The sequence below is a fragment of the Clostridium omnivorum genome (assembly GCF_026012015.1).
Classification (GTDB): Bacteria; Bacillota; Clostridia; order Clostridiales; family Clostridiaceae; genus Clostridium_AX; species Clostridium_AX omnivorum.
The window spans coordinates 2,717,820-2,948,505 of sequence record NZ_BRXR01000001.1; the positions used below are offsets into that span (position 1 = coordinate 2,717,820).

Consider the following 230,686-nt stretch of genomic DNA (forward strand, 5'->3'; position numbering starts at 1 on the left):
AAAGGGCTTTTCTCTGACTACAATGGATGATATTGTTTCAGCTTGTAAAATGAGTAAAGGAGGCATATATAATTACTTTAAGAGTAAAGAAGAAATTTTTTTAGCAATAGCTGAAGAAAGATTTAATAAAAGGCATGAACTAATAACTACATTTCCTAATGATATAACTTGCACGGAAAAATTAATTCGATATTTAAGATGGATATTGGAAGGACTTTTTCATGAAGAGACTTCTATGAATGCTAGATTTACATTTGAATTTTGGTCTGTTATGTCAAGGAATAATGCAATTCCGGAAATAGTAAGCAGAAGGTATAAGCTATTTTATAATGATCTAGCAGATATTTTAAAAGAAGGTTTAAGTGAAGGCGAATTTCAATCAGATATTGATATAGATGCCATGGTGTATATAATTCTATCAACTACAGACGGTATAGGATATAGCAATAGTGTTATGGGATTACCAATAACAAAAGCTGTAGTAGAAAATTATATAGATATGATTTTAAAAAAGATAATTAAAAATTAATAAGTTAAGGTGGAGGGTAAAAATAATGGAGTTTAAAAGATGTACAGAAGTAGACATGAATTCCATGTATAGTGCTTTTAGCTTAGGTTTTTCGGATTATATAATTAAACTTGAAATGCCTCAGAGCATTTTTGAAATGCGGTTTTTCGGTCCTGAGGGTAATAGCTTGGAGTATTCCTTTATAGCAATAGATGAAGAAAAGCCTGTTGGAATTATATTAGGAGGAATCAAGCATTATGATGGAGTAAAGACTCTAAGGTGCGGAACTTTGGCTGTTGCTCCAGAATATAGGGGCAAGGGTATAAGTCATAAGCTTATGGAGCTTCATAGAGAAGAAGCAATAAAGCAGCAGTGCAAGCAGCTATTTTTAGAAGTTATTGTAGGAAATGATAGAGCTATTAATTTTTATAAAAAGCTTGGCTATGAAAAAATATATGACCTTAGCTACTTTTCTCATAAGGATGTAACTAGTTTAAGTGAAAAGTGCATGCTTCAGTTAAGTATACATGAAATTGATATTAAAGATCTGAGAGCTGCAGCACAAAAGTCTAAAGAAATCCATATCAATTGGCAAAATGACTTAGATTATATAGAAAAGCTGGATGGTCAAATAAATTTAGGTGCTTACGTTGGACATAAGCTGGTTGGAGTAATAAGTGCAAATAAAAACACTAGGATAAATTACATTTGGGTTGAGGAGAATTTTAGGCATAATGGCATTGGAACCAATTTAGTTAAAACTGCAGCTAAAGGATTAGGACTTTCAAAGCTATCTCTTGGATTTCCAAACAATGCATCAGTACAAGGCTTTATAACTCATATAGGCTTTACAAAGGATAACATAGCTCAATATGAAATGTATGATTTTCTATAAGGAGAATTTTATGGACCTGGTTATAGATTTTAACCAGGTTTAATGCATATAATTGGTAAAAATATTTATATTAACAAATTATTAATATCTTTTTAAGTAATATTTAATACTATTTAACTTAACTATGTGTTATTATACATATATAAGTTTTAAGAAAGAAGTGAATGATATGTATTTTGTTAATAGAGGGTCTTCAAGCTTTATATCAAGTATAATTTTTATAGGAGTATTTTCTATTATTGCTTTACTGTTAGTGAACTTATTTCCTGTACTATTAGTAGCAGGAGTTGGTATATATGGAATTACAAAAGGTGTGAAGTTATTTAAGCAGTGGAAAAGCAAGAATAGCTATAAAATGAATTCAAAAGACAACGCAGAAATAATTCATGAAAAAGATTTTTTTGATATGACAGATAAAAATATTATTGATGTAGAGTACACAGAGGTTAAATAATTTTTTAAAATACAAGGAAAACTGCTATATAGCTTTAGCTGCATAGCAGTTTTATATTTAATAAAATATTACTCTAAGACTAGGCTTTTTATTACGTCAATAACACCATTTTCTCTATTGCTTTTTGCAATAAATCTGGCATGCATTTTTACTTCTTCAGGAGCATTATCCATAGCATAGCTGTGGTAGGCTGACTGAAGCATATCAATATCATTAAAATAATCTCCAAAAACCATAGTTTCTTCAGGTTTTATATTATATTTCTTTTGAAGCTGTTTAATAGCAATACCTTTATTTATATCCTTATTTATAATGTCAAGCCACACTTTGCCTGATACTACTACAAGAAGCTTGTCTCCAAAGAGTGGACTAAAAATCTTATTAGAATTAATTTCAGGTCCTTTTGGATCAAATAGTGCGAATTTTAATATATCATCTTCTACCTTATTTAAATCTTCAACTATTTCATATCTATAATAGTATTTTTCTACTTCATTTATAAATTCTTTAGAATCTTTTTCAATATAAGCAGCTTTTTTCCCACAGAGAACTATATCTATGCCATCTACTTTTCTTGCTGTATGGATAAGGTCTTTTACTATTTTCTTATCTAAATAATTAGAAGAAATTTCTGTGTCTTTATTAACTACATAACATCCATTTTCAGCAATGTATATAATATCGTCTTTAACTGGTGAAAATTTATTTTCTAGATTATAATACTGTCTTCCGCTAGCAGTAGCAAATAATATATCTTTTTCATTTAATTTTTTTATTATGTCAAAAATTTCATAGGACAAGTATCCTTGTTCATTTAGCAGTGTTCCATCCATATCTGTAGCAATTAGTTTAATCATGTGCTTCGACTCCTTTTAGTAATTGTTAACCATAATTATTATATAGTTTATCTTCTATAAAAGCTATTTACTTTTAAATGTAGTACAGGTTTTATTTCCTTATAATATATAAAAGGCTTTTGGTTAAATTAATAATGAAACAAGCATGAATATTTTAGGCAGTTAAAGGAGGTAAATTTATGGATAATAATAAAGGACTTAGAAAAAACAATGAAAAATCAAATCCAGAGCTTAGAAAAATGTATTTTAATCACGGCAGGAATATAGGAATAGATGATAATGGACATAAAATTGGTACGCATGAACCAAATTTTCAGTCCTTAAAAGCAGATTCAGAGAAAACAAGCCATAGATCATTTTAGTTAGTATAATACAGAAATATGTTGGTTGATAATGTATATTTTAAATAGTTAATTGATATGATTTCTTCCACCTTGATTTATATTAAAGGTGGATTTTTTTGCATATGGAATTGATATGAAAAAATGTTTTAAGTTTTTTATATATTTTTGGACAAGCAGTTACAAAAATTATACAATAATATTAAATGATAGTAACATATTAGTATTTATATGAAAGGGTGATAAGAACGTGAAATCATTTTTTAAATCTTATAAATCTTCCATTATACTTCTTGGTTCTATAGTGTTAGGTGGAATTATAGGCTTTTTAATGGGGCCTAAATCTATTATGTTTGAACCTTTAGGAAATTTATTTTTAAATTTAATGTTTATGATGATTGTACCTCTTGTATTTTTTAGCGTTACTTCAGCTATTACTAACATGAGCGGCATGAAAAGATTTGGAAAGATAATTATAAATATAGTTATAGTATTTACCTGTACTGCACTTATTGCAGCAGCGGTAGGGGTGATAGGAGCTTATATTTTCAATCCTACAAAAGGTGTGGATGTTGAGGCGATAAAGAGTGTTATTGGAAAAGCTGGAGAAGCTCCAAAGGTTGAGAAGGTAACTGCATTACAACAGCTTGTTAATACTTTTACAGTTTCGGATTTTATAAATTTATTTTCTAGAAAAAATATGCTTCAGCTTATAGTATTTTCAGTGTTGTTTGGAATTTCTACAGTACTTGCTGGTGAAAAAGGAAAGCCAGTAGCAAAATTTTTAACCTCTGGCTCTAGTGTAATGATAAAGATGGTAAACATCATTATGTATTATGCTCCTATAGGTTTAGGATGTTACTTTGCTTCAGTAGTGGGACAACTAGGCTCGCAAATCCTCCAAGGTTATCTTAGGGTGTTCGTTCTATACATAATACTTAGTGTTATATACTATTTGGGCTTTTTCACTATTTATGCATTTTTATCTGGTGGAAACATTGGAATCAAAACCTTTTGGAAGAATGCAATAGCACCATCAGTAACAGCCTTAGCAACCTGTTCAAGTGCTGCATGCATACCAGTAAATTTAGAAACTACAAAGCGCATGGGAGTACCAGAAGATATTGCAGAAACTGTGGTTCCTCTTGGAGCTAATACTCATAAGGATGGTTCTGTATTTGGTGGAGTAATGAAAGTTGTGTTCTTATTCGGTATCTTTGGAAAAGACATGCATAGCTTTTCAGCTATACTTGGAATTATAGGAGTATCATTTTTAGTAGGAGCGGTAATGGGAGCTATTCCAGGTGGTGGAATGATTGGAGAAATGCTTATTATTAGTGTATATGGTTTTTCTCCAGAAGTACTTCCAATAATAGCAGTTATAAGCACAATTATTGATGCTCCTGCAACTCTGCTTAATTCCACAGGCAATACTGTTTGTGCCATGATGGTATCAAGGCTAGTAGAGGGGAAGAGTTGGATTGCCAATAAATTAGATAGTGAAAGTGATGTTACTGCATAAAGAATAAGTATAATAATGATGATGTAGAATTTAATAATTAAACTAAAGGCTGTTCATTTGGACAGCCTTTTTATTTAAACTAGATTTTTCTTTTTATCAAGGGAAGGAGTATGACCTTTATATCTTTTATATACCTTATTAAAATAGCTGATACTTGAAAAACCCACAGCATTGGATATTTCGGTAATGGACTTTCCAGTAGTGTGAAGCAATATTTCAGCTTGAGAGCATCTATATTGATTAAGATATTCAAAAAATGTACTGCCCATATTTCTTTTGAAAAACCTGCAAAAGTAGCTGGGAGTGAGATTTATTACACTGCTTATATCCTCTATTGAAAGCTCTCTAGTATAATTTTCATTAATATAGTCTAGGACTTTGTTTAGCCTCTTCAAATCCTCCTTCTTTAGCGGAGAGTTAATTGAATAGTCATCAAGGGTATAAGTATAATTATATATATTCCCAAGGAGTTCATATATTGAGGACATTATTAGAAGATGATATCCTTTTGGCTTTTCAGTGTAAAGAGAGAGTATTCTATCGATACATTTGCATAAAAAGCTGTATAGTATGCCTTTTGACTGATCTTTCTTAAGTATTTTTGAACTTATTGACCGAGGAAATATTTCCTCGGAAAAGTCTTTTATTTGATATATAAACACAGGGTCGATATTTATTACAATATGCCTGCAGTAGCCAATTAATGAGTGAATTTCGTTACTTCCTATAAGGGCGATATCTCCTTCAGACAAAGTAAGCTGCTCACTATTAATCTGCATTTTTGCGGTTCCGTTTTTTATTTCAATGATCTCTAGGTAAGGGTGGTAGTGAGGAGTGAAATTAGAGGTTCTGCATATCTCAATTTCTACTTCTTTACCGAAGCCAGAGATGCTTTTCACATCGGTTACTTGATACTTATCTATGGAAATATCATATACCCTAAGGGGCATAAATTCATTACCTATATTTTTATTTTCACGATAAACTTTCATTAATTACCCTCTTTTCGTATAGACAATTGTTATGTTTACCTATTTTCATCTTAAAAAAGATAAAATAATACAAAAGTTAGCTAATATATGTATATATTATAACCTTGTATTTCCTTAAAATAAATAAGTATAAAGATAAAACATTGGTGAAAGGCAGGATAATATAATGAAAGTTTTAAATTGGAATAAGGATAGGAAATTCTATAACAAGATGTTAAATTTGGCTGCCCCAATAGTAATTCAAAATCTTATCCAATCTTCCTTAAGTTTTGTAGATACATTGATAATAGGAGGATTAGGTGTAACTGCTATAGCTAGCGTAGGACTAGGCAATCAATATTTATTTATAATACAGGTATTGCTCACAGGTGTAACTGGTGGGGCAGCTGTATTTACCGCTCAACTATGGGGAAAAAAAGACATTGATAATATTAATAGGGTAACTTTATTAAGTCTTATTATTGGAATTTTATTAGCATTAATATTGTCTTTAGCTTCTTTTTTTAACTCAAGTTGGATTATGAGTATTTACACAAAGGATATAGCTGTAATTAATTGCGGAGCAAGCTACTTGAGATTTTCATCCTTAAGCTATGTGCTGCTTGCAATTACAGTTACCTATTCATCGGTTTTAAGAACCATGGGGAGAGTAAAGCTACCAACTATAATAAGTGTAATTGCATTAAGTATTAATACAGTACTAGGCTATATATTAGTATATGGAATGTTTGGAGTTCACAAATTTGGAGCAGCAGGGGCAGGACTGAGTACTCTTATTGCTAGGTTAACTGAGATGGCTGCAATGCTTATAATTGTTGGTAAAGAATATAAAGAGGTTTTAGTTAAAATTAAATTAATTACTACAATAAATTTAACTTTGGTGAAAAAATTTTTCAGTTTGACCATTCCAGTTGTAATTACTGAACTGCTTTGGAGTGTAGGAATTAGTGCTTATGCTATAGCCTATTCATCTATAAGTACTGATGCTATAGCTTCAAAAAATATAATGAATACTATTGAGGGACTTACATGGGTAGTGTTTTTAGGTATAGGAAATGCATGCGCTGTAATAATTGGCAATGACATTGGTGCTGGTAATGAAAGAGATGCATTAGAGCATTCAAGGAAATTTACTGAAATAAGTGTTGGTTTATCAGTTGCTGCAATGGTTATTATAATAATACTTGCAAAGCCAATTGTTAGCTTGTTTAATGTTCCACAAGCTGTAAGTCAATTTGCAGTTAAAAATTTATATGTAATGGCCGCTTTTATGTGGATAAGGGTATTGAATTTTATATTGCTATCAGGGCTTCTTAGAAGTGGGGGAGATACAAAATATTCAATGGCTGCAGATATGATAAGCGTTTGGTTTGTTGGAGTGCCTCTAGCCTTTGCTGCTGCTAAGCTGTGGCATCTGCCAGTGTATTTTGTTTATGCTTTTGCATCAGTGGAGGAAATAGCCAAGTTAGTATTAGCTTTGCCTCGAGTATATTCTAAAAAGTGGATCAAGAATGTTACTGAAGCTATATAGCATATTAAATATGATAGGCCTGGAAAATTTTAATTAAAATCAGTATCATGGACTTTGGCAACATAAAATGAAGCTTTTTTGGGTTTGATATTTATTGTTTGTTAAGATAATATCATAATAAATATCAATTTAAGGGGGAATCATATGTTTTACTTGATCTTAATTCTTCTTTTTTTAAAGCCAAGCTTTAGAAAAGAAGATGTGGGCGGACAGATTGGTCGAGGAATATTTGGGGCTATAATTGCTTTCGTAGTATTCTATATTGGAAATGTAGACAGAAGCTTTTCATTTATGGTTTCTGTACTTTGGCTACCTGCCATATTTCAATTAGCCTGTGCAGTGTTTTCAAATACAGCAAGCAACATGAGAGGAAAAGATATTAAGAGCTTAGAGGCACGCAGAGGGGTGAATCACTCTTCTATATTTATTATAATAATGATTATTTTAGCATTAGTAAGTATAGGGTATAATTTATATCCCTATATAACTGCCGGTGCTAGCAATCTTGCTAAAATGGTCCCTGTACAAGAGAGTGCAGAAAAGGTTTCGAAGATTAATGCTGAGCATGTAGTAGTTGTATCTCCAGAAACTGCATACTATGAGATGCAGAAAATGATAGGCACACTTCCAAATCCTAGTGTATATAAAATAGGAGAATTGGGAGTAACCATGATGAAAGATAGTGCTTATTATGTAGCGCCAATTGAAGTGGATGGCTTCTTTAGAGAAATAACAAATAATGAAATCCCAGGAGTAATATGCGTTTCTGCTGAAAAACCAGCAGATGCTAAAATAGTTAATACTCCAAGTAAGATTGCAGAGTCCTTGATGTTTGGACACGACCTTCAAAGATATCTTAGAAAATTTAAATCAAATTCTATATTGTTCCAGGCAAATGCGGAAATGGATGATGAAGGTAATCCATATTATGTTGGAAGTTATGGCCATTATAAATATGGACGCAAAGGACCAGTTGTTGATGGAGTTCTATTATATTCCTTCAAGGATGGTAAGGTTACGGACTACAGCATAGATAAAGTTCCTGAGTGGGTGGATGAAGTATATCCTTCTGATGTGTCAGAAAAATATAACGATTATTTTGGTACTCTAGCAAAAGGTCTATTAAATAAAATAGTATCTAAAACAGGTGTGCATATACCAACTAGATGGAGTGGAGAAACAAAGGTAGAAGGACTTGAAGTAAATTCCACTGAAGTTACTGGTGTTATAGATGCTGACGGAAAAATGAAGTGGTTTACCGACCATACAAATACTTCTAATGCATCTACAACAATGACTGGCTATACTCTTATGGATATGAAAACTGGAAAAATGATTTATTATAAAACTGCTGGCTATATAAATGGAAAAGGTGCCATGAATGCTGTTGATAAAACCCTTGGAGCAAATAAGTCAAACTGGGCACCAGTACAACCTCTTTTCTATAACCTTTATGGATACGAGGCTTGGGTAGTTCCAGTTGTGAATAAGACTGACGGTGCACTTGTTAAGGTTGCAGTGGTTGCAGCTCAAAATGGATATGTAGTTCTTGAAGACAATAAAGACAATGCGCTTGAAGGCTTTAAAAATGCTATTGCTTACGGAAAAATAAATGAAAACAGCAATAAAAATGCTAATAGCGAAAAAGCTGAAGAAAAGGCTATAACAGGCAAGGTATCAAGGATAACTGCAGTAACGGAAGAAGGAAATACTATCTTCTATGTTAAATTGGAAGGTATAAACACAATTTACATGGTTAATAAGTCTGCAGGAATTGATATAGTGCTTACAAAAGAAAATGACCAAGTAGAAATAAGGTATATGGATATAAAGGATAACAATGTTGTTTCAACAACTAAATTTAAAAATAATAGTGTAAAATAGGTAAAAATAAAGCCCTGTAAATGCAGGGCTTTATTTTATCTGTTATCAACCTTTTCAGGGTACATATCATGGTAGAATAATCTCTTTTCAGCAACTTCTCTCCACTTGGTACCTTCTTTACCATAATTACAGTATGGATCAATAGAAATTCCGCCTCTTGGAGTAAATTTACCCCATACTTCTATATATTTAGGTTCCATTAGCTTTATTAAATCCTTCATTATTATGTTCATGCAATCTTCATGAAAATCTCCATGATTTCTAAAGCTTAATAGGTATAGCTTTAGGGATTTACTTTCAACCATTAACTTGTCTGGAACGTAGGAAATATAAATAGTTGCATAATCAGGCTGTCCTGTTTTAGGGCAAAGACTTGTAAACTCAGGACAATTAAATTTAACAAAATAATCATTGTCAGGGTGCTTATTTACAAATGCTTCAAGTACTGTAGGGTCGTAGTCATAATTATATTTTGTTCCTTGATTTCCGAGAAGGGTTACTCCTTCTAGTTCTTTTTCATTTCTTCCACTCATGTTTATTTCCTCCAAATTTATTAACTGCTTAAGGTTTTATTTAAGTTTATTCTTCAATTGGTTAACTAATACAACTGCAACTATGCCTGGGATAATTTGACCGATGCATAAGCTAGTAGCAAGTACAATATAAGGTACATGTAGTACATAAGAAAGCCAAATAGGAACTACTAATCCAGGAACTAAAATCACTGGTATTGCTATAAAGCAATCATTAAGATTGTTTTTTCTTATAAGGTAAACTAAAAAGGATGTAAGCACACCTACTAAAAATCCTCCTAGCATATCAAATATGCCAAGACCGCCCATTAATGTATTGCTCAAAAGGTTGCTAAATCCTAGAGGAACAATTAAAAATGGATAAATTGCACTTAATCCATATAGAGAAGTAGCTAGTCTTATTTGATATTGCCCAAATGAAAAACCCTGAGTAAAGTACATTATTACTATGTACAATGCCATAACAATTCCGGAAATAGTAATTTTGTTAACTGATGATATTTGTTTTATACTCTGTTTTTGCTGCAATTTGCTGCCTCCTAAAGATAAATTTAAAAATAAAAAAAGGGCATAAGCTGCCCTATAAACTTAATACTATTTGTATTCTTTTATTTTGAATTAAAAAATTGCAAAATAAAAGGGGCACAAAGCCCCATCAAATACAAAATATACTACTAACAAGTAGTAAGTACCCTAGTTTTGTTTATAGACAGGATGGTTACGAACTGTCTTATTTTATTTTCTGAAAATAATAATAGCATAATTAGTGCAAATATGCAATTGTTCAATATATGTAAAAATCGTTAATTTAGTACATAAACATTTACATATTTCACTGCCCAATTTGTTGATTCACCATATGTATCAAAAAACACGTCAATGGTTTTTCCAATTATATTTGTACCAGTATCGGCTGCTATGGCAAAACCATAACCTTCCACAAATACCTTGGTACCAAGTGGAATAACACTTGGGTCAACAGCAATAGTACTGTAACCGTCCGGATTTCTTACAGCAAGTCTACCGGAAGCCGTATATGTTCTGCCTATGCCGCGAATAGCACTATAAGCAGTAGCTCTAGCTCTGAAAGATTTACTATAAGGTAGAGGATCTCCACCTCTTGAAATTGGTTTATCAGGATAAGTTCCAAGTACTACTATTTTATCTGTAGGATTTTTAGTTACTTTTTCACTAACAGTTTTTCTTGCTACTTCTTTTCCATTTTCATAGGTTACATCTGTAACAATCTGCTTTTCACCATTTTCACCGTCCTGAACGGTTTTCTTTACTGTATTTGATAAACCTCGGTCGGTTTTCATTACAGTTTTAAACTCAACTGGAACTGAATCTTTAAAGGTTTTAGTTTCAACCTTTACTACTTCTACATTCATATTTACATCAAGCTTTGTATTAAGCTCAGGAGTAACTTTATCCTGTGGATTGTAAGTTATTCCTTCAGCCTTCAGCATGGCTTCAACAGTATCCTCTGCAGTGAGTACATCTGTTTCTTTTCCTTCTACAACAACCTTAATGCTTACTGCCCGTTTAATGTTAACAGTATCTTTGTTAACTATTTTTGCATTTAAACTAGGAGATACTTTATCTTTTTGACCCACAGCTATGTCTTTATCTTTTAATGCCTTTTCAACAGTGTTGCTAAATGTTATAACCTTAATGGGTTTTCCGTCAATTACTACAGTAATGGTTTTTAATTTAACCCATACCAAAGTGCTTAGAATTGTAATTAATGTCACCAGCGCCAGAGAAGCTAAAATGGTCTTATTTCTTTTCTTTTCAAGAAAAGCTTTGAAATTTATAATGGCCATCTCCCCCTATCTATATTGGTAAATATATGAAGATGATATAGCATTTTTTTGATTCTGTCAAATTTGAAGGATTTAAATTGCATGGATTTAATATTTTGAATATATTTGTTAATGCAATTTGCAGCTTCAATTTACATATCCGTCTTATTCAATTATATTACTAACACTCCCAAAAAAGACTGAAATATTAAGGGGACTAGTATCAATTGTTCAAAGTTATATTTTGCAGTGCCGAAAATATTTAATTTAATAAAAGAAGGAATTTGTTAATATCTGGTGAATAAATAAGGCATGCATTTATATTAATTAAGGATGGTACAAATTATATGCTGCAATTAATAAAAAAGATTGATCTTACACCTGATTTAAAGAAGATATTTTATCTTTCATGGCCTGTAATGCTTGGCATGATACTGCAAAGTTTACTAGGAACAGTAGATATGATATTCATATCCAAGCTTGGAACAAATGAACTTGCTGCTGCATCTTTAGGGCAATCTGCTACTACAGTGGTTTTTGTAATGTCTACATTGGTATCAGCAGGGACTATAGCACTTGTTACGAGGAGCTATGGAGAAGGTAATATGGATAAAGTAAAAAGGTATAGCTCAGAGTCTTTTTTACTGTCTGCAATTATAGGTGGCATACTTAGCATTATTTGTTATATATATACCAAGCCTATAATTATACTTATGTTTAACCCAGAAGCTAAAATTCTAGATTTATCCTATAAATACTTATCGGTTTTGTTTATAGGGACAATTTTTGTGTTTTTAAATTCAGCCTTGAGAACAATAATGCAGGCATTAGGGGATACAAGAACGCCACTTTATGTATTTGGTGCTTCAAATATACTTAATATGCTTCTTGCACCACTTTTAATATTTGTTTTTCACTTAGGAATAAGAGGTGCTGCCTTAGCTGCGGTATTGTCTACCATTTTTTCCTTTGTAACAATAAATTATATTCTTATAAAAAAGCTATACAATAAAAGCTTAAAATGCTTTTTAGCAAGTATGAAGCTTGAATTTTCTACAAGTTTTAAAATATTTAAAATTGGAGGCTGGGCTTGCCTACAACAATTAGCTAGACCTTTAACCGGTATGTTCATGGTACGTCTTGTCTATGAGGTTGGAGGAAAGGATGGCTCAGCAGCTTTTGGTGCAGGCGGGCAGGTTTTTAATTATACCTTTATATTTCTAGTGGGTCTTTCTACCGCTATTGCAATAATGGTAGGACAGAGTCTTGGAAAGGGAGATGTTGAGGGGTGTAACAATATTATAAGAGAAGGAATAAAGCTGGCAGTAATAAATATGGCTATCTTTTCAATACCATATTTCTTTTTACCAGGATCAATGATGAGGCTTTTTACCACAGATGCTAATGTGACTAGAATTGGAGTTGCATATTTAAGGATAGTTTATTTAGGTGTTGTATTTGTAATTTTTCCAACAATATACGGAGGGGTATTTCAAGGTGCCGGAGATACTTTTCCACCTATGATATCTTCGATAATAGCAAATGTTTTTCTAAAATTGCCTATAGCTTACATACTTGCTAGAGGATTTCATATGGGCACTAACGGTGTATGGATTTCAATTGCTTTATCTGTAATTATAGAGGCAATTATTATAGTTTTTTTCTTTAAGCAGAATAGATGGAAAGAAAGGGTGATTTAATATGCTTACACGTACTGAAAGCTCTAAGATTATAACTGAATTCCTAAAAAAAGATTTACTTATAAATTTAAATATACTAGGAGTTATTGAAAATAGGCCTGAGGCTGAAATCTATGTAGACAACCCCCAAGACCCAACGGGGATATTAGTAAACAAGGGGTATATGAATTATTTATATTCTAAAAATAGTTCTTTTCTTGAAGAAGTAATTGAAAGGTTTAATAAGGATGGCTATTATGGCTTTGCAGGTATAGATAGATCAATTGCAGACAGTATAAGAGAGCATTATGAAGTGGATTGGTGCAACCCATGTACATTATACTATTTACCCAAGGAGAATTTAGATTTAACTAGAATAAAAAATGAAGTCCAAAGTATAGATATAAAGGATGCTGAAACTATAGACTATTATTATACCTTTAGAGGCGAAAATTCAATTAATTTTATTAAAGATGATATACAAAATAGACCATCTTCAGCTGTATATAAGGATGGAGAAATAGTATGCTGGGTACTTACTCACGATGATAATTCCTTAGGTATTATGTATACAAAGGAAGAGCATAGAAGAAAAGGCTATGCTGAGGATGTGACTATAGATATTGCTGCAAAGCATATTGAAAAAGGCAATGTACCATATCTTCACATAATAGAGGGAAATGGAATGTCACCAGGCCTTGCTAAAAAATGTGGATTTGTGGAATGTGGAAAAGTAGATTGGTTTGGTATTAGAGTAGGAAATCCAGAAGAATAATAAGATAAATATATGGTGATACAGTTAGAAGCTTTATAATGGAAAAACAGGGTATAAATCTCATTGACTATTTGCTTATTTGTTAATAAAATTAAGCAGTAAAGTTAATATTGTGAATGATAATTGTTGGAGATATCTTAAAAAGATAACCGTAGAAGAAAGGAATAAATTATGCTCAATATTTATTCCGAAGCTTTCAGGTCAAGTACAATAATTTGACACAACCCTGGAGAGACCGCTTAATCGTGGCATCAAAGGAGCAACTTAAATTTGAGGAAACTTTCAGATAAAAGGACAGGGAATAAGGTAGCATTATTTTTTATGCGACTTTGTTCCCTGTCCTTTTATACATTTTTATAAAATTGCTTTTTCATGGCTATAGTATTCAAGAAAATTAATTTATTGGGGAATAATAAATTAGGGGCTTTTTTTATAGAAACAATGAAAAATAGTTTAGGATGGTGTATTTATGGAAGCTGAAAAGCAACAAAGAAATGAAGTGAAGGGCTCAAAGGAACTTAAGAAGGAAATAGGATTATTAGAAGCAATGACAATGGTTATAGGGGTAGTAATTGGTTCTGGTATATTTTTCAAGGCTTCTACAGTTTTTAAAAATGCCGGAACTCCCAAGCTAGGGGTGCTAGCTTGGGTTATTGGGGGCATAATTACAATGGCCTCAGCTCTTACAGTAGCAGAAATTGCTGCTGCAATTCCAAAGACTGGTGGAATGTTTGTTTATCTAAAAGAGCTTTATAGTGAAAAATGGGCGTTCTTATTTGGATGGATGCAGACCCTTATATATGTTCCAGGAGTTGCCGCTGCTCTATCTATAGTTTTTGTTACACAGGCTACTTATTTTATTCCAATGACTGGAGCACAGCAAAAAATTCTTGCTATATTTATGTTATTCTTCATAATGATAATAAATGTTTTATCTACTAAACTAGGTAGTAAGGTACAATTTGTTGCTACTATTGCAAAGCTTATTCCTATATTTGTTATTATAATCTTTGGCTTGCTTAAAGGCCAGGCGCATAGTCTTTCTGTTCCAGTGACTGCTGGTACCTCGATGGGTGCTGCAGGGTTTGGTGCAGCAATACTGGGAACTCTATGGGCATATGATGGGTGGATTGGTGTAGGAAACATGGCTGGAGAGCTTAAAAATCCTAAAAAAGACCTTCCGAAATCCATAATATTAGGATTATCAATAACTATAGTAGTTTATATTTTAATAAATATGGCTATTGTAAATGTTATGCCAGTTTCAAAGGTTATTGCCTCTCAAAAACCTGCTTCTGATGTTGCAGTAATACTTTTTGGTAATTCAGGTGCTGGACTCATAGCTGCAGGTATTATGATTTCTATATTTGGAGCTATGAATGGATATCTAATGACAGGTGTAAGAGTTCCTTTTGCTATGGCCCAAGATAATCTATTTCCATTTCCAAAGTTCTTTGGGAAAGTTAGTAATAAATATGTAACACCAATAAATGCCTTTGTTTTTGAGATAGTTCTTGCGTGCTTATATGTTCTTAGTGGGTCTTTTGATACACTTACGAATCTTGCAGTTTTCGTAATGTGGATATTCTTCGTTATGACTGTGGGTGGAATATTTATCTTAAGAAAAAAGCACAAGGATTTAGCTAGAACTTACAGCGTACCATTATATCCAATTGTGCCTATAATAGGAATTGCAGGAGGTATATATATAATAATAAGTACTTTGATAACAGATACAAGGTATGCATTATTTGGAATAGTTGTTACTCTTGTTGGCTTGCCAGTTTATATGGCTATTAAAAAGAGCTCTAATAAGTAGATTTATAGGAAAAATAAAAAGTGCCTTTTGGCACTTTTTATTTTCAGGTGGTAAACTCTTATTTGAGTTTACCACTATTTTTTGCAATAATATAAAGTTTAGTTTCTACTCATTTCTAAAAGTTCTTCATTTGTTTCAGCTGCTTCATTTTCATTTACTAAAACAATTAAGCAGTCTCCAGATTGAATGGCAGTGTTACCTTTAGGTATAATCTCTTTTTCTCCTCGTCTGATACCTACTAGCAAGCAATGCTTTGGAAGTCTAAGTTCTTTAACTTTTTTACCGTCCATTACAGAAGCTAAACAAACTGGTATTTCTAATAAAGCTTTGTTCTTACTGTCTCCCTCAAATTCATATTGTCCATTATTCTTTAACAACCTATCAAGCAGTGATTCATATATTGGCTCAGATTTTAGCAAATCTGCCACTACGTAGGCTACTAAAGAAATTACACTTAATGAAAGCAAGTTTGAAAAGGTTCCTGTCATTTCTGTAATTAAGATACTGCCGGTAATAGGCGCTCTTACAATAGCCGTAAAATATCCAGCCATAGCCAGCATTATAAAATTATTTATATATTTGGGGTCAAAACCGAAAAAATGAACTAATGCATTTCCATATATAGCACCAGTCAAAGCTCCTAAAACTAGTAAAGGAAAAAATATTCCACCCGGTGCTCCAGAGCCATAGCTCAACATAGAAAAAAAGAATTTAATTATAAGAATAATAAATAGCATTTTCACTGTAAAATTTCCATTAGTCAAAGAATCGATAAGGGAATGGCCTCCGCCTAGTACTTGAGGCAAAAATAAAGCCAAAAATCCAGCAGCTATAAACGGAACCATAGGCCTAAATTTTACAGGTAACCATTTTATTTTGCTATAGAGATCCTGAGTTTTTAAAAGAGCATAGTTATATATAACTCCAAAAATTCCTACAATAATTCCAAGTAAAATAATATAACCATATTTTTCAAGAGGTAAAGCAGTTACATTATGAAAGCTGAAAACTGGCTTTAATCCAAAAAAATGTTTTGAAATAAAATCAGAGGTTAAAGCGGCTGACATAGCTGAAAGTAGAATCAATGGTGAAAAATGCTTATGTACCTCCTCAAGCGAAAACATAACGCCTGCTAAGGGTGCATTGAAGGCTGCAGCAAGACCGGCACTAGCTCCGCTTGTAATAAGATATTTTTCTTCAAGTTTTATCCTTTTAAAAACCTTACCAACACCTTGCCCAACAGCAGCGCCAAGTTGAATGGATGGACCTTCTCTTCCAAGAGATAAACCTGCTCCAATAGAAATCACACCACCAATAAATTTTTTTATAATTACTGATAGCCAATTCATATTGATCTTTCCTAAAAGTACACCCTCTACTTGAGGAATTCCACTTCCACTAATTAGAGGTTCTTTTTTTATTAACATCCCAACAACATATGCTAATATGATTAATACAAAGAACCAAACAGGCATAAGTTTGTATCTGGGGATATTAAGCTTAAAAATGAAGTTTCTTAATTCTTCTGCTTTTTCTAGGACGATTCTATAAAATACAATTAAGAATCCTGAAAGCATACCTACAAAAATACCTTCAAACAATAGTTTAAGTTTAAAGTTTTGCCAATGAGATAATGTGTTTATTGTATTATTCTTGCGTGTATTATCCATTATGCAACCCCCTTGTTTTTAGTTATTTGCTTCATTTCACAAGTTTTATTATAGCTCTGACACTTTAATAAAGCAAATTACTATATTGGAATGGTTAATTTGAGGAGTTTAATCAAGGAGACTTTTTCATATAAATTATAAGGAACAAACAGATGTGGTGCTTTCATAAAATTATAGTTGAAACGGCTTGAATTAATAAATAATTCAAGCCGTTCTTAAATAATAGTTATTTTACCCACTTTTCAGCCCATTTTTGAACTTCATCCATAGTAGGTTTTAATTCTCTTCCTTTTTCTGTGAGTTCATATTCTACTCTTACAGGGGTTTCTGGATAAACATTTCTCTTTATTATTCCTGCTGCTTCTAATTCTTTAAATCTTTCAGTAAGCATTCTATCACTAAGCTCAGGAATTAGGCTTCTTAAGTCACAAAATCTTTTAGGACCATCAAGAAGTACTTTAATTATTAGTCCAGTCCATTTTTTGCCTAACAATCCAAAAGCGCATTCAAATCTAGGACATAGATGAAAATCTCCCATTTTTATTCACCTCTTAACTTGGATTAATATTTATAAATTAATATTATAGTTCAACTTAAAATATATTAATATATATTTTAACATACTTATTCTATATTTGTTATAAAAAAAGTAAATATAGTTAAATAACAAATATACTTGACATAAGTTTATTACTTATAGTATTATACTTACATAAAGTAAGTTTAGATATTTTAATTATATCATTATTTTAAAAATAAGCAAGCCCAAATATAAAATGTTAAAAAAGTAAATAGAAAAGGAGGAGTTTTTATGAAACTTATAAAAGGAGAAAGAGTTAAAGATGGAGCGGGAGTAAACCTTAATAGAGTTATTGCAATTAGTTCACTGGACCATGCAGATCCTTTTTTTCTCTTAGATGAATTTAGAAGCAATGATAATTCTGATTATGCTGCTGGGTTTCCCATGCATCCTCATAGAGGAATAGAGACTATAACTTATATGATTGAGGGGAGCTTTACTCATAGAGATTCAAAAGGAAATGAAGGAAATTTAAAATCAGGTGAAGTGCAGTGGATGACGGCAGGAAAAGGAATACTTCATGAGGAAATGCCAGCTATGGAAAATGGACAGCTATGGGGTTATCAGCTATGGGTTAATCTGCCTGCCAAATACAAAATGGTAGAGCCTAAGTACAGGCATATTAAAGCAGAAGAGATTCCGCAGGTTTTAAAGAATGGAAGTGATGTTAAAATAATTGCTGGAGCTTATGATAATGCAGTTGGCCCAATTAAATCCTATATTCCAGTAGACTATATGGATGTAAGGCTAAATGGGGGCTTCTTTGAGAAGGAAACTAGAGAAACAGCTCTTATATATGTACATTCTGGTAAAGTTACAGTAAGTTCCGAAGAAGGAAAACTAGAAATAGAAGCTGGAGACCTATGTCTTATAGAAAGGGCATCTCACATTAAAATACATGGTGAAAATTCTGGAGTGCTTTATATAAGTGCTGATCCATTAAAGGAACCCGTTGCAAGGTATGGTCCTTTCGTAATGAATACTATGGACGAAATACTTAAGGCTATTGATGATTTTAATGATGGTTCCTTTGATAAATAGTAATGTAGAAAAGCTGTAGGAAGAGATTTTTTAGAAAATTATAATTATGCAGAATATTTATTGTTTATGCAAAAAAACTTGACAGCAAAGGAAATTTGTCATAAACTCTTTATTAAAAGTACGCTTTAAATTGGTCCTGTGAGGCCAGAAAGGGGTATGTAGGATGACTATATTTTTTTGTGCTGAAAATAAATGGATTAAAAAAGTAATTATTAACCTGAAAACATAAAAAGGATAACAGGAGAATAGTATTATTATTCTCTTTGTTGTCCTTTTATTTTTATGTTTTTTAATCTTAGGTATAGTTCATAAATTATAAGTAAAAACATAAGTTCTATGAATTAGTAATTTGGAGGTTAATAATGAAAGCAAAACTTATATTAGAAAATGGAATGATATTTGAAGGCAATGCGCTAGGTTATCTTGAGGAGACAGTTGGAGAAGTTGTATTTAATACTGGTATGACAGGCTACCAGGAGGTACTAACTGACCCGTCTTACTACGGACAGATAGTTACAATGACTTATCCTTTGATAGGAAACTACGGACTTAACCTTGAGGACGCAGAATCTAGTAGCCCTAAAGTGCGTGGATTTATAGTTAGGGAGGCTTGTGATTACCCTAATAACTTTAGATGTGAGATAAATTTAAACGACTATCTTAAAAATCATAAAATTATGGCATTAGAAAATGTGGATACAAGAGCTCTTACAAAGGTGTTAAGAAACAATGGAACTATGAAGGGCATAATAACCTTAGAGGAGTTAAGTGAAGGTTATATAAATGAAAAGCTGAAGAATTTTAGCAATAAAAATGCAGTTATGAATGTAACGGTAAAAGAGCCATACACCATTGAAGGAAATGGAAAGCATGTAGCAATTTTAGATTTTGGAATTAAATCAAATATAATAAGATCCTTTAGAAAAAGGGGTTGTAAAATAACTGTTCTTCCAGCAGATACAAGCTGCGAGGAAATACTTAAATACAATGCAGATTTAGTATTCTTATCAAATGGTCCTGGAGATCCAGAGGATTTAGATAAAGTAATTAATAATATAAAATTGCTTATAGGCAAAAAACCTATTGCAGGGATATGTCTTGGGCATCAGCTTTTAGCATTAGCCTTAGGTGGAAAAACTAAAAAGCTTAAGTTTGGTCATAGAGGCTGCAATCATCCAGTTATGGACCTAGAAGAAAACAGAGTTTATATTACTTCACAAAACCATGGATTCTACGTAAGTGAACTACCTAAGGATACAGCAGTTACACATGTAAGTATGAATGATGAAACTGTTGAAGGAATGAGACATAATAGTTTGCCAATATATAGCGTTCAGTTTCACCCAGAAGCATGTCCTGGTCCAAGGGATATAAACAAAATATTTGATAAGTTCCTAGAGCTTTAGTTTAAAACTTATTGGAGATATAAAAATTGATAGTTGTTTAAGTAAGAAAATCCAGAAGACACAGCAATTTATAATAATTGTTGGTCAGCAATGTGAGGAGGAGCATTATGCCATTAAATAAGGATATAAAAAGAGTATTAGTAATAGGTTCAGGTCCTATAGTAATAGGACAAGCTGCAGAGTTCGATTATTCAGGAACGCAAGCTTGTGAGTCTTTAAAAGAAGAAGGAATTGAAGTTATCTTAGTAAATAGTAACCCTGCTACTATAATGACTGATAAAGAAGTAGCACATAAGGTTTATATAGAACCTCTTACAGTAGAATTTGTAGAAAAAGTAATTGAAAAGGAAAGACCTGATAGCATTATAGCTGGAGTTGGAGGGCAGACAGGCCTTAACTTATCTGTAGAGCTTAATGATAGAGGAATACTAGATAAATATAATGTAAAAGTAATTGGCACTTCTATAGAAGCTATAAAAAAGGGTGAAGACAGAGAGCTATTTAGAGATGTAATGAAAAAAATAGGTCAGCCTTGCATCGAAAGCGAAATAATTATGGATATGGAGTCAGGAAAGGCTTTTAGTAATAAAATAGGATATCCTGTTATAGTAAGACCTGCTTATACCCTTGGTGGTACTGGGGGCGGTATTGCGAACAATGAAGAGGAACTAGAGGTAATACTTTCTCAAGGGCTTCAGCTTAGTGCAATTGGACAAGTACTTATAGAAAAAAGTGTTAAGGGTTGGAAGGAAATAGAATACGAGGTTATGAGGGATAGCTTCGGCAACTGCATTACTATATGTAATATGGAAAATGTAGACCCTGTAGGAATACATACAGGTGACAGTATAGTGGTAGCACCAAGTCAAACCTTGTCTGATAAGGAATACCAAATGCTTAGAAGTGCATCTATTGACATAATAAATGCTATAGGTATTGAAGGCGGCTGTAATGTACAGTTTGCTTTAAATCCTAATAACTTTGAATATGGGGTAATCGAAATAAACCCTAGAGTGAGCAGGTCATCAGCATTAGCTTCAAAAGCTACTGGTTATCCTATAGCAAAGGCTGCTGCTAAAATAGCTCTTGGATATGGACTTCATGAGATTAAAAATGCAGTTACTAAAAAGACCTATGCCTGCTTTGAACCAGCTCTTGATTATGTGGTAGTTAAAATACCAAAATGGCCTTTTGATAAATTTCAGCAGGCTGAAAGAGCACTTGGAACTAAGATGATGGCTACTGGTGAAATAATGGCTATTGGCAGCAATTTTGAAGCAGCCTTCTTAAAGGGAATAAGGTCCCTAGAGCTAGGAAAATATACTTTAGAGGATAAGGCAATGAAAAAGCTCACTTTAGCAGAATTAAAAGAACTGGTAATAACACCGGATGATCAGAGAATATTTGCTCTAGCTGAGATGATACGAAGAGACTATAGAATTGAAATGATATCCCAAATTACTGGTATTGACGGCTTCTTTGTTAAGAAAATAAAAAATATAGTGGAGCAGGAAGAAAAACTTAAACGACTAACTGCAGATAAATTATCAAGAGAAGAGTTATTTAAGCTAAAGAGTATAGGATTTTCAGACAAGGGAATAGGAGATTTATTGAGAATAAGTCCAGATGAAATATATAGATTAAGAATGAAATGGGACATTAAGCCTGTATACAATATGGTAGATACCTGTGCTGGAGAGTTTGAAGCTCTCACACCATACTTTTATTCTACCTATAACACCTATGATGAGGTTCAGGTAAGTAGTAGAAGAAAAGTAGTAGTTATTGGTTCTGGACCTATAAGAATAGGTCAGGGAATTGAGTTTGATTATGCATCTGTTCATGCTGTAAAGGCACTGAGAAAAATGGGAATTGAAACTATAATCATAAATAATAATCCGGAAACAGTAAGTACTGACTTTGATATATCAGATAAGCTGTATTTTGAACCTCTTACTGAGGAGGATGTTTTAAATATAATAGATAAAGAAAAGCCAGAAGGGGTTATACTACAGTTTGGTGGTCAAACAGCAATAAAGCTTGCTAGGTTCCTTCAAGAGAAAAATATTACAATATTAGGTACAACTTCAGAGCAAATTGACGCAGCAGAAAACAGGGAAAAATTTGATGCTCTTCTTGAAGAGCTTAATATTAATAGGCCTAAAGGCATAGGAGTTTGGAATGCAGCTCAAGGACTTTCAGAAGCTGATAAGTTAGGCTATCCTGTACTTGTAAGGCCATCCTATGTTCTTGGTGGACAAGGAATGGAAATAACCTATAATGGAGGAGAACTAGAATATTATTTAAAAAATGCTTTTGAAAAAGATAAGAGAAATCCTGTATTAATTGATAAATATTTAATGGGTAGGGAGATCGAAGTTGACGCAATATGTGATGGAGAGCAAATTCTTATACCGGGGGTTATGGAACATTTAGAAAGAGCAGGGGTGCACTCTGGGGATAGTATTACAATGTATCCTACTCAAAATGTTTCAAAGGAAATAAAAGAAAAAGTGCTGGAGTATACTAAAAAACTAGCATTGGGGATAGGAATAAAAGGTATGATAAATATACAGTTTATTGAGTACAAGAATCAGGTATATGTAATAGAAGTAAACCCAAGAGCTAGCAGAACTGTTCCTTATATTAGCAAGGTTAGTGGAGTTCCTATAGTCGAATTAGCTACCAGAGTTATGCTGGGTAAAAAGCTGAAAGACTTAGGCTTTGGCACAGATATATATAAAGAGCCAAATATAGTTGCGGTAAAAGTACCTGTGTTCTCAACACAAAAGCTGCCAAGAGTTGAAGTATCGCTTGGACCTGAGATGAAATCCACTGGAGAAGTCCTTGGGGTAGGCAGCAATATATATGAAGCGCTTCATAAAGGATTTATTGCTGCAGGCATGGAGCTTAAAAGTGATAAGAAGACAATACTGGCAACAATCAAAGAACATGACAAGCTGGAGTTCCTTGAAATTGCAAAAGAGCTTAGCAGTTTGGGGTACAAGTTTATATGCACACAAGGGACTGCTAAGTATCTAAGTGATAATGGCTTAGACACTGTGGAAATAGGAAAAGTAAATGATGAGGAACCTAATATTCTTAACGTAATAAAAAACAGAGAAGTGGACATGGTTATAAATACACCAACTAAGGGGAATGACTCCCATAGAGAAGGCTTTATTATAAGGAGAGCGGCAGTAGAAAAGAATATAAGCGTAATGACTACATTGGATACTGTTAAAGCACTAGTAGGTGTAAGTAAGATGAAATACAATGAATGCAATATAGATATATATTGTTTAGGTGATATCTAAATAATTAGATTAAAAGAATAGCAGCAACAAGAAATTGTTACTGCTATTGCCATTTTATTTGCAAATTAGGTGAATTATATGTAAAAAAATGTTGCTAAAATCCGAATATTGTATATAATTATACTGTACGTTCATTTTTTAGGGGGAGATACTAATGAGGGAAAAAAGTGTTAAAGAAAGAACTAACCAGATATACGTAATAGCTTGCACCTTCTTAGCTGTGGTGTATTCATTGGGAATTGCAATGATGTTAAGAGAGGGGACAATAAATTTTAAAGCTGGTGTGGTGGCTTTAACTATCATGGTTGTAACATCAATAGGAGCAGATATCTTTCATTATAAAAATAGAGAGAGTAAATTTACAAGCCATATATCAGCAACACTTTTTGCTGCAGCATATGCTATTGTACTATTCTCTTCCAAAGTAGAAGTTGCTCCAATGTTAATAATTCCAATGTTAATAATAGCCTCCTGCTATTTGGAAACTAAGTTTTTACTTATACAAGTATCGGGATCCTTTTTACTTAATGTAATTTGGATGATTTTGAATAAAAGTAATTTTAAAGATACCTCAAGTGTTTTAATGCAGGTTGTGATTATAATTTTATCCTATGGATTTCTTATTAGCATAACTAGATTTTCTCAAGCAATTAGAAAACAAGCTGAAGAAGAAAAGCAGAACACAATAAAAGCACATTCAGAACAGGAAAAGGTTTTAAATGAAATTAATTCTGCAATAATATTATTAAATAAAAATACAGAAGTTTTAAATAATAATATTGATAATATCGAAAGTTCCTCAAGGACAATTTTTGGTGCTATTGAAGAAATTACATCAGGCTGTGCAAGTACTTCTGAAAATATTGAAGAACAAACTAATAACTCGAATATAATTCAGGAAGACATAAATAATACATCAGTAATATCAGAGGAAATGAAAAATTCGGCAGAAAAAAGTAAGGAAATATTAACAAGCAGCATGTCTACAGTAAAAACTCTAGCTGAAAAGGCTGAAGCTGTAAAAGGACAGAATGATGACGTTTATATTATAGCTGATAGCTTAATAAAAAAGACAGAGAATGTTCAAAGCATAGTATATATTATTACAAGTATAGCAGAGCAGACTAATCTGCTTGCGTTAAATGCAGCAATTGAAGCTGCAAGAGCTGGAGAAGCTGGTAAGGGATTTTCTGTTGTTGCTGAAGAGGTAAGAAAACTGGCTGAACAAACTAAGGAGTCTTCAGGTAAAATTGCCGATATTGTAACTGAACTTCAAACAGAGGTATCGAAGGTTGGAGATTCTATTACTAATCTATCAGAAATTAATAAAGAAGAAGATTTGCTTGTAAGAGAAACTGAAGATAATCTTAAAAATTTATATAACACTGTAAATGAACTGAAAAGTAAGGTTGATTTTGTAAATGATAAGATTAACGGTGTGAAGGAATCTAATAAGAGAATTAATGATTCAATTATGAATTTATCAGCCATATCAGAAGAAACTGTAGCTAACTCAGAGGAGGCCTGCAGTACTATTGAAAGCTATTTAGATGAAACTAAACAAGCAAAACAGTCTGTAGGAGAATTAGTAAGTTTAGCATTAAGAATGAAAGAATATACAGAATAATTTTAAGTCCCATAAAACATTTTGTTTCTTGGGACTTTTTATTTTTTGGCAATTCAGGTAAAATATAATTAGTCATTTTTTTACATTATACATGAAGGAGATTTCATATGGCAGTAATGAATGTTAATGAGGTAATGGACAGGTCAATTGATGTGCTAAAGAAAAATATAAAAAGTATAGTGCTTTTTTCTTTAGGATATGGTCTTATTGGTTTAGGAATTGTTATTGTTTTAATGATAGTAGGAGGTATTTCTATGGTACTTGTGCCTAAAGATACTTCAACTTCAATGATAGTTGCTTATATTATAGTGTTTACTATAATAGGAATTTTGCTTTCAAGTTTCGTTTTATCCTCTAAAGCAGGAATTGCAAGGATATCAGGTCAGGATTTTTTAAAGGAGCAGGTAGCTGCGCATGATGCTATTAAAATTTCACTAAAGAGTATTCCAAAGTTATTTTGTGTTTCATTTCTAATTATTTTAATGTTTTTACCTGTAGCAGGTATTTTTGGGGCTATTATATATTTCATGTACAAAGCAATTGAAGACTCCATGCTATTATTTGATATATATGGAGCAAAAGAAATAATACTAATAATTCTAACAGTATTATTAGCTCTACTAATAGTATTCTGCATAGCAGCATTTTTCACCTGGTTCTGCTTTGTAGTTCAAGCAGTAGCTGTGGAGAAGTCGGGAATTATTGGCTCTATAAAAAAGAGCTTCACTTTAGTAAGACACAACTTTTGGCGTATATTCTGGTGCATAATATTATTCAATTTAACTATATTTGCTTTCAAATCATCTATTGATAGCTGCCTTGCACTATTAACAACTATTTTTTACTTTTTAGAAAAGTTCTTGAATATAAATCAGGATTTTATAACCTATGTGTCAACTATATTTACAATGCTTAGATGGCCGCTTAGCGTATTATACACACTGATTATTACTCCTATAGGAACAATAATGATGAGTACATTATACTTTAATCAAAGATTTGAAAAAGAAGGTTATGATTTACAACTAAAACTTATGGAAATACAGCATAATCAAGAAAGGGAGCAGTTAAGTGAGGGTGTTTAGTATAATTCTTCCTACTAATGTAGAGTTTGAAAATAAAGTTAATAGTATTCTTAATAGAACTGAATATAAGCACCTAAAGAATGGACTAGCAGATTATATAGATAGAATTAGAGAGGCTATAAGTAATTGGATTGTGGAAATGTTTAAAAAGGCTTACTTTAAGCTTTCTCCTTCTTCCTCTGTACCAGAAAAGCTATCTACTATTTTTTTGATTGTTGGCATATTGCTTTTTATGACAATATTAATTTTAGTAATTGTTAGGGTTACCAGAGCCTTTGAAAGAAAGGCAAAGGTTAGAGAAATCCTTGGAGAAAAAATAGATGAAAAGACTACCCCAAACAGCTTAAGGTCAAAAGGAGCAGACAGCCTAAGAAGTGGAGATATTAGAGGTGCAATAAGATATGATTTTATAGCATTGCTGTTATTAATGCATGAAAAAAGCATGATTTATTTGGACGAAACTAAAACAAATAAAGAAATTTATAATTATCTTAAAAAGAATAATTTTTCAAAGCTGTTAGAATTTCAAGCGTTAATCAATATGTTTAATGCCTCTTGGTATGGACATAAAAACTCCGCAATTGAAGACTACAATAGCTGGGGTTCAAATATAAGCATAATATGGGATGAGGTGATAAATTATGAAGAAAAAAGCAAGTAAAGAACTTATAGCATTCATAATTATCATTCCACTCTTTCTTTTAGGAAGTTTTTATTTATCAACTTTATCTGATGACAAGCTGCCCTCTTACTCAATAATTAATAAATCTAACAAAGGTTCAAGTGTGTTCTTTGAGACCTTGAAAGAGTTTAATTATCCAGTGGAGAGAACCTTAAAATCCATTGACAATTTTGATACAGATTCTATTCATATAGTAGCTGACACAGGAAACTTTAATATAAATGATGAGAACGTAAAATCCTGGGTATATAATGGAGGAATATTAGTTCATCTTACTACAGGAAATCTACACTTACTTGAGTATGGAAAGGTTGATAAGGGAAGTGAAAATATAACTCTATATCATTATGGACAAGGTTTAGTTATTGGCTCAGATGCCATATTTATTTCTAATAGAGAGCTGCTAAAGAATAAAGGTGGCGCTTATGAGCTTCTAAAAGAAATAGACGGACATGTATTTAAGAAGATATATTTTAATGAAGCTCATATGTATGCAGCAGATGCAAATAAAAAATCTCTATGGGACTTTGTGCCTAGAGAAGTTAAGGTAATAATGTATCAGCTTTTATTAATACTAGCAGCAGTTCTATTCTATAAGGGAAAAAGATTCGGAAAGGTTGTTCCTCTTTATGAAGAAGAGGAAAGAATCGAAAACGAATATATGTATTCTGCAGCATCCTTATATAAACAAGCAAAATGTTATGATTTAATAGTTGAAAGTTATTATAGAGAACTGCTAAGAAAACTTAATTGCAGTCATGAAGATTTTATTAATTGCTTTGAAAAGGAAAATATTCAATATATAAATAAAGCAAGAAAAGTATACAACTTTATGAATAAAGTATATAAAAATCCTAAGACAAAAATTAAAGCAAAAGAGTACATTCAAAATATAGCTACTATTGACCAGTTAACTGGTATCGTAAAGAAAAGGAGAGATTCATATTGGAAAGCGTTGAAAAAGACTCAGTAAAAGAATTGGTAGAAAAAATAAATGCAGAGCTAAAAAAGGTAATTGTGGAACAGGATGAGCTTATAGAACATTGCATTATAAGTTTAATTTCAGGTGGTCACGTACTGCTGGAAGGAGTACCAGGACTTGCTAAGACCTTAATGGTAAGAGCTCTTGCTAAAACTCTTTCTTTAGATTTTAAAAGAATTCAATTTACACCTGATCTTATGCCAGCGGATGTAACTGGTACTAAAGTATTTAATATGCAGACTAGAGAATTTGAATTAAAAAAAGGACCTATATTTACTAATTTTTTATTAGCTGATGAAATTAACCGTACTCCGCCTAAAACCCAAGCAGGACTTCTTGAATCCATGGCGGAAGGTACAGTGTCTATTGATGGTGATATGCTTCAGCTACCTACTCCATATATGGTGTTTGCTACACAAAACCCATTAGAGTATGAAGGTACATATCCGCTTCCAGAGGCACTGGTAGATAGATTCCTTATGAAAATTATGATAGATTATCCCTCACTGGCTGCTGAAAAAGAAGTACTAAAACGTCATAATGAAGGCTTTTCCAGTATGGATTTAGACAGCAGTAATATAAATGTTGTTTGCACAGCTGAGGACATTCTAAGCTGCAGACAGCAGGTTCAAAAGGTTAAAATTGATGATGAACTTATGCAGTATATAGTAAACATTGTAGCAGAGACAAGAAATAGTCCTGTAATTGATATTGGAAGTTCACCAAGAGGTTCTATTGCACTGCTTCAATGTTCTAAAGCCTCAGCAGCATATAATGGCAGAGAATATGTAATACCTGAGGATATTAAAAGTATGGCAATTCCAACTCTGAGACACCGTATAGTACTTAAGCCGGAACTAGAATTAGAAGGGGTAAAACCTGAACAAGCAATTAATGAGATACTTTCCAAAGTTAAAGTGCCTAGATAGAGAGCAGGGTGATAATATTGGGTATTACCAAAAGGTTTATATATTTATTAGCAGCAGGTATATTAGTACTTCTACTTAGCTTGTTCTTAAATACTTCATTAACTTTTTTTATTCTATATAACTTAATATGTGCTTCTACACTTATAATTGATTATTTAATATCTCCTAAGGAGGAGCTTATTGATATAGAGCGCCTTGGGACTAAAAGTCTCTCTATTTATGAAAAAGAGCCTATACTTATAAGTGTCTATAACAAGAGTGATTATAAGCTCAATATGGAACTCATTGATGAAATTCCAGATTTTCATTTTAAATGTGACAGTAAGTTAATGAAAGTTCTTATTCCGCCCCACGAAAAGCAAAAGCTTCAGTATTATGTGATTCCAACAAAAAGGGGAGCTTACAGCTTTCAGGCCATACATGTGAAGTTTAAGGGAAGACTTGGTTTATGTACAAAGCAATTTATGCTTAAATTGCCTAGGGAATATAAGGTATACCCAAATCTAAAAAATTTGCGAAAATATAGATTGAGTATCTGTAATAACAGGCAATTTAAACAAGGCCAAAGAAGTATTAAAATGCTTGGAAGGGGCACATCCTTTGAGAGCTTAAGAGAGTACGTCCCAGGAGATGAATACAGAAAGATAAATTGGCCAGCTACTGCCAGAGGTAATAAACCAATAATCAATCAATACGAGCCAGAAAAAAATCAACACGTACATATTATGATTGATACAGGAAGGCCAATGGGATATACAGTGAGAGGTCATAGAAAGCTTGATTTAGCAGTAAATACAGCTTTAGTGCTATCTGATATAGTAAATCAAAATGGGGATAAATCTGCATTATTATTATTTAATACAGAGGTAAACAATATGATAATGCCTGGTAAGGGTGCTGGACATAGAAATAAGCTACTGGAAGCACTTTATCATATTGAGTCTAATAAGCAAACTTCAAATTACGAAGATGCCTTTTATTACTTCAAGAAGAAAGAAAGGCATAGAAGCATAGTGTTTTTATTTACTGATTTTGATACTTTAGAAGAAGCTGAAGATATATTAAAGGTTTTGCCAATGATATCTAAGAATAATCTTGTAGTTTTGATACTTATTAGAAATGAAAAACTTGAGAATATAAGTGAACTTAATGTGAAAAATACTGAGGACTTATTTAGAAAAGGAGTTTCAATTGAACTTCTTGAGGAAAGAAGAAAAATAATAAGCATATTGAATAAAAGAGGAGTACTATGTATTGAATGTGAAGCAGAAAAGTTAGAGTATACTGCTATAAATAAATACATTCAGGTAAAGAACAAATCTTATTTTTAAAAGAAGTTTACCTCGTGCAAGGCAAACTTCAAAAGATTATTTTTTAATGAAATAAGGTATTGAAAAGTATACTATCAAAATAATTGCAGTTATTGCCGCAAACAAGAGCTTTATATTAGCAGATATATCAAGTGGTGTAAAGAAGCCCTCAATTATTCCTGCAATAACAAGCATGATTACAACCCCAGCAATTAATGACACAGCTCGTTTTGCTCCGAAAATTAATGCATGCTTTCTGGAATATTCCCCAGGAATAATAAGGCTCTTTGCTATCATTAACCCTGCAGCTCCAGATATAAATATGGCTGTAAGCTCAAACACTCCATGAGGAAGAATAAGTGACCAATAATTTTTGGGGCTACCATACATATAAATAAGAGCAGTCAGTGAGCCAAGGGTAGCACCATTAAAAAATAATACATAAATAGTTCCAAGCCCAAGGGTTATTCCAAGAGCAAAAGCCTTTAAGGATACTGTAATATTATTCACCATTATTTGGCTAGATACAAGTGGATAATTCCATTGTCCTCCACTGCCGGCTTGTCCTGATTTCACTCCTTCAACCATGTTTTGTGGAAGAAAAATCAGTGAATTATCGGTATTGTATATTACAAGGCCCAGGCTTATCAGCGCACCGGCTAGAAAAAACAAGAAGGATATTATAATATATAAGCGTTCTTCTTTAAGTTTTTTAGGAAATCCATAGCATATGTAACTTAGTATATCTTTAAATGAGGTTTTATCAACAGCGTAGATATGACTGTGGCATTTTCCAACAATAGAGTTTAAATAAATTACTGTATTACTTTCGGGATAATGGGTTCTAGCATAGGCTAAATTATGGCTGCACTGTCTAAAAAGCTCAAGGAATTTTTTAATATCTGATGAAGGAAGAGCTTTGACACCTTTTTTATTGACCTTGTTAGAGTAATCCTCAAGCTCTTTCCATTTGTTAGAATTTATTTTAATAAAATGATCTTCTTTCAATATTTTCACCTCTTTTACTATTTTAACAGATTCTAGCTGAATGTGTATATATAAAAATAACATAAATATCCAATGAAGGGAATGAGAATGTGCAAAAAATAAAGATTACAACGCCAGAAAATATAGAAGTTGAATATACCTTGGCAGATCTAGGATCAAGAACTGCCGCTGCCCTAATTGATTCGTTTATTCAATTAGGAGTCCTGTTAGTACTTCTTATAGCTGTACTGCTTTTAAAACATTTTGCTCCTGGTTTTTGGGAAGAATATTATGGATGGATAGTAGGAATTTCACTAATTGTTGCGATTATAATAGGCTATTGCTATTTTATTTTTTCAGAGCTTACCATGAATGGAAAAACCATTGGAAAAAAGGCGCTTAAGCTGAGAACAATAAGGAAAAATGGTCAACCAGTAACCTTTAAGCATTCAGCAATTAGAAATTTGTTTAGACTATTTATAGATTATTACGGGGTAGGGGTAGTAGTAATGTTTTTCAATAAACAGCACAAAAGAGTTGGGGACTTATTAGCTTCAACTGTTGTAGTGACTGAAGATAATAAGGAGCAGCCTATAACTCTTGAGAGTCTTCAAAATGTAAATGAAAATTACAGCTACTATTTAGATGAAGAAGAGAAAGAATTATTAAGAGACTATTTTCAAAGAAGAGAGAGTTTTGTAGAAGGCTCAAAGCTTAGTGAAGATCTAAAGCAGCACTTCACAAATAAATTTGATAAATTAGGAGTTTTAGATAAATTTCAGGACTTCATAAATAAACTATAAGAAATGGGAAATAATATTTTTTGTTACAGTAAAAATATTGTTGACACTAAAAATAAAAATGCTATAATAAGTTTAATCAAAATATTTCAAATACTATGATGAGAAGAGTAGACTGTAAAAAACATTTTCAGAGAGAGAATACATTAGCTGAAAGTATTCTTAAATGGAAACAGTTGAAGACCACCTCAGAGTGACTTTAATAGAGTCCGGTAATTCCGTTATAATTTTTTCAAGTGGCTTATAGTAAAATATAAGCAATTGGGGTGGAACCACGGGAATTAGTACTCTCGTCCCTTTTCTATTAGGAAAAGAGACGGGAGTTTTTGCTTTTAGTATTTAAAATTGTATAAATAAAGTTTTGAAAGGAGGTAAAAGTCCTAAATGGACTTTTACGGGTAAACTGCCGATGGGAATCGGCAAGCTTAGTTTACCCAGTGCTTCGAGTGAAAGGAGAAGAATTATGATAAAAATAAGATTAAAAGATGGCTCAGTAAAAGAATACGAAGCTGGAATTTCTATAATAGAAATTGCAAAGGACTTAAGTGAAGGCTTAGCAAGAGTAGCTTGTGCAGGAAGCGTTAATGGCAAAACTGTGGATTTAAGATATGAAGTAAATGAGGATAGCGATGTAAGTATATTAACATTTGATGATGCAGAAGGAAAATGGGCCTTTAGACATACTACTACTCATATATTAGCTCAAGCAGTTAAGAGACTTTTCCCAGAGGTAAAGCTTGCTATAGGGCCAGCTATTGAAGAAGGCTTCTATTATGATTTTGATAAAGAGGGTTCCTTCTCAGCAGAAGATTTAGAAAAGATAGAAGCTGAAATGAAGAAAATAGTTAAGGAAGATTTAGTTATAGAAAGATTTGAACTTCCAAGAGAAGAAGCAATAAAGTTTATGGAAGAAAAAGGTGAGCCTTATAAGGTAGAGCTTATAAATGATCTTCCAGAGGATGCAGTAATATCCTTCTATAAGATGGGTGAATTTGTAGACCTTTGTGCAGGACCACATCTTATGTCAACTAAGCCAGTTAAGGCCTTCAAGCTTACTCAAGTAGCCGGAGCTTACTGGAGAGGAAGCGAAAAGAATAAGATGCTTAGCCGTATTTACGGAACTGCATATACTAAGAAAGCAGATTTGGATGAATACCTAGCAAGAGTTGAAGAGGCTAAAAAGCGTGATCATAACAAGTTAGGCAGAGAGCTTGAACTATTTATGACAGCTGAATGCATAGGTTCAGGATTACCACTACTAATGCCTAAGGGAGCAAAAATAGTTCAACTGCTTCAAAGATTTGTTGAAGATGAAGAAGAAAAGAGAGGCTATCTTTTAACTAAAACTCCACTAATGGCTAAGAGTGACTTATACAAAATTTCAGGACACTGGGATCACTACAAAGACGGAATGTTTATATTAGGGGATGAAGAAAAGGATGAAGAAGTAATGGCACTTAGACCAATGACTTGTCCTTTCCAATTCCAAATATATAATTCAAGACAAAGAAGTTATAGAGATTTACCACTTAGATATGGTGAAACTTCAACACTATTTAGAAACGAATCCTCAGGAGAAATGCACGGACTTATCCGTGTTAGACAATTTACTATATCAGAAGGACATCTTGTTGTTAGACCAGATCAGCTAGAAGATGAATTTAGAGGTGTAGTAGACTTAGTTAACTATATGCTTAAGACTTTAGGTCTTCAAGATGATGTAACTTATAGATTCTCCAAGTGGGATCCAAAAAATAAGGAAAAATACATTGATAATCCAGAAGCTTGGGAAGACACTCAAATTAAGATGAAGAATATATTAGACCATCTTCAAATTAACTATACTGAAGCAGATGATGAAGCAGCCTTTTATGGACCAAAGCTAGACATTCAATGTAGGAATGTTCACGGAAAAGAAGATACAATTATAACTGTTCAAATAGACTTTGCTCTTCCAGAGAGATTTAATATGACTTATGTGGATAAGGATGGAGAAAAGAAACGTCCATATGTTATCCACAGAACTTCTATAGGCTGCTATGAAAGAACTCTAGCATTGCTTATAGAAAAGTATGCAGGAGCATTCCCAACTTGGCTTGCTCCAGTACAAGTTAAGGTACTTCCAATATCAGAAAAGTATCACGACTATGTTGATAAGGTAGTAAGTGACCTTAAGGCAGTAGGAGTTAGAGTAGAACCTGATTATAGAGCTGAAAAGATAGGTTACAAGATAAGAGAAGCTCGTATGGAAAGAATTCCTTATATGCTTATAGTAGGTGAAAAGGAAGCAGCTGAAAATGCTGTATCTGTAAGAAGCCGCAAGAATGATGATGAAGGTTCAATGCCACTAGATTCATTCATAGGCAGAATAGTAAGAGAAATAGCAAGTAAAGAACTATAATAAGAAAACAGGCACCTAGGTGCCTGTTTTTTATGTAGCAGTACATACTTTAGTCCGAATTAATTTTATATACCTCCACCAGAGGCTTTGCTAGCTAGGCTTTGATTTCTATACTCTTTAGGTGTGAGACCGGTATGCTTTTTAAAAAATCTTGAGAAATAAGTAATGTGATTAAAATTAAAAGTATAGCTTACCTCACTAATACTCAGATTTGTATAATCCATATAACCTTTTATTGCTGAAATTTTAAGCTCATTTATATATTCTATTAAGTTTTTACCTACTTCTTTTTTAAAAGCTGAAGAAAGGTAATTTGGATGTACATTTACATAACTTGAAATTTCCTGTAAAGACAGTTTTTTTTCTATATTTGTTCTTATATATTGAATAACTCTGTTGATTAACGGATTATAGTAATATTCCTTATGCCTTTTAAGAACCTTAATAAAATCGTTGAGCATATCGTATTCTAATTTTTCTGCAGCTTTTATACTAGTGGCTTCATCTATAAAATTAATATAGTAGTCACTGAGTATGAATGCTGTTTCAGCATCAAGGCCTGCGTCTATCACAGCACGTGCAAAAATAGTGCAGGAGCCTATTAGTGAATATTTTAGAGAATTAAGAGGCTTTTTTGATAAACTTGCGCGTTCTAGAGCATTTATTTGCTTTAAAATATCAATACTTGTATTGATATCCATGGTCTGTATGGCTTGTACTAACATTCTCTCAAGTTCATAAGATGGATGAATATAAGACATGTACCTGTTTTTAGCCATAGTTTGCTCAAGTTTCGTGTAAATGTTTTCCACCGCATAATACCTCGCTTTAAACTATATTAAGAAAGTATAACTTTTATTAATATTGTGTAAAAATTGTACAATTATTCCGATTATAATGTCAATAGAATCTTTAAGTTTTCCAGAAAAAGTGCTTAAGCATATAGAGGAACTTAATAGAGAATTGGTTTGGGTGATATAAGATTAGTAACGATCCAATGTAATCGTTATAGATAAAAAGATAGGGGGAAATATTAATGAAAAAGTCAATAGGTCTTGTATGTGCAATTGTACTTACCTTAACAACCATGGCGGGTTGTTCATCAAAAAGTGGAAGTACGCAAACAAGTAGCGACAAAAAGGAAAAAGCTGTAGTTACAGTAATTCAAAACAAGGTTGAAATTCAACAGCAGTTGGAAGATGCAGCAAAAGATTTTAATAAAACTCAAAATGATGTAGAGGTTAAAATTCTAGGGTCAGCAGGTGACAATCTAGTAACAACACTTCAATCACAGTTTGCATCAAGCCCAGAAAAGGCACCAACAATTTTTACTTGTGAAAGCGGAAGTGGATTTGATAAGTTTTTTAACTACATGCTGCCATTAGATTCTGCAAAAGCTGCAAAGAACATAGCAAAAGGTCAAGCAGATGATGCAATGAAAGATGGTAAGCTATATGGACTTCCAATGGCTGTAGAGGGCTTTGGTCTAATCTATAACAAAGCAATACTAAACAAGGCAGGAGTAGACCCATCCAGCATAAAATCAATGGATGACTTAGCTGCAGCGTGTCAGAAAATAGCTAAGGTTGATGGTGTGAAGGCTCCAATAGCATTTGCAAAAGAAACATACTTCCAATTTATGCACCCATTCAATTGGCCATTTGCAACAATGAGCAATTATAAAGAAGTTATTCCTAAGGTTATAAGCGGACAAACAGATCTAAAGGATATAAAAGAAGTTAAACAGTATGCAGAAGATTTAGCGAAAATAAAACCATACACAAATCTTGCTAAGGATACTTATGATGATCAGGTTGCAGGTTTTGCACAAGGAAAATATGCCTTTATTCACCAAGGTAACTGGGCACAATCCATAATTGATGATTACAAGGTTAGCTTTGAATATGGAATGATAGGAATGCCTACTGGTGGAAATACTTCAATCGCAGTAGGAAATTCAAATTTCTTTAGAGTTAATAAATATGCTTCAGAAGCTCAACAAAAGGGAGCTATAGCATTCCTTGATTGGCTATTTACTGACAAAGCAGGACAGACATATGTTACTGATAAGTTTAAGCTAATACCAGCTTATAATGGCTTTGACACTAAAAACTTAAATACTCTTGCAAAAGAAGTTTCCAAGTACTCACAAGAAGGCAAGACAGTTCCTTGGACATTCAACTTATTCCCAGCAGGTGTTGATAAGGACTGTGCAAGTGCAATGGAAAAATTCTATGCAGGTCAATTAACAAGCGATCAACTACTTGATGAAATTCAAAAAGTATGGGTTAACGCAGCAAAAAAATAATATAAAAACACTTGAAAATATTAAAGTAAATCTGTTCTACTATAAGAACTTCGTTAGAATATCATAGAACTATTAGAAAATATTGCGAAGCGCAAATAGTGGATACTATATATTAAAAGCCTCGATAAGAGGCTTTTAATATAAGAAAAATAATTATCACAGGAATGGAGGGTGGCACAATGGATAGAAAAATAAAAGGTAAAATAACCACTGCATTATTTGTTATTCCATCGCTTTTCATATTTATAAATGTAGTTATTATTCCATTTATCATTGGAGTAGTATATTCATTTACAAATTGGAATGGCTTTGCATTTAAAGGATCTTCCTTTGTAGGCTTAAAAAATTATGCAGCAGCATTTGGAGATGAGAAATTTACATCTTCCTTTTGGCTTACTACAAAATATACCTTTGTTATGATAATACTTGTTAATGTAGTAGGACTTGCTCTAGCTCTACTAGTTACCTCAAAGGTAAAGGGGAAAAATTTATTCAGAGGGGTATATTTTTTGCCTAACTTAATTGGAGGACTTATTTTAGGTTTTATATGGAAGTTTATATTTACTAAATTTTTTGAGCAGCTTGGTGAGCTAACACATTCCTCAAAGCTATTTTTCAACTGGCTTGATCATCCAACAGCTGCCTTTTGGGCTCTTGTTATAGTGGGGGTATGGCAGATGGCTGGTTATGTTATGGTTATATATATTGCTTCCATTGAAAGCATCTCTGATGAAGTTATGGAAGCAGCAGATATAGATGGGGCAAATGCCTGGACTAAATTTAGAAAAATAACGTTACCTTTAATAACCCCAGCATTTACTATAAACTTATTTGTTACATTGTCAAATTCTTTTAAGCAATACGATACTAACTTGTCACTTACAAATGGAGGTCCTTTCGGAAGTACGGAACTTATAACTATGAATATTTTCCAAACAGCTTTTGGTTACAATAAATATGCTCAAGCTCAAGCTAAAGCTATTATATTTTTCTTGATTATTATGGTTATAACAATTGTTCAAGTGAGAACTACAAAAAAGAGAGAGGTGGAAATGTAATGAAACCTAAATCTAAATCTAATATAATATTGACATTTTTAGGGTGCATTGCAGCAATCTTCACTTTGTTCCCTATGTATATAATGATAGTAAACTCTTTTAAAGGAAGAGCACAGATATTTACAGACACAATGGGACTTCCTAAGTCCTTAGACTTTTCCTACTATATAGGTGCTATTGAAAAAATGAAGTTTTTAAAAGCCTTTGCTAATTCCTTAATTGTAACAGTATTAAGTACTACATTAATAATAGTTTTTTCTTCTATGACTGCATGGGCTTTAGTACGAAGTAAGTCAAAACATGCTAATTCTATACTGTATTTATTTGTAGCAACTATGCTTGTTCCTTTTCAGGCTGTTATGATTCCACTAATGCAATACATGAGCAAATGGGAAATCAAAGCTATCCACTTTTCCATGATGGATACCTTCTATGGACTTATATTTATGTACATTGGGTTTGGTATGAGTCTGTCAGTTTTTCTATACCATGGATTTATAAAAAGTGTTCCACGTTCTTTAGAAGAAGCAGCAGAAATTGATGGTTGTAATAAGTTTCAGGTTTTCTGGAGAATAGTATTTCCAACCCTTAAGCCTATTACAGTAACAGTTGCAATATTAAATGTTATATGGATTTGGAATGACTATCTCCTTCCTTCTTTAGTACTAAGAAGTCCAGAGCTTAGAACAATTCCATTATCTACATTCTATTTCTTTGGAGAATTTACAATACAGTGGAACCTTGCAATGGCAGGACTTGTTCTAACAATTATACCAATAATTATTTTCTACTTATTCTCACAGAGATACATTATTAAAGGTGTTATGGCTGGAGCACTTAAGTAGTATGTGGTGATGTTTATTATAAAGATTTAGTCAGAAAGTGAGTATGCATTATGAGCAACGGATGGATGATAAGTGATAATAGTTTAGATATAAAAGAACTTTTAAAGAATGAGAGCATTTTTAATATTTCCAATGGCTATATTGGAATTAGGGGAAACTTTGAAGAAAAGTATCCTGATGATTATCCAACAGTGAGGGGAAGCTATATAAACGCTTTATATGAAGAAGTTTCAATACCTTATGGAGAAAAGGCCTATGCTTTTCCTGAAGCAATGCAGAAGATTGTAAATATTATTGATGCACAGGATATCAACATTATTGTTAATGGAGAAGGCTTTTCTTTATTTGAGGGTACGGTAAAGAGCTTTCAGAGATACTTAGACATGAAAGAGGGATGCTATGTAAGAGAAATTTATTGGGTGTCTCCTTTAGGAAAAGAGCTTAAATTAAAGATATCAAGAATAGCTTCTCTTAAATATTTGGAACTATTTGCAATCAACTATGAAATTGAAAAAGTGAATTTTGATGAGGATATTACAATTATTTCATCTATAAATGGGGATGTAACTAATTTTACTGATGATAATGATCCGAGAGTTGCTGCTGGACATTCGCATATATTATCTGTTAAGTCAGTAGAGCTAGAAGATGAAATTATGCAGATAGCTTCAGAAACTCATAATTCTAAAAATCTTGTGACAGTTACTACAAAGCATAGCTTGAATGTGGCCAATGACATTTCCTTTGAAAAGACTGATACCTCTATAAAAGCTATTATTAAAACTGCGCCGGGGAAAGCTATCATAAATTTTACTAAGTATAATGTGTATACTGACTCAAGGCGTTATAAAAATCCACTAAAGGATGGCTTTAAAATAGTTAGAGAGCTGAGTAAAATGACTTTTGAAGAGCTCAAAAAGCTGCAAAGTGATTTTTTAAAGGAATTCTGGAGTATTGCAAATATTTCAATAGGTGGAGAAGATAAGCTGCAGCAGGGATTAAGGTATAACCTTTATGAATTATTGCAGTCGGTAGGGAAAGATACAATAAGCAATATATCAGCCAAGGGTTTAAGTGGTGAAGGCTATGAAGGGCATTACTTTTGGGATACGGAAATATATATACTACCGTTTTTTACCTTATGCTGCCCTAAGCTTGCAAAAAATTTACTTAAGTACCGATATACGATTTTAGATTCTGCAAGGCTTAGAGCAAGGGAAATGGGGCATAAAAAAGGTGCAGCCTATCCATGGAGGACCATAGTTGGTGGAGAGTGCTCATCATATTTTCCTGCTGGAACTGCTCAATATCATATAAATGCAGACATTGCATATTCCTATGTTCAGTATTACCTTGCTACCGGAGATTTTGATTTTATAAAAGAATTTGGTGTAGAGGTCATTTTTGAAACTGCAAGAATCTGGCTTGAAATAGGACACTACCATGAAGGGTTCTTTAAAATTGATGACGTTACAGGCCCTGATGAGTATACTGCAATAATAAACAACAACTATTACACAAATGTAATGGCTAAGCATAATTTAAAGTGGGCAGTTAGGCTTTATAATGAGCTTCTTTTGAAGGATGAAGAACTGTTAAATGAGCTTTGTGAAAAAATAGCTTTAACAAAAGAAGAGGTAGAGACTTTTGAAAAGGCTTCAGATAAAATGTATCTTCCATATGATGAAGAGTTAAAAATAAATGCTCAGGATGACAGCTTCTTAAGTAAGGCTATATGGGATTTTGAAAATACTCCAAAGGAAAATTATCCACTACTTTTACATTATCATCCTCTTACAATATACAGATATCAGGTTTTAAAACAAGCAGATACAGTTCTTGCACATTTTCTTTTAGAAGATGAAGCAAGCTTAGAGACTATTAAAAATTCTTATGATTATTATGAGAAACTTACAACTCATGATTCATCATTATCCTGTGCAGTATACAGCATAATGGCTTCTAAAATAGGGTACATTGATAAAGCATATGATTATTTTATGGAGACTGCACTTTTAGACTTAGAAGACACCCATGGGAACACAAAAGATGGAGTGCATATGGCTAACATGGGTGGAACTTGGATGTCTATAGTATATGGCTTTGCGGGACTAAGAATAAAGGAAGACCATATTTCTTTAAATCCAAAGCTTCCAAAGCACTGGTCTGAACTAAAGTTTAGTTTTAAGTATAAAGGCTTTGTTATAGCAGTGAAGGTAAATAAAGATAAAACTGAGGTAAAAGTACAAAAGCCTTGTTCTATTAATTTAAAGATTAATGGAAGACTTTATTCCTTTGAAAATAACACTAGTATAGAAATACTTAATTAATTTTTTCGCAGGGCATAAAAGGGTGGTTCGTTAAGAATTACCCTTTTATATTTGAAAAATAAAACTTATAAATCAGCAAAAAAAGTCAGGATTTACTGCATAGGATAGTATATAATTAAAATAATCCCGGGAGGTGTACTATTAACATGTTTAATATAGACCAAATAAAAAGAATTCAAGGATCAATTGATTATATTGAAGAAAACTTATGCGAAGATATAAAGCTGGAGGATATTGCAGAAACGGCTTATTTGTCTCAGTTTCATTTTCATAGAACTTTTCACGCTGTAGTTGGAGAAACTGTAATGGATTATATTAGAAAAAGAAGACTAACTAGAGCCGCAGAAGAGCTTGTACAACATAAGGTTAAAGTAATTGATGTGGCATTAAAATATCAGTTTAGCTCTCAAGAAGCGTTTACTAGGGCGTTTAAAAAGCAGTTTGGAGTATCACCCAGAGAATATAGGAAAAACAAAATTGAAGAAAAGCTGTTCAGCAGAATAAATGTTGAAGAGATTATTAATCCTCAATTTATAAACAGAAAAATTAAAGCTGCTAGAAATAATGAAGTCAGCATGAGGATGGCTGCATAATTATTTTAAAGGAGGAAGTAAGATGGCTTATGTTCCAACAGTAATAGAGCAAAGTGGGCATGGTGAGCGTGCCTTTGATATTTATTCCAGACTTTTAAAGGATAGGATTATAATGCTCAGTGATCAAGTTGATGATGCATCTGCAAGTTTAATTGTAGCTCAGCTGCTATTTTTAGAGTCAGAAGATCCAGATAAGGATATATATTTTTATATAAACAGCCCAGGAGGGTCCATAAGTTCAGGGCTTGCAATTTATGATACTATGCAATATATAAAGCCAGATATTGTAACCATTTGTATAGGAATGGCTGCAAGCATGGGATCATTTTTACTCACAGCTGGTACTAAAGGTAAGAGGTATGCTCTACCTAATAGTGAAATACTTATTCATCAGCCTTCAGTAGCTGGTGGTTTTCAAGGTCAGGCTACAGATATACAAATACAAGCTAATAGACTTATGAAGACAAAGGAAAAGCTAATTAGGATATATAATGAAAAAACCGGTCAGCCTATAGAAAAGCTTAGAGCAGATATGGAAAGAGATTATTTTATGTCAGCTGAAGAAGCAAAAGAGTATGGCTTAATTGATGATATATTGGTTAGAAATTCAAGATAGCATAAAAAAAGGTACCTAGCAATAAGGTACCTTTTTTATGCATTTTATTTTTCTATAACTTCGCCAAGTTTTTCTAGTATGTACTGCTTTAATTCGATCTCTCCAATGAAGGTGTTGTCATCAAAATCACTTGGTTTTACTCTAAAGAAGTTTATTACAAGTTTTCCGTCATTTATAAAATATTCATCCAGGTGCAGTGGAGAGAATATGACTTCTAATTCTTCGTATTTTGAATTTGGATACTTGGAATTTAGACCATCCTTTAAATCTTCTAGATTTAATTTTTTTATTGGAGTTACCATTGCATTTGTGTATTCAAGGTCTTCCATCATCCAAAGGTTGTTATTATAAAATCTGCCTTCTTTTTTGTTATCTCTTGAAAAAATTTCTCTATTTTTAAGAGCACTCAAAGCTCTTCTTACTGATTCTTCAGTAAATTCACTGTCATAAGCTAGAGTGAAACCGGGCATTGCAGCTACATCATAGATAAACATTTCAGAAACATTATCCCTTTCACTAACAGCCTGCCAAAAGTATAGCATTGCTTCTACTGCATCAAGATTTACTTTTATTCTTTGTAACATTATAAATTGCTCCCTTCACTAATAGTCTATTCTTTATGGGTATGTTTGCTAGTACCAGTAAAAGAATATTGGTTATCGTTTACAAGGTTATTATAACACTAATATTAGAGATTTAAAAATTAATATGCTTTATAATAAAAAATATATTATTAGTATCTAGCCTTTTGACTTCAACTTTCACCATTGCTATAATTATTCATAAGACACTAAACAATATATAGTATTCAAAATTTGCAATATTTTTAATATAACGAGGATAAATCAACTGAAAAGTGTTGTATATCTTAAGGGGTGCAGGAGGACTTATGTATAAATTAATTCTTGTAGATGATGAGCAAGAAGTAAGAGAAGGTATTCTAAAAAAAGTAGAATGGGAAAAGTACGGCTTTGATATTGTAGGGCAAGCTGAAAATGGTAGGGAAGCCTTAGAAATAGCTGAAAGAACGGACCCTGATGTAGTAATTACGGACATTAAAATGCCATTTATGGATGGCATAAGACTTTCGGAAGAATTGAGCAGAAGATTTCCAACTACTAAGGTTATTATTTTAACAGGCTTTGATGAGTTTGAATATGCTCAAAAGGCCGTAAAGCTTAATGTAGTTGAATATGTACTTAAACCAGTATCTGCTAATGAATTAGTTGAGATATTATCAAGGGTGAAACTCTTGATAGATGAAGAAAAAGCAAGAAAAGAAGATATAAATACACTTAAAGAATACTATGTAAAAAGTTTGCCTATTCTTAGGGAAAAATTTATGACTACACTTATAACAAATAAGCTTCACCGCAGCGAGATTATGGAAAAGGCTCAAAGTTATAATTTAGATTTGAATGGAAACGGTTTTATGGTTTCTGTTGTAAGCTTAGATTATAACCTAAGTGCAGAGGACGGAGAACATAAGGGATTAAATGAGGGCAGCGGCGTGCCTAATGAAATGGAACTTATTAAAGTTTCGGCTTTAAACCTATGTAGTGAAATAGCAGCTAAGAATGAACTGGGAATAGTATTCTTACAGGATGATAAAATAGTTATTATTGCGGTTTCAAAACAAGATTCAGCAGAGCAGTTTGCAGTGAACACAGTTAATACACTTGAAGAGATAAGGACAAGCGCGGAAAAATACCTTAAGAGTACTGTAACTATAGGAATAGGTACCTTCTGTACTGAAGTTAATGAATTAAGCAGTTCCTATAAAGCAGCTCTTTCTGCTTTAGATTATAGAATTGTCCTTGGAAATAATAGAACCATTTGGATAGCAGATATAGAACCACAAGCTGTAGAGAAAATCACCTTTGATGAATTAAAGGAAAGAGCACTTATGAGCAGCATAAAGGTTGGTACTGAAGCAGAAATAGGTGAAACTATAGATAATTTATTTAAAGAGGTAATTGAAATAAAAGCATCTATCAAGGACTATCAGATATATCTACTTGAGATATTGACCACCATTACAAAGATTGCAAAAAACTCTAATGTAGATATGGATGATATCTTTGGAAATAATTATAATTTCTTTGTTGAATTATATAAATTCAATGATATCAATGAAGTTAAAAGTTGGGTTAAAGACATAGCGTTAAAATTGTCTAACTATATTACAAAAGATAGACAGGATACAGTAAAGCTTATTGTAAGGCAGGCAAAGGATTATGCTAAAGAGAACTACAATGATAGTGAGATAACAATAAACAAAATCTGCGAGCATCTTCATATAAGTCCAACTTATTTTAGTCTTATATTTAAAAGGGAAACTAAAACTACCTTTATAAATTATTTGACAAAGATTCGTATGGAAGCTGCCAAAGAATTGCTTCGTACTACTGATAAAAAAACCTTTGAAATTGCTGAAAAGGTAGGGTATTCTGAGCCTAACTATTTTAGTTACAGCTTTAAAAAGAACTTTGGAATATCTCCTTCTGAATATAGAAATAGTCATAAAGTATAATAACTTAAGGAGCTGATATAGTGAAGGAAATATTAAAAAAATATATAGCAGCACCTGTAAACAGGTTGCTAAAGTCTTTTAGATTAAGAAGTATACAATTTATAATAACAGTATCCTTCACAGTTATAACAGTTTTTGCAATTCTTATTGTTGGAACTACTCTCTATAATAGATTTAATAAAGCTGCGGAAGAGGATGCTTCTTTGAGTACTAGACAAATTATAGAGCAAGTTAATTTGAACTTGGATGATTATTTAACTAGTATGGTTCAAACTTCAAATTTGCTTAATAGTACTATTAATAAATACCCATCTCTTCCTAATGATAAACTAGAAGGACAGATGAACGTTATACCTGATACAAAGCAAGATATAGTTACTTTGGCGGTTTTTTCTGAAGATGGGGAGCTTTTAATGGGATCACCAAACTCAAAACTAAAGTCCAATGTAGTTATAGAGAGGCAGGAATGGTTTCATTCAGCCCTTAGCTTGCCAGGAAGTCTATTCTTTATACCTCCCCATGTACAAAATCTTTTTGAAGATAAACATGATTGGGTGGTATCATTAAGCAGGTGTATAACTTTTTATAGAAATGGTAAAGGGGTAAGGGGAGTACTATTAGTAGATCTTAATTTCAAAGCCATAGAACAGCTTTGCAGAAGAGTAAGTCTTGGTAGAAGGGGATATATTTATATTGTTGATTCAGAAGGAAATATTGTATACCATCCACAGCAGCAGTTAATTTATATGGGTTTAAAATATGAGAACAATGACGATATATTAAAGCATAGCTATGGTACCTTTATGCAGGAATTTGGTGGAGATAGAAGGCTGGTTACAGTAAAAACTGTAAATTATACTGGTTGGAAGATAGTTGGAATATCCTATATGGATGAATTAGTTGCTGCCAAAAGGGATATTTATAACTATGTATGGTTTATAGTAATTACAGGTATTATCTTTATAATAGCTATTTTTAGTGTTATATCAGCAAAGATTTCACAGCCGATAAAAGAGCTGGAAAAGTCAATGAAACTTGTGGAAGAAGGTAATTTTGATATTAATATAGATGTAAGAGGAGAAGATGAAGTAGTAGAGCTATCTAGAACCTTTAACATTATGGTATCAAGAATTAGAGAACTAATGGATCAAATACTTGTGGAGCAGGAAGCTAAGAGAAAGAGTGACTTAAATGCGCTGCAGGCTCAGATAAATCCGCATTTTTTATATAATACCTTAGATTCAATAGTGTGGATGGCGGAAAATGGCAAGAGCCAGGATGTTATCACCATGGTAACTGCTTTAGCAAGACTATTTAGAATCAGTATAAGTAAGGGTAAAGATATTATTTCTGTGGAGCAGGAACTTGAGCATGCAAGGAATTATATGATAATCCAAAAGATTAGATATAAGAATAAATTTAGTTTTGAAATAAATGCAGATAAAGAAGCACTTACTCGTAAGACTTTAAAGCTTATTTTACAGCCAATTATAGAAAATTCCATTTATCACGGTATAGAATATATGGTGGATGAAGGGCTTATTAAAATAAATGTAAGAACCACTGAGGATAAATTAATATATGAGATAAGTGACAATGGACTTGGAATGAAACAAGAAGTACTTGAAAATATATTGTCTTTTAAATCTAAAAATACTGGTGGTTCTGGTGTTGGAGTTAAAAATGTGCATGAAAGAATTCAACTCTCTTATGGCAAGGAATACGGACTTGCTATTGAAAGTGAATTGGAGGAAGGAACTACTGTTACCATAACAATTCCTCTTATTGATTAGGAAGGCTAGGATTATATATGATAAAGAAAAAAATATTGTTTATATTTAGTATAATTTTAATTATTGTAACAGCATTTAATGGGTGTTCAAAAAGCAATGATATAACAAGTAATGATAATAAAAGAAATATTACCATCATTGTGAAAATGAAGGAAGGAAACTATTGGAATACTGTTAGACAGGGAGCAGATGCTGCTGCAAAGGAGTTTAATGCCAATGTAAGCTTTATTGCAGCGGATAATGAAACTGATATTGATGATCAGATAAAGCTTGTAAATGGTGCCATAGAAAATAATGTTGATGCAATAATATTGGCAGCTAGTGATTATGAAGGATTAGGGAAAATTACAGATACTGCACATACTAAGAAAATCCCCGTCATTGCCATAGATACAGAAGTTGACTCTAAATATATTAAGAGTTTTATAGGCACTGATAATGTAAAAGCTGGAGAAAAAGCTGGGGAAGCGCTTGTAAATGTTGCAGGTGTAAATAGTAATGTGGCTATCATGAGTTTTGTGGAAGGTGCTAAAAATGCAAAGCAAAGGGAAGAAGGTTTAAATAAGGTACTTTCAAGATATCCAGACATGAAGATAGTTGCTAAGAAGTACTGTAATTCAGATGCTGACACTGCAGAAAAACTTGCAAAGGAGCTTATACAGACTCATGAAAATCTAAATGCTATTGTGGCCTTAAATGAAGCTGCATCCTTAGGCGTTTCAAAAGCCATTGATAGTATGAAACTTGGAGGAAAGATAAAGGTAGTGGCCTTTGACAATGCTCCTGATGAAATAAATCTTCTTGAAAGCGGTGTAATACAAAAGACAATAGTACAAAATCCCTTTAGCATAGGGTATTTTGGTGTTAAGTATGCCGTAGATTCTATAGATGGCAAGAAGATTCCAAAGGAAGTAGATACAGGATCCAAGGTTATTGATAAGGATAACCTGTATTTACAGGAGAATCAAAAATTAATATTTCCATTTACAAAATAATTAGAAAGTAATATTGATGTTAATTTTATTACAGGAGTATTTCAAAAAATTGAAGTACTCCTTTTTGCTTTTAAAATTAAAGGTAAAAGCAAATAAATACATATATATGAAAAAAGGTAAAATGCTCATATATAATATAATAATTTTTCTAAAAATTAAGACAGTAGAATTTCGATATAAATGAGTAGGATTTTATATTATTATGAATACGTTTTTATGATATCCTTTTCATATAGCAAGGGGAGAACAACAAATTCTCTTCACTAAATTAAAATTCAAGGGGGAAACAAGTATGAAAAGAATAGCTGCTTTAGTGGCTGCTGCAATCATGACTACAGGAGTACTAGCAGGTTGCGCTAGCAAAAACAATGCTGGGGGAAACGCTTCTTCAGGAGGAAAGGAAATAAAAGTTGGTACAGCACTTTATAAATTTGATGATACTTTTATATCCACTGTTAATAAAGCAATAAAGCAAACTGCTGATGATAAAGCAAAAGCTACTGGAGAAAAAATTAACGTTAACTCCGTTGATGGACAAGGTCAACAAGCAACTCAAAACGACCAAGTAGATACATTTATTACTCAAAAATATAATGTAATGGCAGTTAATATGGTTGATAGAACTGCTGCATCAGTTATTATAGACAAAGCAAAACAAGCTAATATACCAGTAGTATTCTTTAACAGAGAGCCAGTTAAGGAAGATATGGCTAAATGGGATAAGATATACTATGTAGGAGCTAAGGCTGAAGAATCAGGAACAATGCAAGGAAAAATCATTGCTGATTACTGGAAGGCACATCCTGAAATGGACAAAAACAAAGATGGAAAACTTCAATATGTAATGCTTGAAGGAGAACCAGGACACCAAGATGCTATATCAAGAACAAAGTATTCCATCAAAGCTGTAGAAGATGCTGGAATAAAGGTTGAAAAATTAGCTAGTGATACAGCTAACTGGCAAAGAGCTCAAGGTCAAGAGAAGACTGCTGCATGGTTATCTGCTTATGGCGATAAAATAGAAGCTGTATTCGCTAACAACGATGACATGGCTCTAGGTGCAATAGAAGCTCTTAAGGCTGCTGGATACTTCAAAGATAACAAATTCATGCCTGTAGTAGGTGTTGATGCTACTGCTCCAGCACTAGATGCATTAAAAGCTGGTCAATTATTAGGAACAGTATTAAATGACTCAACAGGACAAGGTAAGGGAGTTCTAGATATATCCTATGCACTTGCTAAGGGAGAAGATCCATCTAAGTCAGTACAAGGAATTACTGATGGTAAGTACCTATGGGTTCCATACCAACCAGTAACTAAGGAAAATGTTGATAAGTTTTCAAAATAAAGCTTACTCTAAATAACCCTTCATAAGTATTAGGGAGTGTATTTACACTCCCTAAACTAAATAATCTAAAAATATCTTAGACATTGGCAGGAAACTGCAATGTTACTGAAAGAGGTGTAACTTATGGCACAGGAATATATTTTGGAAATGAAAAACATTTCTAAAAGCTTTCCCGGAGTAAAGGCTCTTGATGATGTCACATTGAAAGTTCGTCCAGGTACAGTACATGCACTTATGGGCGAAAATGGAGCGGGAAAGTCAACTCTTATGAAATGCCTTTTTGGTATTTATACCCCAGACTCAGGTGAAGTTATAATAGAGGGTAATAAAGTACAATTTAAAAATGCTAAAGATGCACTTGAAAGTGGAATATCAATGATACATCAGGAACTTCAGTCAGTTCCATATAGAAATGTAATGGAAAATGTATGGCTGGGCAGATTCCCAGTTAAAAATTATGCTGGATTAAAAGTAATTGACCATAAGAAAATGTACAATGATACTAAGGCACTTATGGATGAGCTTCAGATGGATTTGAAGCCAGAAACACAAGTATCAAAGCTGTCAGTATCCAAGGTTCAAGCTATTGAAATTGCCAAAGCAGTTTCATATAAATCAAAAGTAATTGTAATGGATGAGCCTACATCTTCGCTTACAGAAACAGAAGTAGCTCACTTATTTAGAATAATACGTAAACTTAGAGAACAAGGCGTAGCTATTATATATATATCTCATAAGATGGAAGAAATACTTGAAATCTCAGATGAAGTAAGCATTATGAGAGATGGAAAATATGTTGGAACATGGGATTCATCAACTCTTACTACAGATATGATTATATCAAAAATGGTTGGGCGTGACCTTGAAAATCTTTTCCCACCTAGGGAAAATGTACCTTCCGATGTAATTATGAGAGTTGAAAACTATACTTCACCAAATCCAAAATCCTTTAGAGATGTAACCTTTGAGCTTAAAAAAGGAGAAATACTTGGAATAGGTGGACTAGTTGGTGCTCAACGTACTGAGCTAGTAGAAGCAATCTTTGGACTTAGGCAAGTAGCAAGTGGAAAAGTAATTTTAAATGGAAAAGAAGTTAAAATCAAAAGTCCAATCGAAGCAAAAAAACATGGTATTGCCCTTCTTACTGAAGAAAGAAGAGCCACAGGTATTTTCCAGGTTTTATCAGTAGAAGATAACACTTTAGTTGCAAGCCTCGATAATTATGTAAAATATAAATTTGTATTAGATCAGAAAAAAGGCTTTAAGGATGTAGATGAGAGCATTAAGGTGCTTCGTACAAAGACACCATCAGCAAAAACCCAGATACAAAATCTTTCTGGAGGAAATCAACAAAAGGTTATTTTCTCAAGATGGCTTTTAACTGATCCAGATATATTGATACTTGATGAACCTACTCGTGGTATAGACGTAGGAGCGAAGTATGAAATTTATTCAATTATTGCTGACCTTGCAAAGAAAGGTAAAAGCATCATAATGATATCCTCAGAAATGTCTGAACTTTTAGGAATGTCTGATAGAATTATGGTTATGTGTGCTGGAAAGCTTAGTGGAATAGTAGACGGAAAAGATGCAACTCAGGAAGTAATTATGAAGTATGCGACTAAATTCGCATAAATAGGGACATAAAGCCATTAGACTTTATGTGCTATAAAGAGTAGAAGGGGGTCTTCTAAACATGGCAGAAATGACAAATAAAAAACAAAAGTTTAATATAAGAGAATTTGGAAGTAAGTATACAATTTATCTAGTACTTTTAGCATTACTATTAGTAATGGGCTTATTGGATAGCAGCTTTTTATCAGTTGTAAACCTTAAAAACGTACTTATTATAGCTTCTGTTCGCGCTATCATAGCTCTAGGGGTAGGTGGAACACTTATAACTCGTGGAACTGACCTTTCAGCAGGTCGTTCAGTAGGACTTACAGCTTGTATAGCAGCTAGTTTACTTCAAAGACCAGATTATGCATATAAACTATTTGGTAATTTACCACACATTCCAGTATTTGCAGTAATTATATTTGTTGTACTTATTGGAGCAATAATTGGACTGGTTAATGGTTTGGTAGTAGCTTATTTAAAAGTTCCACCATTCATAGCAACTTTAGGTATGATGGTTATTGTATATGGTATTGCTTGTATATATACAAACGCTCAGCCTATAGGTGGACTAAGAAATGATTTTACAAATGTAGCAACTGGCTCATTGTTATCTATTCCTAACTTAATACTAATAGCAGGTGCAGTTGCATTAGTTATGTGGTTTATATATAACAAAACACGTTTTGGAAAATATATATATGCTATAGGTGGAAATCCAAACGCAGCTGAAGTTTCAGGTGTAAATGTTGAAAAGACATTATTAAAGGTTTATGCTCTTGCAGGAGCTTGTTATGGACTTGCAGGTGCACTACTTGCAGCAAGAACAGGTGGAGCTACTAACAACTATGGTTTAATGTATGAGCTTGATGCTATAGCAGCAGCAACTATAGGTGGAGTATCCACAACAGGTGGTATTGGTAGAGTATCTGGAATTATAACTGGTGTTCTTATATTCGAAGTATTAAATAATGGTCTAGTTATACTTGGAGTATCACCATATTGGCAACAAGTTATCAAAGGTGTAATTATAATCGGTGCAGTTGCCTTTGATATAAGAAAATATTTACAAAAGAAATAATATTATAAAAGTGTGTCAAATAACTTTAATGAAGTTTTGGCACACCCCCCAATTATATATGTGCAATCTATAAAAAACACAGCTTAAAGTATAGCATTAAGCTGTGTTTTTATGCTACTATTTACCTGGTGTAAAGCTGCAGTAGCCTATTTTATCGCAGGCCCTTTTCATTTCAACCCATAAGTTATCATCGTTAAGTGTATCAATAGAGGAAGGGTATAAAATATGATTTTCTTTATAGATATGATCTCTTAAATTAAAAACTAAATATTTAACAGCTTCATCTAGCTGATTTTTAAATTCCTGAAAGTCCATTTCAGATACATTTAGTGCTAGTCCTCTAATGAGATGTTTCTTTTCTCTAAGCATATCATGCTCCATTCTCATTATTCTAGTTGGGCCTGTAACCTTTCTAGATTCAAGCTCAGGGAAAAGCACATCTTCTTCTCTCTTATGATGAGGCTCTGCACCTATAATTTCTTCTATTGTATTCAGAAGCATTGAAAATTCCTGTGCAGTTTTATTATAGGTATCCATCTTTTGTATTTTTATATTAATATCATCTAATAATGTCAGCCTCTTAAGTATTTCATCATGTTCCTTTATTAAGGTTGTTAACACATGATCAGGTGATAGCTTAATTCTAAGCATCTCTAGTTCATCCTTTAAAACTTCCATATGAATATCGCAAAGATGTCTTAAATCCTCAGGCTTAGTTCCAGTTTCTATAAGTTTTTGTTCAGCTAAAGATAGCTCAAGAGGATTAATATTCTTAACCATTTCAAGTACCTGTTGTCTAAGCTCCGGTGTTACATCACCACTGTTTAATTTTTGAAGCATTTCAGCTAATTTTTCAACTCTATCCATCCTTATTAACCTCCCATAATTGATGTGTAAAAGCCCTAATAACTTCTCACATGTTTTTTAATTATTAACTATAATTTGATTATAATTATTGCGTAATAATATAGCTGTGATTATGGTCAATATAAAATGTGATTTCAATCAAATTTTTTAAAAAAGCTTTAAATGTAAACAATTTAAAAAGGAAAAGCATATTGCAGTAAAAAACAAGTTAATATATAATGAGGGAATAAGCCAATGAAAGGATGGATAGCTATGTGGAAGGATTTCAAAAAGTTTGCACTTAAGGGCAACGTAATTGATTTAGCTGTGGGCGTAATTATTGGAGCAGCTTTTGGAAAAATAGTTACTTCTTTGGTAAATGACATAATTATGCCGCCTATAGGTCTTTTGCTGGGAAATGTAGATTTTAGCGAGCTATACATAAACCTTAGTTCAAAACACTATGCTTCATTAGCACAGGCAAAGGCAGCAGGAGCGCCAACTATAAATTATGGATTATTTCTAAATAACATATTGGACTTTTTAATAGTTGCTTTTACTATATTCCTTGTTGTAAAGCAGTTTGAACGCTTCAAGAAAAAAGAAGAAGCAGTAGAGACTGAAAAGACATGTAAGTATTGCTACACAAAAATACCTATAGAAGCAACTAGATGTCCACATTGTACATCAGTTTTAGAAGAAGAATAAAAAAAGCCGCTTAAAAAGCGGTTTTTTAAAAACTATTTGATACCTTTAATTTTACCTTTAAGAGCTTTTAAACGGCCATTAACGTAATCTAGAAGTTCGCGTTTGTTATCTTTGATCTCATTTGGTGCATTTGTAACTATTGTAATTAGGTCAAGTGTGTTTCCTTTAATTTCTTCTGAAAGCTCAAAAGCAAGGCACTTATTCTTTACCTTCCAGTAGGTTGTATTAAACTCATCAGATTGTCTTTTAGTATAGTAGCCTTTTTCAATACCAAATTGAAAAAGATCTGCAGCAGCTTCTAGTTCTTCTAGATTCTCTGCAGCAAGGGTCTCATTTATAAGAGTTTGAAAAGTCTTCATAATAGCACTCCTTTATAGTGAGATAATTATATTTTAAACCTATAAAGCGGTTCATATACTGGAGCATGTTGGATATTATTGATTTTACAAACAATATTAGTTATACTCTTTTTTTATTACAATTGTCAATAGATTTTTATATTTATCAAATTGTATGTCTTTGTGAAATTTTCAGATTTTTCCGAATAAGCATAAAGTTAATGAGAATAGCACCGAAAATTATAAGTGGATGGTAATGAAATTTAGTTTTTTATTATATAGAGGGGGAGTGTGTTTTTATATGAAAATATCCAAATTTTTAAACCTTATAGGCGGGTTATTTTTACTAATAATTTTTATGACTGCAGCAAGCATCATTTTTCTTACTTACTCCTTTCAAAGTGAAAAGACCGCAGTAAGTAGACAAGCTGAGTTTAAGCAGTTGGGAATAGATTTAGAAAACTCAACCAATTACTTAACCAATGAGGCAAGAGCTTATGTACAATTTGGAGACCAAGTACATTATGATAATTATACGAAAGAGCTTAATGAAACTAAAACGAGAGATAAAGTTGTAAAAAGGCTCAAAGAACTTAATGCACCAGAAGGTGAATTAGCCCTTATTGAGCAGGCAAAAGCCAATTCTGATGGTATGGTAACAACAGAAGATCAAGCTATGGGAGATGCTAAAGCTGGTAATTTTGATAAAGCTAGAAAGTCTATGTTTGATAGCAATTATGATGCTAATAAAGCTAATATAGATGCTAATATAAAAGATTTTCAAAATAAGATGAATGCAAGAGCAGAAAAAGAAACTGATAAGGCAACTTTAAATTTATACATTTCAATATATGTTACAATAGCATTAATAGCAGTTTTAACATTGTTAATTATTTACACATTTGTTGTATTAACTAAGAAAATATCAAACTTGGGAAAAATTTCGGATAGACTTGCTGAACTTTCAAATAACGAAGGTGACTTAACCTCCAGATTAGAGCTTAATAGTAAGGATGAAATTGGGCAAATTGCAAAGTCCTTTAATAAAATGCTAGAAAGTCTTCAAATACTAATTTCTGAAATAAATACTACTACAGAGCAAGTAGCTGCACACTCAGAACAAGCATCTGGCACTATGACTGATGTTTCTGAAAAAATAAGATATATTAGTGAAGCTACAGTTCAAATAGCCAGAGGTTCAGAGGACTTGAGTGCTACTACTGAGGAAGTAAATGCATCAACGCAGGAAATAGAGTCAACAACAAACGAGCTTTCGAGAAAAGCTGCTGGTGCAAGTGAATCATCTAAGGAAATAAAGAAACGTGCAAATATAATAAAAGGTAAAGGTGTGGCTTCAATGGAAGAAGCTAATACTCTGTACGATGAAAAGCAGGGGCATATATTAAGAGCAATTGATGAAGGAAAAATAGTTGGAGAGATAAAGGCAATGGCTGAGGCTATAGGGGCTATAGCAGAGCAAACAAATCTTTTAGCTTTGAATGCAGCTATTGAAGCTGCTAGAGCTGGTGAGCAAGGAAGGGGCTTTGCTGTAGTTGCTGATGAGGTAAAAAAACTTGCAGAACAATCCTCTGAAACTGTATCAAATATACAAGGAGTACTAGGTAAGGTTCAGAATGCTTTTGATAACTTGTCAAAGAATACTCTAGATGTATTAGGCTTTATAGATAATAAAGTTAAACCTGATTATCAACTTCTTGTAGAAACTGGCGAGCAGTACGAGAAGGATGCAGTGCAGATAAATGAAGTTTTAGCGGGAGTTGCTAATTCATCAAATTTGATGCTTGGTTCAATAGAAGAGGTTGGAAGGGCAATTCAAAGCGTATCTGCAACAGCAGAGGAAGCAGCTGCAAGCTCAGAAGAGATTCAAGCAAGCATAAGTGAAACAGCTTCCTTTGTAGAAGAAGCTGTAGTACAAATCAATGAACAGGCAGAAATGGCACATAAGCTTAATAACTTAGTTAGAAAGTTTAAGGTATAAAAAATATTAAAAGATAAGTCCCTAGCATAGAAGATTAAAATATGCTAGGGATTTTATAATTTTTATGACTTTGAGGCAAACTAGTTTTAAATAAAAACTAGGAGAGGGTATTATGTTTGAGCTGATTCATGGATTTATAATAGGTTTATTCATAGGTATGCCATTTGGGCCTATTGGCGCAATATATATGAGGGTTACATTGAAAAAAGGTATTCGCTATGGACTTATGGCTGGGATTGGAGGCACTGTTGCAGATGCCACCTTAGGAGCTGTAGTAATATATGGAGTAAGCTCCATTTCTCGCTTTTTAGTTAGAGAACATCATATTATACAAACCGTATGCGGTATTATAGCAATTATTTTAGGTATAACTATGTTATTTACCCATGAGAAGAAAAAGGTGTTTTTAATTGAGTCTGACTCAAAAATTAAGATACTTTTATCTACCTTCTCATTTGCTGTTATAAACCCTGCAACAGTAATTTCACTGTTCATAATTACTAGTACCTTCAGTGCAGGCTATCTTCATACAAGGTTTAATAATGCATTAATGGTCCTGGGAATCTATATAGGAAGCTTTTTGTGGATGGCACTATTTGTCGGTGGCGCAAGTGCACTTCGAAAATGGCTAACTGAAGGAAAAAAGAATTATGCTAATAAAGGAATTGGGGTGCTGCTAATAATAAGTGGAGTTTTTTTACTTATAAGCAAACATATTTAATTATTAAGTATTTTAAAGCTACTGCTTACATTAAAATAATAGAATTAGAGGGCCATTATCCAGCTTTCACACTTTTATCAAATTTGTCATATGATAAATTGAATCACTATTTGGAGTGAGTTTAGTTGTTATACGCTCTAATTTTAGCAGGAGGAAAAGGAGTTAGGCTTTATCCACTATCTAGAGAAAAGAATCCAAAACAATTTCTAAAGGTTATTAATGACAAGAGTTTTTTGCGAAATACAGTAGATAGGATTAAGCCTTTAGTAAGTAAAGAAAATATATACGTAGTGACAAACGAGGAATACTTAGACAAAATCTATGATGAGCTTCCAGAAATAAATAAGGAAAATATTTATGTAGAGCCTGCCAATAAAGAGACCGCTTTATAGACGATATAGGTCATTTGGAAAATGGTGATTGTGTGATGAAAATAATAGCAAGTAAAAACCTGTTAAAGATGTAAATTTAAATATTAGTGTGTTCTAAAGTGTGTGGTGCTGTATCATAAAAACACATCAATAAGTTTGAAAGAATATATCTAGAAGGTGAACAATAAATAAATCTATTTTAGCTTACCTAAAATTAAGAATGTTATATAGATTTACTTAGTTTTAAGAATTTAAGATAAACCATATAAGGTTCACTGTGAACCGGTTAAGAAAAAGTGCTCTTTTTGCATAGCTAAAGATAGCATGGAGTGTTTCAATTTGGAATGCTTCTAAATATACCTAAGTTTTTTATCTTTTTTGTTTTAATAGTATGATGGCTTGTATGATATATAATATTATTACCTTTACAATTAGCCAGTTCATGAGTAGCGTCTTTAGCACTTGAGATTGCTTGAATTACACTCATTTTATCAATAAAAAGATAATCACCTTCCACATGGTATCCAATTATGTGTAATTTTACCCACTGATTGGGGTATAAGGCTCTAATTTCTTCCCAACTCATGTTTTCACTCCTTATATGTAAATTTATATATATTTTAGCATAAAGGAAGAAAAATTTAATTAAAAAAATTGTTTATTAACAGTATAAAATATTTTTATAGTGACAAGTGGTCATAAGCTAACTAAATGCTGTTATTAGTCTTAACTATATTATTATTTTAGATTTGAGAAGAATGCTAATTTTCTAAAATAAAAAAACAATACAGGTGTTAAAGCGCATTTCTTCAATTGTATAGGCACGCTTTGGGTATTACTTGCTGATTCAGGTCAGGAATTCGGTAATAAGAAATGATGGATGAAGTATATTTTACTATGTTTTTTATAAGTTCTATGTGAAAAATAATAACTATGTAGAAGTTAAATTGCATGGGATATACTTTTTTATGGGAAATAGAAAAAAGGGTTACCATATGATTATGTTTCAGTCTTAATATATAATTCCTCCAGTAGAGTCTTTTGAAAAAATCCACCAAGCTGAGAAGCTTGACCTTTTAAAATAGACCATTATCTAAGCAATTACGTTTCAATGGGAGTTATTATGGACAACTATATAGGTAGTGGAGCTTAGGTAAAGCTTGTCTAAACAAGTGAGGATTTGCAATACTCTACGAGCTTCTGAAGGAGAATATAAATATGATAAATACAAGGATCCAGGCCTTTAAGTTATTAAAAAGTATATGTAAAAGTGAATGTAAGAAGACATGAAAAAGTATGTCCAACAATGAATAGAGTGATTCTTGTTACCACAGTTATACGTAAATAATAATGGACAAGTATCCTTTGAAGGTCTTAAAATGGGCTTTGGACAAGTTGTTAGAAATCCTTAGAGATTTCTTATGTCTTACTTGAATTTGAAATAAATTTTACCTTATTAATAAAAAAGGGTATATTTATCACACTAAGTATTAAATGTAAAGGGCATGTCTTCAGAAGGACAATCCATTTATTATTACTAAGTATTAAATTTACGATTCTAGTATTAAAAAGCCAGATTATTGATAATGAGAGTAGTTACCATGTGAAAACCTTGAGAATGAAAGGATTTTCTATGCAAAAACCTTTATTTTCCTAATAGAAATATATGTAATATTATGCATGGTATGCATACGCTTCTATACTTGTCCAAAAGACACCCAAAGTTCTTAAAATAAAATACTCCGTACCTCCGTATTTGTGCCTCTTATTTCTATTTTATCGGAAAAAAGGAATGACTAATTAAGGGACTTTTACAGTTCCTACTTAGCTTGTAGTATTAACAAGTCAAGTTATCAAAAAGTTAAAGAGAAAGTGCATGATAAAAGCTATGAGAAAGGATGTCCAAAGAACATTCGTTCTCATATAAAGCTTATGCATAAAAAAACGAGTACCTATATTTTTAGGGTAATTGATTCATGGAGGCTTTGGCTGAGAAATTTTTATAAGGATTACTTAAAGAAATTATCATATATATTATTCTTAGAGAGAAGTTCTAAAAGTTATGATAACACTGAATTTAATAGGCTTAATACTTTTATTTACACGAAGCAAATGAGATAATTGTAATATCAGGGATAAATTGGGGGAGAAACTATGCAGAAATGTAGGTTAAATGGAAAAATAGTATATGCATTTAAAGTTATTAACGAAAAGGAAATTATTGATATTGAATATGAAAAGAAGCTTAGAAAAGCAAGCGAACAAGGTGAGCTAGAATGCGAAGACTGTGGTCTAGATGTAGTATTTAAGTTTGGAAAAGTAAAAATACCACATTTTGCACACAAAAATAATTCACTGGGCGGGGGTTGCTCTTACTCAAGAGAAACAGAGGAACATATAATGGGTAAGAAAATTCTAATGCAGCTAATGATTAATAACTATAAAGATATTTATGCAGAAATGAGATATAGATTTGATAATGGTAGGTGGGCGGATTTATACTTTAGATTTAGTGATGGAAAAGAACTTGCTATTGAATTTCAAAGGGAATTGAATAGTGTAGTATATTGGGAAGATAAGAATAATTTCTACCAAGAAAATCAAATTAATAATTTGTGGATTGCTGCTGGAAAAAGAGAAGAATTTGAGAATATATTAAGGGAATATGAATTTGTATTTCAACATAGGCTTTTTATTAATAGTAATAATAATAAATTGCTTATTCTTGATGTAGAAAGAAAAGAATTGATAATAGCATCAAAGATGATTGCTATAGATGAAGAAATTAATGAGATTATAATGGATAGAATATTTTTCAGAGCCTATGCTATAAATTCTATTAATATAATGCCTGATGGGACAATAGATTGTGATTATAATAGAGAATTTGATAGAGCAAGAAATGAGTTTATTCAGTCATATTTGGATGAAAAGAAAAGAAAGTTTGAAGAATTAGAGTGTATTAAAAGGCAGACGGAGGAAGAAGAAAAAAGGATTAATGAAAAGCTAGAAAGAAAGCACAAGGAAGAAATGCAAAGAATAGAACGACAGCCAAAAGAAACTAGTAATGAGAAACAAGAGAATGATAGGTCTGATGCATGGGGTGAAATTGGATATAGTAGAAATGTGTACAACAACAAACATTATCAGAAAAAAAGTTATAATGAGTTTAGGAGAAATGATGATTACTACAGAGATAAAGTAAGAAAGGCTATATTGGGGTATAGGTACGGGATTGAAAATTTAGTCAGGATATTATTAAGGGGAGGAGCAACAGAATATAATCTTATAAAAAATATATTTGAAGAAGAAATAGGTAAGGGAAATTTAAAAGCGAAAAAAGCATTTGATGAAGTAATGAAGCAGGCTAGGCTTGATTAGTGCTATACATTTATGCTTGGAATTATTATAAGACCATAAAAGAAAATAGGGTAGTACCTAATAATTTATAAATGTACTAAGAATTCTATTTAATAGACAAGGGACATTATTTGAAGTTATAGAGGCAATTAAGTGGTACATTTTAGATAAAATAGATAAACTGTGAAGATATGAGGAAAGGAAACGTCATATTTATTAATTGTATTTAAGAAGTATAGCAAATGTAACTTGTTAGGACATAACTATATGCGGTTAGCTATAGTGAATCGTATAATAAGTAACGGATATTTTTTATAAATATATGTTATCAATACTACTCGTGGAGTGCGTAGTATTGATAACAAGGGTGGAGAAGTAGAAGAGATGAAAAGCCTGTAAATAAGGGGGGTGAGACTTGGTGTGCAAGAAGCCGAAGATTGAAACCCCCTTTTTTTATTATTCCTTGGAAACATACCCAGTATATTCAAGTTTATAGTTGAGTTAGCAGATTAGATGTGTTACTCTGATGACATAGCAGGTTAGATATTTCGCTCTTACGACAGAACGAATTAGATGTTTTTTCAATGAGAGTAGGTTAGATAAATAGCAGGAAATGAGGGACAAGTGGGTGGAAAAATAAATGGATGCAGCTAGATGGATATGGCCAGAGGATAAATAGAGTTTGTGGAATATTAAAATTTGAAAGAGGAGGTACTGCTAAATGATAAATACCAAAAAGCTCAAGGATGTTCTTGGTACTTATAAGAAAGATTTTGTATCTCAGCAATGGGAAAACGAACGATATAAATGGGAAGCCGTGAAACACTTCCAAGATCATTGGGACATCAATGCTCGTAATTTTGCTGAGATGTTTACTAAGGCAACAGATAAAACATATAATCTGCTTGCCTCCATGAACAACTTCCCAAGAGTCATGATTCAGGGATTTGCATCAGCAGATCCAGAGTCAACCAGAGCCATGTTTATAAATCTTTTTGATGAAACGAAGGATTTTGTAGAACGAGTTGAAAAATTTCAGTCTGATGCGGAAACAGTGCGGACAAAATATGATGATGGCACTTGGAAACAACATTATCAGAATCCAAATTCCATCAGCACATACCTATGGCTCCGTTATCCGGACAAATACTATATATACAAATACTCAGAGTGTCGTGCTGTGGCAAAGGAACTGGGCAGTGATTTCGTTCCGAAAAAGGGTGCATCTTCTGTTAATCTTGTGGGTGGATTTAAGCTGTACAATGAAATCTGTGAGCAGCTGGCTGTAGATGAAGAATTGGTTCAGTTACTACAGTCTGTGCTGACAGACAGCTGCTACCCGGACAAAGAACTGAAAACATTGGCAATTGATGTGGGGTTCTATATCAGCCGATTTTATTCAAAAAAGTCTACAGATGATACCACAGAGTGGTTCCCAAAGGATTATAGCCCCAATATTACGACCGAAGAGTGGATTTCCCTTCTTATGGATGAAACTGTGTTCACGACTAATAGTCTTGAAATCATGAAACGTATAAAAGACTATGGTGGTATGGCTACATGCACACAGCTTTCTATTAAGTACGGAGAGACGGCGAATTTCTATAATGCCGGGTCATCCTCTCTAGCAAGACGAGTTGCTGAGGTAACTAGATGCCCTGTTATGACCAAAGATACAGATAACTCAGAATGGTGGCCGATTCTATATATTGGAAGGCATGCAGACAAAAGCACAGAATGCGGCTATATTTGGAAGTTACGTGATGAATTGAATGAAGCACTGGATCAAATTAACTTATCAGAAATTCCGTTGTATGCCAATGAAACACCTGCCATCTGGAAAATCAGTCACGGCACGGATTGCATTTCAGATGCCGAGGCAAAGATTTTTGAAGAAAACCATGTTATTGTAGTCCATAAGGATACAAAAGCCAAAGCAACTTCCAAAGTGAGCCAAGGTGAGAGTTTTATGCTTTCCATGAAAAAAGGCGATTATTTCTACCTCTGTTATGGAAACAGCATCAGGCTTCTGGGCCAGATTACAACGGATGAAGTTGTGCTGAATCCTGAAAAGGAAGATGGATGGTATCAGCGGAAATATAATGTCGTTGCCAAATCAAAGGATATTTATCCTTATAAGAATACTCAAAAATGGTGGACACCAAATGATAACTCTACATGCATCATAATTGGTGAGTCGGATAAGCATTTATTTGAAGAATTGATTTTGAGACCGTATTTTGATATGACATTAGATTCGTTGCTGAGCAATAGTACTGATAAACACGGTTACTGGTGGTTGAACGCCAACCCGAAAATCTGGAGCTTCTCCGATATTGGTATCGGTGAAACACAAAGTTATACTCTTTACAACGATAATGGCAACAAACGCCGTATCTTCCAGAACTTCTTGGATGCTAAGGCCGATGATTTTATTATCGGATATGAATCTTATCCGGTAAAACAGGTTGTGGCTATTGCGAAAGTAACGAAAGAAAATGACGGTGAGAATCTCTATTTTGAAAAAGTAGACGGACTTGCAACACCGATTGATTACTTAACACTAAAGAGCTGCCCTGAGCTGGAGCGCATGGAATACTTCACCAATCCGCAAGGTAGTCTTTTTAAGCTAACCAAAGGTGAATATGATTTTATCATGGATTTAATCCGTGAGGAGAATCCGGTTGCACAGAAAGAAACTGTCGAAGCCTACTCCAAAGAAAGATTTTTAGAAGAAGTCTATATGACCGGCGAACGTTTTGATACACTTGTTTCTTTGTTAAAGAATAAACAGAATCTGATTTTGCAGGGCGCTCCTGGTGTTGGTAAGACCTTTGCGGCAAGGCGTCTGGCCTATGCAATGATAAAGGAGAAAGACGATAGCCGCATCGAATTTATCCAGTTTCACCAAAACTATTCCTATGAAGACTTCGTAATGGGTTATAAACCGCAGGGCGAAGGATTTGAATTGCAAAACGGTACTTTCTATCGTTTCTGCCAGAAGGCAGCGAACATGCCGAGCAAACCATTTTTCTTTATCATAGATGAAATCAATCGCGGTAACATGAGTAAAATTTTTGGTGAGCTGCTCATGCTGATTGAAAGAGACTATCGTGGAACAAAGGCAACGCTTGCCTATAACGGGATGCCATTTACTGTTCCAAAGAACTTATACATCATCGGCATGATGAACACCGCTGATCGCAGCCTTGCTATGATTGACTATGCTCTACGTCGACGTTTTAGTTTCTTCGAAATGGAACCGGGATTCAATTCTGGCGGTTTCAAAGCATATGAAGCGGCATTTGACAATGATACGTTCAATACTCTGATAGAGCGCATTAAAGAATTGAATAAGGAAATTGCTGCTGACAGTTCTCTTGGTAAAGGATTCTGCATTGGCCACAGCTATTTCTGTGGTCAGAAAGAATGCACAGATGAATGGATGATGGAAGTTGTTGAATATGATATTCTTCCAATGCTGAGCGAGTATTGGTTCGATGAACCAGCTAAGCTGCAGCGTTGGCAAAACATACTGCGTGGTGTTTTCAATGACTAATGATAAGGGAATACTTATTAAGAATGTTTATTACATGCTCACATATGCTTTTCAAGTGCTGAAACAATCAAACTACGATGAAGTAGAGTCAGAAGAGTTTGAGAATATTCAAGACCTGTTTGCAGCCATCCTAGCTAAAGGAATTGCTCAGCAGCTGAAGCAGGGCCTATACCAGGAATACATTTCTAGATGCGATAACCTTTCAGTGTTACGCGGAAAACTGGATATCCATGGGACAATCAATAATAAGCTGCAGCGAAAGCAAAAACTTTCCTGTGAATATGATGAACTGTCGGAAAACAACGTGTTCAATCAGATTCTGAAGACTACAGCCATTATCCTATTACGGCAATCCACAGTGAGTGCTGAACGTAGGACTGCACTGAAAAAGGTTATGCTGTTCTTTGAGGGGGTGGACATGATTGAACCGGCTTGCATCAAATGGAATATGCTGCAGTACCAGAGAAACAATCAGAGCTATAAAATGTTGCTTAATATTTGTTATTTTGTCCTTGACGGACTGTTAATGTCCACGGAAAAAGGTGAGTTTAAAATGGCTACATTCCTGGATGAGCAACATATGTCGCGCCTGTATGAGAAGTTTGTATTGGAGTATTACCGGTATCATCATCCTGACCTGCGGGCAACAGCTTCACAGGTGGCATGGAATCTTGACGATGGTGTAATTGATTTCCTGCCTATTATGCAGACAGATATCACACTGCGGTATGGAGATAAAATCCTTATCATCGATACAAAGTATTATGCGCACACCATGCAGGTTCAGTATGATAGCAAAACGCTTCACTCCAATAATCTGTATCAGATTTTTACATACGTTAAAAATCAAGATGTAAGTAATACGGGTAATGTGGCTGGTATGTTGCTCTATGCCAAAACGGAAGAAACTATTACGCCAGACTGTGATTTTAATATGAGTGGGAACAAAATCAGTGTCAAAACGCTGGACTTGAATATTGCTTTCAATGACATTGCCGCACAACTGAATAGAATTTCAGAATCATACTTTGGAGATGTCATAAAGAAGGAGGAGTAGTAAATTTAGATACAGAAAATCAGAATTGTATCAAACAACATATGCTACGGACTAGGACCTTTATTTAATCATCTATAAATAGTGGGAAGTTGTTCAACTTGAGATAGAGAGAAGGAGTGTATTTACTGAAACTTATGGTATATTTAAATTAGACTATGCAGCATCAGATAATCCTTTAGCAGAAAGAGTTATATGTGAAAGTTATGGTAGTATATTTGGAAGAAAGACACGGCATTCACATATGAAAATTCTAAAAGAAAAGTTTGGATGCGTAGCAATAGGTATAAAATAAAAGGTGAAAAAGGCTGCAAGAATAAACACACTGATGATAAGATTTGTACAAGACTTTCATAAATACCTTCAATACCATTATTTAAAATAAGGATTTCTTTATAGAGAAATGGAAAGACAGACTTAAGAGTGAGAATGTTTTAGTATGGTAAATACCAAAGCAGCATATAAAAATTATTGAAAATGCAGAAGTAACAAAATAATTTGATGTGAATTTGTTTTTAAAGTAAATAGAAAAGATGACTGTATTTGAATGGAAAAATACAATTATATGTTTGCTTGATGGGACGGAGATACAAGTTGTAATTGAATAAGTTTTATTAAAATAGGCGACTAAGGCGTTAATTGCACTTTGGTCGTCTATTTTTTATTGATAATGAAATAAATGAAAATTTGCTATTAAAGGAGTAAGAGATTTAATACTGAAAAAGTGATTTCTACATATATCTTTTTCTTTTCCAAAGCCTAGTACGTCTTTTAGCTTAAGTGAATCATCTAACTTTGACAGCGGTAAAAAGTATAAATTTAACTTGGGAAAGAGTGATTTTATGAAAGAATAATTTTCTTTGCAATAATTATAAATCTCGTAATATTTTTGGTCATAACTACAAATTATATTGTATAAATGTGGATTCAAGGTAATACTATATTCGTTTAATTTATGTAATCTTCTAAATGCATCAGCATAGTTATTAGAAAATTCTATTTCAAATGCAGCGACTGGGATGATGTTTTCATACCATATTACATCAATTCTATCTATCACTTTATTTGATGATATAGTTACTAAATCAGCAGGCTGAGGAGTTTTGGCAATAAGCAAGTTTGTATTAAGTCTTTTCAATTTCTTCTTATCATTTATAGCTATATTTACTTTGTAGCCTAAGCTTTCGCCTAAGTTTAGTATATAACTTTGAATTATTTCATGTCGTGTTTTATTAGGTAAATTACTAATGTAATAGTTTTTTCTTATTATTTCATCTACTGTAGCAAGTTCAAATTGAATTTTTATTGTTTCCGGATATTTATTACCAAATCTAACAATTCCATCTCCTTCATAATAACCCAAAACCCTATTTCTTTCTTTGTTATAACCTTTAACTTTATTGGTATATACCATATTTTGATAAAGTTCATCATGTATGAAATCAAGTTTAGGATTATAAAGAACAAAAGGGTTTCCATCTATTCTAGATAATCCAACTAATAGATATTTACTTTCATTATTAACGATGGTGGATACTTTATTAAATGAAAAATCAGTAAAATTATTTTCATCAAAAGTCCTTATATAATCAAAGCTTGTAACAATAGTATAATCTATCAAAGTTTTTTTTAATTCTTTATGCTTTTCCAAAGTTTTTGATACCTCGCTAAACAATATTTTATTTATTATAACCAGAAAAGTATTTTATATTATTATCCAAGAATATGAATAAGTGTATAGTATTTTTAATGGATGATAATCAATGAATCAAATTAAGATTAACAATACGGATTGTTTAAGCGGTTTGAAGAAAATGGAGGATTGTTCAATTGATTTGGTTATTACTTCACCACCATATGAAAACTTGAGAGATTACAATGGGTATGTTTTTAATTTTAATTATTTTAAAGATGTTGCTAATGAATTATTAAGGTGCTTAAAAGATGGAGCAGTAATAATATGGGTTGTTGCTGATAAGACTTCAAATGGATCAGAATCGGGAGAATCATTTAGACAGGCTTTATATTTTAAAGAAATAGGGTTTAAATTGTGGGATACAATGATTTTTGCAAAATTTAACCCCACACCTAAGAATCACAGAAGATATGAACAAGAGTTTGAGTATATGTTTGTTTTTGCAAAAGGAAAACCTAAATGTTTTAATCCTATACTTATTCCATGTAAATTTAACGGTCAAGAGAGAACAGGAACTTATAGACATAATAAAAATGGTCAACTGAAAAAACTTAATACAGCTGGAAATGTTAAAGAAATGAAAATTAAGGGAAACATATGGTATTACACTGTAGGTAAAAATTGTACTAAGGTCTTGTTAGCGCATAAACATCAAGCTATATTTCCTGATAAATTGGTTGAAGACCATTTAATAACATGGTCTGTTGAAGGTGATGTAGTTCTAGATCCTTTTATGGGGAGTGGAACAGTCGCTAGAATGTGTAATAAAATGAATAGAGCATTTATTGGCTTTGAGATAAGTAAAGAATATTGTGAACTTGCAGAAAAACTAATTAAAAGTATTGAAGAATAGAGATTATTGATAAAATATTATTATTCTCATTATAAAGAATAACTGCATTTGAAGAGAAAATATTATTGCAAGCATGCTTGATGGGACTGAAATATAAGCTTTAATTGAATAATAAAATAAAAGAAGACTGATTTCTTATCATAATCAGTCTTCTTTTATTTTTTGAATAGAAAGGAGAGGATGGTGGCTATAATCTAAATATTATAATGTATTTTATTGTAAAGGGAAGCGGTGCTTTAGGAAATGCTTAAGGTAGAGGAGTATATTACTAAAAGAAAAAAGGAAAATAAAATTGATGAATTCGACTTTAAGAAACATTCGGAGAATATGGCAAGTATTATTAAGTATGTAACTGATTATTTTAATAATTATTTAAGTTTAGAGGATTACGATTATGAAAGAGTAAAAACTCAGCAAACAGTAGACAAGTTTAAGGATGATATACAAAAAAAATATCCAGAAACACATGATTATATAATTTTATATTATTTTGATAATAAAATACGATTGGATAAATATGTTGCTAAAGCTTATGAAGATATTAAAGATAGTGAGTTATTTTACAAAGAAGAAGATTATAACAATGTTGCTGAATATGTTATTGAAAAAAAGCTAAATGTTCAAATGAATGAAATGTTATTTCACAAGTTATCCGTAATGGCACGAGAATATAAACAAATTGAGAATGAATGTCCAAGTATTTCTGAAATGAAGGAGCTTGATAATGCATTAGTAGATTGGGTAAAGGCTGTATTTAGAAAGTATCATGTCGATTTATTGAATTATTCAGGTGAGATTGCATATCATTACTATAAAACTTATGTAGTTACAGAATATGATAGAGATACTGATACCTTTTATCATATAAATAATTATGACTATAGGTATCAAGAAAATCCATTTGATATTGATGATATTTATGCCAGAAATGAGCATAGAGATTTTATTAAGGATCATAAGGGTGAGCTTGAAATGCTGATAATGTACTGTTGGCTAAATGATTATATAAAAGATTTAGATTATTGGCCGGAATATGTTCAACTTTCTATTGATTCAAATAGAGTAAGGTTATCAAAAAGAAAGCGTGTATTTATACCAGTTCAGATTTCTTATATTAATTATCCGTCTGAAATAGTAACTGCAGGTAAATATATTGAAACAATTAATGGAGTAATTGAAAAAGACCCAGGTAAAAACTATGTATTAAGGATATCTTATGTAAAAAGTAATGATGAAGTATGGAAAGATAAAAAGGCTTTAGAATCTTTAATTGGTAATTTACAAAATAGTTTTAAGCGATACGGAGCACCAGATCTTGTAGAATTTCAATCTCCATATAAAGCAGCAGGATATAGTAAGGAAAATTTCTTTGAAAGTTATCAAGCATTTGAGAAAGGCTTACTTGGATTTATCAAGACTAAAATAGCTATAATAAATGGAAATATAAAAGGAAGTAAAGGAAAAGAGTTTTTATTTTCATCTATAGATGACATTTTGAAGTTATATAATACCTCCAAACAATTAAGCCTAAGATTGAAATTATCTGTGGATTTTAATGACAGTAATAGAAAAAATATTTTGAAGGAAAAAATGAATGAGACAATTAATGCTTTATCTTCTATAAGAAGTTTTATTGTGGCAATTCATCTTAATAAAATTGATTCATGGAGTAATTATAGAGGAATATTTGATGAAGATGGTAAGCATGCATACATGAGCGTTTATGATTATCAAACAGTTTCAACTTTTATGCAAGGGTTAGCGACCATTGTACAAGATAGCAAAGTAAGATATTTAATTCCGGAGAAAATTGATAAAGAAGAGAAACTTGAAGAACTAATAGATACATTATACCGTGCAGGCTTTTGTTTTGAAAAAGGTGGTAGTATTGGTGAAAAGCAGTGAAATAGATATATATGATGAAATAGAATTTCGTTCATGGGTTAAAAAGATTAATCTAGCTTTAGATGATCAGAATTATTGTAATATAATTGAAGATCATAATCGTGAGATGGATAACAGAAAGAATATCAGTAAGAATAGGTATTTGGAAAATCTGCCTTTCGAGGTAAGGTGGAGTATGGAGAGAGAAATTAATCCCTACCAAAATGAAAGAAAAACAGTTGTAATGAGCATAAATACCTCAGAAAAGACAAGAGCTAAAGCTTATAAATTTATGAATGCTTTTATAAATAACATCTCTAAAATTGGCGGCAGAGTATATGTTGATAAAACAGAAGATAATGATAATACGATGTTTACATTGTTAGAGAGTAGATATAAATGTAACTTATATGAAAAGCAAGTCAAGTTAAGAAATAGGATAAAGACAGAAAATAGAGAAATGAGTCCTTTATACGAGTCGGAGTATAATGGTGATTTGTACTTTGAAGTTTTTGCTGAAGATAAAAATGATAAATGGGAATCATTACAGACTATAGATATTAATAACTCACATGTTGTGGAAAGTGAATTAGCAGATTTGTTTTGGAAATTAAGGGATGATGCAATATCCAAAAAGATTATTATAGATCAAGAAATAGCAAAGCAGCAAGAACTGAGAGAAAAACAAATTAGACAATGTGAAGAAGACAAGATACGTGAAGAACGAACCCGTTTAGAAAAAGAAGAATTGGTAAAGAAACAGAAAATGCAAGAAAAGATAAAAACGCATATGGATAAATGGGAATATACTAATAGAGTTTTAATGTATATCAATGAGTTGCGTTCTGTGTCAGGTGTAAGTGACAATGAAAGAACGCTGCTTTTAAATTATTGTGACTATGTTGAAAAAATCTATAGTAAATCAGAAGTTTACAAAGAAATTTTAGAGTTCTCGCAAGAATTAGAAACGTAAGGGTAGGAATAGAAATGAAAATAATTATTGAAGATACCAGTCTGGTTGATAAAGAATTAGATAATAAAATTCGTGAAAAATTAAAAGATATTGTTCAAGAACTTGATAAAAGCAAAAAATACAAGTTGGATTTAGAATTTTGTGAAGATTTGATTCAGTGTGAATGTCAAATAGATTCATATGAAATACCAGAAGAGGAGTTGCCGCCATACCAAAGAGGAAAAATGTTAAAGGGTAAAGAGAAAATGTATGCATTATTAAGCTATCGAGTTGGTTCTGCTAAAAATATAGTTAAAGAATATGGAATAAACTTAGGAACTAGTAATATTCAAGGAACACCATTCATGGAATTAAATAAAATAGAGTTAAGACTTGAGGGAGAAGAAGATACTGAGTTAGATAATGGTAGTAAACGAATAAAAGAAAAGAAAGTTACGGTTAATATGGTAATGCCAAGTTTTTCAGCATTTATTGAAAATATCAATAAAGCTTTCAAGTATATTGAACAAAATGGAGAAACTGAATTAGAGAATGCATTTGATGATAAAAAAGAGTATGATAAATATAAATCTCTTGTTGGTAAAGATATGCTATATAACATGTTAATTGATTTTAAAAAAGTATATGGTGATAAGTGGATATATTCAAAAGAATATAAATCAGAGTTAAAAGAGAAATTTATAAAGACTATAAAAATTAAAGCTGGGATTATATGTGATGATGAACTAAAAGAAAGTATCTTAAAACCACTTGAGTTAAAAACAGTATTAATATTTGAAATACCTGTTTACAAAGTAACTAAGAAAAATAATGGAGCTAATAAAAGTATTGGTTACGTTAGGTTGTTAACAAACGGACAAATGATTAATGTTAAGTTTCAACCGCATAATAAATCATATGCACTTCCTGATGAAACTTTTCAACAGTGTTTTGTTAGTGTAACTTCCAAGGAGGATAATAGAAAAATCTTAAAAATGATTGAAGATCTTATTCATAAAGTCGATGAAAACTGTCAGAGCTTTGGTTATAAACTTGAAAAAGATATAATTCATAATGTATTAGGATATATGGATATAAAGAATATTTTAAAGAAAGCTAGAGAAGTATGAAGAAGAATAAAGAAAAGAAATCAGCTATCACGTGATTCTGTGAGAGGATATTGTAAGAGACCTGGACTATATGTTTTTGGTAAAGGGTTAGCTATGTAGTAAAAGATGTTAGTGAAGGAAGAATTCATATATGTACTTTGTCTACAATTGGGCAAAGAAATAAGCAGAATGCTACAAGTAGAAAGAGAAAATACTGCTGTATGGAATGTATGAGATTGTGGGACAAAACATATCGGAAAGCACTTGAGTTAACATGTTCATACTGTGGAAAAAATTTAAGCCTTAAGTATTTTAAATATTACAGCAGAGACTGCTACATTAATGATAAATAAATAGAAGATAATCTAAATAGAGATAACAATTTTAGTTTATGATATAATTCTAGAGCTGAAAACGGGTTAAAAAGAAACTTTGTCAATGATAGCAATCAAAAATTCGTTGATTATTATTGGTAATTTTAATGATAGTGTTTATGGATAATTTAAATAGGCTTGTAAATCACATGGAATAGAAACAATATTATTAGATGAACATATGTTTTTGAAAGTGATAAAAGAAAATAAGAACTAGCAATTGATTGTTTTAAGTGAGAATTTGTTTAAGCATCCTTGAATTCAGAGGATGCTTTTATTATACATAAGTTTACAAACAAGCTCACAAAGTTTTGTTATAAATTTAAGAGGAGTAAATAAATGTATGATGATGCAAAAGCACAGAGAGTTGTTAATTTTATTAACTGCTTAAAGAATTTAAAAGGTCAGTGGAGATGCGTTACATTTGACTTACTTCCTTTGAAACGTAAAATTATTAGAGATATTTTTGGAAATGTTAAAGAAAATGGATAACGTATATATAACACTACATATATAGAAATCCATAAGGAAAATGGTAAATCTGGGCTTGTAGCAGCAGCCGCACTTCTTATGACTTGTGGAGATAATAAATGCGTGGCTGAAGTTTATGCCTGTGCTCCTGATAGACAACAGGCTTCAATAGTATTTGATGTTGCCATTGAAATGATTAATCAGTGCCTAGCACTTAAAAAAAGAATTAAGATGATTATGCCTGTAAAAAGTACTGTATATAAACTTACAAATAGTTTTTATTAAGTTATATCGTCATAAGCCTATACAAAACACGGACTTAATGTACATGTGATTATATTTGATAAATTCCATGCTTAACCAAATAAAGATTTGTTTGATGTTATGACTAAAGGTAGTGGTGATACAAGAACTCAATCATTATTTTTTCAATAACTAGAGCGGGCACAGATAGAAATTCTTTGTGTTTTGAGCGGCACCAAAAGGTTTTGGATATAATTGAAGGCAAAAAAATAGAGTCAACCTTTTATGCTGTTATATGTTGGATAAATGATAATGATGATTGGGGATTAGAGAAGGATTGGTATAAAGCAAATTCAGCCTTAGAACATACTATTGATATTGAGAAGGTTAGAAATGCGTATAAAAGTGAAAGAGAAAATATCGCTGAAGAAAATATATTTACATAGCTAAGATTAAATCAATGGGTAAAACAATCATCTTGTTGCATGCAGATGGATAAACGGATCAAGTGTGATTTTAATATAGATATAGATTTGTCAAGAGGCAGTGAGTGTTATAGAGGACTTGACCTTTCAAGTACTACAAATATTACTGTTTTTGCTTTAGTTTTTCCTCCAAGCAGATCATATTAAAGATATATAACACTTCCTTATTTTTGGATACCAGAAGATAATCTAAAACTTAGTGTAAGAAGGGAGTACTTTATGCTGTATTGGAGAAACAAGGTTTTATAAAAGCTACTGAATGAAATGTTGTTAACTATGGATTTATTGAAATTTCTATTGGAGAGTTAGGAACAAAATACAATATTAAAGAAATAGCTTTTGACAGATTGGGAGCAGTTTAAATGGTACAGAATCTTGAAGGTATGGGATTTGCAGTAGTTTCATTTGGACAAGGTTATAAGTATATGTCGCCATCTTCAATGGAGTTAATGAAACTAACACTTGAGCAGAAACTAGCATATGGAGGAAATCCAGTTCTTTTATGGATGATGGACAATATATATGTTAAGAGTGACTATGTAGGAAATGCTAAGTATTATAAAGAGAAAAGTACAGGAAAAATAGACGGAGATGTGGAGCTTATTATGGCGCTTGACAGGTCTATAAGGAATAGTGGTAGTTTTAGCAGTGTGTATGATGAAGTGGGATTTTAGTTATATAATAAAGACATTTTAATGACTAGATAGCTATATACTGTATTGAGAAGTTTATTGAAAAACAAAATCTATAGTACTTATGTTATAATAAATATATAAAATTAAGGAGTGTTGGTATGGGGAAATATTTTAAAATAGCAATGTTTATCACTTCTTTTACTCCACTGTGGATTACAATAATGTTTATTAATATTCTTAGTATAATAAAGGGTGGCCCTAATTTATGTACGGAAAAGATTGGGTTAGCTGTTATAGTTATATCTATGTTTTTTTCAATATGTATAATTTATGGGTCGATGAAAAGTATAAAGGAAACAGCATATAAACCATATAAAATTGTTAATGCTACCCAAGAGAAAGGTATTACATCAGAATACCTATTGTCGTATATACTACCACTTTTTGCATTTGACTTTACAAAGTGGGATAGTGTAGTTCAGTTTTTAATATACTTTTCTATATTAGCATTTTTATGTATTAGAAATAATAATGTGTATGCAAATTTAATGTTTGAATGTAGAAGATATAAATTTTATACATGTGAACTACAATGGGCACCAGAACCAGACGTGGCGCCCATACAAGCAGTGGTAATTAGTAGATTAAATTTGTGTGCTAATAAAGGTAATACCATTGAAGTTGAACAACTTAACAAGCCATTTTATCTTAAGCGAGACTCAATGGAGTAGAGCTTGGAACTTCACAAACACCATCTGAAAACATATTTAATTTAGTTTTCCCGCAAATTGCCAAAGTAAATATTCTAGCATGATTGACATCGTGTAAATCAAATTTCTTAGTGGCTGGATTTATTGGAATTTTTAAATCTGACGAAAGTTGCTTTTGCCATTTTGTTAGCTTAAGTTTTTCAACAATAGCTGAATCATATGTGATGAATTTTTTAGGTGTTTGGCCAGAAGTAGCAAATTGCCGATAAGATTCAATATCGTTGATTATATTAGATTGTTCGAGCAAGTCAAGTGACTTTTGGCAGATTTTTTTATGAGAATATTCCATATTTAAAATGCCCTCGCAATTTGAGTTAATCATATATATTTTACTCTTATAGATTAATGCATCAAAGCCTTTACCAAATTGAACGAGGGGATTAGTGGTTTCAGTGATAGTATTATGTTGAGATGTGAAGATATGAGTTCTATCTTTCTTAAAAGTAATTATAGGATTTTTTCTAGCAAGCAAATAAAGATTTTGGACAACATTTTGCTCATCTTTATATGTTCCAGCGAAGATAAATGCACTAGCTTTGATATCTTTTAGACTAGTAGTATCATCACTAACATTAATGCTTTGAATTAATGAAGTCCAACTATCTTTTATGATTGGATTAGTAGTTGAAAGTTTGTCAACCACATTCTTTGGGTTAAAACCAGTATATTCTTGAACTTTTTTTTCAAATTTTTGAACCGTTTTCAGATATGTGCCGCACATATCTGATATAGTACCTTTCAATAAATTTTCCGTATTAAAGTTAATGTTGTAACAAGTAAATTCATTAGGATGTGTTTTATGGTCATATTTGATTAACAAAGTATCCCAAGCGGTGACAGCTTGGACTTTATTTAATCCTTCTTCAATAAGACTAAATGACATAATTTTTCCTCCTTGGGCAACAACAAATTATAATAATTATAGCATAAAAATAAATTTTGTTAAATAATGCAAACTTTGGGTCATTGTTATTTCAGGGCATCTCTAGGAAGATGTTTTTTTATTACTTTTTTTAGAGGTTTATACAATAAGACTAAGTTCTATATTTGGAATTACAAGAGTGAGGGATAAGTGTTAAAATAGTTTATTTGGTAATTCATATAAATTTTTTGGAGAAACTACCAATGGAAAGATTGTTAATGAGAGAACAGCAATGTAAACAACTGCGGTCTATGAAGCTTGTGTTAGAATACTGTCTAGAAGATGTGGCGAGCTTACCGTTCCATACTTATAGGTAGTTAAGGTAAAGAAAAAGTATTCAATCATCCCATATATTATCTGCTCCTTGATGAGCTAAACTCGGAGATGACTTAATTTGTGTTCAAATAGTACTGACGAGTCATCTTTTATTATAAGGAAATGCATATACACAGATTATAAGGAATGAAAGAGAAAATGTACTAGGTTTATACCTACTTATGCCAGATAAAGTACCTATAAAAGGAATCGGAAATAGTGATATTTACTATATTTATAGCAAAGTTGGCGAAGAAATTCCACTAAGAAGTTATGAAGTTTTTCATATTCCTGCCCTAGATTTTGCAGAACAAGAGAATTTTATAGTAATTATAGCCTTATGAAGATGAAAGGTGTATGGATGCAACCATTATATCTTCATGATTTTCTGAGGTACTAAAACACCTTTATTATAAATAGAATTATAAAAGTTTTATTTAAGTAGTTAAAAAAAGTAAAAAGGTATGTTAAAATTTAGTATCATTTGGTATGATATGTATATTAGTTATAATAATAGTGTGAATGATATATTTTAATTTTGCTATTAGGAATGCTAATCAAAGGCTATATTAGCATACATATGGAGGGGTTTAGATGAACGATGAGGAAATTTTAAAGTGCTTAAATGACATTTCTGAAGATGAAATGATTGAAAAAGTAATAATTCCTTTATACGAAAAAAAGTTTTCAAAGCGGTTTTATGATATTGAATTTACAGGAAAAGATAAAAAGGAAGATCAGGGAATTGATATAACATACTATGAAATTTCACCCGATACGAAAGCAAAAGAGTATTTTGGAATTCAAGTAAAACAAGGTGATATCAATACAGGAAAAGGAGCAAATGGAATAGCTGCAATATCGGTTCAGGCACAACAAGCATTCACTAAAAAAATTCCTAATGTAAAAGATAAAAGTAGTTATTATATAAAAACATATATTATTTTAACGACTGGAGATATTAAGGCTAAGGCAAGAGAACAAATAGTAGACCAATTTAAAGATAAGAATTTCAGATTTATTGATGGCAAAACTTTAGCTGAATGGATAAAAGCAACTTATCTAAGTGAATTTATGAGTAAATTTAATATAGAGGATGAAGATGATGAAGTAGATGAAGATGAAAGTCCAATTGAGAGCATAATATCTTTTCTTGAGGATGAATTTAAAAAAGATATAAAAGAAATAAGGGCATCATTTAGAGCATTGGATAGCTGTAAGTGTAAAATTGTAAGAGAATTGATGATAAAAAGTCCATTGAAAGCGTTCGCAATTGCAAAAAATATAGGGATGGCAAAATCAAGTATAGAGCATGAATTAGATGAGCTAGTAAGAGAGGATGTCCTAGAAGTTGATGAAGATGGATACTATGTAAAGTACGGTAATTTAGGAAATTGGAGTGCTGTCTTACAAGGAGCTGAGTTACGTATTAATCAGCTTGGATATGACTCTGAAATAGAAATATGGCAAATTGTAGATGGTATATTTTGCTAATAATTAGTAAAATGTAATAAGTGATACAGTATACATTACTAAAAACTTATAAAAGGGATTTACTATAATGTAAGTCCTTTTTTATATTGTTTAATGAATACCACTGGTTCCAAAAAGCTTATAGCTTTGAGTAGAAAAAATCAAAACTCCAATATAAAATAGAAGTATGTTTGTGGTGTAGATTGTGATATAAGGGTAGAGGATATAGCCTTAAAAAAGCAAAAAATTATTATACATATTCCTAACAACTTTTAACAAGTGAGAGAAAAATAAATTGTCAAAGTTGTTTCTCTCTTAATATCGTGGTAAAATTAGTGAATAGTGTTTTATTTTGGATTATTAAACTAATTTTATCTTTAGAATGGGGGGATGATGTTATGGATTGTGGCTATAGTAAAAGTTTAAATCGGATGGTTATTGATAATTCAGTAGCTAGATATTGGAATGAAGCAGTTTATGAATGGGAAATTGTAGACTGTATTGAAGATGATTATAATGAATCCTCATGTATTTGCGGAAAGGAAAATATCAAGTATTTGTTTACTATAAAAAACCGAAAAAACGGAAATGAGCTATTTCCAATTGGCAGTACTTGTATAAAAAAATTCAATAGAGAGGATTTGGATGAAGTAACATCTGTAAGTGAAAAATTATTCCAATTATTGCACGCTATTCAAAAACGTGAATTTATATCATTAAATGCAGAATTTTTTTCAAGAAAATTACTGAAATATCTTTATGACGAAGGCGTGTTTAAACCTTCTAAATTTAACGGATATGATGGTGAAAATGATTATTTATTTATGCGTGACATGTTTAACAAGAGAAAAGAACCAACGGAAAATCAGCAAGCAAAAATAAAAGCAATTATTATTAATTCGATAAAGCCGTATTTGGTTGAACAATTAGAAGATAAAATAATAAGTAAATAATCCTAAATTTTTAAGTGATAGATTTAAAATTATGTCTATCACTTTTTTGTTTATCTAAGTAAATAAGTGTAAAAGGAGCTATTAATCTGTAAAGTAATTCAGCATAGATGGCAGAAATGCCTACTTTGCGTTTTTTTCAATTAACATAGTTATAATTATTTTATTATATATGAAAAAGTATTGTTAGTCATTTAAATTTATAAGAATAAGTTTTATTATATTTACAAATGAAAACTATTAGTAAATATAAAAATTATAAACGCGTGATACATATGACGAAGTTAGGAAATTCCCTAAAATAACATGCAAAATTGCAGCTGAGTATCTATCATTTCTAGGCATAATGTCTTTATAGCATCTTACTATCAATTGGATTCTTTTTTAAAATTAGTATTTTTAATTTTAACTGACAGTCTATGTCATTAATGAATTTTATAATTAAGATAAAGTTTATAATTATTTATAAAGGATGGGGACAATAATTGGATTACAATAATATGAATAAAGAAAAACTTGTTGAGGTTTTAATGGAGAAGGATAAAATACTTAGAGAATTAAGGCTAGAAAATAAAAAATTAAATTCCCTGGCAAGTTTTGATGCGATGACAGGAGTACTAAACAGGAAATCAGGCTTAGAATTATTAGAAAAAGAGTTTAATATTTCTAACATTAATAATAGAAATATTGTTGTTTGCTTTGTTGATGTAGATAAATTGAAGCATATAAATGATGCTTTTGGGCATGAAGAGGGGGACAAACTGATAATAAATGTAGCTTCAATTTTAAAAAATAGTATTAGAAAAACTGATTTCGTAATTAGAATGGGAGGAGATGAGTTTTTAATTGTATTTCCTCAAACCACAATGAAAAATGCAAATAAAGTAAGGTATAGAATTTTGAAAATGATTGAGGAAAGTAATCAAGGTAACATAAAATATAATTTAAGTTTAAGTTATGGATTTTATGAGTATGGTAATGAAATTGAAAATAAATTAACTGTTAATGATCTGATAAGAAGAGCAGACATAGAAATGTATAAGATAAAGAGTGTCAAAAAAAAGGATTTTAAAGATAGATATAGAAAACAGAATAGGTAATAATGTCTAAAGGAGTAAGATTTTTGTATGGAAAGATTTAAATCAGATGCTTTGTTATATATTTATAATAGCTTAATTGAGGGTAAAGTAGTTAAAAAGAATGATGTAGTAGACAAATTTAATATTAATGAAAGAACTTTCTATAGATATATAAAAGATATAAAAAATTTTGTAGAAAACCCAGATGGTGATTTAATAGGTGAGCAAATAATAGTAGATAGAGAAAAATGCGGGTATGTTCTTAAAGGAAAGTATGAGAAAAAACTTAACGAAAAAGAAGTTTTGGCAATTTCTAAAGTGCTCTTAGAGAGTAGAGGCTTTATTAAGAATGAGATAGAAGGTATGATTAGTAAGATTCTTGATAATTGTATATGTGAAGATAAAGAAAATATCAAACCTATTATAGGAAACGAACTAATCCATTATGTTTCTCCACAACATGGACAAAGACTATTAGACAAGTTGTGGGAAATAAGTACTGCAATAAATGAACAAAAGGTATTAGACATTGGATATGTTAAGATAGGTATAGATGGAAAGTTTCAAGAGGAAGTTTCTAGAAGAATAGTGTATCCACAAGGAATATTATTTTCTGAATATTATTTTTATCTTATAGCTTTTATTGAAGGAAAAAGTTATGAATATCCTACTATTTATAGAGTCGACAGAATTAAAGACTTAACTATTACTGAGAAAAGGTATGAAATAGAGTATAGCAAGAGATTTCAAGATGGTCGATATAGAAAGTTAATTCAGTTTATGCAAACAGGAGAACTTGAAAGAGTAAAGTTTAGGTTTACAGGTAGATCTATAGAGGCTGTTTTAGATAGATTACCTAATGCTAAAGTGGTAAGGGAAAAACAAGGAGAATACATAGTAGAGATAAATATGTTTGGTAAAGGTATAAAAATGTGGCTTTTGAGCCAGGGAGAGGATATAGAAGTTTTAAGTCCTGATAAATTTAGAGAAGAAATGATGGAAACTATTGATGAAATGAAAAGATTATATAATTAAGGTTATAGAAAAGACAACTTCTGAACAGAGGAGATATAAGATTGGAGAGAAAAATTATGTTTATACTATCAGGGCTGAGGATTAAGACAGTGGCATTGATATGTGGTTAGAAAGTTAAGGAGATTATGTCCATTAGATTGAATAGTAGTAATAGACCAAAAATATATATGGAGGGTAAATATGAGATTCTATGAAAAGATAAAGAAGTTTTTCGAAGGAAGAGCAAGATACTGGTATATCATTGTAGCAATCTTTATATTGTTAGGGTTAGCTGACAATGCACTTTTAAACATAGTTGCTCCTACATGGGTTTGTACAAGTATAATGATGTTGTTAATTGTTTTATCTACTTGTTATGTAGCGATTATGTATAGGTTTATTAGAGACAAATGTAAAACTTACATGGACAAACGTAAAGAAATGTTGTTTGTCCGCATTGAAGATTTAGAAAATAATATTAATGAATTAAATAAGAAAAATATAGAATTAGAAAATAAACTTGCTGAAGCTATTAACACTAATGTGAATGATAATACTTTAAAGATAATAAATGAGTTAACAGAAATGGTAAGGGAGACTTCAGAGCATATAGAGAATAGAGTACAGAACTTTGCTGATAATATAGATATCCGTTTAAATAAGGATGTAGAAAATATTCTAACAATCGTTACAGATGGATTTGAAAATCATAAAACTCTTTCTAATAATAATACTGAGACTATTACAAGACTTGTAGAAGAGGCATCTAATAGAATAAAAGAAAAAGTACAAAATTGTTCAGATACACATATTAAGAGTATTGAAGATCTGTCATATTATGTTAAGATGTTCCGCGGAGAAACTCAGAAGAATATAAAAGAAATTGATACCAGAATAACTGAAAATACAGACAAAATACTTGAGATAATGAATGACTACTCCCAAAAAGGCACCATTACAAGCGAAGAACAGATTAAGTTAATAAAAGAACTTGATGAGAAATTTTCAGTAAAAGAAGAAGAAGGACGGGCTATATTACTGAGTGAAACTAATAGAATTATCCAGAAAGTCGAAGAAAATAATGAACAAAATAAAAAGTTATTATTAGAAGAACAGGATATTATCCATAGTTCTGTCGCTCTGATTGGAGATAGAATTAAAGATGCATCTCTTGTGGAAGCAGGATTGGTAAATGGAGTATCAGAAAATTTTGAAGTTTTCAAGAACACTCTTTGTAGCGATACAGATATATTGGCTAAAAAGCTGACAGACCAGGTGGATAAAGTTATTGGTAAGTTAGATGAAAAGACTAAGCGAGATGATGAGATTAGTGAAGAACATTTGAAATTGATTAATACTCTTGAAGAGAAAGTAGCTTTTGTTGGAAAAGCAAATCAGGACATAACAATAAATGAGAGCGTGAAAGTTTTGAAGATTATGAAGGAACATAATGAAGAGCAAAAACGATTATTTGCAATGCAAAGGGAATACTTAAATAGCTCCAAATCACAGATTGAAGAGAAGATAATTCTTGGTTGCAAGGAAAACAAAGAAATTACAGAAAATGCAAAAGAGAGAATTTTAGAAAAGGTTAATAAGTATGGAGAATCTCAGGCAATATTATTTCAGGAGCAGAAAGAGGATATTGCGAATGCAGTAATACGCATTGAAGAAAAAATTAAAGAAGCATCAGGAATTGAATCGGAATTGGTAGCAGGTCTTTCAGAAACTGTATCAGCCGTAAGGGAAAAAGTTAATGCCAATACTGATAAATTAAGTGGAGAGTTAACGGGACATATTTCGCAGATTATTGGAAAGTTGCAAGAAAAATCCATAGTCGATGAGGAAGTTAATAGTATACAAGCTGAAATGATAAAGGATATAGTAGAACGAATTGATGCAATCAAACTGTTAACAAGTGAAAAAGCAGATGCTATTAGTACAAAAGCAAATGAAATGCAGAATGAAATTGTTAAACTCCTAATTCAAGTTCTAGATGATGCTGATATAAAATCAGATAAGTTAGATAGTGCCTATAACCGAATTTTCACTCAAGTAGTAGACTTTTCAAAAGGTACAAAGAAGAACATTGAAAAATTACAGAATGCAATTGATGCACAGCAACTGAGTTTGGGAAAAGAAAGACATTTATCCGCATTGTCTATAGAAGAGCAATTGTTACAAACTAGGTCTCTAAAGGATAAGATCGATACATATTCTATAGTTGCTGAAAAATATCAAATCGATATTTCTGGTAAGCTTAATAATCTTCAAAATCAGATTGTAAATCTGAATGCCCTTGCAGAAGTATTGAGAAATATTTCTGCAGCACCTAAACAGGAAATAACTAAAACAAATCAAAATAGGACAGAGGAAATAAAGGATGTTCAAACAGGAATAACTGTTTATAACCATTATGAGTATGATAAGTTGATTTCCAGTGAAATGCTAACAGGTAAAAAGAAAAACTATGATGTAGAGTATGATGATCAAGGCAGAATAGTTAGAAGTCGAAATTATGGTAGTAATGGTGATATTGCTACTGAGTTGGAGTTTTATACCAATGGGCAAGTTAAAAGGCGTACTGAAAAAGTAATGGTCAATGGGAAATTACAGACTGTTAAGAGTGAATTTGATGAACAAGGAAACAAATTAAAATAAGGAGGCATAAAGAGATGTTTTTAAATTTATTAAGTGAAAAAGAGGGGAAAAACTTTTTGCAATTAGCTACTATTGCAATGAAGGTTAATGGAATAATTGAGGAAAGAGAGAAGGCAGTATTCCAAACATATAGATTAGAATTAGGAATACATGATTACAAATTGCAAAACAAAGAACTAACAGATTTGGTTACAGCTTTCCAAGCCAGTACAAAGAAGGTCAAGCGAGCAATAATTATAGAATTGTCTGGTGTTTTAAATGCTGATGAAGAAATTGATATAGCTGAAGAAAATTGGATTCTCAAACTTGGGAATGAATGGGGATTCCGTGACTCGGAAGTCCGTAAGATGATAAGGTGGGCTCAGGACTTTAATGATTTATTAGCTGAAGGTTACGAATACATTAATAAATAAAGGAGGAAGTAATATGGGTTTTTTTGGTGGGCTGGTTAGTAAAGTTAAATCATGCGCTAATGCTGTTGTTGACAAGGTAAAACAGGGTGCGAGTTATATTAAACATAAAGTTACGAATGTTTGGACAAGTTTTACAGGAAAGAAGTACTTTGATGAAGCAGAAGGTTTATATGATAAAATAACTGAAAGATATTATTTAAGGCAAAAGCAATTCGAAGATGATGTAGATAGCTATACAGACTTGATTGAAAAACATGTGAAGGTTATTAATAAAAGCAAAGAAAAAATCAAATTTGGACTTCTCCCTGAAATGTCACATAAACTGAAAAAGATAAAGGATATTTCTGTTTCAGGTGATTTTACAGTAGAGGCATATATGGCTGAAATATTGTCCGTTGATAGTGTTCGTTCCAAAACTGAATTGTATAAGATTGATTTTAATAAGCATAAGTTTAAAACGACGTTTCAAGCTATCTTTACATTAGGATTTTATACAAGAAAAAAAGCCAAGGAAACATTGTATGCTGTACAGGAAGAGGAACAGAAAATCAATGCAGAAATTGCCAAGATGGATGCAGAAATAGTTAAACTCCAGGCAATCGAGAAGTCCTTGGAAAATGTAGAAGTGTATTTTACTTTTTTAATAGAGTTATATGGAAATCTGCTTGTTCGTTTGGATAATTCGATTAACTTCTTATATGTTAGATGTATGTCTTTTGCTCATAAACTTGTTCATACAGAAATGAGCATAAGAAGATTACCAGTAATGCAGCAAAAAGAAGTAGAAGCAATTATTAATGCAAGTAAAATTTTGAAAGCTATGACAGATGCTCAGATAACATCACTAGAAAATGCAGATAAAGTAAATAATTATAGTAAGGATATGAAACAACAGTATACAGAGTTGAATAAGGTTTACGAAGTTGCTTAAGGGGGTAATAGAAATGGATGATGAGAGAAAAAAAGCTATAGAACAGTTAAGAAATGCATCTCCGCTTGAGGCAACAAAAATTCTGCAACAAATGGAACTGTATGATGCAAAGTCATCACAGGAAATAATAGATGAAGTTTATGAACAGTTTGCTTCTGGTGATAATATGAAGGACGAAATATTAAAGCCAGTTTTTTTGTCAATAATAGATGGACTTTTAGAGGCAACTGCTGGTGGTCGCGCAGCCAGAAAAAAAGGTCTTAATGCATCAAGAGTTTTGCAGGAATGTGAATCATTCAGCTATGATGCTGAACAGCAAAATGGTACAAAAATCGATGCATATACTGAGTATAAAAATGCGCGTGAAAATGATGACACTAATTCTCACATGACTCAGGAGTATAATGGAGAAAATCGTAGTAAGCTATATGAAGATAAAAATGCGATGGAAAATTACAAGCAAGAAAGAGTTGTAGGTGAAAAAACACTTATCGACGAGTATACAGGAAAAAGAAATCTGTATTTAAAACAAGATAACCCTAATCAGCATTATAATGATGAAACGCATAGAAAACAGGCACAGCCTGATCATATTGTACCATTAAAACAAGTGCATGATAAGTTTAAAAGCAACTATGCACTTGATGATTCTGATATAAAAAGAATAGCCAATATTGATGACAATTTTGCGGTTACATCTGCAGAAATAAATCAAGTTAAAAAGGAACTGTCAAACTCCGAGTACATAGAGTGGATGGATGAACATGAACAGTCTGTTGCTGAGCAGACTAAGGAAAATATGCTGTCGCTCCAGAAAAGTGCAGAAAAAGCTGTTGATGATAAGGCAAATGAGATTGTTCTAAAAAATTTGTTTGGAAAAGGCGAGGTTAATAAAGAGACCTATAGGGAGTTGGTTGAGAAATTCAAAGAAGGAAATGGTTCTATAAGTAAAGAACAGAGACAAGCCATTGAAGAACAGCTTAAGAAGGAAAAAGTAAGTGAAATTAGAGGTACTGCGTTAAATAATGCTGCAGGCCAGGCAAAGGATTATGCGGTTGGAAATTTGATTTTGTTTATTATAAAGCCTGTATATTATGAAATATGTGATATGTTAAAAAATGGAATACAGCAAGGCGTTGGTGCAAGTTCTACAACCGAAGCATTGAAAATAAGGTTTGATCGTGTAAAAACCCATGTGTTAACTCATGCGAAGGCCTTTCTTGGTGATAATATGTGGGATTTTGTAAAAGGCTTTGTGTCATCTCTTATCGAAGGAATTATTAGTTTATTTGTAGGTATGTTTAAGCAAATTCTAAAGATTATCAAAGAGGGTATAAAAATATTTGTTCAATCTGCAAAGATTCTTTTCGGTAAAGATTCATGCCAAATGACACCAACTGAAAAAGGTGACGCAATTATTAAACTTATTGGTGGCAGTGTTATTGCTATTTCTGGTATTGCCATTGAGTCGATATTAAATAAAATTGGTATTGGTGATCCTTGGTCTGTTGTATTGTCTACAATGTTCTCAGGAATTGCCTCTGCATTATTCATGTATGTATTAGACGAGGCTGATTTGTTTAGTACTAAAGCAGAAAAACGTAGAGATCGGATTATTGAAATTTTTAATGAGAGAATTAAGGATATCAATGAAGCTGCTAATACTTGTAATATAGTGGCAATTGAGACATTCAAAAGACAACAGGAAGAATTTGAAACTATTAATGATCAAATTAATAGCGGGCTTCATGAAAATAATATTATTGTAATAAATGAAGGTCTGTATAAGATGGCAAAATTTATGAAGGTTGACTTGCCTTATTCTAGTACTGAAGAGTTTTGTGATTATATGGATTCTGAGGATACAATTTTACTGTAATAGACTATTTGATTAAATTTCAACAGTAGGCTGATATATTTCCGAAAATTAATAAACTCAAAGAAGCTGAGTAGTCACAGTAAATCGGACAGGGCAGAAGACAGTTATTCTGTTCTGTCATGCCATGTGCAAAAAAGCTCAATAGAGGGCTGATATATTTCATTGAACGTCCATTCGCAAAAAATAACCTAAAGAGCTATAATAAGTTCCCTCGAATGCAATGTTATGAAATTAACTAAAGGCATCAATGTTATCCCCTCAAGCCAAGATGAGAGCCGTTCTATTTCAGAAAACTCTATAAGGGTAATAAGAAGGAGATTTGAGTTTGAAAAGGTTGTAGAAAACAACACAAAGCTATGTAATTATGATAAAGGTGAAGAAGGCAACCTAATTATAAAAGTAGTGACAGTCGTTGAAGCAGACAAAGTAGCTGCGGATAAAGTGGTAGCCGATAAAGAATTAGATGATACTAATAATAGATTGTTAGAAGGATTATACGAATCTTTGATGGAATAACAAAAAAGTGTAAACTAGATATTACGAGGAGATGTTTAAATGGAAAACAATGAAAAAGAAATTGTATCACCAACAGAATCATTAAAACAAGGTTTAACTGAAATCAAACTAATGCGTAGTGGAGTAATCCCAAAAGAAACATATTGGAGAATGACAGAAGAACTATCTAATAATATTAAAGAGGACTAGCCTACTTTAAATATAAAATAGTTATTTTCAAAACAGTGCAGTTTAATCAATTAAAAACTAAAAGATTTAAAATAAAGAGAATAGCTTTTGTTTTTTTATTAAGCTTTGCTAAAGAATTGTGTTGATTTTTGGACAAAAATACGTCATAACAAGGATGTATTTGAACTATATTGTCTAGTATTTTTAGAACATTATTATTAACCTATTACTTCCTTCCATACAAAATAAAAAAAGAGCAATCATTGTTACCCTCTACTCATCAATTTATCCATTTTTAATAATTATTCTGCTTTAGCTTTATTACTATCTAAAGCAACTTGTTCTTCACCTTCTTGAATTTCTTGTAGTATTAATTCATACTCTCTGAAAATTTCTTCTAAATATGGAAATCAAAACATAAATATGATAACGGATGTATTCTATTTGTTACTATTTTATATACAATCTTCGCTTTATCAAATATATTGTCTTTATAAACCCTACAAAAGTTTATTTTTCCGTCAACTAAATCTCTATAACTTTGAGGTTTATTGCTAAAATCACACAAACTTATTTCAATATTAGGAACTGGGAACATAAATGAAAAACATATTGAACTTTTGGATATATCTTTATCATAAATAACAATATTAGTCTTTTGCTGCTTATTAACAAAAAACTGGAGCAAAATATTGAAGCCCATCAAATTCATAAACTATACCTAAAGTAAATTTTTTATTTGAATCTTAGTGAATATCCGGTATTTGAGTATCAAATTGTTTTAAGCATTCTATATAATCTTCGTTTATTGAATAAAATTTTAACTTATTCATAAATATTCCCTAAAAAAGGACTAGACAAAATCTAATCCTTTTTTATATTAAACAACGCACTTTTGTAAGGGTAGGGAATCACCCTGCATTAGGCCTCACACTAGTAAGTAGTGAATTACATTTGAATTAAATATTACATTTTAATAAGGATGTGAAAAACTTCGCATTATCTAAAAATTAGAATTTTTCAAAGCAATGTATTTTGTTGCACATTGCGAAGCATTATTGTATCAAAGCAATGTATTTTGTTGCACATTGCGAAGCATTATTGTATCATAACAATGTTTCTTTGCCGTACATTGTGAAACGTAATTGTTAAACATAAACAAAATGTGTTTGTTTTTATAGTCAGATAATATTATAATTTTACTAAATTGTCAAATTGAATACAAATATTTCTCTAATTATTAGGGCCTCTCCATACATTGTTCTCAAACTCTAAAATTTTAAGCTTTTTTAACACATTCTATATCTACAATATGCAAACCATTGATATTTGTTTCTATCGAAATTTCTTATTGATATTAGTTTATATATTATATAAAATTACCTATATAAATATCAACAATATTCTTAAACAGAACCTTTTATTAAAATAACAATAATTCAGCCATCATACTGAATGACAAGACATTATTTATAATTCTAAAAAGACTTTAAATTTTAAATAGTCATATCACATTTATCATTCATAGTTAATTTTACACATAAACACTCCTTAGTAGGGTAGCCTTATTTCAGTGAATGAGAAATGAAGAAAGTGAGTATTTTCAAGGTGAATAGAGATAAAAATGATAACTTAGAATTATGAAGGTTTGCTATTACTTATTCACTGATTTTTAAGCTTATTCTAGTGATTAAGTATTATTTTAGAGGCAGTGAGAGCAATTGTTGTGGATTATTAAAATAATATGTGCTGTATAAAACCTAGTAGTTTCAAGGTCTCTAGACTTTTTGTATTTACTATAAAAGGAATTTAATACTCAGTAATACAAATTTTAATTAAAAAATTGGACTTAAAATTTCAGTATTACTGAGTATTAAAAAACCTCACTTTTTTAATACAAAGCTTGAAAAGTATTGAAAACACTCAATTCTATGTTTTAACAAATGATTCGTTTTGAAACTATAAGTTATTTTAACCTCTTCTTATTTTATTTAATATTGAATCTTCTTTCGGTTCATAGTCCGTATCATTAAATGGATTAACAACATCATTAGAGGACATACTTTTGGTGTCTTTCAAATTTGATAATTTTTCTGGAACAAGATTGTCCAAACGTTTAACAAGCTTAGCAGAAATTGAATTACCTTTGCTACTTGCATGAGATAAATATCTATTTATAGGGTAATGAATTATGGTTGTCTGCGCAAGAAGAGGGGAATAAGGGGAACTCCCCCAGAATGAATCTATGTGCTGTTTATGCGAATTTAGAATATCTATGTTATCACCTATAAGTGTTAGACTATAGCCTATATGATGTTGTCTGTCTTTTCCTAAAGATTTGGTATCAGAAAATGTATTTTGAATATCTTTAAGATTATTATCAGTAATACCACTGAATACATAATATAATGCTTTAATTTTATTTCTGTAGTAGTCTTTACTTTTATCTATATCAAAAATTACAATATCGAATATGCAGTGCATTATTAATTCTCCATAAGTAGTAATTATAATCTTGGCAAATCTAGGCTTTATCATAACTGTATTGTTTTGAAGTGCCATACCTTTAAAAAGTGTACCAACATTAATCCATAAGTCTCTAAGAACACCCAGCTTGCAGATATGCTCAGGCTGAGATTTTATGAGGTTTATTATAGAATCGTAGTCACTAAGCTTAAGCAGTTTTTCTATTAATGGAAGGTTATAGTTGTATCTATTGCCAAACTTTCTTATTATTTTGTAATAATCGCTTGTAATAATCATTAGTTGATGAAACATACTTTGAGAAGATAAAAAATTATTAGTATCCAATAAAAATTCAAATTTTAAAAGAGAAATCATAAAGTTATTGTTTCTTAACTTCTGTGCTATACCATTTTTAAAGCCACTGTTATAATTCCCAAGGATTAATGCTCTTCCAGGTTTTTTAAGATAGAGAACTTTATTCTTATTAAGAGCTTCAACACCAACAAAACCTAAATCTAAAAGGGTATTTAAAATTTTAGTTGCCTTATTTCTGGCACTCTTTTCTGTATTAATTAATTTATTAGTTTTTAAAATAAATTTTGAAAACTGTGTAAGGGTACAAAAGCCGCCACAGTTATACACCACCTCTAAAAAAGGTGCATACCCTTTGGCTATAACTTCAACATATTTGTGACATAATTTAGGATTGATATTTTTAGGGACCTCATAATTTTTTTTCAAAATATCATTTAGTGAAGTCATGATTACTCCTCCTAGCATATTAATTTAAATTATGTTTTGGTAAAAAAGATAGGCAGCATTATATAATATCTATTTAAAGAATAGACATCATTATCCTTTAAATAGATATTATTATTGAATCTTTGGTTTTGTATCATTGTTATTTAGGAATTTACCTAAAGACTTTAAAGTGATATGTGCTTAAGAGTGTGATTCAGATAAGATAACATTTATTAAATAAGAAATCTCGATATGAATACTAAATTGTATATTTTATATTCTTATAAGCATGAATCATAATATAATCATCACAATATTTTTTTATAAAATTTTTCTTTAATTCTATATCTTCTTTAGAATAGTTATTGGTGGTTACTTCGACGCCGATTTTACCAATCTTATTAATATACATCCCATCTAATACCTTAGGCTCATTAGGATATTTATTGTGAAGTTCGGTTTCTGTAATCCAACTTTCTTTTTCACTGAAGCGCAGATACATATATATCTTAGTTAAAGCATAATCGTGTTCAAGCTGAGTTAAATCACTTTTATAAATATAAAAGCTATATTCGTTTTTAAGTCTTTTTTTTGATTTCTCGGTTAAACCATATATTGAAGTAATTGAACCATATAGACAATAATTACCCTTTTTCTCAATATTACCAGAAAATATATGCTGATTTAATCTTGACTCTGTAATGTCTAGGTACGGTAGCAGATCTAATGTAATAAGACCTGTTCTTCCTATTGACTTAAGTAAAAGTATGTCTTTATACTTTTCAATTTTTAGTTCCTTTATCAAAATCGCCTCCTTACGTTATTATCAGATGATGGTAAAATTGGAAAGGTAATTAAGCATTTATTATGTATTATTCCTCAAAAAGTTAATTAATTCAAGATGAAATTTATGGAATGATTAGGTAAATTAATATAAAAATTTGTTTTATAAAACTGAAAGCCCTTGAAGCTCTAGGGGATACAGATTTTGTATTACTCAGTAATACAAAATAAAAAAATAGCGAAGGATAGTATTGCTTAGTATTAAAAATTCGCAGCAAAGTATGGAGGCTCATTGTAATTCAACACCGCTGAGTGTAATACATTTTATAGAATTAAAGAGTGTGGAAAAAAGGATATATAAATGCTATAGGCAATAAAAATATAAAAATTAGCTAGATTATTAAAAAAATCTATAATTTTATTGGGATATAAACTAATATATCAATAAACATATTTCAAAAAAAACTAATCAAATAGCACATATATGTGGATTATTATAGGACCTCTTAATATTTGAGTTGAAAGAAATAATATATAAATTTATGGACTTATGTTAATATAGTAGACACAAAAAATCGAATTTTTTATGCAGACAGCCTGGCCAACCCTTCACATTTTTGAGAAGTAATATTGCCAATGTTGCTGTATATCCTTTTCTGTTATACAAAGATTATATGTATTCAAAAATAGCCAATTTGGAAATATTAAAGTTATAATATTTTACTAGATTTACTTCCTCTTTCTTTAAGGAGGCATGAAAAGACTAGATATAGGCATTATCATAAGGGCAGACTCTGGTGCTAAATGAATGAGTGAAAATCTTACACCCAGATATATATAATTGAAAGTCCGAGCTAGTATACTGGCCTCTAAGGTCGCTATGAAGAGTTATAGTACCCGTAGGCGCTGAGGTATTGTGGCATTTTTAACAGACTGAAAGCTAGTTCTGAAGTCACATTTCTAGAAAAAGTATATCCAACTATTTTCTTGGAAATAAATCCATAACTGATGCTAGATAGCATTAACCATTTTTAAGTGTATAAATATATGTTATATCAGTCACTTACTTTTGATTTATGTTTGTGGCTGAAAAATTCATTTTTAAAACATTTTTTCTGCTCTCTACTTTTGTCTTTGATGGTAGTGGCATAAACTTTTTAACTATTATAGATCTTATACCTAGACTCTTCATTAATCCATATGATCTTTTTACACTTATTTTAATACCTTCTGAAGATAGAGTTTGCTGTATCTTTGGAGTTCAATAACGTTCTCTTACTGATGTGTATATTTCAACGATTCTTTCTTTAAGCTTCTTATTTTCCTTTGATCTGCTATTTTCTTGGTGTTTAAAATATTTATAGAAGGAGCTTCTGGAAACTTTCAAGGTACTGCACATAAGTTTAATATCGTGATTACTTTTGTTGTCATAGGTAAACTTATAGATGAAGCTTACTTCTTTGCAAATATGTCCATGTTTTTTTAATATTTTGGTTTCCTCCTCAAATATAGCCATCTTCTTAGCCATAGTTTGATAGTCTGCCGCTGTAATAGTTGTACCCTTATCCCCAGCTACTGACGTAGATTTTTTCAGCCAGCCTGTGTTGTTGATTTTGAGATGCCATATTCGCTGCTTAGCCCTGTAAGACTCCTACAGGAGTTATAGAGTTCCACAAATGTCTTCTTAAATTTCTCTATGTATTATTTTTGTCCTATTGCCATCGTAGACACTTCCTTACCTTTTATATATTTTAGAGCGTTCGAGTTTTCGTGTCTATAATATTATACTAACACCAATTTTTAAGTTTACCGATTTTTTACATGCTCAATATTAATCATTTATTTATCCTCATTCCTATGGCCTTTTTGATTTAATTTGGAATTTGTATTCGTACTTAAATCTTTATAATATATATTTATTAAGCTAGTAATTTCATCTCAAATTGGTTTGGTAATTTTAGACACCTAGTAGTGACATATCTGAGGTACTTTACAACATTTTGCATGTATATGTAATATATTGTAGATTGTGATATAATTATCTTATAATATCCATAATTAGAAAATATGTTATAGATTTATAGCATTAACAATAAGATTACTTAGGGGGATTAAAAATTGCAAAGGGACTTCAGATACTTGAGAGATAAATACGGTGATGCTGGCGCAAGAGATATATTTGAAAAAATATGTATACAACTATATCAGACAAAATTTGAACAAGCATATCCAATAGATGTACATCTTGGAGATGGGGGTATTGATATATATATAGGAAATTTTGAAGATCAAATAGATGTTTATCAGTGTAAGTATTTTCTTGACGGCATAGGAGTGTATCAACAGAATCAAATTAGAAAATCATTTAATACCGCTGCTGAATCGACTAAGTATAAATTAAAGGATTGGTATTTATGTGTTCCTTGTGTATTAAATATAGATGAAACTAAATGGTGGTATCAATGGAAAACAAAGATGAAAAACCAATACGGTATAAATATCATATTGAGAGATGGAAGTTATCTTCTCAATGATTTAAAAAAGTACAACTTATATAATAATAATTTTGATAATGATATTGCTCTTATGCTAGAAGAAATAAGAGAGTTTTTATTTAATAGTAAAAGATATTATGAAGAACAAATATATGAATTAGAAGATCTTGATGACATGAATTATGATGATTGCATATTTGTTAAAAAATTACAATCTGCTCAAATATATGATAATAAAATGGCTAAACAAGAATTTTTTAATGCAGAAATAATAAAATCATCAATAGAAAGCAAGGATAATGATGAAGGTACTAAAATGTATAAGAATTTAAGAACTAAAATACTTAGCATTTGGAACTCTCAATATATAAAATATAAGGATGAAGTGGATGGAAAATCTCTGTTATCAGATGTATACCAAAGAATAGAAGATTTAGATACCACAACGTTAAAAGCTAGAGAAGATATTTCTCTAATTGCAAAGAAAGGTATACTTCACCAATTGTCTGATGAATGTAAGGTTGGATGGGTAAAAAACTATTCTGAAAGATTAGAGCAATATATTAAGGGAGAAGAAAAATGATTGAAGATAGAAATAAAGTATTTTCTGATTTAGTTATAGATTCTGTTAGATTGTTAATTTTGATATCTAAATTTGATTATAAGAAGACATTCAAACTAACACTAGATAAAATTATGCTATATGACTTTTATTTACAGTTTCCAAATACAATGTTTAAAAATAATAAAGATGTTGAAATTGGGAATATTGATTTTTTTGAATACTATTCTTATTATCATTGGAAGCCAAGAGACGATCAATATTTGATGGCGTTAAACTATTTAATTTCTAAGCAATTAATATTGAGGAAAATCGAAAATAACAAATTTTATTATTTGGTTTCAGAATTAGGAGTTGAATTTGTTAATGATTTAACATCAGAATATAAATTAAAATTAGATAGAATTGCAACTATAGTTAAACAAAAAATATCAAAACTAAGTGATGAAACTGTGGAAAATCAAATATTAGAGAAAATAAAATTTGGCATAAGATATGAAGGGTGATATTATGAGTACAAGAATTAAACTAATTAAATTGACTCTTATAGGTATAAGAAAAAATTATGTAGTATCATTTAAAGATGGATTGAACTATATATCAGGCCCCACACAGACAGGAAAAACCTCAATCTTAGAGATGATTAACTATGCTTTAGGTAGCAAAAAGCATAAGGATTATATAGAAATTGGACAAAGTTGTACATCAGTAGAGCTAGAAATAATGATTGCAAATAAAAGGTATAAGATACAGAGACAACTTTTTGATTTTGAAAAAAAGGCAAAGGTATACGAATGGAATAAAGATAAGTTAGAGTATAGCATTGATTTCAAATTATTAGAAATAGATGGTCCTAGCAATGAGAATTCTTTAGCTGCATTTTTAACTGATAAAGTTAATTTGTTAAATTTAAAGATAGCAAATCAGCCATTTAGTTTTAGAGATATTTTTAAATATTCTTATTTGAAACAAACAGAAATAGATAATGAAAATATAATGTTTGAAAAGATATGGCATTACGATATAAAAAGAAAGCCTACATTTGAAATAATTTTTAATATTTATGATCAGTTATTACAAGAATTGAAAAATGCTCTAAAGCTTAAAAAAGAGGAATTAAGTAAATTAGAAATTAAGTTAAAAGGCATAAGAGAATTTTTGGAAAGTATAGAATTAGAAGATTTTTTATCTTATGTAAATGAAAAAAATAATTTAAGTAATCATAAAAATGAGAGAATTATAATATTAAATGAAATTAAAGATAAGGGCTTGTTACATAATGAAATAACTATGCAGCTACAAAATAATATATTATTTACAAAAAATCAAATTATAAAAATTAAGAAGAAAATATCAGAACAAAAAGAATACATAAATAAATTAATGATATTAAGAAATCAGTATACAAGTGAGAGTGAAAGAATTGAGCTTATTACTGAAGGATACTATAAATTTAATAAGTATGAATTTAAATTTTGTCCGAGTTGTTTACAACCGCTTAAAGAAAAAATCAATAGTGAGTGTTATCTTTGTGGTAATAAAGATGTTAATTTAGCTACCGAAGAAATTTTGGCCTATAAACATGAATTAAAGAAGTTAAAAACTAAGAAAAATAATCTAATTAAATATATAGATGAAGAAGAGAATAACATAAAAATATTGGAGAAAGAGCAAATTAAATTCGAGATAATATTAACTGAATATGAGAGTGAGTTAACGCATTTACATAGTAAATATGTAAATCCATTTATTGAGAAAATTGAACAACTAAATTATGAAATTGGATCTATATCTAAGGAAATAGATCAATTAGAAAAAAATTATCAGATGATCGAAAAATTACATGCTATTGAAAAAATATATAGAGATGGTATGAATCAAGCAGATGAAATTAATGAAAAAATAAAGAATGTAGAAGGGAAATCTCAGATCAAAGGAAATATAATCTCGAAACTGTCAGGAATTTTTTATGATATTTTAGATGATTTTAAATTACCTAAACTAAGCAATGCATTTATAGATGGTAAGCGTTATCTACCATATGTAAGAGGTAAACTATATAGTGAGTTAGGAAGTTTAGGTGCTGTAACGTTAATAACAATGGCATATTATTTATCAATTTTAGTATTAGGATCAAAAGATGAGAACAATCATTTAGGATTATTAATGATAGACTCACCTAGAAGTAATTTAGGAGCAAATAATAAGGATGGAGATGATGTATTTAAAGATGAAGACATCTTTAATTCTGTAATTAAGTTTCTAATAAAGCTTGATGAAGAACTTGGAAGTGAGATCCAATTAATAGTTATTAATAATGGATATCCGGATTTCCTAGATAGTAAATATATAATTAAAGAATTTGACGGAAATGGTACAAGAGGAGTCCCTTATGGATTGGTAGATGACATAAACAGTTAAAGTTGGTAGTAGTTTTATAGGTATGAAAGAAACATGAAAATAGATTTGATACAAAATAATATGTTACCTCAGCCTTTTATGGAAGCGTAAATAGACTTGATTTTCACAGGTCTATTTACGCTTCCATTTTGATTTTTACTATATACTTATTTAAATAGGTTTATCAAGTTTGTTAATTTTTAATATTTTTACAAGTACCTTTTGACCAAATCATCGCATAATATTTGAAAGGATTGCAATTAGGTGTCAATTAGTAGTGGTATAAATTTCACATTTTTCTATAATTTTGTACTAATATATGCTAGAATTTATAATATGAGAAATAAATAGGTATGGCGGTGATTAAATTGTCGAGCAAAAGATCAGCAGAAGCAACAATAGCGGGATATTTATATCAATTTGATAAGTGTATTATAGAAATCTTAAAACAACCAAATGATAATACTAAGGTAACAATTGAAGGAATAGAAGATATTGATATAGAAGAAGAGAAACTTAATCCTAAATCAATACAGGTAAAATATTATGAGGGAAGCGAATATAACAATTCAATAATTTCAGAAGCAGTAAGATATTTATTTTTTAATTATATAGACTATTTGAATGGAAACGGAAAAAGACGTGAATATTATCTATATGGTCACTATAATTCAGGAACTGAAAAATTACAAGTAGACGTTAACTATATTATTCAAGATAATAATGGAAGAAAAGCTATAGATATAGTTAAGGATAGTTTTCTTACTTATAATCCATCAAAAGGTGATATTCGAAAATTTTACTTAGAAGAAAATATACAGTACATAGATGAAGATGGGGTAATAAAGAAAAGGTGTATTTTAGATAAAGAATTGGATGATTTTATCTCATTATTAAGAATAAATATAAATGCTAAATCAATTGATGATCAGTATGAAGAATTGCTGTTATCATTGGAAGATAAAATTGATAATTGTAAATCTAGGGAAGACGCAGAAAAGTATTATTATAATAATGCACTAAAAATTATTTTTAAATTGGCCCAAGATAAAGATGAGGCTTCTATAACTAAAGAATTACAGATAAAAGACTTAAATGATAAGAAACAAAGTATAATCGGAAAGATTAAGAGGAAGAAAGAAAAGAACGATGATACTTTGCTGAATGAGATTAACCTACTAGAAGAAGAGCTCGAGGTTTTAATAAAAGAGATAGATGGAATACAAAAAGAAGTTAATAAACTTAATATAGAAAAAAGGACAATTACTAAAAAGGAATTTTTAAAAAAAATAGATCAAAAAACAGTTTTATTTAATAAATGGTATGCAGCTAATCTTGGTAAGATGAAATATAATGAATATGTTAAGGATATTTTATATAGACGAAAGAGCTTAAATAATTCAAAGAGTAAGTTTTTGATCTTAGGGAAAGAATTTGAAAATTCGTTAGTAAGTGATGAAAATACCTCAATTGATGAATTTATTAATCTTGTAATAGAAGATTCATTCAAATTAGATACTGCCTTTGCTAATAAGGATAAGCCATGGACCATTGTGTTAGATATAGAACTTGAAAAGTTTAAAACTATTGTTGAAATATTAAATAGAAAATTAATAAATTTTAAAAGTGGAAGAGAAGAATATAATTTTAATATTGATGATTTTAATGAAAGACCAATAATTAATGCAAATAAGAATGAAACAATAAGCAGGGCATCATATCAAATAAGAATAATAACATTAAAAACGTTTGAGAAATACTTACAACAAATTAAAGACATAGATGTAGCTATATTTTTTATGAGGGATGATTACGATAAGTATTTAGAGGAACTAAATAATAAAGGAGTATATTCATATGTTGTAGAAGGTATAAATGGACGTACTCTAAATGACGTTGAATTTTTATTTGAAAGAAAAAATATATATACAGATTATTTTAGAATTCTGAGCGTATCTCCCACATTACTACAAATAGAGGTAATAAAACCCCAGAAGTTTAAGAATTTGAATGAGAATTTTACATTAGGTAGTTATATTAAAATAACGGATGAAATTAATAATTCCATTATTGGAATATTAAGAAGTTATAAAATAAAGGAAATAAATAATAAAGAAGAGTTAGTAATTCAAAAAATAAAAGAACCCTCTTTTATTTTAGATGTACAACCTGTAGGTCATATTACTAATGGTGAATTTAAGAAAGGAAATAAGAGTATAACAATCCCGCCTAGCCGAGTTGAGGTTGCGAGTGAAGAATTATTAAAAAAGATTTTTTATCAGAAAGATAAAGATAATGAATTTTGTATTGGAGATTTAGCTCACAATCCAACGATTGAAGGTGAAAACATAAGAGTTATTATGGATGGCAATAAATTTTTTAACAAGCATTTGGCTGTTGTAGGCTCAACAGGGAGCGGAAAATCATGCACAGTAGCTAAAATTTTGCAAGAAGGTATTGAGCCATACACAAAAGAGCAAAAAGAAGGAGTTTTGAATAATTCTCATATAGTTTTATTTGACTTGCATGGTGAATATCAAAATGCATTTAAAGACCAATGTAGGCATTTAGAAGTAGAAAATTTAAAACTTCCCTATTGGTTAATGAATTCAGAAGAGTTGCAGGATTACTTTTTAGATGTTGAAGGTAGTGATCATAATCAAAGAAATATATTTAAAAAGGCAATTACACTAAACAAAAAATGGCATAATTTAATAGAGATAAAAGGAAATAAAACAATAAATGATAATATAACTTATGATTCACCTGTATATTTTAATATTAAAGAAGTTTTATGCTGTATAGAAAACTACAATAGAGCAAGAGAAAAAGAAGGAATTTATACTTGGATATATAAAAATGGTTCAGTGGAAATCAATATACTGGATATAATGCCAGAAAACTATGAAGATTTAGAAAAGTATTCCAAATTGTTTACGGATAGATTGGAGCCTTTAACTGGAACCGGTACTAAGCAAGCTAGTTTGAATTTTACTAATTTTATTAGTAGGCTTGAAAATAAGATACATGATGACAGGTTGGTATTCTTATTACAGAAAGGTAATGAATATCGAATGGAATTATCTAAAATAGTTAAACAGTTTATTGGATATGAAACAGAAATTACAGGCAAAAATCAAGAGAAGAAAAATGTCACAATAATTGATTTAAGTGGAATGCCATTTGAAGTTATAAATATAGTTGTTGCATTAGTAAGTAGGTTAATATTTAGATTTGCATTTGAAAGGAAAAAAATAATTAAAACACACGATATTAATGAAGTGCCATTTTTACTTGTCTATGAGGAAGCTCATAATTATATTCCTAAATCACAAGAAGTCAGATATAAATCAGTTAGAGAAGTTGTTGAAAGGATTGCTAAAGAAGGAAGAAAGTACGGAGTATCAGCTATGATAGTTAGTCAGAGACCATCAGAAATATCTGAAACAATTTTTTCACAATGTAATAGTTTTGTAGTAATGAGATTAACTAATCCAGTAGACCAAAGTTATATAAAAAAATTACTTCCAGAGGATGTTAGCTCAATTACTGATAATCTTTCTGGATTTGACAAAAGAGAAGCTTTAATATTAGGAGATGCTGTGAAAATTCCAGCTCTGATTAAGGTACATGAGTTATCAAAGGATAGGTTGCCAAAATCAAATGATATTAATTTTATACAAGAGTGGAGAAATAATTGGTATGATATGGATGAATTTGACAAAGTAATTAATTTAATGACCGGAGTTATAGTTGGTACGGATAAAGAAGAGTTAGAAATTCATTTAAGCGAGGCTGCTTTAGGTTCAGAAAGAACAATAGATAATACTGACGAGTGTTAATTAAACGAGTAAATTACTCAAGGTTTCATAGACTCTGCTAGCGAATTTATAAAGAAGGAATTATTTGAAGTTTTAATAAATAAGATACATATCAGTGAATATGTCGTGCAGTCTTTACTATTGACTAAAAATGATTTTGCATCATGGTGGTTATCCAGTGACCAGTTAAATTCGATATTTATTATGTATAAGGCGCGTTTAAAATGTGATTTTTTCAGATATCTTACGGAAATAGAAATGTTAAGTTAAGTAGTGAGGTGTGCAAGTGAGTAACAAGGTATATGTCCCGGTAATAATTGATGAAAAAGGTGAAAGGTTAACAAGGGCTGTTTTTTACACAATTGAAAGTTATAAAAATTCATATCCATGGCATTTAGGATTAGGAGATATTAGCCTGGAGTTTATTATGTTAGGTTTATCAGGAATAATAGTAGGTCCAATAAAAGATGGTAGTTTAGTTTTTTTTCACAATCCATATGACTTTGAGGAGATGTACAATAGTGTAGAAAAGGATGAGAAATTATATATAAGTATTTCTAGTATATACATACCAAATGATTTAATTTACGTTAAGTATATGCGCGATGATTTTTTTCGGGTTGATATTAAGTTGTTTCTTACTTTGCTTCAATATCAGCAGAATTGGAGCTATGAGCCATTGAAAAAATTTGTAAATGGTGATTATCTATTTATGTCTAGTTCGGAGAAGAAAGCTTATGATGAGTGGCGGCATGATATACTTAATAAACATTAAAAGATACGGAGGGCTATAATGAGCAGACTAAAGGTTACTTTAATTGATGTAGGGTGGGGAGATTCTATCTTAATTGAAGTAATAAAGCATAATAATGAAAGAACTTTTGCATTAATTGACTCAAATGATAGTACTAATCTTAGATCAACACATATATTTTTAAAACGCTATTTTGAGAGAGAAAGAATTGAGCTTAACTCTGATTGTTTATTTGAGTTTGTTATGTTGAGCCATGCTCATTCTGATCATGGACAAGGGTTAAAAGGAATAATCGGGCAGTATGGAACCAGAAATTTGTATTATCCTAATTCGTTTGGAGGGCCTATTGTACCTGATTTAATTAGATACGCTCGTAGGTATCCTCAAAGGATTAATGAACATAGGGTTATTAGCTGTGGATCCTACATCAATGACATAGAGGATGTAAAGTTTAAAATACTATGGCCAGAGAGCGAAGTATCAGATAATGAAAATAATAATTCTATTGTACTGTTAATTACATTAAAATGTATAAATATATTATTAACTGGTGACATTGAAGTGAATAAGGATGTATGGGATAGGATTAAAAATAAAATACCAGATGAAGTACATTTTCTTAAGTTACCTCATCATGGTTCTAAGAATGGCTCGCTTGACGAACAAGGAGAAACTCCATTGTTAGATAAGGTTGGGAGTCTATGCAAGCTAGGTATTAGTACACATATAGTACCTTATACTCATCCAAGCCCTGAGATAATGAAAATATTAAAAGAAAAAAGATTTGATTACTTTCGAACAGATTATAATCATAATGTTTCATTTATTACAAATGGCGAAAAGATAAGTATAGAGTATTCTCATCAAGATATGGTAGATAATGTCCAATATAGATCTAAGTTTTGCAGGAAGGTTATGATTTATTTCAAAAAACAAGTATCAAGATTCTTAAGTTATATTTGATTTGAGAAAAGTTTGGTGAAAAAACTAGATTAGTAATAGTATAGAAGATAGTTGAAAGTATAATTAAATGCTACTGCTCTATGTTAACTTATAGTGTTTACATAAGGATGTTACTGTTGAAAGAATCTGTAAAAACCTATCAACAGTAATACCAATAGGAAAACAGATATTATAAAGTTAACGATACCTATGGAGAGAGTAAAGTTTTTTCTGTAAATAGCTTCCTATGATAATTATTTTGAGGGTATGGACGTCACGATGGGATTTTATGCCTTAACTTTAATATAATAAATAACAAATTGTATATCAAGAGCATCCTAACAAAAGGGTGTATTGTTCACTTAAAAGGCTGATAGGCTTAATTAGGTAACCTTCCTTCAAACATTACAGAAAGTTCTCCATATACTTTACCCAAATTACGTAGTGGTAGATTCCACTTCTTTGTAGTTTTAAATGTAGCTAAAGATAATGAAAATGTAGTATCTATAGCTTATTGTCTTAAACAAATTATTGAAGAATCATTGGAGTATAAAGTGACCAACGGTGCCAAGATTTAATTTCTGTGGCGATCCAAGGATACTTTGATTTAGCCGAGAATCACGTAGACGAAATTAAGGAGGATTGTATGGATCCTATAGCCCAAATAAGAAATCACCACGAGCTAGTAACTAAAAAAAGAAAATTTGAAGATGAGAATATTGGTCAAAGGATATTAATGTTAGAAAAGTCTTTAAAGAAAAAAGATAAGAATTTATAATACCCAGAGATCAAAGGTTAAAAAGCCTATTTTTATAGAAAAGTTATACACCTAGATTTCCTACAAAAAAAGATAGAATAAAGCAATTAGAAGACTAGTATTTCAGGAGTTTTGTGATCAATATTTTGAGACTAGTAACGTTTTTATATATAAAACCTTAAAAATAAAATATACTTAGTTAGACTATTTATGTTTAGTTATATAACATAATCATAGAGTTGAAACATTCATAAGTGTTTTGAAATACAACAATATTTATCATACCAAAATTGTTGAAATAATAGTTTTTATATCCAAAGTTATACTTGAGTACGAGTAATTAGAAAAAAAGAATATAAGTTAACAAAATATTAACACATCCAGTTATGTTTAAAAAAGGGTTTACATGTAAGCTAAAAAACACCTATGTTTTTGCTTGGAAATATATATATTTCTAAACGAAAATATAGGTGTTTTTTATAGTTAGAAATAAGTACTTATTTGAATTATAATCCATATTATCCAATTGTTGTTTGAAAGATGTCCCATTGCAATATCTTATTTTCTATCATATGCTAATATTTAAATGATAGCTGTCATTAAGAATACAAAAGGATTTTTTAAGAATGTTACAACATTTATAAAGATTGCTGAAAGAAACACTTCATTACACTTTTAAAATAATTTATCTATACTTGGAGTTGATATGAAGATAGTAAAAAGTTGACTACTACAAATATGTTTTATAACTGGATCGTGGCATACATATGGAAATTAAATCACTACAATTTATATTGGTTTTATTTATCATTATATTAACAGCAACGAACTCGTCAAAAGGGAATATTTAGATAATATACTTGAAAAAAAGAAGAGGTTTTACATTTACTCCAGAATACTTAATATTAATAACTGGATAAAATCATTTTTATCTTGAATAGGAGATTGATTATGGGAAGAAATGACTTATGTTTTTGCATGAGTGGCAAGAAGAATAAAAATTGTCATCCAAACATTCACGTGGAAAGCTGTGCTGCAGTTAAGCTTAATATTTATGGTCAATTAGATAAGGATTTAAAGGAACATCGACAAGGAGTAAATTTTAATTCGTTATGTACTGCAGGGTGTAGCGATTGTTGCTATGACTACTTTACTATTCAAAGTATTGAGTTTCATTTGATATTAAATGAATTGACAAAGTGGGACAAGGACAAAGTAAATAAATTAATAGAAAGAGTAGAGAGGTACTGGAATACACTTGAAGCAGACCAACCTGAAGCTATAAAACTTTTGCTAAGGGCTACTTGTAAAGACATCGAAGAAATAAATTCTTCAGTAGTCAGGACGAGCTTTCCTTGCGTGTTTTTAGACGAAGATACACACTTGTGTCAGATTTATGATTATAGGCCATTCAAATGTAGGATTTTTGGTACTACATATTATTGCGATCAGTCACAACCTCCAATAGGTATAGCTTGTGACAAGTACAATAGCGTTCTTAATTATAATAATTTTGATACGATGTTATTTGATATTACAGAGTTATATAAAAAAAATGATGGGTTATCTGTAATTGGTATTTGTGAATATCCTCTTATCTATTTTTTACATCAACATTTTGTTGTGAAAAAACTGGGAGTATCTATAGTTAATTTCTACGAAAACTTTAAACATCCAAGTAGTTACGTTTATAATCTTATAAAAAGCAATATTCAGCGCTAGCATAACTATCAATAGAAGTACACTAGGTGACCACTATTTCTTATTTAGAATCGTGGGTTTAGTATAAGTACAATATCTTATATTATAGTTAATGGTATAGTTATCCAAAGCACTTAATTAGTTTTAGGTATAATAAACATAAATCTCAAAGACGATAATAATTACGCTCCAAAGAGTCTACAAGAAATAATGTAGTTTTAGATATACATTCATAATGAGATAAGCAGCCATTAAATTAATTGATTTTTTATTCATAAGAAAAGACACAAAAGTACAGTATAAAATGTGACCTATAGGGTAGACAATTGAAAAAGTCTGCACTTGGACATGGTACAATAAAGTAGACACAAAGATAAGAAAAAATTGTGAAAGGTGGCTGCTTTATGAGACGCTCATATGATAAACAATTTAAGACTGCAGCGGTTAAGTTAGTTTTGGATGACGATATGTCTGTCGCAGAGGCAGCTAAAGCATTAAACATCCATTATAACTCTCTATACCGTTGGATTACTGAATACGAAGAATATGGAGAGAGTGCACTCCCAGGTCATGGGACTGCGCTCTATTCTTGTCAATATGAGATAAAAAAGCTAAAACATGAGAATGAAGAATTAAAAAAGGAATTAGGTATGTTAAAAAATACCAGGCCCTCTTGAAGCGAAAGAACAAATAAGATTTCAGTATATAAAAGACAATCAGGATCATTTAAATATCAAGAAGGCCTGCAAAGCATTGGGAGTCTCAAGAGAAGGATACTATAAATACCTAGATCACAAGCCTTCTCAGCGTGGTCTTGAGAACGCAGATTTGAAGGAAGTCATTAAAGAAATTTTTGATGAACATAAAGGAAGATACGGTTCTATAAGAATTGGAAAAGTATTAAATCAACGTGGGATTCATGCTAACAGAAAACGGATATCTAGATTAATGCGAGAAATGAATCTATGTCCCAGAGGTACGAGATATAACTACAAAAAATATAAATTAAAAAGTAGAGGCGAAGAAAGACCTAATTTGTTAAACCAATTGTTCCTAACAGATTCAAAAAACAAGATCTGGGTAGGCGACATTACGTATATTCCTACTAAGAGAGGTACACTATATCTTGCAGTATTTGTAGACCTGTTCTCCAGAAAGGTTGTTGGATGGTCAATGGGCAATAGAATGAAAGATCAATTAGTAATCGAAGCCTTTTTACAAGCTTACGGAAAAGAACGTCCTGATGCTGGATTAATTGTTCATACTGATCAAGGTTCTTAGTACACTGGTGGCAATTTTAGATCTATTCTCTCAAAGTATGGTGCTAAACATAGCAACAGTAGGAAAGGAAATCCTTACGATAATGCAGTAATGGAGTCCTTTTACCGTACAATAAAACGAGAGCTCATTCAAGGATCACACTATGTGACTCCAGAACAAGCTCAAAAAGAAATTTTCAAGTATATTGAATTGTACTACAACACTAAAAGAATACATTCTTCATTGGGATATCTCTCTCCATCCCAATTTGAGAAACAAAATTCATAAAATCCACTTAACTTTGTGTCTACAAAACCTTGACACGTCCAAATTATTTATTACTTTAACTGTCTACTATAAAGGGAGCATATCATTATTTCAATTCGGATATTGCAAAATCTATTATCTATCATGAATTAGGGCATGTTGTATATTGTATAAGAAGTCAAGATGATAATTCTGGTTCTAATTTTGATGAGTGCATAGCTCAACTGAGTGATGGATTTAGTTCTGACATAACGCATGTTAGTCTTTCAAGCTTAAGAAGCGTAAGACATTCAAATATTGGACAAGATATCAGGATAGTACTTAACATTATATTAGATGAAAATAAAGCAGATATATATATAGTTGCGACAATGTAGGATATTTATCGATGATTGAAGTCCTTAAATAACCTTTGGATAACCTCGATAGCCCAATAGCTGGAATTAGGAAAATGTTCTTGATAAAAATGTATGGTTAGTTATTCTTCTATATGGTATGGGGTAGCGCCAACATTTCCAACTTAACTATACCAAGTGAAGATAGTGACAGAATTTAAAGAGGATGGTGCAATAATACTATACGGAGATAATTAAGAAGAGGAATAAGATATTAATTAGAATATATGACGGATGCTACGAATATATATGTAATAGGAGGTCTGACGTCTTAGAACCGCTAGTGAACCCTGGGAGTAGGTAAGTAGCTAGGGCATAGGCGTACCGAGCTTGGAGCCTTTTGGCGGGTAAGAGGTGGGGAGAAGTAGAAAGATAGGGATTATCTTTCTATTTTTTATGCATTTCATAGCCTCATAGAGAGTTTTTCCCTTTGCTAATGATATAGTCCTTAAATTAATTTTAAAGTTTATGTGAAGCTACAGAAAGCTGATATTATTACTGAATAGCTTAATTTTAAGGGCTACTTTGTGCTTCATGAGCAGAAAACAAAGAAGGTAAAATTAAATGATAGCCTTAAACATTTTAAAGACATATGTAAAAGAAAATAAGCTTGAACAGGATAACTTTATCTTTGTAAGTAGAAAGGGACAAAATGAATCTATACCCGTCACTCAAGACTACATAATACTGAAAGATGCAGCAGTAAATATAGGTATAGAAAATTTTGGTACTTATAGTTTAAGAAAAACCTGGTGGTATTGGGCCTACAAGGTTAGCAGATATAATATAGGTCTGATAATGGATACTTTTAATCACAGCAGCCAAAAGATAACATTAAGATATATAGGTATAGATCAGGAAGCAAAAGATGAATTATATTCTCTTGTTCAATTTTAAATGGAAAATACCAAAATCATTATGAAAAAATTCTTAAATATAAGGCATGTTTAAATTTTGAGGGAGAAACAAACTTTAGTAATCTGAATTAAAAAATAAATATAATGATAGACTCACAATACAGCATTTATACAACAATTAGTATTTGCAGGTTTATTATAAATAACACCTATTTCAAAATAATAGGTGTTATTTATTTTTACAAAAAAATAATTTAAAAACGCCACATATAAATTTTTTGAGGTAAATTTTGCTAAGGGTATTTACAATGATAAAAATTAGTGGTATATTTAGAATGTAGGGTAAATAAAACGCTACATATAGATTTTTAGATGTAAAAAAGGGGATGAGATTTTTTGAAGGGTAATTTTTATAAAGTTCTTTTACGATATGGTCATCTCGGTACAGGTAAGGATATTATTGTTGCTAGATACCTTGATTGTGAAAATACAATGAAAATTACAGATGTATTTAACCTTGTTGCGGGAATGCCAGGTGTAAAATCAAATGGGGTTTTAGAGGTTGCACCTATTAGTTATGAAAAATATAGAAGAGGTAAAGCTGAGGAAAAAGAGAATTTTTATTTAAAAAAACTAATGACATTCAATCCTATTACAACAACTATATACAATTAAGGAGGAGAAAAAGTTGAAAGTTTCAGAAAGAGATTTTATTAAAAATGTAAGAGATTATTTATTGGGTCGTGGGTGCACAATCACCAAAGAAGATGTTAGACAGGGTTCTGTTATAGCTGATATGATAGGATGCATTATAAATGAAAAAGGTGAACTAGAGAACAAGGTCTTGGTTGAAATAAGGCGAAAACCTTCACCGGAGGCTCAGAAACAACTTTTTAGTATAGCTAAAAAATTTAACGTTACTTATTCCCTATTGGCTATACTTGATGATAACAATAAACCAAGGTATTACTGGTTTGAAACAGAAAGTGGCCTTCCTATAGTTGAGCAAACTTTTGAAAGTATATCCGATCATGTTATTAGCGATGTTGATATAGAAAGTACTCTATGGAATGCTTTAGATTTAATGAGAACAATGGCAATAACGAGTGATGAGGCTATAGATATTCTTTTATATCTACTTCTAGTAAGAGTTTATCTATCAGAACACAAAGATTTAGATAAATGGCCGTCTTTAAAGGAAGGTGAATTGCAGTCATTAATTAGTATATCTACGGACTACTACCATTTATTAAAGTATGATATTACTAGATTTATGTTTAAAGATAGTCTTGATAGATTGCTTTCAATATTGAACGGTTTGCCAGTTAAGTCTAAACATTATCACAGCATACTAAATTCTTTAATCCAGAAGGTTATGGCTACCAAAGCAGGTGAGGTTATTACTCCAGCCAACCTTCTGAATATAATAGGGAAGGTTACTAAAGAGCTTAATATTAAAGACGGAAAAGTAATAAACTTAGGATCTGGAGTTGGAAGTCTTTTAAGAGAAGCTAGAGAAAATTCATCCGCAAATGTTTACGAAGGAATAGAGTTAAATGTAAATTTAATATCTCAATCTTCAATTATAAATATTTTATGTGGTTATAGTGATATAACGATCAAAAATGATGATGCATTTAGACTAGGTAATACAGAAGAATATAACCTTACTCTTATAAACCCTCCAATGGGTTTAAAAGTAAAAAAGGATACTCTAGAAGGATTAGATATAGCTGAAGGACGGGGAATGGTAAATATAACAGAAGCATTTATTGAAAAATCAATAAACATTACAATTCCTGGAGGATATGTTATTTGTGTTGTACCAGAGGGAATTCTTTTTGCAGGGACTAGTAAAGCAATACGAGATATTATACTGAAGAAAACAATAGTAAAATCTATCATTAGCTTACCAGCAAGTACATTTAGACCTTTTACAGGTGTACAGACAAGTTTATTGATTCTTAGAAAAAAGGATAAGAGTACTAATACACCAAAGGATTTATTTATAGGGAAAATTGACTCATTTGATGATACAGATGATGTATTAAATGGATTTAGTAAGTGGTTAATTGAGGAGGGAGATCATGGCAGTATCAGAAAGATGTAATTATGATATATTCGTGGGCGCTGAGGAATGGACAGTTGATACATTAATAACTAAGTTAAATATTACAAATGAAAAACGTATACCTGTTACTGAGCTTGTTAAGATTAACTCAGTAACCTTGAAGGAATTGAACTTGGAAGGCAATATTTCACTACCTTATGTAGAAGTTAAAAATGTAGATGCAGATAATAAAATTCTAGATATTCAAAACTTAGTAGAAATGCAAATAAAAGATCTTCCTGCAAGGGCTAGATATGTAGGATATCCTGGAGACATACTTTTATCATCTATACGCCCAGAACGTGGGGCGATAGCTATACTGCCACATGATTATGAGTATTATGCTGTTTCAAGCAACTTCTTCGTACTAAGTCCTATAGATATTCCAAGTGAATTGTTATATTTCGTCCTTAGTGATGAATCTGTACTTAATGAATTTGGATCACTTGCTAGTGGATCTACTATACCTACTATGACTGTTAAGCAATTTAAAAGCTATAGATTTAAAGAGTTTGATAAATCATCAAATAATATCAACGCTGCTATTAATATATATAACAAGTTAATAAATAGGGTTCAAAATTTTGTAAACATTAATGATGCTGCAGATATTGTATTTAAAGATAAGTTACTTGTTACAAACAATGCTAATAAGAATCTGCCAAAATTCAAAGCCATAGATTATTCATTACTATCAGATAGATTTGATGCAGAATTTTTATTATCAATAAATAGTCCATCTATCGAATGGAAAGTTAAATCTAACAAGATAAAGGATATTGCATTAGTAGAAAATCCGCCTAGTGAAGCCAAAAGAAATGAATATGTTAATGACGAACTTCCAATAATACAAACAAAAAATCTCCAGGAAAATAGTATATATATTGATTCCAAAGATGTTGAGTTTGTTAAAATTGATGATGAAAGTTCCAAGGGTGTTAGGTTTTTAAGGCCAACAGATATTATTGTAGCTAAGATAGGCGCAAATTTATCAAAATCTGCAATAATTCCTAGCGACTTAAAGGGGGCTATTAGTAATCCTAACTCTTATATAATTAGAAATGAGCATGGTGATGTGTTAACTGAGTATCTGCTACTATTCCTAAGAACGAGCATGGCCCAAGAGCAAATCGAAGCACAGATAAAATCTGGATCAGCAATGAAGATGCTAAAACTATCAATGCTTAAAGAAATAGAAGTTCCATTGCCAGGTCTTGATATGCAGGGAAGTATTGTAGATGAAATAAATAAAAGAGCTAACATTAATGATGAATCTACACTTGAAAATGACATTAAATTATTTAAACAAAATTTATTTATTTCTTAAAACTATGGAACTTTAATAACGGAAACCAGGAACCCAAAGGTTATGCCAACCTGGCTTCCTTATAAATGGAGAGTATATTATATGAATACTACAGGTTTTATAAGAGGTTATATAGCTAGATCAATGGATTATGATAAATTTTTCAATCATGTTATAGATTGCATTGGTCAAGAGTTTAATACTAATGCTAAAGTAGAGGATTTAGAGGATAAGTATAGAATTACTATAAATAATATGACTCTTGATTTAAGCAAAGATACATGTAGTGTGTTAAAGAAAACTTCCCCGTATGCACTTGATAAATATATATTAGAAGAGTTAAAGACAAGGGGATTTGATTTTAATATAAATAGAAGCCAATATATCCAGTATTGCTATGGAATTTTTTAAGCCGAAGGATTTCAGTAATATAACTATGGAAATAAAACTTAGAAAATCAATTAGTTATGCCATTATTAGATACAACGCAGCACAAAGATTTAGTAGGAAACTTTATTTCTAATATAGTGCTAGAGGTGATTGTATTTGTTGTTGAGTAGGAGAAAAATAATATCAAACAAAAATAGCAAGAAGGTATCTATATAGCTAAAAAAGGTAGAATATCTAGGTTGAACTAAGGTTAAACTTCCTGAACAGATATGAAGTTTGAAGTTATGTAAATTAAGATGTTTTTATAACGTTTTTACATAGCGTAATATAGAGATTGATATTAAACTTTAAAGTAAGTAAATTTAAAAGGAGAAGTGCAAAAATGGCAATTAAAAAGAGTGAACTATACAGCTCCCTATGGGAAAGCTGCGATAAGCTTAGAGGTGGAATGGATGCATCTCTGTATAAGGATTATATATTAACATTACTATTCGTAAAGTATGTAACTGATAGATATAAGGGAGATAGATTTGCAGAAATTATAGTACCAGAAGGCGGAAGCTTTGATGATATGGTGGCTGCTAAAAACAAATCAAATATCGGAGAAGAAATAGATAAAATAATTTCAAAACTGGCAGAAGCAAACAACCTTAAGGGTGTTATTGATGTTGCTCAGTTTAATGATGAAGAAAAGATAGGTAAAGGTCAGGAAATGGTAGATAAGCTTACAGAGCTTATTGGAATATTCCAGAATCCTAAACTTGACTTCAAAAGTAATAGAGCCGGTGGAGACGATATATTAGGAGACGCCTACGAATACCTGATGCAGAATTTTGCAACAGAGTCCGGAAAGAGCAAGGGACAATTTTATACACCTGCTGAAGTTTCAAGAGTAATGGCTAAGGTTATAGGTATAGCAAATGCAACTAGTTCTTCACAAACTCTTTACGACCCGGCATGCGGCTCAGGTTCATTACTTATTCGTGCAGCAGATGAGGCATCAGTAAATATAACAATTTATGGCCAGGAAAAAGATGTACCAACAGCAGGTCTAGCAAAAATGAACTTGGTACTTCATAACAAGGCTACTGGTACAATAGCCAGAGAAAACACACTGGCACATCCCTTCTTTAAAGAAGGAGACCAAAACAGCAATGAGCTTAAGCGTTTTGATTATGTTGTAGCAAATCCGCCCTTTTCCCTAAAAGCATGGGGGTTAGGTTTTAATCCATCTAGTGATGTATATAGCAGATTTACAGACTATGGGTTACCACCAGAAAAAAATGGTGATTATGCCTGGTTACTTCATTTAGTTAAGTCTATGAAAAGTACTGGAAAAGGAGCAATAATCCTTCCCCATGGTGTTTTATTCAGAGGCAATGTGGAAGCAGCCATAAGAAAAAATATTATTGATCATGGCTATATAAAAGGGATAATAGGTCTTCCTGCCAACCTTTTTTATGGAACAGGAATACCGGCATGTATCATAGTTCTTGATAAAGAAAATGCTTCTTCTCGAAAGGGCATATTTATGATAGATGCAAGCAAGGGCTTTATTAAGGATGGAAATAAAAACAGACTTAGAGAACAGGATATACACAAAATTGTTGATGTGTTCACCAAACAATTAGAAGTGCCAAAGTATTCAAGATTAGTGCCTAATGATGAAATAAAAATAGACAATGACTACAATCTTAATATACCTCGTTATATAGATAGCAGCGGGCCTGAGGATGTTCAAAACATTGAAGCACATCTTAAAGGCGGTATTCCAGCAGAGGATATTGAAAAGCTTGAAATGTTTTGGTCTGTTTATCCATCACTTAAAACTGTTTTGTTTTCAGAATGCGAAAGACCAGGGTTCTTAAAGCTCAATGTATTAAAGGATGATATAAGGAGTACAATTTTTGAGCATGATGAATTTGTGAATTATGGGAAAAAGGTACACTCGGCTGCTAATAATTGGATAGATTCAAATAAAGAAAAGTTAAAAAATCTTAAAATTGGAGATAATCCAAAGAAATTAATAAATGATATTGGTGAACAAATACTTGAAATATTCTCTGAGGTATCTCTTATTGATAACTATGATGTTTATCAACAGCTTCTTACCTACTGGGGAGATATAATGCAGGATGATGTTTATGCAATTTGTTATGATGGCTGGGAAGCTGGAAGAGAGATAGATATAGAATACACCACTCCTAAAAAGGGTAAACCAAAGGAAAAGGGCTTTGAAGGAAGAATTATTTCCAAAACGCTTATTATTTCTGAGTACTTTAAGTCAGAACAAACCGCCATAGATGATTTAGAAGCTAAGAAAGATGAAGTGGTAAGAAACTATGAAGAACTTTATGAAGAATACAGCGGAGAAGAGGGGCTATTAAGTGAAGTTATAGTTGACGAAAAAATAAAGCCAGCAGACTTGAAGGCAAGAATTAAGGAACTTAAAAAAGAAAAAAGCAACGATGAGGAACTGGCAGTATTGCAACAATATGAAAAGTTATTAGAGGAAGAAGCTGCATATAATAAAAAAATAAAAGAAGCTAAGGAAGCTCTTGATAAGAAAGTAAAGGATAAATATAAGATACTTACAGTTGAAGAGATAGAACATCTTGTAGTTGATTTAAAGTGGAACAAGAGCATATTTGAAGGTATTGAGGCTATATATTCTGCAGTATCTCATAACCTTGCAAGCCGTATAATTGAATTGGCAGAAAGATATGAAACTACATTATTGGAGTACAATGATGAGGTTGAAGAACTTGAAGCTAAAGTAAAATCTCATTTGGAGAGGATGGGGTTTGCATGGTAGAAAATGTGCTTGAAGGATATAAGAAAACTGAAGTTGGTGTAATTCCAGAGGAATGGAAAGTAAGAAAATTAAAGCAAATAACTAATATGAAAAGTGGAGTAAGTATTACTGCCAAGGATATTGATGAATCTGGTGAGTATCCTTGTTATGGGGGAAATGGTCTAAGAGGATATACATCTAGGTTTACTCATAATGGAAGGTACGCTCTAATTGGACGACAAGGAGCTTTATGTGGAAATGTTCAGTATGTTGAAGGAACTTTTTTTGCATCAGAACATGCAGTTGTTGTAACTCCAAATCCAGAAATAGATATTGAATGGCTATCGTATATGTTGATTGATATGAATTTAAATCAGTATTCGGAATCATCAGCACAACCAGGTTTATCTGTAACAAAGATACTGGAACTTTCAATACCCGTGCCATCAAAGAGAGCTGAACAAACTGCTATATCTACTGCTTTATCCGATATTGATGAACTAATTAACTCACTAACAAAGTTAATTGATAAAAAGAAGAATATTAGGCAAGGAGTAATGCAGGAACTGCTTAGGGGTAGAAAAAGACTTAATGGATTTAGTGGGGAGTGGGAAACGAAAATCGTTGAGGAGATTGCAGTTGTTTCCAGAGGAAGGGTAATAAGTCATAAGGAAATATCTAATTCATTACTAAAAAAGTATCCTGTGTATTCATCACAAACAACAAGTAATGGAATAATGGGATATATTGACAGTTATGATTTCGATGGAGAGTATATTACATGGACAACTGATGGTGTAAATGCAGGAACAGTATTCTATAGGAAAGGTAAATTTAACTGCACTAATGTGTGTGGGACAATTAAACTACTACACGGAAATCACTATTTTGTTGCGAAAAGACTTGAGTTAGAGACAGGTAAATTTGTGTCTAAAAATTTAGCTAATCCTAAGCTAATGAATGATGTTATGAAAAAAATTACAATAACAATCCCACCAACCATTAAAGAGCAAACAGCTATAGCCCAAATTCTTACTGACATGGACAATGAAATAAATAAACTAACTCAAAAACTCGACAAATACAAAACCTTAAAACAAGCAATGATGCAGGAACTTCTTACTGGTAAAAGGAGATTGATTTAATATGAATGTGGGGGAAATAGAAAGAATAACACAGGAAAGAGTAGTTAAACTTTTTATTGATAAGTTGGGGTATAGCTATTTAGGTAATTGGGAAGAAAGAAAAAATAGTAATGTAGAAGAGGAATACCTTAAAAAACATCTTAAGAATGCAGGGTATTCCCCTGTGCTTATAACAAAGGCAATTAATGAATTTGTAAATAATGCTTCTAATCAGCAGTTATCTTTGTATGACCTAAATAAAGAGGTTTATTCTGCACTGCGATATGGGGTAAAGGTTCGTGAAAATCCTGGAGAAGCACCTAAGACAGTTATGTTAATTAACTGGAAAGAGGTTTGGAAAAATGATTTTTACATCGCTGAAGAGGTAACTGTTGAAGGAAGCCATTCAAAACGACCTGATATTGTATTATATGTAAATGGTATTGCTCTTGGAGTTTTGGAGCTTAAGAGAAGTACTGTATCTGTAAGTGAAGGTATTAGGCAAAATATTGATAACCAAAAGGAAAATTTTATAAGACAGTTTTTCGCCACCATGGGGTTAATAATGGCCGGTAATGACAGCGAAGGCATAGCCTATGGGGTTATAGAGACTAAAGAAAAGTATTACCTTTCCTGGAAAGAAGATAAGGATGCAGAAGATAAAATTTCAAAGCATATACGAACCCTTTGTGACACAGTAGATTACAAGCTGGATAAAAATATAATAAGCATATGTGAGCAAAATAGATTTCTTGAAATACTATATGATTTTATAGTATTTGATAGAGGAATCAAAAAAGCTTGCCGTCCTAATCAGTACTTTGGAGTAAAAGCAGCACAGGAAAGATTAAAGTCACGTGAGGGCGGTATAATCTGGCACACTCAAGGTTCAGGAAAAAGCCTAACCATGGTATGGCTGGCTAAATGGATTAAAGAAAATAAAAAGGATTCTCGTATTCTAGTTATTACTGACAGAGAGGAATTAGACGAGCAGATAGAAAAGGTATTTATGGGTGTAGGTGAATCTATTTATAGGACTAAAAGCGGTAGGGATTTAATCAATAAATTGAATGAAGCTACTCCTGTTATGATTTGTTCTCTTGTTCATAAGTTTGGCAGGCGCGGCGGAGAGCTTACCGATAAAGATTATGAAAGCTATATAGATGAAATAAAAGATAGTTTGCCTAAAGATTTTAGAGCAAAAGGTGATGTGTATGTCTTTGTTGATGAATGTCATAGAACACAGTCTGGTAAGTTACACAAGGCCATGAAAGCTATACTGCCTAATTCTGTATTTATTGGTTTTACAGGTACGCCTTTAATTCAAAAGGATAAACAGTCCAGTATAGAGATTTTTGGAACATATATTCATACCTATAAATTTGATGAAGCAGTTAAGGATAAGGTAGTATTAGATTTACGCTATGAGGCAAGAGATGTAGATCAGAATATTGTATCCCAGGAAAAGATAGATCAGTGGTTTGAGATTAAAACAAAGGGTCTGACAGATGTAGCTAAAGCACAGTTGAAACAGCGGTGGGGAACCATGCAAAAGATTTTTAGCTCAAAGTCACGCTTAAGTAAAATTGCAAGTGATATATATTTCGATATTTCAACGAAGGATAGGTTGCAAAATGGCAGAGGAAACGCCATGCTTGTAGCAGGCAGCATATATGAAGCCTGTAAGTACTACGAGTTGTTTCAGGATATGGGACTTAAAAAGTGTGCTATTATAACTTCTTATAATCCTAATATATCTGATATTAAAGGAGAATCTGTTGATACTGACAGCGAGACAGAAAAGCTGGAAAAGTATGAGATATATCAGAAGATGCTTGGTGGTAAAGATTCAGCTACTTTTGAGAAGGAAGTTAAAGATAAGTTTATAAATGAACCAGCGCAAATGAAATTATTAATAGTTGTTGATAAGCTATTAACGGGATTTGATGCTCCATCAGCTACTTATCTTTATATTGATAAATCCATGAGGGACCATGGATTGTTTCAGGCTATATGCCGTGTTAATAGACTTGACAGTGAAGATAAGGAATATGGATATATCATAGATTATAAAGACTTATTTAAAAAGCTTGAAAAAGCTGTTGAAGATTATACCTCTGAAGCTTTTGATGCTTATGATAAGGATGATGTAAAGGGGCTTCTTAAGGATAGGCTTAAAGAGGCCAAAGAACATCTGGAAGAGCTTCTTGAAGGCTTAAGAGCTCTTTGCGAACCAATAGCACCGCCTAAAGGAACACTTGAATGTCAAAGATACTTCTGCGGGATTAATGCAGAGGATTTGGAAGAATTAAAAAATAATGAGCCTAAGAGAGTAGCTTTGTATAAACTGACAGCTTCATTAATACGGGCTTATGCAGAAATTGCACCAGAGATTACTGATGAAGCTGTTGGATATACTTCAGTACAAGCAGTAGCTATAAAGAAAGAAGTTGAAAGTTATATAAAACTTAGAGATGAAATAAAACATGCCAGTGGTGATTACATTGACCTCAAAAAATATGAGCCAGATATGAGACATTTAATTGATACCTACATTAGTGCTGAGGAAAGCAGAAGAGTATCTGCCCTAGAGGACATGTCACTTATAGAGGTTATTGTAAACCGTGGAGTAGACTTTGTAGATGAATTACCAGAAGGTATAAAAAAGAATAAAGAGGCAGCAGCTGAAACTATTGAGAATAACGTTAGAAGAAAGATAATAGAAAAAACAGAAACAAACCCTAAGTACTTTGAAAAAATGTCTCAGCTCTTAAAAGAACTGGTGGAACTGCGAAAAAGAGCTGCTGTTAGTTATGAAGAGTATCTTAAGCAAATAGTAGAGCTTACTAAAAAAGTTCACAAGCAGGAGAATGATACAAATTATCCGGAAGATATAAGAAAATCAAAGGCATTAATGGCTTTATATGATAATTTGGACCATAATGAAGAATTGGCTAAAAAGATTCACAACTCAATTATAACAGATGGACAAGATGGATGGAGAGGAGACCCAAGCAAGTCAAGAAGAATAAGGGGAATAATTTATTCATATATTGGCGAAGATGGAGATAGGTTAGAAAAGATTTTCAAAATAGCTGAAAACCAAGGAGAATATTAAGTGGAGAGCTTAACAATTAATAATATAGAAATAGAAGTACAAAAGAAAAATATAAAGAATTTGCATTTGTCGGTGTTACCACCTAGTGGCAGAGTAAGAGTTTCAGCACCACAAAATATGAATGATGAAGCTATTAGGGTATTTCTTATCACAAAAATCGGCTGGATAAAACAGCAGCAAGAAAAGTTTAATAATCAGCCAAGACAGACAGAGCGTGAATATGTCTCAGGTGAAAGTGTTTACTTATGGGGCAGAAGATATAGGCTTGAAGTGGTTTACTCTAATATACGTAATGATATAAAAATTCATGGAGACAGGCTTGTTCTTCAAGTGCGAGAAGAAAGTTCAACAGAACAACGTGCAAATGTGTTAAACGCTTGGTATCGAGATAATCTAAAAAAAGAAATCCCAAAGCTATTAGAAAAATGGCAAAAAATTATCGGTGTTTCTGTTAATGAATGGGGAGTTAAGAAGATGAAAACTAAGTGGGGGACATGTAACGCGGAAGCTAAGCGTATTTGGCTTAATCTGCAGCTAGTAAAAAAATCCCCTCAGTGCCTTGAGTATGTTATTGTTCATGAATTGGTTCATTTGTTAGAGAAGAAGCATAACAAGATATTTACAGGCTACATGAATAAGTTTTTGCCCGATTGGAGAACAACTAAGGCAGAACTTAATGCACAAATATTAGATTATATGGAGGAATAGTTTCTGGTAGATTAGGTTGGCATAGTGATTTTTTAAGAATGTCTGAAAGGACGGAAAATTAACTTTAGAGTACTGAATAGTTAGTATTGAGTACTCTTTTTTTATGGAGTCATTGAATTGTTTTAAATACAATAATATGTTAGGATGAGTCTATTAAAAGTGATAATTAAAGGAAACATCGACTATTTGCTGGTTCTCTAAGAACTCATGCTCGTAATCTAGTTTCCTACTATTTCAATAATATTATGCTTTGATTTAAAATTATTGTACACTTAGTTTTCAAAAATGTCAAATATTTAGTGGGATAAAGTTTAATGAGATGCATAACTTTTGCAAGTGAAAGAACAAATGGAGAAAGGTCTTTTACATATTTATGGACTGAGTTATTTGATGATTTTACAATAGATATATATCGAGTAAAATCAATGAACTCTAGGACGATTCTTGAAGAATTGTTTGAGGTAATTTGTCGTGTAGAAGAAGGTACCTGGGACAGTAGTAATATAAAGCTTGTTTCAGCGGAAGCAATCAAATTGACTGAAGTTGATAGGATATTAAAGGATACAAAGTTTTATTCTTCAATGGCTCATATTATAGGTGCATTAGCGGTCAACAATACAGCTGAATCCGAATTTACAAAGGTTAAGATATTATTATCATCAATAATAGAAAAAATGAAGAATACATATTATGATAATTTAGTCGAGGGCCTAGTTAGAGAAATAGAGCAAGAAAATTATGAAAATATTCAATGGTATACTAATTTTTGGCAACAGAAGTTGTGCAAAGAGGCTATTCATAAGTTTATGTCAACTATATTAGTAAAAGATTATATGGAATTCAGCCCTTCATTACAAGTTTAAATTTAATGGTTAGAAGCTTAAGAGGTAATTCTGAAGAGTATACTGTTTATTTTAGTATAACATCTAATATTATTGAACATATCCCAGAAAAAGTGTTAGATGTATGGTTTCTGGACAAGATAGATGCTGAGGTAAATAAAAAATTTTCAAGTTTTGCTACAGAACAAGCAAATAAAAAATTTGGGAAAGCGTGCATAAGTGCAGTAGATGCTGATTCTGCTGCAATGATCGCGAGATCAAAGTTAAGTACAGCACTTGATTTGGTAAGCTTTGGTTTAAGTAAGAGTACTAATATTATTACAGTAGGTAATAAATGTTTGGTTATTGCAAGAAGTGGATTTGAAAGCATCTGTAATTCTGAAATTATGCTAACTGGAAATTCTAAAAATGATGATTCAAAATTAGATAATGTAGATAGAATGATTTTCACAATTATTAATTCGACTGATGTAACTGAAAATTCCAAGAATAAAATAAAGAGTGCTTTTAGATATTTTCGTTTGATTAAAGAGTCTAATAATATTGAACATAAGTTTTTAAATTTATGGATAGCATTAGAAAAGCTAGTTAAGGCAAGTGGAAGCCTTGCAAGCTTAATAGGGTCTGTTGTAGATATATACCTAAGTGCATAGCAATAGGACATATTAGCCTAATAATTAGAGATTTTATTGATAATATAATAAGATGTAGGGTGACGATACCGGAGTCTTTAGCCGAATATATTGATAAAGCTAATAAAGAAAAGTTTATAGAACTTGTAAGAAATGAAGCTTTATACAATATACTCATAGAACAAATAAAGATTGTATCTCAGTTACTTGAATATAGGTTAATTAAGCTAAGAGAGGATTTCTCTAAATCGGATAGAATTCAGAAATATATAGAGAGATTCCGTGCTGAAATAGATTATCAATTAGTGAGAATGTATAGGACTAGAAATAGAATTTTTCATGGTGCCGCTTTTGATTTGACTATTTCGGGGTTAGCTTCAAGTCTACTATTAATAGTAAATAACATAATAAATATAGTTTTGTTTGAAATGTCTCATTATGATGAATTAAATGAGATTTTAAAAGTGTTGTTAAAATACAAATATACATATGTACAACATTTAGCTAATCTTAAAGGAGATAAGAGAAATTTACTAGATTTAGATATAATAATTAGCCCTTTTAATATTATGTGGCCTTAAATAAATGTAAGTTTATAGCTTTTTATCATTAGATTTGTTTGAGGTATACAGGAATGAGCATTATCAAATAAGATGAGGAAAATAAATATGCTTGAAGAACTAACTTTCAGTGAAATCTACAGTCCTAAAAGCACGGGCACGTTTATTGTACCATTAAATATCTCACTATGAGATAAAGTTAATGCTAAAAGTCGTAATGATAATAAAATTACATGGGAAGATGAATTAAGATCAAAGATATATACTGTAATGTTACATAAAATTTGGTATGCTATTACTAAATTTTATTATAAAAACTTAAGAAATGGGGGATATTTATGAGCAATGAAGAGATTATAGAGGAAATAAATAAGTATTCTGAGTCAGTTGAAGATACGATTTACATGCTAAAACCGTATTTGTTTGAGGGTATAGGATATAGTTTGCCTACAAATAGTTCGCCAGAGTTTCGAAAGCATATTGATGCGGCTATATTATTATATAAGGAGAAAGACCTAGAATTTAAAAATGCTAGAACTGTATTAGACTCATTAGATTTGAACTATTATATTAGGGACAATCAAACTAACTCCATAGACATCATACAAGATAGCATAGTAAAAATATCTTCATTTTGTGCTGAGTTGTTATGTAGATTTGATAATTATCTTACAAACAAGAACATTGGAAACCATTGTTTTCTTGTAGCTATGATTAGACTGAAAGCTACATTTCAAAGTTCTGTTATACTTCTAAGAAATGGTTATTATATGGAAGTATCAACAGTATTTAGATTAATTTATGAACAATTATGTTGGTCATGTTACGCTGTAGAACAAACACATATAAATAATATAAAAGATAAAAGTGTTACCAAGACAATTAAATATATTAAAAAGATTAATGATAGATATCCAGAGCTATATTCCATTTTTTCACGTGAGGCACATATTGATCCTAAGATAATAAAAGATTACTTGCGTGAAGAATCTAGCGGCGTAAAAGTACTTAACCGTTCAGGAAAAGAGTGTCGTGAAAAGACCATTTATTTAATTTTACTAATAAAAATATACGTTGAGATTATCCAATATTCACTTGAAAAGCATTTGATTTTATCAAATGATAAAAATAAAGAGTTTCAGGAGATTATAAATCTGTCACTTCAAAATATAGCATATATAAACAAAGCGTTTAAAGGAGATGATAATATAAAATTGAAGTACAGTAATTTATTGTGAATGTAATTTGAATATATGTAGACATATTAAAGGATAACACAAAAAAATAAGAAATAGATAGAACATAGTTAGCCTAACTAAATAAGTAATTAATATTAGTTTGCAAACGTGAAAGAAGTTTTTTATTATTTTTCTTTCTTAAATAGAGTTATTAATTGATGGGTAAAAGTATTGCTATAATTGAATTATTAGTGATTTCATATAAAGTAATGTTGTTAATATTAATACTTGAACATGATTCTTAATTAGTAGGTCATGCAATTTTCATGGCAGAATTGTTGGCAAAATTATAGGACTCGAGAGATTTTAAAAAAACCTAGGAGAAATACAATGACTTTTGAGACAAGCTGTAAGAGTATACGAGGTTTAGCCAGAATTCTTAAAATCTATAAGTAAAATATCTACGAACTAGTTGGCCGGAAAGCTGTAATCTCAAAAGCTAACAAGCATTAAAAATAAAATACTTTAATACTATATAGCAACTTTAAAAAAGTATAAGGAAAGGATTAGCTTATAGGCAAGATCCTTTCCTTTTATTGTTAGAAAATTTTTTGGTAGTATTGAAATTTATTTATATTTTGATTCCTAAAAACTCCTCTATTAAATAAAATATAAATTTTATAATAGTAAAAATTAAATTTTTAAAGGGTTATGTTTACTTAATTGTATTATTATGGTATAATGAGGTTGCATTATAAATTTTGATTTAACAGGGCATAGTTATTTCCTGATGTGGATATTAATTTTCAAGTTGGTTTTCAATTGTCATAGTGTTCAAATATTATGTGGATGTAAATTGTTAGTGGAACTAAATATAAGCATTTTAAATGTGAAGGATATAAATTATAGGCAGAACTTTAGTTTAGGTTGTGTCGGTATTTATTTTTCTTCGCATTTTTTGCTTTCTATTCTTTAAGAGACAAGGGATTTTAATGAACATAAGAAATTAGAAATACAATTTATTGGAGCATCAAAATAAATAACATTTAATTAAAGCACCGACTTAAACAAAAGCTCAAAAATAATAAAACACAATTCTTAATGAGAGATAAATTCATTAAGTATACCAAGGACTTTAAAATATATGTTATTCCGTTATGGGGCAAAAGATAAGAAAAAATAAAAGTATAATGAAAAGCTAATAAAAAGCATATTGTTAAATTATAGTATGGTTTACATATTCAGTTACAATGCAAATATATAGATTTTTAAAAAAGTAAAGTCAAATTTAAAATTTATACCTAAGATAGTTTTGCTTATATATTAAATTTATACTAGGCATTTAATCAAGTAAAGCATTAAATGTTATTGGAGGTAGGTGGTATAAAAAGAATTCAAACAAAAGTGAAGAAAAGTAAAAAACGATAGTTGAGAAATTGATTAACGGTAGTTCTATTAATGTAAAATAATAAAAATTCAAATGGAAGGAGCCGTTATGTCCAAGGAGATAATAGAAATTCATATTTACTACGGACAAGAAGAATTTGAGAAGCTATTCGAGGAATTGATTAAGGCTACTATTGGGAGCCAAGAACTACCATATAAAAGTATAAAGGAGAAATGCTATAATGATGATATCACACAATCACCATCCACTAAGGTTTAGTGAGGTGACTATAAAATATGAAAATATGGAATGTAGCGATTTACGCAAGAGTATCAACAGACAAAAAAGAACAGGAAGAATCTATGCCAGCACAAGTTCAAAGCCTTAAGAAGTGGTTATCGGAAAAAGCTAAAGAGGATACTACTTCATTTTATAACTTAGTCGAGATATATGAGGACAAAGGTTTCACTGGCTCTAACTTTGACAGAAAAGACTTTAATAGAATGATAGAAGATATTGAAGCCAAAAAGATAAATATGGTTTTGACAAGGGATCTATCAAGATTTGCAAGAAATTATATAGACGCTGGCTACTATATTGAAAATTATTTTATTGTTAATCAGATTAGATTTGTCTGTACTCTGGATAATGTTGATAACTTTGAAGAGATAAATGATATAATACCTTTTAAAAACATTTTAAATGAATATTATATTAAGGATTGCTCCAAAAAAGTTAGAGATGCATTAAAACAAAGAATGATAAGAGGATCAAGTATTGCTAGCAGACCGCCATATGGATATAAATTTGAAGTAATTTATGAAGGTGATAATAAGACAATAACGCTTGTACCTGCCGATGATGAAACTACTGAAGTTGTTAGAGAAATTTTTAAGTTATTTTTGAATGGTTGGGGCTACGGAAGGATAGCAACATATTTAAATAGTAAAAAGATTCCACCACCATCAAAAAAAACAGTTACCTATACAAATTCAAAGTTTGGAATTTGGTGTAATGGAACTATAAAGAGCATACTAACAAATCCTAAATATGGTGGAATAATGATGCAGCAACGATGGAAAAAAATCAGCTATAAGGTCAAAACTGTTAAACCCACTGAAGTGAATGAGTGGATAAATGGCGGAGAGTTTAAGGGGATTATTGAAAAAGATATTTTTGAAGAAGTACAGGATTCTATTAAGAAACGAAGTCAGAAATATAGATATAAAGGAGATACTAAACACGCATATTCTACAGTATTAAAGTGTAATGAGTGTCACGGTTCAATGTCGTATAGGAAAAATTATAATGGGTATAAATGCACCAATTCTCAGAAAGGCGGCGGAAGATGTAGTGCACACTCTATAAAAGAAGAAGTTTTAAATAAAATTATTGTTCAGGACCTACGTAGATATGTAGCACAATTTACTGATGAGGATAAAATATGCAAAGCCCTAACTGAACAGAAGCAAAGTAAAGCTAGCAGTTTTAATGAGCTTGAAAAAATTAAAAAGGAACTTAAGAAGTTAGATAGAAAATTTCAAAAGGTATATGATGACAAACTCAATGAATTAATCAACCAGAGAAACTTTGAAAATATCGTTAGTGATATACAAAAAAAACAGGATGCTCTCATCTTAAGGAAGAAAGAGTTAGAGAATTTAAATGAAAAACTGGAGTGCATTAATAATACTTATGAACATTACAAGGATCAAATAGGTAAGCTTATAAATTTTCAATTGTTTGAAAGAGAGTTAGTGGAAAAGCTTGTTAGTAGAATCATTGTTTCGGAGGATAAGCTAACAAAAGTGAAAGAAGTTTACATTTACTACAATTTTAAGGATAGCATTAGTGAAATGACCAATAACGTCTAAGGGGAAACCGCAACCTGTATAGGTCTATCGGCCATTAAATTATTGAAGAAAGATAAAGATGCTACTATGATTGTGCTTCCCTCAGATCATTATATTGAGGGTGAAAAGTTGTTTATAGATACTTTAACCCAAGCTGTAGAAATTGCAGAGAGAAGAAGGGGACTATTAACTATAGGAGTAGATCCCACAAGACCGGAAACTGGATACGGTTATATTCAGATGGGAGAAAGAATCGGTGGCGATATTGCCACTTATAGAGTAGAGAGATTTACTGAAAAGCCCAATATAGAAGTAGCAAAGGATTTTCTTTTAAAAGGCACCTATCTATGGAATAGCGGAATGTTTGTATGGAGAGCAGATGTATTCCTAAGAGAGATGGAAAAGTACCTTCCTAAAATGTACAGAAGTCTTATGCAAATATATCAGCACTTAGGTACTGAGCAGGAACATGAAGTAACCGAAGAACAATACAGCCTAATCGATGGTATTTCTGTAGACTTTGGAATAATGCAAAAAACAAGAAAGGCCTATGTTTTAAAATGTGAATTTGTATGGGATGACATAGGAACCTTTGCCGCATTAGGTAGGTTCTTAGCAAATTGCCGAGGAAATAGTATAAGTGGCACAACATTCATGGAGCAAAGCGAGAACTGTACAATATTTGGAAGAGATAAGCTTATAATAGGCTTTGGTGTAAAAGATCTGATTATAGTAGATGCTGGTGATGTACTTCTCATTATGGATAAGAACAGAGACCAGGAGATAAAACATTTAGTTACTGAGATCAAACAGCAAGAGGACTTAAGAGAATATTTATAAATATAAATTTGAGGCACTGGTTTACCAGTGCCTTTTGAATGCTGCGAGATAAATCGGGCTATGTATTTTAAAATCTATTCAATGATTGAGAGTATTACGCTTTAATTGCAGGTGCTTCTTAGATGAAATTATATGTTATATTATGTAATTTATGTTATAATTCACTTATTAGTAATGTGGTTTTAAATACTGAGGTGAAGAGATATATAAGTTATATGAAATAAACTTGGGATAATTTAATAGACGGTTTTTATAAGGGAGAAAATAGAAAATGATTTTTAATAATAAGATTAGAGAGAAGTTATTAAAACTAAAAAATGAGGCTGAAAAGATGGAGGAGTTCGCTGAGTTTAAGATTTTTCATCCAGATGAGCTCGAAGGCGAACAAGTGGGATATAGTATTGATAAAGATGGTAATTCACTCGTTTCAAATGAAGAAGGTGCATGGAAATCGGAGTGGATAGTTGTAGGATATGAAATTTTATGCGGAGATCCAATTATAATTGAAACTAATCAAATTGGATATCCAGTATCATCATTGATGCATGGAATGGGCGATTGGGACAGTGGGATATATTTATCTGATTCCTTGGACAAATTCACAGATGGAATAATAAAAATTAATCAATTTATAAGCGAAAAGTCTATGGCTAATGTAGTTCCAAGAATAACATGTAAGGATTTGGATAACTTGATAAAAGAAATTATAAAAGAAGATGAATATGGCGATTTTGATAATTGGAAATCTATGTTAGATCCGATTTATGAATCTACTAAAGAGTATGAAGATAATTTAACAAAAAGAGTAAAGAAACTATCTGAAGGTGGATTAATAATAAAGGAGATCTCAGATAGATTAAATATGTCTATAAAAGATACTTATAAATACCTTAGGAGAGATGTAGAGGTTTAAAAGCGTAACTCAAAAGAGGGATGGACAAGTTTACATCATATAACAAAATATTCAAGTTCGCTTTGCATGAGAAAATTGCAAAGCACACCTACGAAGCTAAGTGCAGTCGCTCTAGGCTTCTCGGCGTCTTGAACAAGAAACGTTATGCCAAAAGTCGAAAGGCCCATGTTTTAAAATGTGAATTTATATGGGATGGCATAGGAACCTTTGCCGCATTAGGTAGATTCTTAGCAAATTGCCGGGGAAATAGCATAAGCGGCACAACCTTCATGGAACAAAGCGAGAACTGTACAATATTTGAAAGAGATAAGCTTATAATAGGCTTTGGTGTAAAAGATCTGATTATAGTAGATGCTGGTGATGTACTTCTCATTATGGATAAGAACAGAGACCAGGAGATAAAACATCTAGTTACGGAGATCAAACAGCAAGAGGACTTAAGAGAATATTTATAAATATAAATTTGAGGCACTGGTTAAATGAACCAGTGCCTTTTGAATGCTGAGAGATTAATTAGGTTATGTATTTTAAAGTCTATTCAAAGATTAAGGGTATTGCACTTTAGTTACAATTGCTTAATTAATGAAGTTATATGTTATATTATGTAATTTATGTTATAATTCACTTAATAGTAATGTAGTTTTGAATACTAAGATGAAACAGTGAATTATCAGCTAGGGTAATATTTTCCGACAATAATGTCGGGAATATTGCTAAAGTTAGGTATATGACGACAGTAATTATAAGGAATATTTAAGTTATATGAAATCCTTTTAATGATAAATAGTAAACTGGGATTTTATAGAGAAGATATTAAGATTATGGAATTTAAGTTAGAAGTTTAATTGACTGATACAAAAATACATAAGATGTTTTATGGAGGAACATTAAATGGTTGATGACTTTGTTTTAAAGTATATAAAAATCTTTATTGGAATAATAATTATATTACTTTTTGCACCATTTATATATGCGTTCATAGTAGGTACCATTTCTATTTTGAACTTTGGACAAATATTCATTTTCTTATTAATTGGAGCTGGAATGATTGGCTTTGTTTTAGGAATACAGCTTGTTAATCCATGGTCCAGACCTAAGTTCTTAAAATGGGGATGCAATTTCTTCATTCTTCTTGGAACATTAGCCTTTTTAATGTTCTATACTTTACAATTTTCATTAATACTGAATAGGACGCTAATACAAGACATTAAGCAATTTAAAACTTTAATGGCTGGTATAGAGGTACTAATTGGAGAAATAACTATGAGTTTTTATATTAAACAGGTTGTGAAAAAAAGAGATAAAAAAAGATAATATATACTAAATAATATGTACTTAAATATAGCATTACTTTTGAAATATTGAGAATTTGATTAGTCCGTACTTTTGGTGGTATAGGACTTCATATAACAATGTATTCAAGTTCGCTTTGGCTAAACTAGGGTCAAGCCTCTGTAGTAGCCAAAAGCACATTCCTTCGTCAAGTCAGGTCTGGCTAGGTTCAGGAACGTCTTAAATGCGAAACTAAATGTGAAAAGAAGGTATTTTAAATGAAAATAAGTAATTTTGAATTCCCTAAATTATTTTTGGACATGCATAATTTGGGATGGACTAAACCTGGCTCCGATTATGTTTGGTTTAATGATATGGAGTGGTACTCATTTGATGAAATTCTTACATGGGAAGATAATAAAGAAAGTCATATTGTCAACTCACCATTTATTATTCCATTTGCGCATACTGGAGGCGGTGATGTTTGGGGATGGTATATTGAAGATATAAAAAATCCGATTGTTGTGCTTTGTTATCATGATGATACAATTGGCAAAGTATATGCTCAAAATTTTGAGGAAGCCTTATTCAGGCATATACTAGAATTTGTATCAGAAAGTAATTTCTATGCTTTAAGAGGTGAAAGTTATCAAATAGACTGTGAAAGTGCGAAAAGATATATTTTGGAATGGAGAAACAAATTTGGTCAATATTTTAATCCTGAGTGGAATAAAGAAATAGAGAAAATATTATCTTTAAATCTAAAAAATTATAAGGATATACGCTTGCCAAGGGTTAACTTAGAATATGAAGTATTCATAACACCGGAGGAAACAGAAAAGCTAATAAACAAGTATATAATGTTCGGCAAGATTGATACTGAAGTTGTTTGGGATATTGAATAATAACACAAGTTAAATATAGTAGTTTGGAACGGCAGAGCTTCACATAACAAAATGTTCAAGTTTGCTTTGCATGAGAAGACTGCAAAGCACACCTGCGAAGCCAAGAGAAGAGCGCTCTAAGCTTCTAGGCGCCTTGAATAAGAGACGTTATGCGAAATTATTTACGGAGGGTAAAATTATGGGAAAGTTATTTTTACAGGAACTATTAGACGAAATAATAAAAGAAACAATTACCCCTGAATTAAAAAAAAGCGGATTCAAAAAGTTAGCCAGAAATTACTATAAAGGTTTTGAACATTTTGGATTATGCTTTAATATTCAATCTAGTCATTATAATTATGAAGAGGAAATCAAATTTACATTTAATACTGGAATATTTGTTCCGGATTTATATGTAATTTATTATAATTGTGAACTCCCTAAGTTTCCAAAAGAATATGAATGTTTCAATCGTAGAAGAATTGGAGAACTAATGAATTCATCTGATTACTGGTATACAATCTCAGCAAACACAAATTTTGAAGCATTAAAGAATCAAATTAAGGCTCATTTCGATGAGTTTATACATCCGTATTTTTTAAAGTTTAATAAAGATAAGGACATAATTGATTTATACTACTCGAAAACATATTCGAAAGCCCCTTATGACTATGCATTTCTATCAGGATTTATTATATTATATGGAAATCATAAGCATGGAGAACAGTTATTGCGTGAGCATTATGGCAACATTACAAATGACGCATATAGGGAAACAATAAGAAGATATTCAAATAAGCTAGGGATTTTCATTGAGATATAATATACTTCGCATAGCAAAATACTCCCATTCGCTTCGCACATTTGCAAGCCTAAGATAAGAGCTATCTAGGTCTGGCAAACGTCAGGAGTATGGAACGTTATACATAATTTTTATAGACAGAGTGATAATCCTGAATTTTTTGATTAAGGTTTTATGGTTGCGTAGATAAAGTTTATTACTAAATAATTTAAGGGAGATGATTCTATGTTACTATTTCGTCCAGTTGGAAAGGCAGAGTTGGATTTAATTGAAAAGACTAATTATACTGCATTTCCTCCAAGATTACCTCAGCAACCTATTTTCTATCCAGTTCTCAATCAAAAATATGCCGAGGAAATAGCCCAAAGGTGGAATATGCAGGATGTAAATTCTCAATATAGAGGTTTTGTTCTAAAGTTTGAAGTTGATGATACATATATATCAAAATTTGAAGTACAAACTGTGGGTAATAGTTATCATCAAGAATTATGGATACCAGCAGAGGAATTAGAAAACTTCAATAAGTATATTAAAGGAAAAATCGAGGTTGTCAAAGTATTTGAATAGGGATTTTTATATATTTCTTCTACTCAAAAGCTAACTGCGATATTCACTTACTATTTAATTAATTGAAATTGATTTGGGTTAGTTTGATTAAGATCAGAGTGTAGCGGTTAAAACTACGTATAACAATATGTTCAAATCCGCTTTTCATAGAAAGACTGCAAAGCACATCCGCGAGCTAACCGAGCCGGATTTAGAAAAACTAACATAAGAGCTATGTAATCCTTTCTAAATTCCTGTAACACTGGCAAACGTCTTGAACAAGAAAAGTTATACGCAACTTTATTGACAGAAAACAATTGGTTGGAGTTTTTTAAATTTAAGTTTATTCATGGGGAATTGAAGATAATGTTCGTTAGGAATAAAGTTTATAAAATGATAAAGAAATATAAGATATATTACTCAAGAAAATGTAACACTAATTGCTATATTTGAGGAGGTTAAAATGGGAAATATAGAAAACAAAATAATTATGGATGAAAATGAGTTTTGGAATATAATATCAATATTTGATTGGAAATATATAGGTAATGATGATAAAGTTCTTAAAAGGGCTATCAATTATTTGGCTAAAAAGTCAAATGACGATATACACAAATTTTATGAAATACTTTCACAACTACTCTACGATTTAGATGGAATTGAATATGCAAAGAATATCGGTGAGGACTCATATATTGATGAGAATAGCTATTTTTCAGTGGATTGGTTTCTGTATGTAAGATGTGCTGTAGTTGCAAACGGCAGTACCTATTATTATGAAGTTCTAAATAACCCCAAGAAAATGCCAAAAGATATGGAATTTGAGTCATTGCTATATATTGCACATGAGTCTTATAATAAGAAAAACAATGATGAATTTGATTATGTACCAGAATATGATTTTGAAACATTTAGCAACAAGGAAAAATGGCTGCAAAGAGTGTAATTACTTTTTTATTAAGCGGTTTCTTATTGTGTAAATTAAATTTGAGTTCTTGAATGGATTCAGCTCAAAGTGCAGAGGCTAAAGCAGCGTATAATAAAAAATCCCCGTGCAGCTTGGCTTGAAAAAACAGCCAAGCTGCACCTGAGAAGCTAAGAAAAGAGCTTTCTAAGCTGCTCGGTGTCGGGAATTAGAAACGTTAGGCGTAATTTTAGATTAACAAATTAACATCTTAAAAGTTTATATTAGATTTTATTAAATACGAAATTGCAAGGTATCGTAAAATAGAAACAATTTATAATTGTAAAATTAATAAATGGTTAGGGAGAGAACATATGATAAGAAATACCGCTGAGTATAAGTTCCGATTAGCTGAACGAGAAGATGACAAGAATATTTTGAAGGTATATAAGAGCATTATAGGAACACAGGGATGCACATGGGATGAAGATTATCCTTCAATGGAATGGATAATATTAGATATAAAAATGAAGTCTCTTTATTGTTTGACCAACGACAAAGGTGAAATCTTAGCTGTGGCAACGGCTGGTCCCCTAAATGAATTAATAGATTTAACATGGGATCAAAGAATGACAAAACCTTGTGAGTTAGCGAGAATAGGGGTTCTTCCTTCACTTCAGAATAGAGGGATTGCCTCAAGATTATTAAATGCGGTAATTGAGGATTGTAAAAGTAGAGGATATAATGGCATGAGATTCCTGGTTAGTAAAACAAATTATAATGCTCAAATGCTATACAATAAATTTGCTTTTAAGAAAGTTGGAGAAGTTTTTAGATATGGACATGATTATTGCTCTTATTATAAACTATTCAATTAACAAGCAATATAATGAAAACTATGAGCATAGTCTATAGATTATCTAATGTACATTTTTCTTATATTACGAAATAATTTTTAATAGACTTTATTAGCCTTAGCTTTAAGTGTGGTTGCAAAACTACGCCTAACAAATCACTCAAGTTTGCTTTGGCTCAAAGGCAGTTAAGACAAGCGGTTTGATTAGCTAGAGACCACTATCAAAGTCTAGCAATAATTTATGTGCCGCCAAAGCACTTTCCTTCACCGGGCAAACGCAGCCATGGGGTACTCCTCTAGGGTCCGGTTCAGGAACGTCTTGAGTGCGAAACGTTATGTGACATTTTAAATCTATAAAGTTTGTTTACACATAACATTTTTTTAAAATTACAAAGCATAGAGGCGCATTTTTTTCTAATGTGTAAAACTAATTAAACTAGCTTCTGTCAGTAATGTTCGGTTTCTAGTGGCTGGACTGTTTAGCATATGCCATGCGGTATATTGCTCTGCATATAGAATATTTGCAGTGGACATACAGTCCACTGGAACAATAACATTATAGCCGTGGAAAGCAGCACTAGCAGTTGTATGAAGTACTGCACCATTAGCTGCGAAGCCTGTAACTATAACAGTTTTAATATCTTTTTCTCGAAGTGTTTCGTCTAGGTTAGTCTCGTAAAACTTATCTACGTTTGATTTTACAATAGGATCACCTGGTAAAGGGGTTAGCTGCCTGACAATATCTTGAGGATTTCCATTATGTGTAAGACTATAGATAACAAGCATACCATTATTTCGAGCTTTAGTAAGTAAATTGGAAATATTAGTGATAGAAGCTATACAGCGTGGACTTTTACATATAGACATCTCCATATCTAAAATCAATAGTGCAGTGGTATTGGAATCAGCCTTTACGGATTTTAGCACAGGTGCAGGAGGTGGAGAGACTGTATTCCATAAATCGATTATAGTTCCATTGACCTGTTCTCTATAGTTAGAGTAACAATTGTCTGGGGATTCAAAGTATATGCCATGTATTGGGCAAAAATATAACATAGTATTCCTCCTACTATATTTTCATATCATTTATATTATGAAATTCTGAGGGGAAGGTGCTCAGTATTTGCATTTTAAGTTAACTCGAAATATTTCCGTTCAGCTTGGCTTGAAAAGATAGCCAAACTATACCTGAGAAGCTAAGAAAAGAGCTTTCTAAGATTCTCAGCATCGAAAATTAGAGGTGTTATATGACATTTTAAATCTAGTAAAATCTATGTTTACGCATAATATTTTTAGAAATATATTACCAGAGTAGAGGCACTATAGTAAGCAATTATAATGTCAAAATTTTTTATACAATAGCAAATAGTAATTATTATAAAAGAAATAAAGGGAGAAATGCATTATGGATAGAAAAGCGTTGATTGAACAGAAAAAGAAGCAATTATATTTTAAGAATTTAATGAAGTCCATGAATGCAATAACTACTATAGAAATCTATGAAAGTGGTTCTGAGAGAGATTTTTATAAAAAAGTTATCTCTTCTTATTATGAATTGTGGCAAAAAAGTAAGATAGAGCCATACAGTAAGTTGACATGTAATTCCGATGATATTCAATGTTATAAGTGGATTATAAATAAAGCACAATTAACATGTGAAAAAGAGTATATCTTTGTTAATTCTAGATATTGTGACGGTTATGCTAAAATTATCCTTAACGACTTATCAGAATCAGCATCCCAATTATGGTGCCATGATTGGACGCTCAATGATTTACAGGGTTCTCTTAAATATGGTTTTGGTAAAGGATTTTGTTTAATTGATTTATTAGATGAACAAGTAATTGATATTGGTTTAGTTAGTGATGACGAATATAATTATCAGCTTTGGCTATGGAATTATTGAATCATGCTTATCGCTTAAAAATTTAATTTATGAAATTGAATAACTGAGGTATTGTCCGGTTTAGTTAATTGATATTCTTCTTATTTTAGAATTAATAGGAAAGAGACATAAACAGGAGGATGTTCCAGCACATAGACAGCAAAGATTTAAAATATTATATAACAAGAAATTTCCGTTCAGCTTGGCTTGAAGAGATAGCCAAGCTACACCTACGAGCCTAAGCTGTATCGCGTTAAGGGTCTCGGAGTCTGGAGTACGAAACGTTATGTCAAATTATTATAAAGTGTGGAGGAGGAAGATGGTGGAAACGGAAATTAAATTAGTTAAGGGAGTTTATATAAAAAAACTAGATGGAGTATATGAGTCTTATGTTATTGAAGATAAAGGCAAGTACCACCTATTTACGGTAAATGTAAGTGAAGAGAATTTTGAAATGTTTTTGAGTAAGGTTTGCGCTCAAATAAGAACTCCCGGATTCTTTGTGTTGGAGGTTCCAACCAATCTTGATGATGAGAAAAAGCTAAGAAAAAAGGATACAGATCCCTTTCATAGCGATGTTTACTACTTAGATGGGGGAAGCAATCAGGACTTTGAAAAAGTGTTAAACAGATATGGAGAGCTTTTAATAAATGATGGAGGCAGTAATTTTGGGTTTGGTTCACATCAAGGATATGATGAAATATTTGTACAAGAATATAAAGTAGTTAATATTTTTACTAATGAACCTGGGAAATATGAGTTAATACTTGAAGAAATGAAGATAGTTAAACAGAATAGCATAAAAACAATATGGGATAATATATCATCTGAATCACCAGGAGAAATTTCTTCTATTAAAATCAATAATGAAAGTATACATGATGCAATTGAGAATCTTAAAAAAGCTGGTTTGTACTTTTATGAGAGAAGGGAAAGATGATTATATCGCATAACAAAACATTTTATTCCTCTTTGACATGAAAAGATAGCCAAAGAATATTCCTTCACCAAGTCAAGCCTGGCTAAGGTTCAGGAATGTCTTGAATGTGGAACATTATATGACATTTTGGTCTGTTAGAGTTAATCTATACGCATTTAGTTTTGTTTTGGAAAGAAAGATATAATCACTAAAGTCAAGTAATTATAAATAGATATTTACAGAGAGTATTGGAGATATGATATGAAGGTTAAGAGTTATTTTATCAAAAATTATATTGTCTCAATAATAAGTATTACAGTCATGTATGGGAGTGTTGTATATATTTCTATTTTAACAAAGCAGTTTGTAGGTGCTTTTGTGATAGCATTACTTGGATTAATGCTTTTAAATAGAAGAGTAATTCTTTATGAGGATAGATTGGTAATATTTCAACTATACAAAAAACTAAATATTAAATTTGATTCTATAAAAAGCTTTAAAGTTTCAGAATATAAGCTAATGCTCTCTAAAGTAGGCATACCTACGATATATGTTAAGTTGAAAGATAAAAAGAAAGAGGCATTTTTTTATTCATCATATCCAAGAGAATCAATTGAGGAAGTAATTGAATTTGCATTAAAAAAGAATAACACGATTTGTGTAGATTCAAATATTAAGGCCATATTGAAAAAAGAAGATATACAAACTTAAACAGAGTAATTTCTGCTAGCTTATAGTTTTGTTTATCTAAGATGTAATTGTAAAATATTGTATACTATATTAAGCTAACGCATAGTTAGCAATTTGAATAGAATATTAAGGAGGTACATTATGAAAAGGTCATTGATGCAGATTTATGTAAAAGGGAGCAGGGAAGCTGTAGAACTTTATTTAAAAGCTTTCAACGCCACACTTGGCTTTAACGTAAAAAGCTCTGATGACACATTTTATCATTCAGAACTTGATATTTGTGGACATACCCTAGCAGTATCTGAAGCGAATGATGGTATGAACAAAAGAATTACAGGCAACACAATGCAGTTTTGCCTTCATTATGGCGAAGGAAATGAGGAAAGTGTTAAACAGGCTTATGAAGTACTTAAAGAAGGTAGTCAAATTCTATTCCCATTAGGTCCTTGTGATTTTAGTCCATTGTGTGCAGATTTTATTGATAAATTTGGCGTTAGATGGTGCCTTTTTGTATAACTGATTCTATAGATTTATGAGTATAACACAAGGAGGTCAAATTTTAATATAACCAAATAAGAATTAGTAAACTTTTATAAACGATTTTCATCTAAGGTACATTTTAAAAATTAAGATAGGTGTTATCTATGTTTTTAAAGCATCAGCAACACGAGATGTTATCTGAAACAGAGGACAGAATTAAAGGGTTTATTATTCAATATTTTTTATTAACTTAAGGTTGAAGGAGAGATATGATGTATTGTCAGGCATGTAAAATAAGACAGGTTGAAGTGATTGAAAAATGTGATGATGAAATACAGCCCTATGAGTTATGCAATGAGTGTCATAAAAGACTTTTATCATATTCGTTAAGACCAATTGAATGGTACAATTTAGCCTCTATACATACATTTAATAAGTTTTTGTTACATGACGATTTCTATGAAGATGATGGGGTCGCTACTCAGCCAGAAGAAGATGTTGAGGGAATAGAAGATTTAATTGCACCCTCACTCGATGATGTTAAAGAAAATATTGAATCTCTAATCGATTTCTGCATTGCTAAGTGGTGGTTAGAAGGTAATATGATTAATTGTCTAAAGCAGCACGAGCCACACATTTTATTTAAATCCATAAAGAGTAGATTTGATAATTCAGAAAACTACTATGTTAAGGGAAGGTTATATGAAATTGCTTCAAGAATATTAGGGAGATTTTGCGAAGATTGGATTAGAGAAAAATGGAAGTTTTACGACGGAAAACATATAATACATCTTTCAGAAGCAGCCTGTTTTTGTCTTCCGTTTGATGAAGGATTTAATTTCGTATTAAGTGCACTTGAAAATATTTCAGACAATGAGCTTCCCCATATGGCTTTTTCTTGTCTATATAAATTTAGAGCTCCACAAGCAATAAATTGGATGGAAACCAAAGTTAAAAGCCCTGTGAAGGATTCATGGGGGAGTTTAGCAGCGGCATCTAACCCATCTTGGGATAAACTCAATGAATGGATACTAAAGGGAAGACCCTATAGTTTAGTAGCAATAGATACATTAAATAGATTAATACCTCACCCAGGTCATATTGCACTCAATAGACTTAATCCTAGGCCAGTGCTGATTAATCCCTCCTCAATTGAATTGATGTCACAAGTTCTTAAAGAATATAGCGAGAAAGACAATGTACCAAGAGTTAAGCAAGCTGTAGATAAAATTATAAGCAATTGGAATATTATCTTAGGAGAATAATACTTTAAGTCTTGCTTCGGATAACGAAATACTCAAGTCCGCTTTGCATGAGAAGACTGTAAAGCACACCTGCAAGGCCAAGTGCGGTCGCTCTAGGTTTCTCGGCGTATTGAATAAGAAATGTTATATTATAGATGGCTAAGGAAGTGGTGCTTCGAGGGACTTGTTATTTATATTGGAAAAGTACGATATTATGAAATAAAAGTATATGAGGTTATAATAATGACTAGTGAAGAATTTCAAAGATTATGTAATCTGACAAATGAGTACAAAACTGTAGAACAAAAGAAACGAGACATTGGTGGAGGATTAATTACTTGTGAGGAAATTGACAAGTTTAGCGAATTAGACTCCACTGAAAAAGTAATGATTTCAGGTTTGAGACAAGATACTTTTGAATACTTTATTCGTACACAAGCTTATAGATTTATAGTAATTATGTTTTGGAAGAACAAGCTAGTTGAAGACTGGTCCTTGTTATCAACATTAAAAAATACTGTATTCATAGGATATTTTCATAATCAAAGAATTGATAAAATGTGGGATATGACTGAAAATACAGCTTTAGAAGGACTGTATATAAGTGATTTCACAAGATTGCATACATTAGATGGTATTGAAAAAGCGCCTAAGTTAGAAAGATTGTCATTTGGCGATGCAATTTGGAGCACAAGTGTACTTAAAGACCTAAATCCTCTTGAAAATTCTAGGTTGAAAGAATTCTCATTTAGCGGGAAAAGCATTGAAATAGAAGATATATCTATCTATACAAAAATGTCTGAATTGGAAGTTTTAGATTTTCGCAGTAACTTATATAAAACAGAACAATTAGCTTGGATTGTAGCTAAGTTACCAAATGTTAAAGGGTATTCTTTAAGACCGTATATCAAATTTGATAGAAGAGAATCAGACATGATAAAAGACATTTTAATTTGTGGTAAAAGAAAACCGTTTTTATCATCAATAGAAGATGTTGAAAAGATAAAAACATATGTAGATAAATTTGAAAAACTAGTTACTCAATATCGTAACGAATGACAAGAGCTTCGGGGGCGCCATCCATAGTATAATAATGCTTTCAAGTTCGATTTGGCTGCTATAGAGGAGAGATCTTAAGAAGTGAAGGCACATTGTTTTACGACTGCAAGTTTAGGCAAGATGTTTTCATATGAGGGCTAGTTCAGCAACGGCTTGAGTGCGTGAACCTTGGACGCCATTTTCAAGCTAATGTCATTGCTGCTGCATTTACCCTAATTTACAGGATTTTGAAATGTCGAAAAGCTTGGCTATTTTATAAAAGCTCTAAACTTATAAACTTTACCCTAAATTTTACGCTTGGAGGAAATAACATATGACCTATTGGAACACAGCAGTCTGCGAAACAAACGGAATTAACATATACTACATAAGAACTGGGGGAAACAAAACACCTTTAATTTTGTTACATGGGCTAATGACTAATGGGGAGTGTTGGACAGATTTGGCACATGTTTTGGAGAAAGAATATGATGTAATCATGCCAGATGCTAGGGGACATGGCAATTCCAGTGTACCTGACTTTGGATACCGATATGAAGACCATGCAAACGATGTTGCCGGTTTAATAAATGCCCTAAGACTTTCGCAGCCAATCCTGCTTGGGCATTCCATGGGTGGTATGACTGCAGCGGTGGTGGCAAGCCGTAAACCAAATTTACTCCGTGGTCTGATATTAGCTGATCCAACGTTTTTGAGTCCAAAAGTTCAGCGCGAAGTTCGCGATAGTGATGTGGCCGATCAGCATAGGAGAATGCTCAATATGTCATTGGATGAGGTGTTGGCAGATGCGCGGAATAGACACCCTAATCGATCAGAGGAGACCCTTGAGCTGTTCGCACGGGCACGACTTCAAACAAGCATGGCCGCCTTTGACGTTCTCACGCCACCGAATCCTGACTATAGGATGTTAGTGAGCGCAATTGATGTTCCAAGCCTCATTGTATTTGGCGATAAAGGCGTGGTTTCATCTGCTGTTGCCAAAGAGCTGCAGAGTCTTAATCCAAGACTTCAGGCAGAACAAATCCAGGATGCTGGTCACAGTGTCCACTTAGACAAACCAGAGCGTTTTGCGGCTGTGGTAAAATCTTTCATAGGTTCAATTGGAACAGACATTGATTCATGAATGTGCTAAACCTTATAATTAATCTTTAGATTTTAGGGGGGCAATATGGTGGATGCAATAGAAGCAATTTACGAAAGAAGAAGTATAAGAAAATACTTGGATAAAGAAGTTGAAAGAGATAACATTATGACTTTATTGAAGGCTGCTGCAGCTGCACCAACAGCGGCAAATTGTCAGCCATGGGAGTTTATAGTTATTGATGATGCAGAAAAGCTTTCAGAAATGAAAGAGAAATTTACATTTGCTAGATACAATGCGCCTGTTGCTATTGTTGTATGCGGGAATATGAAATTAGCATTTAAAGGTCCAGGTCAGGAAATGTGGGTTCAAGATTGCAGTGCTGCAATAGAGAATATTTTAATTGCCGCAGCAAGTATTGGTCTTGGTTCAGTTTGGATAGGAGTATACCCCATTGAAAGCAATGTAAAAGCAGTTAAAAAAATACTCAATATCCCAGAGCACGTTGTTCCACTGGGAATTGTATATGTTGGATATCCTGCAGAAGAAAAAGAAGCACGAACAAGATTAAATGAAAAAAGAGTATATTGGCAGGAGTATGAGCCTAGCCGTAAGCATAGGTCCAAGGATAAACCAGTTATAGGGCATTATTAGAGTATCAAAATGTAATACCCGAAGCTACTAATTCTAGAGTTTATATTTGCTTGATTTATGAAAAAGTAAAGTTTTAATTATTTGTATTTTGGGGGAAATAAAATGAAACCAATAAATTACATAAACATTATCAAAGAAACCAAGAGACTCATAGTTCGCCCCACAAGAGAAGATGATTTTATAACAATTCGAGATGGTCTTAAAGCACAAGGTGAGCAGAAAAGTAAATATGATGACGAGGAAATTGAACTTTTAGAGCAATATACAGAGACCTTTTGCAAAAATAATGTAAACTCTTTGATACAGTATGCAAAAGATGATAAAGCTTATATGTTTCGAGTGTTTAAAAATACAGAAGGTACATATATTGGTGGAGTTATCATAAAAACTATCCAACGAAAAAATTTTCAGTGGGCAGAAATCGGGTATTGGTTACTTAATCAACATTGGGGAAATGGTTATGGAAGTGAAATGGTAAAGGCAGCAATTGATGTGGCGTTTAATGAACTTCATTTTCATAGGGTTGAGGCGCATATTAATTTAGATAATATTGCTTCTCAAAGGACAGCGGAACGGTCAGGAATGAAACTTGAGTGTATACGTAAAGATTTCATATATGAGGAAGATTCATGGACAGATAATATGGTATATGTTATTAATAATACGAAGTCATAATCATGCAAATTATTCCTTTTTTAAAGTATAATAAAAAATTAAAGAGCGAAGAAATAAATTTAAATTTTAATAACAAGTCTACTATTACACACTTTTGACTTTTATATTTCCTTTAGAACTCTTTAACTATTAAAGGTGGAGGATTATTTGATGGAGAAAATATTATGTGAAGCAATTCGTGCTGCCAAGCTAGCTGGGCAAAAAATAAAAGAACTTAGGGAAAATAGAGGGTATAAAGAATATTTAAAAAATGGACATGAACTGGTGACAACGGCAGATTTAATATCTGATAATATTATAAAAACAGAGCTTTCTAAAGCTTTTCCTGAGCACAAATTTATATCTGAAGAAAGCACTTTAGAAAATGGCTTTATAATAAAAGAGCCTACATGGATTATTGACCCTATAGATGGAACTGTTGGATATGCAAATGACCATTATCAGGTAGCTATATCTATTGCTTTTGCAATAAATGATGTAGTTGAGGTAGGAGTAGTTCACAATCCTTTTTTAGACGAAACATTCTATGCAGTTAGAGGTAAGGGTGCTTTTTTGAATAATAAAAAAATAAAAGTTAAACCTGTAAATGAATTGAAACAATGTGTTATTGGAACTGGATTTCCTCACAATAAAGATAACATAGACAGAATAATTGAAACGTTAAGATTGATACTTCCTAAGATACGAGATATTAGGAGATTAGGGTCTCCAGCCTTAGATATATGCTGGGTTGCTTGTGGTCGCTTACAAGGATTTTATGAAGAAAAACTATTCCCTTGGGATGTTGCAGCGGCAAAATTGATCGCCTCTGAAGCTAATGCAGCAGTTGGGCACTATAGTATTGAAAATAACTCAAATCTACCAAGTTGTTTAAACTGTTATAGTGTAATTGTTTCAAGTCCTGATATTTTTGAAGAATTGAAAGTAATTTTAACAGCAGCTATATAAAATATGTTTATTATATAAATTTTTTAATTACGCAAATGAAATCTATGATAAGGAGAGTCTGTATGGAATTTGAAAGTTTTGGAAGTAAGTATATTGTAAGGCTTGATAAAGGAGAAGAAATCGTTGAAACTTTAAAGAAGTTTTGTAAAGAGCATCAAATTTACTTAGGCTTTATAAGAGGAATCGGAGCAGTAAATAAAGCAACAATTGGGTTATTTAAAACTCAAACAAAGCAGTATCAAACGAAAGTACTAAGTGGGGATTATGAAATAACAAGCCTTTTAGGTAACATATCAACTTTGGATGATGAAGTCTATTTGCATTTACACATTAATTTATCGGATGAAGAATATAAAGTTTATGGAGGCCATTTAAGTTCCGGAATAATAAGCGCTACGGGGGAAATCATCATAGAAGCTATGGATGGTAAGTTGAGCAGAGAGTTTAATGAAGAGTGTGGAATAAATCTATATAAGTTTTAATTGCCTAGGTTTTTTAAGAGAACAACAACTTCTTAAATTCTTAAGAAGTTTAGAAGTTAAGATGATAAATTTTAAATTTATTGTGAGCGTAAATAGATTTGATTTACAGAATCTACTTACGCTCTTTTTGGATTATTTGAACATTTTGATTTCATATTCAAATAGAATAAATAAAGAGGTAAAGGATGCAATGATAAACATGTTGTAGATATAAATTATATATTAGTTAAATAAGAAAAAAATGGTTTAGAATTTTTTCTCTAATTTTGAACCAAAGAATAATTCCTACAACGGCAGTAATTCCTTCTGAAATTGTCATAGCCCAAATCACGCCATTCACTGCGAATATTACATTTCCAAATATCAATATAGGTATAAATATGACCCCACGCAGTATAGACATTACCGTCGATTGAACACCAGTACCGAATGCTTGAAATATTCCCGTAAAAATTCCAGATAAAGCAGCAAAGACAGTTGAACAAAGTTGTGCAAACAGAATTCTTTTTCCTATGTCAATAACCTTAGGATCAATACTAAAGATTCCAATTACCTGTGCTTTAAGTGTAAAGAGTATAGCTGACAAAAATAATATAATGCCCAGCATATATACTATGGTTTCTTTGATAATCTCCATTAATCGATCATTGTTTTTTGCTGAATAAGCATATGCAATTAGTGGCACAGCTCCCATGGCAAAGCTCATGCTTATAAAATCAACAATCTGAATGATTCTTTGAGAAATACCAAATCCTGCAACAACATTGTCTCCGTAAAGCATGGAATAATTGTTGAATAGTAAACTAGTAATAACCATAAATCCATCAAGCAAGAAGGCCGAAACTCCAACCTTGAAAATATTTATATATATTTCCTTGCTGGGCTTAAATTCTTTCATTGATACACTCTGAACACTGCTATTCTTCTGCAGATAGTAGATATACCACACAACAGAAACCAGATTACCAAGAACAGTTGCAAGTGCTGATCCCATTATATTCATATGAAGTACAAAAATAAAAATAGGATTTAGTATGATGTTAATTATAACTCCAGATATCATACCAATCATGGAAGCTGTAGATGCCCCTTCTGCTCTGACCGCTTCCTCGAGGGAAATGCTGGCGATAATAAACGGAGATCCTATAACAAGCATTAAGATATAGTTTCTTGTATGTGTAAATGTTTCTCCATTGGCTCCCAAAAGTCCTAATATTGGTGTTAATAATAATAGACATATTGCCATAAAAATGACACCTGTAAGTATTGATGACCAAAAGCTTACAGAACTGACTTGTTTCGCCCTGTCAACCCTTTGTTCACCTAAAAGCCTTGAAACAAACGTTCCAGATCCCACACCAAACAAATGACCCAATGCCATCAGTACTGATGAAAATGGTAATGCTAGTGTCACCGCTGCCATCATTGCCGTATTATTCAATTTACCAATAAAATAAGCGTCTGTAATATTATAAATCATTGTAGCAATAAAGCTTAATATCATTGGAACTACCATGTGTATAATTGCTTTTGGAACAGGTGCTTTTTCCAAATAATAAAGTGATTTTTGATCCATATTTTCCATATTGAAAACTCCTTTCATATAGGTTTCCGCTAAAATTGGCGCAAAAAAATAAAGGCGCCGACTTTATAATTCATCTGCACAGCGCCTCCATAATTATGCTGCGAAAACTGATTATTCCTTATCATGTCTTGTCTGTTGTTGATCAGGATCTTCCCCATAGCTATGGTTCATTTCATTATGTGGATCAAATCCTCTTTCACCTGGACGTCCACCATTATGAAAACCACCTGGGAAATTATGTTCCATACCAAAACGAGGGTCAAAACCTGATTTCCACTGTTCATCATCAACTTGAGATTCAAGTGTGTTAATGATCCTATCTAAATAATCGCTTAAGTTTTGTTGCTCCTCATCATTTAAGCACTCAAATACATTATCAAAACTAAATTCCTGCTCAGATGATTCAGTTGCTTCATCTCCTTCTTTTGTCAGCTTGATATTCATAACTCGACGATCAGTTTCCGATGGGGTCCTAATAATATATCCCTTTTTTTCAAGCTTTGATAGCAGCTCTCCAAGAGATTGCGGTCTCATTTCTAGCAAATATGATAAATCTTTTTGACTGATTTCCGGCTTCAGCTTAAGGATTCTCAAAATTCTTCCCTGACCTTTACGCGGATCTCCCATTGGTCCATAATTCATATGGTTTTGTTGATGATATTTATGAAGTAACCACTCAACTCGTGTCAATTGCATAATTAAGTCAAATTTCTTTTCTTGCATATACATTCCTCCTTCTTTAGGTACAAGAACTACGAAGGTACCTTATGTTTTTAATTATACAGGTACCTTCATAGTTTGTCAATAGACTTTTCAAGGTACCTTCTTATTTTTGCTTCCTGATATAATTTCGTATAGTTAATATGGAAATCATGAGCTATTTAGTTATACTAACGGAATGACATTCCATCGGCCTGTAAATCCAACCAGTTTGGTTTGATTCTTTCTCAACTTCGCCATTTTATACTCTTTGGGTAATATAAAAGCTACATTAAAAGAAGTTCTTAGAAAAGTATTAAGCCTATAAATATTAAATAATCTGGAATATCAGATAACAAAATTTTGATGTCTACATTGGTTGGTGGACTTTTTTATATAGAATAATGTAAATTTGTGGTTTATAATCAATATATAGGTTTTTATTAGGAGATTGATAGTTTGAAAAAGTATACAAAGAAACTGAAAGTAATAACACTTACTTTTATTGGAGTAGTGTTAATTAGTTTTATTATGTCCTTTATTTTAATGGTATCTAAAGACACCAAAAAAGAATATTTTGGAACAGTAATAGGATATAGTAGTTTTGTAGTTATAATGTTTATATTAGGAGTAATACAATTCATTCCATCTATATATAAAGGTAGAAAGCCTTTTAGATTAATAATAATGTGGATAATGGGTTTTTTGTGGACTGTTTTTTCTATCATGTTAATTACTGGAGACTTGCCAAATTATTATAAAGACATTGATAAAATTATTAGTTCTGATTATTCTTCATATGAAGGAAAGTTAATTAATTATCATATTGTTCATGGAAAATCAACCACTACATATTTTACTATTGGAGATAAGGAATTTCATGTAAAGGGTAAATATGATTCAAATGTTCTAATTGAAGGCAGAAAGTATCGTATAGAATACCTTCCCAATACAAAATACGTTATTAACTTATATCGGTATGGAGATTAAGTATACATTTATTGAAATGTAAATTTGTAGTTTGTAATTAATATATTGGTTTTTAACTGAGGTGATTAGAGATGGAAAAAATGAAGCTTGTTTGTTTTGATCTGGATGATACTCTCATTAGAGAAATCCATTCTGTTATGCTGCCATGCATTTTGAATGATAAAGAAAGAGAGCACTCTTTAATTCAAAAACAAGAAGAAAAGGGCCTAATTGATTATAAAACGGCAGATTATCTTAGAGCAGAATTACTTTTAGATCTTGAAGAAAGTAAGATAGCTGAATGTTTTTTAGAGCTTGCAAAACCTTTAAAGAATATTAAAAGTGTAGTTGAAGCACTGCATGATCAAAATATTAAATGTATTGTAATTACTGTGGGCCCAAAGCAAGTAGCAAAGGTTGTAGCTGATATTTGGGGATTTGATGATTATTATGGTAGTGTTTATGAAGTAGTTGAAGGAGTATTTACCGGGAAAATTCTTAATTACATTGGGGCTGAACAAAAAATTGAATGCTTACAACACTTTTGCAAAAGTAATAGTATTAAACCTGAAGAATGTATTGCTGTAGGCGATGGATCAACAGATATTCCGATTTTTGAGTACTGCGGTAAATCTATTGCCATAAACAGTTCTCAAAGGGTTCGAAAGAGTGCAATGTATGCAGTTGATACAGAGGACTTAACAGACATTCTTAAATATGTATTTTGAAATGGAGAAAAAGTATGGACATAGCAGTGTTAGCAGATGTTCATGGCAATTATATTGCATTGGAGCGTTGCCTTGAATATGCATTTTCACGTAATATTAGTACATTTTTCTTTTTGGGTGATTATGTTGGAGAATTAGCATACCCTGAAAGAACAATGAAAATATTATATGATCTTAATAAAAGATATACATGTTATTTTATCAAGGGAAATAAGGAAGATTACTGGCTCAAATACCGTGCTGGCGGTGAAAAGGGATGGGAAGACAACAATTCTGCAAGTGGTTCATTATTATATACATACAAATTACTTACTTCTAAGGATTTAGATTTTTTTGCACAGCTGCAGCCAGTACGAGAAATAACCGTAGATGATATGCCTGCAATCACAATTTGTCACGGTTCACCTAATAATATAAATGAAAAAATGCTGCCAAATGATGATATGACTATCAAAATCATGAATAATGTAAAAACATCAATTATCTTATGTGGACATACCCATATACAGAGGAAGATTGTACATAACGATAAATGTGTTCTAAATCCTGGGGCTGTTGGAGTACCTCTTTTTAGTGTAGGAAAGACCCAATTTTTGATATTACATGGAAATGATGGGACATGGTCTGAGGAGTTTATTAGTCTTGAGTATGATGTTGATAGAGTAATCAGGGATATGCATGAAGCTAAGCTTGACGTGCATGCACCTTACTGGAGAGTGTTAACTGAAAACATATTACGTGGAGGTAATATATCTCATGGTAAAGTTCTATCAAGGGCTATGGAGTTATGTAGGGAAGAAACTGGTGATTGTGTGTGGCCTTATATCCCTGAAGAGTTTTGGGCAAAGGCTGTAAATGAATTAATAGGGTTATAGGAATAATAACTTACTTATGGAAAGCTTCTAATGTTTATCAGATTTTTTTCTTTAAATATTGGTTAAAATAAGTGAAGGATCTTATGAGTACTGTGAAAAAAAGGATTGGATATAAAAGTGTAACTTCTTAATATTTTATATTAAAAGGAGAATTAATCCTATGATAGCATTAGATAGAAAAGCAAAAGTTGCTTCCTTATCCATTATCTCAAATACAATTTTAATTATTTTAAAAGTAGGAGCTGGGCTTCTAAGTGGTTCTGTGAGTATTGTTTCTGAGGCTATCCATTCTGGCATGGATTTAGTAGCATCTATTATTGCTTTTTTTTCTGTTAGAATTTCCTCAAAACCAGCAGATATAGAGCACCCTTATGGTCATGGAAAAATCGAAAACATTTCTGGCTTAGCAGAAGGGCTATTAATCTTTATAGCAGCTTTTTTGATAATAAAAGAATCAGTTTTAAAAATAATGCACCCTGTAGAGATAGAGGAAACAGTTATAGCTATTATAGCAATGGCAATATCTGCTGTAGTGAATACAGTAGTATCTAGAATTCTTTACAAGGTATCTCAGGAAGAAGATTCACTTGCCTTGGAGGCAGATGCTCTTCATCTAAAAACTGATGTATATACTTCTGCTGGAATTGCAGCAGGGTTGCTGCTTATAAAGTTAACAGGAATAAGCATTCTAGACCCTATTGCAGCCATTATAGTTGCATGCTTTATAATAAAAGAGGCTTGGCACTTATCCAAGGGTGCATTTGCTCCTCTCATAGATACAAGACTTTCCTCAGAGGAAGAGGAAAAAATAAAAGAGGTTTTAGAAACCTACAAAACTGAAATTTTAGATTTTCATAACATAAAAACAAGAAAATCAGGTGCGGTAAGGTATGTTGATTTTCACGTAACTGTAAATCCAGAGCTTACTGCAAAAGATATTCATGAGCTTACGAAAAGGTTAGAAAAAAGTTTAGAGGAGAAAATTAAAAATATAAACTTAACCATTCACATTGATCATAGTTAGAATATATTTACAGCTTATGTTCAGTATGATATACTATTAATATCTCTTTGCACTGCATATAAATCTACAGTACAAACTGAGCAGGCGATGAACTTACTTGTAAGTTCGTGGGGCTGGGCCTTAATTGGCAACAGGATGATAATACATACCTGTGGGACAGTAAAATGTTCTACAGGTATTTTTTTATACTAATAGAACATTTCTGATGATTGCAATGCCATAGAGCTATCTTAAAAATGCTTATAATAAGCAAAAATGGAGGTAACTATTTATGACAGAACAACATTTCCAAGGACTAACTTCTCAAGAAGTAAAAAAGCTTCAAGAAAAATTCGGTAAAAATGAACTTGTGGCCGAGAAAAAGGAAAGCTTTTTACACAAAGTTTTACACGTCATTACCGAGCCAATGTTTTTATTGCTTATCGTTGCGGCTACAATATACTTCATATTAGGAGAGCCTAGAGATGGCGCAATTATGCTTATTTTCGTTGTTGGAATAATAGGCATTGAAACAATCCAAGAATGGAAAACAGACAAGACTTTAAAAGCCTTAAAGGATTTATCTGCACCTCAGATTAAGGTGCTTCGTGATGACTGTGAGAAAATAATCAACAGCTGCGATTTAGTGCCTGGCGACATTATGTTTATATCAGAAGGAGTTAAAGTTCCTGCTGATGGAGTAGTTATGAAAGCTAGTACACTAGCTATTGATGAATCTTCCCTAACTGGAGAGGCTGAAGCAGTATGGAAGGTTTCTAAAGAAAACTGTGATAGTAATGATGCTGATTATTGGCGTAAAGATTATTGCTATGCTGGTACTCTTGTTACACAAGGTACAGGTATTATTTTGGTAGATAAAATTGGTTCAGCTACTGAATATGGAAAAATAGGACAAGACGTTATATCTGCTCCTGATAATCCAACACCGCTTCAAAAACAAACCTCAAAATTAGTAAAGCTATGTGCTATAATTGCAGCGGTTTTATTCATTATTGTTGGTATTGTTACGTATTTTAATATTCCTGACCATGCTTTTACGGATAGACTTATAGAAAGTATTTTGTCTGGTGTAACTCTTGCTATGGCCATGATACCAGAAGAATTTCCAGTTATACTAACAGTATTTCTATCTATGGGTGCATGGAGACTTGCCAAAAAGCACTCACTTGTTAGAAAACTGCCATCTGTAGAAACCTTAGGTGCTGTTTCTGTTCTGTGTGTTGACAAAACTGGTACAATTACAATGAACAAAATGTCAGTTAGAGAAGTTTGGAGTTTAAAAAATGACACAAATACATTGACAAAAATTATGGGAATGGGCTGTAAACCTGATGCCTATGACCCAATGGAAAAGTCTATGATAACTTTTTGTGAAGAAGGTGGAATTACAAGAGATATTCTCTTTGGTGGAGAGCTTGTAAAAGAATATGCCTTTACTGATGAATTAAAAATGATGGGTCATGTATGGCAAAACCATAGTGATATTACAGTTGCAGCAAAAGGTTCACCAGAACGTATTTTAACAATATGTAGTCTTACTGATAATGATCGAAAAATAGCAGAAAAGAAAATACTTGAAATGTCTAAGGAAGGGCTTCGTGTTATTGCTGTTGGACAAATGAAAATATCAGAGGAAAGCAACATTCCTGATAAGCTTACAGAATGTAGTTTGGAACTTTGCGGGCTTATTGGCTTAGCAGATCCTCCTAGGGAGTCGGTTAAAGAAGATATTAAAACTTGTACAAAAGCTGGTGTTCGCGTAGTTATGATAACCGGAGATAATGGAGTAACAGCAAGTTCTATAGCAAGGCAGATAAACATGCCAAATAGCGATAAAATTATTACTGGTGATGAATTAAATAAAATGAGTGATGAAGAGCTTAGGGAGAGAGTAAAAGAAGTTAATGTGTTTTCTAGAGTTGTTCCTGAGCATAAGATGAGAATAGTTAAGGCCTTTAAAGAAAATGGAGAGATAGTTGCAATGACTGGAGACGGCGTTAATGATGCTCCTGCCTTAAAGCATGCAGACATTGGTATTGCTATGGGTAAGAGAGGCTCAGAGGTTTCAAGGGAGGCGGCAGATTTAATTTTACTTGATGATAATTTTTCTACTATTGTTGAAACTATCAGGGATGGAAGAAGAATTTATGATAACATTAGAAAAGCAATTGGATATGTATTTACTATTCATATTCCTATTGCCTTTGCATCACTATTAGCTCCTATACTAGGAATAAATCCTTCAAGCCTGTTACTTCTTCCGCTCCATGTTGTTTTACTTGAATTAGTAATTGATCCTACTTGCTCTATTGTATTGGAACGACAACCAGCTGAAGATGATATTATGGAAAGAGCACCTCGTAATGCAAATGAAAAAATACTAACAACAAAAACTCTTACTAAAAGTATAATTCAAGGTGTTGTAATGTTTGGAGCATCCTTTGGAACTTACTATGCATTTTTAAACAATAATTCAACTAACGCACCGCTTGCAAGGGCAATGGGACTTACAATTATATTGCTTGCTAATGTGCTGCTTGTAAATGTTAATAGTTCAGATTCTGATTATGCAATTAAATCCTTCGCCAAACTTAAAAAGGATAAGGTAATGTGGACCGTAAATTTTGGAACATTAGCAGGACTTGCAGTAATCCTATATACTCCATTAAATAGCTTTTTAAAGCTAGCACCTCTATCACTAAGTCAGCTAATATTAGCTGCTGTAATATCCGCAGTTTCAGTTCTGTGGTATGAACTTGTTAAGGTAACAAAAAACATAAGAAAACAAAGTAAATATAGCTATCTAAGTCAGTAATTTAAAGGCTGATAATTCAATTTTGATTAATTTAAGAGCCATAGCAGCAATAGTAATTTAAGTTATTATGCCGCTATGACTCTAATTTTTTTGATTATTATTTAAGACTTTTTATATGAAAATCGTATTGTTATTGCTTCATTGATGAAAGTGTATGTAATATTATGTAATTTATGTTATAATTCACTTATTAGTAAGATGGATTTAAATGCTAAGAAGTGAATTATAAGCTTGAGTAATATTTCCCATTATAAGTGTTGGGAATACTGCTAAGGTTAGGTATATAAGGATAATAGGTGAAGGATAGAAAAAGCAAACTTATAAAATTAATTGAGGAGGTTAATGTGTACAAGATTGGAAAAAACTCAATTATAGTTATGATATTAATTATGTTAATGATATTTACACCATCTACAATAGCATTTGCAAATTCTGCGAAACCGCCATCATTGGTTATACTTGTAAATAATCCCCCAAAGGATCTTTCGATTGCATTAGTGTCAAATGGAAGCCAACCTAAAGCAAGAATTCGTAAGGTTGCATGGGAAGGATATTATGCATTTTATTCAAGTGATATGCGAGCAACTGACGAATATACTTTTAAGGTTACTACAAATGGGGAGAGCTTTGAATGTACGATTGTTAAGCCATTGCGGCAATATAACAGTATATTTACTTTGGACATAAGCAATCGAGAACTTACACCAGGAACATATCCGTTTCGTAGGATACTTCTGATAACAATGCGGTTACTACTTACACTTTTTCTTGAAGGTATCATATTTTGGCTCTTTAATTATAGACAAAAGAGAAGTTGGATTACATTCCTTTTTATCAATCTTGTTACGCAGGGCGCCTTGAATGTTTGGTTGAATAGCGGAGGTTCACTAATGCCAAGCTATTTAATTTTAAGCTTAATTATTGGGGAGTTTTTTGTATTTGTGATTGAAATGATTGCGTTTCCGATTTTAGTTAAGGAACATGGAAAAAGTCGTAGTTTAGTTTATGCTTTTATAGCTAATTTTGTAAGCTTAATTGCCGGTGGATATATTATTTCAGTTTTGCCGGTTTAGCTACGAAGCTTATAATATAATCATTCAAGATATAGGCAAAAACAAACTACCATTATGGAGATGTTTATCATTACGAATTGGAGAGATGGTTGAGAAAGGTATCTTAATATAAACTAGAATTAAACCACAACTAAGAAAACGCTCAAGTCTTCTTTGCAAGTAAAGACTGCAAAGCACACCTGCGAAGATAAGTGCGGTCGCTATAGGCTTCTCTGTGTCGGGAATTTGAGACGTTGGGCATTATTATTTTAGAAAATGAGGTGTAAGTTTGTTTTTCACGAATGAAGCTGAAAGAAGAAAAAATAGATCAATTTCAATCTTAAAACAAGAAAAGGTACCATTTATAAAACATTTACCAGTAATAGAGACAGAAGAAGAAATAACATTAAGAACTAAGGAAGAAATATGCAACAGAGCAATTTGCATAGCATTAATTGCTGCTAAAGCAGAAGGCCTAGAAGATGATATATTTAAAGTTAAAACTAGAGAATATAAAGTTGAGAAATGTTTTTCATGTGAAGAGAAAGCTTTTACTGAAATGCAACAAATTGATGATAAACTTCGTGCAAAATTTACATGGAGATATGAGGCTTTATGGGTTTTATTATGGAGTCTTGGATATATTAAAAATTTAGATAGGCCTGATAAAATATGTGATGTTCAGACTGCAGTATCTACAATAGTTAATAGAGAAAGGGATAAGTTCATTTTAGAAGCTCAAATACGTTCAAAGAAGGAAATTTTAGATCAGACTGATTTACATTTTAGGTATCATTGGGCGACAACTGAGGCTCGACTACGTAATCAGATAATGCCTTCTGATCTTGATCCAGATGTTATCTATGAACGACATTATGCACTAAATTGGATTATAAATTATGATAATGAAGGTTGGGATGATGTATCTACAAACACATGATAAACTATTCCAAGCAAAACTTTCAAGTTAACTTCTAAAGTACTTTCTTCACCAATTACTTACCTTGCACAAAAGTATTTTACTGATGGAGATAATCAGTATATAGGAAAAAAACTTTTGGAGGAAGGTTTTGAAAAAGGCGAAATTTATGTTGCACTATATGTATCATCTCAACATATTTTTTATAGAGGCATATATAACGAATTAATTGAAAATATGTAGAAATGGATTGATGATTGATTAATATGAAGAAGGAAGCTAATAAAAAAATAATGGAGACAGATCTTTACGAGCCAATTTATAACTATTTGATTAGTCAGGGTTATATTGTTCATAGTGAGGTCAAAAATTGTGATATTACAGCTATTAAAGGAAAAGAATTAGTAGTAATAGAAATGAAACTAAGATTTAATGTTACATTACTTATGCAGGCGGTGCAAAGGCAAAAGGCAGCGGATTCTGTTTATGTGGCAATTCTAAAGCCTAAAGGAGGAGCTTTTTCTAAGGGATGGGATGATATGTGCCATCTGCTTAAACGCTTAGAGCTTGGTTTAATTACAGTATCCTTTAATGGTAAAAAACCAATGATGGAAATAGTTTTTCATCCGATGGAATATAAAAGAAAGAAAAATAATAATATAAGAAAAGCTATAATAAGAGAAATAAATGGTAGGTATATGGATTACAATATAGGAGGCAGTACAAGAAGAAAACTAATGACTGCTTATAGAGAAAATTCAATCCATATTGCCTGTTGTCTTGAAAAGTTTGGACAACTTTCACCAAAACAGTTAAAGGAACTAGGTACAGGAGAAAAGACCCAATCCATACTTTCAAAGAACTTTTATGGATGGTTTAATAGAGTTTCAGTTGGGAAGTATGAACTTCAGGAATCCGCGAAAGAGGCGCTCAAAAATTATCATGAGTTAGCAGAGCATTACAGAAAGCAGATTAAAAATATTGATATTAGTGAATTTAATTCTAAAGCTTAGATTTTATTGATGGGAGAAATTTTTATGAAAAGTTATTTTGTGAATAATGGAAAAGTTAAAATACATGTTTTAGAGAACGGTGCTGCTTCTAGCAAAACACCATCACTACTTGTAATTACAGGTATTTGGGAGCCTGCAGAAAGGGCAATACCGATACTTTCTGGTATATCTAGTCATGTTGTAACTTTGAGTTTGAGAGGGCGTGGCCTAAGCTCCACTCCTGAAACAGGCTACGGGCTTGAAGAACATCTTTCCGACATAGAGGCTGTTGTTAAGCACTGCGAGCTTCAAAATTATTGCGTTCTTGGATTCTCGAGGGGTGCATCGTATGCGCTTGGGTGGAGTCTAAAAAATCAGAAGGGTATAAGTGGACTTATAATTGGTGACCAACCTCCAGTACATAATAAGTTAAGTCCTGATCAAGTGGAATTTTGGACAAGTATTAATTATTTAGGAGTTCCAATACTAAATTTTATGCGCCGTACAGCAATTGAAGGTTTATGTAAAGAAGCAGAGCAAATTGATTTTTCAACACAACTATCGCAATTGAAAATTCCGGTATCTATATTTATTGGTAGGGATAACGAATCTAAAGTTCCATCTAATATTTCAGATGAGACTCTAAAATTGTACAAAAACCAATTAATGTCATGCGAAGTAGTTGAATTTTCGAAATCTGGACATATGATACCTGATGATGAACCTGAAAAGTATATTGAGGAAATTGTCTCATTTATAAATAAATTGAAGTATTAATTTATACATATACCTTATATTATGAGGTGCAATTACCATGTCATTTTGGTAATGGATGATAAATTATAGCTAATAGTATAATGTATAGAGTTGTATCATTTTAAGATTCTTTGTCTTTTTGAGGTAAAAAGATAACTCGCAATTGTAAAGATACGGAAATAAATGAAAGGAATATTTATTAAATGATTACTAATATCTATTTAGTTAGACACGCTGTTTCCTTATATACCCCTGATGAACTGAATAGACCACTTTCTGAAAAAGGATTGAAGGATGCTAGCAAAGTAACTGAACTACTATCATATGAAAATATCAACAAGGTAATATCAAGTCCGTATAAACGTGCCATTCAAACAGTGGAAGGTACTGCAAATCACTTTGGGTTGTGTATTTCCACTGATGAAGGTTTTAGAGAAAGAAAGCTTGCTGATTGTTCGGTTACCAATTTTGATGAAGTAATTTTAAAGTACTGGGAAGATTTTAATTTTTCTCTTCCTGGAGGAGAATCAAGTAACTTTGCTCAGGATAGAGGTGTACAAACTCTTAAAAGTGTTTTAAATCAATGCTGTGGAGAAAATGTTGTTATTGGTACTCATGGAAATATTATGGTACTAATAATGAATTACTTCGATAAAAAATATAGTTACGATTTCTGGAAAAGCTTGAATATGCCAGATATTTATAAATTAAGTTTTGAAAATGGAGTATTTATAAGTATAAATCGTATATGGTCATAATAATCTAATATATCAAGCTATAAAAAAGAACGGAGAGGATACAGTGTTTCTATTACAAATGGCTGGCTATCCTGGTAGTGGGAAGTCAACATTATCAAGAAAGATTGCTAAGAGGACAGGTGCGATTGTTATAGATAGAGATATAATAAAGACATCAATGATTAATTCAAAAGTGCCAGATAGTATAGTAGCAGATGCTTCATATAGTGTAGTTTTTGATCTAGCTGAATTTTATTTAGGAATGCAAATAAGTGTAGTTATTGATACTCCATGTTTCTATGAAGATACCTTAAATAATGGTATTTCCATTTCAAAGAAATACGGAGCTAGCTACAAGTATATTGAATGTAGGGTAGAGGATTATTCTATAATTGAGAATAGAATTTATACTAGAGATAGATTAATAAGCCAGATTGGGGATACATCTATGGAAAGATTTAATAACGCTTTGGACAAGTCGGTTAGGCCTATGAATGGTAAATTTTTGATTATAGATACTAGTGCAGAGGATAGCTATGATATAAGTTTGATTGATGAGTATTTGAGAAATAAAATCTAATTGTTCTGGTATTTTTTATAGGAGTGGTGGGTTATGCCTGATAAAAAAGAAAATCGGAAAAATAAATGGGTTAGAACAGGTTTGTTAATTGGTATAATCGCTTTTTTTGTATTGGTAAGCTTTTTTAGAATGAGAAGTGAAGGAGCTTTTGAGGACGTTTTCCATAAAAAAAGTGGTGTTAAAATTGAGAGATTAAATGAAAATCAAGTTAGAAATTTGAATAAGCTGTGTAAAGTATGGGGCTTTGTTAAATATTATCATCCCAAAGTTATATCCTCTTCTGTAGATTGGGATTTTGAATTGTTTAGAGTTATGCCTAAAGTAATGGAAACTAAAGATTCTAACGAAGTTGATAAGATTTTATATAATTGGATTAATGAGCTTGGAGAAGTAAAAGAAGGCTCAGAGAACGGCAGCAAAGATGTTGTTATGGCACCAGATATAGCTTGGATAAAGAATGATAATTATATCAGTAAAGAGTTAAGTGATTTATTGGTGAAACTCTCTAAGACATATATTTCTGAAAGAGACAAAGCCTATGTAAGCTTTGGAAAAGATTCTATATTTGCAAGTTTTAAAAATGAAAAACCTTACCCAAATATGGCTTATGATGATGCTGGATACAAGCTCTTAAGTTTGTTTAGATATTGGAATGTAATTGAATACTATTATCCATACAGAGATGGAATTGAGGAAGATTGGGATGGTGTTCTGACAGAATTTATACCCAAGTTTATTGAATGCAAGGATTCATTATCCTATAAGCTTACTGCAGCAGAATTAACAACTAAAATACATGATTCCCATGCATATGCTGTTGATAAAAGAAATGAATTACGTAGATATTGGGGCTTTAATGCAGCTCCTGTAAAGTTTCAGTTAGTTGAAGATAAGGTTGTTATTACTGAAATAGCAGAAAAGTATGCTAAGGACTGCAAGGCACAAAAAGGTGACATTGTATTAAAGCTTAATGATAAAGATATATTTGAGGTCATAAGAGAAAAGGCCAGATATAAATCAACTTCAAATAATAAGGAAATTGTAAAAGATTTGTTTGGCTATTTGTTTAATACATCCGAGAATAGTTTAACTCTTACTTTAGAGAGGGATGGTAAGGAGATAAGAGAAAACATTAAGTGCTATAGTTTAACAAATATGTTTGAGCAAGCCGAACAGTCTCATAAACTTCTGGAAGGAAATATTGGCTATATAAATCCTGGCGCATTAGCTAAGGGTGAAATAGATAAAATTATGAGTGAATTCAAGGATACAAAAGGACTCATTGTAGATTTGAGAAATTATCCATCAGATCTTATAATGTATACCCTTGGAAATTACCTTATGCCTAAAAAAGTTGTTTTCGCAAAGGCGGCTGCTGCAAACCAAGCTGTGCCTGGTGAATTTGATTATTGTGGAGATATGGAAGTTGGAAAGGATAATCCGAATTTTTATAAAGGAAAAGTTATTTTAATCATCAATGAGTATACACAGAGTCAAGCTGAATTTACTACCATGGCATTAAGAAAATCACCTAATGCACAAGTTATTGGAAGCAATTCAATTGGTGCAGATGGAGATGTAGCTGTATTTAGTTTGCCGGGAGCTATAGAGACCGCCATCTCAGGAATTGGGATTTATAATCCTGATAAGTCGGAAACCCAGAGAGTAGGTGTAAAACCTGATATTTATGTGAAACCCACAATACATGGAATAAAAGAAGGAAGAGATGAACTTCTGGAAAAAGCTATAGAGATTATTAAAAATTAGAACGATGTTTTATATAGGATAAATTAAAGGCACTGGTGAGTTTTATACCAGTGCCTTTTAATTCTGCAAGATTAATCAAGTTAAGTGTTTTTAATTCCATTTAAGATTAGTGAAATTATATTTGTAAGTGCTTCGTTGATCAAATCATATGTTATATTATGTAATTTATGTTATAATTCACTTATTAGTAAAGTAGTTTTGTGGAAATAAGGTTATAATTCAAGAGTTAAATGAAAATATCATTTGAAAGTGGGTATCATATGCATTGTCCTTATTGTAATAATGAATTGAAGTATAATAATGGAGAACTATATTGTGTAACTGGAGATTGCTTCTTTTCAAAGCACATAGAAAATAGATTTGAAGAAAATAGTGATGATTTCTATAATACACGAGAAATCAAGTCAAAAGAAGTAAATGCTCCAGAGGGGCGTTTCTACTGTGTAAAATGTGGGGAAAAGATGAAAAAAATTGGATTTCTACATGAGATGTGTAGTAGTTGTGGATTTGAAATAGATAAATTAATGTACCGCGAAATTATTGAATTGAATCCACACACCTCATTTTAGTAAGTAATTTTATTACCTTGTAAAACAGTTATAGGTGGATTGGTTTGTGGATTTATATAAAGTAATGAAGAATATTACAGTAGTAGGTGGAATATGTTCAATAATTATAACAGCATTAGGTGTTGTGATAATAATATCGTTATTAAGAAGTAAAAGGTATGTAAATAAGGTTGTTGAGGAAACTCATTTACTAAAATATTTAAGAGTTCATGTGGTAGGCGGAGTATTAGTACTGATATTCCAAACTATTAGATATATATTAGAATTTTTTCAATAGAAGTTGCAATTTATTTTAAAGTGTACTTGTAAAGTAAGTGTTTTAAAGTTGATTACGATTAACCTAATTCAACGCATAGTGTCTAAAACTACATACAACAAAAAAATTATGTGCAGTTTGACTTGAAAAGATAGCCAAGCTACACCTGCGAAGCTAAGAAAAGAGCGTTCTAAGTTTCTTAGCGGTGGAAATTAGAAATGTTATACAACAACTAAAGATAGGGAATATTTGTAGTGTTTTACATAAGATTTAGTTAGAGGAAAAGTAGGGATAAAGATGAATGATTATAGCATAAATAAAATAGATACTGAAAGAATTTCTAATAAACTTAAACTAATTCTTGAAAAAGAGATTCAAGCAGGAAATGAGATACTTGAGACATGGAAGGGATGGCCGTATGATTCGACTGTAATAAGTCTTAGATATCCTTTCAAAGTTAAGCTAGAAAAGCTACCAGATAATATTACTTTTAAAGAATTAAATGATATTCACTATTGGAAAGCCGAGTATCATGATTTATTAACAAACGATTTATTAATTTGTAAGTTTGGGAAACCTGTCTAGGTTAAGAAACGTCTTGAGTGAGACGCGTCATATGACATTTTAAAGCAATTAGGCTTAGCTAACGTTTTGCATTTTTATTAAAGTTTCAAAAGGAAAAGTCAAAATTTTAAATATTATGAGGCAGGAGGGGGAGATATTATGAATTTTCCAACGCATATAGTTAGTGTGGGTGGTTTAGTAGAGAATGACGATGGTAAAATACTCATGGTTAAAGACCCTGTAAGAGGATGGGAAATACCTGGAGGACAAGTAGAAGTTGGAGAAACTATAACTGATGCTTTTAGAAGAGAAGTCAAAGAAGAAACTGGAATAGATATAGAGGTCGGAAATTTAATCTCAGTGAGTTCCAATATTGGAATTGGAATTCAATACGATGGAATTAGTCCAATCCATACCATAGTAACATTTGGATTAAATGCTAAAGCAATTTCAGGTGAATTAACAACTAGTGAAGAAACCATTGAAGTAAGATGGGTAGATAGAAATCAAGTAATAGACCTAATTGATGCAGATTTTACAAAGGATAGGACAAGATATATGCTGAATTTTGATGGAAGAATTACATACTTTATATTTTCTCGTAATCCATACGTTGTTCATGGAGTGCAATATATCTAACAATTAAGTGACAAATTCTAGAAGCTACGGGGCTTTGTGTAAGTAAACTCGGGGATTAGAGTGGATTTTATATGCATGCTGTTTGCATAAGCTTTAAAAAATCATATAAAAAATGTTGCATTGCTATTGGATGGAAGGTATTTGAATCAGATAAGTAATGTGCTGAGATGTATTTTTAAAATTTGTGGAATCTTAGAACAGGCATCAAGGCATATTCCTAAACATAATATAGGAGCTATCTAAGGTTGAGAAACTTCAGCAACAAGAAACGTTAGGCGTAATTTTGGATAAATTAAGTTTTATGTAAATGCCATTGTAGGAGATGATTAAGATAAAAAGTTTGTGGATTCTTTCAAAGGAACCAACAGGTAAATCATATGAAGAATTGATTGATTTAGCTGCACAAATCTGTGAGGAGTTTATTTTGGTAAGACGAAGTAAAGAGCCCAAAAGCGAGAATGTAGATAACTTATTAAAGGAACTAGGCAAATTTTTTGTTGAAGTGAATCAACAATCAAGTTGGCCTGGAACAGAAACAACGTATTGTGCTGAGGTGTATTATTTTAAATTAAATTATGTAACAAAAGAAATACTAAAAAAATACTCGAAAGGCCTATATTCTTGGATCGAACCAACACTGTTACAAGATTTATGTTTTCTAAAGAAAGATAGAAAGCCATGGATTATTAATATTGCTCATGAAAAATTTAGCTATCTTGAGGGTAGTTTTAACGAAGATATTATACAAGATGTAGAGGCTTTAAATAATATAGTAGGAATAGAGATAGAAGAATTAATAATAGATTAATAGTTTTGTTTAATACAGAAAAATCAGTACATACCAATGAATGGTAGCAATACTTAAGAAGAGGAATTATTGAAAAATGATTTAAAACATTGTTAGGTAGAATTAAGTTTTTGTCTCGAGAGCGAAACGTTAGTGGAAATCCATAAATATACGATGGTAATACTAAAAGCTTGATTTAATTTATTATAAGTAAATACTTTCAAAAGGAAAGAGTGAATATGATGGAGATAATAAACAAACAAAAATTTATTACCAACTATCAGATAGAGGAGATTATTAATTTACTTGGTCAAGAATATAGGCCTAGACGTATTGTTGTTTTTGAGAGCACACTTGATATTATTAAACGTCGAATAAAAAGGTGTTTACATATTACAGAGTATGAAGTTAAGGGAATGTATGAGTTGCAGAATGGGCAAAAAGTTAAGTTAAGGATTTTGTCAGATACATTAGAAATATTTTTAAATTATGATAAAGATACTGACAACAGAGAAGAAAAGCAAGTTAACATAATATATGATTTAGTAGTCGAACTAAGAAGGAAATATTGTTTAGGTGAAAACATAAAAGATAGACAACAAGAAACTATTGAAATTTCAGATGTTGTAAATGCTTATGAAGAATTACTTAATGAACCTCACGGAAGGTTAATATATGAATTTGCTAGTAATTTTATGAATCAAAATGCAGATTGGTTATCCGTGATTATGAATTGGAAGGAAAAATGGACATTTCAATAGAAAAATCATATTAAATAGATAGGTTTACTTTAATTAGTAACTTTTTAGAATATGAAAGTTACGTTGTTATAGATTGGATTATTTCTTGGGATGACATAAAACAGTACATATTTCACTAGTTAGATCAATAGATTGAAGTAGGATATATTATTTTATGGGCATAAGAAAATGTAAATGTAGAGCAGGATAGACAAAGAACTGAAGAAATTAAAATATCAGAAAGAGGAAACATAAATGAGAATAGCTACTTATAATATTTGGAATAACGATATATTATTTGAAGAAAGAATAGAAGAGATTTGTAAAGCTATTAAGGAAGTTAATGCTGATATAATTTGTTTGCAGGAAGTAAGAAATGAAGAATTCAGAAATATTACTGAGGTTATTGCTAATGGAGCAAATTATCCGTTCTTGGTATTTAGGTGCTATCCTGATTGTCCTGATGAGGGATTAGCTATTTTAAGTAAGTATCCTTTTAGCCATACCGCTGCTATTTGGGAAATAAATACTGAAATATCAAACTACTGTGCTATTCGGGCAAAGATTAATTATGAAGGTATTCTTATAGGAATAACAAATGTTCATTTAAACTGGAGAAGTGAAGAGATTAGAAAGGAACAATTAATTGCAGTAAGTAATTGGATTGCAATGGACAAAGACAGTGCAGAATATGAAATTATTTGTGGAGATTTTAATGATGTACCACAGAGTAGTATTCATGATTTTTTAAAAGATTGCGGTTGGCAAGATGTTGTAGAACTTAATAGTAAAAAAGATGCAAGTAATTATGCTACCTTCGACTTGTTAAATAACTATTATTTGAAGGAGGATATAAGGGTAAAAGAGAGGTTAAGATTTGATTGGATAATGATAAATACATTTAATAAATGTGAACAGTTACTCTTCGAAGATATGGACATATTCGGAAACAATCCATCGGTATTTAAAATTATGCCAAGTGATCATTATGGACTTTATATAGATATAAAGTAATACTAAAGAATTGAGAATTTATATTATAGAGTTTTTGTAATGGAGGTATAGAATTGGATAAAAGAGTATTAGAATCAGAAAGATTATTATTAAAGCCATTATCCTATAAGGAACTGTCATATATTAGTGATAATGACATAGAAAGAATTGAAAATTTAATTGATCCTGAGGCTATATTTGATTTTGTCAAAATAGCAATATCAAAGAAATTAGTAAAAATGAAAAATGTTGATGAAAAAAGTCATGAATGGTATACCTATTGGTTGATAATAGATAAGTCTAATCAAAAAGGTGTGGGTTTTATAGGTTTTAAGGGAGTTCCTGATGAAAATGGCTTTTCAGAGGTTGGATATAGTATAGCATCTAGTTGTAGAAGAAATGGATATATGACCCAAGCATTATCAATGCTAATAAATTGGGCAGCGAATTTTGAAAATTGTAAAGGCATTACAGCAACAAAAGTGTTAAAAGGCAACATAGGATCAAATAATGTATTAAAAAACTGTAAGTTTAAATTGATTAGTTCTACAAGCGAAGTAAATAATTATATTCTTGAATTTTAAAAAGATAATGGAGTTGTTACAAATGGGTATGAGTGTATTGCTAAAAGCATTTATATTTTTACCATTATTGTTTTTGTGTAAGAAAGATAAAAGGATTTATGTTTTACTTTTTATATTAATATCTAGCTTAAATGAAATTGGACTAAAAGTTGGAAAATTATATTTAAACCTTAGCTCACATCTTCATTATAATTGGAGTGGAAAAATTCTATCTATTATAATTTCTATAACATTTATAATAATTCTCAAAAGATTTCTAGTTCCAATATCATATAGTGATCCTAAAATATCAGTGGGGCATAAGATTAAGGCCAAGAGAGCTATGATTTTTTCTTATGGTATTCTTCTACTGGTCATAGTAATTTTTTATATTTTAAATTACAAACAGCAATTTGATATGGAACAATTACTTTTTCAACTAACAATGCCAGGAATGGATGAGGAATTATGCTATAGAGGAATATATTTAGCGCTATTAAATATTGCATTTATAAAAAGATATCAGTTTCTTGATGCTAAATTTGGAGTGGGTTTAATAATAGTTTCAATTCAGTTTGGATTAGGTCATGCATTATCTGTTAGTTCAAGTATGGGTATTTCATTTGATATGTTTTATTTTTTCTGGTCTGGAGCAGTAGGTTTTTGTATTGGCTTAATAGCAGAATCAACTGGTAGCTTGATTTTACCAATCGTATCTCATAACGGTTTCAATGTGATAAACTTTTTAGTAAGGGCACTTAGATAAAAGTAGTACAATAATTTTGCGTCAGTGGTCAAATATATAAAAAAATTCTAGGGGGAAGCAATAAAGTGAGTATTGTAAAAATAGAACTGATAATTGACTCATTTCCAAAACTAAAAAAAGAATACGAAGCTCTTGTTAATCAAGGGTATAAGATTAGTAAATATAGATTAGATACTTGTTTGGAAGATGATATATCAAGCGATAGGTTAGAAATAGTTTTGGAGGACTCTAAAGAAGTTAGAATTCTAATTTCTCAAGATAAGTTTCATTTTTTAGGTGGAAAATTTAGTGAGATTACCAAAATAAATTTATCATTTAAATCTAATGTTATTCATCCCAATATCAAATTGAACAAAGAATGCATTCAGAAAAAAGAATTTAAAAAGAAGCTGATGGGAGGCTATGATTGTAACGAAGTAGATGGCTTTCTCGATATAATAGTGGAGGATTATCAATACTTTGAAGAGAGAATTGCTGAGACACTTGGAGATGATGAAAAGCAAAAATAGAATAAACCAGTTATAAGTTCTAAAAATCAAAGATTATAGGTGGAGGAAATTAAATTGGAAAAGGTCAAAAAGGGAAAAATAATAGTTAACATATGCATTGGTACTATTTTGCTAGATAGAATATGGAGGTTTATTGAAGCAATATTAAATAATAAACAATCTTCTAGTGTAGAAATTGTTATCACTTGCTTATTTTTAGCAGTTATAATTTTATATTATTTAGGAAATAAGGTTGCATTAGATATAATAACCTCACTTGTACCATATTATTTTGCAATACTACCATTTCTGATGATTATTCCTGTTATGTATTTTTTAGACTTGGTTGTTTTTGCTAAAATGGGAGAGGGAAAAACTGCTATATTAGTGGTGTTTTATTTTGTTGGAATAAGTACCTTATATTTAATGTTAAAAAAATATGAACTATTTAATTGTGTCAAGGTATACAAAGGTTATATAAAGGATAAAACTGATTAATATTATAACTAGAATAAAATTATATTAATGCATATATGAAAGCTGTAAATCGTCTATAATGATGATTAAACAAGTAGACATGATAAGTAGATAAAAGTATTTTTTGGGTACTTTGGTATGAGTACTCTCTTCAAAAAAACCTATCATCATTTTAATAAACAATATCTTACTTCCCCGTCGTTTTATAAGAATAATGTGAACTAAAGTCTGTTTGCATAATCAATACAATCAGCTAGAATATTATAGAAGTCTTCATAGTTACTATTTTTCATAATCATAGGATTATCCCAATCAAAATTTCTAATGAGAACTATCTTAAAAGCACCATTTAGATTAAATTCAGGATACCACCCAATGTCAAGAATATAGGTATTATCATGCTTATCTGAGTAATTTACTTGCAACAAGTCCTGCTTTAATTCCCATATCTGATTTTTTAGCGGATTAGTAATGTCAATATTAAAATCATTATATGTTACTATGCCTTTACCAAAATCTATATTTTTCATAATGGTTTCCCTTCAATTCAATTAAAACATCTTAAATTACAATTCAGTAACTTTTTAAGAAAATTTTGTTTCAGCTTTATACGCCATAATGAATCACATATTTATTTTTAGAAATAGCCTTTCGTAGTAATATCATTAAATCAATAAGTTCTTTTGATAATTTAGAACGTTTATCATTTGATACAATGGTATAAAAGGCCTCTAATGATTCTGGAGGAATAAGAGTAACTCCCCATCTTGCAAGTGCAAAACTCGGTCTACTATAACAGTGAAAGTAAGTTTTAATTAAGGTCAATTCATTCCACCAATCATTCAAAATATCGTCATTAATATCAACACAATTATATCTTTGAGGTTCATAACATGAATAATCTTTATCTTTTTCAAATTCATCTATAATACCAAATTGGGCAACACTAGACATATACTCACTAACCCTTCTAATATAAAATACTCCCTTATTTCGCCTTTTCTTACTAAGTTGTATTAATATTAATTTTTGATTATTAAATCCTATAAGAAAATTGTGTAGTAAAGATGATGATAATCTCAATAATAAATCAGGAGTTATCTGTTTAAACCACATTTCTTATAGATTTCTAAAATTACAGGTTGCTTTCCTTCGATATACGAGTCTATATCTTCTGGATATTTCGAAGCCATCTCTTTTTTTATTGAACTATACCTATCTCTCTCTTCTTTATGTTGTCTTAAATAATCTCTAAATGTTATATGCTTAAACAATTCTTCATTATCTTTATTGCATACATATAAATGGTGTACCATTAAATGTGACTTGTTATTATAACCAAATGCTTCCCTACCAGATATGCCCAGGTCTCCTTCATGTATATATCCAATAGACTCTAATGCTTTTTTTACTTCTTCAAAATTTTTGTCAATTACAACATCTATGTCAATGATTGGTTTCGCAGCTAATCCTTCAACAGAGGTGCTTCCGACATGTTCAATTGAATTAATTTTTCCAGACAAAACTGTTAATAATTCACTTTTTATACGTTCAAATTCATTTTTCCATTGGAGATTATAATCTTCTACTATTACATTTTTGGTTTTCATTAGAATCACCCTTTCAAATGTACTATTGATCCATTAGGAAAAAAATAATAAGAAATATCTTACAAAACGCTCATACCATATTATACCACAAGGTCGGTCTACATCATCTTCCTAATTTATTTATTAGTTATTAAGTTTCAAGAATGCTGAAAGTTAGATTTTGATACTAAAGTAACTTATAATTATGAAGAATTAAATCCACTGTTTTAAGATATAGTTTTTCTATTATAACTATCAGTAATATATTAATATTTTATATATAATATCAGGTGTGCTAAAGTGTAAGTATGGAAGTCTTTGAAGGATTTAATTAATGAAGACATGATTAAAATATGAGGAGTGATGTACATGGAATTGAAAAAAGTTGCTATAGCTGGCACATTTGAATCCAGTGATGTTCATGTTACTGTTGGGCCTAATGATTGCAGCGGAATTGAGTTATCAATAAAGAGCAGCGTACTTCAGCAATATGGAAAACAGATTAAAAAGGTTGTGCTTGAAACACTTGAAAATTTAGGGGTGACAGATGCTGCAGTCAGTATAGTAGATAATGGCGCCTTAGATTGTACAATAAAAGCAAGAGTTGAGGGTGCAGTTTATCGTTCAATAGATAAATATGATAGCTTACCATGGGGAGGTGCGATAAAATAATGAATCCTAACAAAAAACGTCTTAGAAGAACAATGATGTTTTTAAATGCTCAGAAGCCAAGTCTTATGAGAGATGCATTTGTATACAAGCCTGATTCAGTAATTTTTGACTTGGAAGATGCAGTTGCTGAAAATCAAAAGGATACAGCAAGATTTTCACTATATCACACCTTAAAGGAAGTAAATTACAGAGGGGTAGAAAGAGTTGTTAGAATAAATGGACTTAATACTCCTTACTGGGAAGAGGATATTAGGGCTTCTGTAGCAGGAGGATGTGATTGTATACGCCTTCCAAAATGCGAGTATTCAAAGGAAATATTACAGGTTAAAGCAGAGATTGAAAAGGCAGAAAGAGAATTTAATAGACCTGTAGGGTCAACGCTGATTATGGCTGCTGTTGAGTCACCAAGAGGCATATTTAATGCAGTAGAGCTTTGTGAATCAACGGACAGGCTTATGGGAATTGCCATAGGTGCAGGTGATTACATGAGAACTATGGGAACTAAAAGACATGATGATGGTCAGGAAATGGCATTTGCCAGAGGAATGGTTTTAAATGCTGCCAAACTAGCTGGAATTCAGTGCTTTGATACTGCTTATACAGAACTTGATAAAATGGATGTTTTTGAAAGGGAAGTAAAATTAATTAAGCAGTTAGGCTTTGATGGTAAATCTATTATAAGTCCAAAACAGATAGAAATTGTACATAGAGTGTTTACTCCTACAGAGCAAGAAATTTCACAAGCAGAAAGAGTTGTGAGAGCTATTGAGGAAAATGCAGAAACTGGTGTAGGTGTGTTTGTGCTGAATGGGAAGATGATCGACATAGCATTTCTAGAAGGAGCCCAGAGAACAATTGCACTTGCTAAAGCAGCCGGAGTATATGAGGGGGATTTATAAGATGCTTAATAAAGTTTTTAGAGAAATTCCTGAAGAATTATTAGTTAATGATAGAAAAATATTTGAAGGGTCAATTAATTCGGATAAAGTTTGCAATAGAAATGAAAATGGAGCTTACATAAATTCAATTGCAGATCAAAAGGATAAGCTTCTTTCATCTGTTAGAGAAGCAATTATAAAGTGCGGACTTAAGGATGGTATGACCATTTCCTTTCACCACCATTTCCGTGATGGAGATTATATAGTTAACATGGTAGTAGAAGAAATTGCAAAGCTTGGAATAAAGGATATTACTATTTGTGCTAGTTCCTTAGGAGATGCTCATGACCCTATTGGAAAGTATATAGAGGATGGCACTATAACAGGAATTCAAACCTCTGGAGTAAGAGGTAAAATAGGTGAGGCAATTTCTACAGGGAAGCTAAAAAAAATTGCAATCATAAGATCTCACGGCGGCAGAGTAAGAGCTATTGAAGAGGGAGAAGTCCATATAGATGTAGCATTTATAGGAGCACCTACTTCAGACTCTTATGGAAATGCTAGAGGAGTAGGTGGAAAGTCCGATTGTGGAGTGCTTTCTTATTCAATGGTTGATGCAAAATATGCAGACAAGGTGGTTGTAATAACGGACTTTTTAGTAGACTATCCTAATTTTCCACCAAGTATTTCAGCTGTAGATGTAAACTATGTAGTAGTTGTGGACGAAATCGGAGACCCAAAGAAGATTGTCAGCAATGTAATTCGTTTAACAAGCGATCCAAGAGAGCTTATGATGGCAGATTACTGTACTCGTGTAATGGTTAATTCGCCTTTCTTTAAGGATGGCTTTTCATTCCAGACAGGAGGAGGCGGTGCTGCTTTAGCTGTAAACTTGCTGCTTCGTCCATATCTTGAAGATGCAGGAATTAAAATGAGTTTTGCTCTTGGGGGCATAACCAAGCCGATGTGCGATCTTTTAGAAGATGGTTTTGTAAAATGTTTAGTAAATGCACAAGCATTTGATGCGGGGTCAATAGAATCTGTTAAAAATAATCCTAACCATTTTGAAATATCTACCTCTCAGTATGCTAATCCAAGAAATAAAGGAGCACTTGTTAATAAGCTTGATTTTGTTATATTAGGTGCATTAGAAGTAGATGTTAACTTTAATGTAAATGTAGTTACAGGTTCTAACGGTATTTTAAGAGGAGCGCCAGGAGGACATCCAGATACAGCTGCTGGCTCAAAATGTTCAATTATAGTAGCTCCTTTGGTAAGAAGCAGAATACCAACCATATGTGACAGGGTGGTAACTGTAACAACTCCAGGTGAGGTTGTGGATGTAGTAGTAACTGACTATGGTATAGCAATAAATCCTCTAAGACAGGACTTAATTGAAGCACTTAAAGATTCTAAGCTTCCTATATATACTATAGAGGAATTAAGGGATATGGCTTATGAAATGTGTGGAAAGCCTGATGAATTAGAGTTTGAGGATAAGGTTGTAGCAATACTGGAAAGCAGAGATGGTTCAATACTAGACGTTATAAGAAAACCAAAGGTTTATGAATTATAGACTCAATAGTTTTAAGATAAAAAAGTGCTAAAATGTTTAGCACTTTTTTTATTTGGCTATTTACAGATGATTATTCTGTACCAATTACTTATAACTGAGTTATAATATGGGTATGGCCAAAAAACTTTATAAAATAAATTTGACTAGGGGTACATATAAATGATATATTAAATATATTATATATATTTAAGAAAGATTTATAGTGTGTTTTTCACTAATATTATAGAAAATTAGGAGATATGTTTATATGAATGAGAATCAGCCATTGTATCAAAAACTATACAACTCTATATATGATAAAATTATAAGTGGAGAATATTCTGATGGAGAAAAGCTTCCCACAGAAAAAGAACTTGCTGCACAATTTGATGTTAGCAATATAACAAGTAAAAAGGCACTTGAAATGCTTGCTGATAATGGATTAATAAAGCGAATACCTGGAAAAGGTTCCTTTGTTTTAAAATCCACTGAGGATAATAAAGAAAATGTTCCGAAAAAAGGAGGACATTCTCCAATTATTGGTGTTGTTCTTTCTGATTTTACCGAGAGTTATGGAACAAATCTGCTGTCTGGAATAGAAGAAGAGGCATCTAAGAATAACTGCTTTATAGTACCAAAGCGTTCATATGGAAACCAGGAGTTAGAAAACGATGCAATAAATTCACTGGTAGATATGGGAGTTGACGGAATAATTGTGATGCCAGTTCATGGGGAACATTATAATCCTAAAATACTGAAGCTTATTATGGATGGATATCCACTTGTTCTAATGGATTGTGATTTGAAGGGTATTCCAGCAGCTTTTGTAGGGACTGATAATGTGGATGCTGCTAAAGTAGCTGCAGATTATCTCTTAAAGCGTGGACATAGAAAAATCAGCTTTATCTCTACCCCTCCTAAGGACACTACAACTATCGAGGATAGAATAACTGGTTTTATTCTAAGCCATGCAGAACATGGGGTTAAGGTTGATGAAACCATATGGGAAACTAATCTAGTCAGCACTTTGCCAGGGATGGATAGCGAACATAATATTGAAAATGATTGTGATAAAATTAAAAGCTTGCTTTTAAACAACCCAGATATTACTTGTGTATTTGTAACTGAGTACAACTTAGCTTTACTAGTAATGCGTGCATTAAAATCGCTTAATAAGACAGTACCAGGGGATATATCCATACTTTGTTTTGATGGACCATATAACAATATTGGAGATTATTTTTTTACACATATAAGGCAGAAGGAAAAGGAAATTGGCGGAACATCCATTCAGTTTGTACTTAAGCTCATAAAAAATGAGGAAATTACAGAGAAAACTTATCTTAAGGCGGTACTTGTTGATGGTCAATCAGTTAAATCAATTAAAGGTCGATAGATAAACACAGTTTAATATAGTTTTGTTTTAAAAAACAAAAATGTGCTGCAAATCTACTTTATATAGATTTGCAGCACATTTTTTGTACCATAAAGTATATTAATTATATATTATGCAATAAAAATCGAATAATAATTCTAAATAGTATAATAAATATATTGACTTTAGTATATTTGAAATGTATAATATAATCAATCGACACAAACTACAATATATCATCAAATTACAAAGGAGATTGAAGCTATTGAATATATCGGAAATTGTAATGCAATATGTGGATGATATTGCTGAAAAACTAGACATAAGACTTAAGAAAACGTTTCGAAATTGCTATCTTAGCACACTTGCAACTACAACAAATCTTTTAGAAGATGGGACAACCTTTGTTTTAACTGGGGATATTCCTGCTATGTGGTTAAGGGATTCATCGGCTCAAGTAAAGCACTATTTACCATTAGTTAATAAAGATCCACAAATTGCTCGAGTTATTGAAGGCTTGATCAAGCGACAAGTTATGTATATAGGAGTTGATCCTTATGCTAATGCTTTCAATAAAGAGCCAAATGATCACGGAATGAAAGAGGATATAACTCTTCAGAATCCTTGGGTATGGGAAAGAAAGTATGAGATTGATTCGCTTTGCTACCCTATTCAGCTTGCTTATCAATATTGGAAGGTTAGCGGTGTCAAAGAAATCTTTGATGAGGCATTTCATAATGCTATGTGTACTGTAATCGATTTGTGGAGGCTTGAACAGTACCACGGTGAAAAATCACATTATAGCTTTCAAAGAAAAAACTGTCCAGCTACAGATACGCTGCAAAATGAAGGAAAAGGAACACCAGTTACTTTTACTGGAATGACTTGGTCTGGATTTCGACCTAGTGATGATGCTTGTACATATGGATATAATATTCCTTCAAATATGTTTGCTGTAGTTGCTCTTAAATACATGGAAGAAATAGCAAAATTGGTTTATAAGGATGAAAAACTTGCTGCTGATGCTTCAGATTTAGGAAAACAAATTGATGAAGGAATTCTTAAATATGGAATTGTTGAAAATGAACAATTTGGAAAAATATATGCTTTTGAAACAGATGGTATGGGAAATTATAATTTAATGGATGATGCCAATGTGCCAAATCTTCTTTCTATTCCATATTTAGGATATACAACAGTAGATGATGAAATATATCAAAACACTCGCAGGTTTGTTTTGAGTAAGCAAAACCCATTTTATTATGAAGGAAAATATGCTAAGGGACTAGGAAGCCCCCATACTCCTGTTGGAAGCATATGGCATATTGGTTTAACTATGCAGGCAATAACATCAGCTGATTCCCAGGAAATAAATCAGCTAATTGAAATGATTATGCAAACTGATGATGGAAAGCAATGCATGCATGAAAGTTTTAATCCTGATAACCCTCATGATTTTACAAGAAGCTGGTTTGCTTGGGCAGATTCACTTTTTGCAGAACTGATTATAAAAGTTGCAGGGTTTTAAATAGTTATATTGACCTCGTTATACTTTTGTATAATGAAGTTTATATTAATATTTTATATTAAGTAAATTTTGGGAGGGAATTATATTGAGTAAAAAATTTTTGAAAAGGATTTCGTTGCTAGTATTAGGTGCAACAATAATCACAAGTACATTAGTAGGATGTACAAGCTCTGGCAGTAAGAGTGCTAACTCTGGTTCATCATCAGATCAAATAACACTTAAGTTTACTTACAGAGATGATGGTTCAGACACTTACAAAAAATGGATTGAAGAAGTTAATAAAAAGTATAACAATCCTAAAGTAAAGGTTGTAGCTGCACCAATTACTGCATCTGAGGGGGATTACTTTACTAAAATTTCTTTAGCATTAAAATCAGGTGTTAACTGCCCTGATATAGTAACTGAAGATACTTTTATGTTAAATTCTGATGCAAGTGCAGGATACCTAGATGACCTTACTGATAAGTTAAACAGTTGGGATGACTGGAAGAACCAATTTAGTGATCCACTAAAGAAAGGTGTTACAGCTCAAGATGGAAAGGTTTATGCTGTACCATATAGCACAGACTCCAGAGGCCTTTGGTACAATAAGGAAGTGTTCAAAAAAGCAGGATTACCTGAAAATTGGCAGCCAAAGAACTGGGATGAAGTATTACAAGCTTGTCAAACAATTAAAGAAAAATGTCCTGATGTAGTTCCATTCTGGATGAATTCTGGAAAGGCTACTGGAGAAGCAACAAGTATGCAGACTTATGAAATGCTTTTATATGGAGCAAGCGGCACACTATATGACTCAAGCAGCAAAAAATGGGTTGTAAATAGCAATGAAATGACAGATGCACTTAACTTTGTAGACACTATTTACAAAAAAGGATATGGCCCATCACTTTCTCTAGTTCTAAACGGAGAAGCAGGAAATACTTTTGCACGTAAATATATGCCTACTGGTAAGGTTGGTATTGGTTTAGATGGTTATTGGACTTCAGGTAACTGGGCTAAGGGTGGTCCTGCAGAATGGGCTGACTACACTAATAAAGTTGGATTCGCACCTTTCCCAACAAGTAAGGGACAAGAACCAGGTACTATAACTATGGCTGGTGGATGGTCACTTGCTATTCCAAAGCAAGGTAAGAACAAAGAAGCAGCTATGGAATTCGTTAAATTTGCTATGAATAAAGAAAATATGCTTTCTATTGATAAAGCTTCAGGTTTCTTAACTACTCGTAAAGACGTTGCTGAAGATAAGGACTTTATGGCTATACCATTTAATCAACAAGCTAATGATATGCTAAAAAATGCACAATTTAGACCAGCAGTAGATAAATATCCTTCAGTTTCAACTGAAATTCAAGCAATGGTTGAGTCAGTAGCAGCAGGTACAAAGCCAGCTGATGCTATAGCAAAATATTCACAAAATGTAACTAGAATTGTTGGTAGTGACAAAGTAACTAGTAAATAAAGATAATATTATTAATTAAGTTTAATAAGCGAACAGTGACCTGTTAGCAAACTGTTCGCTTATATATTATTTTAAATATTTAATGTTAGCTGAAGACAATGATTAAAAAAATACATATTAAAAACGTGATATATTTGTAGTATTATATTAAACAAAAGCCTAACTGTATTAATTTTTAATTTGAAAGTAATAAGAAATATAAGTTTTGAAAAAATTCAAGTGCTATGCTTGATTATATATAATTTTAAGGGGGTTAAAAGAATGGATACTGCCGCAGCAACATCTTCACTAGAAAACAAAAGATCCAAATTTGGAAAATATCTTTTCCTTTTGCCTGCAGTTTCACTTTTACTGTTATTCTTTATTTTTCCTATTTTGCTAACAGTAATCTTTTCGTTTTCAAATCTAACATTAACAGGAAGCGAATCACAAAATTTTCAGTTCATAGGTCTTGAAAATTATACACAAATGTTTAGAGATCCTCAGGTATTTAAAAGTATAGTAAACACAGTTATTTTCTTAGTCTTTTCTTCTTTGATAGGACAACAAGTATTCGGATTTCTAATTGCAATTTTAATGAAGAATAAAAATACAATCTTCAGAAGGGTTGTAGGTACGATAGTTCTTGCTGGTTGGGTTATGCCTGAAGTTGTTTGTGCCCTATGTATGGCTAATTTTCTTAATGACAGCGGCACACTTAATTCAGTAATTAAGCTCTTTGGGGGCACACCTGTGCAATGGCTTTATAAATTTCCTATGTTTAGTATCATAATTGCTAATGCATGGCATGGTACTGCATTTTCAATGTTAGTGTACCAAGCAGCCTTGGATGATGTCCCAACAGACATAGAAGAAGCGGCTGTAGTTGATGGTGCATCTAATTTCACTATTTTACTTAAGATTATTTTACCTAATATAAAAGGATCTATTATAACCAATATGATGTTGAATACACTTTCCACACTTGGGGTCTTTGGTCTAATCTACATGATGACTGGTGGAGGTCCTGGAGATTCCACAACAACACTTCCTTTACTAATGTACAGTGAAGCATTTGGCAGTTTCCAAATTGGTTATGGTACTGCAATTTCAATGATACTTCTAGCTATTGGTGTAATATTAAGTTTCTTCTACGTAAAAGCATCCAAAGTAAAAATTTAAAGGCGGGTAATACATATGAATATGAAATGGAGAAAAAGAATTTTTGGGAAAATACTTCCTTATGCAATTCTTAGTTTAATTGGTATATGCTTTTTGCTGCCACTTTTATGGGTTTTAATAGCTTCCTTTGACAGCAGTGCATCTCAGGCTCTACAGATACCTAAAAATGTAACCTTGGGGAATTATCTTAATGTGCTAACTAATCAAACTAATCAGCGTTCCTTTGCTATAGGACTTTTAATTTCTATTTTGCAGACAATATTTGTAGTTATAGCAGCAGGTTTATGTGCATATCCTCTTTCTAGATATCAAATGAAACATAAGAAATCATTTATGTACTCTATTCTTTTTATGACCTCACTGCCAATAACAGCATTGATGGTTCCTGTTTACCAATTATTTATTACTATAAAACTGTATGATAATATTTTCGGAGTAATTTTATTTTTGACTGCTTCAGCATTACCTTATGCCATTTGGATGATGAAAAACTTTATGGATGCCATTCCTATAGAGCTTGAAGAGGCAGCTTGGGTTGATGGTGCCGGGGTTCTAACTACAATTAGAAAGGTTATTACACCTGTTATGCTTCCAGGTATTTTTACTGTAGCAATATATACTTTTTCTGGCAGTTGGGGTAATTTCTTTGTTCCCTACATATTAATTAGTACAGCAGAAAAATATCCGGCTTCAGTTATGCTTTATCAGTTCTTTGGCAACCATGGTATGATTGCATACGGACCTTTAGCAGCCTATTCTGTACTTTATGCGACTCCATCCATAATGCTCTATGTAATTTCTCAAAAATATATGTCAAAAGGCTTCAGCATGCAAGGTGCAGCTAAAGGATAATATATAAATTAATTCAACTAATAAAATTAATCCTGTTAAGGTTATGGACGCTTTAGATAACCTTGATAGGATTTGATTTTATACAAACCTTAATTAAGGAGTTTTATTATTAAAAATATTGAATAATTAGTTTGAAAGCTGGTGATTTAAATGTTTAGAAAAGAACGTGTTCGCGTAATTTGTAATGAGCTACAAAAGCTCTCCTGTACTAAATCCTTTGATATAAATAACTGGAAGAAAAAAGATGGTTTTTATCTTCGTCCACAAGATGCAGAAACCTCTGAAACTCCATGGGAGAATTTTGATAGTAAAAATATGATGTGGATGGGAAAAGATAAACATTTTTGGTTTACAACTGAATTTACTGTACCAGAAGAATTTTCTGGGAAACCATTATATTTAATTATTAAAACACAGATTGATGAAGCTAATGATATGAGTAATCCTCAGTTTTTGGCTTTTATAGACAATATACCTGTTCAAGGCGTTGATATGAATCATAGAGAAATCTTTATTACTGAAAATGCTGAAACTAATAGAAAGTATAGAATCGACTTACAAGCTTACACAGGAACTCTCCACGTTGAACTATTACTTATAGGAAGAGTAGTTCAGGTGGATAGAGAAATATTAAAGCTTTATCATGATCTTAATGTACCACTATGTACTGCTGAAAAACTGGAAGATGAAAATAGTGATAAGTTGGAGCTTGAGCTGGAGCTTGAAAAAGCTGCTGATTTAATAGACCTTCGAGTTCCTTATTCTCAGTATTTCTATTCCTCTATTAAGGCAGCAGAGGAGTATCTAGAAAAAACTATTTATGGCACACTTGCGGGGCATAACAAGGTAATAGCAAGCTGTATCGGACATACTCATATAGATGTTGCTTGGCTGTGGACAGTTAGCCAAACTAGGGAAAAAGTTGCCAGAAGTTTTTCTACTGTGTTAAAGCTTATGGAGGAATATCCAGAGTATAAATTTATGTCAAGTCAGCCGCAATTATATGCTTTTTTAAAGGAGCGTTACCCGGAAATATATGAAAAGGTTAAGCAGCGTGTTGCAGAAGGACGATGGGAGCCTGAAGGCGGAATGTGGGTTGAAGCTGACTGTAATTTAACTTCAGGAGAATCCCTTGTTAGACAATTTTTATATGGGAAAAGATTCTTTAAGGATGAATTTGGAGTTGAAAATAAAATACTATGGCTTCCAGATGTATTTGGATATTCTGCTGCATTGCCTCAAATAATGAAAAAGTGCGGCATAGAATATTTTATGACTACTAAAATTGCATGGAATGAATTTAATAAATTTCCTTATGATACATTTTGGTGGCATGGCATTGATGGCACGCCTATATTTACTCACTTGATTACAACAAAGGGCATTGATCAAGCTAAAGATAGCTTTTTCACTACTTACAATGGTATGCTGCATCCAGCGGCTCTAATGGGTGGCTATGACAGATACCAGCAAAAGGAATTAAATAATGATATACTTGTATGCTATGGCTATGGAGATGGCGGTGGAGGACCTACTAGGGAAATGTTAGAAACCGGTAGAAGACTGGAAAAAGGAATAGTAGGAGCTCCAAGGGTTGAACAAAAGTTTTCAAAGGACTATTTTGATAAGCTTTATGCTTCACTAGCTGAAAATCCGGACTTGCCAAAATGGATTGGCGAACTATATCTTGAGTATCACCGCGGTACCTACACATCAATGGCTAGAAATAAGCGCAGCAATCGAAAGAGTGAATTTGCACTAATGAATTTAGAAATGCTTTCTGTTTGGGCGGAACAATTTGGAATACCTTATCCTAAAGAGGAAATCGATTCTATATGGAAAACTGTTTTAATCAATCAGTTCCATGATATTCTGCCAGGGTCAGCTGTTAAGGAAGCCTATGATGTTACTAAATTAGAATATGAAGAGATTAAAAATAAGATTGAGTCACTAATTAGTGAAAGAATAAATGTAATAGCTACTAAGGCAGGGGCAGGCCAGGACAGTGTAGCAGTATTCAATACTTTATCCTTTAAGCGCAGTGACAAAGTTGTGCTGGACAATGTTCCTGGAAACGCTACTGAACTTATAGATGAAGATGGCTCTGTTTACCCACTGCAAAAGACAGAGGACGGTATGTTTACAGCATGGATTGAAGCAATTCCTCCTAAAGGGGTAAAGGTGCTGCGCTTTAGCGAAGGTAAAAAGCAGGAAAGTCCATTTATTATTACTAATGAAGGAATTGAAACACCATACTATAAAGTAGCTATTGATTCCTATGGATTTTTCACTTCACTTTTTGATAGGACTAGTAATCGTGAAGTACTTCAAAGTGGAGAAAAGGGCAATATCTTTAGAGTTTATGAAGATAAGCCTATGGAATTTGACAACTGGAATATCGATATTTATTACAGTAGAAAATCATGGATTGCAGAGGATGTTACTAAACTTCAATGGATAGAAAATGGTCCTGCTCAAGCGGTACTATTAACTGAAAGAAAGTATTGCAATTCTACAATCAATCAAAAAATATACTTTTATGCTAATTCAAGCCGTATTGACTTTGAAACTTATGTGGATTGGAAAGAACATCAGCAGCTTATGAAAGTGGAGTTTCCAATAGCTGTGAATGCAAATGAAGCTTCCTATGATATTCAATTTGGAAACCTAACAAGGCCAACTCACAGCAATACCAGCTGGGACAAGGCAAAATTTGAGGTTTGTGCGCATAAATGGGCAGATCTTTCTGATGGAGGCTTTGGGGTCAGTCTTTTAAATGACTGCAAATATGGCTATTCAATAAGAAATCAGGTTATGACTTTATCACTTATAAAGTCGGGAATTGATCCAAATCCAACTACTGACCAAGAGGAGCATTGGTTTACCTATTCTATTCTTCCACATCAAGGAAGTTGGAAAGATGGAGCTACTGTACAGCAAGCTTACATGCTGAATGTTCCTGTTTTGAGCAGCTGCCCAACAAGTAAAGCTGCTGTAGTAAGTAAACCTTCTAGCCTTATTGATGTTAATGCTAAAAATATAATCATTGAATCAATTAAGAAGGCTGAGGATGGGATTGGTACTATTATTAGAATGTACGAATTTGAAAACAAGCTTACAGCTGCAAAGATGGATTTAGGAAGAAAATGCAGCAAAGTTATTGAATGTGACTTGCTAGAAAGAGATATTTTATGTGCTGCTGAAGATACAAAGGAAGTTTCCTTTACAATAAAGCCATATGAGATTAAGACTTTTAGAATAGTTTAACTTTTATTTTGTGAGATAATTAATAAAAGGTAAAGGAGATAAATATGTATACAATAGGAATCGATATTGGTGGAACTAATACAAGGGTAGCACTGATAAGTAAAAATGAAATATTAGAAAAGTATGTATTCTCAACAAATATAAATAATTCTTACGAAAATACTAATGAGATTCTAAAAATAGTTAAATCTTTGGCTGAAAAAGTAGAAATAGAAGGTATAGGTATATCTTGTCCTGGACCTTTAGATTTAATTGCAAAAACAATACTGAATCCTCCAAATTTGCCAGGATGGAAGAACTATAAAATAGTAGAAGAAATAAGTAAAGCTACAGGACTACCTACTTATATTGAGAATGATGCCAATATAGCTGCATTAGCTGAATATTTATTGATAAAAGAAAAGCCTATTTCACTTCAATTTCTAACAATCTCAACAGGTATTGGAGCAGGCTTTGTTCACCAGGGTAAGATTTATAGAGGTGCTCATGGCTTTGCGCAGGAAGTATTTAATATAGTTGTTAAACCTGGTGCATATTCCTATGGTAACTATAATTCTGGGGCATTAGAATCTGTTTCAAGTGGATCAGGAATATATAAGCAGGCATTAGCTAGAGGCCTACAGGTAGGAAATACAAAGGATGTATTTGATTTAAGAGAAAAAGGTAATGAGGAAGCTGCAGAAATAATAGAAGAAGCAGTAGAAGCCTTGGCAGTTGGAATAGCTTCAATTATTCAAATTATGGACCCTGAAATAACAGTACTGAGCGGAAGTTTAGTGTTAAATAATCAATGGATAATAAATGAACTGGAAAATAGGGTAAAGGAAAAGGTTCATCAAGACTTAAAGGATAAAATTAGTATTAAGTTAAGTGAACAAAATGGAGATTCAGGACTTATAGGTGCTGGTTATATTGCAACTGCTGAATATAATTTGTAATGAATAGATATTTTTAAGGAGGCAAATATGAGCAGTATTATAAAATTAAAGCCGGTTTTTAAGGAGAGAATATGGGGAGGAACAAGGCTAAGAGATTATTTTGGCTATGATATACCTTCAGAGAATACTGGTGAATGCTGGGCAATATCAGCACTAAGTAGCGGTGATTGTGAAATAGAAGATGGCGAATTTAAGGGAAAAACTTTATCTTGGTTATATAAAAATCACAGGGAACTTTTTGGAGGTATTGAAAATCCGGAGTTTCCTCTATTGGTAAAGCTTATCGATGCAGCAGATAATCTTTCAATACAGGTTCATCCTGATGACAAATATGCTAGGGAAGTAGAAAAGCAACAATTTGGTAAAACTGAAGCCTGGTATATCATTGAAGCAGATGAGGATACAGTTTTAGAAATAGGACACAATGCTAATTCAAAAGAAGAATTACATGATATGATAGAGAATAAGAAATTTCAAAAGTTGCTGAATTATAAACCTATAAAGGCTGGAGATTTCTTTTACATACCTTCAGGAACAGTGCATGCCATTTGTAAGGATACTTTAATATACGAAATACAACAGTCTTCTGATATAACCTATCGATTATACGACTACGATAGGCTTGATAAGAAAACTGATAAACCAAGAGAACTTCATACTTCAAAGTCCATAGATGTGATAACTGTGCCTCAAAAAATTGATACAACTGCTATACCAACTGTTGAAGCTGATGAGGGGCACCAAAAGATAGTTTATATTGAAAACGAATATTTTAGTACTTATAAATATGATGTGAAGGATAAAGTGAAATTACTTAATGAATCTTTCTTACTCTGTACAGTGATGGAAGGCAGCGGCAGTATTGGAGATAAAGAAATTAAGAAGGGTGATAACTTCATTGTACCTGCTGAATGCAAAGATATGCTAGTTGTTGGAAATATATCTATTATGATTTCAACAATGTAAAAGCATTTTTATTATTGAGTAGAGTAAAGTAAATATAAATTATGAATGAACCTCGATTTTTCGAGGTTTTTTTATTTATATAAAATATAATAGTTTTTCTAAGGGCAATAGTGTTGTTGATAAGTACATGCAAAAATGGTATATTATGGTTATAATTTTATGTATAGCTCTATTTTGAAAAGGAGAGAATGGAATGAAAACAAAATGGGGAGAAATTCTTGATAAAAATAATATATTGAAAGAATATCCTAGGCCACAAATGGAAAGAGACAGTTACTTAAACTTAAATGGGCTATGGGAATATGCTATTACTGAAACTGAAAGTATTCCAGATAAATTTCATGGAGACATTCTAGTTCCATTTTCACCTGAAAGTGAGCTCAGTGGAGTGACACTTTCAAAACCACTGACACCAACTGAAACGCTATGGTATAAGCGTACTGTAAAGTTACCTCCTGTTTTCAATGTGGGAAGAGTAATTTTGCATTTTGGTGCTGTTGATCAAACTGCAACCGTCTATATTAATGGAACTCAGGTGTGCTCCCATGTAGGCGGGTATACTTCTTTTAGTGTGGATATTACTAATTATTTAATGGAAAGCAATCTAATAGTGGTAAAGGTGAGGGACTTTACAGATACCACCTACCATTCTCGCGGTAAACAAAAGACTGAAAGAGGAGGAATGTGGTACACTCCACAAAGTGGAATATGGCAGACCGTATGGATGGAAAGTGTGCCAAATGACTATATCAGTTCGTTGCGTATAACGCCTCTATTTGATGAAAGTGCTGTGGAACTTATAGTGACTTCAAAGAGCTCAAAGCTGTGCCATGCAAGAGTAGGCAAAACTATGATTTCATTTCTATCCAACCAGTCAGCTAGGCTGCCTATGAAAGGATTTATGCCATGGACACCGGAAAGTCCCCAGCTTTATGATCTAGTAGTTACTTTGGGGAAAGACTGCGTAAAAAGCTATTTTGGCATGCGAAAATTTTCTGTAGAGGTAGATGATAGTGGAGTAAAACGGCTATTTTTAAATAACAAGCCTTATTTTCACAATGGATTATTAGATCAAGGCTATTACAGTGATGGCATGTATACTGCTCCTTCTGATGAAGCAATGATTTTTGATATAGAAACTGCAAAGAAAATGGGCTTTAATATGCTGCGAAAGCATATTAAAATTGAGCCTCTTCGCTGGTATTATCATTGTGACCGAATAGGAATGCTAGTGTGGCAGGATATGATTAATGGTGGTGGTGACTATAGAAGAATAATAGTTACATATCCATTGATGACCTGTATTCATATTAAGGATTCGCATTATAAGTGGTTTGCCAGGGAGGATGAAGAGGGGCGAAAACAATATTATAAGGAACTTGATGAGATGATAAAGCATTTGTATAATTCCGTATCCATTGCAATGTGGGTTCCTTTTAATGAGGGATGGGGACAGTTTGATGCAAAGGAAGCAGTTAATCGAATTTTGAGTATAGATTCAACTCGTACAATAGACCATGCCAGCGGCTGGCACGATCAAAAAGTTGGAGATATAAAAAGCCACCATGTATATTTTAAAGAGTATAAGTTTAAAAAAGATAAGCTTAAGCGTGCTGTTATTTTATCTGAGTTCGGAGGATACAACTGCCGTATAAAAGGTCATTGCTTCAGTGAAAATGATTATGGTTATAAAAAATTTGATACACCTGAAGTATTATTTGAAGCTTATAAGGAGCTTTATCAGGATGAAATTATACCTGCAAGAGATAAAGGACTTAGTGCAGCTGTATATACCCAGCTTACAGATGTAGAGGATGAATTAAATGGCTTGATTACCTATGATAGAAAAGTAATAAAGATGGACGTAGAAAAGATAAAAAAAATTAATAATAGGTTAGAAGGCGTTTAAAACTAAGTTACTAAAGCTATGTTGAATATATTACCTAGTTTGGAAGTAGGGTTTACATGGATATTAGAATGTAATAATATATTGGAAAGGAGATGATAAAAGTGGATTTTTCAACACTCTCCAAAGAGAGACGAAGTATTAGAAATTATCTTGATAAAAAAGTAGATAGAGAACTAATTGATAAGTGCCTTGATGTGGCCTTGTTAGCACCATCTGCACGTAATTCTCAGCCTTGGAAGTTCATTGTAATAGATGAGGAACAGGTTCTTTCCAAAATTAAAGAGTGTACATCAGATGATGACTACCATTTAAATCTGTTTACTAGGAATGCTCCAGCCATGGTTGCAGTGGTAAATGAAGGTTTAAATTATATGCCAACGAATAGAGGAAAAATGAAGGGTGATGACTATTCAAAGAGCGATGTAGGCGCTGCTATTGCAATGTTTTGCTTAAAGGCTGCAGAGCTTTCACTTGGAACATGTATTATTGGTTCCTTTGATGCAAAGAGTGTAAAAGAGCTTCTAGGAATACCTGAAAATAAAGGCTTGGATTTAATGATAACTATTGGTTATCCTGCTGATGATAAAATTGCAACTAAGGTTTGCAAGCAAAGGGAAAATTCAGTTTCATATAATAAATATTAAAATTTGACACCGCCTGAAGGCAGCTTGTATAGCTGCTTACAGACGGTTGTTTATTATTCATATCTTAATGCATCAATAGGATCGAGTTTTGCGGCTTTATTTGCAGGATAATAACCGAAGAAAACACCTATGGATATTGAAAAAAGTATAGTAAGAATTATTGTAGGTATTGAGAATACAGGTGTAGTTCCCATTAATGAGCTTCCTAAGGTTCCCATTAAAAGTCCAAGAATTAATCCAATTATTCCACCAACAAGTGATAGTATCATAGCTTCTGTTATGAATTGTAGACGGATATGAAAATTCTTGGCACCCAAAGCTTTTCTAGTACCAATTTCTTTTGTTCTCTCCGTAACAGATACAAGCATTATATTCATAACCCCAATGCCGCCCACCAAAAGTGATATAGCAGCAATAACAGAAATTGCTATTGATATTGTGGAAAGCATTGAGCTCACAGTTGCAATTTGACTGGACATACTAAACACACTTGCTTCCCACTTTGGATTTTTTACGTAATATTTAGCAAAAAAATTTTCTGCATTTTTTTTAAATACATCAGAGTTAACATTGGCTTTACTCATAATAGTTGCTGAGGAATAGTTTTTTGTAGTCTTATCCATCTTCGCAAGTGAAACAGGTATATATACAGGAGTTCGTGTGTCTTTTTCCGAAGATGTAGATGCCATTGAAAACATAGAAGACTCAGAGTATTTGTAAACTCCTATGATTATATATGTTTTTATGCCGTCTGAGGCATAAAATTTAATTTCTTTGCCAATAGGATTCACATTGTCACCAAATATGTTTTTTACAAGCTTATCTGAAACTACAGCTACACTTTTACGTCCAGCGATATCACTGTTATTAATAAATCTTCCATTGATCATTTCTACGCTATTAACCGCCATATATCCAGCATTGACACCTGAAACAGAAGCATTTGCATAGAGCCTTCCGTCTTTTACCTGCCCGTTGCCCACAGAGTCACTAACGCTGATAGCTTCTATTTGGTCTTTATACTTTTCTTTAAAGGCATCAAGCATATCCATAGTTAATAAATCCTTATCTTCTGCAGTAGATCCCGATGCCACCATATTTGGTCCGTTATTTTGACGCTGGGATGTACCTGACTGAGTGCTTTTTTCCCGTACGTTTACCATAAAATTATTTGTACCCATACCCTGCATCTGTGTTGTAACAGAAGAGGAGAGAGAATTTCCTACTGACAATATTGCTATCACTGATGCTATTCCTATTATTATACCAAGCATGGTCAGAAATGCTCTCATCTTGTTAGCACGCAAGCTTTCTAAAGCTAAAAGCATATTTTCTTTAAAGAACATATTTGTTCACCTCGTTTTCTTTTTAAGAGACGGCACTATTAGGCATATCACTTAGTATTCTGCCGTCTTTGATTGTAATAATTCTCTGTGCCATCTGTGCAATTTCCATGCTGTGGGTAATTAGAAGTATAGTTTTCTTCTTTTCTCTATGAATTTTTTTAAAGATGTCCATAACTAAATCGCCAGTTTTTGAATCAAGAGCACCTGTTGGCTCATCCGCAAGTATAATGGATGGATCATTAACAAGAGAACGTGCTATTGCAACTCTCTGCTTTTGTCCTCCTGAAAGTTCATTTGGCATATGGTCCATTCTATTTCCCATTCCAACAACTTCTAGAAGTTCTTTTGCTCGCCTGGTGCGTTCCTTTGAGTTTATACCTGCATAGAGCATAGGTAATTCAACATTTTTTAGAGCATTTGACCTACCCATTAGATTAAAGTTTTGAAAAACAAAGCCTATTTTTTTACCTCTTATATCAGAAAGCTCATCTTGAGTCATGCTTTGAACTGGTATTCCATCTATGGAATATTCACCAGAGGTTGGCTTATCAAGGGCACCTATAATATTCATAAAGGTAGATTTGCCTGATCCGGAAGCCCCCACAAGGGCAACAAATTCACCGTCTTCAATTCTTAAACTAATATTATCTAACACTAGCAGCTCGTTAGGGGTATTAATAAAATATTTTTTTCCTAGATTTTTTACTTCAATCATGTAAATCCCCCCTATTTTGTTACTTTTGAGCTATCTTTAGGATTAGTCTCAATATTCATACCATCTTTTAAATCTGTAGAAATTATTTCTATATACATATCTGTTTCCATACCCTTTTCAACCTTTATTTTTTTAGCAGTATCTTTCGACTTGCTATCTTTTTGTGTGGAATCAATAACATAAATGTATTGACTGCCATCTGCATCTGCAACTATAGCATCGTATGGAACAGAGAAGACATCATTTTTTTCATTTAGTTTTATGGTTAATCTCACATTCATCCCTATTTTCATATTAGGGTTTTTATCTTTCAAAGTAACCTGAGTATCAAATTGAACATTGGAGGAGGAAGCAGTATTTCCATTAGCATCTTTAGCTGCAGTAGGTGCAATTTTTGATACAGTCCCTTCAAATTCTTTGTCCCCTGTGCTGTCGGATTTAATAATTACATCTTGTCCAACTTTTACAGAAGCTATATCATATTCACCTATTGCTGTTGATACAATCAAATTATCAGTATCTTCAATAACAAACAGCAAGCCGGCTGCAGAGTTATTTTCTTTTGCATTTACTAGAGTAATCGTTCCATCAATAGGAGCAGTTATTTTGGAATTATTTAAAGTTTGCTTTTGTTTTTCAAGAGCTGCCTTTTGACTTTCTATGCTGTTTTTTGATGCATTACTGTTTTTATTTTTTACATTGTTTAATGATGCTGTGGCATTATCGTAAGCAATCTGAGATTTTTTTAAGGTTAATTCTGCTTTTGAAAGGTCGTCTGAAGTACTTTTTCCTTCATCATAAAGCATCTTAACCTTATCATAGCTGCTCTTAGAATTATCTAGGTCTAGTTTTGACGATTCCACATTGTTTGTTGCATTCTGCAAATTATATTTATTAGTAGCTTCTTCAGTTTTTAGTGACTCCTCAGCATTTTTTAGATTTAACTCAGCTTGTTTTATATCTAGTTCCAGGTTCGTTGTGTCAAGTTGTGCAAGCACATCACCAGTTTTTACTTTATCACCAACCTTAAAATTTACTTTCTTTACAGGATAGTTTGTTACTGTTGAATATACATTTTTGCTATCGCTGCTAGTAATAGTTCCAGACACTAAAACTGAGTTTACAAGATTTGATTTTTTTAAGGTAAAAGTTTGAACAGTATTTGCATCGCGTGCCTTTGTAGCAGTTGGTCTAAATACAAATGCTCCTGCTATGAGTGCAGCTAAAATTACACCTATAATAATCTTCTTTTTCATGTTAGATTTTCTCCCTTTCATTAATTGTTTTGTAACGCAAGTATATTTGACTAACATGAACTAAAGATGAATTAATGTAAATATTTTTTTCTTTTGTCGATACTATATGTAACTATAATTCATCTTCCGTTCATGTTTAAGTTGTAGTATATATATGTATAAATAACCTTAGGAATGGGGGGCTTTTTTTGCTTACAATTTTAGTAGTAGAAGATGATAATAAATTATGTAAATTATTTTGTACTGTGCTCTCAAAAAATGGCTATCGAACCTTGAGTGCAGAGGATGGAATGAAGGCATGGGATATATTAGAGAAAGAATATGTAGATTTGATTATTTCAGATATTATGATGCCTAATATGGATGGATATGAATTTACAAAATCTCTTAGAGATACTAATTCAGAAATACCTATTCTTATGATTACAGCTAAAGAAGATTTTCTAGCAAAAAAGCGGGGATTCATGGCTGGCACCGATGATTATATGGTAAAACCTATTGATGTAAATGAAATGGTACTTCGGGTAGGGGCATTACTTAGGCGTGCAAAAATTGTTCATGAAAGAAAGCAGATAGTCGGACAGACCATTCTTGATTATGATTCACTTTCGGTTTCAAGAGGAGAAGAATCTATTGAGCTTCCTCAGAAGGAATTTTATTTACTTTATAAGTTAGTTGCTTATCCAAATAAAATATTTACAAGGCAGCAGCTTATGGATGAAATCTGGGGTATCAATAGCGAATCTGATATTCAGACAATAGATGTCCATGTAAACAGGATAAGAAGACATCTACAAAGTAACCCGGACTTTGAAATTATAACTGTACGCGGACTTGGATATAAGGCGGTGAAAAAATGAGAAAAAGATCTCATTCTAAGCTATGGATACGGTTTACTGTTGGCGTTATTTTTATTACTTTTACTGTTTTTTCTTTAATGGCTGCTATTGCACTTATATCATTCTACTATGGCTATTTTCCACAGCATCGGAATCCAATAGTTCCAATTATTTCAATGGTATTTTTCTGCATGATTATCTCAACTTTTTTTACTCTTATAATTGGACATAGGATACTACGCCCTATAGAAACTTTAATTGATGCTACGAAAAAAGTAGCTAAAGGTGACTTCAGCGTCAGACTAGATGAAAACTATCCTGAGGATGAAATTCGTGATATGAATCTGCATTTTAATAAGATGATTGATGAATTAAATGGAATTGAAACCTTAAGAAATGATTTTATAGTGAATGTTTCTCATGAGTTTAAAACTCCTATTGCTTCTATTGAGGGCTACGCTACATTATTACAGGATCCATTATTGATAGAGGAAGAACGTAAAGAATATACTCAAATGATTCTTGATAGTGCTGCACAGCTTTCTTCTCTTTCAGGGAATATACTTAAGCTTTCTGAATTTGAATCACAGAAAATTATGCCTGAAAAGAAAAGTTTCTCGCTAGATGAACAAATAAGACAAGCGCTGCTATTCCTTGAAGGCAAATGGTCAAAAAAGAACCTAGAAATAGATCTTGAACTGCCAATAATAAATTACTTTGGAAATGAAGAATTTTTGATGCAAGTATGGCTTAATATTTATGGAAATGCAATTAAATTCACACCTGAAAGCGGCAAAATCTATACCTCTATAAAAGAATATGATAATAGAATTTATGTTTCTATATCAGATACAGGCAGCGGAATGACTGAAGAAGTGCAGAAACATATTTTTGAAAAGTTTTATCAAGGTGACCGCACCAGGCACTCTGAGGGGAATGGTCTAGGGTTGACACTGGTTAAGAGGATTCTGGATTTATTGGGGGGATCTATAGAAGTGCAAAGCGAAATAGGAATAGGTACTACTTTTACTGTATGTTTGCCATTAGAGAGTTAAAGCAGTTTCTAATACAATAAGCAACTTGAAAGCACTTATATAGTTAGAAAAATTATTTGTTGATTAGGATATTTTTGTAAAAGGTGTACAATTATTCACTTTTTGAGGTAATATTATATATATGTATACTCTATTTTGGTCTTGGAGGAAAAATATGAGTAATACTATAGTAATAGGCAATAACAATACTAAAGAAGTTGGGGTCAAATGATATGAGGGGGTAGTAAAATGGCAAAAGTTTTAAAGGATAGAAAGGATGTGGATCAATCTCTTACTTGGGATTTATCCGCTATATTCGGTACTGAAGATGAATATAACTCCGCTGTGAAAAAGCTTCAGGAACTTGCTTTACAATTGGAAAAGGACTATAAAGGAAAGCTAAGTGATGCAGAAAATATTAATGGATGCTTGGATAAGTTAAGAGAAGTAATGCAGATTTTGCATCTTACGGTACATTATGCTGAGCTTTCAGTGGAAGTAGATCATACTAACGAGAAAAATCAGGAAAGATACATGAAATTTATGAACATTGAGTCCGACATTAGCAGCAGATTGAGCTTTATTGAAAGTGAACTAATTCAAGCTGATGATAAAGTTATTGATGAAGCAATAAGTTTGTCAGAAGAAAACTGTAATTATTTAATAAATATAAAGAGAAGTAAGCCTCATGCTCTTCATCCAGAAGTAGAAAAAGTATTAGCAGCATTATCTGGAACCTTAGAGGCACCATATAGTATCTATGGAAGAGCTAAGCTTGCGGATATGAATTTCAAGAGTTTTACTGTAGATGGTGTTGAGTATCCGCTTAGCTTTGTACTCTTTGAGAATGAATGGGAATATGAAAATGACACAAGGGTACGAAGAGCTGCTTTTGAAGCTTTTTCTTCTAAATTAAGAGAATATCAGCACACTATAGCAGGGGCTTATCAGACTCAGGTGCAGAAGGAAAAAACCATGGCATCTCTTAGAGGATTTGATTCGGTTATAGACAGTTTATTATTTAATCAAAAGGTGGATAGAACATTATATAACAGGCAGATAGATTTAATCATGGAAAAGCTAGCACCTCACATGAGAAAGTATGCTAAACTGCTTCAGAAAATACATAAATTAGATGAGATGACCTTTGCGGATTTAAAGCTTCCTGTTGATGCTGGTTATGAACCTACAATAACTGTAGAGGATTCTAAGAAGTATATTAAAGAAGCCTTATCAATACTTGGTGAAGATTATTCTGAGATGCTTGATAGAGCCTATGATGAGAGATGGGTAGACTTTGTTCAGAACAAGGGAAAGTCCACAGGAGGCTTCTGTGCAAGCCCTTATGGAAGCCATTCCTTCATTTTGCTGTCATGGAATGAAAGAATGACAGAAGCATTCGTATTAGCTCATGAACTTGGGCACGCAGGACATTTTGATTTATGCAACAAAAACCAAAGCATCTTTGATGTAGATGTATCGACTTACTTTGTGGAAGCACCATCAACAATGAATGAGATGCTTATGGCAAATTATCTTATGAAGGTTAATGATGAGCCTAGATTTAAGAGATGGGTTTTAGCTTCAATGATAGGACGTACTTATTATCACAATTTTGTTACTCACTTATTAGAAGCTACTTATCAGAGAGAGGTTTATAATATAATGGATAAGGGTGGAAGCGTACAGGCTTCAACTTTAAATGAGATAATGAGAAATACTCTTGAAAAGTTCTGGGGAGATTCTGTGAAGATAACAGATGGTGCAGAGCTTACATGGATGAGACAGCCTCATTACTATATGGGACTTTATCCTTATACTTACAGTGCAGGACTTACCATAGCTACTGAAGTAAGCAAGAGAATTCTAGAGGAAGGACAGCCTGCTATAGATGATTGGAGAGAAGTGTTAAAAGCTGGTTCAACCAAGACTCCAGTGGAGCTTGCTAAAATGGCTGGAGTAGATATTACTACTGATAAGCCTCTGCTTGACACAATTGAGCATATTGGAAATATAATAGATGAGATAATTAAGCTAACTGATGAAATCGAAGGATAATATTAAGGAGTGTTGAATATGTCTGATTATGTTCTTACTTGTTGTTCCACCGCAGATATGCCATATGAGTACTTCCAAAAAAGGAATATCCCATTTGTTTGTTTTCATTATAATATGGACGGAAAAGAATATCTGGATGATTTGGGTCAAACCATGTCTTTTAAAGAATTTTATGGTAGAATTGATGCAGGGTCCATGCCAACTACCTCACAGGTAAACGTAGGACAGTTTATTGACTTCTTTGAACCGTATTTAAGGGATGGCAAGGATATCTTGCACATTTCACTATCAACTGGGTTGTCAGGATCATACAATTCGGCCAATATTGCTAAAAAGGAACTTTTATTAAAATATCCAGCACGAAAAATTCTCATTGTGGATTCACTAGGCGCATCATCGGGTTATGGTCTACTAACTGATATGGCGGCAGATATGAGGGACAATGGCGCAACCATTGAAGAGGTGTATGCCTTTGTAGAAGAAAATAAGCTTAACATACACCATTGGTTTTTTTCTACAAATCTTACACACTATAAACGTGGTGGTCGTATACCAGCCACAACTGCAATTGTTGGAAATATGCTGAATATATGCCCACTTATGAATATGAGTTATGACGGAAAACTTATTCCTCGCACGAAGATTCGAGGTAAAAAACTTGTCATAAACGAGATTGTCCGCAAGATGGAAGCACATGCAAAAGACGGCACAAATTACTCGGGAAAGTGCTTTATTTCGAATTCGCTTTGCTATGACGATGCACGTAAGGTGGCAGATCTAGTCGAGGAAAAGTTTCCTCACCTCAATGGTTCTGTCATGATTAACAGTATTGGTACTGTAATAGGTTCACATACTGGACCTGGAACTGTTGCACTTTTCTTTTTCGGAGATAAGCGTGAAGATTGATTTTTTTTCAAATGCAATCTGTGGCTTTATTAAATTATTAAAATTAAACTTTTAACAGGCCTTAGGCGGTGATTTTAATCGTTTTACTCCCCAAATAATGCTCTCAGCTGCGTATATGAATATAACCGGCTTTATTTAAAGAAATAATCAATTTGTTTGATATAGCAATTTGTATTAACATAGAAGTAGTTTATTAAGCTGAATTGCTATAGTTGGTTAATTTTTTTACCAAAACAAAGGAGAGAATATCATGGAGAGTGTCCATTCAAAGAAGGAAGATTGCAGTGGCTGCAGTGCCTGTTACAACACATGCCCTACAAATGCAATTTGTATGAAAGCAGATGAAGAAGGTTTTTTATATCCTGTTATAGACCAAGCCCTATGTGTAGATTGTAATAACTGTGTAAATGTATGTCCTTTAACTCAAGATGGAAATTATAAAAATGAAAATATACCGGAAATTTTGGTAGCCAAGCATAAATCAGAAGAGGTTTTATTGAAGTCAACCTCAGGAGGAATCTTCACTGCAATTTCAGATGCAATACTTGGAGAAGGTGGAGTAGTCTACGGTGCTGAGTATGATGATGAATTCCATGTGCTGCATAAGAGAGCGGAAAATTATGAACAGAGGAATTCAATGAGAATATCCAAGTATGTACAAAGCAATATGGGCGAAATTTTTCAGGAAGTAGAAAAGGACCTAGTGGATAATAAAAAGGTGTTATTCACAGGAACCCCCTGCCAAATTGCTGGACTTAAGGCATTTATAGGGCATTCTAGCTTGGCTTATAATCTATATCTATGCGATTTAATTTGCCATAGTATTCCTAGTCCTTTAGTATGGGAAGATTATAAAACACTGCTGGAAAAAGAGTATGGAGGCAGATTAACAAGTGTCAAGTTTAGAACTAAGGAAATAGATTGGAGCCGTGAAAATAGTAAAAAGGCTTTTTTGTTTACTACTTCACAGAGTGAGCAGGTTCATAATGACACTAGATTCTATAAGCTTTTCTTAGAAGAAAAGACCATAATGCGTCCTTCTTGTGAGAAGTGCCGATTTACTGACATACATCGTGCCTCAGATATTACCATTGCAGATTATTGGGGAATTGAAAAATACGCTCCTGAATGGATGGATAAAAAGGGTGTTTCAATAATTTTGATTAACAATCAAAAAGGTGAGGAACTACTTAGAAAATGCAATGACGAAGTTAAATATGAAAAACGTCCTAAGGAAGAAGCACTTACTGAACAACAGCGTTTAAGTGAACCTGTTAAGTTTCCAGAAGGTCGCAACAAGTTTTGGGAAGATTATGGAAAGTATGGTTTTGAATATATTATTGAACAATTAGATAAATAGTATTATTAAGAAAAGTAAGAAGTAAAGAAGGAATTTTTGCCGTAAGGGCAAAAATTCCTTCTTTTTTCACTATTAACTTTTCGCTATTATAATTTCATCAGCGAAAGCTTTTATCTAAGCCCACCATTTCTAAAAATTTTTTAGAAACAGCGGATAAATACCTGTCTTTAACTGTAATTATTGCAATTTGCGTATAAAAGGATGGTACATCGATAATCTTGTAGTTCATGGCTTTATCTGTTACAAGGTTTAAAGCAGATAATGGGGCTACTGCAACACCAAGTCCTGCTTGTGCCCAAAGCAGATTCACTGGTAAATAATTATTTAAACAAAAGATATTAGGTTCAAAGCCCTCATCCAAACAAGCAGCTGTAAGTATCTCAGCTAGCTTACGAACTATTATTATAGGTTTACCCTTTAAGTCTTTTACTGAAATTGTATCCTCAATGTTTAGAAAGCTATAATTTGAATTGTATAATGCAATCATAGGTTCTTTATCCCAATACTGAATGTCAAGCCCATTAGTATTAAATGGAGTTCTAACTATACCTGCTTCAATTATTCCATTAAACAGGAGTTCCAGAATTTCATAGGTGCTGCCTTCATAAAGTTCATACTTTATTTGAGGATTCTCTTTATTAAAATTTATAAGGTTACCATTGATAAGAGTGCTATCAACCATTGGAGTTATGCCAATTCGAAGTGTTCCTGCCAGTCCATTGTTATAATCAGTAATTTCTTTATGTATGGATTGAGTAAGTGCAGAAATATGCTTTGCTTTACGATAAAGTATCTCTCCTGCATCTGTAAGGGTCATTTTTCTTGAACCACGATTCATAAGCTTAGTACCGAGCTCTTCTTCCATCAATTTTAATTGATTACTTAGCGCTGGCTGCGCTATATGAAGCTTTTTGGCTGCTGCTGTAATATTGCCTTCCTCAACAATAGTAGTAAAAATAACAAGTTGTTTTATATCCATAATTCAATCCTCTCATAAACTATGTAGAATTTTATATAGTTCATATGATAATTAGTGTCTTTATTATAGTATTAATGAAACTGCAATTCAAATATTTCATGAAACTTAGAAAAATGTTACATAAAGGTATTGACAATATTTTACTAGTATTGTATTATTGTATTAACCACTTAATACAGTAATACATTGAAAGGAGTTTTAGAATGAAATGGGAGATTAATTCTGAAAGGCCGGTTTATATACAATTGATTGAACAAATTCAAGCATCCATAGTCTCTGGCAATTTTAAGCCCTCTGATAAGCTTCCTTCTGTTAGAGAGTTAGCTGCAGAAGCTTCGGTTAATCCTAACACTATGCAAAAGGCACTCTCGGAGCTTGAGCGGACTGGATTAATTTATAGCAATCGAACAAGCGGAAGGTACATTACGTCAGATTTAACATTAATTAAAGACCTAAAGAGGAAATCTGCAAAGAATTTAATACTTGATTTTTTAGATAAAATGAATCAGCTTGGATTTGAAAAAGAAGAAGTAATATCAATGCTGTCAGAAGCAGTAAAGGAGATGGAATAATGAATACAATTTTAGAGTGTGAAGCTCTATCTAAAAAATTTTCTAGCTTAGATGCTCTATCAAATATAAATTTGAAATTGGAGAGGGGACGTATTATTGGATTATTAGGTCCAAATGGAAGTGGAAAAACTACTCTTTTAAAAATAATAAATGGTCTTTTAGTTCCAAGCGAAGGAAAAATTCAAATAGCAGGAATGGAGCCAGGAGTTGAAACTAAAAAAATAGTATCGTATTTGCCAGAGAGAACTTACCTAGCTGACTGGATGAAGGTAAGTGAGATTATAGACTTTTTTAAAGATTTTTATGATGATTTTGATGCTAAGAAGGCTTATGATATGCTTCAGCGTTTGCAGATTGACCCAAGTAGAAAGCTTAAAACTCTATCAAAGGGCACAAAAGAAAAGGTACAGCTTATATTAGTTATGAGCCGCAAAGCAGAGCTTTATTGCTTAGATGAACCTATTGGAGGAGTTGACCCTGCATCAAGAGATTATATTCTTAATACAATTATTACTAACTATAACGAAAATGCTACAGTTTTAATATCCACCCATCTTATTTCAGAGATTGAAAATATACTTGATGAGGTTATATTTATTAAAAATGGAACTGTTACTCTACAATCTTCTGTAGATGATGTAAGAGCAAAGGAAGGTAAATCAATAGATTCATTGTTTAGGGAGGTATTTAGATGTTAACTAAATTAATGAAATATGAATTAAAGGCTACTTCTAGACTTTTAATTCCACTATATTTGATACTATTATTATTATCCGTAATTAACCGTTTTGTGTTTAAATTAAATGATTATGATGGAATAGCTAAATTTATCAATGTATTTTTTATGGCTAGTTATATAATATTAATTTTCGTAGTTTTAATTGTGACTGTTATTTATATGATTGTTCGGTTCTATAAAAATCTTTTAACTGATGAAGGATACTTAATGTTTACTCTACCTACAAAATCTCATCAGTTAATTACCTCTAAATTATTAATTACTGTGCTATGGACTATTCTCAGCATAGCAGTGATATTGCTCTCTCTATTTATTGCCTTTGCTAAACCAGATAGTATGCCTGCTATTATAGATGGAATAAGGCAGACTATGTTAAGCATTAATAGAGACTTTGGCGGGAACTCAGTGCTGTTTATCATTGAAGTGGTTATTATGTGCCTGCTTAGCTTAGTATCAAATATACTATTAATATATGTTTCTATAGCTTTAGGCCAACTATTTTCTAAGCATAAGATTATTGGTTCGTTTGCAGCTTATATGGCTATTTATACTGTTATCCAATTTTTAATGCTAATGTTATTTGGTACTTTAGGAGTGTATACATCAAATAAACCCGATATAGCATTGTTATTCCCTAAAGTGTTTTTCCCACTTGTAATACTTATGCTTATTATAATGGGAGTCGGCTGCTACATTGGAACAAATTATATATTTAAAAGAAAGCTGAATTTAGATTAAAGAAAAGGCACTGGTGCAGTATGAACCAGTGCCTTAAAGCTATTTACAAACGTTTTTCCTTATATTGTTTGCCCCACTGTACCATTGAGTCTAGTATAGGTTTTAAACTATAGCCATCCTCGGTAAGCGAATATTCAACCCTTGGGGGCACTTCTGCGTATATTTTTCTATTAACAAGTCCATCTTCTTCCATGGATCTAAGCTGTTGAGTAAGCACCTTTTGGCTAATTATGCCTATGGATTTTTTCAATTCACCAAAGCGTTTTGTGCCAGTAATAAGTTCTCTTAATATTAATACCTTCCATTTATCACCTATACGTAAGAGAGTTATTTCAACTGGACAAGCAGGTAATTCTTTTTTCATAAAATAAGCCACCTCCCATAGATAAAATTGTTTAATTAAGCTGCTGATCATGTTAATTTACTATTACTAATGTCTGTAAAGAGTCTAAAATTGCAATAGTTACTAATGGGTACCTATAGCACTTTTAAGTGCTTACTTGCTAAAATATACTTATGATTTTATTATATAATTGTAGCCGGCAAAAAACAATTTATTTAGGAGATGTTAAATATGAATGAAGTAGTAAAATTTTTAAAAGAGAATCCTGTACAATACTTTGCAACTATAGGATTAGATGGTAAACCAAAGGTACGTCCTTTTCAGTTTATGATTGAAAGAGATGGAAAGCTCTACTTCTGTACAAATAATCAAAAAAGTGTTTTTGCACAGCTTCAAAAATGCCCATATGTTGAAGTTACAGGCTCAAGTGGTAAATTCCAATGGATTAGACTAAATGGAAAAGTTGTTTTCTTAAATGATATAGCAATTAAAAAGGCTGTTATTGAAAGTAGCTCACTAGTAAAATCCATATATAAAACTGCTGAAAATCCAATTTTAGAAGTGTTTTACCTTAAAGATGCAAAAGCTGTTATAGCTGATTTTTCAGGAAACCCACCTGTAGAATATATTCTTTAATTTTGATGCTTAAAAGCTTCCGATGAAACAAAATTCATCGGAAGCTTTTTTGTTTCAAATGATTAATTGAAATTATATAACTTTGAATTTATAATGAAGATAGTTTCAATAAATTGGATTTGATTTGAGAATTATATTAATAGAATATAAAAAAAAACACATTCTAATTAACAAAGTCAGTGTTAAATTTAAGGAGGCAGGGAAAAATGAGTGATTTCAAAAAAGCTGACATTAGAAATATAGTTCGTGATAGTTATAAGAAGATTGCTGTTGGCACTATTAAAAAGTCAGGATGCTGTGGAGATAGCAGTAATATAAAAGGTTCTGCTGAGGAGATAGCCCGTAAAATAGGATATTCTGATGAGGAAATATCAATGGTACCTGAGGGCGCAAATATGGGACTTGGTTGCGGTAATCCTCTGCTATTAGCTAACATAAAAGAGAATGAAACAGTTGTAGACCTTGGGAGTGGAGGGGGCTTTGATTGCTTTTTAGCTTCTAAAAAGGTTGGACCAAAAGGTTATGTTATTGGAGTAGACATGACTCCAGAAATGCTCAGTAAAGCAAGGACTATTGCTAAGAAAAATAGGTATACAAATGTGGATTTTAGATTAGGCGAAATAGAGAATCTGCCAGTAGCTGATAACACTGCGGATGTAATAATATCAAATTGTGTTATAAATTTATCACCAAATAAACAAAGGGTATATGACGAAGCTCACCGTGTGTTGAAAAAAGGTGGAAGAGTAGCTATATCAGATATAGTGTTAGTGAGAGAGCTTACTGAGGAAATGAAGCAGGATGAAAAGCTCTACTGTGGCTGAGTAACAGGTGCATCTTCAGTTGAAGAATTGGAATTGTATCTTGAAAAGGCAGGCTTTAGACAAATTATCATAGAAATTAATGAAGTATCAGAAGAGTATGCAAAAAAGTGGGGACATAATTTAAAAGTTGGAGAATATATTATGTCTGCTTCAGTAAAGGCTGTGAAGTTATAATTTTTTTAACAGTTTTAATAAATTCAGCATATTATGTATCGTAAGTAAATTTAAAGGAGCATAGTTCATGCTGTCAAATAGTGAGTATGTAAGGCAATCCCTAGAGCTAAACATGTTTTTTATGAGAATAGCAAAAGAGCATTCTATATTTTTAGAGGCTGGATTTACTACTAAAAATCCTCAATTAATTAACAGGGCAGAACAGCTTAAGAATGTATTTAGTCAATTACTGGTTGAAAACATAAGATTATCTAATGGAATTATAAGTCCCGAAGTAGCAAAATCAGGTGAGTTTGTAACTGACTTAACCTTAGAAGCAGAACGTGAAACACAATATTATGCAGGAATTGCAATAGACCCCAATATAACAAGAATGGAGACTATGGTATTAGGTACTGAAAATGGTCGTATTACTCCAAGTCTTGTAAGAATGGTAAATGATCTGAATAACCGAGCAATTTATGCCGCTGAACAGCTAGCTGCTTTTAAGAAGGGCCTTCTTCAAGATGTGCTTGCCTGCAAAGTCTTTACAACAAATTACCCTCTTCTACTTGATCATATACTTAGAGAAGCTATATTTTATTTAAGATTGCTTAGAAAATTGCAAAATCGTGAAGAAGCAGATTTAACTCGAGAAGCTGCTTATCAAGAGACCTTTTGGAATAGAATTATGGCAGAGCATTCAAAGTTTATTCGCGGTCTATTGGATCCTACTGAGGTAAAGTTATTTAATACCGCAAATGATTTTGGAGAGAAGTTTGATAAACTTACTGCTGAAGCAAAAGAGCTTTCTAGTAATTTGAATCTTCTTCCAGCAGTAACCTCTAGGAGTCTTAATAATACGGAGGATTTAAGAGATTTTAAGAGACAAGGAACTGAAGGATTAATTCAATGTAAGATTAAATCTATAGCTTACCCTCTTTTAGGAGATCATGTCGTAAGAGAAGCAAATCATTATATTAGAATACTAAATGACTTCAAAAAAATTCAAGCAAGAAGTTAATTATTTGGACTGCTTATAATAATTATAGGTAGTCCTTTACTATTTCTTGACAAAGGAACCATTTTGGTGTATTATACTTACATAAGGTAATTAAATAACTAAAAGTTAGATAGATAAGCGTTTTATATAATAGTTTTTCAAAAAAATAAATTTAAAAAGTGAGGTATTAAAATGTCAGATTTAAAAGGTTTAATTGAGAAGAGAAGATCACCTAACAATTTTATTGAAGGAATTAAAATTCCTAAAGAAGACTTTCAAGAAATATTTGAACTCTTGAAATTAGCACCTTCCTGTTTTAACATACAGCATGCTAATTATTTAGTAATTACTGATGAAGATAAGAAAGAGGCATTAAGAGAAGCAGCTTTTAATCAATACAAAATACATACAGCTTCTGCTGCTATCCTTGTACTCGGAGACAAAGATGCTTATAAGAAATCAGATAAAATATATTCTGGTATGTTAAACTTGAAGATGATATCCCAGTTTGACTATGACCAAATGATTAATGATATTAACAATTTATACGAGGGAAGAGGAAAAGAATTTCAAAGGGATGAGGCTATAAGAAACGCATCTTTATCTGCAATGATGTTCATGCTCATAGCAAAAGACAAGGGATGGGATACATGTCCAATGATAGGCTTTGATCAAAATAGAGTACGTGAATTATTTAATATTCCTGAAAACCTTGAAATTGTTATGTTAATTACTATGGGAAAAGAAGATACTAAGAAGACCAGATTAAGAGGATATAGAAGGCCAGTTGGTGAATATGTATCCTTTGAAAGCTTTAAATAGAAAATGATTAGTAAAACCAGTATAAATTTTAAAAAATTTATGCTGGTTTTTATTTTAATCATAATCCAATCTGAATAAAGAATTTTGTAATAGTAAAAAATATTGATTAATTTATGCCGGAATAGTGGAATAATATATATAGTTTTGCAATTAATATAAGTTTACATATGGGTACTAAAGGTGTAATAGGAGATTGGAGATTAATCAGATGATCAAAAAGACACAAATAAAAAAAGTAATCCTTATGGCAGCAGCTGTTGTTGCCATAGGATTTTATAATAGAACGCAATATTCAACAGCTGTAAATTCTAACGGTTATGAGAAGGATTTAAAATCAATTGAAGTAAACTCTGTAGAAAATGCTATTTTACTTGCCAGTAACGTAAATATAACAAATAAGCCTATGGTTAAAAAACAAACTGTAGTGGTAATAGATGCAGGACATGGTGGATATGATATTGGAGCTATTGGAGGCAGAAAAACAAGAGAAAAGAATGTAACCCTTCCAATAGCTTTAAAATTAGGTAGTATTCTTGAAAGTAAAGGAATAAAGGTTTTATATACTAGAAAATCAGATAATGTAGCTTGGCCAAAGAATATAAAAGCAGATTTAAAAGCTAGAACAGAGATATCAAATAAGGCAAATGCAGATTTATTTATTAGTATACATGCCAATAGCTCTATTTTTAGAAGCGCTAAAGGTATGGAGACTTATTATGCTCCACAAAATAGTAAAGCTAAGTCATTAGCAGGTAGCATTCAAAACCAATTGGTTAAAAATATTAAGCTTTCTAATAGGGGTATCAAAAGCGATAATTATTATGTATTTAAGAATACAAAGGCAACCTCAGTATTGGTTGAACTAGCATTCATTACAAATTCTCAAGAAGAGGGAATGTTAAATAATTCAAGCTATCAAAATAAATATGCTTCTTCTATTGCAGCTGGGATATTAAACTATCTAGGAAAATAGTATTATTATAAAAAATCTCTATAAACATTAGCAGTAACGAGTATAGAGATTTTTATTACTATTTTTCAGATTGATCTAAAGCCCTCCTTACAGCTAACCTCCAATTATTCATTACCTCATCATATTCTTTATTAGTATTTACTGTAATGTTAGTCGTTTGATATTGAACAATGGCATTTGCTAGATCTATTCTAAGCTGATCCAAGCTTACTGAAGGAGTAGTGGTTAGGGTATTATTATTTATATTACTTGTTTCAGAATTGGTATTACTTTTAATATTATCACTAGCAGTATTATGACCTGTATTATATCCTATGTTTCTATTTGAGCTGCCAAGAGCATCATCCATTCCAGATACGTTATTTCCTGCACCAGAGCCATTGTTATAGACTATTCTATTGCCGTTTTTATCTAATGATCCAAGTGTAACATTATATATTCTTCCATCTTTTATAACTACGGTTGCAGTTTCATTTCCATTAGGTCTCTTATCTCCCAAACCATTGTAGGTACCGTCCTTATATGGTGTATTTGCAGAGGATATTTTCCCTACACTTCCACTTCTTGAAGAGCTTTGATTAGTAGAACTATTTTTGGTTTCATCTACGGTTGAGTTTTTCGTGGAACAAGCAGCAGTAGATAATACCATAGAAAATACTATTAATGTTGCCATTATTTTTTTCATTTAAATTAGCACCTCGCTTGCATTTAAGTATAAACTTATATAAGCTTAATTTTATCTAAATAGAATATTTTATACTGAATATAAGTAGTAAAGAAGTGGTTTTAGAGGTTTAATTTGGAGTGATAAAATTTGATTTTAAATTAGTTTTATGAATTAATAATCCTTGTTGTGAAAAACTATAAGTAAGTGTTTTACATAATGAAATAGTGAAATTGATATACATAGAGAGGTAGGAGAGCATATGGAAAGTAAGCCTAAGTTATCGCATCACGAGGCAATGGAATTACACGAATTAATTAATGATTATATGGTAGGAGTTAAAAAGCTTAATGAAGAAATGTCTAAGGTACAAGATGAAGAATTAAAAAATTTTATGGAAGATAGTCTGAATAATAAAATTACAAAGCTTCAGGAGATAGACGATTTTTTTAATAATGAAAATCAGCAGCAATCTGAAGAAAGCAGTCAGGAGCAATACCCAAGCTGGAATCATAATCAAGAACAAGCACAGGGACAAGGGCAAAGCCGAGGACAAGGACAGAGTAGTCAATAAAGTTAAAGATTAATAAGGATAGGTGAGGTAGGATGTCTTGGATAAATAATTTGTTTGGAAATAATAATTCATATACAATGAATGAGGGAGACATTGCAATTGAACTGCTAATTGCTTCAAAAGCTGAGATTGATCAGCTTACTAAGGCTGTTATTGAAGCTGTTAATCCTGACCTTAGGGATATACTTAGAAACCAATTAGATGCATGTATTAATGAACATTATAGACTAGTAGATATAGTATCTAACAAGGGCTGGTATAAAACTTATTCCAATCCACAGAATCAGATAAAGCAAGATTTGAATCAAATACAAGATATAATAGGAAGTACACAATAAATTAAATATATTGGAGAAATGCTATGGATAATAAACAAACATATTTTAAAGAAATGGAAGAACATCTAATGGAGGATCATAAGCCCTCTGATTATTTTAATAGTATAAAGGAAAAAACAGAGTTTAAGAATACCTTTCCTTTTAAAATGCTAGCAGATTTAGTGAATACACCTCAAAATGAAAAATATCATCCTGAGGGATCTGTTTGGAATCATACCATGCTGGTTTTGGATGAAGCCGCGAAAAGAAAGACAGACAGTGAGGATCCAAAGGCTTTTATGTGGAGTGCGCTATTGCATGATATAGGAAAGGCACCCACTACAAAGCTAAGAAAAGGAAGGATAACCTCTTATGATCATGATAAAGTAGGAGAAGATATGGCTGCTAATTTTCTGAAAGAATACTATAAAGATAGAGAGTTTATTGATAAAGTTTCAGCCATAGTTAGGTGGCATATGCAGCCGCTGTTTGTACTTAAGGAGCTGCCCTTTGCAGATATAAAATCAATGGTAAAGGATATTGACATAGAAGAAGTAGCTCTTTTTTCATTGTGCGATAGATTAGGAAGAGGCGGCAAGCTGGATAATGAAATTGAAAAGGAAAAAGAAAACAATGAGAAGTTTTTAAGAAGGTGTAAAAAGTATCTTAATTAAAAACTATAACAAAGATGAAAATTGAAAGAAGTATGGGAGCTTAACTACTAATACAAAGTTGCTTCTCATACTTTTTTTATATAAAAAATAGTCAAAAAGAAATTGAGACCTGCCTTAGTTAATTTCATAGACTTTTTTAGTGGTACCAAGAAGCTAAAATATTATACTTTTATTTAAAATTTGTTTATATATAAATAGAATTTAAACTAAGTATGAGTAAAAGGTTAAATTTATAGTACCAAATTATAAAGTTAGTACCATTTAAATGCGGTGGGTAAACCTTTACAATGATATTAAGAAAAAAATATTGGAGGGGTAACATGAAAAAAGTTAAGTTTTTAGTTACAGGACTTTTAGTTGTGAGTATGTTAGCTGGAGTAGGCTGTAGCAAGAAAGAAGATACAAGTAAAACTAGCACTGAGAAAACTAAGTTGGTATGGGCAGGCTGGTCAGGTGAAGAAGAAGCAAATAAAGGGATTATAAAAGATATAATTAACACTTATAATACTTCCAAAGATAATGCTGAGATATCCTGGGTAGGATGGCCTTGGGCAAATACTTTGCAGCAGTTAATAATAAGAACACAAAGTAAACAAGAGCTTGATGTTGCTCAGGTTGACATGGCATGGCTAGCTACTTTAGCTAAAATGGATGTATTGGTTGACTTAAATGAAGTACTTGATAAGGATTGGATGAAGGAGAACATAAGTCCAGCAGCTTTAAACTCTGGAAATATTGGAGGAAAGCAGCTAGCAGTTCCATGGACTCAAGCATCAATAGGAATGGTATATAACCCTACAATACTAAAAAATGCAGGGGTAACTAAAGTACCAGAAACAGTTGCAGAATTTGAAGAAGCTCTTAAAAAGATTAAAGCTTATGACAAAAATATAATACCTTATGCAGCAGCTACTAAGGAAGCTGGAAGTATTTCTAAGGATATGAATGCTTGGTTCTGGACTTTTGGTGGACAGTACATTGATGATAGTGGAAAGGTAGTTATAAACAGTGAAGCTAATGAAAAGGCATTAACCTGGTATAAAGGGTTAAAGGACAATGGATACATTGCAATGGATCTAACTAGATTTGATGCAAGACAGTTATTTGCTCAAAATAAAGTTGCTTTCTATGACGATGCTATATTAGCAAAAGGAATAGCAAATAAAAACGGAGTTGCTACTGATAAATTAGATTCCACAATTCAACCAATGTTAAGGCCAGTATTAAAAGCAGGGGATAAACCACAATCAACATTATGGGGACATCAATTAGTAATATTCAAGAGTTCTAAAGACAAAGCAAAGGCTGCAGATTTTATAAAATATTTAATAGGTAAAGACACAGCTATAAAGTATTTTACTGCTACAGGATCTGTACCAGTAGTAAAATCAGCAATTGAAGATGACAAGGTTAAAAATGATAAATGGTCAAGTCAGTGGTTAAAGACTACAGAAACAGGTAAGAAGGCAGAAACACAAAAATACGAAAATGATAGCCAGTTATCAACTATTGTTACCGAGGAAATCCAAAACACACTTCTAGGAACCAAAACACCTAAAAAAGCTTTGGAGGATGCGGAAAAAAGGCTTAAAGAAAATTTAAACTAGAGAAGGTGACTAAATGAATCTCTTTTCACAACAAAAATTGCAGGGGGATATAAAGAAGGATAGATTAACGGATGGCCAATTTGGCTTTCTGTTACTCCTTCCAGCACTTATAGTTTTTTCAGTTATTGTTTTATATCCGTTTATATCAGCGGTTGCTAGTAGTTTTTTTAAAGCAGATATGTTAACTACGAAAAGGACCTTTATAGGGCTAGATAATTTCAAAAGCATACTTATGGACCCTAACTTTCTAAAAATATTGATGAACACGTTTATATTTGTTGTAGGGACAACCTTGTTATCCTTCGTTTTAGGGTTTATTTGGGCAATATTATTAAATCAAGGCTTTAGAGGATCGGAAATTCTAAGAGGAATAACTCTAGTTAACTGGATAATACCAGGAACAGCTATAGGCTTTCTTTGGATGTGGATATTCCATGGACAATTTGGAGTTTTAAACTACGTATTAAAAAGTTTAGGAATTATAAAAGATAATATTACCTGGCTGGCAGATCCTAAGTTTTCTATGCTGGCAGTTATTATAGCAAGAACATGGCAGTACATGCCTTGGTTTATGGCTTTGCTTATAGGAGGTTTAAAGGGGATATCCTATGACATGATAGAAGCAGCTAGGATAGATGGAGCAAATAATTTTAAGGTTTTCACTAAGATAATATTACCCTCAATGAAAAATATAATTTACTTTGTTTTGTTACTTGGAACTATAGCAGGACTACAGCATTTTGATATTATATGGGTTATGACTACAGGAGGTCCTGGTATATCTACCACAACATTATCGGTTGAAGTTTATAAGACTGCCTTCCAAAACTGGAATTTAGGCAGAGCTTCAGCTATAGGAACAATCTGGGTTATTATTTTATCAGTATTTATGGTTTTATATTTAAAACTACAAAAGGAAAGTTAAAGAGGAGGTAGAACATGTCTGAATATAAGTTATTTGATAATAAAAGTAAAGGCTTCAAAGTTTTCTTTATACTTTCTATGCTTGTTGTAGGATTATTTGTGTTATTTCCACTATACTGGATAATAATAACTGCACTGAAACCAGCAACGGAAGCTTTTAATGTTAATCCAAGTTTTTTTCCAAAGCATATAACCTTTGAGAATTTTAAACAGGTTATAACCGATAAAAGAATATTGACTTATTTAAAAAATAGCTTATTTGTTTCCTTTACTAGCTCATTTATAACTACAGTTTTATGTATTTATGCGGGATACAGTTTTTCAAAATTTAGGTACAGAGGAAGAAATTCATTTATGCTATTAGTTATGACTGCTCAAATGTTTCCTTTTGCGGTACTTTTGCTTACAATATATACAGTAATGCGTAGGCTTAACCTTTTAGATAACTATATATCTCTAATTTTATCCTTTGTAACCTTTACTTTACCAATGGGCACATTAACGTTAAAGTCTTATTTTGATGAAATTCCTGACTCACTGATTGAATCAGGCAGTATAGATGGTGCATCAAGGTTTACTATAATGCATAAAATAATATTTCCATTAGTTGTACCAGGAGTGATATCCACAGCAATATATGGCTTTGTATGGAGCTGGAATGATTTATTATACTCCTTGACACTTGTAACTTCAGCAAGTAAAAGAACATTAGCACCAGGGCTTTCTCTTACCTATATGGGAGAATTTCAAAATAACTGGTCCAATATGATGGCAGCATCGATTTTTGTATCTATACCTGTAGCATTAATATTTATTTTCTTGCAGAGGTATTTTATTCAAGGAATAACATCTGGTTCAGTTAAGGGATAAGTTTTAAAATAGGCAATAATAATAAATAGGCTGTCAATTCGATAGCCTATTTAGGCTATTATTTAATTTAAAAGGATTTTATAGCTAGTTGTAGAATAGGTTTATGGTTAAGTTGGTGAAATTCCTTAAATTGCAGGTGGTGATTTAATTGTATAATCTCGTTATAGCTGATGATGAAAAAAATATAAGAGAAGGCTTGGCTAAGTTTATTGATTGGGAAGAACTTGGATTTAAGGTGGTTTTCAAATGCGAAGATGGCGAAGAAGTGATAGATTATATGAACAGCATGGCTGTGGATGTTATTCTATGCGATATCAGGATGAATAAAGTTTCAGGCCTTGATGTAGCAAAATATGCCTTTGAGAACTTTAAAGGAGTTAAAATAGTTTTAATAAGTGGGTATCAGGAATTTGAGTATGCCAAGAAAGCTTTAGAATATAACGTGTTTTCATATATTGTAAAGCCCATAGACATAGAAGAAATTAAAGAAAAGTTTTTAAAAATAAAGAAAGACTTAGACCATAAAAAATATATTAGTCAGGAAATAAAAGAAGATAAGATTAAGATTGAAGAGGCTCAAAATAGAATAAAGGAATTGATGGGTAATCCAGAAGTGACTATTGAAAGAACTCAAAAGTCTATTTTAAAGTATCAGGAAGCTTTAATAGACAGTTTTTTAAACTTTGATAAAGACTCGATATGCAGCTATCAAAGTAATATTTCTTCAGAACTAAAGCTGATTCCTTTTACTATAGGATTAAAGTTTTTAAAAAATACCTTAGTGCTTTTGTATAACTCTATCGAAAATCAATATTCTGGACTAATTATAAAGGATGATTTAAAAAGAAATATAAAAGAAATAAGCTTAACAAAGGACTACAACAATGCAATAAATATTTTTGAAAAGTGGATAAATGTATCTATAGAAGCAATAGAACAGAATAATAGCAGTAACATAGATCTTGTGATAAAAAGGGCAAATAGATATATTGAGGATAATTATTCTGAGGATTTAACTTTAGAAAAGGTAGCTGAGCATGTTTATTTAAGCCCAGTATACTTAAGCAAAATATATAAAAAGAAAATGGGAGTTAATTTTATAGATTATGTAACTAATATTAGGATTGAAAGAGCAAAGGAACTTCTTAGCAACAGGCATATTAAAGTATATGAAATATCAGGGCTTGTGGGTTATAAGAATTTAAAGTATTTTTATAAGGTTTTTAAGAATTATACTGGGTTAACTCCTAATAAATATAGAGAAATAATTTTAAGCAGCAAATCAGATGATATGTCTAAAAGATAGGTGTGGAGATGAGAAAATTTAAGAGTATAAATATATGGAAATATATTAAAGAATACAGATTTAATAGCATTTTAGTAAAATATTTTATCAGTATAAATCTCTTCATTACTATTCCAATGTTTGTAGCTGTTTCTATTGCCTTTAATTATTTAAATAATGTTTATAAGAACGAGGTTAGGAATGCAAATTTATCGGCATTATCAAGAACAAAGGACAGTATAGATATGATAAGCAGACAGGTTGAGACTACACTGCTAAGCTTAGCTACAGATTCAGAAGTTGAAAGCTTACTTTCTTTTAACAGCAGTGACTATTCAAAAAAAGATTATAATATGCTAAGAAATATAAGCGGCATTGAAAAAGTAGTAAATACTTATATTTATTATGGAGATTTCATAAATTCTATATGTATTTATTCTGATAAAAGCAAGTATAAAGTTGTTACCAGTAATATGAATTATATAGAATGGAAGTATGGTGAAACTTTAGAAAACCAGTTTGTGGAAAATAAAGATAAGACATATTGGATTTCAGTAATACCGGATAAAAATACCATATCCTTTTTTAGAAATATACCTATTTATAATGGGAATAAAAAGGGCCTAGTTGTAGTTAGCGTTGATATAGATAAAATAAATCAATTAATTAACCTGAATAAGGATAAATCTGTTAAGGACTTCTATATATTAAATAAAAATCAAATAGTATTTAGTAAGGATAAAAGTTTATTAAATAAAGATATCACAACCACTAAGGATTTTAAAGGGGTGGATGTATATAAAATAGGAAACACCGATACAATTAAAGTTAACGACAAGGAGTATTTTGTATACAATATTAGGTCTGACTACAATGATTGGAATTTTGTATCTCTAGTTAGTGCAGAAGAAAACAATGCTAAGGTTAATAAAATTAAAGATATTATAACTATGTTCCTACTATTTAGTATTATAACTGTACTAATAATTTCCTTCTTTATAGCAGTAAATCTTTTTACACCAATAGAGGAAATGCTGGAGATATTAGAAAAAAAACCACATGGCAATATACAAAAATATAGTAAGACTAAGATAAATGAGTTGAAAATAATTTCTAGAGGCCTAGAGAGTTCAATTAATGATGTTCAAAATCTTAAAGGTGAGCTGGAAGAAAGAATGGATCTCCTTAAAAAGGCTAGATCTATTGCACTTCAATCTCAAATTAACTCCCACTTTCTATTTAATACCTTGGAAAATATAAAGTGGAAGGTCATGGAATTCACGAATGGTGAGAATGAAGGAAGCAAAATGATATCTAATCTTTCAAAGCTATTAAGGATAGGTTTAAATACAAAAGATTATATGAACACTTTAGATAAAGAGTTACAGCATGTAAGAATTTACTTAGATATTCAAAAGGTAAGATATGAGGATAAATTTGAAGTAATTTATGATATAGAGGATGAGACACTATCTGCTATTTTACCTAAGATAACTCTGCAGCCAATTGTTGAAAATGCTATATATCATGGAATTAAGCCTAGTGATAAAAAATGTGTTTTAACAATAAAAGCATATATAATGGAAGAAAATTTGATAATAGAAATAATAGATAACGGAGTAGGCATTGAGGAAGAAAAGTGTAGAGTGATAAATAATGAACTGCAGACTGAATATATTAAAGAAGAAAATCATATAGGCATTAAAAATGTTAATCAGCGCATAAAGCTAAGCTTTGGAGAAAAGTATGGAATAGAAATAAAGAGTAAGATAAATCTTGGAACAAGAATAATTATGTCTATTCCATATACAAAGGAATTTATAGATATACAATAAATAAAGTTGATTATCCGGGAGGATTTAAGCTATGGAACATATTAAAAAGAAATATGAGGTCGTAATTGTAGGAGGAGGGTTGTCAGGTCTTTGTGCTGCTATTGCTTCTGCAAGAGAAGGTGCAGCCACTGCATTAATTCACAATAGGCCAGTTCTTGGAGGTAATGCAAGTTCTGAAATAAGAATGCATATTTGTGGAGCTGATAATCATGGACATAGAGCTAATGCAAGAGAAACAGGAATACTAGAGGAGATATTATTAGAAAATAGAAAAAGAAATCCTCAAAACTCATATTCGGTATTTGACACAATTCTATGGGAAAAAGCTAAATTTCAAGAGGGGTTGGACTTGTACTTGAATACCCATATGACAGATGTAGTAGCTAATGAGGATAAAATAGAAGCGGTTGTTGCAGAGCAAATTACAACTGAGAAAAATTTTCAAATAAAGGGTGATATTTTTATAGATGCCACCGGAGATGGTACTTTAGCATACCTTTCTGGAGCAGATTACGTTGTTGGAAGAGAAAGCAGAGATACTTTTAATGAGCCACATGCTCCAGAAAAAGGAGATAACTGTACTATGGGCAACACTCTTTTATTTAAGACTATAGATATGGGACATCCTGTGCCTTTTGAAAAGCCGTTTTGGGCAAACACTTACACAGAAGAAGACTTAAATGGACGGGAACATGGGAATAGTGGCTTTAATTATTGGTGGATTGAGCTCGGAGGAGATGAGCTTGACGTTATTTCAGATGGAGAGGTTATAAGAGATGAGCTTTTAAAGGCAGTATATGGGGTATGGGATCATATAAAAAATGCCGGAGATCATGGAGCGGAAAATTATGCTCTTGACTGGGTTGGTTTTTTACCTGGTAAAAGGGAGAGTAGAAGGATAATAGGAGACTACATTTTAAATGAAGGTGACTTAGCAAATAATACACAATTTGAGGATGCAGTTGCCTATGGCGGATGGCCAATGGACATGCATGCAGTAGGTGGATTAAGGACAAGAATTGAACCAACGGAATATATAAATGTTCCAGATGTATATCAAATTCCTTATAGAAGCTTATACTCAAAGAATATTACAAATCTTATGATTGCAGGAAGAGCAATTAGTACTTCACATATGGCCTTTGGATCTACCAGAGTTATGGGAACCTGCTCTGTAGTTGGTCAAGCAGCGGGTACTGCAGCAGCTATGGCTGCTAAAAGAGGATGCTATCCAAAGGAAATAATTAATAATATTAAAGAACTTCAGTTAAAATTACTTAGAGATGATGCTTACATTCCAGGGGTTGTAAACAATAATCCTAATAATAAAGCAAGGAGTGCTAAGATAACCTGTTCATCTTATGAAGAAAGCTGTGAATGCTATAATGTTACAAATGGTATAGCAAGGACAGTTCACAATACTTTTAATTGTTGGATTTCAAAGCCCCTTGATGGAAAAGTACAATGGATAGAACTAAGCTTTGATTCGCCTATTTCTGCTGATAGTATTGAAATAAAATTTGATTCAAATCTCTCAAAACAGCTTATGCTGTCAATGTTTAAAAATGGCTTAGAAGGACAAGAAAAAGGAATTCCAAAGGAACTAGTGAAAGATTACGAAGTAAACTTCATGTTTAAAGACAATGTAGTAAGGACAATTAGCATAAGTGATAATTATTTGCGCTTTAGAAAGCATGAGTTAGATAATTTAAAATTTGATAAAGTGAGAATTAATATAAGTAGAACAAACGGGGATGAAAGAGCACGTATATTTGAAATTAGTATATTTTAATAACGTTGTGAAGTAAGTGCAGTATATGAGTAAAAACTTTATATTATTATAAAAAAGCGAGAATATATGAACTCGCTTTTTTTTATAATATATTTTAGAAAAATTAAATTCATTCAAGAAAAATACGTCCAAGATTTTAAATGTTTGTTTATAGCTAACGAATATTATGTAAGAAATATTCTAGCAAATTCAGTTTGAATAATGTACTATATATAGAGAGGGTGGTGACATTAAATGGACAACTTAAATAAGTATATGAGATTTATTCCAGGTATTGAACCTTTAAATGAAAGCAGTGAAGAGGATCTATGGTTTGTCTTTAGAGGCGACAAGATGTTGGTTAAAAATGTAGGAGAACAAATTGATTTTCCTAATTCAATAGATGTTAGTAACTTAGAATTTATAGATACATATTACATTGGAACTTTAAACAATAGGAATTGCTTTTGTGCAGTAGTGGATAGTGAACCTAATAATCTAAATCATCACTTAGAGTTCCAGACCTTAAGAAATATATCCATGAATTTAGATAAAGAACTTTTCACAGTATGTGCTAGAGCTTTTTCGGTAATATTATGGGATAGAAATAATAAGTTTTGTGGAAGATGCGGCAGCACTACAGAAACAAAAGCTAATGAGAGAGCTAAATTCTGTCCTAAATGTGGGTTTATAAGCTACCCTAGAATTTCACCAGCAGTTATTATGGCAGTTGTAAAAGGTGATGAGATATTATTAGCTCATAATAGAAATTTTGCTGGAGATATGTATAGTGTGGTTGCAGGTTTTGTTGATGCAGGTGAAACTTTTGAGCAATGTGTAAAAAGAGAAGTTTATGAAGAAATAGGAATAAAGGTGAAAAATATAAAATATTTTGATAGTCAGCCTTGGCCATTTCCAGATTCATTAATGGTTGGATTTACTGCTGAATATGATAGTGGAGAAATTGAAGTGGATGGAAATGAAATAGAGACTGCAGCTTGGTTTTCAAAGGATAGCTTACCTAGAATTCCACTAAAAGGTACTATAGCTAGAGATTTAATTGATTGGTTTATAGAAAATCATTAGTCTACGGGAGTGTGATGAAACTATGAAGATACTATATTATGATTGTTTTTCTGGAATTAGTGGGGATATGAACTTAGGTGCACTTCTTGATTTAGGAGTAGACAAGGAATATCTTATAAAAGAATTAGAAAAATTAAAGGTTAGCGGCTACGAGATAGTAGTTACTACTGATGAGAGAAAAGGCATAACTGGGACTAAAGTTAAGGTAAATTTGGATAGCGAAGAAGAGACTGAGCATAAACATAAACATTCTAGTCATGCTCATTCTGATCACGTTCATCACAATCATGTCCATGATGAGCATAGAAACTTGATGGATATAGAAAAAATAATTAACTCAAGTTCACTTAATGATGAAGTTAAAAAACTTAGTATGAATATATTCCTAAAGGTAGCTGAAGCTGAAGCAAAAATTCATGGAAAAGGCATAATGGAAGTTCATTTTCATGAAGTTGGTGCAGTAGATTCTATTGTAGATATAATTGGAGCTGCTATATGTCTGGATTATCTAAAGGTAGATAAGGTAATATGTTCATCGGTAGAGGTTGGTGGTGGATTTGTTAATTGTGCTCATGGGAGGTTCCCAGTACCAGCACCTGCTACGACTGAGATACTAAAGGGCATTCCGATAAAGCTTGGAGCTGTACCTTTTGAAACTACTACTCCTACTGGGGCGGCAATATTAGCAGCAACGGTTAATGAGTTTACTGATAAAAAGCAATTTACAGTAAGCAGGGTAGGCTACGGAATAGGTCATAGAGATACTGAAATACCAAATGTTTTAAGAGTTTTTATTGGGGAAGCAAAGGAAGATTCCCAAAGCAATTTAAGTTATGTTCCTTATAATAAAGAAGTTTCCGTGGATTATAATAAGGAAGATGCAAATGTTATTGAATGCAATATAGATGACATGAATCCAGAAACCTATGATTATATTATGGAAAAACTATTTAATATGGACGTTATGGATGTGTATCTCACTCCTATTATTATGAAGAAGGGAAGACCCGGAATTACTTTAAGTGTATTATGCACTGATGAGATAGAGGAGAGTGTTATTGCATTTATATTAAAGGAAACTACTACCTTAGGCATAAGAAAATATAAAGTTCGCAGGACAATACTAAAAAGAGAAAATTCAATAATCCATACGGAATATGGAAGTGTAAGAGTTAAAACTTCATTTTATAATGAAGAGAAGATAAAAGCGAAACCTGAATATGAGGATATAAAAAAGATTGCAATTGAAAAAAACTTGCCAATTAGCAAAGTGTATGAAGCTGCATGGAAAAGGATAATTGATTAGTCTGAATAGGAGATATAATATGAATACTGAAGAGCTTAAGGAAATTTTAAGTAAAATTAGCTCTGGAGATATATCCGTAGAAGAAGGTACAGAGATTCTAAGGGATTTACCATTTAAGGAGCTTGGTTATGCAAAAATAGATAATCATAGAGAAGTAAGGGTTGGTTATCCTGAAGTTATCTACTGCGAAGGTAAAACAGTAGAACAGGTTAAAGGAATTATAGAGTTTATGCTTACGAAAAATAATAATATTTTAGGTACAAGGGCTTCAGAAGAAATGTATGAAGCAGTGAAAACAATTTGTCCTGAAGTAGAGTACAATAAACTGGCTAGAACATTAACTATAAGGAAAAAAGAAATTAAAGCACCTGAAACTTACATAGCAGTGGTCACTGCTGGTACCTCAGATATACCAGTTGCTGAGGAAGCCGCTATTACTGCTGAAATTCTAGGAAATAGGGTTGAACGTATATTTGATGTAGGAGTAGCTGGTATACATAGGCTTTTCAACAGGATAGATCTTATTAGAGGGGCAAGAGCTGTAGTTGTTGTGGCTGGTATGGAAGGTGCACTGGCTAGTGTTGTTGGAGGCCTTGTAGATAAACCCGTTATTGCAGTGCCAACTAGCATAGGCTATGGAGCTAATTTTGGAGGACTTTCTGCATTGCTTGCAATGCTTAATAGCTGTGCTAGTGGAGTTAGTGTAGTAAATATAGATAATGGCTTTGGAGCTGGCTATATGGCAAGCATGATAAATAAGCTGTAGAAGTAAGAAGTAAAAAGTAAAAGATTTAGAGTGTCGAATTGTAAACTTTGAGCTAAATCAAGGGGTACAATTCGACCATTTTTTTGTTTATTAATAGAATGTAAACACTTTACAATCTAATTGACATTATTTACTATGGGATTATAATGTAGTTATACTGACTGGTCAGCCTTCATATAATTATTAATAGTATATAATTTATTAATATTTTTAGTCGATTACTTTTCGGGGGGTAATAATATTATGAATGTAATTGATGCTATGGAAAAAGGAATGAAGGATTCAGTTTTGAATGCTCTAGTTGAAGTTGTTGAAAAAAATCCAGAGAAAAATGTTGACAAGCTGTTTTCTTTGGCAAAGAAGCTTGCTAAGGATGAAACAGCGCAGCAGCAGATAGATTTTGTATTTAATTATTATAAAGAAAATCCTGCAACCTATGAACTTGTTCAAAACATACTTACTACTACAGATAAGAACTGCTTAAAAAAGTTTCTTGTTAATTTTGTTTCTAATGCAACTTGGTATGGTATGCCTAAGAGAGCAAAATATCTTGAATACGAAGATACAAAGGTACCATTTACCCTACTAATAAGCCCTACAATGAGATGCAATTTGAGATGTACGGGCTGTTATGCTGGCAACTACAGCAAAAAGGATGATATACCTTTTGAAGAGGTAGATAGAATTATAGGTGAAGCAAGGGATTTAGGTATATATTATATTGTAGTATTAGGTGGAGAACCTTTCTTCTACGATAAAATGCTAGATATTTATGAAAAGTATAATGATGTTATGTTTACACCATTTACAAATGGAAGTTTATTTAATGAGGAACTAGCTGATAGAATTAAGAAGCTCGGAAATGTATTTCCGATGTTCTCACTAGAGGGTTTTGAAAAGGAAACAGATGCAAGAAGAGGAAAAGGAACCTTTGAAAGAGTTATGAAATCCATGGATTTATTGAAGTCTAGAGGAATACTATTTGGAGTATCATCAGCTACATCAAAGTATAATATTGATACTGTAATTTCTGATGAATTTATAGATATGTTAATAGCTAAAGGTGCCAAGATGAGCTGGTACTTTATGTATATGCCAATAGGTGAGAATCCCAATGTTAATGATATGCTATCACCAGAGCAAAGACTTAGACTTGGAAGAAGGACAAGAGAAATAAGAAATACGAAGCCATATTTTACAATTGACTTTTTTAATGATGCTCCAGTTGTAGGAGGCTGCATCGCTGGAAAATACTACTGCCATATAAACTCTAAAGAGGATGTAGAACCATGTATTTTCGCACACTTTGCTTGTGATAACCTAAAAGGAAAGGCTCTAATTGATATCTTTAGAGGTCCTTTCTTCAAGGAACTTAGAAGCAGACAACCATATAACAACAATTTACTACTGCCATGTATGATGATAGATAACACAAATGTAATTAGGGAAGTAGTAACAAAGGTCCATGCTTATCCAACTCATCCTGGCGCAGAGAGAATGGTTGAGGATCCAGAGTTTATGAAAGAACTTGACGAGTTGGCTGAAAACTTTAAGCCTTATGCAGAGAAGGAATGGAAAGAAGTATTTAACGAAACTGGAAATTATGAAATGGCTAAAGGCTAAAATAAGTAATAGGTAAGAAGTAAGAATGAGGAAATTTTGAGTAGGCAAGATTTCTTCATTCTTTTTTTATTTTCTAGTTGAAATTACACAAGTAATTTGATAAGATGGAATTAGATTTAGAAAAGGTTTTCTAAGAGGTGAGAATATGTCAGCCACTATAAATGATGTAGCTAGAGAGGCAGGAGTGTCTATAACTACAGTATCTAGAGTTGTTAATAACAATTATCCAGTTAAGCAGGAAACAAGACAAAAAATAGAAAAAGCAATAGAAAAATTAAATTATAAGCCTAATGCCATGGCTAGAAGTCTTATCACTAAAAAAACTTCTATGATTGGAGTAGTGGTACCAGGAATAACTAACTTGTTCTTTCCAACTATAGTAGAAGCAATAGAGGAATATGCCAAAACTAAGGGATACAGTATCTCCCTATGTAATACAGGCGGAGACCCTAAATCAGAGACAGAGGTTGTGCAGAAGCTAGTTTCAAGACAGGTAGATGGATTAGTTGTTATTGACCCAACTATTGAAAATTTAGAAAAGGAATATTATGAAAAGCTCTCAAAAACCGTACCGATAATACTAGTAAACGGTGCTCCATCGGGTACAAAGTGCAACTTTATATGCTACGATGAAGAAATAGGAGCTTCTGAGGCTTTTAAATATTTGCTAGAACTTGGGCATAAAAAAATTGCATTTATTAGAGGGCATAAGAGTTTTTCCTATGACATAAAGGAAAGAATGTATTTAGACATGATAAAGGATGAGGACTTAAACTATACGAAGATATTAAATGTAGGTAAAGGAAATAAAATTGATGTAGTTGAGAGTACCGAAAATCAGGTTGAAAAGCTGCTTTTACAGGAAGATAGGCCAACAGCTATATTTGCTTGCAATGATTTAATGGCAGTTGGTGCAATAAATGCATGTATAAAAAATGGAATAAATATACCTGAAGATATGTCGGTTATCGGTTTTGATAACACTCTACTGGCACAAGTAACTCAACCAAAGCTTACTTCAGTAGATCAAAATATGAAGCAGATTGGACATAGAGCTGCGTTAGAGCTTTTAGATACAATAGAAAATGGAGCACAAGGCAGAAAAACTATTATTTTAGACACCAAGCTCGTAGTGAGAGAGAGCTGCGGAAAAGTAAAAAAAATATAAAAGCGTGCTATGCACGCCTTTATATTAACATATTAGAAAAGGTTTTCTAGTAAGGGTGTAAATGTCCTAAATGGACATTTACGACGAACTTGCTGGTGGGAATCGACACGAATAGGTTATCCAGTATTTAGAGTGAAAGGAGAAAATATTATGAATAAAAACAATGCGGCAATGAATCTTGAGAGGCTGCTTAACTTTGCAAAAGAGCAAAATATGATTGAGGAGCTAGATGTAATTCCCTGCAGAAACTCATTAATGGACTTATTTAAAATAAATGAACCTTATGAAGGTAAATTAGAAAATGAATCACTTGAAAGTGCAGTACCAATACTTGAAAGCTTGCTAGATTATGCTTATGAGATTGGGCTGCTTGAAGAAAATACTACAACTTATAGGGATTTGCTAGATGCAAAAATAATGGGACTATTAATGCCTAGACAATCAGAAGTTGCTAAGGATTTTTATGGTACTTGTAAAGAAAGTGGAGTTACAAAGGCTACAGATAATTTCTACAAAATGTCCATAGCTTCAAATTATATTAGGATGGATAGGATAAAGAAGAACTTATATTGGGAAGCTTATACAAACTATGGAGACTTAGAGATAACAGTAAATTTATCTAAGCCTGAAAAAGACCCAAAGGAAATAGCTGCATCAAAGCTGGTGCCACAGACTAATTATCCTAAATGTCTTCTTTGTATAGAAAACGTTGGCTTTGCAGGTACAATAAATCATCCTGCAAGACAAAATCATAGGGTTATTCCTGTAACCATTGGAGAAGAGCAATGGTACTTGCAGTATTCTCCTTATGTTTACTACAATGAACACTGCATACTATTTCATGAAAGACATGTTCCTATGAAGATTTCAGATAAAACCTTTACTAGACTTCTTGACTTTGTAGAACAGTTTCCTCACTATTTTATAGGTTCTAATGCAGATTTACCTATAGTTGGAGGTTCAATATTAAGCCATGAGCATTATCAAGGTGGAAGACATGTATTTCCAATGGAAAAGGCTCCTATTGAAATTGAACTTAGAAGTGAAGAGTATACAGGGATAAAAGCTGGAATAGTAAGCTGGCCTTTATCAGTAATAAGATTGTCAGGTAAAAACAAAGAAATGCTTAAAGAGCTTTCAGTTAATATGTTAAAGGCTTGGAGGGAATATAGTGATGAGAAGCTAGGGATATTAGCATTTACTAAGAAAGATGGTGTAAATATACCTCATAATACAATTACACCAATTGCAAGAATAAATGCTAGTGGCGATTATGAAATGGATTTAGTTCTAAGAAATAATAGGACTAGTGAAGAACACCCTGATGGAATATATCATCCTCATAAGGAATTACACCATATAAAGAAAGAGAATATAGGGCTTATTGAGGTAATGGGACTTGCGGTACTGCCAGCTAGATTGAATAAAGAGCTTAAGCTAATAGAAGAAGTGCTATGCGGAAATGACAAGCTTTATAATGAAGCAGTCAATATGGATAGTCACGAACTTAACAAGCATGCAAAATGGATTGAAGAGCTTGTAAGTAAATATGGAACAAAAAATACTTGCGAAAATGCAGAAAAATATATACAAAAAGAAGTTGGAAACAAGTTTTTAAAGGTACTTTTGGATGCAGGAGTATACAAAAAGGATGAGGCTGGAGCTAATGGCTTCATAGGTTTTATGAAAACTATGGGTTTTAAATCAATTTAATTTATAAGGAGGTTGAAATTATGGAATTAATGGAACTTAAAAAAGAGTTTACTAAGCTATATGGAGAAGGTGAAATAAGAGCTTTTCATTCACCAGGAAGAGTTAATCTTATAGGTGAGCATATTGATTATAATGGGGGATATGTATTCCCTTGTGCTCTTGAGTTTGGAACCTACGCTTGCGTTAAGGAAAGAGCGGACAATATTGTTAACCTAGCTTCTACTAATTTTGATTTAAAGGTCTCAGTTAATCTTGATAATATTGAGTATAAGGTTGAGGATGACTGGGCTAATTACCCTAAGGGTGTTATAAAGGTAATGATGGATAAAGGCTATAAGATATCTGGAATGGATATTTTGATAAGTGGAAATATTCCTAATGGAGCAGGGCTGTCTTCATCCGCATCTTTGGAGGTTTTAATTGGTGTTATAATTAATAATTTATTTAATCAAAGTAAAATAGATAAAGTAGAGCTGGTTAAAATAAGCCAAAAGGCAGAAAATACTTTTGTAGGTGTTAATTGCGGAATAATGGATCAATTTGCGGTTGGCATGGGGAAAGCAAACAAGGCAATACTATTAGACTGCAATACTCTTAATTACAGCTATGCAGATGTAAAGCTTGAAGATTATTCACTTGTTATTATGAACACAAATAAGCGAAGAGCTTTAAATGAATCAAAGTACAATGAAAGAAGAGCTGAATGTGAGGAAGCTCTTAAGGAAATTAATAGAGAAAAAGAAATAAATGCTTTATGTGAGCTTACAACAAAAGAATATGATTCCCTAGAAAGTCTTATAGAAAAAGAGAATGTAAGAAAGAGAGCAAGACATGCCGTATATGAAAATGAAAGAGTTAAAATGGCATTTAATTGCTTAAATGAAGGAAAACTTCAAGAGTTCGGAAACCTCTTAGTACAATCCCACAATTCCTTGAGAGATTTATATGAAGTAACAGGTATTGAGTTGGATACTTTAGTCGAAGAAGCATTAAAAGCTCCTGGATGTATAGGAGCAAGAATGACGGGTGCTGGTTTTGGAGGATGTGCCATAGCTCTTGTAGATAAATCACATATAGACGAGTTTGCTAAAACAGTTAAGGAAAACTATGCGAAGGCTATTGGATATGAACCAAGCTTCTATTTCAGTGGGATTGGAGAGGGCACAGAAGAATTAGCATAAAATACATGAAATATAATGTCCTTCCTTGTATACTATGGACTTATATTAAATTTAGTTATATAATATTGGAAATGCTTTCCCATTAGTATATTACAAACTTAAGATAAGAATATAGTCAGGGAGGGATTTTTTTGAGGTTTAGAAAGTTAGCATTTGCAATGACCATGATTTCTTTAGTTACTGTTTTTACGGGCTGCACAAAGCAGGTTGTGCCTCAGACACAAACGGTAAAAACACTTGAAGGCAATCTGGAAATATGGAGTACAAAAAATACTGCAAAGGCGCTAAGAGCAGCAGTAGACAATTTTAAGCAAAAGTATCCTCAGGTTGAGATAAAAATATTAGATATGGAAACAGCGGATATATATCATAAAATAGAGGTGGGAAGTGTTGATAAAACCTCTCTCCCGGATGTTGTGATGATAGAGGATTATAAAATTCAATATATAGTTAAAAATTACCCCCAGCTTTTTTTAGAAGTCAGTGACATACTTGGTTCAGACAAGGATAAGTTTATAAAAAATAAATTAGATGCAGTAACTGTAAATGGGAAAATGTATGCCATTCCATTTGAAGCTGATCCTGTGTTAATGTTTTATAGGAAAGACTTGTTTGATAAAGCTGGTATCAACACTTTAAATGTAAAGACTTGGGATGATTATATAGAAGCAGGAAAAAAAGTCACTAAGATTTCTAATCAAAAATTGATTCCACTTACAACCGCAACTGATGAAAGCTATAGGTTTTTATTAAATCAGTTAAATACCTCTTATTTTGATAAGGATGGTAAAGTAATTTTAAATTCGGAGAAGTCACAAAAGGCGCTAGAACTTATGATGAAGTTATATGGCAATGGACTTGCATATAGCTATGATTCAAAGGCTGCCTTAATGAATTCATTGAAGAATGGGAATGTAGCATCAGCTATGCTTGGTGCAAGTAATATTGACTTTTTTATGAATAGCATACCAGAACAAAAGGGAAAGTGGGCTGTGATGAAAGTACCTGCTTTTGAGCCAGGTGGAAATCAATCAATAATATCTGAAGGTAATAATTTAGCTGTTATTTCCAGTACAGCCAGCAAGAAGCTGGCTGGTGAGTTTTGCAAATTTGCAGCTGTAGATATAGAAACCGAAAGCTTTAATTTAAAAAGTCAGAGTTTACTATCTTCCTATATTCCAAGTTATGATGCAGAAGTTTTTTCAAAGCCTAATGAATATTTAAACAATGAGAAGGTTTGGTTTCAAACTTCTGAATTATCGAAGCAAATTCCAAGTATAAATTATTCAAAGAACTATGATTATGTAAGAAATGCAGTTATTGATGCTGAGGCAAAGATTATAGTGAAAAATGAAGATATGAATAAAACTCTTGATGATCTCCAAGCAGATATGGAAAGTAAAACGTCAGAAAAGAATAAGTAGCAAAAAGTGAGTGCAAATGCGCTCACTTTTTTATATGCTATAGATTAGTTTCTAAATAATTATAAACTTCTGTATAGGCCTCAAGGGTTTTTTTTGAGGTGTTTTTCCAAGAAAACTCTGAAGCTCTTTTAAGTCCTTTAACCCTTAATTCAGCTTTAATTTTGTCGCTACATAGAACTTTTTCTATTGCATCCATAAGTTCAGCAGCACTATTAGGATCAATAAGCATACCTGCATCTCCAACAACTTCAGGAATAGAGGTTACCTTAGAAGTAATTACTGGGGTACCACAGTTCATAGCTTCTAATGGGGGCAGTCCAAAGCCTTCGTATAGTGAAGGATAAACAAAGACTTCACTGCCACAATATAAAATGGGAAGGTGATCTTCTGGTGCAAAACCAGTAAAAATTATTTTAGAAGAAAGGTCTAGATTGGTTGAAAGTTCAGTTAGTTTTTGACCATCATCCCTATTTGCTCCAACAATTACAAGATTATATTCTTTATCAAGCTTTTTATATAGTTTTGAAAAAGCTATTATAAGGGAACGAACATTTTTCCTTGAGCTAAAGCCACCTATATAAAGGATAAATGGTTTGGTTATATTATATTGTTCTTGTAAAAAAGCTCTACATTTTTCCTTATCTAGCGGCTTATATTTACTATCTGCTGCAAGAGGGGTTACATAGATCTTATTTTCATCAATGGGAAAAAATTTTAAAATATCTTTTTTGGACCATTCAGATACCGTTAGAATAGCTGAGGAATTAGCAACTACCTTAGGCATCTCCTTTAAAAATTTTGTAAGATAGCCCTTTCCTACTGTTTCAGGCATTACATAAGGTATTAGGTCGTGTATAGTTACAATGCTTTTGCACCTTATGTCTTCAGATAAGCCTATTCCATTTTGAGGTATATGATAAAGGTCTATTTCTTCCTTTGATAAATTATATGGAAAGAAATATTGCTCAAAGAATCTATGATGCTTTTTTGAAGCCATAAGTAGCCTTGTATTTTCTTGTTTATATTTCTCATAACCATAACCGGACCAATATATATGATAGTAATTTTCTGAATCTATATTAATTAAGTTTTCAAGGAGTTTTTCAGTATAAGTACCTATGCCAGTCCCCCTATACCAATTGATACCTCGAGCATCAATTGCAATTCTCATCCAATCCTCTCCTCTTAAATTGATGAATACAAACTAAAGCTTTCTTTTTTCTTTATATATTAATAATATTAAAGGCTGCTTAAAAATGTTCCAATAATCACACACTTATCTATTCTTTCATATAATACAATTAGAATACTATTTTGGAGGTAGCCACTTGGATATAGCTGAAATAAAAAAGCTAGTGCAGGAAAGCTATGGTTTTCAAGTCATAGATATAGAAAAGATAAAAAATGTATATAAGATAAAAACCTTTGATAAATGCTTATGTCTAAAGGTGATTAGGTATAATTTTAATCATTTCTTTTTTATAGTAAGCGCTATTAAACATCTACAAAATAATGGTTTTGAAAGAATACCTGAAATAATTAAGACCATGGACAATAAAGAATATATAGAACTAGGTAAGTATTATGCCTACTTAACTCCCTGGGTTAATGCAAGAATATGTAATTATGATAACCCACTAGACTTGGAACTGGCGGCTTCAAAGCTTTCAGAGTTACATAAAAAAAGTATAGGCTTTGAAGTTGATAGCAGAATGCAGCCAAGAATAGGATGGTTTAAATGGATAGATACCTTTTTGACCCGAAGAAAAGAAATATTAGACTTTAAAGCTTGCATACAAGCAAAGGAACAGAAAACTGAATTTGACACCCTTTACCTAGATATGATGGAAGAGGAACTATTTAGAGCAGATATGTCAGTAGAAAATCTGTGCAATAGTAATTATTTAGTTAAGATGGAAAAAGAGATTTTACTAAAAGGTTTTTGCCACCATGACTATGCACATCATAACGTACTGGTGAGTGATAGTGGGAAAGTAGATATTATTGATTTTGATTACTGCATATTAGATACGCATCTTCATGACTTAGCAAGTCTTCTCTTAAGAGCAATGAAGCATGGTAAATGGGATATAGATACAGCAATATATGTAATGGATGCATACAGCATTATTATGCCGATAGATAGCTTAGATATACCTATAATGGCAGCTTTTATGGAATTTCCACAGGATTATTGGCAAGTGGGTATTCAATATTATTTAGAGAAACAGCCTTGGGAAGAAGATTTCTTTCTTAAAAAACTGAAAAAAACTTGTGAAGACACAGAGGAAAAACAGGAATTTATTGAAGAATTCAGGGAGTACATTTATAACGGGTAATTTACCGATGGGAATCGGTACGAATAAGTTACCCAGTGTTCCGAGTGAAAGGAGGAAATTATGAGCAAGGACAATGAAAATAATAAGATGCTGAATCTTAATATAAAACAAGCCAGAGCAGACAACTTAAAAGCTCTTAATGAGATGGAGGAGCTAAGTATCATAGTTCCTGGTGGAAATACTGAAGAAAATATAAAAAGTGGAGACGAAGATTATAAATATGATGAATATGATATTCAATTAGATGATTTAAAAGAAGCTGTAAAACAATTAAAGAAAATTAAGAAGAAGAAAGAAAAAATAGCTAAGCTTGAAAGAGAAAGAGATGAAATGCTTAAAGAAATAGATGAAGCAAGTAAAAAAAATAAAGATAAAAAACGACGAAGAAGAAGGTAGGGGGGGTATAATGATAACATTAGAAACACCAGACTCCTTTATTGGCTTTTTAAATTCTAAAGGGATTATTATATCAAAAGGATTTGAAGAAACAGTACTCTATTATAATATAGATGAAGCAAAAGCACTAGAGCAGCTTTATGCTATAGGTGAGTTTCATAAAAAAACTATAGGCTATAAGTCTATAATTGAAAGAAACTTTGAAAATAGAACAGGAAAACTAATAGAACAATATAAGTTCTACTTAAAAAAGTCTAAAAGATTGCTTAAAGCGTTATCTGAGAAAGATGAAGTAAATGCATTTGAGAAGCTTATGATGGACTGTGGTGATAATTTCATAAAAAGAGCTGAGAACTCGCTAAAGGATTTGAACAGATGTGGCTATATAGATATTATAAAGAGAAGTATGAGAAGAGGCGAAATCTGTTTAGAAAATACAGATTTTAATAACATTAGAAAGAGAGACTATTTGGAGGTAATTGACATAAGTAATTGCAGCTATAATATTGTAGAAATAGATGCTTTTAATTTTTTAAGTAAGCTAAAAAAGAAGAGTATAAAACTAGATTACAGTTATCTCATAAAAGAATTTTGTAAATGCGAGGATTTAGACGATAATAGTGTTGAGTTTATCATGACTTTACTAAATTATCCATATAATTTTATGAGGTGTTGCAATAGATATAAAGAAAGCAAGAAGAATTGGACAATAGAAGAATATATTGAAAAAATGAACAAAGCTATGATTAAAGATGAGGAAATATTTAGGTAAAGAGGTGAGAAAATGCAGGATGGAAAGTATGGGGATAGAAAATATCTTGCCAAATATGATTTATCAGTTGAATTATTTGAAAGGTTTGGTATTAAGGTAAATGATGTAGTCCCTGTGAGAAATGTTTTCATAATTTCAAGTGATAAAGGAAATAAAGTTTTTAAAAAAGTAGATTATAGTATTGAAGAACTAGAGTTTATAAATAAAGCAATAGAGTATGTAAAAAATAAGTTTTCAAGGATTATGAGCTTTGAAAAGACTGTGAATGGTGGAATTTATACATTGTGGAATAACGATGTATATTGTGTTATGGATTTAATCGAAGGACGAGAATGTGATTATAGTAATCCAGTAGATATAGCAATTACTTCAAAGGCATTAGGCGAATTGCATAGGGCTTCAGAAGGTTTTAGAACCGATTTAGTTTATAAAAACTTAAGAGGTAATACAATCGAGGATTTCAAAAGAAGATATGAGGAAATGGGTTTCTTCAAAAACATAGCGCAGCTTCATGAATATAAGACAGAATTTGATGATATTTTTCTTGGAAATGTAGATTACTATATGAAGGAAATAAATAAGAGTATTAAACTTTTGGAAGCTAGTCCTTATTATAAGCTGTGTGGTGAAGATGATAAAATAGCACTTTGCCATCATGATTTGGCTTATCACAATATATTGATAAACAATGAAGAGGCTTATTTTATTGATTTTGATTATGCTATTGTGGACCTTAAAATACATGATTTATGTAATTTCATATATAAAGCTATTAAGCATTCTGCCTTTGATATGGAAAAAGCAGATATTATTATAGAGAACTATTGTATTAAGAATACTTTAGATAGAAAAGAATTAGAAGTGCTCCATGCGCTGCTTGCTTTCCCACAGGACTTTTACACAATATCCCGAGATTATTATACTAGAAGGAAAGAATGGGAAGAAGAAGTTTTTGTGGATAGATTTAATAGAAAGCTGGAATTCAAGGAAGATAAAGAAGAATTTTTAGAAGAGTTTTCAAGAAAATACAAGTAGGTGCATAAAGCCATGCTTATTAATATAAGTATGGCTTTTTTAAGTGTATGGAGTTTATTAAAGGATATCTTTAATACCCTCTAGATCTACTATATTTATTACATTTTTATTGTAATCTATAAAGCCATCTTCCTTAAGTTTGATTAGCTCTCTAGATAGTGAAGGCCTTTGCACTCCGAGCTTATCGGCCCATTCTTTTTTAGTAATAGTGAGTTTTATGCTGCTGCTCTTTTGGCGTGCGTGCTCAGATAAAATATATTGGCATATTTTTTGTCTGATTGTTTTCAAAGTTACTTGACCTAATTTCATATTTAAAAGCATAGCTTTATTTGAAATAATTCTAAGATACTCATATAAAAAGCCGCTATTGCTTTGACACAGACTTACCACTGCATCCTTTTGCATATGGAGTACAACGGCAGTGCTTTTAGATAAAACATTTATTGGATAAGTATTTCGGTCACTGAAAATGAGCATTTCTCCAAAAATTTCTCCTTTGCTAAATTCAGCTATGGAGAGTACTTTACCCATTGGGTCTATATTTTGAATTTCTATTTTACCTTCAAGAAGAATATTAAGAGTTTTGCACTCATCGCCCTCTGAAAAGATTATATCACCTTTGCTATAGCTTGATATTTTGTATGGAATTCTGCTAAAAAGTTCTATTAAGTTTTCTTTGGTAAAGCTTTTAAATAAATTGATATCTTGAAGTATAGATATATATTCATTAATGTTCATAATTTTTGCCTCCAGTTTCGGTAACCCATGTTACTGAAATACTATTAAGTTTTAAATATAATTATAATATAAACTTATTAAATATTCTATAATAGTATTTAATTATATAGAGGGAGAGGATATTATGACACTAAGAAAGATAGTTCAGATTGACGAGAGTAAGTGTAATGGCTGCGGTTTGTGTATACCTAATTGTGCAGAAGGAGCTTTAGAAGTAATTGATGGAAAGGCTAAACTTGTAAAAGATATATATTGCGACGGACTAGGTGCATGTTTAGGTCACTGCCCTATGGATGCAATTACAATAATTGAAAGAGATGCAGATGAATTCGATGAAGAAGCTGTAGAAGTAAGAATGAAAAATGCTGAACAAAAAGAAGAAGTAAAATTCATTAATAATCCATCAGGTGATGCTAAGAGAGCATTTGCTCAAATGCATGCTACAGGGGGTGGATGTCCTGGAAGCAGAATGCGGGTTATAAATAAAAAAGAAAGTAAGGATGAGCGTAAGGTAAAGATTGAATCAAAATTGTCCCAATGGCCAGTTCAGCTTAAACTTGTTTCAGCAAGTGCGCCTTACTTCTACAATGCTGACTTACTTATAACTGCTGACTGTGTACCTTTTGCCTATGCAAATTACCATAATGACTTTTTAAAGGATAGAGCTGTAGTTGTAGGATGTCCTAAATTAGACGATATTGAATACTACACAAAGAAACTTGAAGAAATAATAATAGTAAATGATCTTGAAAGCATTACAGTCCTTAGAATGGAAGTTCCATGCTGCGGTGGAATGTCTATGGCTGCTAAAAGAGCTAGAGATAATTCTGGAATAAATATACCTATAAAGGTAGTTACCATAAGCATTGAAGGAGAAATATTAGGAAAAGAATATATTTAGAACAGAACTTAAATAATAAATACAAAAACCCCGCAAAATAAAAATAAAACAAATCACAACTTAATAACACATAATTCACAAATAATCCACAAAAAATGACAAGTTATGCACAACTTATTAACAGCTTATTTCCCAACACTATATGAAATAAATCTCCTTATTTTAACAAAGTTGCAGAATTATACTTAAAAAATGCAGAAATTAGGAGGAATTTTTGGAAAGATATAGAATATTAGTTATAGATAACTTATTAACAAAGGGTTAACAAGTCATGCACAGCTTATTTAGAGTTATGCACAGGTTATCAACAAGTTGTGCACAAGTTGTGTTAATATAATCATGGTTATTTTGCGGGGGTAATGAAAATGGAAATCACTAGGCATTTTAAGCTGGAATTCAGACTACTGCACGGACATGTGGATTTGAAACAATTGTTAAAGGTTTTTATAATAGTATTAGTAATAATCAATATTACACTTGTAGGCTTTAAAAATTATTTTTTTTATCATATGACAACAGAAATTTTTAGTGTATTAATTGCTTATGGTATTTTTATTATTGCAATAAACACTTATGAAAATACCAGAAACAAATTTGTTATGTTTTTAGGCGTAGCTTTTTTAGTGGTGGGTACTTTTGATCTCTTGCATTTAATGACTTGGGAGGGCTTGGAGCTCTTTGGGAAACATAACGTTATAAATATATCTATGCAGCTTTGGATAAGTGCGGGATTTATTCAAGCTGTGTCCATGCTTTTATGCTGCTTGATTATTTACAAACCTATCTCACTTAAATTACCTCTAGTAATATTACTTTTATTATCAATTTTTATGATAGAAGCAATTTATGTTTGGAACATATTTCCTAACTGTTACATGCGCAGGCAGGGCATTACTCCATTTAACATTGGTAGTGAAATTATTATAGTATTATTATTTTCTGTTTCAGCAATAATATTTTTTTTTACTAGAGATAGACTACATAATTATGTAGTATGGAATTTAATATTTTCAATTTTATTTGATATTTTATCTGAATTGTGTTGTACCCTCAGATTTGAACTTCCTACAAGTTCTAATGTTTTTAGTCATCTTTTTAAGGTTATTTCTTTTTATCTTCTATATAAGGCTATAGTTCAAACCACCATTAAGGCCCCATACAAACTTTTAATAAATAAATTAAGCAGTACAGAGAATGAACTTCAGCAAAATAAAATGGAGTTAAATAGCATCAGTGAAAAGCTTTCTCTTGAAAGTATTGAGAAAAATAAGATGGAGAAGGCGCTTTTGATTAATGATGATTGCTACGACATGTTAATTGAGAACTCTGATGATTCTATATTTGTTCACAGCGAAGGAAATATAGTTTTTGTTAACTCCAGAGCTGTGAAGTCCATGAAATTCCATGATAAACAAGAAATGGTTGGAAAGGATGTATTAAACTTCATTCATCCTTTATATGTAGAAGAAGTAAGTGAAGCATTAAAGAATATTTATTTGGGAAAAAACATAGTGAAGCCATTAAGGACGGTAATATTAGCATCAGATAGTGAACCTATATATGTTGAAGTAAGAGCTACAAATTTTATATACAAGCGTAAGCCAGCAGTTTTGTGTGTAATTAGAGATATTACCACTGAAAAACAAGTTCAGGAGCTTAAGGAAAACGCAGAGAAGAGTTCAAAATTATTAAAGGAAACCTTAGAACATAGCAGACTAATAAATGAGTTTACTGCTAATTTGGCCCATGAATTTAGAACTCCTTTAAATGTAATGCTTGGATCGATACAAATATTACAGTTATATGAAGATGCAGTTAATAAAGATAAGAAAGAAAAATATTATAAGTATTTGAATACATTAAAACAAAATACCTATAGATTGCTAAGACTAGTAAATAATATTGTAGATATTTCGAAAATTGAAGCTGGGTTTTTAGAACTTCATCTTGAAAACCGTGATATTATAAGCGTAGTAGAGAATATAACTTTATCTGTAGTGCCGTATGTAGAAGCTAAAGGAATAAATTTAATTTTTGATACTGATACGGAAGAAAAAATAATGGCCTTTGACCCTGATAAAATGGAGAGAATTATTTTGAACTTGCTTTCAAATGCTGCAAAGTTTACTGAAGCGGGTGATGAGATATTAGTTGATATAGAAGAAATGGAAGAATCAATAGTCATTAAAGTCAGCGATACTGGAAGCGGTATCTCAGAGGAAAAAATCAAAGAAGTCTTTCAGCGTTTTAGACAAGTTGATAAATCGCTTATAAAAAATAGTCAAGGAAGTGGAATTGGGCTATCACTGGTTAAATCCTTAGTAGAGATGCACGGTGGAACTATTGATGTACATAGCAAATTAGGAAATGGAACGGAATTTATTATAAAATTGCCTGTAAAACAAATTCCTGAGTGCAGTACAAATTATGAGGTGAATTTAGGACAGCCTAATATTGAAAGAATTAGTATTGAGTTTTCTGACATATATTCATAGACAAAAGAGCCTGAGGGGGTGCCCTTAGGCTTTTTATTATTGCAAGTATGAATGAAGTGCAAAATCACACAAAATAGTTACAGTTTGTTAACAAAGTCACAATCAAACCGACATAAAGAAGTATCATAATTTAAAAGGATAAACTACTTATTAAAAATAAGTATTGAGAGACTTTCACGTAATTAGGAGTGATAAAGTTGATTTTCAAGTTATATAGCAATAAAATTTCGCTAAAAAATATAAAAAAAATTTGCATAAGCTCTATAATTTTTTTTGTTATATCAATTGTAACAAATTTCATACTGGAGTATATTCAGATGGAGCAAAAGTTTCAGGATACAATTAAGTGGATAAATCTAGATACCAGAAATTTTATTCTTGGAACTATTCTAATATTCATATTTTATATTTTAATTATATGTTTAGTTGGAAATTTATACATAGGGGGAATTATTTCAATAATTTCATTTTCCCTAATTGGTTATTCAAATATGAGAAAGCTGGATATGTTAGGAGAACCATTATATCCAGTAGACTTTTATCAGATAACGCATATAAAAGATTTATATAAGATGGCTGGTGGACATAGTATATTAATAATTATCATTTTGTTATCTGCAATATTTTTTATTTCTGCACGTATTGTAAGGAAGCTACCTAAAATAACTTTAAGTTGGATTTTTAGAGCTACAACTATTATGTTTTGTATAGCTATGATTTATTCTTATGCAAACTTTAGTAAAAGTTTTCTAAAGAAGTTTGTAGAAAAGTCCGGCATTGATGTTGTACTATGGAATCAACCTGTAAATTACAGCGAAAATGGATTTGTATTTGGCATTTTATCTAATCTTCAAACAAAAGTGATGGATGAGCCAGAAGGGTATAGTAAAGAAAGTGTTTTAAAGATTGCGGAAAAATACAAAGCTGAAGCTGATGCTATAAATAAAGAAAGAACCGCTAATTTATCAGTAAAGCCCAATATAATCTTTGTAATGGACGAGACTTTTTGGGATCCTACTAGATTAAATTATTTAAATTTTAGCGAAGATCCTATGAAAAATATAAGAAGTTTGAAGTCACAATATAGTTCGGGATGGCTGTTATCTCCAAGTTTTGGCGGGGAAACTGCAAATGTAGAATTTGAAGCTCTTACAGGACTTTCAATGTACAATAATATT

At 31.9% G+C, this 230,686-nt stretch carries 204 protein-coding genes, 4 pseudogenes, 2 riboswitches and 1 other annotated feature (2 of these 211 only partly in view); of the genes and pseudogenes, 174 read left to right on the forward strand and 34 right to left on the reverse strand.

Going from position 1 to position 230,686, the window contains the following annotated elements; all coding sequences use genetic code 11:
- The 3 genes from bsdE14_RS12865 to bsdE14_RS12875 form a co-directional block, all read left to right on the forward strand.
- Nucleotides 1-529, forward strand: the 3' portion of a protein-coding gene (locus bsdE14_RS12865) for a TetR/AcrR family transcriptional regulator (protein WP_264850349.1). Its footprint begins 86 nt before the window's first position; only the last 529 of its 615 coding nucleotides appear in the window; the start codon falls outside the window, past its left edge; it ends in the stop codon at nucleotides 527-529.
- 25 nt (nucleotides 530-554) lie between these two features.
- Entirely contained in the window at nucleotides 555-1,403 is an 849-nt protein-coding gene (locus tag bsdE14_RS12870; protein WP_264850350.1) for a GNAT family N-acetyltransferase, read from the forward strand.
- 169 nt (nucleotides 1,404-1,572) lie between these two features.
- Nucleotides 1,573-1,857 (forward strand): hypothetical protein, encoded by a 285-nt coding sequence (locus tag bsdE14_RS12875; protein WP_264850351.1) that lies wholly within the window; start codon nucleotides 1,573-1,575, stop codon nucleotides 1,855-1,857.
- Between the two features lie 68 nt (nucleotides 1,858-1,925).
- Here bsdE14_RS12875 and bsdE14_RS12880 read toward each other — a convergent pair whose 3' ends face one another.
- Nucleotides 1,926-2,714: a Cof-type HAD-IIB family hydrolase gene (locus bsdE14_RS12880; protein ID WP_264850352.1), complete on the reverse strand. Its 789-nt coding sequence runs from the start codon at nucleotides 2,712-2,714 to the stop codon at nucleotides 1,926-1,928.
- Between the two features lie 179 nt (nucleotides 2,715-2,893).
- On the opposite strand from bsdE14_RS12880, the gene bsdE14_RS12885 reads away from it, so the two are divergent.
- Nucleotides 2,894-3,076 (forward strand): hypothetical protein, encoded by a 183-nt coding sequence (locus tag bsdE14_RS12885; protein WP_264850353.1) that lies wholly within the window; start codon nucleotides 2,894-2,896, stop codon nucleotides 3,074-3,076.
- Nucleotides 3,077-3,305: 229 nt separating this feature from the next.
- Entirely contained in the window at nucleotides 3,306-4,577 is a 1,272-nt protein-coding gene (locus bsdE14_RS12890; RefSeq protein ID WP_264850354.1) for a dicarboxylate/amino acid:cation symporter, read from the forward strand.
- A 74-nt stretch (nucleotides 4,578-4,651) separates the two neighbouring features.
- Here bsdE14_RS12890 and bsdE14_RS12895 read toward each other — a convergent pair whose 3' ends face one another.
- Nucleotides 4,652-5,569, reverse strand: a complete 918-nt coding sequence (locus bsdE14_RS12895) for an AraC family transcriptional regulator (protein ID WP_264850355.1) — start codon at nucleotides 5,567-5,569, stop codon at nucleotides 4,652-4,654.
- Nucleotides 5,570-5,735: 166 nt separating this feature from the next.
- Between bsdE14_RS12895 and bsdE14_RS12900 the strand changes: the two genes are divergently transcribed.
- Both bsdE14_RS12900 and bsdE14_RS12905 read left to right on the forward strand, forming a co-directional pair.
- Complete coding sequence (locus tag bsdE14_RS12900) at nucleotides 5,736-7,100, forward strand: MATE family efflux transporter (RefSeq protein ID WP_264850357.1); 1,365 nt, start codon at nucleotides 5,736-5,738, stop codon at nucleotides 7,098-7,100.
- 144 nt (nucleotides 7,101-7,244) lie between these two features.
- Nucleotides 7,245-8,984 carry a hypothetical protein gene (locus bsdE14_RS12905; protein ID WP_264850358.1) on the forward strand — a complete coding sequence of 580 codons (1,740 nt, stop codon included), beginning with the start codon at nucleotides 7,245-7,247 and terminating at the stop codon, nucleotides 8,982-8,984.
- Nucleotides 8,985-9,019: 35 nt separating this feature from the next.
- Here bsdE14_RS12905 and queF read toward each other — a convergent pair whose 3' ends face one another.
- The 3 genes from queF to bsdE14_RS12920 form a co-directional block, all read right to left on the reverse strand.
- Entirely contained in the window at nucleotides 9,020-9,517 is a 498-nt protein-coding gene (queF, locus tag bsdE14_RS12910) for a preQ(1) synthase (protein ID WP_264850359.1), read from the reverse strand.
- Between the two features lie 36 nt (nucleotides 9,518-9,553).
- Nucleotides 9,554-10,045, reverse strand: a complete 492-nt coding sequence (locus tag bsdE14_RS12915) for a QueT transporter family protein (protein WP_264850360.1) — start codon at nucleotides 10,043-10,045, stop codon at nucleotides 9,554-9,556.
- A 275-nt stretch (nucleotides 10,046-10,320) separates the two neighbouring features.
- Nucleotides 10,321-11,343, reverse strand: coding sequence for a resuscitation-promoting factor (locus tag bsdE14_RS12920; protein WP_264850361.1), 1,023 nt, complete (start codon nucleotides 11,341-11,343; stop codon nucleotides 10,321-10,323).
- A gap of 326 nt (nucleotides 11,344-11,669) precedes the next feature.
- Here bsdE14_RS12920 and bsdE14_RS12925 point away from each other — a divergent pair, with 326 nt between their 5' ends.
- From bsdE14_RS12925 to bsdE14_RS12935, 3 genes are all read left to right on the forward strand, one after another.
- Nucleotides 11,670-13,022 carry an MATE family efflux transporter gene (locus tag bsdE14_RS12925; RefSeq protein WP_264850363.1) on the forward strand — a complete coding sequence of 451 codons (1,353 nt, stop codon included), beginning with the start codon at nucleotides 11,670-11,672 and terminating at the stop codon, nucleotides 13,020-13,022.
- A 1-nt stretch (nucleotide 13,023) separates the two neighbouring features.
- On the forward strand, nucleotides 13,024-13,776 hold the full coding sequence (locus bsdE14_RS12930; RefSeq protein ID WP_264850364.1) for a GNAT family N-acetyltransferase: 753 nt from the start codon (nucleotides 13,024-13,026) through the stop codon (nucleotides 13,774-13,776).
- 216 nt (nucleotides 13,777-13,992) lie between these two features.
- A riboswitch (glycine riboswitch) is annotated at nucleotides 13,993-14,084 on the forward strand.
- A 161-nt stretch (nucleotides 14,085-14,245) separates the two neighbouring features.
- The gene (locus bsdE14_RS12935; protein ID WP_264850365.1) at nucleotides 14,246-15,595 is read left to right on the forward strand and encodes an APC family permease; all 1,350 of its coding nucleotides are present in this window, start codon (nucleotides 14,246-14,248) and stop codon (nucleotides 15,593-15,595) included.
- 98 nt (nucleotides 15,596-15,693) lie between these two features.
- Here the strand turns inward: bsdE14_RS12935 and bsdE14_RS12940 are convergent, their stop codons facing one another.
- A complete protein-coding gene (locus tag bsdE14_RS12940) occupies nucleotides 15,694-17,265 on the reverse strand; it encodes a ClC family H(+)/Cl(-) exchange transporter (protein ID WP_264850366.1) in 1,572 nt (523 codons plus the stop codon).
- A 226-nt stretch (nucleotides 17,266-17,491) separates the two neighbouring features.
- Nucleotides 17,492-17,803, reverse strand: coding sequence for a winged helix-turn-helix transcriptional regulator (locus tag bsdE14_RS12945; protein WP_264850367.1), 312 nt, complete (start codon nucleotides 17,801-17,803; stop codon nucleotides 17,492-17,494).
- A 273-nt stretch (nucleotides 17,804-18,076) separates the two neighbouring features.
- Here bsdE14_RS12945 and bsdE14_RS12950 point away from each other — a divergent pair, with 273 nt between their 5' ends.
- The 9 genes from bsdE14_RS12950 (at nucleotide 18,077) to bsdE14_RS12990 (ending at nucleotide 30,245) form a co-directional block, all read left to right on the forward strand.
- The gene (locus bsdE14_RS12950) at nucleotides 18,077-18,886 is read left to right on the forward strand and encodes a pirin family protein (RefSeq protein WP_264850368.1); all 810 of its coding nucleotides are present in this window, start codon (nucleotides 18,077-18,079) and stop codon (nucleotides 18,884-18,886) included.
- A gap of 362 nt (nucleotides 18,887-19,248) precedes the next feature.
- Complete coding sequence (locus tag bsdE14_RS12955; protein ID WP_264850370.1) at nucleotides 19,249-20,292, forward strand: carbamoyl phosphate synthase small subunit; 1,044 nt, start codon at nucleotides 19,249-19,251, stop codon at nucleotides 20,290-20,292.
- A gap of 107 nt (nucleotides 20,293-20,399) precedes the next feature.
- The gene (gene carB, locus bsdE14_RS12960; protein ID WP_264850371.1) at nucleotides 20,400-23,609 is read left to right on the forward strand and encodes a carbamoyl-phosphate synthase large subunit; all 3,210 of its coding nucleotides are present in this window, start codon (nucleotides 20,400-20,402) and stop codon (nucleotides 23,607-23,609) included.
- Between the two features lie 154 nt (nucleotides 23,610-23,763).
- The gene (locus bsdE14_RS12965) at nucleotides 23,764-25,236 is read left to right on the forward strand and encodes a methyl-accepting chemotaxis protein (RefSeq protein ID WP_264850372.1); all 1,473 of its coding nucleotides are present in this window, start codon (nucleotides 23,764-23,766) and stop codon (nucleotides 25,234-25,236) included.
- Nucleotides 25,237-25,343: 107 nt separating this feature from the next.
- Entirely contained in the window at nucleotides 25,344-26,321 is a 978-nt protein-coding gene (locus bsdE14_RS12970; protein ID WP_264850374.1) for a DUF7847 domain-containing protein, read from the forward strand.
- On the forward strand, nucleotides 26,308-26,982 hold the full coding sequence (locus tag bsdE14_RS12975) for a hypothetical protein (RefSeq protein ID WP_264850375.1): 675 nt from the start codon (nucleotides 26,308-26,310) through the stop codon (nucleotides 26,980-26,982). Before bsdE14_RS12970 ends, bsdE14_RS12975 begins: the two co-directional genes overlap by 14 nt.
- Nucleotides 26,963-27,976 (forward strand): hypothetical protein, encoded by a 1,014-nt coding sequence (locus bsdE14_RS12980; protein WP_264850376.1) that lies wholly within the window; start codon nucleotides 26,963-26,965, stop codon nucleotides 27,974-27,976. The genes bsdE14_RS12975 and bsdE14_RS12980 overlap by 20 nt, the downstream gene beginning before the upstream one ends.
- Nucleotides 27,949-28,914, forward strand: coding sequence for an AAA family ATPase (locus bsdE14_RS12985; protein ID WP_264850377.1), 966 nt, complete (start codon nucleotides 27,949-27,951; stop codon nucleotides 28,912-28,914). The genes bsdE14_RS12980 and bsdE14_RS12985 overlap by 28 nt, the downstream gene beginning before the upstream one ends.
- A gap of 17 nt (nucleotides 28,915-28,931) precedes the next feature.
- Nucleotides 28,932-30,245, forward strand: a complete 1,314-nt coding sequence (locus bsdE14_RS12990; protein ID WP_264850378.1) for a DUF58 domain-containing protein — start codon at nucleotides 28,932-28,934, stop codon at nucleotides 30,243-30,245.
- Between the two features lie 36 nt (nucleotides 30,246-30,281).
- Here the strand turns inward: bsdE14_RS12990 and bsdE14_RS12995 are convergent, their stop codons facing one another.
- Nucleotides 30,282-31,232: a stage II sporulation protein M gene (locus tag bsdE14_RS12995; protein ID WP_264850379.1), complete on the reverse strand. Its 951-nt coding sequence runs from the start codon at nucleotides 31,230-31,232 to the stop codon at nucleotides 30,282-30,284.
- A gap of 89 nt (nucleotides 31,233-31,321) precedes the next feature.
- Between bsdE14_RS12995 and bsdE14_RS13000 the strand changes: the two genes are divergently transcribed.
- Nucleotides 31,322-32,014: an RDD family protein gene (locus bsdE14_RS13000; RefSeq protein WP_264850380.1), complete on the forward strand. Its 693-nt coding sequence runs from the start codon at nucleotides 31,322-31,324 to the stop codon at nucleotides 32,012-32,014.
- Nucleotides 32,015-32,100: 86 nt separating this feature from the next.
- Nucleotides 32,101-32,312, forward strand: a binding site (T-box leader).
- A gap of 162 nt (nucleotides 32,313-32,474) precedes the next feature.
- Nucleotides 32,475-34,412 (forward strand): threonine--tRNA ligase, encoded by a 1,938-nt coding sequence (gene thrS / locus bsdE14_RS13005; protein ID WP_264850381.1) that lies wholly within the window; start codon nucleotides 32,475-32,477, stop codon nucleotides 34,410-34,412.
- 65 nt (nucleotides 34,413-34,477) lie between these two features.
- Here the strand turns inward: thrS and bsdE14_RS13010 are convergent, their stop codons facing one another.
- Nucleotides 34,478-35,224, reverse strand: coding sequence for a helix-turn-helix domain-containing protein (locus tag bsdE14_RS13010; RefSeq protein ID WP_264850383.1), 747 nt, complete (start codon nucleotides 35,222-35,224; stop codon nucleotides 34,478-34,480).
- Nucleotides 35,225-35,448: 224 nt separating this feature from the next.
- Here bsdE14_RS13010 and bsdE14_RS13015 point away from each other — a divergent pair, with 224 nt between their 5' ends.
- The 6 genes from bsdE14_RS13015 (at nucleotide 35,449) to clpP (ending at nucleotide 42,162) form a co-directional block, all read left to right on the forward strand.
- Nucleotides 35,449-36,720 carry an ABC transporter substrate-binding protein gene (locus bsdE14_RS13015; RefSeq protein ID WP_264850384.1) on the forward strand — a complete coding sequence of 424 codons (1,272 nt, stop codon included), beginning with the start codon at nucleotides 35,449-35,451 and terminating at the stop codon, nucleotides 36,718-36,720.
- 179 nt (nucleotides 36,721-36,899) lie between these two features.
- Nucleotides 36,900-37,778: a carbohydrate ABC transporter permease gene (locus bsdE14_RS13020; RefSeq protein WP_264850385.1), complete on the forward strand. Its 879-nt coding sequence runs from the start codon at nucleotides 36,900-36,902 to the stop codon at nucleotides 37,776-37,778.
- Nucleotides 37,778-38,623, forward strand: coding sequence for a carbohydrate ABC transporter permease (locus tag bsdE14_RS13025; protein ID WP_264850386.1), 846 nt, complete (start codon nucleotides 37,778-37,780; stop codon nucleotides 38,621-38,623). The genes bsdE14_RS13020 and bsdE14_RS13025 overlap by 1 nt, the downstream gene beginning before the upstream one ends.
- A gap of 50 nt (nucleotides 38,624-38,673) precedes the next feature.
- Nucleotides 38,674-40,953 carry a glycoside hydrolase family 65 protein gene (locus bsdE14_RS13030; protein WP_264850388.1) on the forward strand — a complete coding sequence of 760 codons (2,280 nt, stop codon included), beginning with the start codon at nucleotides 38,674-38,676 and terminating at the stop codon, nucleotides 40,951-40,953.
- A gap of 146 nt (nucleotides 40,954-41,099) precedes the next feature.
- Nucleotides 41,100-41,546, forward strand: coding sequence for a helix-turn-helix transcriptional regulator (locus tag bsdE14_RS13035; RefSeq protein ID WP_264850389.1), 447 nt, complete (start codon nucleotides 41,100-41,102; stop codon nucleotides 41,544-41,546).
- Between the two features lie 22 nt (nucleotides 41,547-41,568).
- A complete protein-coding gene (gene clpP, locus bsdE14_RS13040; protein ID WP_264850390.1) occupies nucleotides 41,569-42,162 on the forward strand; it encodes an ATP-dependent Clp endopeptidase proteolytic subunit ClpP in 594 nt (197 codons plus the stop codon).
- 44 nt (nucleotides 42,163-42,206) lie between these two features.
- On the opposite strand, the gene bsdE14_RS13045 is transcribed toward clpP, so the two are convergent.
- A complete protein-coding gene (locus bsdE14_RS13045; RefSeq protein ID WP_264850391.1) occupies nucleotides 42,207-42,746 on the reverse strand; it encodes a TDE2712 family protein in 540 nt (179 codons plus the stop codon).
- Nucleotides 42,747-43,051: 305 nt separating this feature from the next.
- Here bsdE14_RS13045 and bsdE14_RS13050 point away from each other — a divergent pair, with 305 nt between their 5' ends.
- From bsdE14_RS13050 to mglC, 6 genes are all read left to right on the forward strand, one after another.
- Nucleotides 43,052-44,695, forward strand: coding sequence for a response regulator (locus tag bsdE14_RS13050; protein WP_264850392.1), 1,644 nt, complete (start codon nucleotides 43,052-43,054; stop codon nucleotides 44,693-44,695).
- Nucleotides 44,696-44,715: 20 nt separating this feature from the next.
- Nucleotides 44,716-46,488 (forward strand): cache domain-containing sensor histidine kinase, encoded by a 1,773-nt coding sequence (locus tag bsdE14_RS13055; protein WP_264850393.1) that lies wholly within the window; start codon nucleotides 44,716-44,718, stop codon nucleotides 46,486-46,488.
- Between the two features lie 17 nt (nucleotides 46,489-46,505).
- The gene (locus bsdE14_RS13060; protein ID WP_264850394.1) at nucleotides 46,506-47,483 is read left to right on the forward strand and encodes a substrate-binding domain-containing protein; all 978 of its coding nucleotides are present in this window, start codon (nucleotides 46,506-46,508) and stop codon (nucleotides 47,481-47,483) included.
- A gap of 292 nt (nucleotides 47,484-47,775) precedes the next feature.
- Nucleotides 47,776-48,831 carry a galactose ABC transporter substrate-binding protein gene (locus bsdE14_RS13065; protein ID WP_264850395.1) on the forward strand — a complete coding sequence of 352 codons (1,056 nt, stop codon included), beginning with the start codon at nucleotides 47,776-47,778 and terminating at the stop codon, nucleotides 48,829-48,831.
- Between the two features lie 123 nt (nucleotides 48,832-48,954).
- The gene (locus bsdE14_RS13070) at nucleotides 48,955-50,466 is read left to right on the forward strand and encodes a sugar ABC transporter ATP-binding protein (RefSeq protein ID WP_264850396.1); all 1,512 of its coding nucleotides are present in this window, start codon (nucleotides 48,955-48,957) and stop codon (nucleotides 50,464-50,466) included.
- Nucleotides 50,467-50,527: 61 nt separating this feature from the next.
- Nucleotides 50,528-51,529 (forward strand): galactose/methyl galactoside ABC transporter permease MglC, encoded by a 1,002-nt coding sequence (gene mglC, locus bsdE14_RS13075; protein ID WP_264850397.1) that lies wholly within the window; start codon nucleotides 50,528-50,530, stop codon nucleotides 51,527-51,529.
- A gap of 117 nt (nucleotides 51,530-51,646) precedes the next feature.
- Here mglC and bsdE14_RS13080 read toward each other — a convergent pair whose 3' ends face one another.
- Nucleotides 51,647-52,396 (reverse strand): DUF438 domain-containing protein, encoded by a 750-nt coding sequence (locus tag bsdE14_RS13080; RefSeq protein WP_264850398.1) that lies wholly within the window; start codon nucleotides 52,394-52,396, stop codon nucleotides 51,647-51,649.
- A gap of 252 nt (nucleotides 52,397-52,648) precedes the next feature.
- On the opposite strand from bsdE14_RS13080, the gene mscL reads away from it, so the two are divergent.
- On the forward strand, nucleotides 52,649-53,083 hold the full coding sequence (gene mscL / locus bsdE14_RS13085) for a large-conductance mechanosensitive channel protein MscL (RefSeq protein WP_264852268.1): 435 nt from the start codon (nucleotides 52,649-52,651) through the stop codon (nucleotides 53,081-53,083).
- 32 nt (nucleotides 53,084-53,115) lie between these two features.
- Here mscL and bsdE14_RS13090 read toward each other — a convergent pair whose 3' ends face one another.
- On the reverse strand, nucleotides 53,116-53,442 hold the full coding sequence (locus bsdE14_RS13090) for a hypothetical protein (protein ID WP_264850399.1): 327 nt from the start codon (nucleotides 53,440-53,442) through the stop codon (nucleotides 53,116-53,118).
- A gap of 280 nt (nucleotides 53,443-53,722) precedes the next feature.
- Here bsdE14_RS13090 and bsdE14_RS13095 point away from each other — a divergent pair, with 280 nt between their 5' ends.
- The 3 genes and pseudogenes from bsdE14_RS13095 to bsdE14_RS13105 form a co-directional block, all read left to right on the forward strand.
- The gene (locus bsdE14_RS13095) at nucleotides 53,723-55,420 is read left to right on the forward strand and encodes a methyl-accepting chemotaxis protein (protein ID WP_264850400.1); all 1,698 of its coding nucleotides are present in this window, start codon (nucleotides 53,723-53,725) and stop codon (nucleotides 55,418-55,420) included.
- Between the two features lie 112 nt (nucleotides 55,421-55,532).
- The gene (locus tag bsdE14_RS13100; RefSeq protein ID WP_264850401.1) at nucleotides 55,533-56,141 is read left to right on the forward strand and encodes a LysE family translocator; all 609 of its coding nucleotides are present in this window, start codon (nucleotides 55,533-55,535) and stop codon (nucleotides 56,139-56,141) included.
- A gap of 125 nt (nucleotides 56,142-56,266) precedes the next feature.
- Nucleotides 56,267-56,527, forward strand: a pseudogene (locus bsdE14_RS13105) (sugar phosphate nucleotidyltransferase); the annotation flags it as partial.
- Between the two features lie 319 nt (nucleotides 56,528-56,846).
- On the opposite strand, the gene bsdE14_RS13110 reads toward bsdE14_RS13105, so the two are convergent.
- The gene (locus bsdE14_RS13110) at nucleotides 56,847-57,098 is read right to left on the reverse strand and encodes a hypothetical protein (RefSeq protein ID WP_264850402.1); all 252 of its coding nucleotides are present in this window, start codon (nucleotides 57,096-57,098) and stop codon (nucleotides 56,847-56,849) included.
- Nucleotides 57,099-58,666: 1,568 nt separating this feature from the next.
- Between bsdE14_RS13110 and bsdE14_RS13115 the strand changes: the two genes are divergently transcribed.
- The 3 genes from bsdE14_RS13115 to mcrC all read left to right on the forward strand — a co-directional run bounded on the left by bsdE14_RS13115 (nucleotide 58,667) and on the right by mcrC (nucleotide 64,488).
- Nucleotides 58,667-59,893 carry a competence protein CoiA family protein gene (locus tag bsdE14_RS13115; RefSeq protein ID WP_264850403.1) on the forward strand — a complete coding sequence of 409 codons (1,227 nt, stop codon included), beginning with the start codon at nucleotides 58,667-58,669 and terminating at the stop codon, nucleotides 59,891-59,893.
- A gap of 700 nt (nucleotides 59,894-60,593) precedes the next feature.
- A complete protein-coding gene (locus bsdE14_RS13120) occupies nucleotides 60,594-63,431 on the forward strand; it encodes an AAA family ATPase (protein ID WP_264850404.1) in 2,838 nt (945 codons plus the stop codon).
- Nucleotides 63,424-64,488 (forward strand): 5-methylcytosine-specific restriction endonuclease system specificity protein McrC, encoded by a 1,065-nt coding sequence (mcrC, locus tag bsdE14_RS13125; protein ID WP_264850405.1) that lies wholly within the window; start codon nucleotides 63,424-63,426, stop codon nucleotides 64,486-64,488. Before bsdE14_RS13120 ends, mcrC begins: the two co-directional genes overlap by 8 nt.
- A 658-nt stretch (nucleotides 64,489-65,146) precedes the next feature.
- On the opposite strand, the gene bsdE14_RS13130 is transcribed toward mcrC, so the two are convergent.
- The gene (locus tag bsdE14_RS13130; protein ID WP_264850406.1) at nucleotides 65,147-66,136 is read right to left on the reverse strand and encodes a type II restriction enzyme NmeDI-related protein; all 990 of its coding nucleotides are present in this window, start codon (nucleotides 66,134-66,136) and stop codon (nucleotides 65,147-65,149) included.
- Between the two features lie 112 nt (nucleotides 66,137-66,248).
- Between bsdE14_RS13130 and bsdE14_RS13135 the strand changes: the two genes are divergently transcribed.
- From bsdE14_RS13135 to bsdE14_RS13160, 6 genes and pseudogenes are all read left to right on the forward strand, one after another.
- Nucleotides 66,249-67,034, forward strand: a complete 786-nt coding sequence (locus bsdE14_RS13135) for a DNA-methyltransferase (protein WP_264850407.1) — start codon at nucleotides 66,249-66,251, stop codon at nucleotides 67,032-67,034.
- Nucleotides 67,035-67,277: 243 nt separating this feature from the next.
- Nucleotides 67,278-68,939 carry a hypothetical protein gene (locus bsdE14_RS13140; RefSeq protein ID WP_264850408.1) on the forward strand — a complete coding sequence of 554 codons (1,662 nt, stop codon included), beginning with the start codon at nucleotides 67,278-67,280 and terminating at the stop codon, nucleotides 68,937-68,939.
- Entirely contained in the window at nucleotides 68,926-69,891 is a 966-nt protein-coding gene (locus tag bsdE14_RS13145; RefSeq protein WP_264850409.1) for a hypothetical protein, read from the forward strand. Before bsdE14_RS13140 ends, bsdE14_RS13145 begins: the two co-directional genes overlap by 14 nt.
- Nucleotides 69,892-69,905: 14 nt before the next feature.
- A complete protein-coding gene (locus bsdE14_RS13150) occupies nucleotides 69,906-71,000 on the forward strand; it encodes a hypothetical protein (RefSeq protein WP_264850410.1) in 1,095 nt (364 codons plus the stop codon).
- Nucleotides 71,001-71,692: 692 nt separating this feature from the next.
- A pseudogene (locus bsdE14_RS13155) lies at nucleotides 71,693-73,226 on the forward strand (terminase large subunit).
- A gap of 119 nt (nucleotides 73,227-73,345) precedes the next feature.
- Nucleotides 73,346-73,918 (forward strand): KwaA family protein, encoded by a 573-nt coding sequence (locus bsdE14_RS13160; RefSeq protein ID WP_264850411.1) that lies wholly within the window; start codon nucleotides 73,346-73,348, stop codon nucleotides 73,916-73,918.
- On the opposite strand, the gene bsdE14_RS13165 is transcribed toward bsdE14_RS13160, so the two are convergent.
- Entirely contained in the window at nucleotides 73,896-74,840 is a 945-nt protein-coding gene (locus bsdE14_RS13165; RefSeq protein WP_264850412.1) for a DUF4868 domain-containing protein, read from the reverse strand. The genes bsdE14_RS13160 and bsdE14_RS13165 overlap by 23 nt on opposite strands.
- A 536-nt stretch (nucleotides 74,841-75,376) precedes the next feature.
- Here bsdE14_RS13165 and bsdE14_RS13170 point away from each other — a divergent pair.
- The 11 genes from bsdE14_RS13170 (at nucleotide 75,377) to bsdE14_RS13220 (ending at nucleotide 86,299) form a co-directional block, all read left to right on the forward strand.
- A complete protein-coding gene (locus tag bsdE14_RS13170; protein ID WP_264850413.1) occupies nucleotides 75,377-75,538 on the forward strand; it encodes a hypothetical protein in 162 nt (53 codons plus the stop codon).
- A 250-nt stretch (nucleotides 75,539-75,788) separates the two neighbouring features.
- Nucleotides 75,789-76,688 carry a restriction endonuclease gene (locus bsdE14_RS13175; protein ID WP_264850414.1) on the forward strand — a complete coding sequence of 300 codons (900 nt, stop codon included), beginning with the start codon at nucleotides 75,789-75,791 and terminating at the stop codon, nucleotides 76,686-76,688.
- A 377-nt stretch (nucleotides 76,689-77,065) separates the two neighbouring features.
- Nucleotides 77,066-77,620 (forward strand): hypothetical protein, encoded by a 555-nt coding sequence (locus bsdE14_RS13180; protein WP_264850415.1) that lies wholly within the window; start codon nucleotides 77,066-77,068, stop codon nucleotides 77,618-77,620.
- 497 nt (nucleotides 77,621-78,117) lie between these two features.
- Entirely contained in the window at nucleotides 78,118-78,717 is a 600-nt protein-coding gene (locus bsdE14_RS13185; protein ID WP_264850416.1) for a GGDEF domain-containing protein, read from the forward strand.
- Nucleotides 78,718-78,744: 27 nt separating this feature from the next.
- Nucleotides 78,745-79,731: a helix-turn-helix transcriptional regulator gene (locus bsdE14_RS13190; RefSeq protein ID WP_264850417.1), complete on the forward strand. Its 987-nt coding sequence runs from the start codon at nucleotides 78,745-78,747 to the stop codon at nucleotides 79,729-79,731.
- Between the two features lie 180 nt (nucleotides 79,732-79,911).
- Nucleotides 79,912-82,371, forward strand: a complete 2,460-nt coding sequence (locus tag bsdE14_RS13195; protein WP_264850418.1) for a transcriptional regulator — start codon at nucleotides 79,912-79,914, stop codon at nucleotides 82,369-82,371.
- Between the two features lie 14 nt (nucleotides 82,372-82,385).
- Complete coding sequence (locus bsdE14_RS13200; RefSeq protein ID WP_264850419.1) at nucleotides 82,386-82,784, forward strand: hypothetical protein; 399 nt, start codon at nucleotides 82,386-82,388, stop codon at nucleotides 82,782-82,784.
- A gap of 13 nt (nucleotides 82,785-82,797) precedes the next feature.
- Nucleotides 82,798-83,715, forward strand: a complete 918-nt coding sequence (locus bsdE14_RS13205) for a DNA repair protein (RefSeq protein WP_264850420.1) — start codon at nucleotides 82,798-82,800, stop codon at nucleotides 83,713-83,715.
- Nucleotides 83,716-83,728: 13 nt separating this feature from the next.
- Entirely contained in the window at nucleotides 83,729-85,594 is a 1,866-nt protein-coding gene (locus bsdE14_RS13210) for a DNA repair protein (RefSeq protein WP_264850421.1), read from the forward strand.
- Nucleotides 85,595-85,819: 225 nt separating this feature from the next.
- Nucleotides 85,820-86,110, forward strand: coding sequence for a hypothetical protein (locus tag bsdE14_RS13215; protein WP_264850422.1), 291 nt, complete (start codon nucleotides 85,820-85,822; stop codon nucleotides 86,108-86,110).
- Between the two features lie 39 nt (nucleotides 86,111-86,149).
- Entirely contained in the window at nucleotides 86,150-86,299 is a 150-nt protein-coding gene (locus bsdE14_RS13220) for a hypothetical protein (protein WP_264850423.1), read from the forward strand.
- A gap of 376 nt (nucleotides 86,300-86,675) precedes the next feature.
- Here the strand turns inward: bsdE14_RS13220 and bsdE14_RS13225 are convergent, their stop codons facing one another.
- The 5 genes from bsdE14_RS13225 to bsdE14_RS13245 form a co-directional block, all read right to left on the reverse strand.
- The gene (locus bsdE14_RS13225; RefSeq protein WP_264850424.1) at nucleotides 86,676-86,990 is read right to left on the reverse strand and encodes a type III toxin-antitoxin system ToxN/AbiQ family toxin; all 315 of its coding nucleotides are present in this window, start codon (nucleotides 86,988-86,990) and stop codon (nucleotides 86,676-86,678) included.
- A 1,259-nt stretch (nucleotides 86,991-88,249) separates the two neighbouring features.
- Nucleotides 88,250-89,506 (reverse strand): hypothetical protein, encoded by a 1,257-nt coding sequence (locus tag bsdE14_RS13230; RefSeq protein ID WP_264850425.1) that lies wholly within the window; start codon nucleotides 89,504-89,506, stop codon nucleotides 88,250-88,252.
- Nucleotides 89,507-89,744: 238 nt separating this feature from the next.
- A complete protein-coding gene (locus bsdE14_RS13235) occupies nucleotides 89,745-90,290 on the reverse strand; it encodes a hypothetical protein (protein WP_264850426.1) in 546 nt (181 codons plus the stop codon).
- A gap of 1,041 nt (nucleotides 90,291-91,331) precedes the next feature.
- Nucleotides 91,332-91,460 (reverse strand): hypothetical protein, encoded by a 129-nt coding sequence (locus bsdE14_RS13240; protein WP_264850427.1) that lies wholly within the window; start codon nucleotides 91,458-91,460, stop codon nucleotides 91,332-91,334.
- 69 nt (nucleotides 91,461-91,529) lie between these two features.
- On the reverse strand, nucleotides 91,530-91,796 hold the full coding sequence (locus tag bsdE14_RS13245) for a hypothetical protein (RefSeq protein ID WP_264850428.1): 267 nt from the start codon (nucleotides 91,794-91,796) through the stop codon (nucleotides 91,530-91,532).
- 590 nt (nucleotides 91,797-92,386) lie between these two features.
- Between bsdE14_RS13245 and bsdE14_RS13250 the strand changes: the two genes are divergently transcribed.
- The 33 genes and pseudogenes from bsdE14_RS13250 to bsdE14_RS13410 all read left to right on the forward strand — a co-directional run bounded on the left by bsdE14_RS13250 (nucleotide 92,387) and on the right by bsdE14_RS13410 (nucleotide 131,520).
- The gene (locus bsdE14_RS13250; protein WP_264850429.1) at nucleotides 92,387-93,346 is read left to right on the forward strand and encodes a hypothetical protein; all 960 of its coding nucleotides are present in this window, start codon (nucleotides 92,387-92,389) and stop codon (nucleotides 93,344-93,346) included.
- Nucleotides 93,343-93,831 (forward strand): ABC-three component system middle component 2, encoded by a 489-nt coding sequence (locus bsdE14_RS13255; protein WP_264850430.1) that lies wholly within the window; start codon nucleotides 93,343-93,345, stop codon nucleotides 93,829-93,831. Before bsdE14_RS13250 ends, bsdE14_RS13255 begins: the two co-directional genes overlap by 4 nt.
- A 4-nt stretch (nucleotides 93,832-93,835) precedes the next feature.
- On the forward strand, nucleotides 93,836-95,746 hold the full coding sequence (locus bsdE14_RS13260; RefSeq protein ID WP_264850431.1) for a hypothetical protein: 1,911 nt from the start codon (nucleotides 93,836-93,838) through the stop codon (nucleotides 95,744-95,746).
- 347 nt (nucleotides 95,747-96,093) lie between these two features.
- Nucleotides 96,094-99,567, forward strand: coding sequence for an ATP-binding protein (locus tag bsdE14_RS13265; RefSeq protein ID WP_264850432.1), 3,474 nt, complete (start codon nucleotides 96,094-96,096; stop codon nucleotides 99,565-99,567).
- Between the two features lie 265 nt (nucleotides 99,568-99,832).
- On the forward strand, nucleotides 99,833-100,321 hold the full coding sequence (locus bsdE14_RS13270) for a hypothetical protein (RefSeq protein ID WP_264850433.1): 489 nt from the start codon (nucleotides 99,833-99,835) through the stop codon (nucleotides 100,319-100,321).
- 18 nt (nucleotides 100,322-100,339) lie between these two features.
- The gene (locus tag bsdE14_RS13275) at nucleotides 100,340-101,263 is read left to right on the forward strand and encodes a ComEC/Rec2 family competence protein (RefSeq protein ID WP_264850434.1); all 924 of its coding nucleotides are present in this window, start codon (nucleotides 100,340-100,342) and stop codon (nucleotides 101,261-101,263) included.
- A 625-nt stretch (nucleotides 101,264-101,888) separates the two neighbouring features.
- Nucleotides 101,889-102,020 (forward strand): hypothetical protein, encoded by a 132-nt coding sequence (locus bsdE14_RS13280; RefSeq protein ID WP_264850435.1) that lies wholly within the window; start codon nucleotides 101,889-101,891, stop codon nucleotides 102,018-102,020.
- Between the two features lie 930 nt (nucleotides 102,021-102,950).
- The gene (locus bsdE14_RS13285) at nucleotides 102,951-103,721 is read left to right on the forward strand and encodes a YkgJ family cysteine cluster protein (protein ID WP_264850436.1); all 771 of its coding nucleotides are present in this window, start codon (nucleotides 102,951-102,953) and stop codon (nucleotides 103,719-103,721) included.
- 383 nt (nucleotides 103,722-104,104) lie between these two features.
- Nucleotides 104,105-105,248 (forward strand): annotated as a pseudogene (locus bsdE14_RS13290) (IS3 family transposase).
- A gap of 938 nt (nucleotides 105,249-106,186) precedes the next feature.
- Nucleotides 106,187-106,519, forward strand: a complete 333-nt coding sequence (locus tag bsdE14_RS13295) for a site-specific integrase (RefSeq protein ID WP_264850437.1) — start codon at nucleotides 106,187-106,189, stop codon at nucleotides 106,517-106,519.
- A gap of 356 nt (nucleotides 106,520-106,875) precedes the next feature.
- Nucleotides 106,876-107,154: a hypothetical protein gene (locus bsdE14_RS13300; protein ID WP_264850439.1), complete on the forward strand. Its 279-nt coding sequence runs from the start codon at nucleotides 106,876-106,878 to the stop codon at nucleotides 107,152-107,154.
- Nucleotides 107,155-107,167: 13 nt separating this feature from the next.
- The gene (locus bsdE14_RS13305; RefSeq protein ID WP_264850440.1) at nucleotides 107,168-108,589 is read left to right on the forward strand and encodes an SAM-dependent methyltransferase; all 1,422 of its coding nucleotides are present in this window, start codon (nucleotides 107,168-107,170) and stop codon (nucleotides 108,587-108,589) included.
- Nucleotides 108,567-109,916, forward strand: coding sequence for a restriction endonuclease subunit S (locus bsdE14_RS13310; RefSeq protein ID WP_264850441.1), 1,350 nt, complete (start codon nucleotides 108,567-108,569; stop codon nucleotides 109,914-109,916). Before bsdE14_RS13305 ends, bsdE14_RS13310 begins: the two co-directional genes overlap by 23 nt.
- Before the next feature lie 81 nt (nucleotides 109,917-109,997).
- Nucleotides 109,998-110,306 carry a hypothetical protein gene (locus tag bsdE14_RS13315; protein ID WP_264850442.1) on the forward strand — a complete coding sequence of 103 codons (309 nt, stop codon included), beginning with the start codon at nucleotides 109,998-110,000 and terminating at the stop codon, nucleotides 110,304-110,306.
- A 361-nt stretch (nucleotides 110,307-110,667) separates the two neighbouring features.
- Nucleotides 110,668-113,100 (forward strand): type I restriction-modification system subunit M, encoded by a 2,433-nt coding sequence (locus bsdE14_RS13320; RefSeq protein WP_264850443.1) that lies wholly within the window; start codon nucleotides 110,668-110,670, stop codon nucleotides 113,098-113,100.
- On the forward strand, nucleotides 113,094-114,224 hold the full coding sequence (locus bsdE14_RS13325; protein ID WP_264850444.1) for a restriction endonuclease subunit S: 1,131 nt from the start codon (nucleotides 113,094-113,096) through the stop codon (nucleotides 114,222-114,224). Before bsdE14_RS13320 ends, bsdE14_RS13325 begins: the two co-directional genes overlap by 7 nt.
- Before the next feature lies 1 nt (nucleotide 114,225).
- A complete protein-coding gene (locus tag bsdE14_RS13330) occupies nucleotides 114,226-117,321 on the forward strand; it encodes a type I restriction endonuclease subunit R (protein WP_264850445.1) in 3,096 nt (1,031 codons plus the stop codon).
- Nucleotides 117,322-118,029: a M48 family metallopeptidase gene (locus bsdE14_RS13335; RefSeq protein WP_264850447.1), complete on the forward strand. Its 708-nt coding sequence runs from the start codon at nucleotides 117,322-117,324 to the stop codon at nucleotides 118,027-118,029.
- 314 nt (nucleotides 118,030-118,343) lie between these two features.
- Entirely contained in the window at nucleotides 118,344-118,892 is a 549-nt protein-coding gene (locus bsdE14_RS13340; RefSeq protein ID WP_264850448.1) for a hypothetical protein, read from the forward strand.
- 5 nt (nucleotides 118,893-118,897) lie between these two features.
- On the forward strand, nucleotides 118,898-119,524 hold the full coding sequence (locus bsdE14_RS13345) for a hypothetical protein (RefSeq protein WP_264850449.1): 627 nt from the start codon (nucleotides 118,898-118,900) through the stop codon (nucleotides 119,522-119,524).
- A 59-nt stretch (nucleotides 119,525-119,583) separates the two neighbouring features.
- Nucleotides 119,584-120,084, forward strand: coding sequence for a hypothetical protein (locus bsdE14_RS13350; protein ID WP_264850450.1), 501 nt, complete (start codon nucleotides 119,584-119,586; stop codon nucleotides 120,082-120,084).
- Nucleotides 120,085-120,401: 317 nt separating this feature from the next.
- Nucleotides 120,402-121,301, forward strand: a complete 900-nt coding sequence (locus tag bsdE14_RS13355; protein ID WP_264850451.1) for a hypothetical protein — start codon at nucleotides 120,402-120,404, stop codon at nucleotides 121,299-121,301.
- Nucleotides 121,302-122,736: 1,435 nt separating this feature from the next.
- The gene (locus bsdE14_RS13360) at nucleotides 122,737-122,907 is read left to right on the forward strand and encodes a hypothetical protein (protein ID WP_264850453.1); all 171 of its coding nucleotides are present in this window, start codon (nucleotides 122,737-122,739) and stop codon (nucleotides 122,905-122,907) included.
- A gap of 17 nt (nucleotides 122,908-122,924) precedes the next feature.
- Nucleotides 122,925-124,502, forward strand: coding sequence for a recombinase family protein (locus bsdE14_RS13365; protein ID WP_264850454.1), 1,578 nt, complete (start codon nucleotides 122,925-122,927; stop codon nucleotides 124,500-124,502).
- Between the two features lie 3 nt (nucleotides 124,503-124,505).
- A pseudogene (locus bsdE14_RS13370) lies at nucleotides 124,506-125,321 on the forward strand (mannose-1-phosphate guanylyltransferase); the annotation flags it as partial.
- A gap of 271 nt (nucleotides 125,322-125,592) precedes the next feature.
- Complete coding sequence (locus bsdE14_RS13375; RefSeq protein ID WP_264850455.1) at nucleotides 125,593-126,234, forward strand: hypothetical protein; 642 nt, start codon at nucleotides 125,593-125,595, stop codon at nucleotides 126,232-126,234.
- A 128-nt stretch (nucleotides 126,235-126,362) separates the two neighbouring features.
- Complete coding sequence (locus tag bsdE14_RS13380; protein WP_435382505.1) at nucleotides 126,363-126,689, forward strand: hypothetical protein; 327 nt, start codon at nucleotides 126,363-126,365, stop codon at nucleotides 126,687-126,689.
- Nucleotides 126,690-127,125: 436 nt separating this feature from the next.
- On the forward strand, nucleotides 127,126-127,548 hold the full coding sequence (locus bsdE14_RS13385) for a hypothetical protein (protein WP_264850456.1): 423 nt from the start codon (nucleotides 127,126-127,128) through the stop codon (nucleotides 127,546-127,548).
- 236 nt (nucleotides 127,549-127,784) lie between these two features.
- Nucleotides 127,785-128,411 carry an SMI1/KNR4 family protein gene (locus bsdE14_RS13390; RefSeq protein ID WP_264850457.1) on the forward strand — a complete coding sequence of 209 codons (627 nt, stop codon included), beginning with the start codon at nucleotides 127,785-127,787 and terminating at the stop codon, nucleotides 128,409-128,411.
- A 178-nt stretch (nucleotides 128,412-128,589) separates the two neighbouring features.
- Nucleotides 128,590-129,213: a DUF4304 domain-containing protein gene (locus bsdE14_RS13395; protein ID WP_264850458.1), complete on the forward strand. Its 624-nt coding sequence runs from the start codon at nucleotides 128,590-128,592 to the stop codon at nucleotides 129,211-129,213.
- 204 nt (nucleotides 129,214-129,417) lie between these two features.
- The gene (locus bsdE14_RS13400; protein ID WP_264850459.1) at nucleotides 129,418-129,759 is read left to right on the forward strand and encodes a hypothetical protein; all 342 of its coding nucleotides are present in this window, start codon (nucleotides 129,418-129,420) and stop codon (nucleotides 129,757-129,759) included.
- 442 nt (nucleotides 129,760-130,201) lie between these two features.
- Nucleotides 130,202-130,684 carry a DUF4240 domain-containing protein gene (locus tag bsdE14_RS13405; protein WP_264850460.1) on the forward strand — a complete coding sequence of 161 codons (483 nt, stop codon included), beginning with the start codon at nucleotides 130,202-130,204 and terminating at the stop codon, nucleotides 130,682-130,684.
- A gap of 332 nt (nucleotides 130,685-131,016) precedes the next feature.
- Nucleotides 131,017-131,520 (forward strand): GNAT family N-acetyltransferase, encoded by a 504-nt coding sequence (locus tag bsdE14_RS13410; protein WP_264850461.1) that lies wholly within the window; start codon nucleotides 131,017-131,019, stop codon nucleotides 131,518-131,520.
- Between the two features lie 392 nt (nucleotides 131,521-131,912).
- Here bsdE14_RS13410 and bsdE14_RS13415 read toward each other — a convergent pair whose 3' ends face one another.
- A complete protein-coding gene (locus bsdE14_RS13415; RefSeq protein ID WP_264850462.1) occupies nucleotides 131,913-132,554 on the reverse strand; it encodes a cysteine hydrolase family protein in 642 nt (213 codons plus the stop codon).
- A gap of 349 nt (nucleotides 132,555-132,903) precedes the next feature.
- On the opposite strand from bsdE14_RS13415, the gene bsdE14_RS13420 reads away from it, so the two are divergent.
- From bsdE14_RS13420 to bsdE14_RS13470, 11 genes are all read left to right on the forward strand, one after another.
- The gene (locus tag bsdE14_RS13420) at nucleotides 132,904-133,404 is read left to right on the forward strand and encodes a hypothetical protein (protein WP_264850463.1); all 501 of its coding nucleotides are present in this window, start codon (nucleotides 132,904-132,906) and stop codon (nucleotides 133,402-133,404) included.
- Between the two features lie 298 nt (nucleotides 133,405-133,702).
- Nucleotides 133,703-134,323, forward strand: coding sequence for a hypothetical protein (locus bsdE14_RS13425; RefSeq protein WP_264850464.1), 621 nt, complete (start codon nucleotides 133,703-133,705; stop codon nucleotides 134,321-134,323).
- Between the two features lie 240 nt (nucleotides 134,324-134,563).
- Entirely contained in the window at nucleotides 134,564-135,013 is a 450-nt protein-coding gene (locus bsdE14_RS13430) for a hypothetical protein (protein WP_264850465.1), read from the forward strand.
- A gap of 120 nt (nucleotides 135,014-135,133) precedes the next feature.
- Nucleotides 135,134-135,508: a VOC family protein gene (locus bsdE14_RS13435; RefSeq protein WP_264850466.1), complete on the forward strand. Its 375-nt coding sequence runs from the start codon at nucleotides 135,134-135,136 to the stop codon at nucleotides 135,506-135,508.
- Between the two features lie 233 nt (nucleotides 135,509-135,741).
- Nucleotides 135,742-136,737, forward strand: coding sequence for a hypothetical protein (locus bsdE14_RS13440; RefSeq protein WP_264850467.1), 996 nt, complete (start codon nucleotides 135,742-135,744; stop codon nucleotides 136,735-136,737).
- A 120-nt stretch (nucleotides 136,738-136,857) separates the two neighbouring features.
- Nucleotides 136,858-137,775 (forward strand): hypothetical protein, encoded by a 918-nt coding sequence (locus bsdE14_RS13445; protein WP_264850468.1) that lies wholly within the window; start codon nucleotides 136,858-136,860, stop codon nucleotides 137,773-137,775.
- Nucleotides 137,776-138,088: 313 nt separating this feature from the next.
- Nucleotides 138,089-138,898 carry an alpha/beta fold hydrolase gene (locus tag bsdE14_RS13450; RefSeq protein WP_264850470.1) on the forward strand — a complete coding sequence of 270 codons (810 nt, stop codon included), beginning with the start codon at nucleotides 138,089-138,091 and terminating at the stop codon, nucleotides 138,896-138,898.
- A gap of 45 nt (nucleotides 138,899-138,943) precedes the next feature.
- On the forward strand, nucleotides 138,944-139,510 hold the full coding sequence (locus tag bsdE14_RS13455) for a nitroreductase family protein (RefSeq protein WP_309298119.1): 567 nt from the start codon (nucleotides 138,944-138,946) through the stop codon (nucleotides 139,508-139,510).
- Between the two features lie 102 nt (nucleotides 139,511-139,612).
- Nucleotides 139,613-140,185, forward strand: coding sequence for a GNAT family N-acetyltransferase (locus tag bsdE14_RS13460; RefSeq protein ID WP_264850471.1), 573 nt, complete (start codon nucleotides 139,613-139,615; stop codon nucleotides 140,183-140,185).
- A gap of 150 nt (nucleotides 140,186-140,335) precedes the next feature.
- Nucleotides 140,336-141,133: an inositol monophosphatase family protein gene (locus bsdE14_RS13465; RefSeq protein WP_264850472.1), complete on the forward strand. Its 798-nt coding sequence runs from the start codon at nucleotides 140,336-140,338 to the stop codon at nucleotides 141,131-141,133.
- 62 nt (nucleotides 141,134-141,195) lie between these two features.
- Nucleotides 141,196-141,615: a PPC domain-containing DNA-binding protein gene (locus tag bsdE14_RS13470; protein ID WP_264850473.1), complete on the forward strand. Its 420-nt coding sequence runs from the start codon at nucleotides 141,196-141,198 to the stop codon at nucleotides 141,613-141,615.
- A 226-nt stretch (nucleotides 141,616-141,841) separates the two neighbouring features.
- On the opposite strand, the gene bsdE14_RS13475 is transcribed toward bsdE14_RS13470, so the two are convergent.
- Together bsdE14_RS13475 and bsdE14_RS13480 are read right to left on the reverse strand one after the other, a co-directional pair.
- Entirely contained in the window at nucleotides 141,842-143,200 is a 1,359-nt protein-coding gene (locus bsdE14_RS13475; RefSeq protein ID WP_264850474.1) for an MATE family efflux transporter, read from the reverse strand.
- A 111-nt stretch (nucleotides 143,201-143,311) separates the two neighbouring features.
- The gene (locus tag bsdE14_RS13480; RefSeq protein WP_264850475.1) at nucleotides 143,312-143,923 is read right to left on the reverse strand and encodes a MarR family winged helix-turn-helix transcriptional regulator; all 612 of its coding nucleotides are present in this window, start codon (nucleotides 143,921-143,923) and stop codon (nucleotides 143,312-143,314) included.
- A gap of 435 nt (nucleotides 143,924-144,358) precedes the next feature.
- Between bsdE14_RS13480 and bsdE14_RS13485 the strand changes: the two genes are divergently transcribed.
- The 23 genes from bsdE14_RS13485 (at nucleotide 144,359) to bsdE14_RS13595 (ending at nucleotide 163,976) form a co-directional block, all read left to right on the forward strand.
- Nucleotides 144,359-144,889 (forward strand): hypothetical protein, encoded by a 531-nt coding sequence (locus bsdE14_RS13485; RefSeq protein WP_264850476.1) that lies wholly within the window; start codon nucleotides 144,359-144,361, stop codon nucleotides 144,887-144,889.
- A 71-nt stretch (nucleotides 144,890-144,960) separates the two neighbouring features.
- Nucleotides 144,961-145,596 carry an HAD family hydrolase gene (locus bsdE14_RS13490; protein WP_264850477.1) on the forward strand — a complete coding sequence of 212 codons (636 nt, stop codon included), beginning with the start codon at nucleotides 144,961-144,963 and terminating at the stop codon, nucleotides 145,594-145,596.
- Nucleotides 145,597-145,610: 14 nt separating this feature from the next.
- Nucleotides 145,611-146,471: a metallophosphoesterase family protein gene (locus bsdE14_RS13495; protein ID WP_264850478.1), complete on the forward strand. Its 861-nt coding sequence runs from the start codon at nucleotides 145,611-145,613 to the stop codon at nucleotides 146,469-146,471.
- Between the two features lie 160 nt (nucleotides 146,472-146,631).
- Entirely contained in the window at nucleotides 146,632-147,495 is an 864-nt protein-coding gene (locus bsdE14_RS13500; RefSeq protein WP_264850479.1) for a cation diffusion facilitator family transporter, read from the forward strand.
- Between the two features lie 66 nt (nucleotides 147,496-147,561).
- A riboswitch (NiCo riboswitch) is annotated at nucleotides 147,562-147,657 on the forward strand.
- A 109-nt stretch (nucleotides 147,658-147,766) separates the two neighbouring features.
- Entirely contained in the window at nucleotides 147,767-150,310 is a 2,544-nt protein-coding gene (locus bsdE14_RS13505; RefSeq protein ID WP_264850480.1) for a cation-translocating P-type ATPase, read from the forward strand.
- A gap of 344 nt (nucleotides 150,311-150,654) precedes the next feature.
- Nucleotides 150,655-151,383: a hypothetical protein gene (locus bsdE14_RS13510; protein ID WP_264850481.1), complete on the forward strand. Its 729-nt coding sequence runs from the start codon at nucleotides 150,655-150,657 to the stop codon at nucleotides 151,381-151,383.
- A 268-nt stretch (nucleotides 151,384-151,651) separates the two neighbouring features.
- Entirely contained in the window at nucleotides 151,652-152,302 is a 651-nt protein-coding gene (locus tag bsdE14_RS13515) for a DUF4272 domain-containing protein (protein ID WP_264850482.1), read from the forward strand.
- A gap of 272 nt (nucleotides 152,303-152,574) precedes the next feature.
- Nucleotides 152,575-153,294, forward strand: a complete 720-nt coding sequence (locus bsdE14_RS13520; protein WP_264850483.1) for a DUF2161 domain-containing phosphodiesterase — start codon at nucleotides 152,575-152,577, stop codon at nucleotides 153,292-153,294.
- A 24-nt stretch (nucleotides 153,295-153,318) separates the two neighbouring features.
- Complete coding sequence (locus tag bsdE14_RS13525; protein WP_264850484.1) at nucleotides 153,319-154,050, forward strand: alpha/beta fold hydrolase; 732 nt, start codon at nucleotides 153,319-153,321, stop codon at nucleotides 154,048-154,050.
- A gap of 182 nt (nucleotides 154,051-154,232) precedes the next feature.
- Nucleotides 154,233-154,787 (forward strand): histidine phosphatase family protein, encoded by a 555-nt coding sequence (locus bsdE14_RS13530; RefSeq protein ID WP_264850485.1) that lies wholly within the window; start codon nucleotides 154,233-154,235, stop codon nucleotides 154,785-154,787.
- Between the two features lie 43 nt (nucleotides 154,788-154,830).
- Nucleotides 154,831-155,346 carry a P-loop nucleotide/nucleoside kinase family protein gene (locus tag bsdE14_RS13535; RefSeq protein ID WP_264850486.1) on the forward strand — a complete coding sequence of 172 codons (516 nt, stop codon included), beginning with the start codon at nucleotides 154,831-154,833 and terminating at the stop codon, nucleotides 155,344-155,346.
- 33 nt (nucleotides 155,347-155,379) lie between these two features.
- Nucleotides 155,380-157,113, forward strand: coding sequence for a S41 family peptidase (locus bsdE14_RS13540; RefSeq protein ID WP_264850487.1), 1,734 nt, complete (start codon nucleotides 155,380-155,382; stop codon nucleotides 157,111-157,113).
- A gap of 230 nt (nucleotides 157,114-157,343) precedes the next feature.
- Nucleotides 157,344-157,682 carry a hypothetical protein gene (locus tag bsdE14_RS13545; RefSeq protein WP_264850488.1) on the forward strand — a complete coding sequence of 113 codons (339 nt, stop codon included), beginning with the start codon at nucleotides 157,344-157,346 and terminating at the stop codon, nucleotides 157,680-157,682.
- A gap of 46 nt (nucleotides 157,683-157,728) precedes the next feature.
- Nucleotides 157,729-157,959 (forward strand): hypothetical protein, encoded by a 231-nt coding sequence (locus bsdE14_RS13550; RefSeq protein ID WP_264850489.1) that lies wholly within the window; start codon nucleotides 157,729-157,731, stop codon nucleotides 157,957-157,959.
- A 276-nt stretch (nucleotides 157,960-158,235) separates the two neighbouring features.
- Nucleotides 158,236-158,523 (forward strand): hypothetical protein, encoded by a 288-nt coding sequence (locus bsdE14_RS13555; RefSeq protein WP_264850490.1) that lies wholly within the window; start codon nucleotides 158,236-158,238, stop codon nucleotides 158,521-158,523.
- Between the two features lie 138 nt (nucleotides 158,524-158,661).
- Nucleotides 158,662-159,141 carry an NUDIX hydrolase gene (locus bsdE14_RS13560; RefSeq protein ID WP_264850491.1) on the forward strand — a complete coding sequence of 160 codons (480 nt, stop codon included), beginning with the start codon at nucleotides 158,662-158,664 and terminating at the stop codon, nucleotides 159,139-159,141.
- A 322-nt stretch (nucleotides 159,142-159,463) separates the two neighbouring features.
- Nucleotides 159,464-159,949, forward strand: a complete 486-nt coding sequence (locus bsdE14_RS13565) for a hypothetical protein (protein ID WP_264850492.1) — start codon at nucleotides 159,464-159,466, stop codon at nucleotides 159,947-159,949.
- A 437-nt stretch (nucleotides 159,950-160,386) separates the two neighbouring features.
- Nucleotides 160,387-160,689, forward strand: coding sequence for a hypothetical protein (locus bsdE14_RS13570; protein ID WP_264850493.1), 303 nt, complete (start codon nucleotides 160,387-160,389; stop codon nucleotides 160,687-160,689).
- Nucleotides 160,690-160,923: 234 nt separating this feature from the next.
- A complete protein-coding gene (locus bsdE14_RS13575) occupies nucleotides 160,924-161,682 on the forward strand; it encodes an endonuclease/exonuclease/phosphatase family protein (RefSeq protein ID WP_264850494.1) in 759 nt (252 codons plus the stop codon).
- Nucleotides 161,683-161,735: 53 nt separating this feature from the next.
- Complete coding sequence (locus bsdE14_RS13580) at nucleotides 161,736-162,245, forward strand: GNAT family N-acetyltransferase (protein ID WP_264850495.1); 510 nt, start codon at nucleotides 161,736-161,738, stop codon at nucleotides 162,243-162,245.
- 22 nt (nucleotides 162,246-162,267) lie between these two features.
- Nucleotides 162,268-162,990 (forward strand): CPBP family intramembrane glutamic endopeptidase, encoded by a 723-nt coding sequence (locus tag bsdE14_RS13585; protein ID WP_264850496.1) that lies wholly within the window; start codon nucleotides 162,268-162,270, stop codon nucleotides 162,988-162,990.
- 65 nt (nucleotides 162,991-163,055) lie between these two features.
- On the forward strand, nucleotides 163,056-163,499 hold the full coding sequence (locus bsdE14_RS13590; protein ID WP_264850497.1) for a DivIVA domain-containing protein: 444 nt from the start codon (nucleotides 163,056-163,058) through the stop codon (nucleotides 163,497-163,499).
- Between the two features lie 54 nt (nucleotides 163,500-163,553).
- Entirely contained in the window at nucleotides 163,554-163,976 is a 423-nt protein-coding gene (locus bsdE14_RS13595; RefSeq protein WP_264850498.1) for a hypothetical protein, read from the forward strand.
- 200 nt (nucleotides 163,977-164,176) lie between these two features.
- Here bsdE14_RS13595 and bsdE14_RS13600 read toward each other — a convergent pair whose 3' ends face one another.
- The 3 genes from bsdE14_RS13600 to bsdE14_RS13610 form a co-directional block, all read right to left on the reverse strand.
- Nucleotides 164,177-164,485, reverse strand: coding sequence for a hypothetical protein (locus tag bsdE14_RS13600; protein WP_264850499.1), 309 nt, complete (start codon nucleotides 164,483-164,485; stop codon nucleotides 164,177-164,179).
- Between the two features lie 76 nt (nucleotides 164,486-164,561).
- Nucleotides 164,562-164,909 carry a hypothetical protein gene (locus bsdE14_RS13605; protein WP_264850500.1) on the reverse strand — a complete coding sequence of 116 codons (348 nt, stop codon included), beginning with the start codon at nucleotides 164,907-164,909 and terminating at the stop codon, nucleotides 164,562-164,564.
- Between the two features lie 143 nt (nucleotides 164,910-165,052).
- Nucleotides 165,053-165,565, reverse strand: coding sequence for a GrpB family protein (locus bsdE14_RS13610; RefSeq protein WP_264850501.1), 513 nt, complete (start codon nucleotides 165,563-165,565; stop codon nucleotides 165,053-165,055).
- Between the two features lie 348 nt (nucleotides 165,566-165,913).
- On the opposite strand from bsdE14_RS13610, the gene citD reads away from it, so the two are divergent.
- The 13 genes from citD to bsdE14_RS13675 all read left to right on the forward strand — a co-directional run bounded on the left by citD (nucleotide 165,914) and on the right by bsdE14_RS13675 (nucleotide 182,748).
- On the forward strand, nucleotides 165,914-166,216 hold the full coding sequence (gene citD, locus bsdE14_RS13615; RefSeq protein ID WP_264850502.1) for a citrate lyase acyl carrier protein: 303 nt from the start codon (nucleotides 165,914-165,916) through the stop codon (nucleotides 166,214-166,216).
- Nucleotides 166,216-167,115 carry an aldolase/citrate lyase family protein gene (locus bsdE14_RS13620; RefSeq protein WP_264850503.1) on the forward strand — a complete coding sequence of 300 codons (900 nt, stop codon included), beginning with the start codon at nucleotides 166,216-166,218 and terminating at the stop codon, nucleotides 167,113-167,115. The genes citD and bsdE14_RS13620 overlap by 1 nt, the downstream gene beginning before the upstream one ends.
- A gap of 1 nt (nucleotide 167,116) precedes the next feature.
- The gene (gene citF / locus bsdE14_RS13625; protein WP_264850504.1) at nucleotides 167,117-168,670 is read left to right on the forward strand and encodes a citrate lyase subunit alpha; all 1,554 of its coding nucleotides are present in this window, start codon (nucleotides 167,117-167,119) and stop codon (nucleotides 168,668-168,670) included.
- Between the two features lie 247 nt (nucleotides 168,671-168,917).
- Complete coding sequence (locus bsdE14_RS13630) at nucleotides 168,918-170,045, forward strand: GntR family transcriptional regulator (RefSeq protein ID WP_264850505.1); 1,128 nt, start codon at nucleotides 168,918-168,920, stop codon at nucleotides 170,043-170,045.
- Nucleotides 170,046-170,310: 265 nt separating this feature from the next.
- Nucleotides 170,311-171,552 carry a glycoside hydrolase family 125 protein gene (locus bsdE14_RS13635; protein ID WP_309298137.1) on the forward strand — a complete coding sequence of 414 codons (1,242 nt, stop codon included), beginning with the start codon at nucleotides 170,311-170,313 and terminating at the stop codon, nucleotides 171,550-171,552.
- Between the two features lie 85 nt (nucleotides 171,553-171,637).
- The gene (locus bsdE14_RS13640; protein ID WP_264850507.1) at nucleotides 171,638-173,011 is read left to right on the forward strand and encodes an extracellular solute-binding protein; all 1,374 of its coding nucleotides are present in this window, start codon (nucleotides 171,638-171,640) and stop codon (nucleotides 173,009-173,011) included.
- Nucleotides 173,012-173,272: 261 nt separating this feature from the next.
- Complete coding sequence (locus tag bsdE14_RS13645; protein WP_264850508.1) at nucleotides 173,273-174,172, forward strand: carbohydrate ABC transporter permease; 900 nt, start codon at nucleotides 173,273-173,275, stop codon at nucleotides 174,170-174,172.
- Between the two features lie 15 nt (nucleotides 174,173-174,187).
- Nucleotides 174,188-175,024, forward strand: coding sequence for a carbohydrate ABC transporter permease (locus bsdE14_RS13650; protein WP_264850509.1), 837 nt, complete (start codon nucleotides 174,188-174,190; stop codon nucleotides 175,022-175,024).
- Nucleotides 175,025-175,174: 150 nt separating this feature from the next.
- Complete coding sequence (locus bsdE14_RS13655; protein WP_264850510.1) at nucleotides 175,175-178,291, forward strand: alpha-mannosidase; 3,117 nt, start codon at nucleotides 175,175-175,177, stop codon at nucleotides 178,289-178,291.
- Nucleotides 178,292-178,335: 44 nt separating this feature from the next.
- Nucleotides 178,336-179,229 (forward strand): ROK family protein, encoded by an 894-nt coding sequence (locus bsdE14_RS13660; RefSeq protein WP_264850511.1) that lies wholly within the window; start codon nucleotides 178,336-178,338, stop codon nucleotides 179,227-179,229.
- Between the two features lie 27 nt (nucleotides 179,230-179,256).
- A complete protein-coding gene (manA, locus tag bsdE14_RS13665) occupies nucleotides 179,257-180,195 on the forward strand; it encodes a mannose-6-phosphate isomerase, class I (RefSeq protein ID WP_264850512.1) in 939 nt (312 codons plus the stop codon).
- 193 nt (nucleotides 180,196-180,388) lie between these two features.
- Nucleotides 180,389-182,104 carry a glycoside hydrolase family 2 protein gene (locus tag bsdE14_RS13670; RefSeq protein ID WP_264850513.1) on the forward strand — a complete coding sequence of 572 codons (1,716 nt, stop codon included), beginning with the start codon at nucleotides 180,389-180,391 and terminating at the stop codon, nucleotides 182,102-182,104.
- 101 nt (nucleotides 182,105-182,205) lie between these two features.
- A complete protein-coding gene (locus bsdE14_RS13675) occupies nucleotides 182,206-182,748 on the forward strand; it encodes a nitroreductase family protein (RefSeq protein WP_264850514.1) in 543 nt (180 codons plus the stop codon).
- Between the two features lie 53 nt (nucleotides 182,749-182,801).
- Here the strand turns inward: bsdE14_RS13675 and bsdE14_RS13680 are convergent, their stop codons facing one another.
- Genes bsdE14_RS13680 through bsdE14_RS13690 form a run of 3 tightly spaced genes read right to left on the reverse strand, consistent with a single transcriptional unit; the run spans nucleotide 182,802 to nucleotide 186,065 of the window.
- Nucleotides 182,802-184,094 (reverse strand): ABC transporter permease, encoded by a 1,293-nt coding sequence (locus tag bsdE14_RS13680; protein ID WP_264850515.1) that lies wholly within the window; start codon nucleotides 184,092-184,094, stop codon nucleotides 182,802-182,804.
- A 22-nt stretch (nucleotides 184,095-184,116) separates the two neighbouring features.
- Complete coding sequence (locus bsdE14_RS13685; RefSeq protein ID WP_264850516.1) at nucleotides 184,117-184,809, reverse strand: ABC transporter ATP-binding protein; 693 nt, start codon at nucleotides 184,807-184,809, stop codon at nucleotides 184,117-184,119.
- A gap of 11 nt (nucleotides 184,810-184,820) precedes the next feature.
- A complete protein-coding gene (locus bsdE14_RS13690; protein WP_264850517.1) occupies nucleotides 184,821-186,065 on the reverse strand; it encodes an efflux RND transporter periplasmic adaptor subunit in 1,245 nt (414 codons plus the stop codon).
- Between the two features lie 188 nt (nucleotides 186,066-186,253).
- Here bsdE14_RS13690 and bsdE14_RS13695 point away from each other — a divergent pair, with 188 nt between their 5' ends.
- From bsdE14_RS13695 to bsdE14_RS13715, 5 genes are all read left to right on the forward strand, one after another.
- Nucleotides 186,254-186,925: a response regulator transcription factor gene (locus bsdE14_RS13695; RefSeq protein ID WP_264850518.1), complete on the forward strand. Its 672-nt coding sequence runs from the start codon at nucleotides 186,254-186,256 to the stop codon at nucleotides 186,923-186,925.
- Entirely contained in the window at nucleotides 186,922-187,959 is a 1,038-nt protein-coding gene (locus bsdE14_RS13700; RefSeq protein WP_264850519.1) for a HAMP domain-containing sensor histidine kinase, read from the forward strand. The genes bsdE14_RS13695 and bsdE14_RS13700 overlap by 4 nt, the downstream gene beginning before the upstream one ends.
- A 228-nt stretch (nucleotides 187,960-188,187) precedes the next feature.
- On the forward strand, nucleotides 188,188-189,996 hold the full coding sequence (gene pepF / locus bsdE14_RS13705) for an oligoendopeptidase F (protein ID WP_264850520.1): 1,809 nt from the start codon (nucleotides 188,188-188,190) through the stop codon (nucleotides 189,994-189,996).
- A gap of 18 nt (nucleotides 189,997-190,014) precedes the next feature.
- Complete coding sequence (locus tag bsdE14_RS13710) at nucleotides 190,015-190,902, forward strand: DegV family protein (protein ID WP_264850521.1); 888 nt, start codon at nucleotides 190,015-190,017, stop codon at nucleotides 190,900-190,902.
- 250 nt (nucleotides 190,903-191,152) lie between these two features.
- Nucleotides 191,153-192,262 (forward strand): Coenzyme F420 hydrogenase/dehydrogenase, beta subunit C-terminal domain, encoded by a 1,110-nt coding sequence (locus tag bsdE14_RS13715; protein ID WP_264850522.1) that lies wholly within the window; start codon nucleotides 191,153-191,155, stop codon nucleotides 192,260-192,262.
- 97 nt (nucleotides 192,263-192,359) lie between these two features.
- On the opposite strand, the gene bsdE14_RS13720 is transcribed toward bsdE14_RS13715, so the two are convergent.
- Nucleotides 192,360-193,241 (reverse strand): LysR family transcriptional regulator, encoded by an 882-nt coding sequence (locus bsdE14_RS13720; protein WP_264850523.1) that lies wholly within the window; start codon nucleotides 193,239-193,241, stop codon nucleotides 192,360-192,362.
- 203 nt (nucleotides 193,242-193,444) lie between these two features.
- On the opposite strand from bsdE14_RS13720, the gene bsdE14_RS13725 reads away from it, so the two are divergent.
- From bsdE14_RS13725 to bsdE14_RS13735, 3 genes are read left to right on the forward strand one after another with little or no spacing between them, the layout of a single operon-like run.
- Nucleotides 193,445-193,813, forward strand: coding sequence for a GntR family transcriptional regulator (locus bsdE14_RS13725; RefSeq protein ID WP_264850524.1), 369 nt, complete (start codon nucleotides 193,445-193,447; stop codon nucleotides 193,811-193,813).
- A complete protein-coding gene (locus bsdE14_RS13730) occupies nucleotides 193,813-194,511 on the forward strand; it encodes an ABC transporter ATP-binding protein (RefSeq protein WP_264850525.1) in 699 nt (232 codons plus the stop codon). Before bsdE14_RS13725 ends, bsdE14_RS13730 begins: the two co-directional genes overlap by 1 nt.
- Nucleotides 194,505-195,290 carry a hypothetical protein gene (locus bsdE14_RS13735; RefSeq protein ID WP_264850526.1) on the forward strand — a complete coding sequence of 262 codons (786 nt, stop codon included), beginning with the start codon at nucleotides 194,505-194,507 and terminating at the stop codon, nucleotides 195,288-195,290. Before bsdE14_RS13730 ends, bsdE14_RS13735 begins: the two co-directional genes overlap by 7 nt.
- A gap of 43 nt (nucleotides 195,291-195,333) precedes the next feature.
- Here bsdE14_RS13735 and bsdE14_RS13740 read toward each other — a convergent pair whose 3' ends face one another.
- Nucleotides 195,334-195,654 carry a winged helix-turn-helix transcriptional regulator gene (locus tag bsdE14_RS13740; protein ID WP_264850527.1) on the reverse strand — a complete coding sequence of 107 codons (321 nt, stop codon included), beginning with the start codon at nucleotides 195,652-195,654 and terminating at the stop codon, nucleotides 195,334-195,336.
- Nucleotides 195,655-195,864: 210 nt separating this feature from the next.
- Here bsdE14_RS13740 and bsdE14_RS13745 point away from each other — a divergent pair, with 210 nt between their 5' ends.
- From bsdE14_RS13745 to bsdE14_RS13765, 5 genes are all read left to right on the forward strand, one after another.
- Complete coding sequence (locus tag bsdE14_RS13745) at nucleotides 195,865-196,269, forward strand: pyridoxamine 5'-phosphate oxidase family protein (protein WP_264850528.1); 405 nt, start codon at nucleotides 195,865-195,867, stop codon at nucleotides 196,267-196,269.
- 206 nt (nucleotides 196,270-196,475) lie between these two features.
- On the forward strand, nucleotides 196,476-197,267 hold the full coding sequence (gene arsM / locus bsdE14_RS13750) for an arsenite methyltransferase (protein WP_264850529.1): 792 nt from the start codon (nucleotides 196,476-196,478) through the stop codon (nucleotides 197,265-197,267).
- Nucleotides 197,268-197,334: 67 nt separating this feature from the next.
- Nucleotides 197,335-198,270 carry a DUF2935 domain-containing protein gene (locus tag bsdE14_RS13755; RefSeq protein WP_264850530.1) on the forward strand — a complete coding sequence of 312 codons (936 nt, stop codon included), beginning with the start codon at nucleotides 197,335-197,337 and terminating at the stop codon, nucleotides 198,268-198,270.
- Between the two features lie 171 nt (nucleotides 198,271-198,441).
- A complete protein-coding gene (locus bsdE14_RS13760; RefSeq protein ID WP_264850531.1) occupies nucleotides 198,442-199,071 on the forward strand; it encodes a nitroreductase family protein in 630 nt (209 codons plus the stop codon).
- A 208-nt stretch (nucleotides 199,072-199,279) separates the two neighbouring features.
- Nucleotides 199,280-200,044, forward strand: a complete 765-nt coding sequence (locus bsdE14_RS13765; RefSeq protein WP_264850532.1) for an N-acetylmuramoyl-L-alanine amidase family protein — start codon at nucleotides 199,280-199,282, stop codon at nucleotides 200,042-200,044.
- Nucleotides 200,045-200,102: 58 nt separating this feature from the next.
- On the opposite strand, the gene bsdE14_RS13770 is transcribed toward bsdE14_RS13765, so the two are convergent.
- Complete coding sequence (locus tag bsdE14_RS13770) at nucleotides 200,103-200,729, reverse strand: hypothetical protein (protein WP_264850533.1); 627 nt, start codon at nucleotides 200,727-200,729, stop codon at nucleotides 200,103-200,105.
- A gap of 241 nt (nucleotides 200,730-200,970) precedes the next feature.
- Here bsdE14_RS13770 and bsdE14_RS13775 point away from each other — a divergent pair, with 241 nt between their 5' ends.
- From bsdE14_RS13775 to bsdE14_RS13855, 17 genes are all read left to right on the forward strand, one after another.
- Nucleotides 200,971-201,282 carry a hypothetical protein gene (locus bsdE14_RS13775; protein WP_264850534.1) on the forward strand — a complete coding sequence of 104 codons (312 nt, stop codon included), beginning with the start codon at nucleotides 200,971-200,973 and terminating at the stop codon, nucleotides 201,280-201,282.
- A gap of 32 nt (nucleotides 201,283-201,314) precedes the next feature.
- A complete protein-coding gene (locus bsdE14_RS13780) occupies nucleotides 201,315-201,620 on the forward strand; it encodes a spore coat protein (protein WP_264850535.1) in 306 nt (101 codons plus the stop codon).
- A 23-nt stretch (nucleotides 201,621-201,643) separates the two neighbouring features.
- On the forward strand, nucleotides 201,644-202,273 hold the full coding sequence (locus tag bsdE14_RS13785) for an HD domain-containing protein (RefSeq protein ID WP_264850536.1): 630 nt from the start codon (nucleotides 201,644-201,646) through the stop codon (nucleotides 202,271-202,273).
- A 320-nt stretch (nucleotides 202,274-202,593) separates the two neighbouring features.
- A complete protein-coding gene (locus bsdE14_RS13790; protein ID WP_264850537.1) occupies nucleotides 202,594-203,880 on the forward strand; it encodes an ABC transporter substrate-binding protein in 1,287 nt (428 codons plus the stop codon).
- Between the two features lie 13 nt (nucleotides 203,881-203,893).
- Nucleotides 203,894-204,805, forward strand: coding sequence for a carbohydrate ABC transporter permease (locus bsdE14_RS13795; protein WP_264850539.1), 912 nt, complete (start codon nucleotides 203,894-203,896; stop codon nucleotides 204,803-204,805).
- 14 nt (nucleotides 204,806-204,819) lie between these two features.
- Nucleotides 204,820-205,674: a carbohydrate ABC transporter permease gene (locus bsdE14_RS13800; protein WP_264850540.1), complete on the forward strand. Its 855-nt coding sequence runs from the start codon at nucleotides 204,820-204,822 to the stop codon at nucleotides 205,672-205,674.
- 148 nt (nucleotides 205,675-205,822) lie between these two features.
- Nucleotides 205,823-206,980 carry a response regulator transcription factor gene (locus bsdE14_RS13805; protein ID WP_264850541.1) on the forward strand — a complete coding sequence of 386 codons (1,158 nt, stop codon included), beginning with the start codon at nucleotides 205,823-205,825 and terminating at the stop codon, nucleotides 206,978-206,980.
- Nucleotides 206,981-206,988: 8 nt separating this feature from the next.
- Nucleotides 206,989-208,794 carry a sensor histidine kinase gene (locus tag bsdE14_RS13810; protein WP_264850542.1) on the forward strand — a complete coding sequence of 602 codons (1,806 nt, stop codon included), beginning with the start codon at nucleotides 206,989-206,991 and terminating at the stop codon, nucleotides 208,792-208,794.
- A 31-nt stretch (nucleotides 208,795-208,825) separates the two neighbouring features.
- Nucleotides 208,826-210,586 (forward strand): FAD-dependent oxidoreductase, encoded by a 1,761-nt coding sequence (locus bsdE14_RS13815; RefSeq protein ID WP_264850543.1) that lies wholly within the window; start codon nucleotides 208,826-208,828, stop codon nucleotides 210,584-210,586.
- 234 nt (nucleotides 210,587-210,820) lie between these two features.
- Nucleotides 210,821-211,651 carry an NAD(+) diphosphatase gene (nudC, locus tag bsdE14_RS13820; protein WP_264850544.1) on the forward strand — a complete coding sequence of 277 codons (831 nt, stop codon included), beginning with the start codon at nucleotides 210,821-210,823 and terminating at the stop codon, nucleotides 211,649-211,651.
- 22 nt (nucleotides 211,652-211,673) lie between these two features.
- Nucleotides 211,674-212,957 carry a nickel pincer cofactor biosynthesis protein LarC gene (gene larC, locus bsdE14_RS13825; RefSeq protein WP_264850546.1) on the forward strand — a complete coding sequence of 428 codons (1,284 nt, stop codon included), beginning with the start codon at nucleotides 211,674-211,676 and terminating at the stop codon, nucleotides 212,955-212,957.
- A gap of 19 nt (nucleotides 212,958-212,976) precedes the next feature.
- Nucleotides 212,977-213,723, forward strand: a complete 747-nt coding sequence (gene larB, locus bsdE14_RS13830; protein ID WP_264850548.1) for a nickel pincer cofactor biosynthesis protein LarB — start codon at nucleotides 212,977-212,979, stop codon at nucleotides 213,721-213,723.
- A 243-nt stretch (nucleotides 213,724-213,966) separates the two neighbouring features.
- A complete protein-coding gene (locus bsdE14_RS13835; RefSeq protein WP_264850550.1) occupies nucleotides 213,967-215,346 on the forward strand; it encodes a radical SAM/SPASM domain-containing protein in 1,380 nt (459 codons plus the stop codon).
- 145 nt (nucleotides 215,347-215,491) lie between these two features.
- Entirely contained in the window at nucleotides 215,492-216,514 is a 1,023-nt protein-coding gene (locus bsdE14_RS13840; RefSeq protein WP_264850551.1) for a LacI family DNA-binding transcriptional regulator, read from the forward strand.
- Nucleotides 216,515-216,664: 150 nt separating this feature from the next.
- A complete protein-coding gene (locus bsdE14_RS13845) occupies nucleotides 216,665-218,227 on the forward strand; it encodes a UDP-glucose--hexose-1-phosphate uridylyltransferase (protein ID WP_264850553.1) in 1,563 nt (520 codons plus the stop codon).
- Nucleotides 218,228-218,244: 17 nt separating this feature from the next.
- On the forward strand, nucleotides 218,245-219,408 hold the full coding sequence (locus bsdE14_RS13850; protein ID WP_435382608.1) for a galactokinase: 1,164 nt from the start codon (nucleotides 218,245-218,247) through the stop codon (nucleotides 219,406-219,408).
- 131 nt (nucleotides 219,409-219,539) lie between these two features.
- Complete coding sequence (locus bsdE14_RS13855) at nucleotides 219,540-220,832, forward strand: ABC transporter substrate-binding protein (protein ID WP_264850555.1); 1,293 nt, start codon at nucleotides 219,540-219,542, stop codon at nucleotides 220,830-220,832.
- 37 nt (nucleotides 220,833-220,869) lie between these two features.
- Here bsdE14_RS13855 and bsdE14_RS13860 read toward each other — a convergent pair whose 3' ends face one another.
- The gene (locus tag bsdE14_RS13860) at nucleotides 220,870-222,003 is read right to left on the reverse strand and encodes a glycosyltransferase family 4 protein (RefSeq protein ID WP_264850556.1); all 1,134 of its coding nucleotides are present in this window, start codon (nucleotides 222,001-222,003) and stop codon (nucleotides 220,870-220,872) included.
- Nucleotides 222,004-222,160: 157 nt separating this feature from the next.
- Here bsdE14_RS13860 and bsdE14_RS13865 point away from each other — a divergent pair, with 157 nt between their 5' ends.
- From bsdE14_RS13865 to bsdE14_RS13880, 4 genes are read left to right on the forward strand one after another with little or no spacing between them, the layout of a single operon-like run.
- A complete protein-coding gene (locus tag bsdE14_RS13865; RefSeq protein ID WP_264850557.1) occupies nucleotides 222,161-223,171 on the forward strand; it encodes a CotS family spore coat protein in 1,011 nt (336 codons plus the stop codon).
- 60 nt (nucleotides 223,172-223,231) lie between these two features.
- Nucleotides 223,232-223,567 carry a hypothetical protein gene (locus tag bsdE14_RS13870; protein ID WP_264850558.1) on the forward strand — a complete coding sequence of 112 codons (336 nt, stop codon included), beginning with the start codon at nucleotides 223,232-223,234 and terminating at the stop codon, nucleotides 223,565-223,567.
- 10 nt (nucleotides 223,568-223,577) lie between these two features.
- Nucleotides 223,578-224,339 (forward strand): spore coat protein, encoded by a 762-nt coding sequence (locus bsdE14_RS13875; protein ID WP_264850559.1) that lies wholly within the window; start codon nucleotides 223,578-223,580, stop codon nucleotides 224,337-224,339.
- A gap of 12 nt (nucleotides 224,340-224,351) precedes the next feature.
- The gene (locus bsdE14_RS13880; protein ID WP_264850560.1) at nucleotides 224,352-225,374 is read left to right on the forward strand and encodes a CotS family spore coat protein; all 1,023 of its coding nucleotides are present in this window, start codon (nucleotides 224,352-224,354) and stop codon (nucleotides 225,372-225,374) included.
- A gap of 57 nt (nucleotides 225,375-225,431) precedes the next feature.
- Here the strand turns inward: bsdE14_RS13880 and bsdE14_RS13885 are convergent, their stop codons facing one another.
- The gene (locus tag bsdE14_RS13885; RefSeq protein ID WP_264850561.1) at nucleotides 225,432-226,112 is read right to left on the reverse strand and encodes a Crp/Fnr family transcriptional regulator; all 681 of its coding nucleotides are present in this window, start codon (nucleotides 226,110-226,112) and stop codon (nucleotides 225,432-225,434) included.
- Between the two features lie 124 nt (nucleotides 226,113-226,236).
- On the opposite strand from bsdE14_RS13885, the gene bsdE14_RS13890 reads away from it, so the two are divergent.
- From bsdE14_RS13890 to bsdE14_RS13900, 3 genes are all read left to right on the forward strand, one after another.
- Nucleotides 226,237-227,013 (forward strand): ATP-binding protein, encoded by a 777-nt coding sequence (locus tag bsdE14_RS13890; protein ID WP_264850562.1) that lies wholly within the window; start codon nucleotides 226,237-226,239, stop codon nucleotides 227,011-227,013.
- A gap of 365 nt (nucleotides 227,014-227,378) precedes the next feature.
- Nucleotides 227,379-229,508 (forward strand): sensor histidine kinase, encoded by a 2,130-nt coding sequence (locus tag bsdE14_RS13895; RefSeq protein WP_264850563.1) that lies wholly within the window; start codon nucleotides 227,379-227,381, stop codon nucleotides 229,506-229,508.
- Nucleotides 229,509-229,825: 317 nt separating this feature from the next.
- Nucleotides 229,826-230,686, forward strand: the start of a protein-coding gene (locus bsdE14_RS13900; RefSeq protein WP_264850564.1) for an LTA synthase family protein. The gene runs 900 nt beyond the window's last position; only the first 861 of its 1,761 coding nucleotides appear in the window; it begins with the start codon at nucleotides 229,826-229,828; its stop codon lies beyond the right edge, outside the window.

Excerpts from the sequence above, each read along its gene's own strand:
- bsdE14_RS13030 (WP_264850388.1), top strand. The coding sequence starts at position 38,674 with ATGAGCAACGGATGGATGATAAGTGATAATAGTTTAGATATAAAAGAA.
- bsdE14_RS13245 (WP_264850428.1), bottom strand. The coding sequence starts at position 91,796 with ATGGCTAAGAAGATGGCTATATTTGAGGAGGAAACCAAAATATTAAAA.
- bsdE14_RS13280 (WP_264850435.1), top strand. The coding sequence starts at position 101,889 with ATGGATCCTATAGCCCAAATAAGAAATCACCACGAGCTAGTAACTAAA.
- bsdE14_RS12940 (WP_264850366.1), bottom strand. The coding sequence starts at position 17,265 with ATGGATAATACACGCAAGAATAATACAATAAACACATTATCTCATTGG.
- bsdE14_RS13385 (WP_264850456.1), top strand. The coding sequence starts at position 127,126 with ATGGTTGATGACTTTGTTTTAAAGTATATAAAAATCTTTATTGGAATA.
- bsdE14_RS13435 (WP_264850466.1), top strand. The coding sequence starts at position 135,134 with ATGAAAAGGTCATTGATGCAGATTTATGTAAAAGGGAGCAGGGAAGCT.
- thrS (WP_264850381.1), top strand. The coding sequence starts at position 32,475 with ATGATAAAAATAAGATTAAAAGATGGCTCAGTAAAAGAATACGAAGCT.
- manA (WP_264850512.1), top strand. The coding sequence starts at position 179,257 with ATGAGCAGTATTATAAAATTAAAGCCGGTTTTTAAGGAGAGAATATGG.
- bsdE14_RS13745 (WP_264850528.1), top strand. The coding sequence starts at position 195,865 with ATGAATGAAGTAGTAAAATTTTTAAAAGAGAATCCTGTACAATACTTT.
- bsdE14_RS13455 (WP_309298119.1), top strand. The coding sequence starts at position 138,944 with ATGGTGGATGCAATAGAAGCAATTTACGAAAGAAGAAGTATAAGAAAA.
- bsdE14_RS13755 (WP_264850530.1), top strand. The coding sequence starts at position 197,335 with ATGCTGTCAAATAGTGAGTATGTAAGGCAATCCCTAGAGCTAAACATG.
- bsdE14_RS13450 (WP_264850470.1), top strand. The coding sequence starts at position 138,089 with ATGACCTATTGGAACACAGCAGTCTGCGAAACAAACGGAATTAACATA.
- bsdE14_RS13400 (WP_264850459.1), top strand. The coding sequence starts at position 129,418 with ATGTTACTATTTCGTCCAGTTGGAAAGGCAGAGTTGGATTTAATTGAA.
- bsdE14_RS13175 (WP_264850414.1), top strand. The coding sequence starts at position 75,789 with ATGAACGATGAGGAAATTTTAAAGTGCTTAAATGACATTTCTGAAGAT.
- bsdE14_RS13845 (WP_264850553.1), top strand. The coding sequence starts at position 216,665 with ATGAATAAAAACAATGCGGCAATGAATCTTGAGAGGCTGCTTAACTTT.
- bsdE14_RS13520 (WP_264850483.1), top strand. The coding sequence starts at position 152,575 with ATGGAGACAGATCTTTACGAGCCAATTTATAACTATTTGATTAGTCAG.
- bsdE14_RS13860 (WP_264850556.1), bottom strand. The coding sequence starts at position 222,003 with ATGAGAATTGCAATTGATGCTCGAGGTATCAATTGGTATAGGGGGACT.
- bsdE14_RS13790 (WP_264850537.1), top strand. The coding sequence starts at position 202,594 with ATGAAAAAAGTTAAGTTTTTAGTTACAGGACTTTTAGTTGTGAGTATG.
- bsdE14_RS13020 (WP_264850385.1), top strand. The coding sequence starts at position 36,900 with ATGGATAGAAAAATAAAAGGTAAAATAACCACTGCATTATTTGTTATT.
- bsdE14_RS13795 (WP_264850539.1), top strand. The coding sequence starts at position 203,894 with ATGAATCTCTTTTCACAACAAAAATTGCAGGGGGATATAAAGAAGGAT.
- bsdE14_RS13680 (WP_264850515.1), bottom strand. The coding sequence starts at position 184,094 with ATGTTCTTTAAAGAAAATATGCTTTTAGCTTTAGAAAGCTTGCGTGCT.
- carB (WP_264850371.1), top strand. The coding sequence starts at position 20,400 with ATGCCATTAAATAAGGATATAAAAAGAGTATTAGTAATAGGTTCAGGT.
- bsdE14_RS13425 (WP_264850464.1), top strand. The coding sequence starts at position 133,703 with ATGGTGGAAACGGAAATTAAATTAGTTAAGGGAGTTTATATAAAAAAA.
- bsdE14_RS13635 (WP_309298137.1), top strand. The coding sequence starts at position 170,311 with ATGCAATATGTGGATGATATTGCTGAAAAACTAGACATAAGACTTAAG.
- larC (WP_264850546.1), top strand. The coding sequence starts at position 211,674 with ATGAAGATACTATATTATGATTGTTTTTCTGGAATTAGTGGGGATATG.
- bsdE14_RS13610 (WP_264850501.1), bottom strand. The coding sequence starts at position 165,565 with ATGAAAACCAAAAATGTAATAGTAGAAGATTATAATCTCCAATGGAAA.
- bsdE14_RS13355 (WP_264850451.1), top strand. The coding sequence starts at position 120,402 with ATGAGCAATGAAGAGATTATAGAGGAAATAAATAAGTATTCTGAGTCA.
- bsdE14_RS13875 (WP_264850559.1), top strand. The coding sequence starts at position 223,578 with ATGATAACATTAGAAACACCAGACTCCTTTATTGGCTTTTTAAATTCT.
- bsdE14_RS13420 (WP_264850463.1), top strand. The coding sequence starts at position 132,904 with ATGGATAGAAAAGCGTTGATTGAACAGAAAAAGAAGCAATTATATTTT.
- bsdE14_RS13890 (WP_264850562.1), top strand. The coding sequence starts at position 226,237 with ATGACACTAAGAAAGATAGTTCAGATTGACGAGAGTAAGTGTAATGGC.
- bsdE14_RS13600 (WP_264850499.1), bottom strand. The coding sequence starts at position 164,485 with ATGAAAAATATAGATTTTGGTAAAGGCATAGTAACATATAATGATTTT.
- bsdE14_RS13765 (WP_264850532.1), top strand. The coding sequence starts at position 199,280 with ATGATCAAAAAGACACAAATAAAAAAAGTAATCCTTATGGCAGCAGCT.
- bsdE14_RS13315 (WP_264850442.1), top strand. The coding sequence starts at position 109,998 with ATGAATACTACAGGTTTTATAAGAGGTTATATAGCTAGATCAATGGAT.
- bsdE14_RS13070 (WP_264850396.1), top strand. The coding sequence starts at position 48,955 with ATGGCACAGGAATATATTTTGGAAATGAAAAACATTTCTAAAAGCTTT.
- bsdE14_RS13415 (WP_264850462.1), bottom strand. The coding sequence starts at position 132,554 with ATGTTATATTTTTGCCCAATACATGGCATATACTTTGAATCCCCAGAC.
- bsdE14_RS13285 (WP_264850436.1), top strand. The coding sequence starts at position 102,951 with ATGGGAAGAAATGACTTATGTTTTTGCATGAGTGGCAAGAAGAATAAA.
- bsdE14_RS13240 (WP_264850427.1), bottom strand. The coding sequence starts at position 91,460 with ATGAAGAGTCTAGGTATAAGATCTATAATAGTTAAAAAGTTTATGCCA.
- bsdE14_RS13165 (WP_264850412.1), bottom strand. The coding sequence starts at position 74,840 with ATGTCATTTAGTCTTATTGAAGAAGGATTAAATAAAGTCCAAGCTGTC.
- nudC (WP_264850544.1), top strand. The coding sequence starts at position 210,821 with ATGGACAACTTAAATAAGTATATGAGATTTATTCCAGGTATTGAACCT.
- bsdE14_RS12880 (WP_264850352.1), bottom strand. The coding sequence starts at position 2,714 with ATGATTAAACTAATTGCTACAGATATGGATGGAACACTGCTAAATGAA.
- bsdE14_RS13650 (WP_264850509.1), top strand. The coding sequence starts at position 174,188 with ATGAATATGAAATGGAGAAAAAGAATTTTTGGGAAAATACTTCCTTAT.
- clpP (WP_264850390.1), top strand. The coding sequence starts at position 41,569 with ATGGCTTATGTTCCAACAGTAATAGAGCAAAGTGGGCATGGTGAGCGT.
- bsdE14_RS13725 (WP_264850524.1), top strand. The coding sequence starts at position 193,445 with ATGAAATGGGAGATTAATTCTGAAAGGCCGGTTTATATACAATTGATT.
- bsdE14_RS13160 (WP_264850411.1), top strand. The coding sequence starts at position 73,346 with ATGGGGAAATATTTTAAAATAGCAATGTTTATCACTTCTTTTACTCCA.
- bsdE14_RS13045 (WP_264850391.1), bottom strand. The coding sequence starts at position 42,746 with ATGTTACAAAGAATAAAAGTAAATCTTGATGCAGTAGAAGCAATGCTA.
- bsdE14_RS12930 (WP_264850364.1), top strand. The coding sequence starts at position 13,024 with ATGCTTACACGTACTGAAAGCTCTAAGATTATAACTGAATTCCTAAAA.
- bsdE14_RS13185 (WP_264850416.1), top strand. The coding sequence starts at position 78,118 with ATGAATAAAGAAAAACTTGTTGAGGTTTTAATGGAGAAGGATAAAATA.
- bsdE14_RS13080 (WP_264850398.1), bottom strand. The coding sequence starts at position 52,396 with ATGGATAGAGTTGAAAAATTAGCTGAAATGCTTCAAAAATTAAACAGT.
- bsdE14_RS13170 (WP_264850413.1), top strand. The coding sequence starts at position 75,377 with ATGCCAGATAAAGTACCTATAAAAGGAATCGGAAATAGTGATATTTAC.
- bsdE14_RS13445 (WP_264850468.1), top strand. The coding sequence starts at position 136,858 with ATGTTATATTATAGATGGCTAAGGAAGTGGTGCTTCGAGGGACTTGTT.
- bsdE14_RS13320 (WP_264850443.1), top strand. The coding sequence starts at position 110,668 with ATGGCAATTAAAAAGAGTGAACTATACAGCTCCCTATGGGAAAGCTGC.
- bsdE14_RS13840 (WP_264850551.1), top strand. The coding sequence starts at position 215,492 with ATGTCAGCCACTATAAATGATGTAGCTAGAGAGGCAGGAGTGTCTATA.
- bsdE14_RS13015 (WP_264850384.1), top strand. The coding sequence starts at position 35,449 with ATGAAAAAGTCAATAGGTCTTGTATGTGCAATTGTACTTACCTTAACA.
- bsdE14_RS13730 (WP_264850525.1), top strand. The coding sequence starts at position 193,813 with ATGAATACAATTTTAGAGTGTGAAGCTCTATCTAAAAAATTTTCTAGC.
- bsdE14_RS12905 (WP_264850358.1), top strand. The coding sequence starts at position 7,245 with ATGTTTTACTTGATCTTAATTCTTCTTTTTTTAAAGCCAAGCTTTAGA.
- bsdE14_RS13555 (WP_264850490.1), top strand. The coding sequence starts at position 158,236 with ATGAATGATTATAGCATAAATAAAATAGATACTGAAAGAATTTCTAAT.
- bsdE14_RS13440 (WP_264850467.1), top strand. The coding sequence starts at position 135,742 with ATGATGTATTGTCAGGCATGTAAAATAAGACAGGTTGAAGTGATTGAA.
- bsdE14_RS13760 (WP_264850531.1), top strand. The coding sequence starts at position 198,442 with ATGTCAGATTTAAAAGGTTTAATTGAGAAGAGAAGATCACCTAACAAT.
- bsdE14_RS13190 (WP_264850417.1), top strand. The coding sequence starts at position 78,745 with ATGGAAAGATTTAAATCAGATGCTTTGTTATATATTTATAATAGCTTA.
- bsdE14_RS13035 (WP_264850389.1), top strand. The coding sequence starts at position 41,100 with ATGTTTAATATAGACCAAATAAAAAGAATTCAAGGATCAATTGATTAT.
- bsdE14_RS13480 (WP_264850475.1), bottom strand. The coding sequence starts at position 143,923 with ATGCAAGAAAAGAAATTTGACTTAATTATGCAATTGACACGAGTTGAG.
- bsdE14_RS13395 (WP_264850458.1), top strand. The coding sequence starts at position 128,590 with ATGGGAAAGTTATTTTTACAGGAACTATTAGACGAAATAATAAAAGAA.
- bsdE14_RS13895 (WP_264850563.1), top strand. The coding sequence starts at position 227,379 with ATGGAAATCACTAGGCATTTTAAGCTGGAATTCAGACTACTGCACGGA.
- bsdE14_RS13560 (WP_264850491.1), top strand. The coding sequence starts at position 158,662 with ATGAATTTTCCAACGCATATAGTTAGTGTGGGTGGTTTAGTAGAGAAT.
- bsdE14_RS13655 (WP_264850510.1), top strand. The coding sequence starts at position 175,175 with ATGTTTAGAAAAGAACGTGTTCGCGTAATTTGTAATGAGCTACAAAAG.
- bsdE14_RS13505 (WP_264850480.1), top strand. The coding sequence starts at position 147,767 with ATGACAGAACAACATTTCCAAGGACTAACTTCTCAAGAAGTAAAAAAG.
- bsdE14_RS13545 (WP_264850488.1), top strand. The coding sequence starts at position 157,344 with ATGAAAATATCATTTGAAAGTGGGTATCATATGCATTGTCCTTATTGT.
- bsdE14_RS13540 (WP_264850487.1), top strand. The coding sequence starts at position 155,380 with ATGCCTGATAAAAAAGAAAATCGGAAAAATAAATGGGTTAGAACAGGT.
- bsdE14_RS13090 (WP_264850399.1), bottom strand. The coding sequence starts at position 53,442 with ATGAAGACTTTTCAAACTCTTATAAATGAGACCCTTGCTGCAGAGAAT.
- bsdE14_RS13470 (WP_264850473.1), top strand. The coding sequence starts at position 141,196 with ATGGAATTTGAAAGTTTTGGAAGTAAGTATATTGTAAGGCTTGATAAA.
- bsdE14_RS13210 (WP_264850421.1), top strand. The coding sequence starts at position 83,729 with ATGGATGATGAGAGAAAAAAAGCTATAGAACAGTTAAGAAATGCATCT.
- bsdE14_RS13670 (WP_264850513.1), top strand. The coding sequence starts at position 180,389 with ATGAAAACAAAATGGGGAGAAATTCTTGATAAAAATAATATATTGAAA.
- queF (WP_264850359.1), bottom strand. The coding sequence starts at position 9,517 with ATGAGTGGAAGAAATGAAAAAGAACTAGAAGGAGTAACCCTTCTCGGA.
- bsdE14_RS13195 (WP_264850418.1), top strand. The coding sequence starts at position 79,912 with ATGAGATTCTATGAAAAGATAAAGAAGTTTTTCGAAGGAAGAGCAAGA.
- bsdE14_RS12875 (WP_264850351.1), top strand. The coding sequence starts at position 1,573 with ATGTATTTTGTTAATAGAGGGTCTTCAAGCTTTATATCAAGTATAATT.
- bsdE14_RS13780 (WP_264850535.1), top strand. The coding sequence starts at position 201,315 with ATGTCTTGGATAAATAATTTGTTTGGAAATAATAATTCATATACAATG.
- bsdE14_RS13800 (WP_264850540.1), top strand. The coding sequence starts at position 204,820 with ATGTCTGAATATAAGTTATTTGATAATAAAAGTAAAGGCTTCAAAGTT.
- bsdE14_RS13885 (WP_264850561.1), bottom strand. The coding sequence starts at position 226,112 with ATGAACATTAATGAATATATATCTATACTTCAAGATATCAATTTATTT.
- bsdE14_RS12900 (WP_264850357.1), top strand. The coding sequence starts at position 5,736 with ATGAAAGTTTTAAATTGGAATAAGGATAGGAAATTCTATAACAAGATG.
- bsdE14_RS13115 (WP_264850403.1), top strand. The coding sequence starts at position 58,667 with ATGCAGAAATGTAGGTTAAATGGAAAAATAGTATATGCATTTAAAGTT.
- bsdE14_RS13405 (WP_264850460.1), top strand. The coding sequence starts at position 130,202 with ATGGGAAATATAGAAAACAAAATAATTATGGATGAAAATGAGTTTTGG.
- bsdE14_RS13685 (WP_264850516.1), bottom strand. The coding sequence starts at position 184,809 with ATGATTGAAGTAAAAAATCTAGGAAAAAAATATTTTATTAATACCCCT.
- bsdE14_RS13575 (WP_264850494.1), top strand. The coding sequence starts at position 160,924 with ATGAGAATAGCTACTTATAATATTTGGAATAACGATATATTATTTGAA.
- bsdE14_RS13225 (WP_264850424.1), bottom strand. The coding sequence starts at position 86,990 with ATGAATTTGATGGGCTTCAATATTTTGCTCCAGTTTTTTGTTAATAAG.
- bsdE14_RS13345 (WP_264850449.1), top strand. The coding sequence starts at position 118,898 with ATGGTTAGAAGCTTAAGAGGTAATTCTGAAGAGTATACTGTTTATTTT.
- bsdE14_RS13585 (WP_264850496.1), top strand. The coding sequence starts at position 162,268 with ATGGGTATGAGTGTATTGCTAAAAGCATTTATATTTTTACCATTATTG.
- bsdE14_RS13770 (WP_264850533.1), bottom strand. The coding sequence starts at position 200,729 with ATGAAAAAAATAATGGCAACATTAATAGTATTTTCTATGGTATTATCT.
- bsdE14_RS13660 (WP_264850511.1), top strand. The coding sequence starts at position 178,336 with ATGTATACAATAGGAATCGATATTGGTGGAACTAATACAAGGGTAGCA.
- bsdE14_RS13220 (WP_264850423.1), top strand. The coding sequence starts at position 86,150 with ATGGAAAACAATGAAAAAGAAATTGTATCACCAACAGAATCATTAAAA.
- bsdE14_RS13735 (WP_264850526.1), top strand. The coding sequence starts at position 194,505 with ATGTTAACTAAATTAATGAAATATGAATTAAAGGCTACTTCTAGACTT.
- bsdE14_RS13135 (WP_264850407.1), top strand. The coding sequence starts at position 66,249 with ATGAATCAAATTAAGATTAACAATACGGATTGTTTAAGCGGTTTGAAG.
- bsdE14_RS12955 (WP_264850370.1), top strand. The coding sequence starts at position 19,249 with ATGAAAGCAAAACTTATATTAGAAAATGGAATGATATTTGAAGGCAAT.
- bsdE14_RS13785 (WP_264850536.1), top strand. The coding sequence starts at position 201,644 with ATGGATAATAAACAAACATATTTTAAAGAAATGGAAGAACATCTAATG.
- bsdE14_RS13565 (WP_264850492.1), top strand. The coding sequence starts at position 159,464 with ATGATTAAGATAAAAAGTTTGTGGATTCTTTCAAAGGAACCAACAGGT.
- bsdE14_RS13390 (WP_264850457.1), top strand. The coding sequence starts at position 127,785 with ATGAAAATAAGTAATTTTGAATTCCCTAAATTATTTTTGGACATGCAT.
- bsdE14_RS13700 (WP_264850519.1), top strand. The coding sequence starts at position 186,922 with ATGAGAAAAAGATCTCATTCTAAGCTATGGATACGGTTTACTGTTGGC.
- pepF (WP_264850520.1), top strand. The coding sequence starts at position 188,188 with ATGGCAAAAGTTTTAAAGGATAGAAAGGATGTGGATCAATCTCTTACT.
- bsdE14_RS13215 (WP_264850422.1), top strand. The coding sequence starts at position 85,820 with ATGAAATTAACTAAAGGCATCAATGTTATCCCCTCAAGCCAAGATGAG.
- bsdE14_RS13310 (WP_264850441.1), top strand. The coding sequence starts at position 108,567 with ATGGCAGTATCAGAAAGATGTAATTATGATATATTCGTGGGCGCTGAG.
- bsdE14_RS12970 (WP_264850374.1), top strand. The coding sequence starts at position 25,344 with ATGGCAGTAATGAATGTTAATGAGGTAATGGACAGGTCAATTGATGTG.
- bsdE14_RS13490 (WP_264850477.1), top strand. The coding sequence starts at position 144,961 with ATGGAAAAAATGAAGCTTGTTTGTTTTGATCTGGATGATACTCTCATT.
- bsdE14_RS13645 (WP_264850508.1), top strand. The coding sequence starts at position 173,273 with ATGGATACTGCCGCAGCAACATCTTCACTAGAAAACAAAAGATCCAAA.
- mscL (WP_264852268.1), top strand. The coding sequence starts at position 52,649 with ATGTGGAAGGATTTCAAAAAGTTTGCACTTAAGGGCAACGTAATTGAT.
- bsdE14_RS13120 (WP_264850404.1), top strand. The coding sequence starts at position 60,594 with ATGATAAATACCAAAAAGCTCAAGGATGTTCTTGGTACTTATAAGAAA.
- bsdE14_RS13835 (WP_264850550.1), top strand. The coding sequence starts at position 213,967 with ATGAATGTAATTGATGCTATGGAAAAAGGAATGAAGGATTCAGTTTTG.
- bsdE14_RS12935 (WP_264850365.1), top strand. The coding sequence starts at position 14,246 with ATGGAAGCTGAAAAGCAACAAAGAAATGAAGTGAAGGGCTCAAAGGAA.
- bsdE14_RS13710 (WP_264850521.1), top strand. The coding sequence starts at position 190,015 with ATGTCTGATTATGTTCTTACTTGTTGTTCCACCGCAGATATGCCATAT.
- bsdE14_RS13495 (WP_264850478.1), top strand. The coding sequence starts at position 145,611 with ATGGACATAGCAGTGTTAGCAGATGTTCATGGCAATTATATTGCATTG.
- bsdE14_RS12870 (WP_264850350.1), top strand. The coding sequence starts at position 555 with ATGGAGTTTAAAAGATGTACAGAAGTAGACATGAATTCCATGTATAGT.
- bsdE14_RS13525 (WP_264850484.1), top strand. The coding sequence starts at position 153,319 with ATGAAAAGTTATTTTGTGAATAATGGAAAAGTTAAAATACATGTTTTA.
- bsdE14_RS12920 (WP_264850361.1), bottom strand. The coding sequence starts at position 11,343 with ATGGCCATTATAAATTTCAAAGCTTTTCTTGAAAAGAAAAGAAATAAG.
- bsdE14_RS13025 (WP_264850386.1), top strand. The coding sequence starts at position 37,778 with ATGAAACCTAAATCTAAATCTAATATAATATTGACATTTTTAGGGTGC.
- bsdE14_RS13475 (WP_264850474.1), bottom strand. The coding sequence starts at position 143,200 with ATGGAAAATATGGATCAAAAATCACTTTATTATTTGGAAAAAGCACCT.
- bsdE14_RS13880 (WP_264850560.1), top strand. The coding sequence starts at position 224,352 with ATGCAGGATGGAAAGTATGGGGATAGAAAATATCTTGCCAAATATGAT.
- bsdE14_RS13365 (WP_264850454.1), top strand. The coding sequence starts at position 122,925 with ATGAAAATATGGAATGTAGCGATTTACGCAAGAGTATCAACAGACAAA.
- bsdE14_RS12980 (WP_264850376.1), top strand. The coding sequence starts at position 26,963 with ATGAAGAAAAAAGCAAGTAAAGAACTTATAGCATTCATAATTATCATT.
- larB (WP_264850548.1), top strand. The coding sequence starts at position 212,977 with ATGAATACTGAAGAGCTTAAGGAAATTTTAAGTAAAATTAGCTCTGGA.
- bsdE14_RS13620 (WP_264850503.1), top strand. The coding sequence starts at position 166,216 with ATGAATCCTAACAAAAAACGTCTTAGAAGAACAATGATGTTTTTAAAT.
- bsdE14_RS13810 (WP_264850542.1), top strand. The coding sequence starts at position 206,989 with ATGAGAAAATTTAAGAGTATAAATATATGGAAATATATTAAAGAATAC.
- bsdE14_RS13690 (WP_264850517.1), bottom strand. The coding sequence starts at position 186,065 with ATGAAAAAGAAGATTATTATAGGTGTAATTTTAGCTGCACTCATAGCA.
- bsdE14_RS13460 (WP_264850471.1), top strand. The coding sequence starts at position 139,613 with ATGAAACCAATAAATTACATAAACATTATCAAAGAAACCAAGAGACTC.
- bsdE14_RS12925 (WP_264850363.1), top strand. The coding sequence starts at position 11,670 with ATGCTGCAATTAATAAAAAAGATTGATCTTACACCTGATTTAAAGAAG.
- bsdE14_RS12950 (WP_264850368.1), top strand. The coding sequence starts at position 18,077 with ATGAAACTTATAAAAGGAGAAAGAGTTAAAGATGGAGCGGGAGTAAAC.
- bsdE14_RS13065 (WP_264850395.1), top strand. The coding sequence starts at position 47,776 with ATGAAAAGAATAGCTGCTTTAGTGGCTGCTGCAATCATGACTACAGGA.
- bsdE14_RS13375 (WP_264850455.1), top strand. The coding sequence starts at position 125,593 with ATGATTTTTAATAATAAGATTAGAGAGAAGTTATTAAAACTAAAAAAT.
- bsdE14_RS12965 (WP_264850372.1), top strand. The coding sequence starts at position 23,764 with ATGAGGGAAAAAAGTGTTAAAGAAAGAACTAACCAGATATACGTAATA.
- bsdE14_RS13330 (WP_264850445.1), top strand. The coding sequence starts at position 114,226 with ATGAATGTGGGGGAAATAGAAAGAATAACACAGGAAAGAGTAGTTAAA.
- bsdE14_RS13410 (WP_264850461.1), top strand. The coding sequence starts at position 131,017 with ATGATAAGAAATACCGCTGAGTATAAGTTCCGATTAGCTGAACGAGAA.
- bsdE14_RS13360 (WP_264850453.1), top strand. The coding sequence starts at position 122,737 with ATGTCCAAGGAGATAATAGAAATTCATATTTACTACGGACAAGAAGAA.
- bsdE14_RS13100 (WP_264850401.1), top strand. The coding sequence starts at position 55,533 with ATGTTTGAGCTGATTCATGGATTTATAATAGGTTTATTCATAGGTATG.
- bsdE14_RS13815 (WP_264850543.1), top strand. The coding sequence starts at position 208,826 with ATGGAACATATTAAAAAGAAATATGAGGTCGTAATTGTAGGAGGAGGG.
- bsdE14_RS13095 (WP_264850400.1), top strand. The coding sequence starts at position 53,723 with ATGAAAATATCCAAATTTTTAAACCTTATAGGCGGGTTATTTTTACTA.
- bsdE14_RS13325 (WP_264850444.1), top strand. The coding sequence starts at position 113,094 with ATGGTAGAAAATGTGCTTGAAGGATATAAGAAAACTGAAGTTGGTGTA.
- bsdE14_RS13295 (WP_264850437.1), top strand. The coding sequence starts at position 106,187 with ATGATAGCCTTAAACATTTTAAAGACATATGTAAAAGAAAATAAGCTT.
- bsdE14_RS13775 (WP_264850534.1), top strand. The coding sequence starts at position 200,971 with ATGGAAAGTAAGCCTAAGTTATCGCATCACGAGGCAATGGAATTACAC.
- bsdE14_RS13150 (WP_264850410.1), top strand. The coding sequence starts at position 69,906 with ATGAAAATAATTATTGAAGATACCAGTCTGGTTGATAAAGAATTAGAT.
- bsdE14_RS13140 (WP_264850408.1), top strand. The coding sequence starts at position 67,278 with ATGCTTAAGGTAGAGGAGTATATTACTAAAAGAAAAAAGGAAAATAAA.
- bsdE14_RS13870 (WP_264850558.1), top strand. The coding sequence starts at position 223,232 with ATGAGCAAGGACAATGAAAATAATAAGATGCTGAATCTTAATATAAAA.
- bsdE14_RS13260 (WP_264850431.1), top strand. The coding sequence starts at position 93,836 with ATGAGTACAAGAATTAAACTAATTAAATTGACTCTTATAGGTATAAGA.
- bsdE14_RS12895 (WP_264850355.1), bottom strand. The coding sequence starts at position 5,569 with ATGAAAGTTTATCGTGAAAATAAAAATATAGGTAATGAATTTATGCCC.
- bsdE14_RS13430 (WP_264850465.1), top strand. The coding sequence starts at position 134,564 with ATGAAGGTTAAGAGTTATTTTATCAAAAATTATATTGTCTCAATAATA.
- citF (WP_264850504.1), top strand. The coding sequence starts at position 167,117 with ATGCTTAATAAAGTTTTTAGAGAAATTCCTGAAGAATTATTAGTTAAT.
- bsdE14_RS13200 (WP_264850419.1), top strand. The coding sequence starts at position 82,386 with ATGTTTTTAAATTTATTAAGTGAAAAAGAGGGGAAAAACTTTTTGCAA.
- bsdE14_RS13180 (WP_264850415.1), top strand. The coding sequence starts at position 77,066 with ATGGATTGTGGCTATAGTAAAAGTTTAAATCGGATGGTTATTGATAAT.
- bsdE14_RS13740 (WP_264850527.1), bottom strand. The coding sequence starts at position 195,654 with ATGAAAAAAGAATTACCTGCTTGTCCAGTTGAAATAACTCTCTTACGT.
- bsdE14_RS13110 (WP_264850402.1), bottom strand. The coding sequence starts at position 57,098 with ATGAGTTGGGAAGAAATTAGAGCCTTATACCCCAATCAGTGGGTAAAA.
- bsdE14_RS13255 (WP_264850430.1), top strand. The coding sequence starts at position 93,343 with ATGATTGAAGATAGAAATAAAGTATTTTCTGATTTAGTTATAGATTCT.
- bsdE14_RS13715 (WP_264850522.1), top strand. The coding sequence starts at position 191,153 with ATGGAGAGTGTCCATTCAAAGAAGGAAGATTGCAGTGGCTGCAGTGCC.
- bsdE14_RS13465 (WP_264850472.1), top strand. The coding sequence starts at position 140,336 with ATGGAGAAAATATTATGTGAAGCAATTCGTGCTGCCAAGCTAGCTGGG.
- bsdE14_RS13720 (WP_264850523.1), bottom strand. The coding sequence starts at position 193,241 with ATGGATATAAAACAACTTGTTATTTTTACTACTATTGTTGAGGAAGGC.
- citD (WP_264850502.1), top strand. The coding sequence starts at position 165,914 with ATGGAATTGAAAAAAGTTGCTATAGCTGGCACATTTGAATCCAGTGAT.
- mglC (WP_264850397.1), top strand. The coding sequence starts at position 50,528 with ATGGCAGAAATGACAAATAAAAAACAAAAGTTTAATATAAGAGAATTT.
- bsdE14_RS13530 (WP_264850485.1), top strand. The coding sequence starts at position 154,233 with ATGATTACTAATATCTATTTAGTTAGACACGCTGTTTCCTTATATACC.
- bsdE14_RS13060 (WP_264850394.1), top strand. The coding sequence starts at position 46,506 with ATGATAAAGAAAAAAATATTGTTTATATTTAGTATAATTTTAATTATT.
- bsdE14_RS13605 (WP_264850500.1), bottom strand. The coding sequence starts at position 164,909 with ATGTCTAGTGTTGCCCAATTTGGTATTATAGATGAATTTGAAAAAGAT.
- bsdE14_RS13230 (WP_264850425.1), bottom strand. The coding sequence starts at position 89,506 with ATGACTTCACTAAATGATATTTTGAAAAAAAATTATGAGGTCCCTAAA.
- bsdE14_RS13630 (WP_264850505.1), top strand. The coding sequence starts at position 168,918 with ATGAATGAGAATCAGCCATTGTATCAAAAACTATACAACTCTATATAT.
- bsdE14_RS12885 (WP_264850353.1), top strand. The coding sequence starts at position 2,894 with ATGGATAATAATAAAGGACTTAGAAAAAACAATGAAAAATCAAATCCA.
- bsdE14_RS13205 (WP_264850420.1), top strand. The coding sequence starts at position 82,798 with ATGGGTTTTTTTGGTGGGCTGGTTAGTAAAGTTAAATCATGCGCTAAT.
- bsdE14_RS13500 (WP_264850479.1), top strand. The coding sequence starts at position 146,632 with ATGATAGCATTAGATAGAAAAGCAAAAGTTGCTTCCTTATCCATTATC.
- bsdE14_RS13050 (WP_264850392.1), top strand. The coding sequence starts at position 43,052 with ATGTATAAATTAATTCTTGTAGATGATGAGCAAGAAGTAAGAGAAGGT.
- bsdE14_RS12945 (WP_264850367.1), bottom strand. The coding sequence starts at position 17,803 with ATGGGAGATTTTCATCTATGTCCTAGATTTGAATGCGCTTTTGGATTG.
- mcrC (WP_264850405.1), top strand. The coding sequence starts at position 63,424 with ATGACTAATGATAAGGGAATACTTATTAAGAATGTTTATTACATGCTC.
- bsdE14_RS13340 (WP_264850448.1), top strand. The coding sequence starts at position 118,344 with ATGAGATGCATAACTTTTGCAAGTGAAAGAACAAATGGAGAAAGGTCT.
- bsdE14_RS13275 (WP_264850434.1), top strand. The coding sequence starts at position 100,340 with ATGAGCAGACTAAAGGTTACTTTAATTGATGTAGGGTGGGGAGATTCT.